A 223,929-nucleotide genomic window follows, 5' to 3' on the forward strand; every position below is an offset into this window, starting at 1 on the left:
GCAGTCGGGCATCGCGGCGCGCTTCGTCCGCTCGGACGTCTACGACTACTTCCGCGACGCGCAGGCACGCGGCGAGCGCCACGACATCGTGTTCTGCTCGTACGGCACGCTGTGCTGGCTCTCCGACATCGCGGCCTGGGCACGCGGCGTGGCGCAGCTGCTCGCGCCCGGCGGCCGCTTCGTCTTCGTCGAGTTCCATCCGTTCGCGCTGGTGTTCGACCCGGCCTGGAAGTTCCATTACGACTACTTCAACGACGCCCCCGTGCCCGAGGAAGGCGTGGGCGACTACGTGGCCGCATCGGGCGACGGCCTCGTGCGCGAAGGCTACGAGCGCGGCGTGGAGAACTTCAGCAACCCGCACCCGAGCTTCGAATTCACCTGGGGCCTGGGCCAGGTGACGACCGCGCTGTCGCAGGCCGGGCTGGTCATCGAGCGGCTCGACGAGTACCCGTACGCCAATGGCTGGAAGCCCTTCGAGGGCATGCGCGACATCGGCGGCCGCCGCATGGCGCCGCCCGAGGGCATGCCGCGCATTCCGCTGATGTATTCGATCCGCGCACGCAAGCCATGAGAAATCTTCGCGCCCGTTTCTTCTGGGGCCTGCTACTGCTGCCCTTCATGACTCCCCCCGCCTTCGCCGAGCTCGTCTTTATTTCCCCAGGTGTATGGGAAGGCACACTCGGCACCAAGGCCATCGTGGCCTGCTTCAACTTCGACTACCCGAGCGGGAGCTATTTCTACAAGCAGTACAAGACGCCAATTCAGCTGACGCGCAAAGAGCAAGACGGTCTGTGGCACGAGGCAAACGAAACAGGGCTGTGGTTACTCGATCCAGGCCAAGGCACCACGCTTTCCGGCACTTGGAGCAGCGTGAAGGATGCCCGTATCAAATTGCCGATCAGCCTCAACCTTGTCGACTCCTCCAAAAGTAAAAGAGCTTGCGGCAGCGAGAGTTACACGAGCCAGATCGAAGCCCCACCGAAGATCGAGATCGGCAAGAAGAAGGAATTCGCCCCCGGCCGCAGCTTCCGCCCGCTGCGCTTCGCGGGACAGGCAACCGTCGAACTCTTCGGCCCCGAACCCACGCTCGCGGCCATCAACCGGGAGCTTCGCAGCGACTTCGACACTGGCAAGGACGCGATCCAGGAGTATTTCGACAAGCGCCGCGAGTTTTTAGGCCGGGTCGGCGTGCCCGCAGAGGACGAGAACACCACCGAGCCCGAATACTGGACCTCGCAGTGGCTCAGCATCCGCAACTACACCTGGGCCGCGGGCACGGGCCGCTCCGGCATCTCCTGGTTCTATCGCACCTGGGACGTTCAGACCGGCAAGCAGGTCGACCTGTGGACATGGTTCGGCTCGCGCAAGGAGTCGTTGCGCGTCCCCGGAGCTGGCCCCGTCGTCGCCACCAGCGGCGGCTCGATGACGCCGAAGCTGCGCCGCTTCGTGTTCCGCCACGAGGGCATCGATCCCGGGAAGGCGGAGGAGAACTGCGAGTCCAATTACAAGGAAGACGCCTACTACGACCTCACACTGGAAGCCAAGGGCATGCGCTTCGCGCAGCCCGACTTCGGCGACGGCTGCGCGATCGAGATCGAAGTGCCCTACGCCGAACTCGGCCCGGTGCTCACGCCGGCGGGAAAGGCGGCGGTGCGGCGCATCCTCGAATCGGCGAAGTAGCGCTGCCGATTCAGGCCGGCTGCCTGCGCGCCAGCAGCGCCTCGATCGCGGCTTCCATCTCGGCGTATTCGCCCTCGCCGAAATGCCGCCGCATCACCTGCCCCTTGGCGTCGACCAGATAGAACGCGGGCCAGTACTGGTTGTCGTAGGCCTTCCAGGTGGTGAAGCCGTTGTCCTGCGCCACCGGGTAGCGGATGCCGAAGCGCTCGATCGCGTCCTGCACGTTGCGCGTCGACCTCTCGTAGGCGAACTCGGGCGAATGCACGCCCACCACCACGAAGCCCTGGTCCCGGTACTTCTCGTACCAGCGCACCACGTGCGGCAGCGTGCGGATGCAGTTGATGCAGGAGTAGGTCCAGAAATCGACCAGCACCACCTTGCCGGCCTGCCCCTGCAGGGTGAGCGGATCCGAGTTGAGCCACCGGTCGATGCCCGCGAACTCGGGGGCCTTGCCGTAGTCGCGCAGGCCCGGCGACACGGCCAGCGCGCTGCGCACCGGCCATCCGCCGCCCACGGCCGCCACGAACGCGGAAGCGCCGACGGCCAGCCCCGAGAACGCCCTTCTGGACAACATGTTCATGATCGCGAACCTCGCTCGAATGTCAGACCGACAGCGGTCAGGCGCGATTGTTCGCGGCACGCGCCGTGCGTGCGCAGGTGTCACGGCAATTTGAAGGTTGTCCCGGCGGCGTAAAGACCAGGGTCAGGGCCGCCGGCCTTCGCGGCCTCAGAACTTGCCGAGATAGTCCATCTTGCCCACGGGCACGCCGGCGTTGCGCAGCACGTCGTAGGCGGTGGTGGCGTGGAAGAAGAAGTTGGGCAGCGCGAACTGCAGCAGGTAGCGCTGCGCGGTGAAATGCACCTCGGTGCCGCGCGCGGTGATGACCACCGGGCGGTCCTCGTGGCCGTCGATCTGCGCGCGGTCCACGCCGAGCAGGAACTCCTCGGTCTTCGCGATGCGCACCAGCAGTTCGTCGTAGCTCTTCTCCTCGTCGGGGAAGCTGGGTGCGGTCACGCCCGCGATGCGCGCGGTGCCGAGCTTGCAGGCATCGCTCGCGCGCTGCACCTGGCCGGCCAGCGTGAGCATGTCGGGCGCGAGGCGCGCATCGACCAGGGTCGAGGGATCGATGCCGTTGGCCTGCGCATGGGCCAGGCCCTTGCCGAGCACGTGGCGAAGCTGGGCCAGCCCGCGGGTGAAGACCGGCACGGAAATGTCGTACATCGAAAGCGCCATGGTGCGAATGCCTCTGTGTGTTGCTGTGGGGTGATGACCGGCGGCGATTGTGGAGGCCGCCGTCCCCTCAGCGGCCGGCGGCGCGAATAAACCCTTCGATGCACTCCAGTTGTTCGGGCACGTTGAGCGCGGGCGCGTGGCCGCAACCCTGGATCTCGACGACTTCGAGCCGCCCCGCCGCGCCCGGGCCGCGATGCCGCATGGCCTCGACCACCTCGGGCAGCACCAGGTCGGACTCGGCGCCGCGCAGGCACAGCACCGGCGCCTCGATGGCGTCGTAGTGCGGCCAGATCAGGTAGTCGTCCTCGCGCGTGCTGAACTGGCGCACCATGGCCGGGTCGTAGTGCGGCGTGACGCGGCCGTCGGGCAGCCGGCGCGTCGAGGTCTCGGCGAGCCGGCGCCACTGGGCGTCGCTGAGCCAGCCGTAGGGCTTGTAGACCCCGCGGAAGAAGGTCTCGAGCTCGCTCACCGTGTCGAAGGCCGGCGGGTTGCCGGCATAGGCGCGGATGCGCTCGATCGCGGCCTGCGCGAGCTCGGGCGCGTTGTCGTTGAGCACCAGGCTCGCGATGCGCGCCTTCATGCGCGGCGCGAACAGGCCCGCGGCGCAGACGGTGCCGATCGCGCCGCCCATCGAGGTGCCGACCCAGTGCACGCGCTCGAGCTGCAGCTCGTCGCACAGTGCCTCGGCCAATTGCGCATAGAACGCGAGCCGGTACTCCTCGTCGGGCAGCGGGCTCCACTGGCTCAGGCCGCGGCCGATGGTGTCGGGGCAGATCACGCGGAAGCCGCGCGCGGCGAAGTGCTCGGCCAGCTCGTCCATGTCGCGGCCGGTGCGCGCCAGGCCGTGCCAGGCGATCAGCACCTGCGGATCGGGCTCGGCCGCGGGCCAGTCCAGCCAGTGGATCTCGCGGCCCGCGAGCCGTGCGTAGTGGGAGGAAGGAACGATGCGGGAAGTCATGGAGTCGCTCATCGCGCGGCCTCACGCGGCATTCGCGCGGCGGGCCCGCAGCTTGCCGACGATGCCGGTGGGGAAGTAATAGACGGACAGCACGAACAGCACGCCGAGCCACAGCAGCCAGCGGTCGGGCGACAGCAGCGCGGCCAGCCACGGCAGGCCGCTCGCGGCCTCGCTGCCCATGCGCAGCAGATCCTGCAGGTAGCTCTGCGCGACCACGAACAGCACGGCGCCGATGGCCGCGCCGTAGATCGTGCCCATGCCGCCGATCACCACGATCAGCAGCACGTCGACCATGATCTCGAAGCTCAGCGAGGTGTCAGGGCCGTTGTAGCGCAGCCAGATCGCGAGCATGGCGCCGGCCAGCGTGGCGAACAGCGCCGACAGCACCGCGGCCGTGGTGCGGTAGACCACCACGCGGTAGCCGATCGCCTCGGCGCGGAACTCGTTTTCACGGATCGCCTGCAGCACGCGGCCGAAGGGCGAATTCACGATGCGCAGCATCGCCAGCACCAGCACCACGGCGGCCACGAACAGCAGGTAGTAGCACAGCAGGCGCCCGTCGAGCGAGACGCCGAGGAAGGGCTCCTCCGCGAACTCGAAGCTCGGCGAGATCAGCTCGGGCAGCTTGAAGGTCAGGCCGTCCTCGCCGCCCGTGAAGTCCGACAGCTGCGAGGCCAGCGTCTGGAAGGCCGAGGCCACGGCCAGCGTGATCATCGCGAAGAAGATCGCGCGCACGCGCAGCGAGAACAGGCCGATGGCGAACGAGAGCACCAGCGAGACCGCGAGCGAGGCGCCCAGGCCCAGCAGCACCGCGCCCCAGTCGGGCCCGAGCCGCGAGGCCGAGATCGCGATGCCGTAGGCACCGATGCCGAAGAACATGGTGTGGGCGAAGCTCACGATGCCGGTGTAGCCCAGCAGCAGGTCGAAGCTCGCGACCAGCACCACGAACACCAGGATCTTGGCCGCGACGCTGAGCGCCTTCACGCCCGGGAACAGGAAGGGCGCGAAGGCCAGTGCGAGGAACAGCGCCACCAGCAGCACGGCCAGCAGGCGGCTCCGGGGCATGTCGTTGGAGAGGAGTCGTTTCAGGAACATGGCTCGGTCCTCAGCGGTTCGCCACCGGATACACGCCCTGCGGACGCCACAGCAGCACCGCCACCATCAGGAAGATGCTCGCGAACTGCGTGAGCGCGGGCAGCACGAAGCCGATGTAGTTGGTCATCAGGCCCACGAGCAGCGCGCCGAGCAGCGCGCCGCCGGTGGAGCCGAGGCCGCCGATGATGATGACGATGAAGATCAGCACGTTGACCTGCGCGCCCATCTGCGGCACCAGGTTCTGCTGGAACAGGCCCCACATCACGCCGCCCAGCCCGGCCAGCGCGCTGCCGACCACGAACACGCCGACGAACAGGCGGCCGATGCGGTAGCCGAGCGACTCGACCATCTCGCGGTCCTGCACGCCGGCGCGGATCAGGAGGCCGATCTTGGTGCGGCTCAGGGTCCAGGCCAGCAGGCCGAACACCACCACGCCCACCGCCACCGCGAGCAGCCGGTACTTGCTGATCGCCGCGTCGCCCACCAGCAGCGAACCGCGCAGCGCCTCGGGCAGCGGCAGCGGAACCTGCGCCGGACCCCAGATCACCTTGATCAGTTCCTCGCCGATGATCATGCCGCCCATCGTGATGAGGATCTGCTTCAGGTGCTGGCCGTAGACCGGCCGCACGATGAAGCGCTCGAAGGCCAGGCCGACCGCGCCGGCCACCGCCATCGCGACCAGCATGGCCGGGAAGACCGCCACCAGGTTGCGCCACAGTTCCTGCGAGCCGGTCCAGTCGCCCATCAGGCCGAGCACGCTGCTGGCCACGAAGGCGCCCAGCGCGATGAACACGCCGTGGCCGAAGTTCAGCACGTCCATCAGCCCGAACACCAGCGTGAGGCCCGAGGCGATGATGAAGATGATCATGCCCATCGCCAGGCCCGCGACCGTGAGCGTGAGCCAGGTCGAGAACGAGCCCGTGAGCGGCAGCGCGACCAGCGCGAGGACGGGCACCAGCAGCAGCGGCTTCCAGTCGAATTCGATTTTCATAGTGCCAATCCCAACAGCGACTGCTGCAGTTGCGCATCGGCCGCGAAGGCCGCCATCGAGCCGCTGTGCACCACGCGCCCGTTGTCCATCACCGCGACCGCATCGCCGAGGCGCAGCGCGAAGTTGATGTTCTGTTCCACCAGCAGGATCGTGACGCCGCTGCGCTTGAGCTCGTCGAAGGCGTCGATCATGTTGTTGATGATGGCCGGCGCGAGGCCCTTGCTGGGCTCGTCGACGATCAGCAGCTCGCGCGGCTCGACGATGGCGCGCGACACGGCCAGCATCTGCTTCTGGCCACCCGAGAGCTTGCCCGCGGGGTGGTTCCAGAACTTCTCGACCGCGGGGAACAGCTTGAAGATCCACGCGAGGCGCGTGTCGTCCATCTGCTGCGCGTTCTTCGCGCCGCGCGCGGCCAGCAGCATGTTCTCCTTCACCGTGAGGTCGGAGAAGATGCCCATGTTCTCGGGCACGTAGGCGATGCCCAGCTCGGCGATCTGCGGCGTGCGCAGGGCCGTGATGTCGCGCTCGCCGAAGCGCACCCTGCCCTGCGACGCATGCCACAGGCCCATGACGGTGCGCAGGGTGGTGGTCTTGCCCGCGCCGTTGCGGCCCAGCAGCATCGTGAGCTGGCCCTTGGGCACGGCGAGGTCGACGCCGTGCAGGATGTGATAGGCCCCGATGTGCGTGTGCACGCCCTCGAGGGTCAGCAGGTTGGTGCTCATTGAAATACCTTCGTGCTTCGCACTGCGGTGCGAGCTTGCTTGGGGCGGCCCGGCGCGGCGCTCATGCCGTGGCCTCCTTCGCGATGCCCAGGTAGGCTTCCTGCACCACCGGCGAGGCGATCACGGTGGCCGGATCGCCGTCGGCCACCAGCGTGCCGTTGTGCAGCACGATGATGCGGTCGGCGAGCTCGCGCACCACGTCCATCTTGTGCTCGACCAGCAGGATGGTCTTGCTGCGGTCCTGCTTGAGCTGGCGGATCAGGTCGAGGATCACGGGCGCCTCGGCCGCGTTCATGCCGGCCGTGGGCTCGTCGAACATGAAGACCTTGGGCTCGAGCGCCATCAGCAGCGCCACCTCGAGCTTGCGCTGGTCGCCGTGCGGCAGGCTGGCCACGGTGGCGTGCTCGCGCGACTTGAGGTTGGTCTGCGCCAGCAGCTCGTCGGCGCGCTCGGTCAGCGCCGCATGGTCGCTCCAGATGCTCCAGAGGTTGAGCCCGCGGCGGTGCGCGCCCTCGCGCGTGGCCTGCACCGCAAGGCGCACGTTCTCCAGCACCGTGAGGTTGGGGAACAGGTTGGTGAGCTGGAAGGCCCGCCCCAGCCCGGCGCGGGTGCGGGCCGACGGCGACAGCCCCGACAGCGGCTGGCCGTCGAGCGACACCGTGCCCGCGCTCGCCTTGAGCTGGCCCGAGATCAGGTTGAAGTAGGTGGTCTTGCCCGCGCCGTTCGGGCCGACGATGGCCGTCAGCGTGCCCGGCGCGAATGCGCAGCTCACGCCATTGACGGCCACGTGCCCGCCGAAGCGGATGGTCAGATCTCGGGTCTCAAGCATCGTTGGTCATTGCGAAAACGAAAAATCCAGGAAGGTCGACCGGCCTCAACAGCTGCCGATCACGTAGTAGTTGGGGCCGGTCTGCTTCAGCGTGGTGGTCACGTAGATGTTCCACAGGCCCATCGATTGCCCCGAGCCGTAGGCATAGGTCAGGCCCCACAGCGCATAGGCACGGCCGGCCACGGTGTGGGCGTAGTTGCTCGCGGTGAAGCAGGTGCCGCCGCCGCTGCCGCCGGTGGTGGTGCCGGTGGCGGCGGCCGACATCGCGCCTTCGGCATTGGCCGCGGTCAGGCCGGTCACGGTCCAGCTGTAGCTGGTCGAGGGTGCCAGGCCGGTGTCGGTGTAGCTGGTGCCGGCCACCGGCGAGGCGTTGACCTTGCTGCCGCCGCGGTAGACGTTGTAGCCGCTGGCGCCGACCACGGCGGTCCAGCCGATGACCATGCTGCTGCTGGTCGCGCCCGAGGTGCCCACGCCGGTGGGCGCGGGCAGCGCGCTGCCGCCCCCGCCGCCGGTCACGCGGTCGACCATGGCCTTGACGGCCGCCATCTGCGGACCGGACTTCTTGGCGTAGTTGACGCTGCCGTAGCCCCACCAGTCCCAGCAGCTGTTGGTGGCCGCGGTGCTGGTCTGCGGATAGACCAGCACGATGTTGTTGGTGTCGGCCCAGCGGTTGTAGCCGGTCTTCTTCACGTACTGGTCGCCCACGTCCGTGTAGTTCTGCTTGCAGCCGTGAAGCACCACGTGCACGCGGCAGCTGTTGCCGCTGCCGGCCGCGCAGGCCGCGGGCGTGTAGAGCCAGCCGGTGGCGGCCATGCCCGAGCCGCCCGAGAACTCGCCCTGGTTGAACTCGGTGAAGGTTCCGCCGAGCGTGCCGTTGTTGCGCGCGTTGAGCGGGCCGTAGAGGTGCGTGAGGATCTCGCCCGCGAGATCGAAGCCGCAGTTGTTGATGTAGGGCGAGGCCGTGGTGGCGCAGGCGCCGCCGTAGTCGTCGGTGACCATCGCATGGCCTGCGCCGAGGTTGTTCTTGTAGACCGTGTTGACCGCCGGCACGAAGCTCTGGTAGTAGGTCTTGAGGTCGTCCATCACCGGCTGCTTGACCGTGTTGTCGGAGGTGCCCGAGAACAGGTAGACCTTCGAGCCCGAGAGGTTCGACACCGGGTCGATCGCGCCGCTGGCGGCCCAGCTGTTGGTGGTGCTCACGAGCGTGGACACCGGGATGCTGCTCGCATGCGTCATGCAGCGGCCGGTGGCGTTGAGCACCGAGCCTTCGGCGCAGTAGTACGGGCCGCCGGCCACCACGCCGGCGCCGCGCTTGAAGGTGGCCGAATAGGCCACGTGCAGTTGCACCGCCATGAAGCCGCCGGCCGACAGGCCGGACACGCTGACCTCCGCCGGGTTCGCGCCGAGTGCCGGCAGCGGCACCGCCGCCGCCGCGCCCTGCGCGGCCACCGCCATGGCCGCGGCCATGGCCAATCTCTTCCAGTTCCAATTCATCGCTGGCATCGCTGTCTCCTTCCGTTATGGGTGTAAGAACGCTGCTTGGCTGATCGAGGACTCGGCCGTGGAGCGCGCCACCCGCGCGGACGCAGGCTGGCGCTTCGCCCGGCGGCCATCCGGGGCGAAAGAGAAAGAAAAAGGCGGGCGGCGCTCGGCGCCGCGTTCGGGTGGCGGGAAGCGCCGGACTCAGCGCTTGTTCTTGATCGGAATGTCCATCTCTTCGGGCTTGATCTCGTGCACCAGCTCCGGCACGCCCCAGGCGAAGGCCGGGTCGACCTTGATCTTGAAGTGGTACATCGACTGCATCGCCTGGTGGTCTTCCTTGCGGAAGGTCATCTTGCCCTTGGGCGTGTCGAAGCTCATGCCTTCCATGGTGCTGATGAGCTTGTTGGTGTTGGTGTCGCCGTTGGTCTTCTTGAGCGCCGTCACCACCGCCATCGCGGCCGAGAAGCCGCCGGCCGTGAAGAAGTCCGGCGGCGTCTTGAATTCCTTGTAGTGCGCCGCGACCATCGCCTCGTTCACCGGGTTCTTCGGAATGCCGAAGTAGTAGTAGGCCGCGCCTTCCATGCCCGGCAGCGCCTTGTAGGCCGCCATGGCCGGCAGGATGTTGCCGCCGGTGGCGATCTCGATGCCGTAGCGCTTGAGGTCGAGGTCGACGATCTTGAACGGGTTGCCCGCGCCGGCCCAGACGATCCAGATGATCTTGCGGCCCGGCTGGTCCTTGAGCTTGTCGATCAGGCGCTGGGCGCCGGCCGTGAAGTCGGTGGTGGCGGGCGGCAGGTACTCCTCGTGGACCAGCTTGGCCTTCTTGAGCGCGGCACCGAAGGCCTTCACGCCGTCGCGGCCGAAGGCGTTGTCCTGCGCCAGCGTGGCGACCGTCACGCCGGCCTTGTCGACGGCCACCGCGTTGGAGATCGCGTCCTGGCTCGAATTGCGGCCGGTGCGGAAGATGTACTTGTTCCACTTGTCGCCGGTGATCGAGTCGGCCACCGCGGGCTCGACCAGCAGGATCTTCTTGTACTCCTCGGCCACCGGCAGCATCGCCAGCGCCACGCCCGAGGCGGTCGGGCCGACGGCCAGCGCGGCCTTGTCGTCGGAATAGGCCGCGGCCAGCAGCGACTTGCCGAGGTCGGGCTTGCCCTGGTCGTCCTTCTCGATCACGACCAGCTTCTTGCCCGCGACGGTCATCGTGCCCTCGGTGGCGTAGTTCAGGCCCATCATGAAGCCGGTCTGCGTCTGCTTGCCGTAGGCCTCGAGCGCGCCGGTCTTGCTGTAGATGTGGGCGATGCGGATCTCCCCGGACTGGGCCCAGGCGGGTGCGGCGGCGGCGCAGGCGGCGAGCGCGGCCAGGGCGACGAGGTGGCGACGGTTCATTCGTTGTCTCCTGATAAAGATGACTGAATATTGCACACTTCGTGCCACGCGCTAAACCGTTGATAACAAAGGTTTCCCCATTCGGGAAAAGCGCGATTCGGCTGAATTCAGAACAGTTGTCGTGTCTGAATTTCAGTCGACTGTCTATTTTTCAGTCAGGGTTTTCGCGGAGGCCCGGCGCTCCTCGATCCATTGCCTGAACTGCCGCTCGGCCTGCAGCCGGAATTCGTTGCGCGCGTGGTTGCAGGCCGCATGGGCCAGCCGCCGGTGCTTGGGCGAGCGCACGCCGCCCAGCGTGGCGTCGACCAGGTGCTCGATGGTGGCCGATTCGGGCCGGCCATGCGGCTCCTCGAAGTCCATCGGCAGGCCGCACCAGTGGCAGTTGGGGCCGAAGGTGGAACGCAGGGCGCGGACGCTCACAGGCTGGCGTACTCGAGGATTTCCTGGCCCATCAGCGTGCAGTCCTTGCCCGCCACGTGATAGATCAGGCGCATGCGGTAGTTGCCCTTGTAGATCGAGCCCCAGACCTCGAGCACGCGGAACTGCTGCGCCTTGTTGGCGGGGTTGCGCAGCGGCGGCAGCTCCTTGACCTCGGAGCCGACGCGGATGCGATCGTCCTCGCCGAAATGGAACACCAGCAGCTTCTTCGCGCGCGCGACCGCCTCGTCGGCGCAGGGCGGCGCGGCCAGGGCGGCGCCGGCGCAGGCGCACGATGCGGCGAGGACGAGGGAGCGGATCGGTGTCTTCATGGAAGGCTCTGGTGGAAGGCAGGTTCGCAGGCAGGTGGAGGCCGGATTGTCAGGTGGGCGTGTCGACCTCGTCCCACTCGCGGTCCTCGAAGCGCACCAGCCAGTTCAAGGCGCGATGCCGCTCGGCGATCACGCCCGCATCGAGCTCCGGCGCCACGGGGACCTGCTGGAGCCCGGCCTGGCGTACGCGCCAGTGCAAGCGGTAATGCAGGTCGAGCCCATCGAGGATTTCGCCTTCGCCGCGCATGCGCAGCGAACGCAGCGCGCCCGGCAGGTCGCGGGCTTCCAGCATCGTGCGTGCGGCGAGCGGCACGTCGCAGATCGCGCCGGGAAAGGGCAACGCATCGACCAGGCCCATCGCCCACTCGAGCAGATACAGGCACTCGTAGCGCCAGCCGAACTGGACGACATCGGACGCCAGCGGTTCGGGGTCCGAGAGGAAAGCCTGCTCCGCCGGCGTGAGATGCGCCCGTGCCGAGGGCAGCCGTTCGAACAGGTCCTCGGGCGCCAGCGGCTCCTTGCTCGCGAGGGACTCGGCCCGCGCCGATACCGCCAGCAGCGCGAAGGCCCGGCCCGCGATCTCCTGCGGCGTGCGCAACCGCAGCTCGGGCTCGCAGACCAGCGGCGGCAGGTGCCGCGGGACCTCGATGCCCCGCGCCGCGAGCGCTGCCTCGGTGCGCGCCTTGCGCTCCCAGGCCTCGGCCGGATAGGGCAGCGCGGCTTCGCCATCGGGCTCCTCGCCCGCCGCCGACAAGAGGATGCGCCCCCGGGGATCGCGGATGCTGCCGTCGGGCAGGAACACGATCGCGTTCGCGCGCACGGCCCAGTCCGAGAACGCATCGAGCAGGCCCTCGTCGAGCGACAGGCTCAGGTGCTGGCGCACGCGCTGGACATGACGCATCACGTGATAGCGGTTGCGCGACATCGTGCCGTCGCCGCGGCTCAGCACGTAGCCGACGAAGCCGGCCAGGTGGGGCGCGAGTTCGGGGTCCGACAGATCGCGGCGACCCTGCAGGGCATGGGGGAACTCGAGCGCCGGTACATCGGCGCGCGTGCAGTAGGCGTTGACCAGGACCCGCTCGCCCTGCCCGGCCTCCTCGGCGCGGCTTGGCGCCGGCCGGCCCAGCGCCCCCTTCAATCGCGTCAACAAGCCCTTCATCGATGCTCTCCTCCTTCGTGGTCCGCGCTCGGCGCGCAGGTCAATCCGCCTGGTTCGTCATGCGCTCGTACAAGGTCGCCCGCGAGATGCCCAGCAGGCGCGAGGTCGCGAGCTTGTTCCCCCCGGTCGCCGCCAGCGCCGCGCCGATCGCGCGGCGCTCGAGCTCGGCCACCTGCTGCGCGAGCGGCCGCAGCAGCGCGGCCTCCTCGTCGGCATCGTGGGCGTCGCGCAGCGCGGCGGGCTGCGCGATCTGCTCGAGGCCGGCTTCGCGCAGGATGCGCTCGAGCTGCGCCGCGTCGATGCGCTGCGAGTCGCTGCGCATGGTCACCTGCTCGAGCACGTTGCGCAGCTCGCGGATGTTGCCGCGCCAGTGCTGGCCGGCCAGCAGCGCGAGCGCGTCGGGCGTGAGCTCGGGCGGGGCCTCGCCGCTGCGCAGCGCCATGTCCTCGCCGAGCGCCTCGACCAGCGCCGGGATGTCGGAGCGCCGTTCGCGCAGCGGCGGCACGCGCAGCGGCAGCACGTTGAGGCGGTAGTAGAGGTCCTCGCGGAACTGGCCGCGGCGCACCAGCTCTGGCAGGTCGCGCGAGGTGGCAGCGATCACGCGCGCATCGAAGGGAATCAGCTTGTTCGAACCGAGCGGCTCGATCTCCCCTTCCTGCAGCGCGCGCAGCAGCTTGGCCTGCAGGCCCAGCGGCATGTCGCCGATCTCGTCGAGGAACAGGCTGCCGCCGTCGGCCAGCTTGAACTTGCCCTCGCGCCCGCGCTTGTCGGCGCCGGTGAAGGCGCCCGGCGCGACGCCGAAGAACTCGGCCTCGAGCAGGGTGTCGGGCACGGCCGCGATGTTGAGGCTCACGAACTGGCCCCTGGCGCGCGCCGAGGCCGCATGGATCGCATGCGCGAGCAGCTCCTTGCCGGTGCCGGTCTCGCCGAGCAGCAGCACCGGGCTCGCCGACTGCGCCGCGCGGCGCGCATGGCGCTTGACCTCGACCGCGGCCGGGCTGCTGCCGATGAAGCTCGCGAAGGTGTACTTGGAGCGCCGCTGGCCCTCGGCCGCCTGCTGGTAGAGCGGGTTGTTGCGCTGGCTCGCGAGCTCGCGCCGCGCATCGTCGAGGTCGCGCTGCAGCAGCGCGAACTTGCTGATCAGCGGCTGCAGGGTGGTCTCGGGCTGGTCGAACAGCACGATGCCGATGGCGCCGATCACCTCGCCCGCGCCGTCGGCACGCTCCTCGCGCAGCGGGATGCGGCTCACGACGAAGGTGCCGGCCTTGTTGGTCAAGAGGTCGATCAGGATCGGCTCGCCGCTCTCGAGCACGCGGCGCATCTGGGTGTTGGGGATCACGTCCTCCACCATGTGGCCGAGGAACTGGTCGATCGACGAGAAGCCCAGCGCGGGCAGGAAGCGCCGGTAGCCCTCGTTGACCCAGACGATGCGCCCGCTGCGGTCGACCAGGAACATGCCCTGGCTCATGCGCGAGAACAGGTGGAACATGGAACGCGCGGCCAGCGCGAGGATGCCGTCGGCATCGAGCGGCAGGGCGGAGGGCGCGGCGGCGGTGGAGGCAGGCATGCGCGGATCGTAGCCTGCATCAATCCGCAACAAATCCGGCATCGCCGGCCGGCGCGGCCGGGTCAGAATGCACGGGCGCGCGAGCCGGCACCGCGATCGACAACCACACCAAGAACAGGGTGCCGCCGCCAGGCAGCGATGGAGCCCCTCCCCCGCCACCCACGCGCCCCGCCAGAACGCTCCGCCCCGCTCCCGATCGCCCACCGGCCCCCGTTGCACCTTGTCTTCAGGAGCCCTTCAGCATCGCCTCAGGCGAGGCTAAGTTAATCAATCGTTTGATTTTCGGCATGGTGTAATCGCCCGCATGAAGTCCACGGCCCCTACCTCGACGCTGCCGGCGCGCAAGACCGCCGCCGCTCCGCGCGCGCCGCGCAGCGACGGCGCCGAGGCGCGCCAGCGGCTGCTCTACACCGCGCTGCGGCTGTTCGCGCAGAAGGGCTTCGCCAAGACCTCCACGCGCGAGATCGTGCGCGAGGCCGGGGTCAACATCTCGGCCATCAGCTACTACTTCGGCGACAAGGCCGGCCTCTACGCCGCCACCTTCAGCGAGCCCATGGGCGGCAACGCGGGCGACTTCGTGGCGCTCTACGCCGCGCCCGGCCTCTCGCTCGAGGAATCGCTGCGCATCTTCTTCGCCAAGATGGTCGAGCCCTTCGACCAGGGCGAGGTGGTGCGCCAGTGCATCCACCTGCACATGCGCGAGATGCTCGAGCCCACCAGCCTGTGGGCCAAGGAGCTCGAGCGCGACATCAAGGACCCGCACCGCGCCATCGCGGCGATGCTGTGCCGCCATCTCGGCGTGGCGCGCGCCGACGACGACATCCACCGGCTGACCTTCGCGATCACGGGCCTCGCGATGCAGCTGTTCGTGAGCCAGGACGTGATCGAGGCGATCCGTCCCGCGCTGCTGCGCACGCCGCGCGCCGTCGACACCTGGGCCCGGCGCCTCGCCGGCTATGCGGTGGCGCTGGTCGAGGCCGAGGCGCAGCGCCGCGCCGCCGAACCGGGGCCGCCCGCGCGCACGCAGGCGCCCCGCCCTCCATCCCGCTCCGGGAGAAAGACAGCATGAGACGAGCTCCACGACCGATCGCCATCCTCTGCCTCAAGGCAGGCCTCGGGCTCGGCCTGGCCACCGGCCTCGCCGGCTGCGGCCTGACCCGCCCGCCCGCCGCGGTCGGCGCGCCCGCCCCCGCGCAATGGCATGCGCCGCTGCCGCATGGCGGCTCGCTGGCCCAGCTGGCCGAATGGTGGCGCCAGCTCGACGATCCCTTGCTGGTCGACCTGATCGCGGCCGCCGAGGGCGCGAGCCCCAACGTGGCGAGCGCCGCGGCGCGGCTGGCCGAGGCGCGCTCGACCCGCGTGCAGGCCGGCGCCGCGCTGCTGCCCAGCCTCGATGCCACGGGCTCGGCGAGCCGGGGCACCGCGGGGCTCACGGGCGGCACGCCATCGGGAAGCAGCGGTGGCGCGAGCTCGGGCTCGGGCTCGGGCTCGGGCAGCACCTCGGCCACCACGCCGATCACCACGCTGCAGGCCGGCCTGCAGACCAAGTGGGAGATCGACCTGTTCGGCCGCCTGCGCGCCGACCGCGACGCGGCCGTGCAGCGCGAGCGCAGCGCCGATGCCAAGTGGCACGAGGCGCGCGTGTCGGTCGCGGCCGAGACCGCCAACGCCTATTTCGCCGAGCGCGCCTGCCAGCAGCAGCTGCGCGTGGCCGAATCCGACACCCGCTCGCGCGGCGAGACCGCGCGCCTGACCGACCTCTCGATGCGCGCCGGCTTCACCGCGCCGGCCGACGCCGCGCTCGCACGCGCCAGCGCCTCCGACGCCTCGGGCCGGCTGACGCAGCAGCGCGCCCAGTGCGCCGTGCAGCGCAAGGCGCTGGTGGCGCTCACGGGCATTGCCGAGACCGAGCTCGAGACCCGGCTCGCGGCCGCGCCCGCGCAGCGCGCGCTGCCGGCCGTGGGCCGCATCGACAGCGTGCCGGCCAACGCCATCGCCCAGCGGCCCGACGTCTACGCGGCCGAGCTCGGCGTGGCGGCCGCCAGCGCCGAGGTGGGCTCGGCCGAGGCCGAGCGTTATCCCCGGCTCACCATCTCCGGCAACATCGGCCGCACGGGCTTTCGCGTCAGCGGCTTCCGCGAATCGATCGAGACCTGGACCGTCGGCCCGGTGGCGCTCACCGTGCCGCTGCTCGACGGCGGCGCGCGCGCGGCCAATGCCGAGGCGGCCAAGGCGCGCTACACAGAAGCCGTCTCGCTCTACCGCGCCAACGTGCGCCAGGCGGTGCGCGAGGTCGAGGAGGCGCTGGTCAACCTCGACGCCACCGATGCGCGCACCGGCGACGCCGACGCCGCGGTGCAGAACTACCAGGCCTCGTTCAATGCCACGCAGGCGCGCTTCGACAGCGGCCTGGCGAGCCTGTTCGAGCTCGAGGATTCGCGCCGCACGCTGTTCAGCGCGCAGACCGCGCGCGTCTCGCTGCAGCGCGAGCGCGCCGAGGCCTGGGTCGCGCTGTACCGCTCCATGGGCGGCGGCTGGGCCCGCCCGGGCACCGCGGCAGCCGCCGCCGAAGCCGCGCCGAAGCGCGTCCCCGTGACCATCATCACCACGCCGGGCCGCACCCTCACCATCTACCGCTCCTCCACCCCGGCCGCCAAGGTCGCGACGTCGCCATGAAAAGCCCCTCCCGCTCCACCCTCATCGTCGTCCTGGTCGTCGTCGCCGCCGTCGCCGCGGCGCTGTTCCTGTTCGGCCGCAGCAAGCCCGCCGACGCACCGGCGCAGCAAGGTCAGCAGGCGCCCGCCAAAGATGGCAAGGCCGCGCCGTCGCGCCCCGTGCTCACGGTCACCATCGGCCAGCCCGAGACCACCGAGCTCGCGGTGACGCTCGCGGCCAACGGCAACGTCGCGGCCTGGCAGGAGGCCAGCGTCGGTTCCGAATCGAACGGGCTGCGGCTGGCCGAGGTGCGCGTCAACGTCGGCGACCTGGTGAAGAAGGGCCAGGTGCTCGCCACCTTCTCGCCCGAGACGGTGCAGGCCGACATCGCGCAGGCCAAGGCCTCGCTGGCCGAGGCCCGCGCCACTGCGGCCGACGCGGCCGGCAACGCGGCGCGCGCGCGCACCCTGCAGGCCACGGGCGCGCTGAGCCAGCAGCAGATCAACCAGTACCAGACCAGCGAGCAGACCGCGAAGGCGCGCGTCGAGGCCGCCGAGGCGGTGCTGGCGGCGCAGCAGGTGCGCGGCCGCAACACGCAGGTGCTGGCGCCCGACGACGGCGTGATCTCCGCGCGCAGCGCCACCGTGGGCAGCGTGGTGTCGGCCGGCACCGAGCTGTTCCGGCTGATCCGCCAGGGCCGGCTCGAATGGCGCGCCGAGGTCACCTCGGCCGAGATCGCGCGCATCGCGCTCGGCACGCCGGTGTTCGTGGTGGGCGCCAGCGGCGCGCAGGTGCAGGGCAAGGTGCGCAGCATCGCGCCCACGGTCGATCCGCAGACGCGCGCGGCGCTGGTCTACGTCGACCTGCCGCCGGTGCAGCAGAACACCGGCATCAAGGCCGGCATGTTCGCGCGCGGCGACTTCGAGCTCGGCCGCAGCAGCGCGCCCACGGTGCCGCAGAGCGCGATCGTGCCGCGCGACGGCTTCAACAACCTGTTCCTGCTGAAGGAGGACAACCGCGTCTCGCAGCTCAAGGTGCAGACCGGCCGCCGCGCCGGCGACCGCGTGGAGATCACGAGCGCGCTGCCGCAAGGTGCGCGCATGGTGGTCCAGGGCGCGGGCTTCCTCAACGACGGCGACCTGGTGAAGGTGGTCGATGCGCCGGCGCGCTCCCCGGCCGCCGCGGCATCGGCCCCGGCCGCGCCATCCGCCGGCAACGGCAAGTAAGCCAGCCCCGGAGAAACCGCCATGAACGTTTCCGCCTGGTCCATCCGCAACCCCATCGCGGCGGTGATGCTGTTCGTGCTGCTCACCTTCGGCGGGCTGCTGTCCTTCAACGCGATGAAGGTGCAGAACTTCCCCGACATCGACCTGCCGACCGTCACCGTCTCGGCCTCGCTGCCGGGCGCCGCGCCCTCGCAGCTCGAGAACGACGTCGCGCGCAAGATCGAGAACTCGATCGCCACCGTGCAGGGCCTCAAGCACATCACGACCAAGGTGCAGGACGGCGCGGTCACGCTGATCGTCGAGTTCCGGCTCGAGAAGCCGGTGCAGGAGGCCGTGGACGACGTGCGCTCGGCGGTGCAGAAGGTGCGCGCCGACCTGCCGGCCGACCTGCGCGACCCGGTCATCACCAAGCTCGACTTCGCGGCCCAGCCGGTGCTGGCCTTCACCATCGCCTCGAGCCACATGGACGCCGAGGCGCTGTCGTGGTTCGTCGACAACGACGTGAGCAAGAAGCTGCTGGCGCAGCCCGGCGTGGGCGCGGTCGCGCGCGTGGGCGGCGTCACGCGCCAGGTGCACGTGGACATCGATCCCAACAAGCTGCAGGCGCTCGGCGCCACCGCCGCCGACATCTCGCGCCAGCTGCGCCAGGTGCAGGTGGAGAGCGCGGGCGGCCGCTTCGACCTCTCGGGCAGCGAGCAGCCGGTGCGCACGCTCGCCACCGTGACCTCGGCCGACCAGCTCAACGCGATGCAGATCGCGCTGTCGGACGGCCGGCGCGTGCGCCTCGACCAGGTGGCGCGCATCAGCGACACCATCGCCGAGCCGCGCGCGGCCGCGCTGCTCGACGGCAAGCCGGTGGTGGGCTTCGAGGTGGCGCGCAGCCGCGGCGCCAGCGAGGTGGAAGTGGGCGCGCTGGTGCACAAGGCGCTCGACGACCTCAAGGCCCAGCATCCCGACATCGAGCTCACCGAGGCCTTCAACTTCGTGGAGCCGGTGCAGGAGGAATACGACGGCTCGCTGCACCTGCTGTACGAGGGCGCCATCCTCGCGGTGCTGGTGGTGTGGCTGTTCCTGCGCGACCTGCGCGCCACCTTCGTCTCGGCCGTGGCGCTGCCGATGTCGGCCATTCCGGCCTTCATCGGCATGCACCTGCTGGGCTTCTCGATCAACGTGGTGTCGCTGCTGGCGCTGTCGCTGGTGATCGGCATCCTGGTCGACGACGCGATCGTGGAGGTCGAGAACATCGTGCGCCACCTGCGCATGGGCAAGTCGCCCTACGACGCGGCGATGGAGGCGGCCGACGAGATCGGGCTGGCGGTGATCGCCACCACCTTCACGCTGATCGCGGTGTTCCTGCCCACGGCCTTCATGAGCGGCGTGGCCGGCAAGTTCTTCAAGCAGTTCGGCTGGACCGCCTCGCTCGCGGTGTTCGCCTCGCTGGTGGTGGCGCGGGTGCTCACGCCGATGATGGCGGCCTACCTGCTCAAGCCCATCGTCGACCAGGAGAAGGAGCCACGCTGGCTGTCGGTCTACATGCGCTGGGTCACCTGGTGCATGACGCACCGCTTCAAGACCATGGTGCTGGCCACGCTGTTCTTCTTCGGCTCGCTGGCGATGATCCCGCTGCTCAAGACCGGCTTCATCCCGCCCGACGACAACTCGCAGACCCAGGTCTACCTGTCGCTCGCGCCCGGCGCCACGCTGGCGCAGACGCAGGCCACGGCCGAGGAGACGCGCAACCGGCTGATGAAGATCCGCCATGTGCGCAGCGTCTACACCACCGTGGGCGGCGGCAGCGCGGGCGGCGATCCGTTCGCGAACTTCGGCACGCCCGAGACGCGCAAGGCCACGCTGACGGTGAAGCTCGATCCGCGCGGCGACCGGCCGCGCAAGCAGGTGATCGAGAACGAGATCCGCCGCGCCCTCGAGACCCTGCCCGGCGTGCGCAGCACGGTGGGCCTGGGCGGCTCGGGCGAGAAGTACATCCTCTCGCTGTCGGGCGACGACCCGGCCACGCTGGTGGGCGCCGCGCGCGACGTGGAGCGCGACCTGCGCACCATCGCCGGCCTGGGCAACATCACCTCCACGGCCAGCCTGATCCGGCCCGAGATCGCCGTGCGCCCCGACTTCGCGCGCGCCGCCGACCTGGGCGTGACCAGCAGCGCCATTGCCGAGACGCTGCGCGTGGCCACCCTGGGCGACTACGACCAGTCGCTGCCCAAGCTCAACCTCGCGCAGCGCCAGGTGCCGATCCTGGTGAAGCTCGAGGACAGCGCGCGGCAGGACCTGGCGTTGCTCGAACGCCTGACCGTGCCCGGCAGCCGCGGCCCGGTGATGCTGGGCCAGGTGGCGCAGCTCACGGTCGAGGGCGGCCCGGCCGTGATCGACCGCTACGACCGCTCGCGCAACGTCAACTTCGAGATCGAGCTCTCCTCGGTCGGCCTGGGCGACGCCAAGAACGCCGCGATGGCCCTGCCCTCGATCCGCAACCTGCCGCCGGGCGTGCGCGTGACCGAGGTCGGCGACGCCGAGGTGATGACCGAGCTGTTCAACAGCTTCGGCCTGGCGATGCTGACCGGCGTGCTGTGCATCTACATCGTGCTGGTGCTGCTGTTCAAGGACTTCCTGCACCCGGTGACTATCCTGTGCGCGCTGCCGCTCGCGCTGGGCGGCGCCTTCGTCGGCCTGCTGCTGGGGCAGAAGGCGCTGTCGATGCCCTCGCTGATCGGCCTGATCATGCTGATGGGCATCGCGACCAAGAACTCGATCCTGCTGGTGGAGTACGCGATCGTGGCGCGCCGCGACCATGGCATGAACCGCTGGGAGGCGCTGCTCGACGCCTGCCACAAGCGCGCGCGGCCGATCATCATGACCACCCTGGCCATGGGTGCCGGCATGGCGCCGATCGCCTTCGGCTGGAGCGCCGCCGACTCGAGCTTCCGCTCGCCGATGGCGATGGCGGTGATCGGCGGGCTGATCACCTCGACGGTGCTGAGCCTGCTGGTGGTGCCGGCGGTGTTCACCTACGTCGACGACATCGAGCACTGGATCCGGCGCACGGTGCGCAGGCTGCGCGGGCAGCCGCCGGATCCGCACATCGACGACGACCTGGCGAAGGCCCCCTAGAAGTCGAAGCTGGCCTGCACCTGCCAGGTCCGCGGCGGCGCCACCGAGATGAAGTTGCGCCCCGCGATGGTCCAGTAGTTGTCGTCGAGCAGGTTCGAGATGCCGGCGCGCAGCGTGGTGGCCACGCCGTTCACGCGCGTGGCGTAGCGCGCGCCGATGTCGATGCGCTTCCACGAGGGCACGCGCTGCGTGTTGGCGAGGTCGACCCAGGCGCTGTCGGTGTAGATGTAGCGGCCGGTCAGCGTGAGGCCGGGCATGGCCGGCACGTCGTACTCCAGGCCGAGATTGGCGGTGAACTCGGGCACGCCGATGGCCTTCCTGCCGTCGCTCGCGCCGCCCGCGGTCTTCGACATGCGCGCGTCGATCCAGGCCACGCCGCCCAGCAGGCGCAGGCCCTTGCCGATCTCGCCGAAGCTCTCGATCTCCACGCCCTTGTTGCGCTGCAGGCCGGCGGCGCGGAAGAAGTTGTCGCTGTCGACGAAGGCCGTGGCCTTGCGGATGTCGAAGTACGCGACGGTGAGGCCATGGCTGCCGCGGTCCCACTTGAGGCCGAACTCGTGCTGGCGCGACAGGTAGGGCGCGAGCTGCTCGCCCGCGTTGCGCGCACCGGCCGGCGCCACCGCGCCCTGGGCCAGCGACTCGGCGTAGTTGCCGTAGACCGAGATACCGTGGTCGAACCTGTAGAGCGCGGCCACCGTGGGCGTGGTCTTCGACTGGTCGTAGGGCAGCTTCTTGATGCGCTGGTGGCGCGCGCCCAGCGTGACGAACAGGCGGTCGTCGAAGGCCGAGATGGTGTCGGCCACCGCGAGGCTGTCGAGGTCTAGCGCCGGGCTGTCGACGCCCTGCACCACCGGCACGCCGAAGGCGAAGGGATTCGGCACCAGTTTCGGCGTGTAGATGCTGCCGACCACGCGCTGGGGCAGCGGCAGCGACTGCGAACGCATGTCGAGCAGTTGCTGGCGCTGCGACACGGCGCTGAGCGCGAGCTTGTGCTTCGTCGCCCCGAGCGAGAAGCTGCCGCGCACGCCGACATCGGCCACCTGGTTGGACTGCGTCCACAGCAGGCTCGAGGCGCTGCTGTAGTTGACCTGGCCCAGGCCGTTGATGGTGGTTTGGTCGATGTAGCGGCGCTCGGGCGCGGTCTCGCGCAGCTTGCCGAAGCGCGCGTAGGCGGTCCAGTTGTCCGCGAAGTCCCACTCGGTGCTCAGCAGCGCGAAGGGCTGGCGCACCTCGAGCATCTCCCACGAGGGCTTGGGATGCACCTTGGGATCGGGCGGCGGCGGCAGCGCGGCGCCGGCCTGCAGCAACCAGTGGTTGAACAGCGGCGACGAGGTGCGCCGCGTATAGCCGGCATCGAGTACGGCGCGGAAGCGGTCGCCGCGGTAGTCGAGCGCGATCTGCGCCGCGGCCAGGCGCCGGTCGGCGCCGTCGTAGACCCGGCCGTCCTCGGCACTGAGGTTGATGCGCGCGCCGAACTGGTGGTCGGCGCCGAAGCGCTGGCCCAGGTCGACATGGGTGCCGAGCAACGAGCGCTGGTTGGCCGACAGCGTGATCGAGCGCACCGGCGTGTCGGTGGCGCGCTTGGGCACCAGGTTGAAGCTGCCGCCGGTGGTGCTGCCGTAGCCCGAGGCGCCGACCAGCCCGGCCGCCGGCCCCTTGAGCACCTCGAGGCGCTCGTAGTGCTGGATCGGGATGTTGCTGTACGCGAACAGGCCCTCGAGGCCATCGAACAGGTAGGCGTCGCTGTTGGTGAGGAAGCCGCGGATCGAGCTCTGGTCGAGCGGCGAGGTGGCCGACAGGCTGGTGCGGATCGAGGGATCGTTGGCCACCATGTCGTTGACGTTGCGCGCGCCCTGGTTGCGGATCAGCTCGGCCGTGTAGGCCTTGGTGCTGAACGGCGTCTCGAAGATGTCGGCCGTGCCCAGCATGCCGAGCCGGCCGCCGCGCGCCACCTGCCCGCCCGCGTAGGGCGCCGCGAGCACTTCGGCCGCGGGGCCGGCGGCCGTGACGGTCACCGGCGCCAGTGCCGCGCCGCCGGCGCCGGGGACCACGGGTGCGCGCGCCTCCACCCGGCGCAGCGAGAAGCCGCCGCCCTGGCGCGGCACGGCCTCGAGCGCGCTGCCGGCCAGCAGCGCGGCCAGTCCGCTCGCGATGCCGTGGCGGCCCTCGAGCCCGCGCGTGACGGCGCCCGCGACCAGCGCCGGGTCGTAGCTGAGGTTGACGCCCGCGCTGCGCGCGAAGCGGTCGAGCGCGGCATCGAGCGGGCCGGCGGGCACGCTGAAACTGCGGATCTCGTCGGGCGCCTGCGCGTGCGCCGCCTCGGGCAGCGCGGCGGCGGCGAACACGGCCAGGGCCAGCGCGGCATGCAGCGCCGTGTGCAGCGCGAAGGTCGGCGCGCCGGCGGCGCGGAATCGGGAAAGGCTCATGGGTCAGGACAGGCTCGAAGGATGGAAGGCGCTCGTCGCCGAGCGGGTTCATCCAGGAGGTCGGACGAGAAACGCGATCCCCTCAGTTTTTTCGCGCCGTCCTCGAAATTTTTTTGAAAAGCCCGCTCAGGCCGGCGGGCCGACCGAGACCCAGTAGCGCGTGCGCAGCCGCACCGAGATCGGCTGCGTCTGCGCGAGGAACTGCAGCGCGCGGTCGCTGTCGCGCACATGGAACACGCCCGAAACCCGCAGCTCGGCCACGGCCGGATCGCACAGCACCACGCCAGGACGGTAGCGGCCGAGCTCGGCCAGCAGGTCGGCCATGCGGATGTTCCGGCCGGCGATCACGCCGTCGACCCAGCCGTCCTCGTCGAAGCCGCGGCTGGCGGCCGGCGTGCTGCCCGACTCGGCGAGCCAGCGGCTCTGGCCCGCCTGCACCACGGCCTCAACAGGGCCGTCGCCCGGATGCAGCGCCACCGCGCCCTGCTGCACGCTGACGCGCGCGCGCCGTTCGTCGATGCGCACCACGAAGCGCGTGCCCAGCGCCTGCATCCGGCCGAACGGCGTGTAGACCCAGAACGGGCGCTTCGCGGCGGCGCCGGCATCGTCGCCGGTGCTGACCATGATCTCGCCGCGCCGCAGCACCACGAGGCGGCGCTCGTCGTTCAGCTCGGTGCTGACCGCGCTGTCGGTGTTGAGCACCAGCGTCGTGCCATCGGCCAGCCGCAGGGTGCGCTGCTCGCCGGTGCCGGTGCTGGCATCGGCCAGCAGGCGCTGCCAGGGCGCATGCTCGCGCAGCAGCCAGCCGGCGCCCAGCGCCACGCCGGCCAGCGACAGCAGCTTGAGCGCGCCACGGCGGCCGCGCTGCTGCCGGTGCAGCTGCGCGGCCTGCAGGGTGTCGCGCGCGGGGCCGGCCGGCATGCCGGCAAAGCCGCGCCGCAGGTCGCCGACACGCTGCCAAGCCTGCGCATGGCGCGGATCGGCCGCCAGCCATTGCGCGTGCGCGCGCTGCATCCTCGGCGTGGGTTCGCCATGGGCCAGCCGCACCGACCACAGGATGGCGGCGTCGATCACGCTGTCGGGCAGAACAGTGCTCATCGAAATACCTTCGTGCTTCGCACTGCGGTGCGAGCTTGCTTGGGGCGGCCCGGCGCGGCGCTCATGCCTCGAAGCGGAAGGCGTAGCAGGCGCGCAGCGCCTTCGCCACGTAGCGCTCGGCGGTGGCGAGCGAGACGCCCAGCCGCTCGCCGATCTCGCGGCAGCTCAGGCCGTCGAACTGGGCCAGCAGGAAGGCCGTGCGCACGGCGGGCTTGAGCGTGTCGAGCATGCGGTCGATCTCGACCAGCGCCTCGAGGATCAGCAGGCGCTGCTCGGGCGAAGGCGCGGTGGCCTCGGGCATTTGCGCCAGCGTTTCGAGCCAGGCCTGCTCGAGCTCGCGGCGGCGCCAGTGGTCGATCACCAGGCCGCGCGCCACCGACGACAGGTAGGCCCGCGGCTCCTTCATGCCGACCGGCTCGCGCCGCGCCAGCAGGCGGATGAAGACGTCGTGCGCGAGGTCCGCCGCATCGAAGGCATTGCCCAGCCGACGGCGCAGCCAGCCCTGCAGCCAGCCGTGATGGTCGCTGTACAAGCTTCGGACTTCCTGCTGCAAGGCGGATTCGGCCGCGGCCATGGCACTTCTCCAACGAGTGCCGGGCACCCATCAACGAATAAGAATAGTTCTCATTTTATGAAATTCGGCCGGGCCCTGAAACCGTTCGTGTTCGCGCACAGGGCGGCAACCCAAAGAAAAAGCGCCGCTGGCATCGCTGCCCGCGGCGCTGTGTCGAACGAAGACCGGTCTCAGCTCGAGGCCGCGAGCCGCGCGAGTTTCTTCTCGCTCATGCGCTTGGCCACGCGAGGCAGCACCAGCACGGCGACGATCACGATGACGATCACGATCGACTCGGGCCGCTGGAAGAACACCACCGGGCTGCCCTGCCCCATCGAGATCGCGTTGCGCAGGTTGGCCTCGGCCAGCGGGCCCAGGATCATGCCGACCACCACCGGCGCGGTCGGGAAGTCGAAGCGCCGCATCACCACGCCCAGCAGGCCGATGGCATAGAGCAGGAACAGGTCGAAGGTGTTCTGGCGCATGCCGTAGGCACCGACGGTCGCGAAGATCAGGATGCCGGCGTAGAGCTGCGGCTTCGGGATCTTGAGCAGCTTGACCCACAGGCCCACCATCGGCAGGTTCAGCACCAGCAGCATGAGGTTGCCGATGTAGAGCGAGGCGATCAGCGCCCACACCAGCGCGGCCGAGGTGGTGAACAGCTGCGGGCCCGGCTGGATGCCGTAGTTCTGGAACGCGCCCAGCATGATGGCCGTGGTGTTCGAGGTCGGGATGCCGAGCGTGAGCAGCGGGATCAGCGCGGCCGTCACGGTGGCGTTGTTCGCGGCCTCGGGACCGGCCACGCCCTCGATGGCGCCGGTGGTGCCGAACTCCTGCTTGGCGTCCGCGTCCTTCGCCATCTTCTTCTCGGTGGCATAGCTCAGGAAGGTCGGGATCTCGGTGCCGCCGGCCGGGATGCAGCCGAAGGGCGTGCCGATGGCGGCGCCGCGCAGCCAGGCCGGGATCGAGCGCTTCCAGTCGCGCTTGGTCATGTGCACCCGGGTCAGCTTGTTCTGGCCCTCGACCACGCGGCCTTCGTAGAGCACCGCGTAGAGCACCTCGGCCACCGCGAACAGGCCCACGGCCACCAGCACGATCTCGATGCCGTCGAGCAGCTCGGGCATGTCGCCCGTGTAGCGGCCCTGGCCCGAGATCTGGTCGAGGCCGACGCAGCCGATCGCGAGGCCCGCGAACAGCGCCGTCATGCCGCGCAGCGTGCTCTTGCCGAGCACCGCGCTCACGGTGGTGAAGGCCAGCAGCATCAACAGGAAATACTCGGGCGCCGCGAGCCGCACCGCGTAGTCGGCCACGAAGGGCGCGAACAGCGTGACGACCACGGTGGCGATGGTGCCGGCGACGAAGGAGCCGATGGCCGCGGTGGCGAGCGCCGCGCCCGCGCGGCCGCTCTTGGCCATCTTGTTGCCCTCCATCGCCGTCACCATGCTGGCGGTTTCGCCGGGCGTGTTGAGCAGGATCGAGGTGGTCGAGCCGCCGTACATGGCGCCGTAGTAGATGCCCGAGAAGAAGATCATCGAGGCCGTGATGTCGACCTTGCCGGTGATCGGCAGCAGCATCGCCACCGCCACCGCGGGGCCGATGCCAGGCAGCACGCCGACGGCCGTGCCCAGGGCGCAACCAATGAGGCACCACAGCAGGTTGATCGGGGTGATCGCGGCCGCGAAGCCGCTCATGAGGGCGTTGAAGATGTCCATGTCAGATCCACCCTGTGGCAGTGAGGCCCGGCAGGCTGATGGCCAGGAACTTGGTGAACATCCAGAACACCGGCGCCGAGATCGCGACGCCGGTCAGGAAATCGACCACCCAGGTGCGCGCCGAACCGGCGGCCGACTGGCCGCTCGCGCGGCGCAGGCCCTGCACCGCGAGCAGGTAGCACAGCGCGCAGCTCAGGATGAAGCCGATGGAGGTGATCAGCGCCGCGTTGAGCAGCAGCCCGGCCGAGACCCAGACGAAGCCGGGCCAGTAGGCGCGGTCGTCGCCCGATGGCGCCTCGAGTTCGCGGAAGCCGCCGCTGCGCGCCTCCCAGGTGATCCAGGCGCCGCAGATGATCAGCACGATGGACACCAGCCAGGGCAGGAAGTTGGGGCCGACGCCGCCATAGCCGGCCTCGGAGGAGATGCCGATGGCGCCATAGGCCAGCGCGGCGCCGGTCAGCAGCACGCCGACGCCGACGACCGTTTGAGGCCACGGCGCGGATGGCGCGGCGGGGGCGGCGCCCGGGTCGGGCGGCGCCATCGAGGGATTTGGTGTTGTCATTTCTGGCTCCCGGATTCGAGCGAGACGGGCTGGATTTGAAAACGGCACGCTGTCGTGAGGGACAGCGCGCCGTGTGGGCTGGGTGGAGCGGAGGCTCAGACCATGCCGGACTTGGCCATGATGGCGCGCAGGCTCGCGAAGTCGTCGTCGACGAACTTGCTGAAGGCGTCGCCCGAGAGCACGGCCGGCGTCCAGTCGTTCTTCTTGAGCGACTCGGCCCACGAGGCGCTCTTGAGCGCGGCCAGCACCATCTCGGTCAAGGCCTTGCGCTGCTCGGCACTGATGCCGGGCGCGCCGTACACGCCGCGCCAGTTGCCGATCTCCACGTCGATGCCCTGCTCCTTGAGCGTGGGCACGTTGATGCCGGGCAAGCGCTGGGCCGAGGTGACGGCGATGGGCTTCATCTTGCCGGCCGCGATGTATTCGGCGAACTCGCTGTAGCCGCTGCCGCCGATCGTGACGTTGCCGCCCAGGATGGCCGCGGTGGCCTCGCCGCCTCCGCGGAAGGCCACGTAGTTGATCTTCGAGGGATCGGCACCGACCTTCTGCGCGATCATGGCCGCGGCGATGTGCTCGGTGGAGCCGCGCGAACCGCCGCCCCACTTCACGCTGCCCGGGTCCTTCTTGAGCTGCTCGACCACGTCCTTCATGGTCTTGAACGGCGAGTTCGAGGGCAGCACGAAGACGTTGTATTCGGTGGTCATGCGCGCGATCGGCGTGGCCTGCTCGAGCTTGACCGGCGGCTTGCCCGTGATGATGCCGCCCAGCATGACCGAGCCCATGACCATCAGCGCGTTCGGATCGCCCTTGGAACCGTTGACGAACTGGGCCAGGCCCAGCGCGCCGGCGGCGCCGCCCTTGTTGTCGTAGGCCACCGTGTCGGCCACCTTGGCGTCGGTCAGCGCCTTGCCCAGCGCGCGACCCGTGGTGTCCCATCCGCCGCCGGGGTTGGCGGGAATCATCATCTTGACGTTGGCTGCGGCGCGTGCCGACAGCGGCAGCGCGCCGGCGGCGGCCAGCGCGGCCAGGGACTTCAAAAAGGTATCGCGACGCATCGTTGGTGTCTCCTGAGGGGGAAAAGGAACGGAACCTGACTTGGACCTGAACCGCTATCATGCGCCGCCCCGCTGTCAGTTGGCTGTCCACCGGACTGGGGAAAACACCGAAGCCCTCCCCCGCCCCGAGCCCCTTTCCGAGCTTTGCGCGCGCCCCCCGCCGGCCGCCCCGATCCATGAAGTTGCTGCTGGTCGAAGACGATCCCTCGATGCAGGTCACGCTGCAGCGCAGCCTCGCGCGCCGCAAGATCGACGTGCGGGTCTGCGGCGATGGCGCGCTCGCGCTCGAGCACTGGCGCGCGGTCGAGCCCGACGTGGTGGCGCTCGACCTGAGCCTGCCCAACCTCGACGGCCTGCAGGTGCTGGCGCAGGCGCGCGCCGAGGGCCTGCGCACACCGGTGCTGCTGCTGACCGCGCGCGGCACCGTGGGCGACCGCATCGTCGGCCTCAATGCCGGCGCCGACGACTACCTGCCCAAGCCCTTCGACCTCGACGAGCTCGAGGCCCGCATCCGCGCGCTGCGCCGGCGCAACCAGAACGCCGGGCCCGACCCGGTGCTCAATCCGCAGGAGGTCGGTGGCCTGCGCTTCGAGCCCGACAGCGGCGCCATCTACCACCGCGCCGAGGTGCTCGAGCTCACGCCGCGCGAGCTCGCGCTGCTCAAGGCGCTGATGATGAAGCCCGGCCACGCGCTCACCAAGGAACGACTGTTCGAGCTGGTGTTCCCGGGCGAGACCGACGTGCAGTACGAGGCGGTCGAGGTGGTGGTGTACCGGCTGCGCAAGAAGCTCGTGGGCACCGGCGCCGCGCTGATGACGCTGCGCGGCCTCGGCTACCTTCTTCGCGCGGAGCCATGACGACCAACCTGTCGCTGCGCGCGAGGCTGCTGTTCGGCATCCTCGCGCCGGTCGCGCTGCTGATCGTGATCAACAGCGTGAGCCTCTACCGCCAGAGCCTGGCCGCCGCCACCACCGCCTACGACCGCACGCTGCTCGCCTCGGCCAAGACCATCGGCGAGCAGCTCGACGTGGAGGGCTACGACGAGCATGCCGAGCTGCGCGCGATCGTGCCCTACTCGGCGCTCGAGGCCTTCGAGGCCGACAACCGCAGCCGGCTCTTCTACCGCGTCTCCACGCTGCATGGCGAGATGATCTCGGGCTTCGCCGAGCTGCCGTTCTGGCACGGCCGCATTCCCGATCGCACGCCCTACGCCGCGCTGGTCGACTTCTACGACGCACGCTTTCGCGACCAGCCGGTGCGCGTGGCGGTGCTGCTGCAGCCGGTGGCCAGCGCGCGCGGCCGCGGCATGGCCGTGGTGCAGGTGGCCGAGACCCTGGAACTGCGCGAGACCCTGGTGCGCAAGCTGCTGCTCGACACCCTCTGGCGCCAGTTGCTGCTGATGGGCGTGATCGCGGCCGTCACCGTGTTCGTGGTGCAGCGCGCGACCCGGCCGGTGCGCCAGCTCGGCGAGGCGATCGACCGGCGCGCCGCCGACGACCTGTCGCCGATCGACGCGCCCGATGCGCCGCGCGAGCTGCGCCCGCTGATCGATGCCACCACCGAGGTCATGGGGCGGCTGCAGCGGCTGCTCGACCATCAGAAGCGCTTCGTGCGCGACAGCGCGCACCAGCTGCGCACCCCGCTGGCGGTGCTCAAGGCGCAGGTGCAGTCGGCGCGGCGCGGCGACCTGGCGCCCGAGCAGGCGCTGGTCGAGATCGCCCAGACTGTGGACCGCGCGACCGCGCTGGCCAACCAGATGCTCTCGCTGGCCAAGGTGGAGCAGCTGCGCCAGCAGCCCGAGTCGGTGCGGCTCGACCTGGCCGAGGTGGCGCGCCAGATCGTGCTCGACCTGTCGCCGCTGATCGCCGACAAGGCGCTCGACTTCGAGCTCGACGCCGACGCGCCGGTGCCGGTGCGCGCCCACCGCTGGATGCTGCAGGAGCTCACGCGCAACCTGCTGCACAACGCGATCAAGCAGTCGCCGGCCGGCGGCGCGCTGTCGGTGGCGGTGCGCGCCGAGGCCGGCGAGGCGATGCTGCGGGTGCGCGACAGCGGCCCGGGCATCTCCGCCGAGCTGCGGCAGCGGCTGTTCGCGCCCTTCTCGGCCGGCGACAGCGCCAGCGGCTCGGGCCTGGGCCTCGCGATCTGCCGCGAGATCGTGCTCGCGCTCGACGGCCGGATCGCGCTCGACAACCGCACGGGCCCCGACACGCGGGACAATATCGCCGGGCTCGACGCCGTCGTGCACCTGCCCCTGGACCGGCACACCTCCTGATTTATGGATCGTCTTCGCATCGACAAATGGCTTTGGGCCGCCCGCTTCTTCAAGACCCGCTCGCTGGCGGCCGAGGAGATCGGCAAGAACCGCATCCTGGTGAACGGCGACGTCGCCAAGGCCTCGCGCGAGGTCAAGGTCGGCGACGCCGTCGCGATCCGGCTCGGCCCGCTGACCCGCACCGTCGCCGTGCGCGGCCTCAGCGGCCAGCGCGGCCCGGCACCGGTGGCCCAGCAGCTCTACGAGGAAACGCCCGAGAGCCTGGCGGCGCAGGCCGCCTTCCGCGAGCAGCGCCGCATGGGCAGCGAACCCGCGCTCGCCATCGAGCAGGGGCGCCCGACCAAGCGCGACCGGCGCGTGCTCGACGACGCGGCGCGCCATGCCGAGTGGGACAACCGCTGGAGCGCCTCGATCGATCCCGACGAGCGCTGACAGCCGCGGCGCGCGCATCGCGTACCCTGTGGCCTTCGTTCATTCAACGGAGACCGCAGGCCATGGCCAGCTTCAAGAAGTACCGCGTCGGCAGCAAGTTCCAGCTTTCCCGCATCGATCCCGGCGACACGCCCTTCCTCAAGGGCAACGAGGCCGCGCAGCGCGACCGCCTCGACGCCCTGGCGATCGAGCTCGACGAACTGCAGAACCTGCTGCATGCCGAAGGCCGGCGCAAGCTGCTGGTGGTGCTGCAGGGCATGGACACCAGCGGCAAGGACGGCACCGTGCGCTGGGTGTTCTCGCGCACCTCGCCGCTGGGCGTGCGCGTGAGCGCCTTCAAGGCGCCCAACGACGAGGAGCGCGCGCACGACTACCTGTGGCGCTGCCATGCCGTGGTGCCGCGCACCGGCGAGGTCATGGTGTGGAACCGCAGCCACTACGAGGACGTGCTGGTGCCGGTGGTCGAAGGCTGGATCGACAAGGCCGAAACCAAGCGCCGCTATGCGCAGATCGAGGACTTCGAGCGCCTGCTCGTGGAGACCGGCACCACCATCGTGAAGTGCATGCTGCACATCGACAAGGAAGAGCAGCGCCAGCGACTGCAGGCGCGCATCGACACGCCCGGCAAGGAATGGAAGTTCAGCATGGCCGACCTCGAGGTGCGCACCAAGTGGGATGCCTACCAGCGTGCCTACGACAAGGCGCTGGCCGCGACCTCGAGCGCGCATGCGCCCTGGCACGTGATCCCGGCCAACAGCAAGCGGCACCGCAACCTGATGATCGCCGAGCTGCTGGTGAAGACCCTGCACGAGATGGACCTGAAGCCGCCGCCGGCCGATCCCGCGCTGCGCGGGCTGGTCGTGAACTGAGCTGCACGCCTTCAAGGGCCGCGCGCCCGCGCACGGACTGCGCGAGCGCCTACGCGACGCCGTCACCGAAGCGAACTAAGGTTCCACCGTGCGGATCGAAGCCCCTGCGACGGTGCTTCGCCGCGCATCCACTCCCATGAAGGACTCCAACATGAAAAAGACCCTCTTCATCCTCGCGGCCGCCCTCGGCCTGCTCGCTTCCTCCGGCGCCGTCATGGCCCAACCCCATGGCGGCCCCGGCTACGACCGGCCGCACATGGCGCCCCACCACCGCAAGCACAAGGTCTGGGTGCCGGCCCACCGCGAGCACGGCCGGCTGGTGCGCGGGCACTACGTCTGGCGTTGAGCCAGCCCAACGAAAAAGCGGCGCCGAGGCGCCGCTTTTTTCTTGACCGGTCGAACCCGACTCAGGAGCGCCGCATGGGCGCCTGCGCCAGCACGCGGCACTGGCCGAACTCGCAGCGCACGGCCCAGCTGCCGCCGTTCTCGCACGGCACGGTGTAGGCCTCGTAGCCCGGTCCCTTGGCCGTGAGTTCGGCGCGCGGCTGCAGGTTGCAGCGGCCGTTCTTCGCGATCCGCTCGACGTTGTAGGTGTCGACGCCGGTGCGGCGCGGCGCGAACGACTCGACCGGCGAGTAGCCGTAGGCATAGAAGCTGTCGCGCACGTTCGGGTCGAGGTTGCGGTAGCCGCGCTTGGCCATGCAATGGACCACGGCGATCTGCTGGTGCTCGGCGATCACGGCTTCGGGCGGGCGCGAAGTCATGTCGGCCACGACCGCGGCAACGCTGGTCCAGGCGGCGGCGCCCGCGATGCCCTGGCCGTGCACCGTGATCAGTCCCAGGCCGAAAGCGGCCCACATGCCGTTGTTGTCCTCGTTGCGCGCCGTGATGCGCAGGGCGGAGGTACGGCAGTCGGCCACGTCGGCGTCGTAGCGCGCCTTGTCCACGCCCTGCATCGCCACCATGGGCACATAGGACAGGCCGCGGCCGGTTCCCGGCTCGGTCGGCGTCGGCGGCGTGCTGACGCAGCCGGCCAGGGCCACGACCGCGCACGCAAGGCTCAACAGCAGCTTCATGGGATCCCTCGTCCTCTACTTCGCGTAAGTTGCGGCGGATTTAACCATACATAAAGTTACTTTTGCATCGCCTCGTTGCGGATCAGCGACGCGCGCGTGCCGCGCTCCTACGCCGGGCGATCCTCGGCCTTGGGCACACTGCCCCCATGCAATCCACGAGCACCCGGCCCGGCAGCGCCATCCGCGAACTCTATGCAGCCCTGTGGCATTTCGCCGCCGGCGCGCGAGGCCAGTTGCTGGGCGCCACCGCGCTGCTGGCCAGCTCGCAGCTGATCCGCCTCACCCTGCCCTACCTCGCGGGCCAGGCCATCAACGCGCTGCAGCGCGGCGACTTCGGCGGCGCCGGTCGCTGGATCGCCACGCTGGCCGGGGTCTACGTGGGCGCCTGGGCGCTGCACGGGCCGGGCCGCATCCTCGAGCGCAACGTGGGCGTGAAGGTGCGCGAGACGCTGGCCGACCAGCTCTATGCGCGCATCGCCGCGGCGCCGCTGGCCTGGCACGACGGCCACCATTCGGGCGAGCTGCAGCACCGGGTGCACCAGGCCAGCCGCGCGCTGTCGGACTTCGCGCAGAACCAGTTCATCTGGCTCACCAACCTCGTCAACTTCGTCGGGCCGCTGGTGGCGCTGGCGCTGCTGTCGCGCACCAGCGGGGCCACGGCGCTCGCGGGCTACGTGCTGATCGCGGTCGTGATCCTGCGCATCGACCGCGCGCTGATGCGGCTGGCGCGCACCGAGAACGACGCCGACCGCCGCTACGTGGCGGCGCTGCTCGACTTCCTCGGCAATGCCTCGACCGTGATCGGCCTGCGGCTGCAGGGTGCTTCGCGACTGCTGCTGCGCCGGCGCATGCGCGCGGTGTCCGAACCGCTGAAGCGCACCGTGGTGCTCAACGAGGGCAAGTGGTTCGCGGTCGACCTGATGGGCCTGGCGCTGACCTGGGGGCTGGTGGTCATCTACGTCTGGCAGTCGCGCACGCCGGGCCAGGCCGTGATGCTGGGCGGCGTGTTCATGATCTACCAGTACGCGCAGCAGGCCGCGGGCGTGGTCACCTCGGTGGCGGCCAACTTCAGCTTCTTCGCGCGCATGCACACCGACTACGGCAGCGCCGCGCCGATCTGGGACGCGCCGAAGGGCGACTCGCTGGCCACGCCGCCCGAGCAGGTGCCCGCAAGCGAGCGCATCGATGCCGAGGCCGCCTGGCAGACGCTGGCCGTCGATGCGCTGGACTGGAACTACGCACCGCGCGGCAGCGCACCCGCAACGACGACGGCCTCCGGCGAGGAGCGCCCGCGCGGCGGCCTGCACGCGGTGTCGCTCGCATTGCGGCGCGGCGAACGCGTGGCGCTGGTCGGCCCGAGCGGTGGCGGCAAGAGTACCTTGCTGCGCGTGCTCGCGGGCCTCTATGCGCCGCAGGGCGGCGTGCTCGCGCTCGACGGCCAGCCCGCCGACTGGACGCAGTTGCGCCGCATCGCCACGCTGATCCCGCAGGAGACCGAGCTGTTCGAGGCCAGCGTGCGCGAGAACCTCGCCTTCGGCCTGCCCTTCGACGACGAGGCGCTGCGCGCCGCGCTGCATGCGAGCACCTTCGACGAGGTGCTGGCCGCCACGCATGGCGACCTCGACACGGCGGTGTCGGAGCGCGGCTTCAACCTCTCGGGTGGCCAGCGCCAGCGGCTGTGCCTGGCGCGCGGCGTGCTCGCGGCCCAGGGCAGCTCGCTGCTGCTGCTCGACGAACCCACGAGCGCGCTCGACGCCGCCACCGAGGCGCGCGTGCTCGAACGCATCGCGCAGGCCTTTCCGCGCGCCTGCGTGGTGGCCTCGGTGCACCGGCTCAGCCTGCTCGAGCGCTTCGACGCGGTGGTGCTGATGGAGGCCGGCCGCGTGGTCGATGCCGGTCCGCGCGACGCGGTGTTCGCGCGCCAACCCTTCCTGCAGCGCATGGTGGCGCCCGCGGCAGCAACGCCCTGAGCCGGACCCCGGTGCATAGAATCTCGCGCTTTCGGGCACGAGCACCGCACTGCGCATGAAACCCAAGGCCGGCACGGCGAGCATCAAGGACGTGGCCACGCTCGCCGGCGTGTCGCTGGGCAGCGTCTCGCGCGTGATCAACAAGGTCGAGAACGTGAGCCCCGCGCTGCGCGAGCGCGTCGAGCGCGCGATGCGCGAGCTCGACTACCGGCTCAACCACGCGGCGCAGGCGCTGCGCTCGCGCAGCTCGCGCACGGTGGGCTGCATGTTCACCGACGTCGCCAACCCGCTCTACGCCAAGCTCTACCGCACCTTCGAGGCCAAGCTGCGCGAGGCCGGCTACATGGTGCTGCTGGCCAACAGCCTCAACGATCCGCAGTGGGAGCTCGAGATCCTCGCGATGTTCCAGGGCCGCCGCATGGACGGCGTGATCATCGCGCCGGGAAACGAGCGCGACCCGGCGGTGCTCGAGGCAGTCGAGAAGCTCGGCATCCCGGCCGTGATCCTCGACCGCGACATGGACGTGGCGCAGGACCAGTTGCTGTTCGACCATCCGCGCGGCGTGAAGGAGGCCGTGCTGCACCTCGCAAGCCTGGGCCATCGCGAGATGGGCCTGGTGGTGGCCGACATGCAGAACCGGCCGATGCGCCGCCGCATCGAGGGCTTCGAGGCCGGGCTCGAGGCCAGCGGCCTGGCGGCGCGGCCCGCGCACGTCGTGCGGCTGCCGACCTCCACCAGCCCCGCCTTCGACGCGGTCACGCAGTTGCTCGAGGGCCCGGTGCGGCCCACCGCGCTGGTCACGCTCGGCACCAGCGTGCTGGCCGACGTGCTCAACGCCATCGCCGCGCAGGGCCTGCGCATTCCGCGGGACATCTCGCTCGTCACCCTGGGCGACCCCGACTTCGCGCGCAGCCACCACCCGCCGATCAGCAGCGTGACGGTGGACCTCGACCGCGCGGCCGAGGACGGCGTGAGCATGCTGCTCGAGCGCATGCGCGACGCGCCCGATGCACCACCGCGCCGCGTGCTCGCGCCCACGCGGTTCGTGCTGCGCGGCTCGTGCGGGCCGGTGCCCGCGCAGGCCGCCCCGAAGCCGCGCAAGCGCGCGGCCTGATCCTCTTCCGCGGTGGCCCGTCCGACCGCCCTACACTGATCGATGAAACGATTCACCCTGGGAGAAACACCGTTCGTCGGTGCCGGCCTCGCGACTTAAGCTGCGGACCATTCCCTCCACCGTCCCCGGCTCCGCGCCCGCACCGTGAACACATCCACCGCTTCCACTCCCCATGCCGAAGCCGCCAGCAGCAGCCTCGAAGGCCGCGTCGCGATCGTGACCGGCGCCGGCTCGCGCAGCGCCGAGATCGGCAACGGCCGCGCCGCCGCCCTCCTGCTCGCGCGCCGCGGCGCGCGCGTGCTGCTGCTCGATGCGCAACTCGACTGCGCGCGCGAGACCGAACGCATGATCGCGGCCGAGGGCGGCAACGCGCGCGCCCTGGCCTGCGACGTGTCGGACGCCGCGCAATGCCGCCAGGCCGTGGCCCACGCGGTCGAGGCCTGGGGCCGGGTCGACATCCTGGTCAACAACGTCGGCATCGGCGGGCCGGCCGGCAATGCGGTCGATCTCGACCTCGAGGAATGGGACCACGCGCTGCGCGTCAACGTCACCTCGATGATGCTGATGGCGAAGTACGCGATCCCCGAGATGCGCAAGCTGGGCCGCGGCGCCATCGTCAACATCGCCTCGGTCGCGGGCCTGATCGGCGGCACGCCGGCGCTGCTCTATCCGACCTCGAAGGGCGCGGTGGTCAACATGACCCGCGCCATGGCCGCGCACCACGGCGTCGAGGGCATCCGCGTCAACTGCGTGGCGCCCGGCATGGTCTACACGCCGATGGTCGCGGGCCGCATGACGCCCGAGGTGCGCGAGCAGCGCCGCAAGCGTTCGCTGCTGCAGACCGAGGGCTCGGGCTGGGACGTGGGCCAGGCCGTGGCCTACCTCGCGAGCGACGAGGCGCGCTGGGTCACGGGCGTGATCCTGCCGGTCGACGCGGGCGCCACGGCCGGCAACGTGCCCTCGCCCGGCCTGCGGCCCGACACCCGCGCCGCCTGACATCCACCGACCGAGGACCCAGCGCCATGCCCCGCGTTCCCCTGCTGCCCGAGCATCCCGAGGATCCAGCCGCCGCGGCGCTGTTCGAGCGCGTGCGCGCCGCGCGCGGGCCGGACTTCCACCTGCCCCATCTCTACCGCGTGCTGGGCACCGCGCCCGAGCTGTTCCGCGGCTGGCTCGACTTCGCGTGGCCGCTGCGCCTGAATGCGAAGACGCCGCGACTGCTGCGCGAGCTGATGATCCTGCGCGGCGCGCAGCTCTCGGGCACCGCCTACGAATGGGCCCATCACCTGCCGATGGCCACCGAAGCCGGCGTGAGCGAGGCGCAGATCGACGCGCTCGCACACTGGCGCGACAGCGATCTCTTCGATGCCGACGCGCGCGCGGTGCTGCAGCTCGCCGAGGAGGTCACGCGCGGTCCCTCGGCCTCGGCGGCCACCGTGGCGCAGCTCAGGGCGCGCGGCTTCGACGACGCGGCCGTGGTCGAGCTGGTGCTGACCGCGAGCTTCTATGTCTGCGTGAGCCGCTTCCTGCAGTCGATGGACGTGGAACTCGAGCCCGGCTACGAGGCACATCGCGCGCGCATGTGAGCCCTGCGCTTCAGGTGGCCGCGTTCGCCTCGCTGAGCAGCCCCATGAAGATCGGCCGCACGTAGAGCTCGACCACCGAGGCCTCGCTCGCATCGGGCACCCAGCGGTGCAGCTCGGCCGCGCCGTTGATCAGGCCCACCACCAGCTGCGCCGCGATCGCGGCATCGAGCGGCCGCAGCGATCCGTCGACGAGACCGTCGACCAGCATCGCCGCCATGCGCTCGATGCGCTGCTGCAGCGTCCTGTGAATCTGCGCGCGGTCGGCCGCCTCGGGCAGCGCACTGGTCGACGAGAGGCGCAGCAGCGGGCCCTCGGCCGAGAGCTGGAAGCGCACCAGCATGCGCGCCGCCAGGCCCGCGCGCTGCCAGCCGCTGCCGCCCGTTTGCTCGGCGAGGTCGAAGGCGCGACGGATGACCTCGAAGGTGCGCTCGAAGCAGGCCGAGATCAGGTCCAGCTTGTTGTCGTTGTGGTGATAGAACGAGCCCTTGGTGACGTTGAGCCGCGCCGAGATCTTGTCGACCGAGGCGCCGCGGTAGCCCTGCTCGTTGAGCAGCGCGGTGGCCGCGCGCAGGAAGGCATCCATCGCGGCGTTGTCGGTGGGCGCGTGCAGCACCGCCTCATCGGACAGCGCAGCCGCTTCCCATCGCGCAGCCGGCGCACCAAGCCCGTTGAGCACGACGTCGGCCACGCGCGCGATCATGCGCGGATACTGCGCCTCCTCGTAGCGGCCGAACCAGGCCGGCAGCCAGTGCACCAGCGACAGCAGCAGGTGGGTGCGCGCATTGCGCACCTCGCGCGGCCAGTGCGCCGTGGCCGGATCCTTGAGCAGGCCGCGCACACGGCGGAACATGCCGGTGTAGGCGGTGTGCACCGTCTCGAGCTGCGGGCTCGGCAGCGCGCGCACGTCGCTGAAGACCACCACCGGCGGATGCTCGCCGAGCGCCACCGCCGCCAGCAGCGCGGCATGGCCCGCGAGGAAGGCACGCACCCGTGCCTCGACCGTGGCCTCGCGCGCCGCGCTCTCGGCGATGCCGTCGAACAGCACGATGGCGCGCAGGAAGCAGGCGGTGGCCAGGTCTTCCTTCTTGCGGTAGTAGTAGGTGACGCTGTTGGTCACCAGGCCCACGCTGGCCGCGATGCCGGCCAGGGTCGCGCCCTTGACGCCCTGTGCGTTGAACTGCGCCGCGGCCGCGTTGAGGATGGCATCGCGCTTTTCCTGGAAACGCGCGGTCTGCGGCTCGCGGGCGGTGACAGCGGTCATGGGGGCAAGCTTCTTCGGCGGCGGGAAGGACGGTGGGCCGCGATGATACCGAGCAGGAATCGAAGAACAAGTATTCGCGCATTCATCGGCATCAGCCATGCGAGTCACCTATGTTCCACCATTTTGGAATGCCCGGTTTGTACTGGAACGGCGCCCTTGCTATCGTCGCCAGGCCCGGCTCGCGCCGGATCCGACCAACGAAGAAAGAGGAGACCGTCATGGACTTCACCCTGTCCGACAAGCAAGTGCACTGGCGCGATCGCGTGATCGCCTTCATGAAGGCGCACGTCTACCCCGCCGTGCCCACCTACATGGCGCAGATGCAGGGCTTCGGCGAGAACCGCTGGCAGGTCGTGCCGATCGTGGAGGAGCTCAAGGCCAAGGCACGCGAGGCCGGGCTGTGGAACCTGTTCCTGCCGCTCGATTCGGTGCCCTCCGACAGCCCCTACAAGGGCGCCGGGCTCACCAACCTCGAGTACGCCGTCTGCGCCGAGGAAATGGGCAAGGTCGGCTTCGCCTCCGAGGTCTTCAACTGCTCGGCGCCCGACACCGGCAACATGGAGGTGCTGATCCGCTACGGCAGCGAGGCGCACAAGAAGCGCTGGCTGCAGCCGCTGCTCGAAGGGAAGATCCGCTCGGCCTTCCTGATGACCGAGCCCGACGTGGCCTCCTCCGACGCCACCAACATCGAGACCTCGATCCGCCGCGACGGCGACCACTACGTGATCAACGGCCGCAAGTGGTGGTCCTCGGGCGTGGGCGATCCGCGCTGCGAGATCGCCATCGTGATGGGCAAGACCGATCCCGAGGCACCGCGCCATTCGCAGCAGTCGCAGATCCTCGTGCCGCTGAACACGCCCGGCATCGAGATCGTGCGCATGCTGCCGGTGTTCGGCTTCGACGATGCGCCGCACGGCCATGCCGAAGTGGTGTTCCGCGACGTGCGCGTGCCGGCGGCGAACCTGCTGCTCGGCGAGGGCCGCGGCTTCGAGATCGCGCAGGGTCGGCTCGGCCCCGGACGCATCCACCACTGCATGCGCTCGATCGGCGGCGCCGAGGTGGCGCTCGAGAAGATGGTGCGCCGGCTGCAGTCGCGCACCGCCTTCGGCAAGCGCATCGCCGACCAGTCGGTGTGGGAGCAGCGCGTGGCCGAGGCCCGCATCGACATCGAGATGACGCGCCTGCTGTGCCTCAAGGCGGCCGACCTGATGGACCGCGTGGGCAACAAGGTGGCGCGGCTGGAGATCGCGATGATCAAGGTGGCGGCGCCGCGCACCGCGCTGCGCATCATCGACATGGCGATCCAGGCCCATGGCGCGGCCGGCGTCACCACCGACTTCGGCCTGGCCAAGCAGTACGCCAGCATGCGCACGATGCGGCTGGCCGACGGACCCGACGAGGTGCACAACCGCTCCATCGCGCGCATGGAGTACGGGCGCTACGCGGACTGACAACTTCGAGGAGACACAAAACCATGTCCTTGTTCTCGCTGGCCGGCAAGGTGGCCATCGTCACCGGTTCCTCGCGTGGCATCGGCCGCGCCATCGCCGAGCGCCTGGCCGAGCACGGCGCGAAGGTCGTGATCTCGTCGCGCAAGCCCGAGCCCTGCGCCGAGGTGCGCGACGCCATCAACGCCGCGCACGGCGCGGGCGCCGCGATCTCGATCCCGGCCAACATCTCGTCGAAGGAAGAGCTGCGCCACCTGGTCGAGGAGACCACGCGCCAGCTCGGGCGCGTCGACATCGTGGTGTGCAATGCCGCCTCGAACCCCTACTACGGCCCGCTGGCCGGCATCGAGGACGACCAGTTCCGCAAGATCCTCGAGAACAACGTGATCGCCAACCACTGGCTGATCAACTTCGCGGTGCCGCAGATGATCGAGCGCAAGGAAGGCTCGATCATCATCGTCTCGTCGATCGGCGGCCTGCGTGGCTCGCCGGTGATCGGCGCCTACAACGTCTCGAAGGCGGCCGACTTCCAGCTCGCGCGCAACCTCGCGGTGGAGTACGGGCCGCACAACGTGCGCGTGAACTGCATCGCGCCGGGCCTGATCAAGACCGACTTCGCGCGCGCGCTCTGGGAAGACCCCGAGAACCTGCGCCGCCGCACCGAGAGCACGCCGCTGCGGCGCATCGGCGACCCCGACGAGATCGCGGGCGCGGCCGTGTTCCTGGCTTCGCGCGCGGGTGCCTTCATGACCGGGCAGAGCCTGGTCATCGACGGCGGCGTGACCTGCTGAGGGAAACGGCGAAGGCGGGCTGAGCGCCCGCAGCGCCCGGGCTCAGTCGGCGCTGCAGGTCCAGGCGCGCACGAACTGGACTGCCTTGGACTGGGCGCGCTGGAAGGCGATGTCCCAGGTCGGCTGCTCGGAAATCACCAGGGCGCAGCGCGGGACGCCGTCCAGGAAGATCTCGGCCACTCCGGCGCAGGAGCCGTCGGCGTTCATCGTGGGTTCGAAGGCGCCGGTCCAGTGGTCCGGCAGTTCGAGAACGAGGGATGGGGCGTGCATGTGCGACCAATCTTAGGACGCACGCCCGAAATCGACAACAAAAGTTAACATTCCCGCCGGAACAAAGTCACGCTTTCCGCGCAAAAGCGGAAGGGATTTGCTAGCAATCCGGCAGGATTTCGCCCGGAGTTCCGATCCGCCAGACCGCCGGCGGGCGGCCGACGGCCCGGCTCAGGGCCGCGGCAGGCTCGAGAGGAAGGTCGAGACGAACAGCGACGCGGCCCGACCGACGTCGAGTACCTCCGACAGGTCGAAACGCTGCGGCGTGGCGCCGCTGTCGTCGCCCGCGTGCCTGACCTCGATCAGGACCTCGCTCGCGAGCTCGCGGTCGCCGCGGGCCTTTCCGTTGGGCATCAACCAGGTGTCGAGCGTTTCGGGCGGGATCCGGCGAAAGACGGCGACCGCCGGAACATAACGAAAACACCGCTCTTCGGCCGTGGCGATGGGCATGCTGACGCGACAGGCGAAGCTGTCCTGCAATGTGTTTGTCACTCCCTGTACCTTTTTTATGTGACGAGTTACGTAAGTTAATTCCTCCCCGCATGCCAGAGAAGAATCAGGTTACGTTTTGCACTGGCTGTTTGTGAATAACACACGCTTGCGGATTCACAGTTCACGTTTTCACAGCCACATCGCCCCCACCCCACGCCCTGGAGTGGTTCGGTTCACAAGGCTTGGCAGACCCGGCGCTAAGGTTTTGACCTTCGTCACGTGCGCGATTCGGCCTACAGCCGAAGACATCAGGTAACTGACGGCAACGTTTGTTAAACAGCCCGACCATCGCTCCAGCCCATCGACAACAGGAGGTACTGATGAGCTTCAAGGAGATCAACGATCGTTTCGGCCTGCAGTTCCAACGCGGCAGCCGCGTGTTCTGCGACGGACGCCTGGGCACCATCACCGGCGCGACCCATTCGCACATCCGCGTGCGCTTCGACGGCCGCCAGAATGGCGCGCCCTGCGATCCGCTGGAAGTGCGACTGGTGGACAGCATGCCGGCGGTGCTGCCTGCGATGCCGGCGGCACAGCTGTCGGCGCTCGGGCAGTAGACGAAGCGATCGGGCGGCGGTGCGATACCGCTGCCGTGCTGTCAGGCCGCGAAGGAACGAAAAGAAGGAAGCGCCACCCAGAGCGCATTCCGAGCGGCCAAGAAAAAAGCCCAGAAGCAGCGATGCTTCTGGGCTTTTCCGTCCTTGGACTTTCGTCCTCGGCACGGGTCTTGGCGGAACCGGAGGGATTCGAACCCTCGATGAGGCTCTACACCCCATACTCCCTTAGCAGGGGAGCACCTTCGGCCACTCGGTCACAGTTCCTGAAAGAAGCCGAGATTATGCCATCACTCAGGCGGCCGGTTGGTCCAGATCGAAGGCTTTGTGCAACGCGCGCACTGCCAACTCCATATATTTTTCGTCGATCACGACCGAGGTCTTGATCTCGCTGGTCGAAATCATCTGGATGTTGATGCCCTCTTCGCTCAGCACGCGGAACATCTTGCTCGCCACGCCCACGTGGCTGCGCATGCCGATGCCCACGATGCTGACCTTGCAGATCTTGGTGTCGCCGACGATCTCGGTCGCGCCCAGCGAAGGCATGACCTTGGCCTGCAGCAGGTCGACGGTGCGCGCGTACTCGTTGCGATGCACCGTGAAGCTGAAGTCGGTCTTGCCGTCCTTGCTGAGGTTCTGGATGATCACGTCGACTTCGATGTTGGCGTCGGCCACCGCACCGAGGATGTGATACGCGATGCCCGGCTTGTCGGGCACGCCGAGCACCGAGATCTTGGCTTCGTCGCGGTTGAAAGCGATGCCGGATACGACGGCTTGTTCCATGTTTTCGTCTTCCTCGAAAGTGATCAGCGTGCCGGACTTGGCCTCTTCATTGATGTCGATGTCCCAGGGCGTGAAGCTGGACAGCACGCGCAGCGGCACCTTGTACTTGCCGGCGAATTCCACCGAGCGGATCTGCAGCACCTTGGAGCCCAGGCTCGCCATCTCGAGCATCTCCTCGAAGCTCACGGTCGAGAGGCGGCGCGCATCGGGCTCGACGCGCGGGTCGGTGGTGTAGACGCCGTCGACGTCGGTGTAGATCAGGCACTCGTTGGCCTTCATCGCGGCCGCGATCGCCACCGCCGAGGTGTCGCTGCCGCCGCGGCCCAGCGTCGTGATGTTGCCGGCATCGTCCACGCCCTGGAAGCCGGTGATGACGACCACGCGGCCGACCGCGAGGTCGGCGCGCACGCGGGCGTCGTCGATGCTCTCGATGCGGGCCTTGGTGTAGGAGCTGTCGGTGCGCACCGACACCTGCCAGCCTGCGTAGCTCACGGCCTCCACGCCCTCGGCCTGCAGCGCGATCGCCAGCAGCGCCGACGAGGCCTGTTCGCCGGTGGAGGCGAGCATGTCGAGTTCGCGGTTGTGCGCCTCGGCCGGTTTGCTGGGTGCGAGCTCTTTCGCCAGGCCGAGCAGGCGATTGGTTTCGCCGCTCATGGCACTCGGGACCACCATCATCTGGTGGCCGGCGCGCGCCCACTTGGCGACGCGCTTGGCGACATTGCGGATGCGCTCGGTCGAGCCCATCGACGTGCCGCCGTATTTGTGAACGATCAATGCCATGGGTGAATTCTGAGAGAAGAAAAATCCCGCGCTTCAACCATATGCGGCGCATGCGGCGAAGGCGGCGCCCCGCAGGCTGTCAGCGCGAGGCTGGTGGCGAGGGCGGGGCATTGTACCAATGCAGCCGATCCCCCCTGCGTTCGGCGAAACCGTCGGCCACCTTGAGGTGGATCCGGTGGCCGCGCGTGGTGCAGGCGCGGACCTGGTCGAGCAGTTGGTCGAGCTGCGCCGCGCTCGGTGCGCGGCCATGCGTGCGCACGAGCCAGTGGCGCAGCAGATTGGCCTGGCGTGCGCGCGACAGCGCCTGCAGCGCGGCGATCCGCGGCGGCTCGCCGGCGGCCTCGAGGTCCTGCGCCGCGACCTCGTCGAGCAGTTGCTGCGCCTGCGCCGCATGGCCGGCGCTGCGCGCGAAGGTGCCGCGGAACTGCGGGAGGGCCTCGGCCAGCGCGGGCAGCAGCACGGCGCGGATGCGGTTGCGCGTGAAGCGCGCGTCGGTGTTGGTCGGGTCCTCGATCCAGGGCAGCCCGGTGGCCGCGAGCCATGCGCGGATCTCGCTGCCCGGCACCGCGAGCAGCGGCCGGTGGAAATCGATGCCGCCGCGCAACGCATGCGCTGGCATGGCCGAAAGACCCGGCAGCCCCGCGCCGCGCGACAGGGCCAGCAGCAGGGTCTCGACCTGGTCGTCGGCGTGGTGGCCCAACGCGATGGCGCGCACGCCCTGCTCGCTCGCCATCGCGGCCAAGGCCTCGTAGCGCGCGCGCCGCGCCGCATCCTCGGGGCTGTCGCCGGCCGCATGGCGCGCATCGACGCGCCGCACGCTCACGTGAACGCCGAGCCGCTCGCAGACCGCGCGGCAATGGCGTTCGAAATCGTCGGCCGCCGACTGCAGGCCGTGGTGCACGTGCAAGGCACGCACCTGGCCCGGCCAGCGCGCGGCGCAGGCGGCCAGCAGTGCAGTGGAATCGGCGCCGCCGCTGAAGCCCACGGCCAGCGGCAGATGCGCCGGCTCGAACGCGGCCATGGCCCGTTCGAAGGCGGCGGTCATGGCGGTGCCGCGGCCGGCTCAGCGGCCGGCGTCGGCCTTGGTGTCGGTGAAGCGGCCGTAGCTTTGCAGGCGCTCGTAGCGGCGGTCGAGCAGTTCGCGCGGCTTCAGGTCGCTGACCTGGCGGAACGCATCGTTGAGCGCGCGCTTGAGGAAGGCGGCCATCTGGCGATGGTCGCGGTGCGCGCCGCCCACCGGCTCGCTCACGATCTTGTCGACCAGGCCCAGGGCCTTGAGACGGTGCGCGGTGATGCCGAGCGCGTCGGCGGCTTCCTGCGCCTTCTCGCTGGTCTTCCAGAGGATCGAGGCGCAGCCTTCGGGGCTGATCACCGAATACACGGAGTACTGCAGCATCAGCACCTGGTCGCCGACCGAGATCGCCAGCGCGCCGCCGGAGCCGCCCTCGCCGATGATGGTCACGATGATCGGCACCTCGAGCTGCGCCATTTCGAAGATGTTGCGGCCGATGGCCTCGGACTGGCCGCGCTCCTCGGCGTCGATGCCGGGATAGGCACCGGGCGTGTCGACGAAGGTGAAGACCGGCAGCTTGAACTTCTCGGCCGTCTTCATGAGACGCAACGCCTTGCGGTAGCCCTCGGGCTTGCTCATGCCGAAGTTGCGCGCGGTGCGCTCCTTGGTGTCGCGGCCCTTCTGGTGGCCGAGCACCATGCAGGGCGTGCCGTTGAAGCGCGCGAGGCCGCCGACGATCGAGAGGTCGTCGGAGAAATGGCGGTCGCCGTGCAGCTCGACGAAGTCGGTGAAGATCTCGTGGACGTAGTCGAGCGTGTAGGGGCGCTCCGGATGCCGTGCGATCTTGGTGATCTGCCAGGGCGTCAGGTCGCTGTAGATGTCCTTGGTGAGCTGCTGGCTCTTTTTGCCGAGCTGATCGATTTCTTCCGAGATGTCGACCGCGGATTCGGTCTGCACATAGCGCAATTCTTCGATCTTGGTTTCGAGTTCCGCGATGGGTTGCTCGAAGTCTAGGAAGGTTCGTTTCGCCAACGTCTTCTCCTGTTTTTCAGTATGCGACGACCGGCGCCGGGTCGAGAGAGCGCCAAATATACCAAGTCGCCACGCTGCAATACGGGGCCCAGGCCACGGCCACGTCGCGGGCATCGCTGCGGCTGACCGGATCCCCCGAAAAATAGTTGACGCTGATGCCGTTGAGCAGCCCCAGGTCGTCCACGGGCAGCACGTTGGGCCGCATCAGGTGGAAGATCAGGAACATCTCGGCGGTCCAACGGCCGATGCCGCGGATGGCGACGAGCTCGTCGATGATGAGCTCGTCGGCCATGTCGTTCCAGGCGTCGACATGCACCTTGCCCGAGTCGAAGTGCAGCGCCAGGTCGACCAAGTAGTCGATCTTGCGCACCGACAGGCCGGCCGCACGCATGTCGTCGACCTTGAGCTTGAGCACGTTGCGCGGCGTGAGCTTGCGCGGCAGCGCGGCGAAGCGGTCCCAGACCGATTGCGCGGCCTTCACCGAGATCTGCTGCCCGACGATGCTGCGCGCCAGCGTGACGAAGGCGTCGCCATGCGATTCGAGGCAGGCGTCGCCGAACTGCGGAATCAACCGCTTCATCACGCGATCCTTCTTGGACAGGTGCCTGCAGGCCTCCTCCCAATAGTCCGGCGTGATGATCTCGACGCTCGTCTTGGGCAGGGTGGGCATGGGATTGGTCGTTCCGTTCACTGGGCAACGGCCCAGGTGGTGCCGGTGGGCGAGTCCTTGAGCACGATGCCCTGGTCGAGCAGCTCCTTGCGGATGCGGTCGGCCTCGGCGAAATTCTTCGCGGCCTTGGCATCGGCACGCTGTGCGATCAGCACCTGGATGGCCGCGTCGTCGAGCGCGCTGCCCGCCTGCAGGAAGGCCTGTGGGCTGTCCTGCAGCAGGCCGAGCACGCCGCCCAGCGCCTTGAGCAGGCCCGCGCTCTCGGCCGAGCGCGTGCGATTGACCTCGCCCGCGAGCTCGAACAGCACGGCGATCGCCTCGGGCGTGCCGAAGTCCTCGTCCATCGCGGCCTTGAAGCGGGCCGCGTGCGGCTGCGTCCAGTCGATCGCCACGCTCGCCGGCGCCACCGCGTCGAGCGCGGTGTAGAGGCGCTTGAGCGAGTTGCGCGCATCGTCGAGATGCACGTTGCTGTAGTTCAGCGGGCTGCGGTAGTGCGTGCGCGCGACGAAGAAGCGGATGGTCTCGGCGTCGTACTTCTTGAGCACGTCGCGGATCAGGAAGAAGTTGCCCAGGCTCTTGGACATCTTCTCGTCGTCGACGTTGATGAAGCCGTTGTGCATCCAGGTGCGCGCGAACGGCGCCTGGCCGGTCGCGCCTTCGGATTGCGCGATCTCGTTCTCGTGGTGCGGGAACTGCAGGTCGGCGCCGCCGCCATGGATGTCGAAGCGTTCGCCCAACAGGTCGCAGGCCATGGCCGAGCATTCGATGTGCCAGCCCGGTCTGCCGGGTCCGAACTCGCTGGCCCACTTCACCTCGTCGGGCTCGCTGGGCTTGGCGCTCTTCCAGAGCACCGGGTCGAGCGGATCGTCCTTGCCGTCGAGCACGGCCACGCGCTCGCCCGCATGCAGCTCGTCGAGCGACTTGCCGCTGAGCTTGCCGTAGCCGGGGAACTTGCGCACCGCGTAGTTCACGTCGCCGTTGGGCGCGCGATAGGCCAGGCCCTTCTGCTCGAGCGTGCCGATCATCGACAGCATCTGCGGAATGAACTCGGTGGCGCGCGGCTCGTGCGTGGGGCGCTCGATGCCAAGCGCATCGGCGTCCTCGTGCAGCGCATCGATCATGCGGTCGGTCAGCGAGCGGATGCTCTCGCCGTTCTCGACCGCGCGGCGGATGATCTTGTCGTCGATGTCGGTGATGTTGCGCACGTAGGTCACGGCGAAGCCGCTGGTCTTGAGCCAGCGCTGGACCACGTCGAAGGCGATCATCGAGCGCGCATGGCCCAGGTGGCAGAAGTCGTAGACCGTCATGCCGCAGACGTACATGCGCACCTGACCGGGCCGCAAAGGGGAGAACTCCTCCAGTTCACGCGAAAGCGTGTTGTAGATGCGCAGACTCATGAGATTCGGAAAGCGTCGTGTCGCGCTCGTGCGATGCGGGCGAACGACGGTGTTTTCAGGGGTGATGGGGCTGTGGCGACGAGGCGGCTGGACAGGGCCCCTCGGCTACAATGCCGGGCAGTATAAACGGCTGCCGCCGAGTCTTCTTCCGGGTGTTTTCGAGCCCTTGCGCAGCGCAAGGCTTGCTCCCGACCCGGCTCCACCCCGCCCCCAATTCCGCAGCATTCGTGCCGCACTTTTGCAGAGGCTTCATGAAGAACGCCGTGTTTCCCAGACTTTCGATCGCCATCGCCCTGCTGTTCGGCCTGTGGGCCTCCGCGGCCCAGGCCAACGACTACGACGACGTCAACCTGCTGCTGCGCCAGGGCAAATCGAACGAGGCGCTGGCCAAGGCCGACACCTACATCGCCGGCAAGCCGCGCGATCCGCAGATGCGCTTCCTGCGCGGCGTGATCCTCACCGAGCAGGGCAAGAAGGACGAGGCCGTCAAGACCTTCACCCAGCTCACGCAGGACTTCCCCGAACTGCCCGAGCCCTACAACAACCTCGCGGCGCTCTATGCCTCGCAGAGCCAGTTCGACAAGGCGCGCGATGCGCTCGAGACCGCGCTCAAGCTCAATCCCAACTACGCCACGGCCGAGGAAAACCTCGGCGACGTGTATGCGCGCCTCGCTGCCCAGTCCTACACCAAGGCGCAGCGCTTCGCGACCACCAACACCAGCGTGGCCCCGAAGCTGGAACTGATCCGCCAGATCTTCACGCCGAAGACCGAGGCCGACGCGGCCGCACTGCCCGGCGCCGCGCCCGTGGTGCGCAAGCCGGTGGGCCGCACCAGCAAGTAGGCGGCGAAAGCCAGCCGCTCGCACGCACCCGCGCAGCCGCACACCGGAACGTTTGCCGCAGGCTCGCGCTCTCACGGCCGGCCTTCATCCTTTTCATCCCTCGGACACGGAGCTCTTCCTTGACGATCCAAGCCCTCTCCCGTTTCAGCCGCCGCGGTGCCTTCGTGCTCGCGGCCACCCTCGCCATCGCCGCCACGGCCCATGCCCAGGCGCAGCAGCGCGTGAAGCTCGCGACCTCGGCCGGCGACATCGTGGTCGAGCTCGATGCGGCCAAGGCGCCGAAGACGGTCGAGAACTTCCTGCAGTACGTCAAGGACAAGCACTACGACGGCACCGTCTTCCACCGCGTGATCGACGGCTTCATGATCCAGGGCGGCGGCTTCACGGCCGACCTGCAGCAGAAGCCCACGCGCGCGCCGATCCCGCTCGAGGCGAGCAACGGCCTGAAGAACGACAAGTACACGATCGCCATGGCGCGCACCGGCAACCCGAACTCGGCCACCTCGCAGTTCTTCATCAACGTGAAGAACAACGACTCGCTCAACGCCCCGAACCCCGACGGCTACGGCTACACGGTGTTCGGCAAGGTGGTGGCGGGCACCGACGTGGTCGACAAGATCCGCGGCGTCGCCACCGGCAACAAGAACGGCATGCAGAACGTGCCGGTCACGCCCGTCGTGATCCAGTCCGCCACCCTGGCGAAGTAAGCCGGCCCCGCCAGGCATCCACCCCTTTCAAGGAGCATCAGCATGAGCAATCCCCAAGTCGACCTGCATATCCAGAACCTCGGCGTCATCACGCTCGAACTCGACGCCGCGAAGGCGCCGAAGTCGGCCGCCAACTTCATCGAGTACGTGAAGAAGGGCCACTACGACAACACGGTGTTCCACCGCGTGATCCCCGGCTTCATGGTGCAAGGCGGCGGTTTCGAGCCCGGCATGAAGCAGAAGCCCACCGGCGCCGAGATCGAGAACGAAGCCAACAACGGCCTCAAGAACGATGTCTACACCGTCGCCATGGCCCGCACCAGCGCGCCGCACTCGGCCACCGCGCAGTTCTTCATCAACGTGGCCGACAACGGCTTCCTCAACCACACCGCGCCCTCGGCACAGGGCTGGGGCTACGCCGTGTTCGGCAAGGTGGTCAAGGGCACCGAGGTGGTCGACAAGATCAAGGCCGTGAAGACCGGCCGCAAGGGCTTCCATGACGACGTGCCGCTCGAGGACGTCGTGATCGAGAAGGCCGTCGTCGTCGGCGAATGACGGCACGGCCGACGGCGGCATGAACACGGCAGCCACGCCTCCCGCGGCCTTCGCGGAACTGGTGGCGCCTGCCGCATGGCGCACCGTCGACCTGATCTCCGACCTGCACCTGCAGGCCGGCGAGCCCGCCACCTTCGAGGCCTGGCGCGGCTATCTCGAGACCACGCCGGCCGACGCGCTGGTGATCCTCGGCGACCTGTTCGAGGTCTGGGTCGGCGACGACGCAGCCGCCGAGCCGGGCTTCGAGGCCCAGTGCGCCGAGCTGCTGCGCCGCACGGCCGCGCGGCTGCCGGTGTTCTTCATGCACGGCAACCGCGACTTCCTCGTCGGCGCCGAGCTCGCCACCCGAAGTGGCCTCACGCTGCTCGACGATCCCACGGTGCTGGTGCTGCACGGCGAACGCTGGCTGTTGAGCCATGGCGACGCGCTGTGCCTGGACGACACCGACTACCTGCGCTTTCGCGCCCAGGTGCGCACGCCCGAATGGCAGTCGGCCTTTCTCGCGCGCCCGCTCGCCGAGCGCCGCGCCCTGGCACGTGCGATGCGCGTGCAGAGCGAGGATCGCAAACGCGATCCCTCGGTGGTCTGGGCCGATGTCGATGCCGATGCCGCGCGCGACTGGCTCGCGCGTGCCGATGCACGCACGCTGATCCACGGCCACACGCACCGTCCCGCCGACCACGACCTCGGCGGCGGCCTGCGCCGCCTCGTGCTCAGCGACTGGGATGCCGCCGCGCATCCGCCGCGTGCGCAGCTGCTGTGCCTGTCTCCGGCGGGCGCCCAGCGCGTCGATCTGCGCTAGGGATTGCCGACGCAATGCTCGACTGGCTGCGCCGCCTGCGCCATCCGCGCGCCCTGCCCCCGATTCCCGAAGCCGCCTGGCAGGCCACGCTCGCGCGCTATGCCTTCCTGGCCGAGCGCCCGGTCGCCGACGTCGAGCGGCTGCGCGCGCTCACGGCGCAGTTCCTGCGCGACAAGCAGTTCCATGGCGCCCAGGGCTTCGTCATCACCGACGAGGTCGCGCTCGCGATCGCGGCGCAGGCCGTGCTGCCGGTGCTGCACCTGCGCGGCGGCCTGGTCTGGTACGACGATTTCGTCGGCATCGTGGTGCATCCCTCCGAGGTGGTCGCCCAGCGCAAGGTGGTCGACGAGGCCTCGGTGGTCCACGAGTACGAGGAAGTGGTGGCCGGCGAAGCCATGGACCACGGCCCGGTGATGCTGAGCTGGCAGGACGTGCTGGCCAGCGGCGTCACCAGCGAGGGCGGCTACAACGTCGTGATCCACGAATTCGCCCACAAGATCGACATGCGCGGTGGCGATGCCGATGGCTGCCCGCCGCTGCCACCGGGCTTCGCGGGCAGCCGCACTGTGCGCGAGGCCCGCGCGGCCTGGCTCGGTGTGCTGCAGCCCGCCTACGAGGCCTTCCGCGAGCAGACCATCATGGCCGAGCGCTTCGGCGCCGAGCCGCCCTGGCTCGACGACTATGGCGCGACCTCGATCGGCGAATTCTTCGCGGTGGCCTGCGAGGCCTACTTCGTGAACCGCGCGAACTTCGGGCGCGATTTTCCGGGCGTGCTCGAGCTGTTCGACCGCTTCTTCGGCCCGTCGCCGAGCAGAAGCTAGACGGCGACCCGCGCGCCCGGCGCGATCGTCGACGGCGCCGCGTTGAGGGTCTCGATCGCGAAGCCGGCCGCGGCCTTGTAGCGCGCCATGTAGGCCTCGCGCTCGGCCGCCGGAATGACCTGCTCGATGTCGTCGAACACGCCGCCACAGCGCTCGTCGACCAGGCCCAGCAGGCCGAACGGACCGGCACCGCGGTTGCGCAGCACCAGCGCCGAGATGTCGGCGCACAGGCGCTCGTCGTAGGCGCGCAGCGCCGCCGGCGTCACGCCGTGCGAGAGCATGGAAGCGCCGAGCACGCGCGCATCGACGATGGCCTGGCTCGCGCCGTTGGAACCCACCGGGTACATCACGTGCGCGGCATCGCCGAGCAGCGCGACATGGCCGTCGACCCAGGTCGGCACCGGGTCGCGATCGATCATCGGGTATTCGAAGACCTCCTTCGCGCCGCGCAGCATCGAGGGCACGTCGAGCCAGCCGAAGTCCCAGCCCTCGAAGTGATGGGCGAAGTCGTTCAGCTCGACGCGCCGGTTCCAGTCGCCCTGCGTCCAGCCCTCGGCGTTGTCGACCGTGATCTCGGCGATCCAGTTGATGGTGGCCAGGCCCGTGGCGGGATCGGGCGGCGAGATCGGATAGAGCACCACGCGGTGCCGCAGCGAGCCGACGCCGACGAAGGACGCGCCGCTGCGCACCGGCACGCCCGGCGTGGTGCCGCGCCACATGATGGCGCCGCCCCACTGGATCGGCGGCTGCTGCGGATGCATCTGCGCGCGCACGGCCGAATGCAGGCCGTCGGCCGCGATCAGCAGCCGGCCCTCGACCTCGCTGCGCTGGCCGTCGCGCGACTCGATCAGCGCGATAACTCCGTGCGCGCCGTTGCGATAGCCCGCGACCCGCTGGCCGAGCTGGATGGCATCGGGCCCGAGCCGCTCGAGCGCCGTGCGGTACAGCAGCATCTGCAGCTCGCCGCGATGCAGCGAGTACTGCGGCCAGCGGTAGCCCGCGCGCAGGCCGCGCGGCTCGGCATAGACCTCGTTGCCGTTGCGCCCGACCAGCGCCCACTCGCGCGCCTGGATGCCGATGCGGTCGAGCACGTCGTTGCCGATGCCGAGTTCGTGCAGCTCGCGCACCGCGTTGGGCTGCAGGTTGATGCCCACACCCAGCGGTTGCAGCGCGGGCACCGCCTCGAACACGCGGCAGGGCACGCCGATCTGGTGCAGGGTCAGCGCGAGCGAAAGGCCGCCGATGCCGCCGCCGGCGATCAATACGGGGGAAACGTCGGGTGTGGAGGCCATGCGGCGATCGTCGGAAGTCGGAAAAAGGAGGGGCCGCACGAGGCGGCCCGAGGAATGCCGGGCTCGCCACGGGCCCCAAGGCCCGCGGCGGCGCGCCGGTCTCCTACTTGCGCAACAGCGCCTTCAGCGCGTTCTGCAGGCGCCGCGCGCTGGTCGCGTCGTGCGCCGCCGCCAGCACCTTGCCCGCGTCCTGGCCCCAGGTCTGGGCCGGCGCCGGATCGCCGCGCTTGGTCAGCAGCTTGAGCTGCAGCGCACGACGCGCCTCGAGCTGCTCGGCGGGCGTGGGCACCTCGGCGGCCATTTCGAGGCGCAGCAGCGCTTCGGCGGCCTCGTCGGCCCGCGCGGCCGGCGACGCACCGATCGCCTGCGACCAGCTGCTGCGCACCGCCGGCGTGACCGCGCGGCCGAGCTCCTGCACGCTCGGCAGGCGTGCGGCATCGCGCTGCTCCCAGGCGCCGAGCACCTGGGTCAGGGCTTCGCCATGCGCCTGGGCCGCCAGCTTGCGCAGCGCCATGTCGGCACGCTCGAGCGCCTCGCGCTGGGCGCGGAAGGCGGTGTCGCCCAGGCGAGGACCGCGGTCCTCGCGCGGCGGGTAGTCGCCGAAGCGGCCGCCCGGTGCGCCACGGTCGCCACCGCGATCGCCGCGGCCATCGGGACGCGGGCCGCCGCGGTCGCCGCCCGGACGGCCAGGGCCGCCGGGACCACCGGGACCGCGCCGGTCGCCGAAGCGGCCGCCGCCACGGGTCGCGGGTGCTGCGGGTTCGGACTTGCGGTTGCCCGGACGGTCGTCGCCGCGCACGGCCACCACCGGACGGGGCGCCGGCTTGGGCGGCGCGGCCGGTGCCGGGGGTTCGGCAGCGGCGGCTTCGCCGGCATCGTGCGCCGCGCTGTCGGCGCGCGCCGAGGCGTCGGCACCGTCGGCCGGTGCCACGAGATCGGGCGTGGCGGCGGATTCATGGGCCGGCACGGCCGCGGGCGAAGCCTCGGCATCGCTGGGCGATGGCGCCTGCTCGGCACTCTCGCCGAACTCGGCGGCGGCCTGGTCGGGTCCCGACACCTCGGTCGCACCGACCGAAGGGCCGTCGCCCGATGCAGCCCGCTGCGGGGCCGGGGCTGGCGCCGGTGCCGGCGGCGGCACCTCGCCGCGCAGCGCGCCTTCGAGCTGGGCGATGGCAGCGCGGATCTTCTGCGCGTCGCCGCTGGCATTGGCCGCGTCGAGCGCCTTCGAGGCATTGAGCACGTGGCGGTCGCGGTCGCTCATCGCGGCGGACGCCTTCTCGCGTTCGGCCGACTTGCGGTTGAAGGCTTCGTCGATGGGCGCGCGGAAGGCGTCCCAGAGCTTCTGTTCCTGGCGGCGGTCGAGCGGCACGCCCTGTGCCTCGGCCTGCCAGCGCTGCTGCAGCGCCTTGACGGCATCGATGCGCAGCACGGGCTGGGCGCCCAGCTCGGCGGCCTCGGCGATCATGGCCTGGCGGCGTTCGATGCTGGCCTTCTGCGCGGTCTCGAACGGCGCGCGGGCGGCACCGAAGGCTTCGTTCCACTGCGGCTGCAGTTCGGCGAACACCTTCTCGCCCACGTGGCCGGCATCGCGCCAGCGATCGGCGAACTGGTGCAGCGCGCGGTTGTGCGCCTTCAGGTCGGTGGCGCCCGCATGCTCGGCGGCCCAGGCCTTGACCTCCTCGATCAGGGCCACGCGCAGCGCGCGGTGTTCGGCCGCGTCGGCACGCACCTTCTCGAGCCAGGCCTCGACCACCTTGTGGGCCTCGTTGCAGGCCTCGTCGAAACGCTTCCACAGCGCGTGGTTCGGCACGCCGCCCTGGTCGGCCTGCTTCCACTGGTCGCGCAGCGCGCGCAGGGTTTCCTGCATCTTGCGGCCGCCCAGCGCCTGGCCTTCGGGGCGCTTGAGCAGGCCCTCGGCCTTGGCCACGAGGTCTTCACGGACCTTGTCGGCGCTCCAGCGCTGCCAGCCTTCGAGTTCGCCGGCCGCCACCAGCGCGGCATGCACGCGCGCCTCGAGCGGGGCCTCGACCAGCTTGCCGTGTTCCTTCAGCACCGCCCGCAGCGCGGCGGCGGCGCCGGCGCTGGCCTTGCCATGGCCCTCGGCGGTTTCCTGTTCGAGCTTGGCCAGCGCGGCCTGCACGGCGTCCTGCGCAGCGGCGCGCACCGCGGGATCGACCTTGGGTGCCGGCGGACGCGCGGGTGCCGCGGCCTTGGGCGCGACGGCCTCGCCGCGCGCGGCACGCAGTTCGTCGGCCCAGACGGGCACCGGCGGCAGCGGCGCGGCGGCATCGGCGGCGGCGGCAATGGCCTGCGCCAGCGCGCTGTGGAAGGCGTCGGACACGACGAGCAGTTGCGCCTTCGACGACTCGAGCTGCGGCGCGAACTTGGCGTCGAGGCTGGTCCAGTTGGCGTCGGCGACGATGTCGGCGGCCTGTTGCTGCCAGTGGGTGACGTCGGTGCGCAGCGATTCCTCGGCGACCTGGGCGTCCTGCCAGCCCTTGGTGGACAGCACCTCGAAGCGCTGCGCCAGCAGCACGGCAGCCTCGCGGTGGACCTGGGCGCGGTGCTGCAGGTCCTCGATGCCCTTGATGCGCTCGGCCAGCCGCACCTTGAAGCCGGCCAGCGGCTCGCGCGACAGCGGCGCACCGGCCTTGGCGGCATCGCGCTGCCAGGCGAGCGCGTCGGCGATGTTGAGCTTGGACTGGCCCAGCAGCCCCTCGGCCTTCTGGGCCCATTCGGCGGCGATGGCCTCCTGCCCCTTGGCGCGCTTGAGCTCGTCGAGTTTCTCGCGCAGCAGGCGGGCGGCACCCTTGTCGCGGCCGCTCAATTCCTTGAAGACTTCCTGCATCTGCTCGGGTGCCGGGTTGCTCGCGAGCCAGTCGCGGATGCGCGAGGCACGCTCGCCCGAGGTCGGCGCGGTGAAGGCGCCGCCGGTCAGCGAATCGAGGGCCTGAAGGTCGTGTGGCTTGGAAGAATTAGAGGTCACGTGCGCGAGATCGTTGTCTGAAGAGAGAAAGCGAAGGCGCCGGCAGAGGCCGGCGCAGACCGCCATTTTGACCCACTTGCCGCGCGCCGTCGAAATCCACCTTGCGGCGCGGCCCGGCGATGCGGCGAAACGACGCCTGGATCGGTCGCGCCGCAGGGGGAAACGTTGCCTGCATATATAGCAGTGCACCGTGAAAAACCAAGGGGCGCCGCGCGGCGCCCCTCTCGGTGCTCAGCGCATCGCGAGCTTGAGCTCGGCGCCCGGCTTCCAGTCGTCGCCGCTGGCCGTGGTGCGCACCGCGCCGAGGAACAGGCGCTCGCTCGTGAGCTTCTGCGACAGCAGGTAGTCGCGCACGGCGGCGCCGCGCGCCACCGCCAGCTGGCGCATCGACTCCTCGTCGACCGGCACGCTCGCGAGCAGCAGGTTCTCCATCTCCTTGAGCGGCAGGTCCTTGGCCAGGCCGACCATGTTGCGCGGCTTGGTGATGTCGGCGCGCTTGTAGACGGCGGTCAGCAGCTCGGGGTACTCGGCGTCGGTGACCGGCGGCACGTCGGTGCCGGCCTGGCCGCCGCGCACCACGGCACGGCGCTTCTCGGCCAGGGTCATCTGGCGCAGGCGCTGGCGCTGGTAGGCATCGCGCTCCTTCTCGAGGCTGGCGGTGCCGATCACGGTCATCTCGAGCGTCGGCCGCTCGGCCAGCGCCTTCACGACCTTGTCGAGGCTTTCCTTCGACGAGGCGCTCAGCTCCGAGCTGCCGGGCTCGAAGGTGATGGTGCTCGACTCGCTGCTGCCGCCGCCGCCCAGGCCGCCGGTCAGCAGGCTGAACGGCGCGGTCACGGCCTTCACGATCAGGTTGACCACCGCCTTGAAGATCAGCGGCCCGATGCTGAACTGCGGGTCGTTGAGCGAGCCGCGCAGCGGCAGGTCGACGTCGATCACGCCGTTGCGGTCGGCCAGCAGCGCCACCGCGAGCTTGACCGGCAGGCTGTTGGGCGCGCCGGCGACCTCCTCGCCGAACTGCAGCTGGTTGAGCACCAGCTTGTTGGTGGCGGTGAGCTGGCCGTCGGGCGCGATCTTGTAGTTGACGTCCATGCTCATCTTGCCGCGCTCGATACCGTGGCCGGCGTAGCGCACCGAGTACGGCGACAGCGGCGCGAGGTCCAGGTCGCGCATCTTCGCGGTGATGTCGAGCTCGAGCGGCTTGGCCAGCGGATTGAGCTTGCCGGTGATCTCGAGCGCCGCGGTCTGCTGCGCCTTGCCGCGCAACTCGAGCTCGGCCAGCGCCGGCCGGCCGCCCTGCCCGTTCGGCGGATTCGACGAGAAGGAACTGAGCTTGCCGGTCAGCTCGCTGAGGTCGGCCGAGTAGTTGGGCTTGACGAACAGGTCGGTGAAGTCGATCTTGCCGTTGACCAGGCTCATCGGGCCGAAGTTGATGACCGGCGCCGGGCCGCCGGCGGCCGGCGCGGCCTGGGCCACCGCGGGGGGGGCGGAGGCCGGCTTGGCCGGTTCGGAGGCGCCGCCGACCATCAGCTCGGCCGGCACCGGCGCGCCGCCCGCGGGCCGCTCCGGTCCGCGCGTGGTGGTGGTCGTGCCGCCCAGGCTGCGGCGCGAACGGGTTTCGACGGCCGCGGCCGTGGCCGCGTTGGCCTCGGCCTCGCCCTTCTTGGTCAGGCTCAGCAGGTTGAGCTGGCCGTTCGGATCGACGATCACGCGGGCGAAGAAGTCGGTCAGCGTGGTCTCGCGCACGTCGACGGTGGGCGCCGCATTGGGCGCCAGGCCCACCTGCAGGCCGCGCAGGCTCAGCGTCTTCCAGCTCAGCAACTGGTTGTTGTTGCGGTCGAAGCCCGGCGACTGGGTCAGCGACACGCTGTTGGCGCGGAAGTCGTCGAGCGCGGTGTCGCCCGCCAGCTTGACGGTCATGCCCGCCGGGGCGGTCGCGTAGTCCACGCTGCCGCGGTAGCTGACGAAGGCCCGGCGGATGTCGACGTTGAGCGCGTCGGCGTAGTAGGCCTTGAAGGCATGGGCCGGGAACGAGGCCACCTCGAGCCGGCCTTCGGCGGCCAGCGGCTTGAGCACGATGTGGCCCTTGTAGTCGAAGCGGCCCGGATCGGCGCGGCGGCCCGAGCCGATGCGGCCCGACACCTGCAGCGGCGACTTGGTGGCGGTCTCGGGCGCGAGCTTCTCGGCATTGAGCTTGAAGGCCGTGATCTCGACCGCGACCGGCGTGGCGCTGGCCTTGTCGGCATACGAGAGGCTGCCGTTGTCGACCGCGAACGTGCCGACGGTCAGCGCCCAGGGCTTGGTGTTGGCGCCCGGCGGTGCCGATTCGGGGCCGCTGCCGGCCGGCTTGGGCGCGGCCACCTTGGCCTCGGCTTCGGGCTTGCCGCCCGCAGCGGCCGGCGTCTTGAGCCAGCGCTCGAACATCCAGCGCTTCTCGCTGTCGCGCTCGATGCTGACCTTGGGATTGGTGGCGGTGAACGAGCCCACGGCCAGCGTGTGCTTCGCCATGTCGACCTCGGTATCGCGCAGCTCGAAGCGGCCGACGCTCGCGAGCGCGGTCTTGGCCTGGGTCAGCGCCAGGTTGTCGGCCGCCACCCGCCTGGCCTTGAAGCGCAGGTCCGGCGGTGCCCAGGCGACGTCGATTTCGCCGCTGAGCTTGCCGTCGAGCGTGGGTTCCAGGCTGTGGGCCAGGTAGGGCGCGGCCAGCGAGAGCGGCAGCGCGTCGACCTCGGTCTGCACGTCGGCCGCCTTGTCGGTGCCGCTGCCCTTGAACTTGAGCGTGGCGCCGCCGACCGCGGTGCTGCCGCTGAACTGGGCCGGCTTCTCCATCGGCCAGGTGAGGGCCGTGACGTCGATGCCGAGCTCGGTGACGTCGATTGCCGCGCCGGGCTGCACGGTCTCGTCGCGCCAGCCGATGCGCCCGCCGCTGAGGGCGACCTTGTCGACCTGGACCTTGAGCGTGGGCTTCGGTGCCGCCACGCCCGCTGCGCCGCTCGCGGCACTGGCGGGCGGTGCCGGCGGCTTGGCCGCGACCACCTTCTCGGTCTGGCCCGTGGCCGGATCGCGCGCCATCAGGTTGAGCTGGCCCGAGGCATCGCGCGCCACCACCAGTTGCGGGCTCGCCAGCGCGACCTCGCTGAGATGGAACACCGATTCGAGCGGCCGCACGTCGGCCAGCGCGAGCTTGAGCGAGTCGAAGGCCAGCAGGTCGCGCCCGCGCGCATCGGCCAGCTTGGCGCCGTGCGCCTCGACCGTGCCGGTGACCTTGAGGCCGACCGTGGTGGCCTGCTGGAAGTCGATCTTGAGGTCGGCGTCGAGGCTGCCGGCCTGCAGCTGCACCGGCAGGCCGCCCGGGATGTAGCCCAGGTACGGCGCGAGGTCGAGCCCCTTGAACTGCACGTGGGCGTCGGTCTTGCGGCTGGCGGCGAAGGGCGTGGTCAGCGCGGCCGAGTCGAACTTGCTGCCGTTGAGCGCGAAGGCCAGCTTGGGCTCGGTGTTGACCTCGCGCTGCGAGGCCAGGTTGCTGAGGAACGGCACCTTGAGCACGAAGTCGCGCAGCTCATGGCGGCGCTTGACGGTCTGGTCGTCGAAGTCGACCGCGCCCTCGGTGATCGCGATGTTGTAGATGGCGAAGCGCGCGGGCTCGGCCTTGGGGTCGGGCGGCGGGCCGGAGGCCAGCTTGGCCAGGATGTCGTCGATGTCGTACTTGCCGTCGGCCTGGTGGGTCAGCAGGATGGCCGGCGCTTCCACCGTCACCGCGTCGATCACGGGCGCGAGCCGGAACAACGACTGCAGCTCGGCATCGGCATAGATGCGCCGCACGGCGACCTGGGTGTTCTTGCCGTCGGCGGTGGCGATGCGCAGGTTGTTGAGCGTGAGCTCGAGGGTCCAGGGCTTGAAGCCGATGCGCTCCACCGTGACCTGGCGGCCCAGCTTCTCGCTCGCGATCTTCTGCAGCTGGCTCTTGGCGATCGGCGGCACCGCCAGCCAGGCCAGGACCCAAAGGCCCAGAAGCACGAGCAGTGCAACGATCCCGCGTCGCACCCATTTGTTCTTTCTCAAGCTCTGTATCGAGGCGGCAGCATTCATTCGCGCGAGTGTGCCCCAAACAGGTGGCAAGCCAGAAACAAGAAAGCCCGGCAACGCGACGAATGTCATGTCACCGGGCTTGATGGCGGGCATACACCCATTGCCATCGTTTCGCTCGACCGGAAGTCAATGGTTCCTGTCGTGCTGGCAGCAAGAGATTGCCGCCGTGGATCCTCCGCCGTTCGAGCCCGCGGCTTGCACCGTGACTGCCTGGCTTCGGAAAGCACCTGAAAACCTCAGGCCTGTTCAGCTTAGGCGCCCCTTCCCGGCTTTTCAAACCCGATTTCTCAAGGGATTTCCCTTAAGAAGGATGCGGTCCCGGACACGGATTTGAAACATTTGTTCGACACTTTTAAGAATTAAGACTGAATTCCTTATGCTTGACCGGGTATTTAGCAACGATAGAATCCCGCCTGCTCCGATCGCCCGACGCGACGGAACCACCCTGTATCCGCTGCCGACTCCCCCCGGCTTGATCAGACGGCCGCGCACCTTATCCCCCTGAGCGCGGAATCTGATTGGTACCAATCCAAGCGCCGCTGCCTCCATCCCATCGCCCTTCCCGGCGCTGCGACAGGTGCCGCACAGAAAGGAAGAGCGATGAACAAGGCGTTTGATGCCACGGCCCGCGGGCTGAGGACCTTCGTGTCCGATGTGGCAGACGGCTTTTTTGAAATCACGCACAACGGTTTCGCCCTGCTGGGCCTGGCCATCGTGTTCGCGGTCCTCGCCCTCGTGGCGCGGCCCGACCTGCGCCATCAAGGCGAGGAACAGCTCATGGGCTGGCTGCAGTCGCGCAAACCCGCGCCCGAAGCCACCGACCTCGAGCCGACCGCGATCGAGCGCACGACGGCCGCGAGCCCCGGCGACCTGCCCAAGCAGCAGGCCGCCGTGGCTTACTGGCTCAGCAAGAAGTACCGCGTCGCGGCCGAGCCGCTGAGCGTGCTCGTGGCCGAGGCCTACAACATCGGCAAGCACACCAAGCTCGATCCGACGCTGATCCTCGCGATCATGGCGGTCGAGTCCAGCTTCAACCCGTTCGCGCAGAGCCAGGTCGGCGCGCAGGGCCTGATGCAGGTCATGACTCGCGTGCACGGCGACAAGTACGAGCCGGCCGGCGGCACGCTGACCGCCTTCGACCCCGTGACCAACATGCGGGTCGGCGTGAAGGTGCTGCAGGAATGCATCGCCCGCGCCGGTTCGCTCGAAGGCGGCCTGCGCTACTACGTGGGCGCGGCCAACCTCGAGGACGACGGCGGCTATGCCGGCAAGGTGATGGCCGAGCGCGAGCGCCTGCTGCAGGTGGCCAGCGGCCGCGCGCCCTCGCCGTTCGCGCCGACGCCGCCGGTGCTGCGTCCGCAGCCGCTGCCCCTGCCGGTGGTGGCCCCGGCCAAGCCCGACGAGGCGACCGAGCCGGCCAACGGCCCCACGCCGCCCAAGGTGGCGCTGCTGTCGGCCGTGTCCTGAATCTCCTTTCGCCCGCCGCCGGGCCGGTCCGATCCGCTACACTCGACCGGGTACGCGACTGGCGATAGGCGCGGTGCCGACAAGGCACCCGCGCTGACGTGGACTACCACTGGGAAGCGTACCGCCTGCGACGTCGCTCCAGACGCGCAGGCGATCAGCCGTTCGCCTGGGCAGCCCTTGTTTGGTTGAAGAACAAGGACCTCGTCTTCAAAGGACTGCCATGTACCAACGCAACATCCTGGTCGAACAGACCGATCCCGAAATCTGGGCTGCCATCCAGGCCGAAAACGCGCGCCAGGAACACCACATCGAGCTGATCGCGAGCGAGAACTACGCCTCGCCGGCCGTCATGGCCGCGCAGGGCTCGCAGCTCACCAACAAGTACGCCGAGGGCTACCCGGGCAAACGCTACTACGGCGGCTGCGAGCACGTCGACGTGGCCGAGCAGTTGGCCATCGACCGCGTGAAGCAGATCTTCGGCGCCGAAGCGGCCAACGTGCAGCCCCATTGCGGCGCGTCGGCCAACGAGGCCGTGCTGCTGGCCTTCCTGAAGCCCGGCGACACCATCATGGGCATGAGCCTGGCCGAAGGCGGCCACCTGACCCACGGCATGCCGCTCAACATGAGCGGCAAGTGGTTCAACGTGGTGAGCTACGGCCTGGACGCCAACGAAGCCATCGACTACGACGCGATGGAACGCAAGGCGCACGAGCACCAGCCCAAGCTGATCATCGCGGGCGCCTCGGCCTACTCGCTGCGCATCGATTTCGAGCGCTTCGCCAAGGTGGCCAAGGACGTCGGCGCGATCTTCATGGTCGACATCGCCCACTACGCCGGCCTGGTGGCCGCGGGCGTCTACCCGAACCCGGTGCCGCACGCCGACATCGTGACCTCGACCACCCACAAGAGCCTGCGCGGCCCGCGCGGCGGCATCATCCTGATGAAGTCGCAGCACGAGAAGGCGATCAACAGCGCGATCTTCCCGGGCCTGCAAGGCGGCCCGCTGATGCACGTGATCGCCGCCAAGGCGGTGGCCTTCAAGGAAGCGCTGTCGCCCGAGTTCAAGGCCTACCAGCAACAGGTGGTCAAGAATGCCCAGATCGTGGCCGAAACGCTCACGCAGCGCGGCCTGCGCATCGTGAGCGGACGCACCGAAAGCCACGTGATGCTGGTCGACCTGCGCGCCAAGGGCATCACCGGCAAGGAAGCCGAGGCCGTGCTGGGCAGCGCCCACATGACCATCAACAAGAACGCGATCCCCAACGACCCCGAGAAGCCGATGGTGACCAGCGGCGTGCGTGTCGGCACGCCGGCCATGACCACGCGCGGCTTCAAGGACGAAGAGGCCCGCATCACCGCGAACCTGATCGCCGACGTGCTCGAGAACCCGCGCGATGCCGCGAACATCGACGCCGTGCGCGCCAAGGTCCACGCGCTGACCAGCCGCTTCCCGGTCTACCGCTGACCCCGAAGAAGAAGCCCTGACCGCATGAAATGCCCTTTTTGCGGTCATCTCGAAACGCAGGTCGTCGAGACCCGCGTTTCGGAAGACGCCGACTTCGTGCGCAGGCGCCGCCAGTGCGGTGCCTGCGACAAGCGCTTCACCACCTACGAGCGCCCCGACGTCAACTTCCCGGTCGTCGTGAAGAAGGATGGCAGCCGCGCCGACTTCGACTCGACCAAGGTCCGCGCCTCGATGATGCTGGCGCTGCGCAAGCGGCCGGTGAGCATCGAGCAGATCGACAACGCGCTGCTGCGCATCGAACAGAAGCTGCTCGCCAGCGGCCTGCGCGAAATCGAGTCGACCAAGGTCGGCGAACTCGTGATGCGCGAACTCAAGAAGCTCGACAAGGTGGCCTACGTGCGCTTCGCCTCGGTCTATCGCAGCTTCGAGGACGTGGACGAGTTCCGTCAGTTGCTGCGCGACATTTGAGCCGCGGCGTGTCAACGCCGGGCCGAGGGACGGCCGCTACCCGCCGCCCTGCCCGCACACACCCGTTCCGCATTCCCCCGCCCGGTCGGGGTTGCAACTGCGGGCCCGCCCCGACGCCGAGAGGACGATGGCCGCGCGCCGCCCCGTCTCGGCCCTGAACGCGAGGCAGCCCGCGCCGAAGCCCGCATGGCGCACCCGCCGCGAGAAGCCGTTGCCGTCGTAGTGCACCCCTTGCGCCAACCCGCCGCCCAGTTCCCGGTCGACCGCGATGCCCGGCGGCAGCCCGTCGAAGCGACGCAGCACGCGCGGTGCGTGGTCGCCACCGGCATCGGCCACCACCACCCAGCCCGCATCCCAGCCCGCGCCGCCTTCGGCCAGCACGCTGACCGGCTCGCCCCGTCGGATCGCCTCGATCCGCGCCATCCCGAGCGCTGCCACGAAGGCCTGCGATGCGGCTGCCAGCCTCTGATGGAGCAGCAGCGCGCGAAAACCCGGCACGCCGACGGCGGCCAGGATGGCGACGATGGCGATCACGGTGAGCAGCTCGATCAGCGTGAGCCCGCGCGAGCGTCCCGCGCGCTTCATTGCCAGCACCGCGCACGCTGCGCGCCATCGCAGCCGCGGCCGCCCGTGCTGTCCAGCCACAGGTTGCCGACCGGCGGGTCCGAGAAGCCGGGCTTGAGCCGCGCCGAGAGCCGCAGGCAGTCGTCGAGGCTGCGCTGGCCGTCGCAGTGCTCGCTGCGCACGAGGTACTTGCCGCCCTGCCCGCTCTCGGCGGAATCGCCTTCGTAGCGCCGGTAGTGGCCATCGACGGTGAAGTGGCGCTCCTGCTGCTGCATCTGCGCGAGCAGCGCCGACCGCGCCTCGGCGCGCCAGCCCCGGTGCACCGCATCGACGTAGGAGGGAAAGGCGATGGCCGCGAGGATGGCGACGATCGCGAGCGCGATCAGCACTTCGACCAGGCTCCATCCGAGGGCCGCGCCCGCTCGATGGCCGTGGCGGGAGATCATGGCCGTGTCCTTTGCGGGTCCGGCACCTGGCGCCAGTTGAGACGGCCGGCGCGGCGCGACACCGTGGCACCGTCGGGCGGCTGCGCGACCGACACCGCCGTGCCCTTGCGGGTGCCGGGGCTGAGGACCGAGAGCCGCCGCGTCTCGACGCGCCGACCGGCCGGATCGGCGGCACCGTAGGACGCATCGCCCTGCTGGACCACGAAAGGCGCACCGAGCAGCCCCGCCTCCGAGGGCGCGCAGGTGCCGCCCTTGGACAGGCCGGTCATCGCGTCCACGGCGCAATTGCGCCCACCGCCTTCGCCGCAGGCCGCCTGCGGCGGAATCAGCGTGTTGAAGAACAGGCGGCCGTCGGCCAGCACGGACCGCTCGACCTGGCGCTCGCCCTGGTCGCGCGACGCCGGCAGGTCGAGGTACCAGCCGCGCCGCCGTGTCGTCGCGCGGTCGAAGGCGCCGTAGACGAAAGCCTGGCCCTCGATGGCCGTCAGCCCGCCCTCGATGGGCCGTGCCTGCCGCGACGCCAATTGGGTCCGCGCCTCGCCCGCACGGATCGGCGTGCCCGTGTCCTGCACCGCATACACGGTCTGGACGCCGCGCCGCGAGGCGCCGAGGTCCGCCGGCTCGACGAACTGACCGGTGCCGAACAACACGATGCCACCGCCGCCGGGCCCGAGCCCCACTTCCGGCGGCACCGTGATCGGCTGGCGCCGGCTGCCCGCGCCGCCGTCCATCGCGACCATCAGCGGCGCACCGCCGAAGCCGAGCGCGTTGGCCTCGCTCCAGGGCGCATCGCGCTCGAAGTCGAACTTCCACAGATTGCCCTGGGTATCGCCGGCATAGAGCCAGCGGACCGTTCCGTCGTCGGCCGCATGGTCGCCGGGCGCGCTCGCGAGCGCATTGACCAGGCTGTCAGCGGCGGGCCGGGGCAGCAGGATCTTGTGATAGTCGAGACCGCGCCGCCAGGGCGTTCCGGCCGGCTTGTCGAGCGACAGCAGGAACAGCGCGGCGCGTTTCTCGGAGTTGCGGTTGTTGAAGCCCGAGGGCACGACCGCGAACCAGGCATGGGTGGCCGGGCGGCCCGCCGTCGCGGCTTTGGTGCGGAACTTCAGGATACGCGGCGGCTGCATCAGGTGGCCCATGTCGAGGTCGTCGGCACTGCCGAACTCCCACAGCACCTTGTCGGCCGAGAAGGCCCGCGGATCGCTGACATCGAGCGCGAAGACACCGGTGGCGCCCGCGCCCAGGCCCGAGACCAGCACGCTCTTCCACGGGCCGTTCGCCATGCGCGCCTCGGCCACCGTGGGCGTGCCGTCGACATAGGCGCGATGCGCGCCACCGGGCTGCGCGAGCTGGCCCAGCGCGGGAAACAGCAGTCGCGGGACGTAGCCGAAAAGCTCCTCGCCCGTGCGCGCCGAGAAGGCATGCAGCATGCCGTCGTTGGCACCCAGATAGACCGCGGGCTCGCGCTGGCGATGCGTGGCGAGGAACGCCGGGTAGCCGGCCTCGCGCGGGGCGGGATCGGGCGCGCCGACGTACACCGGGGCCGCATGCGCGACATCGCCCATCACCGAGTCGCGCACGCGGAAGCGGCCGCCCGCGAACGAGGCTTCGTTTCGGCGCTCGCCGCGCAGGTAGTTCAGGCGGTCGCGGGCCAGGGTGTCGGTGGCCCCGGCAGGCATCGGGGATGCGGGTTCGGTCGCCGTGCGCAGCGAACGCCGCAAGGGCTCGTCGAGCGCCTCCCATTCGAAGGGAATGCCGTCGCCTGCCGTCGACAGCGTGAAGATCTTTCGCGGCGCCGATGCACCGGATTTCTCCACGCGTGCATCGAGCAAGGCGCCCGCATCCCACGACGGCGTGTCGGCCACGCGCAAGGCGCCCGTGTCGGGATCGGTGAACAGGCGAAGCGACAGCAAGGTGCCAGCCCAGCGCCGGCTGTCGGAGCGCGAGCGATAGAGGCTCGCGCCGGCCGCGCTCACCGCGTTCGAGGAGATCGCAGCTGTGGCATTCGCGCCCAGCGGCGGCGCGGTGGCACGGCGAAGCACGCGGCGCAACGCATCCGCCGTCGATCGCGCATCGCTGGCGAGGAAGTAGTTGGCCGGCATCGGCTGCCCGTCATGGTCGAGCCCTTCCGCCCATTCGGCGTTGCCGAACTGCGCCGACATGCCCGCAGCATCCGGGGCTCCGAAGAGCGCGATGGTCCGGAACGGATTGCCGTCGCCGTTGCGGTCGACGAATCCACCGTACTTGGCCGCCAGATACGGTGCGCTGCCGCGCTGGCGCATGCCCACCACGGCACTGCGGTCGGCATCCAGGTCGATCGCGAACGTCTGCACGCGCGCATCGGGATGGTCGCCGCGGATCCGCTGCGTGTGCGCCCAGTAGGCGAGTCCCGCCATGCCGAAGGCGCCATGGGCCGCGCCCGCCTTCCGATTCTCGAAAGCACCGACGAGCCGGGCCCAGTACGCGGTGTCGGGCGAGAAGGCCGCACTGCCCGAGCCCGGCGCCAAACCATCACGCCCGGTGTCGAGGTCGCCGATGTTCAGGATGTGATGTCGCTGGCAGTTCCCGAGCACCGGGTCCGCGGGCATCGGCAGCTTCGCCTGCAGGTAGCGCAGCGATTCATGGAACAGCTCGCCCGCGGGATCGAAGCGCGCGTAGTCGCCCGAGCGTCCGAAGCGGTTCACCGCCGCGATGACACCCTGCGCGGTGCCCGCGGGGTCGCCACGGAACACACCGGTGCGCGCATCCCATTCGGCCCGCGGGTTCTCGACCCGGTCGAACGCGGCATCGGTCTTCTCCGGCCCGATGGACTTCATCGCTTCGCGCAGTACACCGCCATGGCGCCTGGGATCGTTGCCAGGCAGGTAGCCGAACACGGCGAAACGCGCGTCGCCCGCATGGGCCTGCAAGGCGCCCACGGGTTTGTGATGCCCGCTGGGATAGGCGGCGCAAAGATCGCGGCGCACGGCGGCCTCGTCGGCGGCGCAGACTTCGACGCGCGCGAAGTAGAGTTCGGCCCCAGCCGCCGAGACGCAGCCGCGGTCCGCATCGGTGCGCGTGTCCGCATCGACGACCAGCCGATCCCCGCAGTTCCGGATGCGCAGCGTGTCGTCCGCGCGAAGGCCGCTGCGCGGAGTCAACCGCTCCAGATGCCCGCGCACGGTCTTGACGGGAAGCTCGACGCCAGCCCCGATCGGCCAGGTCGCTCGCTGCAGCACGGTCCGCTCCGGCCTGTCCACCACGCGGTCGCCGCCGGTCAGCGCCATGCGCAGCTGATCGAGCGGCGATGCCGTGGCCCAGTTCAGCAGATTGCCGCTCCACTGGCCGCGGCAGGCGATCTCGCCACCGGCGAGCGTGGTGGCCGTTGCCGTGCGTCGGAAGTAGCCCTCGACACGCAGGTAGTCGTAGCAGCCCTTCGCATCCCAATAGCCTTCGTAGACCTTGGCGGGCTCGAAGCCGCCAAGGTACGCCGGTCCCGCGTTCGAGGCCTTGATCGACAGGTCGATCACGATGTTGGGATCGGGCTGACCGGCCAGCGCGTGGACCGGCACGCTGGTCAGCAGCGCATCTGGCGGCGTCGTGGATGCGATGCCGGCCCCTGCCGGCGCGCTCCACGTCGTACAGAAAACGAGGGCGATGCACACGATGAATGCGCGAAACGAGGGCATGACAGTCCGATCAGGTGGAAGGAGAGGAAGCGTCGGCACAGCCGGGACTCGCCGACGGCTTGGCCAGCGTGGTCTGCAGCAGCACCCGCGTCTCCTCGCGCGGCCCGAAGCCGATGGCGGTGACGCGGAAGACATGCGTCGCGACGCCCGCGCTCGCGCTGTGCAGCACGCCCTGCGGGCCGCTGCCCCGGCTGCGCAGGGCCTCGACGACATAGCGCGGCGCGCGCACGGACAGACCACCGGCACCGGTGGCATAGACCTGCCCCGTGAAGCGGCCATAGGCCACCGACCGGCTCGCATCGGGTGCGAAATCGACCTGCGTCCATACCGGCGGGTCGCCCACCGGCGCGGCCGCGCAGAGTCCCAGCCGTGTGCCGGTCCCGGCGCAATCGACGACGAAGGCCGAGACATCGCGGCCGTCGAACAGGCACAGCCGCTGCGCCGCATGGTCGTTGGGCCCGAGCACGTCGCGCTCGGCATCGAGCAGCGCGGCCTCGGCCGCCTGGAAAGCCACCTCGGTGTCGCGGTCGTTGCGCGCGATGCGCTCGCCGACCAGCGCGTTCTGCGCCGCGGCGAGGCCGAGCACCGACACCACGAGCAGCAGCATCAGCACGACGATCAGCGAGAAGCCACGAGAGGCGGAAGACCGGTTCATGGCGCGGCCTCGCGTTGGCTGTTTCGCAGCGCCACCGTGAAGCTCGCGACACGCCGCAGCCGCCCGTCGGCCGCGGGCCGGAAACGCGCCGCCGGGAACTCGGGGCCGAGCGGATAGAGCTGCGCCTCCTCGGGCCGGGGCCAGTGGCCCGGCCGTGCGCTGCGCGCCACCATCCCGATGCGCAACGCCACCACCTGGCGCCAGGCCGCGTGGCCCAGCGACGACGTGGCCGCCACCGCATCGAGCTGCGCGGCATCGAGCCACTGCTCGGGCGTGCCGTCGCCATCGAGGTCGCGGCCGAACAGCACGCGGAACACCTCGATGCCGCGCGCCAGCGGCTCGGACCGGAAGTTGCCGCGCCGGTCGCCGCGGTATTTGCAATAGAGCTCGGGCTCCCCGTCGGCCGCCTCGGCGACATGGAAGATGCTCCAGGCCCGGTCGGCCGGCGTGGCGGTGCCGGCGCTCGGCGCGGGCTGCGCGAAACCCATGCAGTCGACCAGGGTGCCGTCGGCCTCCGTGGCGCTGCCGTCGTCGTCGGTGCGCGAGCTGCCGGCAAATCGCACCAGCAGCGAATCGCTGTCGTTCACGCCGCGTGCGTTGTGCCTCCCATAGCTTTCGCCGCTGGCGCCGACGCGCGTGTTGCGAGCACCGACGATGTCGAGGTCGAGGGGATCGCTCCCGGCGGCCGTGACCGTATCGCCGGCCGCGCGATCGGCATAGCCGGCCTGCCGCACCGTGCGCCGCACGACGAAGGCGGCGAAGCGCAGCGACTCCTCCACCGTGCGGGCCTCGGACTCGGCGACGAACAATTGCCGGCTGCCGCCGAAAGCCAGCATGGCCGCGAGCACCACCACCAGGCCGAGCGCCAGCGCGACCATCAGCTCGACCAGCGACACGCCACGCAGCCGCGCGCGCCCTGCGGGTTCGACACGCTCAGCCACCGCGCGGCCCCTCGCTGGCCTGCGCGGGCATCAGCGGCATCGCGAGCCGCGGCGGTGCCGATGCCCCCGCGCGATGCTGCGCCTCGCTCGCGTTGCGCGGCAACCAGCCGAGCTTGACGACCAGCAACGGTCCGTCGGCCTCGCAGTCCCAGGCATGGGCACCCGCTGCGTCGTTCCATGGATTGCCGTCGAAGCAGACCGTGATGCGCGCGCCCGGCAGGGCCTTCGCGGCGCGGCGCTTCCATGCCTGCATGTCCCAGCGCGCGAGGTCCTCGGGCCTGCAGGCGGCGCCGGCCGCCGCGCAATCGGTGACGCCCGCCTCGCCCGCGGCAGACCCTGCCGTCCATTGCGCCACGAGGTAGCCATTGGCCGCATCGCGCCGCCCCGCCACGGCCCGGTTGAGCCGCGTCTTCTCCGACAGCTCTCGCACCAGGTTCAGCGCCGCGCCGAAGTTCGCGGCCTCGCCGCTCGCGCGCACCGCCTGCAGCAACATGGCCGCCGCGCCGAGCAGCCCCAGGCTCAGCAGCGCGATGGACACCAGCACCTCCACGAGCGAAAAGCCCGCGGCGGCATGCGCCGTTCGATTCGACCTTGCCATATCCGTCCTCCCCCTGTTCTCTTCCGGTGTCGCGTGTCTCGCGATCGAACGGCAAGCGTACGAGTGCACCGGGCGCGAGCGCCGCGCCGTCCATCCGCATTCGCGCGCCGCTCGTATGATCCCGACGCACCCCTGTCAACTTTTCCTCGCGAAGCCTCCATGCCCTCCCCCGAACACGACGCGCAGCACATGGCGAGCGCCCTGCGCCTGGCCGCGTCGGCGCTGCTGATCACCGACCCGAACCCACGCGTGGGCTGCGTGATCGCCGATGCGCAGGGCCGCGTGCTCGGCCAGGGCCACACGCAGAAGGCCGGCGGCCCGCATGCCGAGGTGATGGCGCTGCGCGATGCGGCGGCACAGGGGCATCCGGTCGCGGGCGCCACCGCGTACGTCACGCTCGAACCCTGCGCCCACCATGGCCGCACCGGCCCGTGCTGCGACGCGCTGATCGCGGCCGGCATCGGCCGCGTGGTCGCCTCGCTCGCCGATCCCAATCCGCTGGTCGCGGGCCAGGGCTTCGAGCGGCTGCGCGCGGCGGGCGTGGCGGTCGAGGTGGGCCCAGGCGCCGAGGAAGCGCGCGAACTCAACCTCGGCTTCCTCTCGCGCATGGTCCGCAAGACTCCCTGGGTGCGCATGAAGGTCGCGGCCTCGCTCGACGGCCGCACCGGCCTCGCCAACGGCGTGAGCCAATGGATCACGGCCGAGGCCGCGCGCGCCGACGGCCACGCCTGGCGCGCCCGGGCCAGCGCGGTGCTGACGGGCGTCGGCACGGTGCTCGAGGACAACCCGCGCCTGGACGTACGGCTGGTCGAGACGCCGCGCCAACCGCACCTGGTGATCGTCGACAGCCACCTGCAGACCCCGCCCGACGCTCATCTTTTCATAGCAGGTCGCACGGTCTGGATCTACGCGGCGGTGCGCGACGAAGCCCGCGCCGCGGCGCTCGAGGCCCGCGGCGCCACGGTCAGCTGCCTGCCGAATGCCCACGGCAAGGTCGACCTGCCCGCGCTGCTGCGCGACCTCGCGGCGCGCGGCGTCAACGAGCTGCACGTGGAATCGGGCCACAAGCTCAATGGCTCGTTGCTGCGCGAGGGCTGCGTCGACGAGCTGCTGGTCTATCTCGCGCCCAAGCTGATCGGCAGCGGTCTGGACATCGCGAGCCAGATCCACGCCGACGGCCCGCTGCTCTCGCTGGCCGGGGCGCTGCCGCTGGCATTCCGCTCGGCCGACATGATCGGGCCCGACCTGCGGATCGTGGCGCGCGTGGCCGGCCGGGACGCTTTCTGACGCCGCCCGCGGCGCGCCGGCTGCCGTCCACAGCCGCCCGGCGAGACGCCCGCGCGACCGCGCCGGCGGTCCCGAAGTGCCAGGAAATGCCGCGGGCCTTCCGGACCTGCGAAAATGCGCGGATGTTCACCGGAATCATCACCGGCGTGGGGCGTATCGCCGCCATCCACGACCTCGGCTCCTCCTCCTCCCACGGCAAGAGACTCGGCATCGCGGCGCCCGACGGCTACCTCGACGACGTCGGCCTCGGCGACAGCATCGCGCTCAACGGCGCCTGCATGACCGTCACCAGTTTCGACCCCGCGCAGAGGCTTTTCACCATCGACATCTCGGCCGAGTCGCTCGACAAGACCGCGGGCCTGACCGAGGAAGGTGCGCGCATCAACCTCGAGAAGGCGCTGCGCGCGAGCGACCGCCTCGGCGGCCACATCGTCTCGGGCCATGTCGACGGCATCGGCACCGTGAGCCGCTTCGAGCCCGTGGGCGAGAGCTGGGAGCTGCGCGTGGTCGCGCCGCAGGCGCTGGCGCGCTTCCTGGCCTACAAGGGCTCGATCACCATCAACGGCGTGAGCCTCACGGTCAACACCGTCGCCGACGCGGCCGACGGCAGCAGCGAGATCAGCATCAACCTGATCCCGCACACCGTGCAGAACACCTCGCTGGGCGACCTGCGCGCCGGTTCGCGCGTGAACCTCGAAATCGACACCGTGGCGCGCTACGTGGAGCGCATGCTCCAGGCGGGCGTGCTGCAGCCGGCCCGGCCGGCCTGACACCGACATTCCCCGCATCCAAGGACCCCGCCCCATCATGAACGCATCCGTCACGCCGATCGGCGCCTCGCGCGCCAATCGGACGCCCGCGCCGATCTCCCCGGTCGAGGAGATCGTGGCCGAACTGGCCGCCGGCCGCATGGTCATCCTCGTCGACGAGGAAGACCGCGAGAACGAGGGCGACATCGTGGTCGCCGCCGACCACATCACGCCCGAGGCCATCAACTTCATGGCCCGCCATGCGCGCGGCCTGATCTGCCTCACGCTGTCGCGCGAGATGTGCGAACGCCTGCACCTGCCGCCAATGGTGGCGCGCAACGGCACCAAGCACGCGACCGCCTTCACGGTCTCGATCGAGGCCGCCGAGGGCGTGACCACCGGCATCTCGGCCGCCGACCGCGCCCGCACCGTGCAGGCCGCGGTGGCGCGCAACGCCGTGGCCGCCGACCTGGTGCAGCCCGGCCACATCTTCCCGCTGCAGGCGGTCGACGGCGGCGTGCTGATGCGCGCCGGCCATACCGAGGCCGGCTGCGACCTCGCCGCCATGGCCGGCTGCTCGCCCGCCTCGGTGATCTGCGAGGTGATGAACGAGGACGGCACGATGGCGCGCCTGCCCGACCTGCAGCTGTTCGCGGCCGAGCACGGCCTCAAGATCGGCACCATCGCGGCGCTGATCGAGCACCGCAGCCGCACCGAATCGCTGATCAAGAAGGTCGGCTGCCGCGAGATCCAGACCGCCTGGGGCGCCTTCACCGCCCATGCCTTCGTCGACCAGCCCAGCGGCGGCGTGCACCTCGCGCTGGTGCGCGGCAAGTGGGCGCCCGAGGACACGGTCGACGTGCGCGTGCACGAGCCGCTGTCGGTGCTCGACGCGCTCGAGATCAACCGCTCGCTGCACTCGTGGAGCCTGGACGCCAGCCTCTCGCACATCGCGCAGCTCGACCGGGGCGTGGCCGTGCTGCTGAACTGCGGCGAGACGGCGCACGAGCTGCTGGCCCAGTTCGACGGCACCGCGCGCCCCGCGCAGGCGCCCGAGCGCGGCCGCATGGACCTGCGCAGCTACGGCATCGGCGCGCAGATCCTGCGCGAATGCGGCGTACAGAAGATGAGATTGCTCGGCACGCCGCGGCGCATGCCGAGCATGGCGGCCGGCTACGGCCTCGAGATCGCCGGCTATCTGGCAAAGGACTGAACGACATGCAAGGTGCAAACCAGGGCGCGGCCGACAAGCCGCTGGACGGCAACAGCGGCAAGGGACTGCGCATCGGCATCGTGCAGGCGCGCTTCAATGCCGACATCACCGATGCGCTCGCCAGCGCCTGCCTCGACGAGTTCGCGGCGCTGGGCGTGGCCGCCAACGACATCCACCACGTGCGCGTGCCCGGCGCGCTCGAAGTGCCGGTCGCGCTGCAGGCGCTGGCCGAGCGCGGCGGCTACCACGCGCTGGTCGCGCTGGGCTGCATCATCCGCGGCGAGACCTACCACTTCGAGCTGGTGGCCAACGAATCGGGCGCGAGCGTGAGCCGCGTGGCGCTCGACTACAAGCTGCCCATCGCCAACGCCATCCTCACCACCGAGAACCTCGAGCAGGCCGTCGCCCGCCAGACCGACAAGGGCCGCGACGCGGCCCGCGTGGCGGTGGAAATGGCGCGACTGCTGGCCGACCTTTCATGACCGACGACACCAACCAAGAAGACCAGGGAGGCGCTGCGCCGCAGCGTTCCGCACGACCGGACAAGGCACGAGCGACGCGCACCGGCCTGACCTCCACCGGCGCGCGCAAGGCCTCGGCCAAGTCCAACCGCACCCGCGCGCGCGAGTTCGCGCTGCAGGCGCTCTACCAGCACCTCGTGGGCCGCAACGAGGCGGCCGCCATCGACAGCTTCACGCGCGACCTCGCGGGCTTCCACAAGGCCGATGCCGCGCACTACGACGCGCTGCTGCACGGCTCGATCGAAGGCGCCGAGCAGCTCGACGCGCTGATCGTGCCGCTGCTCGACCGCAAGCTGGCCGAGATCTCGCCGATCGAGCATGCCGTGATGTGGATCGGCGTCTACGAGTTCCAGCATTGCCTCGACGTGCCGTGGCGCGTGGTGCTCAACGAATGCATCGAGCTCGCCAAGGAGTTCGGCGGCACCGACGGCCACAAGTACGTGAACGCAGTGCTCAACGGCCTCGCGCCCCAGTTGCGTCCGCTCGAGGTCGAGGCCGACCGCGCGACCGGCAAGGCGCGGCCCTGATCCCGTCGCCTTCTCCTCTTCATCCTTCTTCTTTCGCGAAGCACCCCGCATGAGGATTTCGACCCGGGCCGAGCGCATCGAGCCCTTCTACGTGATGGAAGTGGCCAAGGCCGCCGGCAAGCTGGCGCGCGAGGTGGCCCACACCGACCGGCCGATGATCTTCCTGAACATCGGCGAGCCCGACTTCACCGCGCCGCCGCTGGTGCAGGAAGCCGCGGCGCGCGCCGTGCGCGCCGGTGCCACGCAGTACACCCAGGCCACCGGCCTCGACCACCTGCGCGAGCGCATCAGCCAGTGGTATCGCGACCGCTTCGGCGTCGACGTGCCGGCGCGCCGCATCGTGGTCACGGCCGGCGCCTCGGCCGCGCTGCAGCTGGCCTGCCTCACACTGATCGAGGCCGGCGACGAGATCCTGCTGCCCGACCCCAGCTATCCCTGCAACCGCCACTTCGTGAGCGCGGCCGAGGGCAAGGCGGTGCTGATCCCGACCACCGCCGAGGAGCGCTTCCAGCTCAGCGCCGACAAGGTCGAGGCCGCCTGGACCGACAAGACCCGCGGCGTGCTGCTGGCCTCGCCCTCGAACCCGACCGGCACCTCGATCGCGCGCGACGAGCTGCGGCGCATCCACGAGGTGGTGAGTTCGCGCGGCGGCATCACGCTGATCGACGAGATCTACCTGGGGCTGTCCTACGACGATGCCTACGGGCAGACGGCGCTGGCGATCGACGACAACGTGATCAGCATCAATAGCTTCAGCAAGTACTTCAACATGACGGGGTGGCGGCTGGGGTGGCTGGTGGTGCCGGATGTTCTGGTGCCTGTGGTGGAACGGCTGGCGCAGAACCTGTTCATCTGTGCGAGCACGGTGGCGCAGTACGCGGCGCTGGCTTGCTTCGAGGCGGAGAGCATTGCGGAGTACGAGCGTCGTCGCGGCGAATTCAAGGCGCGACGGGACTGGTTCATTCCGCAGCTCGAGGCGTTGGGGCTACCGGTTCCGGTGGTTCCGGATGGAGCCTTCTATGCCTGGGCCGATTGTTCGGGGTTGGCGGCTCGGCTCGGGATCTCGGGGAGCTGGGATTTTGCGTTCGAGGCTATGAAGCGGGCGCATGTGGCTGTGACTCCTGGTCGCGACTTCGGGACTGCTGATACTGCTCGCTTTGTTCGGTTCTCTACGGCTAGTTCCATGGCGCATCTTGAGGAAGCTATTGGTCGGTTGCGTGGTTTGGCTGGATGAGGGGTTCGGCTTTCTGGTTTGACGCTGCTTTTTTGTTGAGGCCGTTGGCCGGGAATTCCGCCCGGCGGCGGACCTACTTTCTTTTGCTTCGCCAAAAGAAAGTAGGCAAAGAAAAGGCGACCCCGCTGTCTGTGTCCCTTCGCTTCGCTACGGGCAACCTGCGGTGCTCGGAGAAAGCGGGGGTCCGCAGAACTCGCTGCGCTGCGCTCCGCTCAGACAGCTGCGGCCCTTATCCCGCTTTCTCCTGCGCTCCTCGGCACAGCCAGAGGGGACTAGGGTCAACGCGCCGTGGCGCGTCCTTGTGTGGGGTGTGTTGGCGCGTAGGCCTTGGATCTTTCACTGAGGCCGAGCGAAGCGACGGCCCGTTGGATCTGCTGGGCCGAGCGCAGCGATGGCCCGAACCACTCCCCTCTGGCTGCGCCGAGGAGCGCAGCGTTTCGCGGATCAGGACTCGCAGCTGTTTGAGCGAAGCGAGTTCTGCGAGACCCCGCGAAACGCGAGCACCGCAGGTTGCCCGTAGCGAAGCGGAGGGTCGCAGACAGTGGGGTCGCCTTTTCTTTGGTTACTTTCTTTTGGCGAGACAAAAGAAAGTGACTGCGCCGCCGGGCGCACATCCCGGCTCCGCTCTCCGCAGAGAGCAGACCGCATGAGCACCCAAGACATGACTTACGAGTTCCCCCTACGCGTCTACTGGGAAGACACCGACGCCGGCGGCATCGTCTTCTACGCCAACTACCTCAAGTTCATGGAACGCGGCCGCACCGAATGGCTCCGCTCCCTGGGCGTCGAGCAGCACAAGCTGCGCAACGAAACAGGCGGCCAGTTCGTCGTCAGCGAGACCCAGATCAAATACCACCGCCCCGCCCGCCTCGACGACCAGCTCATCGTCACCGCCGACCTGCGCCAGATGGGCTCCGCCTCACTGATAATCGCGCAGACCGTGCTGCTGAAGCCGGAGCAGGCGGGCGCCACCCCCACCCTGCTGTGCGAAGGCACGATCCGCATCGGCTGGGTCGACGCCGCCAGCCTGCGCCCGGCACGGATTCCGGCGCAGGTTTCGGGAACCCTCGAACGCTATCGCGGCTCCATGACTCAACCCTTCAAGCCATGAATCAAGATCTCTCCATCATCAATCTCCTGCTCCATGCCAGTTTCATGGTGCAAGCGGTCGTGCTCCTCCTGGTGATCGTCTCGATCGCGAGCTGGGCCGCGATCATCCGCAAGTACTTCGCACTCAAGCGCATGCGCGCGCTCAACGACGACTTCGAACGCGAGTTCTGGTCGGGCACCAGCCTCAACGAGCTGTTCGCCTCGGCGGCGCAGAACGCCAAGTTCGCCGGCCCCATGGAACGCATCTTCGCCTCGGGCATGCGCGAGTACCAGAAGCTGCGCGAACGCCACGTGAGCGACGCGCCCACGCTGCTCGACGGCGCGCGCCGCGCGATGCGCGCGAGCTTCCAGCGCGAGCTCGACGCGGCCGAACAGAACCTGTCCTTCCTCGCCACCGTCGGCTCGGTCTCGCCCTACGTCGGCCTGTTCGGCACGGTCTGGGGGATCATGCATGCCTTCACCGGCCTGGCCGCGCTGACCCAGGTCACGCTCGCCACCGTGGCGCCCGGCATCGCCGAAGCGCTGGTGGCCACCGCCATCGGCCTGTTCGCCGCCATCCCGGCCGTGGTGGGCTACAACCGCTTCGCGCGCGAGATCGACAAGATCGCGATCGCCCTGGAGACCTACATCGAGGAGTTCTCGAACATCCTCCAGCGCAACCTGTCCTCCAACCCGTCCGCGGCGGCCCCGGCGGGCCCCTCGGCCACCAACCGCTGAACCGGAGCGCGCACGCATGCCCGCCGTTTCGTCCCGCGGCCGCGGTCGCCGCACGATCAACGAGATCAACATGGTCCCGTTCATCGACGTGATGCTGGTGCTGCTGATCATCTTCATGGTCACCGCGCCGCTGATCACGCCGAGCGTGATCAACCTGCCCACGGTCGACCGCGCCAACAAGCAGCCCGACAAGCCGATCGAGATCGTCATCAAGAGCGACGACGAGGTCCAGGTCAAGAAGGATCCCTCCCAGGGCACCGGCGGCGCCTCGGTGCCGATGACGCAGATCGGCAGCATCGCCAAGGCCGCGCAGAACGGCGACGACCAGCGCCCGGTGGTCATCAGCGCCGACAAGTCGGTCAAGTACGAGACCGTGGTGAAGGCCATGAACCAGCTCAAGCGCGCCGGCATCGAGCGCGTGGGCCTGTCGGTCCAGACCACCAACGCCAAGCCGTAGCGCCAGCCGGACCCCGAAACGCATGTCACTTGCCCTCGATCGCCCCGAGTTCGCGCCGCCGCCGCAGCGCGGCACGCCGCGCGCCGTGGTGCTCGCCCTGATCGCGCACGCGCTGCTGATCGCCGCGCTGACCTGGGGCGTGCGCTGGAAGAGCGAAGGCGACGACGACGCGGTGGAAGCCGAGCTGTGGTCGCCCACGCAGCAGGTGGCCGCGCCGCGCATCGCCAACCCGCCGCCGGCCCCCGAGCCCACGCCCGCACCGCCGCCTCCCCCGCCCCCGCCGCCGCCTCCCCAGGCCGTGCGGCCCGATCCCACGCCGGCGCCCAAGGCGCCCGACATCGCGCTCGAGCGCGAGAAAAAACTGCGCGAGGAAAAGGAACAGCGCGAGCGCGAACAGGAACAGCAGCGCCAGCAGGAAAAGAAGCGCCAGGAAGCCCAGGCCAAGAAGGAAAAGGACCAGCTCGAGGCCAAGAAGCGCGAGGAAGACCGCCAGAAGGAACTGCAGCAGCAGAAGCAGGCCGAGCAGCAGAAGCTCGCGGAACAGAAGAAGCGCGACGACGCCAAGAAGCTCGAGCAGCAGAAGGCGCAGCTCGACAAGGACCGCCAGGACAACCTGCGCCGCCTGATGGGCCAGGCCGGCTCCACGGCCGAGCAGACCACCGGTCCGCGCTCGGGCAAGGGCGCGGGCAGCGGCGGGCCGTCGGCCGGCTACTTCGGCCGCGTGGCCGCGCTGATCAAGCGCAACGTGGTGTTCGATCCGAACTCGATCAGCGACAACCCCGCGGCCGAGATCCAGATCCAGACCTCGCCCGACGGCACCATCGTCGGCACGCCGCGCCTCGTGAAGTCCAGCGGCAATGCCGCCTGGGACGACGCCGCCCTGCGCGCGGTGCAGAAGACCGAGGTGATGCCGCGCGACGTCGACGGCCGCGTGCCCTCGCCGTTCCCGATCATCAGCGTGCGGCCGAAATCGCAGTGATGCACTGAAGAAGCGAACGGCGCGGGGCCACGGCCCCGCGCCGCCGCTGTCTTAGCGCCGAATGAGCGCGCGCGCCGGCCCGGAACTCGCAGCCTCCGGGCCCCTCTACCGCCCACAACAACACGGCGGGGAAGAGCGCTCCCTCAGAAGAACGATGAAGCCCAACGGACACATCCGGTATGGCAGCAGCCCCCTGCTCGCGAGCAGGACACCGGTCTGGCGCAGCAAGCTCATCGTCGCGGCCGTGGCCTTCGGCTTCCTGCTGCTCGCGGTGCGCGCGGCCTACGTGCAGGTCTTCGACAACGACTTCTTCCAGCACCAGGGCGAGGTGCGCTACCTGCGCACGCTCGAGCTGCCGGCCAACCGCGGCCGCATCCTCGACCGCAACGGACTGATCCTGGCCTCCGACATTCCCGCGCCCAGCATCTGGGCCATTCCCGAGGACATCGAGCGCGACGACCCCGCCGTGCAGGCCCGATTGCGTGAAGCGGCGCGGCTGCTCGGCATGCCGCAGAAGGACTTCGACAAGAAGCTCGAGGACGAGGACAAGAGCTTCGTCTGGATCCGGCGCCAGGTCGACGAGTCGGTCGCCAAGCAGGTGGCCGCGCTCGGCATCAAGGGCCTCTACCTGCGCCGCGACTACCGCCGCCAGTACCCCGAGGGCGAGGCCGCGGCCCACCTGGCCGGCTTCACCAACGTCGAGGACATCGGCCAGGAAGGCGTGGAGCTGGCCTTCGACAAGGACCTGGCCGGCAAGGCCGGCTCGCGCCACGTGCTCAAGGACCGGCTCGGCCACATCGTCGAGGACACCGAGGACCAGGTGCCGCCGACCGACGGGCGCGACATCCAGCTGAGCATCGACGACCGCGTGCAATCGCTGGCCTACGAGAAGATCCGCGACGCCGTGGTCGCGAACAAGGCCCGCGCCGGCAGCGTGGTGGTGGTCGACGCGCGCACCGGCGAGCTGCTGGCGATGGCCAACTACCCGAGCTACAACCCCAACGACCGGCGCAACCTCAGCGGCGAGCAATTGCGCAACCGCGCCATGACCGACGTCTTCGAGCCCGGCTCGACAATGAAGCCGATCACCATCGCGACCGCGCTGCAGCTCGGCCGCGTCACGCCCAAGACCATCATCGACACCAACCCGGGTCGCATCACCGTCTCGGGCGCCACCATCCACGACGACGAGAACTTCGGCGTGCTCACGGTCGAGGGCGTGATCCAGAAGTCGAGCAACGTCGGCGCGACCAAGATCTCGCAGCGCATGTCGGCGCAGGAGATGTGGAACTCGCTGACCGCGGTCGGCCTGGGCCAGAAGCCGCAGACCGTGTTCCCGGGCGCGGTGACCGGGCGGCTGCGGCCGTGGAAGTCGTGGCGGCCGATCGAGCAGGCCACCATGTCCTATGGCTACGGCCTGTCGGCCTCGCTGTTCCAGATCGCCCATGCCTACACCGCCTTCGCGCACGACGGCGAGGTGATCCCGGTCAGCCTGCTGAAGAACGACGGCACGCCGCCCACGGGCGTGCAGGTGTTCTCGCCGCTGGTGGCCAGCGAGGTGCGCCAGATGATGCACCTGGCGGCCGCGCCCGGCGGCACCGCGCCGCTGGCCCAGACCATGGGCTATTCGGTCGGCGGCAAGACCGGCACCGCGCACAAGCAGGTCGGCAAGGGCTATGCCTCCGACAAGTACCGCGCCTGGTACACCGGCATGTCGCCGATCGACAAGCCGCGCATCATCGTCGCGGTGATGGTCGACGAGCCCGGCGCCGGCAAGTACTTCGGCGGGCTGGTGGCCGCGCCGGTGTTCAGCCAGGTGGTGCAGGAGACCCTGCGCATCATGAACGTGCTGCCCGACCTCGCGGTCGCGCCGATGGCGCACTGAGGAAGGACGGCACCGCCACGGTGCTCGTTTAGGATCGTCGGCAACTCTTGTTACCGGCGATCCCGACATGGTCGACTCCTCTCCCGGCGCCCCCTCCCCCACGCTTTCTCCCGTCGGCCTGGCCGACCTGGTGCCGCTGCCCTACCAGCAGGCGCTGGCCGCCCACCTGCAGGCGAACGAACCCGAGGCCTGGCGCTGGGCCGCCTCGGCCGAGGCGCGCGAGGAGCATGCGGCCGCCGTGCGTGCCGAGCTGCTGCGCCAGTCGTACCGGCTCGACGCCGACGCGCATCCCGAGCTGCATGCGCACGCCGTGCTGGTCGCGCAGCGGCTCGGCGTCACGGTGCCGATCACGCTCTACCAGGGCCACGACGGCGCGATGAACGCCGCCATCCACATGCTGCCGGGCGAGGCCCACATCGTGCTCTCGGGCCCGCTGCTCGAGCGGCTGCAGGGGCCCGAGCTGCAGGCCGTGCTCGGCCACGAACTGGCCCACCACCTGCTGTGGACGCGCGACGACGGCCGCCACCTGGTGGTCGACCGGCTGCTGCAGGCGACCGCGGCCGATCCGCGCGCCGACGCGAGCCACCTGCAGACCGCGCGGCGCCACAGCCTCTACACCGAGGCCTTCGCGGACCGCGGCGCCTGCGTGGGCTGCGGCGCGCTCGAGCCCGCGGTGAGCGCGCTGGTCAAGGTGCAGACCGGCCTCGCGCAGGTCCATGCCGCGAGCTACCTGCGCCAGGCCGACGAGATCAGCGCCGGTTCCGATGCGGCCACGCGCGGCACCAGCCATCCCGAGGTCTTCGTGCGCGCCCGCGCGCTGCGGCTGTGGAGCGAGCGCGATCCGCAGGCCGATGCCTGGCTGGCCGGCGCGCTCGAAGGCCCGCTCGAGCTCGGCACGCTCGACGTGCTGGGCCAGGAGCGCGTGGGCGGCCTGACCCGCGCCGTGGTCGCGCGGCTGCTGCGCGAGCCTTTCATGCAGTCCGATCCATTGCTCGCGCATGCGCGGCGCTTCTTCCCGGGCTTCGTGCCCTCGCTGCCGCAGGCCGTCGAACCGCCGCCGCCCGATCCGCTGCCCGTCGGGCTGCACGACTACATGGCCAGCGTGCTGGTCGATTTCGTCGCGGCCGATCACGAGCTCGACGATGCCGCGCTGGCCGCGGCGCTCGCGCTGGCCGAGCCGCTGGGCTGCGCCGCGCCCCTCGAGCAGCGGCTCGCGCAGGACCTCAAGCTGGCCAGGCGCACGCTCGCGCGCGTCAAGCGCGACGCCGCCACGGTGCTCGACAAGGCCCGGGCCCAGCACGCACGGAGCGCCACGGCATGACGGGCATCGCACCGCTGTTGCAATTGCTCGACACCGCCGATGCCCACGGCGGCCTGCAGACCGACGACGTGCTCGCCCTCGCGCTGCCGCTGCTGCGCGAAGTCTCGGCGCTGCACGAGCAGGGCCGGGTCGCCGCGCTGGGCCATGCGATGGCCTACCGCGTGAACGAGGTGCCCGCGCTGGAACTGGCCCAGCCCGCGGGCGCCGAGCCGAAGCGCAACCCGCAGGCGATCGCGCCGCTCGAGCGCCCGGTGGCCTCGGTGCTGCGCGTGGTCGGCGAGGAACGCGTCACCGTCGAGGGCGGCATCGGCGTCGCGCGCGAGAACCTCGAGGTGCTGCCCGAGGCCACGCCCGACACCGTGCCGCAGCGCCCCGCCTACCTGCCCGGCTACGGCGCCTGGGAGCAGCGCTTCGCGCACCACGATGCGCTCAGCGACATGCTGTGCCTGGGCCAGGTGCTCGCCAGCCTGGCCTGCGGGCTCGACTTCACGCAGGGCGAGGAGCTCGCGCGCTTCGCCGAGCACCGCGGCAACCTGTTCGAGATCAACCGCCGGCTGCACCCGGTGCTGGCCGCGGTGATCGTCGAGATGACGGCGCTCGATCGCCACGAGCGCACGCGCGACCTGCCCTCGGTGATCCGCCGCCTCGAGACCTACCGCGACCAGCCGCTGGACCTGGGCCTGGAGCGCCTCGCGAACCCGAAGGACGGCGCGGGCCAGCGCCGCCAGGCGATCCAGCTGCACCTGCGCGACCGGCTGTTCGACCTCTCGCGGCGCAACCGGCTGCTGTACTTCAAGCCCACGCAGGCGCACCTCAACCTCACGGTGGCCAGCGTGCCGCTGGTGGTCGACCTGCAGAGCATCCGCATCGACCAGCTCTGCGTGTGGGACGGCCGCTTCGCCGCCGAGGTCGCGAGCGGCGACCCGGTGCCGCTCGCGCGCTGGCTGCGCTTCGAGGACCAGCCCTACCTGCCCGGTGCGCTCGACCGCATCCTGCAGGAGGCGCGGCGCGACCGCGCCGAGTACGGCCTGTCGCAGCTCTCGCTGGTGATCGCCTTCCTGCGCTGGCACAACCTCAAGGAGGACGCCGACGAGCGCATCGTCTCGCCGCTGCTGATGCTGCCGGTGGAGCTCTCGCGCAAGAAGGGCGTGCGCGACCAGTACCTGCTCGAGGCCGCGGGCCCCGAGGCCCAGGTCAACCCGACGCTGCGCCATCACCTGCGCCAGCTCTACGGCATCGTGCTGCCCGAGAGCATCGACCTGCGCGAGACCTCGATCGAACAGTTCCATGCCGAGCTGGCCGCGCAGATCGCGCGCACCGAGCCCGGCGTGCAGTTGCGGCTGCTGCGGCAACCCGAGATCGCGCTGATCCACCAGCGCGCGCGCCAGCGGCTCGAGCAGTTCAAGCGGCGCGTGCGCGAACGCGCACCCTCGGCCGTGCCCATCGCGGCCACCGACTACAGCTATGCGCAGGACGATTTCCGCCCGCGCGGACTGCAGCTGTTCCATGCCCGCGTGCAGCGCGTGCCGCTGCCGCTGGCCGGCGCGGTGGGCGCGCGCCCGACGCCACGTGCACCACAGATGGCGCCGCAGATGGCGCCCGCCGAGGCCGAGCGCCAGACCTTCGCATTGCGCGAGAACGCCGGCAATCCCTACCAGTGGGACGTGGACCTCACGGCCGTGACGCTCGGCAACTTCAACCACCGCAAGATGTCGCTGGTGCGCGACTACAGCGGGCTGGTCGAATCGGACATGGCGAGCGAGGCCTTCGACCGCGTGTTCTCGCTGCAGCCGCGCCAGGTCGACACCGAGACGCCCGCCGTGCTGCCGCTGGCCGAGCAATGGCCGGTGGTGCAGGCCGACGCGACCCAGACCGCCGCCGTGGCGCTGGCGCGCACCGGGGCCAGCTACATCATCCAGGGGCCGCCGGGCACCGGCAAGTCGCAGACCATCACCAACCTGATCGCCGACTACGTGGGACGCGGCCGCCGCGTGCTCTTCGTCTGCGAGAAGCGCGCCGCGATCGACGTGGTGTTCCACCGCCTGCGCCAGCAGGGGCTGGACGAGCTGTGCTGCATGATCCACGACTCGCAGGGCGACAAGAAGGCCTTCGTGCAGAACCTGCGCCAGACCTACGAGCAATGGCTCGAGGCGCCCTCCACGCTCGAGGCCGAGGGCGGCGAACGCACGCGGCTGCTCGACGCGATGGACCTCGACCTGCGCGCGCTCGAGCGCTTCGACGCCGCGATGCGCGAGGTGCCCGCGCACCTGGCCGTCACGCTGCGCGAGCTGGTGGCGCGGCTGGTCGCGCTCAAGGCCGCCGATCCGAAGCTCACGCCGCTGCAGGCCGAGGCCCTGCCCGACTACGCGGCCTGGCGCCGCCATGGCGATCTGGCCGCGCGGCTGCACCTTGCCGTCACCGAGAGCCTGGGCGCGCCCACGCTCGCGCAGCATCCGTTCGCGCTGCTCGCGCCCGCGCTGCTGCGCCAGCCCAAGCCGCTGGCCGCGCTGGTCGAAGGCTCGGAGCGCGCCGCGGCGCAAAGCGGTGCTTGCCGCGATGCGCTGGTCGAGGCCTGGCCGCCGCTGGCCGAAGCCGGCGTGACATGGCGCGATGCGCTCGCGCTGGTGGCCGACGCGCGCCGCGTCGCGACGCTGGCCGCGCGCGGGCAGCTCGCGCTGCTCGATGCCGCCCATCCCGCGAGCCAGGCGCTGAATGCCGCGCTGGCCGAACGCCGCGGCCTGCAGCAGGCGCTCGACGAGAAGCTGCAGCGCACCGCCCATTGGCGCGACAGGCTCTCGCTCGCCGACACCGAGGCCGGTCTCGCGCAGGCCCGCGCGCAGCAGCACTCGCTGCTGCGCTTCCTCCAGCCCTCGTGGTGGCGGCTGTCGGGCGAACTCAAGCGCCGCTACGACCACGCCGCGCATGCGGTGCGGCCGAAGCCCGCGCAACTGCTCGAGGAACTGCTGGCCGAGCACACGGCCCGCGCCGCGCTGCAGAAGCAGGCCGCGCAATTCGAAGCCGACTACGGCTGCACCGACCCCGAGGCCTACGCGCAGCAGATGCAGGCGCTGCGCGGCCTCGACGATGCCGGCAGCCTGCGCATCGCCTTCCAGGCCCATCTGCGCAGCGCGCCCGGCGCGAGCCGCGACGTCGAACGCCTGGTCGCCGCGGGCTCACGCTGCGACGCGCTCGATGCGCTGTGGCGCGACCTGGTCCACGATCCCGCAGCCATGCCGCTGGCCACGCTCGAAGACCTCGCGCGCACGCTGCACGACCAGGCCGATGCCCTGCCCGCGGTGCTCGCGCCGCTGCAGGAACTCGCCGATGCCGACCCGGCCGTGGCAGCCGCGCTGCGCGGCCTGCCGCTCGCGCCCGAGGCGATCGAATTCGCGGTCGCGCGCGAGGGCCTGGAGCGCGTCTACCGCACCGAGCGCTGGCTGCCGCGCTTCGATGCGGCCGCGCTCGCGCGCCATGCGCAGCGCCTGGGCGATGCCGAGCGCCAGTTGCTCGGCCGCAATGCGCGCACCCTGGCCGCCGCCGTGCGCCAGCGCTTTCGCGACCACGTGCAGAAGAGCGCCCTGCCCGCGAGCCAGCTCGATGCCGAGGGCAAGGCGTTCAAGAAGAGCTACAACGCCGGGCGCCGCGAACTCGAGCACGAGTTCGGCAAGACCATGCGCTACAAGGCGATCCGCGAACTCGCGAGCGGCGAGACCGGCCAGGTGGTGCGCGACATGAAGCCGATCTGGCTCATGAGCCCGCTGTCGGTGTCCGACACGCTGCCGCTCGCGGCCGACCTGTTCGACGTGGTGATCTTCGACGAGGCGAGCCAGATCCCGGTCGAGGAAGCCGTGCCCGCGCTCTACCGCGCGCCGCAGATCATCGTGGTGGGCGACGAGATGCAGCTGCCGCCGACCAGCTTCTTCTCGTCGGGCCGCGATGCCGAGGACCAGACCGTGTCGGTCGAGGACGAGGACAACGAGGGCGACCGCATCGCGGTGGTGCTCGATGCCGACAGCCTGCTGAACCAGGGCGCGCGCAACCTGCCGGCCACCCTGCTGGCCTGGCACTACCGCAGCCGCTACGAGTCGCTGATCGGCTTCTCGAACGCAGCCTTCTACGCCGGCAACCTCTACACCATTCCCGACCGCAGCCTGCCGAGCGAGGAGCGCGCCGAGATCCTGGTGCAGTCGAACGCCGCCTCGGCCGAGTCGGTGGCCGCACAGGCCGATGCACTGCTCTCGCGCGCCATCAGCTTCCACCGCGTGACCGACGCGGTCTACGACAGCCGCCGCAACACCGGCGAGGCGCGCCACATCGCGCAGCTGGTGCGCGAGCTGCTGCGCCGCGGCACCGGGCGCAGCCTCGGCATCGTGGCCTTCTCGGAGGCGCAGCAGGGCGAGATCGAGGCCGAGCTCGACAGCCTCGCCGCGGCCGACGCCGAGTTCGCGGCACGGCTCGAGGCCGAGTACGTGCGCGAGGAGGACGACCAGTTCTGCGGCCTGTTCATCAAGAACCTCGAGAACGTGCAGGGCGACGAGCGCGACATCATCCTGCTGAGCATCTGCTACGGCCCGAATGCCGAGGGCCGCATGCTGATGAACTTCGGGCCGATCAACCAGCGCGGCGGCGAGAAGCGGCTCAACGTGATCTTCAGCCGCGCGCGCCACCACATGGCGGTGGTCTCGACGATCCGCCACGAAGCGATCACCAACGACCACAACGAGGGTGCCGCGGCGCTGAAGAATTTCCTGCGCTATGCCGAATGCCTGTCGCGCGGCGACGATGCCACCGCCACGCGCGTGCTCGAGGGCATGAACCCGCTGACGCGCGGCGCGGCACGGGCGGGCCACGTGCCGGCCGACGCGGTGAGCGTGCAGCTCGCGGCCGCGCTGCGCGCGCGCGGCCATGCGGTGGACGAGCAGGTGGGCCAGTCGCGCTTTCGCTGTGATCTGGCGATCCGTGCCGCTGGCACGGGTTCAGGTGCGGGGGACAGCCACTACGCGCTCGGCATCCTCGTGGACACGGCGGCCCACTACGAGAACCGCAACGTGCTCGAGCGCTATGTCTCGCGCCCGCGGATCCTCGATGCCTTCGGCTGGGAGGTGCGGCAGGTGCTCGCGAAGGACTGGCTGCACGCACCGGAGGCGGTGCTCGACGGGATCGAGCACGCGCTGGTCGAGAAGGGCGCGCTCAGCGCACCACGACCAGCTGCTTGACGTCGAGCTCGGCCTTGTTGCCCACGAGGTCCTTGTCGAACTCGCCGGTGATCTCGACGCGCACCTTGTCGTCGATCCTCACGCCGGGCGGGAAGTACTTGGCGTCGATCTCGACCTTCATGCGGCCGGTGTCGTCGGCGAAGGTGTAGTGCTCGCCGCCGTCGTGCGAGACGATGAAGCCGCGCAAGGTGGCGTGCTGGTCGTCCTTGCCGGTGTCGAGCAATTGCTTGACGGTCATGGCGGGCACCGAGCTCGGGCCGGCGTACTGGGCCAGGCTGCTCAGGGGCAGTGCCAGCGCCAGGGCGGCTGCGGCCAGGAAGGCCTGCTTGATGGATGCGTTGCGGGTGCCGGTGGCGGTCTTGTATGGCATGGCGAATGTTCCTCCTCGAACTTGCCGGTTGAAAACGCGCAGGCGCGAAGCCTGCCCCGGTAAGAAGGCCCGGCCCGCGAGGAGTTCCCGCTATCGCTTTTCGCCGTCCCTGTGCGCCGCGAGGTTACTCGTAGATGACCGCGGCCTTGCCCGCCTCGGCCTGCGCGGTCCAGCTCGCGAGCGCCGCATCGGTCGGGAAGAACTTCGCGCGCTCGCCGAGCTGCAGCTCGACCTGCGCGCCGCCGCGCGCCATCGACAGGCGCACCGGCAGCCCCTGCACCAGCTCGCCATGCTCGCTCTGCTCGGTGCGCGCCGGGAAGTCCTTGAGCAGTCGCGCGATGTCGGGCGCCTTGCCGTTGACCGCCACGCGCAGGAACTTGCCGAAGCGGCAGCGCGCGCTGGCCAGGTCCCAGACCTGCTGCACCTGGAAGCGCGCCTCGAAGCCGCCGCGCGCGGGCTGCAGGCGGCCCGAGACGATCACCAGCTCGTCGTCCTTGAGCGTGTTGCGGTTGGCGTTCATCAGCGCCTCGTCGGCGGTGGCGTCGATCGAATCGGACTTGTCGTCGAGCTTGAAGATAGCGAGCCGGCCGCGCTGGCCGTTGATGACGCGGAAGTCGCTCACGATGCCCGCGATCACCTGCTGGTCGCGGCTGTCGAGCAGGTCGGTGATCTCGCGCTTGCAGAAGCGCCGCACCTCGTGCGAGACCTCGTCGAACAGGTGGCCCGAGAGGTAGAAGCCGACCGCCGTCTTCTCGAAGGTCAGGCGTTCCTTCACCCCCCAGGGCGTGGCGTCGACCAGCTCGGGCTCGGCCGTGGCCGAGCCATGCTCGCTGTCGCCGAAGATGTCGACCTGCGCGGCATTGGCCGCGGTCGCGTTGGCGAATTCGAAGGCGCGGTCGACCGAGGCGATCAGCGAGGCGCGGTTCTGCTGGATGGCATCGAAGGCGCCGGCCTTGATCAGCGCCTCGACCGTGCGCTTGTTGATGCGCTGGCGGTCGATGCGCACGCAGAAGTCGTACAGGCTCTTGAACGGACCGCCCTCCTCGCGCGCGCGCACCACGGCCTCGACCGCGAGCTGGCCCGTGCCCTTGACGGCGCCCAGGCCGTAGCGGATGACCTTGTCGGTGACCGGCTCGAAGCGGTAGTTGCCGCGGTTCACGTCCGGCGGCTCGAAGGTGAGGCCGAAGTTCTTCTGCGCGTCCTCGAACAGCACCTTGAGCTTGTCGGTGTCGTCCATTTCCACCGTCATGTTGGCGCAGAAGAATTCGGCCGTGTAGTGGACCTTGAGCCAGCCCGTGTGATAGGCCAGCAGCGAGTAGGCGGCGGCATGCGACTTGTTGAAGCCGTAGCCCGCGAACTTCTCCATCAGGTCGAAGATCTCGTCGGCCTTGTCCTGCGCGATGCCGTGCGTGCTCAGGGCGCCCGCGCGGAATTTCTCGCGGTGCTCGGCCATCTCCTCGAGCTTCTTCTTGCCCATCGCGCGGCGCAGCAGGTCGGCGCCGCCGAGCGAGTAGCCGCCCAGGATCTGCGCGGTCTGCATCACCTGCTCCTGGTAGACCATGATCCCGTAGGTCTCCGAGAGCATCTGGGCCACGGCCGGGTGCGGATACTCCACGTCCTCGCGGCCGTGCTTGCGCGCCACGAAGCTGGGGATCAGGTCCATCGGGCCCGGACGGTACAGCGCGTTGAGCGCGATCAGGTCCTCGAGCCGGGTCGGCCGCGCATCCTTCAGCATGCCCTGCATGCCGCGCGATTCGAACTGGAACACGGCCTCGGTCTTGCCCTCGGAGAACAGCCGGTAGGTCGGCGCGTCGTTGAGCGGGATGTTCTCGTAGGCGAAGTTCTCGCGGCCCTTGTGCCGCTTCATGATGAACTCGCGCGCGATCTCGAGGATCGTCAGCGTGGCCAGGCCCAGGAAGTCGAACTTCACGAGGCCGATCGCCTCCACGTCGTCCTTGTCGTACTGGCTCACGGCCGAGTCGCTGCCGGGCTGCTGGTAGAGCGGGCAGAAGTCGGTGAGCTTGCCGGGCGCGATCAGCACGCCGCCGGCGTGCATGCCGATGTTGCGGGTCATGCCTTCGAGCTTCTGCGCCAGCTCGACCACGGTCTTGACCTCTTCCTCCTTCTCGAGCCGCTCCGCGAGCTGCGGCTCCATCTCGAGCGCGTAGTTGTTCTTGTCGCCCTCGATCTTCTGCGCCGGCGGGTACTGCAGCGTGACCGACATGCCGGGCTTGTTCGGGATCAGCTTGCTGATGCCGTCGCAGAACATGTAGCTCATGTCGAGCACCCGGCCCACGTCGCGGATGGCCGCGCGCGCGGCCATGGTGCCGAAGGTGGCGATCTGGCTCACGGCGTTGCGGCCGTACTTGTCCTTCACGTAGTCGATCACGCGGTCGCGGTTGCCCTGGCAGAAGTCGATGTCGAAGTCGGGCATCGAGACGCGCTCGGGATTCAGGAAGCGTTCGAACAGCAGGTTGTATTCGAGCGGATCGAGGTCGGTGATCTTCAGCGCATAGGCCACCAGCGAACCCGCGCCCGAGCCCCGGCCCGGGCCGACCGGGCAGCCGTTCTGCTTGGCCCAGTTGATGAAGTCGCCCACGATCAGGAAGTAGCCCGGGAACCCCATCTTCAGGATGGTGTTGATCTCGAACTCGAGCCGCTCGACATAGCGCGGCCGCTGCGCATCGCGCTTGGCCGCGTCGGGGAACAGGTGCTCGAGGCGCTTCTCGAGCCCCTCGAACGATTCCTGGCGGAAGAACTCGTCGATCGGCATGCGCACGCCTTCGCTCACGAAGGGCGTGGGGAAGTCGGGCAGCTGCGGCTTGCCGAGCACCAGCGTCAGGCTGCAGCGCTTGGCGATCTCGACCGTGTTGGCCAGCGCGCTCGGGATGTCGGCGAACAGCGCCTGCATCTCGGCGCTCGACTTGAAGTACTGCTCGGGCGTGAAGCGGCGCACGCGCCGCGGGTTGCCGAGGATCTCGCCCTCGGAGATGCACACGCGCGCCTCGTGCGCCTCGTAGTCCTCGCGCGTGGCGAACTGCACCGGGTGCGTGGCCACCACCGGCAGCCCCAGCCGCGCGGCCAGCTGCACCGCGGCCAGCACGTGCGGCTCGTCCTCGGGACGGCCGGCACGCTGCAGCTCGATGTAGAAGCGGTGCGGGAAGATGCCCGCGAGGCGCAGCGCGAGCTCGGCCGCGCGTTCGCCCTGCCCCGCGGCCAGCGGCGCGCCGAGCGGGCCGGCCTGCGCGCCCGACAGCGCGATCAGCCCGCCCTGCAGTTCCTCCACCCATTCGAGCTTGCAGGCCGCCTGGGCCTGGCCGCGGCCGACGTTCTGCGTCCAGGCGCGTGCCAGCAGCTCCGAGAGGTTGAGGTAGCCCTGCTTGTTCTGCACCAGCAGCACGATGCGCGTGAGCGTCGCGGCATCCTTGCCCATGCCCTCGAGGAAGATCTCGGCGCCGATCACGGGCTTGACGCCCTTGCCGCGCGCTTCCTTGTAGAACTTGATCCCGCCGAACAGGTTGTTGAGATCGGTGATGGCCATCGCGGGCTGCTTGTCGGCAGCGGCGGCCTTGACGACTTCGTCGATGCGGTTGGTGCCGTCGACGACGGAGAACTCGGTGTGCAGGCGCAGGTGAACGAACATCCGTCCATTGTAGGAAGGCGGGCCTCCACGATGTGAGTTGGCGCGGCCCCTATTGACACCCCGGCCGCCAGTGGTTCGGGAGTGCCCGAGTCAGGAACGGGTCAACCTGCGGCGCCTAGAATTCCCGCCGTGCAAGAGACCCAAGAGATATTGAACATCGCGGCCTACAAGTTCGTGGCCATCGACGACGGCCCGGTGCTGCGCGAACGCCTGCTGGAGCGCAGCCGCGCGCTCGGGCTGATGGGCACGATCCTGATCGCGCCCGAGGGTATCAACATGTTTCTGGCCGGCGAGCCCGGCGCGATGGCGGACTTCCTGGCCGGCGTGCGCGCCGATGCGCGCTTCGCCGACCTCGAGACCAAGGACAGCTGGTCGGCCGCCCAGCCGTTCCGGCGCATGCTCGTGAAGCTCAAGCGCGAGATCATCCGCATGGACCATCCCGCGATCCAGCCCGCGGCCGGCCGCGCGCCGGGCGTGGACGCACCCACGCTCAAGCGCTGGCTCGACCAGGGCCACGACGACGCGGGCCGCGAGATCGCGCTGCTCGACACGCGCAATGCCTTCGAGGTCGACCACGGCAGCTTCGAGGGCGCGATCGACTGGCGCATCGAGAAATTCACCGAGTTCCCGCCCGCGCTGCGCGAGCACCGCGCCGAGTTCGCGGGCAAGACGGTGGTGAGCTTCTGCACCGGCGGCATCCGCTGCGAGAAGGCCGCGATCCTGATGCGCGAGGAAGGCGTCGACAACGTGCTGCAGCTCGAGGGCGGCATCCTCAAGTACTTCGAGCTGGTGGGCGGCGCCCACTACCAGGGCGACTGCTTCGTGTTCGACGGCCGCGAGGCGCTCGCGCCCGACCTCAGCGCCCGCGCGGCCAAGGCCAGCGCGCGCGCCGCCGAAGACCCCGATCTCCACAAGAAACGATAGGCCGACCGCCCCGCGATGCGCATCCTGCTGGTGGAAGACGAACTGGACATGGCCTCCTGGCTGGTGCGCGCGCTCACGCAGAGCGGCTTCGTCACCGACCATGCGCCCGACGCGCGCACCGCCGAGGCCTTCATGGCCGGCACCGAGTACGACGCGGTGGTGCTCGACCTGCGGCTGCCCGACAAGCACGGCCTCGCGGTGCTGGCCGACATGCGCAATGCCGACGACCGCACGCCGGTGCTGATCCTCACCGCGCAGGGCGCGCTGCAGGACCGCGTGCGCGGCCTCCATCTCGGCGCCGACGATTTCCTCACCAAGCCCTTCGAACTGGTCGAGCTCGAGGCGCGGCTGACCGCGCTGGTGCGGCGCAGCCGCGGCCGGCAGCATCCGCGGCTGCAGTGCGCCTCGCTGGCCTACGACGGCGAGAGCCATGCCTTCACGCTGCGCGGCACGCTACTGGCGCTCACGCCGCGCGAGCACGCGGCCCTGAGCGCGCTGCTGATGCGCAGCGGCTCGCCGGTCGGCAAGTCGCAGCTGTTCGGCAAGGTGTTCACCAACGACAGCACCGCCGGACCCGATGCGATCGAGGTGGTGCTGCACCGGCTGCGGCGCAAGCTCGCCGACAGCGACGTGCGCATCGTCACCGTGCGCGGGCTGGGCTACATGCTCGAAGGCATCGCCGATGGACCCGCACGCGCCGCCGCCGTCTCCACCCCCCACTGAAAGCTGGCGCTTCGGCATCCGCGCGCGCCTGCTGGCGCTGCTGCTGCCGGGCATGGTCGCGCTGCTCGCGCTCGACAGCTGGAGCAACTACCAGGCGCTGACCGAGAGCCTGGTCGACGCCTACGACCAGAGCCTGCTCGAGCCCGTGCAGGCGCTGGCCAACGGCATCGTGGTCGCGAGCGACGGCAGCGTGCGCGTGCAGGAGGCCTTCTCGGTGCAGGCGATGTTCGAGTCGACCCACCTGCGCTACAAGTACCTGCACGTGGGCGCGGCGCCACTGGCCAGGGGCGAGGCCGGCACCGAGGAGACGCTGATGGGCGTGCCCGACCTGCCCGCCCCGCCGCCGAAGACCGCGACCGGCGCCGACGACGCGCCGGTGTTCTACGACGCGGTCTACCAGCAGCACCCGGTACGCGTGGCCGCGCTGCGCCAGACGGTCTACAACAGCCACGCGGGCAGTGCCTACACCGTGCTGATCCAGGCCGCCGAAGGCACCGGCCCGCGCCAGCGCGCGGTGGACGAATCGCTGCGCCAGGAACTGCTGCGCGCCGCGCGCATGGTGCTGGTGATGGCCCTGCTGGTGTGGCTGGGCGTGGCCTGGACCTTGCGCCCGCTCGAGCGGCTGCGCCGCTCGCTGCGCGAGCGCGCGCGCGACGACATCAAGCCGCTCGACCCGGCCGGCGTGCCGCAGGAGGTGGTGCCGCTGGTCGACGCAGTCAACCACCACATCGGGCGCCATCGCCGCATGGTGGCCGAGCATTCGCAGTTCCTCGCCGATGCCTCGCACCAGCTGCGCACGCCGCTGGGCATCCTGTCGATCCAGGCCGGCTACGCGGTGCGCGAGACCGACCCCGATCGCATGCGCGAATCGCTGCATGCGATCGTCGCGCAGCTCGCGCGCACGCGGCGCCTGAGCGAACAATTGCTGGCGCTCGCGCACGCGACGCACGAGGACGAGACCGAGGCCGCCGCGCCCGGGATCGTCGACCTCAACGCGATCGCGCGCGCCGTGGTGCTGCAGTACCTGCCGCTCGCGCGCGAGCACGACCAGGACCTGGGCTGGGTCGATGCGCGCGGCGACACCGCGGCCGACGGCCTCGCCGCGCCCGACGAGGAAGAGGACGCGGCATCGCCCGTGATCCCGGTGCGCGCCAACGCCGCGGAGCTGCACGAGCTGCTCGCGAACCTGGTACACAACGCGATCAAGTACACGCCGCGCGGCGGCAACATCACGGTGACGGTGCGGCGCGATGCCTCGCAGGCGCTGGCCGAGGTCTGCGACAGCGGCCCCGGCATCGCGCCGGAGCGGCGTGCCAGCGTGTTCGAGCGCTTCCAGCGCGACCCGGCCTCGCATGGCGCGAACGCACCCGCGATGCAGGGCGCCGGGCTCGGCCTCACCATCGCGCGCGGCTATGCGCGGCGCAACGGCGGCGAGATCCTGCTCGATAGCGCCGACATGCCCGAGAGCGCCAACGGCGGCGGGTTGCGCGCTATCCTCCGATTGCCGCTCGCTCGTACGTGATAACACGTATTTTGGGCCTCGAAGGCCCTTGCAAGCGTGTTGCGAAAGGGGATTGAAAGGCCCGCTTCCTAGACTGCATTGCTTCAGCCCGAAGGAGACATATGCAGCACAGCACGGGTGGTGGCGCGGCCTCGCAGGCATCGCGCGCCCCATCGAAATTCAAGAAAGACTATTACGGCGGAGCCTTGATGGTGATCGTCGGACTGGCCGCCGCCTATGCCGGCTACGGCTACCGCGTCGGCGAACTCGCGCACATGGGACCGGGCTTCTTCCCGGTCGCGCTCGGGCTGCTGCTGGCCTTCATCGGCCTCTTGATGGTGATCTCGGCGCGCGGCCAGCAACCGGCGCCCGAGGCCGCCGTCTCGCACGGCCATCCCGCCGGCCTGCCCGACCTGCGCGGCTGCGTCTGCATCGTGCTGGGCATCCTGGCCTTCCTGCTGCTCGGCGAGTACGGCGGGCTGCTGCCCGCGACCTTCGCGATCGTGTTCATCTCGGCGCTCGGCGACCGCGACAACACGCTGCGCGAAGCGCTGCTGCTCGCGCTCGCGATGATGGCCATCGCGGTGGTGGTGTTCTGGTGGGCGCTGAGCCTGCAGTTGCCGCTGTTCCAGTGGGGAGGCTGAGACCATGATCGGACAATCGCTCCACGACCTCTGGTTCGGTTTCGGCGTCGCGTTCCAGGGCTCCAACCTGCTCTGGTCCTTCTTCGGCGTGCTGGTGGGCAATCTCATCGGCGTGCTGCCCGGCATGGGCGCGCTGCAGGCCATCTCGATCCTGCTGCCGCTCACCTACGTGATGCACCCGGTGCCCGCCATCCTGATGCTGGCCGGCATCTTCTACGGTTCGCAGTACGGCGGCGCGATCGGCGCCATCCTGATGAACATGCCCTCGCACCCGCCGCACGCGGTGACCTGCCTCGACGGCTATCCGATGACCAAGCAGGGCAAGGGTGGCGTGGCGCTCGGCGTGACGATGATCTCCTCGTTCTTCGCCGCCTCGGTGGGCATCGTGGTGATGATCTTCGCCTCGCCGCTGCTGGTGCAGATCGCGTTCAAGTTCGGCCCGACCGAGATCTTCTCGATCATGATGCTGGGCCTGCTCGCGGGCTCGACCATGTCGCGCGGCTCGGCGCTCAAGGGCGTGGCGATGACGGTGTTCGGCCTGCTGTGCGGCGTGGTCGGCACCGACGTCAACAGCGGCAGCTTCCGCTTCGCCTTCGACCTGCCCGAGCTCAGCGACGGCCTCGAGCTGGTCGCGATCTCGATGGGCCTGTTCGGCGTGGCCGACTTCCTGCTCAACGTGAACCGCATGAAGAGCATCGGCGACACCGGCACGCTCAAGCTCAGCGACATGCGCCCGAGCAAGGAGGAGCTCAAGCGCGCCTTCCCCGCCATGATCCGCGGCACCATCGTGGGCACGATCTTCGGCGCGATGCCGGGCACCGGCCCGACCATCACCACCTTCATCGCCTATGCGCTCGAGCGCAAGGTGTCGAAGACGCCCGCGGCCTTCGGCACCGGCATGATCGAAGGCGTGGCCGGGCCCGAGGCCTCGGCGCATTCGAAGACGCAGGTCGACTTCATCCCGACCATGAGCCTGGGCATCCCGGGCGACGCGGTGATGGCGCTGATCCTCGGTGCGCTGCTGATCCAGGGCATCCAGCCCGGCCCGCAGCTGATCACCGAGCACCCGGACATCTTCTGGGGCCTGATCGCCAGCTTCTGGATCGGCAACGTGATCCTGGTGGTGCTCAACGTGCCGCTGATCGGGGTCTGGGTGAAGCTGCTGAAGGTGCCCTACAAGTACCTGTTCCCGGCGGCGATGTTCTTCATCGCGGTGGGCGTGTTCAGCACGCAGAACAGCCTGTTCCAGATCTGGGAGGTGCTGGTGTTCGGCATCATCGGCGCGCTGCTGATGTCGCTCGAGTTCTCGGTCGCGCCGATCCTGCTGGGCTTCGTGCTCGGGCCGATGGTGGAGGAGAACTTCCGCCGCGCGCTGCTGCTCTCGCGCGGCGACATGTCGGTGTTCATCACGCGCCCGATCAGCGGCACCTTCATCGGGCTGTGCGTGCTGTTGCTGATCGGCGTGGGCTACTCGGCCTGGCGCGGCTCGCGGCGCAAGTCGCAGTTGCTGCCCGATGCGCCCGACGGTGCGCCACCGGCCGAAGCGGTGACGCTGGGCAAGTAGTTAGAGGCCTTCGGCGAAGGCCAGCACGCGGCGCCCGTCGGCCTCGGTGTAGACCGCAGCCGGCGTGAGCCCCACGTAGCGGCCGCCCTCGTGCGGCCGCGCCTCCACCAGCTGGAAGCCCACCACCTCGCCCGACTTCACGTAGCGCGTCTCGATGTAGATGCCGGTCTGGCCGGCCTTGTTGATCGGCAGCTGCGCGACCGCCGCATAGTCCTCGGCCTTGAGCAGCGCGGTCAGGCGGTCCTTGAGGTGGAAGTCGTACCAGGCCTGCTTGTAGATCTGCGACTCGCCGGTCTTCACGTGCTTGAGCATCACCAGCAGCTTGCGCTGGAACAGCTTGAGTTCCTTCATCAGGAATTCGAACAGGTCGCCGTACTCGCCCGGTGCCGTTTCCGGCGTCTTCTGAATGGCCATCTCGCCTCGCTCGCTTTCTTCAACGTCGTTGTGGTTGTGGGTCGCGAGGCCGGTGTTCCCTCCCCCGCGGCGGGCGCACTTTACTATCGGACGATGGCATTTCGCGCCGCCTGGCGCGCGAACGATGCAACAGAGTTTCACAAGTGAACCCAATAGTTTTCAGAACCGCGACGCGCGCCGACCTGGCCGCCATCGTCGCCCTGCTCGCCGACGATCCGCTGGGCCGCGAACGCGAGGCCGCGGGTGCTTCACCCGATGCCGTCGATGCGCGCTACGTCGCCGCCTTCGAGGCCATCGCGGCCGATGCGAACCAGCAGCTCGTGGTGGTGACCGAGGGCGAGGCGGTGGTCGGCACGCTGCAGCTCTCGTTCATTCCGGGCATCGCGCGCCAGGGCGCATGGCGCGGCCAGATCGAGGCCGTGCGCATCGCGGCGCAGCGGCGCGATGCGGGGCTGGGCCAGCGGATGTTCGAGTGGGCGATCGCGCGCTGCCGCGAGCGGGGCTGCACCCTGGTGCAGCTCACGACCGACAAGCGCCGGCCCGATGCCCATCGCTTCTACGAGCGGCTGGGCTTCGTGGCGAGCCACGAGGGCTACAAGCTCGCGCTGTAGCCGCGCAACGCGCTCAGGTGGGCGTGCTGCCCGTGTCGGGCTCGCGCACTCCGAAGGGCTTGCCCGGCAGCGGGATGAACTCGGTCTCGCCGGGCACGTGGCCCATGCGCTGCGCGGCCCAGTCCTCGCCGGCCTGCAGGATGCGTTCGCGCCGGCTCGAGACGAAATTCCAGGTGATGTAGCGCGGACCGTCGAGCGGCTCGCCGCCGATCACCACCAACCGCACCGGCGCGGTCACGGGTGCCGTGAGGTTGGCGCCCTGCCCGTCGGCCAGCACCGCCATCGTGTGCATCGGTGCCACGACGCCGTCGATGCCGACGTCGCCATCGATCGGGTAGACCGCGAGCTCGGGCGCCAGCGCGGGCAGCGCGAAGCTCGCGCCGGCCGGCAGGGCGATGTCGAGGTAGACGGTCTGCGAGAAGGTCGTGACCGGCGAGCGCACGCCGAAGGCCTCGCCCACCAGCACGCGCACGCCCACGCCCTGCTCGAACAGGGCAGGAATGGCGTCGGAGGCGGTGTGCTCGAAGCTGGGCTCGACCTCTTCATGGGCCTGCGGCAGCGCGGCCCACAGCTGCAGGCCGTGATTGACGAAGGTCTCGGCCAGCAGGCGCTCGGGCTTGCGCTCGGAGTGCACGATGCCGCGGCCCGAGGTCATCCAGTTGATGGCGCCCGGCAGGATCTCCTGCACGCTGCCGATGCTGTCGCGGTGCATCATCGCGCCCTCGAACAGGTAGGTGACGGTGGCCAGGCCGATGTGCGGATGCGGGCGCACGTCGTGCGAGTTGCCCGGCTGCTCGGTGGCCGGGCCGAAATGGTCGAAGAACACGAAGGGGCCGACCGAGCGGCGCACGGCCGCGGGCAGCAGGCGCCGCACGTTGAAGCCGCCCCCCAGGTCCTTGTCATGCGGTTGCAGCAAACGGGTGGTGGGGGTGGCGTCGGTCATCGTGTTCTCTCCGTGGGTGCCCCGGGCCGGGGCGGCCCGCGCAGGCGGTGGTCAGCCGCGCGATCTTGCCACCGCGGCCACGCGCTCGCCGAAAGACCGCGCGGTGTCGAGGTCACCGCGGGGAATCTCGGCCGGGCTCGCGTCCGAGGGCGACTGCGTCAGCAGGCCGCCGTAGCCGCCGATGTAGTTGGTCGAATCGCGCGTGGCGGCCTTGTTGTTGGTCGGCAGGATGCCCATGCTGACCCAGATGCCGCTGTGCTGCATCGCGAGCGTCCACAGGTAGGTCATGGTCGTGACCTTGTCGCCGTTGATGGTGGCGCTGTTGGTGAAGCCGGCGAACAGCTTGTCCTTCCAGCCCTGCGTGTACCAGACCTTCGACGATGCATCGGCGAATTTCTTGAACTGCCAGCTCACGCCGCCCATGTAGGTGGGCGAGCCGAAGATGATCGCGTCGGCCGCGGCCAGGGTTTCCCAGCCGCCCTCGGGCAGGTTGCCGTCGGCGTCGATGGCGAGCAGTTGCGCGCCGGCGCCGTCGGCCACGGCCTGCGCCACGCGCTGGGTATGGCCGTAGCCGGAATGGAAGACGATGACGATGTTGGCCATGTTCGGTTGCTCCTTGCGATGGAAATGGATGCGGGGATCAGCGCTTGTCGATGCTGAAGCGGCCGGGACCGAAGGCGGCGAAGGCGAGCAGGCCGCCGGCGATGGCCATGTTCTTGTTGAAGTTGATCTGCTGCATCATCTTCATCGCGTCGGGCACGGCCCAGTACTTGTGGAAGAACAGCGCGGTCACGACGGTGAAGATGGCCATGACGATCGCGGTCCAGCGGGTCTTGAAGCCCAGCAGCAGCGCGATGCCCAGGCCGAGTTCGATGACGATCGCGACCGCGGCCGCCACCTCGGGCAGCGGCAGGCCGGCCGAGGTGATGTAGCCCACGGTGCCGCCGAAGCCCATGAGCTTGCCGATGCCGGCCGGGATGAACAGGTAGGCGATCAGGATGCGGCCGATCAGCGCGAGCGTGTCCTGCGCGCCGTTGGGGGTTGCGGTGGTGGTGGTCATTGCTGGGAACTCCTCTGTGGTTGTGGATGGGAAACGGGGAAAAACAAGGAGGGTGAGCAGGAAGACGCGCCCCGCGGACGGGGCGCCTCCCCTTCTACACCGCTCAGGCGGCCAGGTCGAACACCAGCACCTCGGCGTCCTTGCCGGCGGCCAGCGTCAGTTGCGATTCGCCTTCGAGCATCGCGGCGTCGCCGCCCAGGAGCTTCTGGCCATTCACTTCGAGCTCGCCGCGCACCAGGTGCACATAGCTCTTTCGCGTCGGGTCGAGCACTAGGCTGGCCTGCTCTTCGCCGTCGAGCAGACCCGCGAAGAGGCGCGCATCGGCATGCACTGTCACCGAGCCGTCGCTGCCGTCGGGCGAAGCCACGAGACGCAGCTTGCCGCGCTTCTCGGCGTTGCTGAACTGCTTCTGCTCGTAGCCCGGCTCGATGCCGCGCACGTTGGGCTGGATCCAGATCTGCAGGAAGTGCGTGGTCTCGTCGGCCTTGTGGTTGAACTCGCTGTGCATCACGCCGCGGCCGGCGCTCATGCGCTGCACGTCGCCGGGCGGGATCGACTCCACGTTGCCCATGCTGTCCTTGTGCGCCAGCTCGCCCGAGAGCACGTAGCTGATGATCTCCATGTCCTTGTGGCCATGGGTGCCGAAGCCGGCACCGGCGGCCACGCGGTCCTCGTTGATCACGCGCAGGTTGCCGAAGCCCATGTGGGCCGGGTCGTAGTAGTTGGCAAAGGAAAAGCTGTGGAACGACCGCAGCCAGCCGTGGTCGGCATAACCGCGTTCCTGGGATTTACGGACTTGCAACATCGTCGGACTCCTTGGGCCGGGCCCCGTGGGGGAAACCTTCGGCCTTCTTCGTATGCCGCGCCGGATGCGCAGCGGATGGGAAGAACTTTAGGCCCGCGCCCCCGAGGGAAAAGCGCCGCGCTTTGATGGCATCATTCAAATTTTTTGAACGATGGAGCCGCGACCATGCCCAGCCCCCGCGACGTGCTGACCCCCGATGCGCTCGCCATGCTGCAGACCGTGGCCCACACCGGCAGCTTCGCCGCGGCGGCGCGCGCGCTCGACCTGGTGCCCAGCGCGCTGAGCTACCGCGTGCGCCAGATCGAGGACGCGCTCGACGTGCTCTTGTTCGACCGCAGCGCACGGCAGGCGAAATTGACCGAGGCCGGCGCCGAACTGCTGCGCGAGGCGGCGCGGCTGCTCGGCGAGATCGACGCCGTGGCCAACCGCGTGAAGCGCGTGGCCACCGGCTGGGAGCCGATGCTCACGATCGCGGTCGACAGCGTGATCGCGCGCGATCCGCTGCTCGACCTCGCCACCGCCTTCTTCGCGCTCGAGCCGCCGACCCGCCTGAAGCTGCGCGACGAGACCCTGCTCGGCACCATCGAGGCGCTGACCAGCGGCGAGGCCGACCTCGCGATCGGCGCGGTGCTCGATGCCGCCAGCCTGGCCCTGACCGCCACCGGCCTGCGCAGCCGGCCGCTGGGCACCTTGCGCTTCGTCTATGCGATGGCGCCGCACCATCCGCTCGCGCGGCTCGAGGAGCCCCTGAGCGACGCGGTGCTGCGCCAGTACCGCGCCGTGGCCGCGGCCGACTCGGCGCGCAGCAGTCCCGGCCTCACGGTCAACCTGGTCGGCGGGCAGGACGTGCTGACGGTGCCGACCATGCAGGCCAAGCTCGCGGCGCAGCTGCACGGCCTGGGCGGCGGCTTCCTGCCCGAGCCGATGGCGCGGCCCTACATCGAGGCCGGTCACCTGGTGGAGCGCCGCACCGAGCGCCAGCCGCCGCTGGGCACCATGCACTGCGCCTGGCGCGTGCGCGCGGCCGGCAAGCCCGGGCGCGCGCTCGAATGGTGGCTCGCGCAGTTCGAGCACGAGGGCACGCGGCTCGCGCTGCTCGAACGCCATCGCGGCCGCTGATGCCCGCGAGGCGCGCATCGTCGTTTGCCCCAGGGTGGCTGCGGCGCGCGCGAAGACCGGGTTAGAGTCGGCGCAGCATCCAACCGTCTTCACCTCGTCACAAGAAAAGGGTCCAGCAATGACCACTCGTCCTCGCGCCAAGGCAGACCGCCACCGAACCCCGGCCCCCTCCCCCGACACAGCCCCCGACACGGCCTCCGCCGCCGCGCCGCGCCACTACGCCGTCGTCGGCGCCGGCATGGCCGGCGTGGCCTGCGCGCGCACGCTGGCGCAGGCCGGCCACCGCGTCACGCTGTTCGAGCGCGGCGACGGGGCGGGCGGCCGCATGGCCAGCGTCGACACCGCCTTCGGCCGCTTCGACAGCGGCGCGCAGTACTTCACCGTGCGCGATGCGCGCTTCGCGCAGGCGCTCGAGACCGTGCCCGGCCTGTGCCGGCGCTGGAGCGCCAACCTCGTGCGCGTGCTCGATGCCCATGGCCGCGTGGCCGAGGCCGCGCTGCCCTCGCTCGAATCGCACTGGGTGGCCCAGCCCGGCATGGACTCGCTGGTGGCGCAATGGGCCCGGCCGCTGGGCGACAGCCTGGTCACCGGCACGCAGGTCACGCGCATCGAGCCCGACGCGCTCGATGCCGCGCGCTGGCAGCTGCGCACCGCCGGTGCCGGCGACTCGCAGCGCGTGTACTCGGGCTTCGACGCGGTGCTGCTCGCGGTGCCGCCTTCGCGCGCCCGCGCGCTGCTCGAGGACGGCAAGCTGTCCCGGACCATCAGCCGCCAGGTCGAGCCGGTGCGCATCGCGCCGTGCTGGACGCTGATGATCGCCTTCCCGCAGGCCAACCAGCCGACCATGTCGCACCTCGGCCCGCAATGGAATGCCGCGCGCAGCACGCACCACCGCGTGGCCTGGCTGGCGCGCGAATCGTCCAAGCCCGGCCGCGAACGCATCGAGCGCTGGACCCTGCAGGCCAGCGCCACCTGGTCGCAGGAACACCTGCGCGACGACGCGCCGCGCATCGAGGCCAAGCTGCTGCGCGCCTTCTCCGAGATCACCGGCATCCATGCCACGCCGGCCCATGCGCAGGCGCTGTGCTGGACCGAGGCCCAGACCCAGGTGCCGGTGGGCCAGAGCCACTTGTGGGACGCCAAGGCGCGCATCGGCGTGGCCGGCGACTGGTGCATCGGCCACCGCGTCGAGGACGCCTTCGTCTCGGGCCTGTCGCTCGCGCTCGCGGCGCTGTAGTTCCCGTTCCGGGGCCGGCCGCGGCCCCTTGCCGTTTTTTCATGCCTCCCGTCGGCCGCTTCGCTCCCTCGCCCACCGGCCCGCTGCACGCGGGCTCGCTGGTCGCCGCGCTCGCGAGCTGGCTCGACGTGCGCGCGCGTGGACCGCAGGCGCGCTGGCTGGTGCGCATCGAGGATGCCGACACCGAGCGCTGCCTGCCGGGCATGGGCGAGTGCATCTTGCGCCAGCTGGCCGACTGCGCGCTGATCCCCGACGAGGAACCCGTGTGGCAGACCGCGCGCACCGCGCGCTACGAGGCCGCGCTGGCGCGCCTGCGCGAACGCGGCCTCGCCTACCCCTGCGGCTGCTCGCGCAAGGACATCGACGCCGCGCTCGCGCGGCTGGGCCAGCAGCACGAGCGCCATGGCGAGCGCGTCTACCCCGGCACCTGCCGCGACGGCCTGCATGGCAAGCCCGCGCGCGCCTGGCGCTTCGCCACGCAGAAGTTCGAGGCCGCGGCGCCGGGCGAACTCCACTGGACCGATCGCCGCCTCGGCGCGCAAAGCCAGGACGTGGGCCGCGAGGTCGGCGACTTCGTGCTGCGCCGTGCCGACGGCCCCTGGGCCTACCAGCTCGCGGTGGTGGTCGACGATGCCGACCAGGGCGTGAGCGACGTGGTGCGCGGCGAGGACCTGGCCGACAACACGGCGCGCCAGATCCTGCTGCAGCGCGCGCTCGGCCTGCCGACGCCGCGCTACCTGCACACGCCGCTGGTGCGCGGCGCCGACGGCCACAAGCTCTCGAAGCAGAACGGCGCGGCGGCCTTCGACACCGCGACGCCCGAGGCCGCGCGCGCCGCGCTCGATGCCGCGGCGCGCGTGCTCGGCCTGGGCCCGGCCGCGGGTGCTTCGTGCGCCGAGGCGCTGGCCGGCTGGGTGCCCGCATGGCGCGCTCTCTACAATTCGCGGCCGCAATGACCTCTCCCGACACCGTGTCCCACGACCTTCCGCCCGCCGACGACGACGCAGGCGACAGCACCACGCCCCATCCGCTGCACCGCCGCCTCAAGAGCTTCGTGAAGCGCGGCGGCCGCACCACCGACGGCCAGGCACGCGCCTTCGCCGAGCTGGGCCCGCTGTACCTGCTGCCCTACCGCGAGGAAACGCTGGACCTGGCGGCGGCCTTCGGCCGCGAGGCGCCGACCGTGCTCGAGATCGGCTTCGGCATGGGCGAGGCCACGGCCCACATCGCGACCGTGCGGCCCGACACCAACTTCCTCTGCTGCGAGGTGCACGAGCCCGGCGTGGGCGCGCTGCTCAAGCGCATCGGCGAGCAGAGCATCCCGAACATCCGCATCTGCGCGCACGATGCCGTCGAGGTGCTCGACCACATGCTGCAGCCCGCCACGCTGGCCGGCGTGCACGTGTTCTTTCCCGATCCCTGGCACAAGAAGCGCCACAACAAGCGCCGGCTGATCCAGGCCGAGTTCGTGACCAAGCTCGCGCAGCACCTGCGCCCCGGCGGCTACATCCATTGCGCCACCGACTGGCAGCCCTATGCCGAGCAGATGCTCGAGGTGCTGTCGGCCGAGCCGCTGCTGCGCAACACCGCCGCCGACTACGCGCCCAAGCCCGATTACCGGCCGCTGACCAAGTTCGAGAACCGCGGCCTCAAGCTGGGCCACGGGGTCTGGGACCTGGTGTTCGAGCGCGCCTGAGCGCGCCCTGCGTCAGTCCTCGACCACGAAGCGGAACGGCAGCCGCATCGCGCTGCGCAGGCCCTGGCCGTTCGCGTCGCGCGCCGGCTCGAAGCGCCAGGCTTCGAGCGACTTCGTCACCACCTGCGACAGCAGCGGATGCGGCGAGCTGACGATCCGGATCCGGTCGGCGCGCCCCTCGGGGTTCACGTCGAAGGCCGCGACCACCGTGCCCGCCACGCCCTGCTCGGCCAGTTGCGAGGGATAGCCCGGGATCGAGCGCTGCAGCACGCGCGCGTCGGACACCGGCGCTGGCCGCCGTGCCGGTGTGGGATCGGCCATGGGCGGGGGCGCGATCGTGGGCGGCGCGGCGATCTCCAGCGTCGGCGTCCCGGTCCCGCCCTGCGAGAAGCCGGCCTCCTGCGCCTGTGGCGCCCTGTTCCGGGCCAGGTCGGTGCAACCGGCCACCACGGCACATCCCAGTGCCAGCACAGCGATCTTGTTCATGCCAGCGATTCTGCAGTGCGCAAAACTTCCCGCCGGGCATCCAAATTGCTACACTTTTTTACTATTTTGAGCAAAGGTGTCCGATGAACGACGCACGCAGACAGTGGCTGATCAAGACGGGCGCCCTGTTGGCGCTGGGCACGGCCGGGCCGCGCGCGTTCGCGCAGGCCACCCGCGCGGCCGCGGCCGGCGGCGCCCGCGTGGTGCTGCTGGGCCAGTCGGTGCCGCTGACCGGCACGGCCGGCGAGATCGGCCTGGCCTTCGCGGCCGGCAGCCGGCTCGCGGTGAGCGACTTCAACGAACGCAATGCCGCCAGCGGCCTGCAGCTCAAGCTGCTGCAGCTCGACGACGGCTACGACGCGAGCCGCGCGGCGGCCAACGCCCGCACCCTGCTGTCGCGCGACAAGGCCGACATGCTGTTCGGCTTCGTCGGCACCGCCAGCAGCAATGCCGGCGCCGAGGTCGCCACCCAGCAGGGCAGCCTGCTGTTCGCGCCCTTCGCGGCCTCGGACACCCTGCGCGGCCCCGCGCATCCCAACGTGTTCCATGTGCGCCCCGGCATGATCGACGAGGCACTGAAGATCGTGCGCCAGTGCGCCACCGTGGGGCAGACCCGCATCGCGCTGGTCGGCGACGACGACGCGATGGGCCGCGCCGGCCTCGCGGCGGTGCAGCAGGCCGTGAGCGAACTCAAGCTGCCGCCGCTGGTCGCCACCGCGATGGTGCCCGCGGGCGGCGGCAAGCCACTCGAGGATGCGCTCAAGGCCGTGCAGCAGCCCTCGCCGCAGGCCATCGTGCTGGTGTCGCTCTCGGGCACCACGGCCCAGGCCATCCGCACGCTGCGCAAGAACGGCTACACCGGCAGCTTCATGGCCTTCTCGATCGTGGGCATCGACCCGCTCTACGCCGAGCTCGGCAAGGACATCGGCGGCATCGTGATCTCGCAGGTCGTGCCCTCGCCGCGGCCCTCGGCGATCCCGATCGTCAAGGAGTACCGCGCCGCGGTCGACAACTCCGACCAGGCGCCTTCGTACGAGGGCCTCGAGGGCTTCATCGCGGCCAAGACCGTGGGCGAGGCGGTGCGCCGCGCGGGCCGCGGCTTCACGCCGCAGAGCCTGCAGCGCGTGATGAGCGCGATGACCGACTACGACGTCGGCGGCTTCCGCATCAACCTGCGCCCGGGCCTGCGCGACAACGTGCGCAGCATCGACCTGATCAGCATCTCGGCCGACGGACGCGTTCTGCGCTGAGGTTTCAGGCCAGGTTCGGGTGGTAGCCCACGGGCGAATAGATCACCACCAGCGCCGTGGCCGGCCCCGCGAGTGCATGCCCGCGGTGCGGAATGCGCGCGTCGAAATGCAGCGTGTCGCCGGGCTCGAGGATGAACTTGTCGACCCCGACCTGCCACTCCACGCGGCCCGTGAGCACGTGCATCATCTCCTCGCCCTCGTGCTCGAAGAACACGAACTTGTCGACCTTGTCGGGGAAGGTGAACAGGAAGGGCTGCAGCGCGCGGTCGGTGGTGGCGTCGGTCAGCGCGAAGTAGTCGTAGCCGAAGGCGCTGCCGCCCATCACGGTCGGGCGCTTGTCGGCATGCCGCACCAGGCTCACGCCGCGCCAGCTCTGCTGCGCATGCGTGTTGTCGGTGAGAAGGCTCGCGGCCTCGATGCCCAGCACGCTCGCGATGCGTGCCAGCGAGCCGATCGGCGGCACCTTCTGGCCGCTCTCGATGCGCGAGAGATAGGCCTTGCCGAAGCCGGCCCGCTCGGCCAGCGCCGCGAGCGTGAGGCCCGCCTCGAGGCGCCGCTGCTTGAGGCGCACGCCGAGGTCCACATGGGCCGGCACCTCGGCGGGGGCCGCTGCAACGGCGGCAGCGGCGGGGGCCGCCGCGCGCTTGGGCGCGCGAACGGTTTTCTTTGAAGCAACCATGTTCCGAATTTAACGGAACCGGTTTACCTGCCGGCACACCCGGTTGCCCGGATGGCCGGCACCGCGCGAGAAGAACTCAGTTCTTGTCGGCCTCGAAACCCGCCGCGTTGAAGAACACGTTGGGCTTGCGATAGATCGCGAGGATGGTGCAGCCCTCGTCCGAGCGCGTCTCGTGCAGCGAGCCCGGCTGGCGCCAGACGAACTGGCCCGCGCGGCAGATGCCGTCGTGGTCCGAGAACGAACCCTCGAGCACCCAGCTCTGCTCGATCTCGGGATGCTTGTGGAACGGCAGCACCGCGCCGGGTTCCCACTTGAGCAGCACCGTCATCTCGCCCGATGCGTCGTTGCGGTAGAGCACCTTCATCTGGATCTTCGGAAACTGCGAGGGCCGCCATTCGAGCGTGGCGGGATCGACGTAGACGGAACCACCGATGGTGGGTTGCAGCTTGCCGGAGAGGCGTTCCTTGAAGACGGCGGACATGGTGTTTGACTCCTGTGGATGAATGGATGGGTGGGGGACGGGGACATCGCCGCAGCGGGTGGATTCGATTCTAGATCGAAGTTTCCCATTGGACAACTTTTGGAAATCGAAGGCGCTCAGCCCGCGAAGCGCAGCCGGTTGGCCTCGCGCGCGGCGCCGTATTCCATGATCCGGGCCACCTCGGCCGCGGGTGCGGGGCCGAAGCGTTTCTCGATCAGGTACAGCACGGCGTCGATGCACAGCGTGACGCCGCCGCCGGTGACCACGCGGCCGTTGTCGACCACGAGCGCGGGCTCGGTGCGGATCGCCGGATAGCGTTGCCGCAGTTCATCGAGCGGCGAGGTCTCGGGCGGCACCACCTCGAACTTGGTGGTCGCGCGCAGGCCGTCGAGCACGCCGGCCTCGGCCAGGATCATCGCGCCGGTGCAGACCGAGCAGACCAGAGCTTCGGGCGCGACGCGGCGCACGAACTCGAGCACGCGCGCGTCCTGCGAGGCGGCGCGCCAGCCGGGCCCGCCGGGCACCAGCAGCACGTCGACCTCGCGCACTTCCTCGAAGCTTTTGTTCGGCAGCACCTGCAGCCCGTTGGCGAGCGTGACCGGCGCGCGGTCGAAGGACACGGTCTGGTAGCCGAGCTCGGGGATCACGCGCCGCGCCATCGAGACCACGCCGATGGCGGCGAGGTCGACGGGCTCGATGCCCTCGTAGAGCAGGAAGGTCATGTGCATTCGCGGGTCTTTCGTTCTGGATGAAAAGGCGTCGGGGTTCATGGTTCGAGGATCAGGCGCTCGCGCTTGGCCGTGTCGAAGGCATGCGCGTCGGCATCGGCCAGCGGCCGGGTGTCGGCCGCCACCGGCCACTGCGCAGCGAGCCGCGCATTGAGCGCGATCCAGTCGCGCTGGTCGGGCGCGAGGTCGGCCGCGGGATGGATCGCCTGCACCGGGCACACCATCTCGCACAGGCCGCAGTTGGCGCAGGCGCGCGGGTCGATGACCACGAAGTTCGGTCCTTCGTGGAAGGCGTTCTGCGGGCACACCGACACGCACTCGCCATAGCGGCACGCGATGCAGGCTTCGGTGACGACGAAGGTCATGCGGCCGCGCTCAGAAGTTGCGCACCGAGTCGTCGCGCGTCTCGTGCGCGAAGAAGGCCGCCACCAGGGTCACGCAGGCCAGGCCGATCAGCATGATCGACACGCCTGCGGTGCCGCCGAGCTTGCCCACCAGCAGGGTGGCGAGGATCGGCGCCAGCCCGCCGCCGAGCGCGGCCGACACCTGGAAGCCGAACGAGGCGCCGGTGTAGCGCACGCGCGCACCGAAGAGCTCGGGAAAGTAGGTGGCCTGCGGGCCGAACATCAGGCCGTGGCCGAAGCTCAGCGCCACCGCGGTCGCGGCGATGATGATCCACGGATCGCGCGTGTCCACCAGCCAGAACAGCGGGAACGCGAAGACGATGGTGAAGAGCGTGCCCGCGAAGTAGAACGGGCGGCGGCCGATGATGTCCGACAGCCAGCCGAACAGCGGAATCGTCACCACCTCGATCGCCGCCGCGACCATGATCGCGTTGAGCAGCATCTCCTTGGGCAGGCCGAGGTTCTTGGTCGCGTAGACCACCATGAACACCGTGAGCATGTAGACCCACGAGACCTCGCAGATCTTCAGGCCCACCGCGATCAGGAAGTTCTTCGGATCGCGGAACACGGCCTCGGCGAAGGGGTTGCGCGCGATCTCCTTCTTGGCCTTCATCTCGAGGAACACCGGCGACTCCGACACCCGCGTGCGGATGAAGGCACCGAGCGCCACCAGCACCACGCTCAGCAGGAAGGGCACGCGCCAGCCCCAGGCCATGAAGTCCTCCTCGGGCAAGGTCGACACCATCGAGTACACGCCGGCCGACAGGATCAGGCCGATCGGGAAACCGACCTGCACCAGGCTGCCGCAGAGCCCGCGCCGGCGCTTCGGCGCATGCTCGAGCACCATCAGCGCCGCCCCGCCCCACTCGCCGCCCAGGCCGATGCCCTGCACGATGCGCAGCACGATCAGCAGGATCGGCGCCCAGACGCCGATCTGCTGGTAGGTCGGCAGCAGGCCGATGGCGAAGGTGCCGAGTCCCATGATCGCGAGCGTCAGCAGCAGCATCGACTTGCGGCCCAGCCGATCGCCGAAGTAGCCGAACACCGCGCCGCCGAAGGGCCGCGCGAAGAAGCCCACGGCCGCGCTGCCCAGGGCGGCCAGCGTGCCCATCAGCGGGTCGTCGGCGGGAAAGAAGATCTTGTTGAAGACCAGCGCGGCGGCAGTGCCGTAGATCAGGAAGTCGTACCACTCGATGATGGTTCCGACCGAGCTGGCGAACACGACACGGCTGACTTCGGAGCTGTCGGTCTCGGCCGACCGTCCCTCCTGGGCCAGCGCGGGATTGGCGGGGTGATTCATGGTGGTGGCTCTCCGATGCGAGGTTGATGGCTCTGCTGACGGGGACCGCCCGCCTCGAGGGCGGCGGCGGCGTGGGTTGCCCGTTTTCGTGCACGGGCGGTGAAGCTGCGCGAAGATTAGTTTTGTTTCCCAATGGGAAACATATCGCTTTCCCTGAGAAGCGAAATCCACCGTTTCAGGGGTAAATCCTGTATCAGGAGTTGCCCAGATTTGGTGAATAAGTTTCCCATCGGGCTACTTCTTCGCAAGAGCCATGCCACCGGATAGGCGTGCGCAGGCCGCCGCCCGCGGGCGGAATGCATCGGTTCAGGAAGGTCGGGGCGAAGCCGCGCGGCGGCTCAGGCCGTGCTGTCGAGCAGCAGTTCCGCGAAGCGCTGCTGCACGTATCGCGCGGTGGCGCCCAGCGGCCGCCCCTGCAGCCACAGCATGCGCACCGACAGCCGCGGCAGCGCCAGCGCGGGACACGGCAGTTCCTTGAGGGCCTGGCGGTAGCCCTCGTAATGCGCGATGTTGACGGGCAGCACGGCCCACCCGAGCTTGTCGGCCACCATCTCGGCCGTGCTGTAGAAGCTGTCGGAGCGCCAGACGCGCGGGCTGTAGGCCACCTCGTGCACGTCGTCCGCATGCATCAGCAGTTGCCGGTGCCCGACCAGGTCCTTGCGCCGCACGGTGCGGCCATCGGCGAGCGGATGGTCGACCGCCACGAACACGCCCTGCGGCACGCTGCCGATGCGGCGCAGCTCGAAGCAGGCGCGCGCCGGGCCGCGGTCGAAATGGAAGGCCACGCTCGCGCGCTCCTGCTCCACGTAGTCGGCCACCTCGGTGGCGGTGCCGTTGAGCAGCGTGAGCTCGAGGCTCGGGTACTTCACCGAGATCTCTCGCAACAGCGTGGCGATGGCGGTGTACGGCAGCGCCTCGTCGAAAGCCATCGAGAGCGCGGCCTCGCTGCCGTCGTGCAGCGAGCGCGCGCGCTGGTCGAGCTGCTCGGCCTGGCGCAGCAGCTCGCGCGCCTCGAGCAGCAGCACCTGCCCCGCCTCGGACAGCTGCGCATTGCGCCGCGAGCGGTCGAACAGCGCCACGCCGAGGTCGGCCTCGAGCAGGCCGATGGCGGTGCTCACGGCCGACTGCGCCTTGCCGAGCCGGCGCGCGGCCGCCGAGAACGAGCCGCAGTCGGCGGTGGTGACGAACTGGCGCAACTGGTCGACGGTCCATTCCATGGCACGGCCTCTTCTATCTATTTATCAGATGGGTTTCATCTTTATTCATCCATTCTATTGAAGCAAGATCGGCGGTCCAGGCGAGGCGACCTCGCCCCGTCCCTGAAAAGAGAAGTCCGTTCGTATGCCGATCTCCCGTCTCGCGATGCCCCGCATCCACACCGCCCCCCTGACCCTGCGCTGGTGCCACGACCCCGCGCAGGAAGCCGCCATCGCCGCGCTGTTCATGCGCCAGCTGAGCCCGCGCTACATCTCGCATTCCGAGCTGCAGGGCGCACGCGCCGTCGCGCCCGGCGAATGGCGCCGCGACCTGCCCGAAGTGCTGCGCGCCGAACTGCGCGAAACGCTCGCGCTGCCGCCGGCCACGGCCGCTTCGCTGATCGCCACCGCGCATGTCGGCGATGCGCTGGCCGCGATCGCGCTGGTGTCCATCGACGAGGCCCGGCGCGCCGCGCGCGCCTTCGCCACGCTCGACGACCTCGTGGTCGATGCGCCGTTCCAGTCCGCCGGCGTCGGCGGCCAGCTGTTCGACTGGGTCTGCGCCGAACTGCGGCAGCGCGGCATCGCGCGCCTGTTCCTCGAGAGCGGCATCGGCAACCAGGGCGCGCACCGTTTCTTCGAGGCGCGCGGCTGCACGCCGGTCTCGGTCACGATGCTCAAGGAGCTGGAGGCCTGAGCGATGAATCCCGTGTTCAGAAAATGGATCACCCTGGTGATCGTCTCGATGGCGCTGCTGCTGATCGTGGTCGACATGACCGTGCTCTACACGGCGCTGCCCACGCTCACGCACGACCTCGCGGCCTCCTCGTCCGAGAAGCTCTGGATCGTCAACGCCTACACGGTGGTGGTGTCGGGCTTCCTGCTCGGCATGGGCGCGCTCGGCGACCGCGTGGGCTACAAGCGCATGTTCCTCGCGGGCCTGATCGTCTTCGGCGTGGCCTCGCTGTGCGCCGCCTATGCCGGCAGCCCCGCGGCGCTGATCGCGGCGCGCGGCCTGCTGGGCGTGGGCGCCTCGATGATGATGCCGGCCACGCTGGCCATCATCCGGCTCGCCTTCGCCGACGAGCGCGAGCGCGCGGTCGCCATCGGCGTCTGGGCCTCGGTCGCCTCGGGCGGCGCCGCGTTCGGCCCGGTGGTCGGCGGCGTGCTGCTCGAGTACTTCTGGTGGGGCTCCGTGTTCCTCATCAACGTGCCCGTGGTGGTGCTCGCGCTGGTGCTCGGCGCCTGGCTGCTGCCGGGGCGGCGCGCGGGCGCCACCGCGCAGCCGAAGCCCTTCGACGTCCTCGGCTCGGTGCAGGTGTTCGTGGCGCTGGTCTGCCTGGTGCTGGCGATCAAGGAATTCGCCAAGCCCGTGCCCTCGGGCCTCGCGATGGGTATCAGCGCCACCGCGAGCCTGCTGGCCATGGTGCTGTTCGTGCGGCGCCAGCGGCGCAGCGCGAGCCCGCTGGTCGACTTCCGGCTGTTCCGCGACCCGTATTTCTCGGGCGGCGTGATCGCGGCCATCGTGGCCTCGGTGGCGCTGATCGGCGTCGAGCTGGTGTTCAGCCAGCGGCTGCAGCTGGTGACCGGCCTCTCGCCGCTGCAGGCCGGCCTGGCGATCCTGCCGGTGCCGCTCGCCGCCTTCGTGGCGGGGCCGCTCGCGGGCATGGTGCTGTCGCGCACCGGCTCGCGCCCGCTGATCCTCGGCGGCCTGCTGGCCACCGCGCTCTCGCTGTGCGGGCTGGCGCTGGCCGTCGATGCCACGGGCGTGCTCAAGCTCGCGGTGCTGGTGCTGCTGGGCCTCGGCGTGGGCGCGACCATCACGGCGGCCTCGAACGCGATCATGAACAACGCGCCGGCCGAACACGCGGGCATGGCCGCATCGATCGAGGAGGTGTCGTACGAGCTGGGCGGCGTGCTCGGCATCGCGCTGCTCGGCAGCGTGCTCTCGTCGACCTACACGGCCACGCTGGCCATTCCCGACACGCTGGCGGTGCCGGCCTCCGCGCGCGACGGCATCGACGGCGCGCTGCTCGCGGCCGAGACGCTGCCCACGCAGATCGGCACGCAGCTGGTGGCGCTCGCGCACACGGCCTTCGACCAGGCCTTCTTCGCGGTGATGGCCGTGGCCGTGGCGATCGTCGTCGCGGCTGCCTGCTCGGTGGCCGTGCTGGGCTGGCGCAGCGCGAAGCCGCGCTGCGCCTGAGCCCAGCCCTCAGCCCTTCGCGGCCTCGTCGATCAGCGCCGCCACCTCCACCGGCTTCGACGCCAGCGAGGCATGGCTCGCGGCCAGCGTGATGACCTTGCGCGCGCCGAGTCGCGCCGACATGCGCTCCTGGTTGGCCGGCGCGATCATGCGGTCGTCGCTCGAGATCTGGTACCACGAGGGCTTCTTCTTCCAGGCCGGCGCCGTGATGGCGTCGCCGAAGGTGCTGGCCAGCGGCGCCTTCTGCGTCACGCCCATCACCAGGCCCTCATCGGCGCTCAGGTCCTGGCAGAAGCTCTCGTGGAACTTCTCGGGCTTGACCCACAGGTAGCCATCGCTGTCGGGCGCGAGGTTGGGCACCGCGACCGGCGGATGCTGCTCGGTGATGGCACCGGGGCTCTCGCCCGCATCGGGCGCGAAGGCCGCGATGTAGACCAGCCCGACCACGTTGGGCAGGTCGCCCGCCTGCGTGATCACCGCGCCGCCATACGAGTGGCCCACCAGCAGCACCGGGCCCGGCACCTGCGCCACCATCCTCCGCGTGCGCTCGGCGTCGTCGGCCAGCGAGGTCAGCGGCAGCTCGACCGCGCGGATGCCCGTGTGGCCCAGGCGCGAGAGTTCGAGGATGACTTGGGTCCAGTGCGCCGCGCCGCCCCAGAAACCATGGACCAGAACGACTGTCGGTGTGTTGCTCATGATGCGAAACCTTCCCCTTGAGAACGAAAGTCCGCCAGGCCGACATGGCAGGGCGGGAGGCCGTTATACGCCGCGCTCCCGTGCATCCCGGTGACAACCATTCAGCCGGTGCTGACCATGCGCTGCAGCGCATCGAGCGACAGCAGTTCGATGCGGCCGTAGCCCAGCGACACCACGCCCTCGCCCGCCAGCGCATTGAGCTCTTTCGACAGCGTCTGGCGCGTCACGCCGAGCATCATCGCCAGCGCTTCCTGCGGCAGCGCCACGCGCTGGCGCGTGTGCTGCGACTGCGTGGCATCGCCGCGCGCCAGCACCAGCAGGCGGTGCGCGACGCGCGCGCGCAGGCTGCGCAGCGTGGCGTCCTCGGCCAGGCCGTAGAGCATGCGCACGCGCGCGGCCAGCATGGCGGCGATCGCGTTGGCGAACAGCACGTCGCGCATCAGCAGCCCGAAGGACCGCGGCGATATCACGAGCAGGTCGAGCGCCTCGAGCGCGGTGGCATCGTGGGTGCGCGGCGAGCCATCGATCAGCGTGATCTCGCCGAACCAGTTGCCGGGCTCGAGCACCGCGAGGATCGCCTCGCGGCCGTCCTGGCGCAGCGACGAGATCTTGATGGTGCCCGCGGCCAGCCCGAAGAAGCCGCCGTCGGCGATCACCGGATCGCCCTGGCGGAACACCATGGCGCCGCGCCGCAGGTGGATCAGCTCGGCCGCGCCCAGCAGGTTCTCGCGCTGCGCGCGCGGCATGCTCATGAACCAGGGGTTGGACTCCATCGCCGCGCGATGGGGGGCGGACAGGCGCGGTTTGGCGGGAGCGGACATGCGGTGCGGCGGTGGCCGGAAAAAGGTGGAGGCCGATGGCGCGAGACAAGTCGGCGACAGGCGCGGGCGGGGTTTACCAGCAGCCTCAATTGTCAAATTCTTGACAGTTGAGCGTCAAGCCCGGGTCTACAGTGCCCTCACCCACGAACGAGAGACCCACCGGAGACGACAACGATGAATGCACGGGCAAGCTTCAAGAGCATGCAGGACAGCACGCGCGAGGACTGGCAGCTGATCGGCGGCGAATTCATGCAGTTCACGCGCGGCCTGCCCGAACGCGTGATCAAGCACCTGCAGATCCTCGAGGGCGACTACGGCGGCTTTCCGGTCGACCGCTACACCCACTCGCTGCAGACCGCCACGCGCGCGCTGCGCGACGGCCGCGACGAGGAGTACGTGGTGTGCGCGCTGCTGCACGACATCGGCGACACGCTCGGCAGCTTCAACCATCCCGACATCGCCGCCGCGATCCTCAAGCCCTTCGTGAGCGAGGCCAACCACTGGATGGTGCAGAACCACGGCATCTTCCAGGGCCACTACTTCTTCCACCACATCGGCCTGGACCGCGACATGCGCGACAACTTCAAGGACCACCCGCACTACGAGCGCACGGCCGAGTTCTGCGCGCTCTACGACAACCCGGCCTTCGACCCGAAGGCCGAGACCCTGCCGATCGCCGAATTCGAACCGCTGCTGCGGCGCGTGATGGCGCAGCCCAAGCAGAGCATCTACAAGTCGGCGCTGAAGGAGCCGGCCACGGCCTGAACCCATACCTCCAAAGGACCCACACCATGAACGCCACCACCCAATCCGAAGTCCAGAAGCTCGTTTCCGCCGAGGAATGGCAGTTGCGCGTCGACCTCGCCGCCTGCTACCGCCTGGTGGCGCTGTACGGCTGGAGCGACCTCGTGTTCACCCACATCAGCGCGCGCGTGCCCGGCCCCGAGCACCACTTCCTGATCAATCCCTACGGCCTGATGTTCGACGAGATCACGGCTTCGAGCCTGGTCAAGGTCGACCAGCAGTGCAACAAGATCATCGACTCGCCCTACCCCGTGAACCCGGCCGGCTTCGTGATCCACAGCGCCGTGCATGCGGCGCGCGAGGACATCCAGTGCGTGCTGCACACGCACACCAAGGCCGGCATCGCGGTCAGCGCGCAGAAGAACGGCGTGCTGCCGATCAGCCAGCAGTCGACCTTCGTGCTGGCCTCGCTGGCCTACCACGACTACGAGGGCGTGGCCTTCCGCGACGACGAGAAGCCGCGGCTGCAGGCCGACATGGGCCACGCCAATTTCCTGATGCTGCGCAACCACGGCCTCTTGACCTGCGGCAAGACCATTGCCGATGCGTTCCTTTCGATGTACACCTTCGAGAACACCTGCCAGATCCAGATCGCGGCCCAATCGGGCGGCAGCGAACTCACGCACGTGAACCCGCAGATCATCGAAGGCGTGGGCCAGGCCATGAAGGTGCAAAGCGGCGGCCTCGGCGGCATGTTCGTCTGGCCCTCGCTGATCCGCAAGCTCGACCGCATCGACGACAGCTACAAGAACTAAGACGCGTCGACCCCGGTTTCCCAGGCTGCCAGCACCCGCGCGACGGGGGCCGGCAGCCATTTTTTTAGAACGACGAATGAGGAGACAAGACCCATGGACGCCACGCTCATCGTGACCCGCTTCCTGTTCGGCGCGCTCGCGCTCGTGATGTTCGGGCTCGGGCTGTCGCTCTCGCTCGACGACTTCCGGCGCCTGTTCCGGCATCCGAAGGCCGTGACCATCGCGCTGCTGCTGCAGGTCATCGGCCTGCCGCTGGCCTGCTACGCGATCATCGTGGGCTTCGGGCTCTCGCCGGTGTTCGCGATCGGGCTCATGCTGCTCGCGGCCTCGCCCGGCGGCATCTCGGCCAACCTGTTCTCGCACCTGTTCGGCGGCAACGTGGCGATGAACATCTCGCTCACGGCCGTCAACACGCTGCTGTCGATCGTCACGCTGCCGCTGATCGCCAACTGGGCCATCAACCATTTCGCGCAGAGCGGCCAGGTGGTGCCGCTGCAGACGCGCAAGCTGGTCGAGGTGATCGCCATCGTGCTGATCCCGGTGGCCATCGGCATGTTCGTGGCCTCGCGCCGGCCCGGCTTCGCGGCGCGCATGGAGAAGCCGACCAAGATCTTCAGCGGCGTGGTGCTCGCGGTGGTCACGGTGCTGGCGATCGCGAACGAGTGGAAGACCATGGCCGCCACCTTCGCCGAGATCGGCCTGCCGGTGGTGCTGTTCAACGTGCTGAGCCTGCTCGCGGGCTACTACCTGAGCCGCGCCGCGGGCCTCGAGAAGCCGCTGGCCACCGCCATCAGCTACGAGATCGGCATCCACAACTCCACCTTGGCGATCTTCGTCGCGGTCAGCGTGCTCGGCAGCTTCCAGCTCGCGCTGCCGGCCGCGGTGTATTCGGTGGCGATGTACGTCACCGCCCCGCTGTTCGGATGGTTGCTGCTGCGCCGTCGCGCGCCCGAAGTGGCGCCTGCGCGATGATGCGCGCATGGAACTGAGGCAACTGCGCTACTTCGTCAAGGTCTGCGAACTCCGCAGCATGGGCCGCGCGGCCGTCGAGCTCGGCGTGGTCACCTCGGCGCTGAGCCAGCAGATCAGCCGGCTCGAGAGCGAGCTCGCCACCCGCCTGCTGCAGCGCAGCTCCACGGGCGTCACGCCCACCGATGCCGGCCTGGCCTTCCTGCAGCAGGCCCAGCTCACGCTGCGCCATGCCGACGACGCGGTGCGCGCGGCGCAGCAGGCGCGGCTGTCGGGCCATGTCAGCGTGGGCCTCGCGCCCACCACCGCCACCGTGCTCGGCGTGCCGCTGATGCGCGCCATGCAGGAGCGCTATCCCGAGGTGCGGCTGCACATGGTCGAGGCGCTGTCGGGCCATCTCACGACCATGCTGCATGCGCGCCAGCTCGACCTGGCCGTGCTGTTCCAGACCGACACGCCGCGGCGCTGGAGCGTCTCGCCGCTGCTGGCCGAGAAGCTCTTCGTGGTCGCCTCGCCCACGCTGGCCAGGCGCCCCATGGGCACCAAGGTGCGGCTCTCGCAGCTGGCCGAGGTGCCGCTGATCCTGCCGAGCGGCAGCCACGGCCTGCGCGCCACCCTGATGGCGGCCTTCCTGCGCGCGCGCGTGCAGCCGAACATCGTGGCCGAGGTCGACGGCCTCGCGCTGCTGATGGACGCGGTGCGCGCCGGCTACGGCGCCACCGTGCAGCCCGGCGCCGCCACCGCGCGCCACGACCGCGACGACCTCGAGCTCACGCAGATCGCCGATGCCCACGTGGGCCGGCGCAACCTGCTCGTGAGCCTGTCGGACGACGAGCTCTCGCCGGCCGCGCTGGCCACGCGCGTGGTGGTCGCCGACACCGCGCGCAGCCTCGTTCGCGACGGTCGCTGGACCGGCGCCAGTCTTCTCGAAAACTGAACACCCGTTGCCGCTTTCGGCCTTTCGCGTGAAGGCCGCGCTGCCTAAAGTCTCCTGGATTCCAAGGAGACCCACGAGTGATAGACGTACTGGTTGTCGGCGGCGGCAATGCCGCGCTGTGCGCCGCCCTGATGGCGCGCGAGGCCGGCGCTTCGGTGCTGCTGCTGGAGGCCTCGCCCAAAGCATGGCGCGGCGGCAATTCGCAGCACACCCGCAACCTGCGCTGCATGCACGACGCGCCGCAGGACGTGCTGGTCGATGCCTACCCTGAAGAGGAGTACTGGCAGGACCTGCTGAAGGTGACGGGCGGCCTCACCGACGAGCACCTCGCGCGGCTCGTGATCCGCGCCTCGTCGAACTGCCGCGACTGGATGCGCAGCCACGGCGTGCACTTCCAGCCGCCGCTGTCGGGCGCACTGCACGTGGCGCGCACCAATGCCTTCTTCATGGGCGGCGGCAAGGCGCTGGTCAACGCCTATTTCCGCAGCGCCGAAAGGCTCGGCGTGCAGATCCGCTACGACACGCCCGTGGCCTCGGTCGAGCTCGACGGCGAGCGCTTCGTGGCCGTGCGCACCGAGGCCGGCGAACGCATCGCGGCCAAGAGCTGCGTGCTCGCGGCCGGCGGCTTCGAGTCGAACCGCGAATGGCTGCGCGAGGCCTGGGGCCAGAACGAGCGCGGCGAATGGCCGGCCGACAACTTCCTGATCCGCGGCACGCGCTTCAACCAGGGCGTGCTGCTCAAGCACATGATCGCCGCGGGCGCCGACAGCATCGGCGATCCCTCGCAGGGCCACATGGTCGCCATCGACGCGCGCGCGCCGCTCTACGACGGCGGCATCTGCACGCGCATCGACTGCGTCTCGCTCGGCGTGGTGGTCAACCGCGAAGCCCGGCGCTTCTACGACGAGGGCGAGGACTTCTGGCCCAAGCGCTATGCGATCTGGGGCCGGCTGGTGGCGCAGCAACCGGGGCAGATCGCATGGTCGATCATCGACCAGAAGGCGGTCGGGCGATTCATGCCGCCGGTGTTCACCGGCACGCAGGCGAGCACGCTCGGCGAACTCGCGCAGAAGATCGGCCTGGACGAAGCCACCTTCGTGCGCACCGTGCAGGACTACAACGCCGCCTGCCGCGTCGGCCGCTTCGACCACACCGCGCTCGACGACTGCCATACCGAGGGCCTCGCGCCCGCCAAGACGCACTGGGCCCGCCCGCTCGACACCGCGCCCTTCCACGCCTACCCGGTGCGCCCCGGCATCACCTTCACCTACCTGGGCCTGAAGGTGGACGAGACCGCGGCCGTGCGCTTCGGCGGCCGGCCCAGCCCCAACCTGTTCGTGGCCGGCGAAATGATGGCCGGCAACGTGCTCGGCAAGGGCTACACGGCGGGCGTCGGCATGAGCATCGGCACGGCCTTCGGCCGCATCGCCGGCACCCAGGCAGCGAAGGCCGCCAAGAACATTTCGAAGAATTCCCCGGAGACCTCTCTTGCAGCAGCTCACTGATCTCGTCGCCCGCGCGCGTGCCGATGCGGACGGCATCGGCGCCACCCCGTCGCGCGTGATCCCGATCCAGCCCGCCCTTCCGCTGACCGCCCCCGAGGGCGAGGTCGCGCGCATCCTGCAGATCTGCAACGCCTGCCGCTACTGCGAGGGCTTCTGCGCCGTGTTCCCCGCGATGACGCGACGCCTCGAGTTCGGCAAGGCCGACACGCACTACCTGGCCAACCTCTGCCACAACTGCGGCGCCTGCCTGCATGCCTGCCAGTACGCGCCGCCGCACGAGTTCGCGGTCAACGTGCCGCAGGCCATGGCCCAGGTGCGCATGCAGACCTACCATGACTACGCCTGGCCCGCCGCGATGGGCTCGCTCTACGAGAAGGCGGGATTGACCGTCGCACTGGCCCTGGCCGGCGGCCTCGCGCTGTTCCTCGTGCTCGCGGTCGCGATGAGCGGCTCGCTGTTGCACGAGCCGCTGGCCGGCAACTTCTACGCGATCTTCCCGCACAACTTCCTCGCGCTGCTGTTCGGTGCGGTGTCGCTGTTCGTGCTGCTCGCGCTGGCGCTGGGCGTGCGGCGCTTCTGGCGCGAGGTCTCGCCGGCCAACGACCCCGGCAACGCGCCGGCGATGGCGGGCGTGCGCGGGCCCGCGAGCGCGGAAGCGGCGCACGATGCGCTGCGCCTCAAGTACCTCGGCGGCGGCCATGGCGAGGGCTGCAACAACGAGGACGACCGCTTCACGCTGTGGCGCCGGCGCTTCCACCACTTCACCTTCTACGGCTTCATGCTGTGCTTCGCCTCGACCTGCGTGGCCACGCTCTACCACTACCTGTTCGACCTGCATGCGCCCTATGCGCTGACCAGCCTGCCGGTGCTGCTGGGCACCGCCGGCGGCATCGGCCTGGTGATCGGCCCGATCGGCCTGCTGTGGCTCAACGTGCGGCGCGATCCGGCGCATGGCGACGTCGCGCAGCGGCCCATGGACCGCGGCTTCATCGCGCTGCTGCTGCTGACCAGCCTCACGGGCCTGGCGCTGCTGGCCTGGCGCGACACGCAATTCATGGCGCTGCTGCTCGCGGTGCATCTGGGCGTGGTGATGGCGCTGTTCCTCACGCTGCCCTACGGCAAGTTCGCGCACGGCATCTTCCGCTGCGCGGCGCTGTTGAAGTTCGCGATCGAGAAGCGCCTGCCCAGCCGCCTGCAGCTCGGCGCCGACTGAATCCACCCGATATCGAAGAAAGGACCTCCGCGATGACGAACCCTGGCGTGCTCCAGATCCCCTCCATGAAGGACAAGTGCTCCCCCGCCGAATGGCAGGCGCGCATCGACCTCGCCGCCTGCTACCGGCTGGTCGACCTCTACGGCATGTCCGACATGATGGCCAACCACATCTCCTCGCACGTGCCCGGCGAGAAGGGCGCCTTCCTCATCAACCCCTACGGGATGATGTACGAGGAGATCACCGCCTCGAGCCTGATCAAGGTCGACCAGGACGGCAACATCCTGTCCTCGCCCGACTTCGGCGAGCTCGACTACGGCATCAACAAGGCCGGCTACGTGATCCACAGCGCGGTGCATGCCGCGCGACCCGACGTGGCCTGCGTGATCCACACCCACAGCTGGGCCTCGATGGCCGTGTCCTCGCTCGAATGCGGGCTGCTGCCGCTCACGCAGACCGCGATGCGCTTCCTCAAGATCGGCTACCACGACTACCAGGGCGTGGTGCTCAATACCGCCGAGCAGGCCTCGCTGCTGGAAGACCTGGGCGACCGCGAGGCCGTGATCTTCCGCAACCACGGCGCGCTGGTGGTGGGCCGCAGCGTGGGCGAGGCCTTCAACTGGATGCACCGGCTCGAGCTGGCCTGCCGCGCGCAGATCGGCGCGATGTCGTGCAACACGCCGCTCAAGGCCGTGCCGCAGAGCGTGCTCGAGGAGACCTGGAACAACTACCAGCCCGGCACGCGCCGCCCCTACGGGCTCATGGAATGGCCGGCGCTGCTGCGCAAGCTCGACCGCATGGATCCGGGCTTCCGCGACTGAAGCACCCGCCTCCCCCGAAGAACCAAGACGACACCCGATGAAAAGAAGACTGTTCCCCGCCGTGCTGGCCATGCTCGCGGTAGCCATCGCCCTGCCCGCCTTCGCGCAGAAATTCCCGCAGAAGCCCGTGACGCTGGTCGTGCCCTTCGCGCCCGGCGGCAACCTCGACGTGGTCGCGCGCACGCTCGCGCCCGCGCTCGGCCAGATCCTGGGCCAGTCGGTGATCGTGGACAACCGCGCCGGAGCCGGTGGCGCCATCGGCGCCTCCTACGTGGCCCGCGCGCAGCCCGACGGCTACACGCTGCTGGTCAGCACGCCCAATGCGCTGGTGGTGCTGCCGCTGATGACGAAGACCACCTATGCGCTCGACAACTTCGCGCCCATCGGCCTCGCCGCCACCACGCCGCTGGTGATCGCGGTGCGCGGCCAGGGTCCGTACAAGGACATCGAGACACTGCTCACGGCCGCGCGCGGCAAGCCGGGCCAGGTCACGGCCGGCCATGCGGGCCCGGGCACCACCAACCACATCGCGCTGCTTCAGCTCGAGCAAGCCGGCAAGCTGAGCCTCAACACCGTTCCCTACAAGGGCTCGGCCCCGGCCCTCACCGACCTGCTGGGCGGCCAGATCGACCTGGTGGTGGACCAGCTCACGAGCTCGGCCGCCCACATCCAGTCGGGCATGCTGCGCGCGGTGGCCGTGATGTCGAAGGAACGCGACCCCGCGCTGCCGAACGTGCCGACCCTGCGCGAGGCCGGCCTCAAGGACTTCGACGCCACCACCGCCACCGGCCTGCTCGCGCCGGCCGGCACGCCACCCGACGTGGTGCTGGCGCTCAATGCCGCGCTGCGCAAGGCGCTGGCCGACGAGAACGTGAAGCGGCGTTTGATCTCCGTCGGCAGCCCCGGCCAGGCCTCCTCGCCCGAGGAATGGCTCGCCACGCTCAAGAAGGAAGACGCGGGCGCCCGGCTGCTCGCGAAGAGCGGCAAGCTCAAGGTCGACTGAGGAGGCACGCCGCATGACCCGCCCCTGCCTGCCTCCCCACGAGGCCTTCGCACCCGTGGCCTTCGCGCTGCCGCCCGGCGCCTGCGACAGCCATGCCCACGTCTTCGGTCCCTACGCACGCTTTCCGCTCGCCGAGGACCGCAGCTACACGCCCGCCGAATACCCGGGCGCGGCCTTCATCGCGCACCTCGACCGGCTCGGCCTCGCGCGCGGCGTGCTGGTGACCGGCAGCGCGAGCGGCACCGACAACGGCGCGGTGCTCGCGGCGTTATCGCAGTACCCCGAGCGCCTGCGCGGCATCGCCGTGCCGCGCGCCGACACCGGCGATGCCGAGTTCGACCGCTGGCATGCGGCGGGCATCCGCGGCGTGCGCTTCAACCTGTTCCAGCGCGACGGCCATGCGGTCTATCGCAACGGCGTGGGCATCGAGGTGCTGGAGGCACTCGCGCCGCGCCTCGCGGAGCGCGGCTGGCATGCGCAGATCTGGATCCACGCGCCCGACCTGGTCGAGCTCGCGCCGCGCCTGCTGCGCCTGGGCCTGCCGCTGGTGATCGACCACATGGGCCGCATGGCGGCCGCGCGCGGCATCGAGGACCCGGGCTTTCGCACGCTGTGCCGGCTGCTCGCCGACGGCAAGGCCTGGACCAAGATTTCGGGCGCCGACCGCAACACCGGCCTGGGGCCGCCCTACGCCGACATCGATCCCTTCGCCGAAGCGCTGCTGCGGGCCAATGCCGAGCGCGTGGTGTGGGGCAGCGACTGGCCGCACATCAACTACTTCGAGGCGCAGCAGGTGCCCGACGACGGCGCGCTGCTGAACCTGCTGGCGCGCTGGCTGCCCGACGCGGCGCAGCGCCGGCGCGTGCTGGTCGACAACCCGGCCGCGCTGTACGACTTTCCCCCGCCCGTGTAGAGCCCCCACCCAGAGAATCACAAGAATGAAACGAGACAAGCCTTCCCTCCTGCCGCGACCGCTCCTGGGCCTGGCCGCGGCCCTGCTGCTGGCCGCCGGCCTCGGCGCCGTGGCGCGCGCGCAGGCGCAGGCCGCCTATCCCGCCAAGCCCGTGCGCGTGGTGGTCGCCTTCACCGCGGGCGGCACCACCGACATCCTCGCGCGCGCCGTCACGCAGCAGCTGTCCGAGAAGCTGGGCCAGCCCTTCGTGATCGACAACAAGCCCGGCGGCGGCGGCAACATCGGCACCGAGTTCGTGGTGCGCGCGCCGGCCGACGGCTACACGCTGATCGTCAACTCGGTGGGCCCGATGGCCGTCAACCAGACGCTCTACAAGAACCTGCCCTACGACCCGCTGCGCGACCTGGTGCCCGTGGTGCAGATCGCCGACGTGCCCAACGTGCTGGTGGTGAATCCCGAGGTGCCCGCGAAGACGCTCGAGGAGTTCATCGCCTATGCCAAGGCCAACCCGAACAAGCTCAACTACGGCTCGACCGGCATCGGCACCTCCTCGCACCTGTCGAGCTACATGCTCGGCAAGCGCATCGGCGCCGACACGCTGCACGTGCCCTACAAGGGCGCCAATGCGCTCACCGACCTGCTCGCGGGCCGCATCCAGTTCATGTTCGCGACCATTCCCTCGGTGATCCCGCACATCCGCGCGGGCAAGCTGCGCGCCATCGCGGTCAGCAGCCTCAAGCGCTCGCGCTCGCTGCCCGACGTGCCGACCGTGGCCGAGAAGGGCTTCGGCGATTTCTCGGCCGGCTCCTGGTTCGGCTTCTTCGCGCCCAAGGGCACGCCCGCGCCGGTGATCGCGCTGCTCAACAAATCGGTCAACGACGCGCTGCCCTCGCTCGAAGCGCAGATGATCCGCGAGGGCGCCGACCCGGTGGGCGGCACGCCCGAGCAGTTCGGCAGGTTCACGCGGCAGGAGTACGAGAAATGGAAGAGCATCGTTCGCGAGTCGGGCGCGACGGCCGAATGAGCGGGCCGCTGCGCATTCTGATGACCGAGGCCGCCGCGCTCCAGGCCGGCACCGGCCTGGCCGAGGCGCTGGCCGGCCGCGCGCACGTGGTGGTGGCCGAAGGCGCCGATGCCGACGTGGCCTTCGTCTCGCGCGACGTCACGGGCCTGTCGACCAAGCACGAGCTGCTGCCGCAGACCCGGCGCTTTCACGATGCGCTGCGCCATGCGCCCTCGCTGCGCTGGGTGCATGCCCATTCCTCGGGCGCCGACCGGCCCGTGTACGGCGAGCTGCGCGCGCGCGGCGTCGAGGTCACGACTTCCTCGGGCGCCAATGCGGGCGTGGTGGTGCAGACCGCGCTGGCCGGCGTGCTGATGCTCGCGCGGCGCTTTCCGCAACTGCTCGCGGCGCAGCGCGACAAGACCTGGGCGCCGCTCGTGGGCAGCGGGCTGCCGCGCGACCTCGCGGGCCAGACCGCGGTGATCGTGGGCTGGGGGCCGATCGGGCAGGGCCTGGGCGCGCTGCTGTCGGCGCTGGGGCTGCGCGTGGTCTCGGTGCGCAGCAGCGCCGATGCGGCGCTGGCGCCCGCCGTCGAGAGCGTGCGCTTCGAGGACATCGGCCAGGTGCTGCCGCGCGCCGACTGGCTGCTGCTCGCCTGCCCGCTGACCGAACGCACGCGCGGGCTGGTCGATGCCGCCGCGCTCGCGCTGCTGCCACCGGGCGCGCGGCTCGTGAATGTCGCGCGCGGCGAGGTGGTCGACGAACCTGCGCTGATCGAGGCGCTGCGCGGCGGCGCGCTCGCGGGCGCCTATCTCGACGTGTTCGCGCACGAGCCGCTGCCGGCCGACTCGCCGCTGTGGTCGCTGCCGAACGTCATCGTCACGCCCCACACGGCCGGCCATTCGGACGGCAACGAGGCGCGCGTGGCCGCCCTCTTCCTCGACAACCTGCGGCGCTGGAACGCCGGCCTGCCGCTGCGCAACCGCGTGACCTGACCACCCTCTTCACAACAACACCAAGACCCCACGACCATGAAAAGACAAGCCTTCCTCCGCACCACCCTCGCGACCCTCCTGCTGGCCGCGGGCACCCTGCCCGCGCTCGCCGCCGACTGGCCGAGCAAGCCCATCACCCTCGTCGTGCCCTTCGTGGCCGGCGGCACCACCGACATCGTCGCGCGCACCGTGGGCCAGAAGCTCTCGGAATCGCTCAAGCAGCCGGTGATCGTCGACAACCGCGGCGGCGCGGGCGGCACCGTGGGCGCGACCCTCGCGGCCAAGGCGCCGGCCGACGGCTACACGCTGTTCCTCGCGACCATCGCGCATTCGATCGCGCCGGGCCTCTACAAGAAGCTGGCCTACGACTTCCAGCGCGACTTCGACCCGGTGGCGCTGGTGGCCTCCACGCCCAACGTGCTGATCGTCAACGACAAGGTGCCCGCGAAGACCGTGGCCGAACTCGTGGCCTACATCAAGGCCAATCCCGGCAAGGTCAACTTCGGCTCGGCCGGCAACGGCAGCACCGAGCACATCTCGGGCGAGCTGTTCCGCTCGATGACCAGGACCGAGATCGTGCACGTGCCCTACAAGGGCGGCGCGCCGATGATGGCCGACCTGATGGGCGGCCAGATCCAGATGGCGATCGAGACCAGCCCCTCGGCCTCGCCGCACGTCAAGGCCGGCAAGGTGCATGCGCTGGCCGTCACCACGAAGGTGCGTTCGCCCGCCTACCCCGGCGTGCCCACGCTCGACGAGGCCGGCCTCAAGGGCTACGACATGACGACCTGGTTCGCGCTGATGGCGCCGCACGGCACGCCGCCCGAGATCGTGCAGCGGCTCAACACCGAGCTCGCGCGCGCGCTGCAGCAACCCGACGTGGTCAAGCGCTTCGAGGAACAGGGCGTGACGGCCGGCAACATGAAGCCCGCCGAGCTCGCGGCCTTCATCGGCAGCGAAACCACCAAGTGGGTCAAGGTCGCGAACGAATCGGGCGCGACGGCCGAATAGCCCACGGCTCGTGTGAACGGGTCGGACATCGCCCTACGGGCAGGGCGGAAACCCGCTTGCGGGCCCCGCGGGCGATGTCTGCAGAATGGGCGCCCATGCACGTCGGAAAAAAAGCCCCGTTCCTCTTTCTCGCCCTCGGTCTCCTCGCCAGCCTCCTCGCCTCCGCCCAGTCTCCCGTCTCGCCCGCCCCGGCCACCACCGATCCGCGCATCGAAGCGCTGATCGCGCGCATGACGGTCGACGAGAAGGTCGGCCAGCTGAGCCTCTACGGCCCGGCCGATACCAACATTCCCGGCAACCCGCAGGCCAACCGGCGCAATGCGCAGCTCGAGGCCGACGAGGTGCGCGCGGGCCGCGTGACCGGGCTCTTCAACAACGAGGGCCTGACGCGCAAGCGCGAGCTGCAGCGCATCGCGGTCCAGGAATCGCGCCTGGGCATTCCGCTGATCTTCGGTGCCGACGTGATCCATGGCTTTCGCACCATCTTCCCGATGCCGCTGGCCGAGGCCGCGAGCTGGGAACCCGCGTTGGCCGAGCGCACCGCGCGCGCGGCGGCGGTCGAGGCCAGCGCCGACGGCTTCCGCTGGACCTTCGCGCCCATGGTCGACATCGCGCGCGATGCGCGCTGGGGCCGCGGCATCGAGGGCGTGGGCGAGGACCCGCTGCTCGCGAGCCGCTTCGCCGCCGCGCGCGTGCGCGGCTTCCAGGGCGACGACCTGTCGCGCGCCGATGCGCTGCTCGCCACGCCCAAGCATTTCGCGGGCTACGGCGCGGCCGAGGGCGGGCTCGACTACAACACCGTCGACATCTCCGAGCGCACGCTGCGCGAGGTCTACCTGCCGCCGTTCCGCGCTGCGCTCGACGCGGGCGCGCTGTCGTTGATGAGCGGCTTCCACGAGATCTCGGGCATTCCCTCGACCGCCAACCCGGCCCTGCTGACCGGCGTGCTGCGCGGCGAGTGGGGCTTCCGGGGCTTCGTGGTGTCGGACTACACGGCCGACGAGGAACTGATCGCGCACGGCTACGCGGCCAACGGCCGCGAGGCCGCGAAGCAGGCCTTCCTCGCGGGCACCGACATGAGCATGCAGAGCGGCCTCTACATGCGCGAGCTGCCGGGCCTGGTCGCCGCGGGCGAGGTGCCGATGGCGCGGCTCGACGACGCGGTGCGCCGCGTGCTGTACGCGAAGCTCAGGCTCGGCCTGTTCGACCAGCCGATGCGCGGCCTCGACGGCCCGCCGGCCACGCAGCGCGCCGAGGACCCGGCCTTCATCGCGCTGGCGCGCGAGAGCGCGCGCCGCTCGATCGTGATGCTGAAGAACGAAGGCGCGCTGCTGCCGCTCGCGAAGACCGGCACCCGGATCGCGCTGATCGGCCCCTTCGCCTCGGGCACGCAGGACCTGCTGGGCGCCTGGAGCCTGTTCCCGGGCCAGAGCGCGCCGGTGGGCATCGACCAGGGCCTGCGCGCCGCGCTCGGCGACGCGGCCTCGCTCACGGTCACGCGCGGCTCGAACGTCGAGTCGCTCGTGCCCGGCGGCATCGAGGCCGCGGTGGCCGCGGCGCGCCAGGCCGACGTGGTGGTGCTGGCCATCGGCGAGGGCGAGCGCATGTCGGGCGAGTCGCGCTCGCGCGCCGACATCGGCCTGCCGCTGGTGCAGCAGGCGCTGGCCGAGGCGGTCGCGGCCACCGGCAAGCCGATCGTCGTGCTCTTGAGCAACGGCCGCGCGATGGCGCTGCCGCCGGTGGTGCGCGATGCGCGCGCGATCCTCGTGACCTGGTTCCTCGGCGTGCAGACCGGCCACGCGATCGCCGACGTGCTGTTCGGCGACTTCAATCCCTCGGGCCGGCTGCCGGTGAGCTTTCCGCAGGCGGCGGGACAGGTGCCCTACTACTACGCCCACAAGCGCACCGGCCGCCCGCTGCCGAGCGACGCGCCCGGCACCGCCTTCAAGACGCGCTACATCGAGACCCCCAACGAGGCCCTTTATCCCTTCGGCTTCGGCCTGGGCTTCGCGCCGGTGCGCTACGACGGCGTCGCGCTCGACAGCGAGCAGTTGCCGATGACCGACGGCACGCTGCGCGTGCGCGCCACCGTCACCAACACCGGCCAGCGCGAGGCCGAGGAAGTGGTGCAGCTCTACATCGCGCAGCGCACCGCGAGCGTGACGCGGCCGGTGCGCGAGCTCAAGGACTTCCGCAAGCTGCGCATCGCGCCCGGCGCCTCGGTGCAGGTCGAGTTCGCGCTGCGCGCGGCCGACCTCGCCTTCATCGGCCGCGACCTGCGGCCCACGGTGGAGCCCGGCGACTTCGACCTGTGGGTGTCGCCCTCGGCCGTGGGCGGGCTGCACGCGCGCTTCGCGTTGGTTCGCTGAAGTGCGCTGAAGCTCAGCCGCGCGGCGGCAGGAACGACAGGTCCACGTGGTAGCGCTTCGGGTTCGCGGGATCGACGTAGACCGCGATCCGGCGACCGCTCAGGTGCCGCGTGGGGTCGAACCAGATGTTGGCGCTGCGGAACTGCCGCAGTTCGCGCCCGAAGCCGGCGCGGGCCTCGACGATGGCGCGGTAGGGATGCCGGCCGTTGACCTGGAACGTGGTGTTGAGCTCGACCTCGCGCAACTCGGCATCGATGCGCTGGCCGTGCTGCAGCAGCCAGGCCGCGCGCTTCGCGTTGCGCTCGCCGACGAACAGGATGCCGCCGCCCACGCCCGTGAACATCAGGCCCAGCAGCGTGAGCAGCGACTTGGCCTCGTTGGGCACCACGATCGCGATGACCAGCAGGCCCAGGCCGACGGCGATGAAGATCCACTTGAGCAGCGTCAGCGACGGGTTGTGCATGAGGGATGCGGCGGGTTGCGAAGGGCCGCTGCGTTATAGCAGAGCCCCTGCGCCCGCCGGCATCGTCCTCAGTCGAACACGCCCGTGAGCGCCACGCGCGTCACCACGCCCGAGCTGCTCGCGCCCACGCCGAGCGTGACGCTGTAGCGGCCGTCCTGCGAGGTGTGGCGCAGCGAGCCGCCGATCGCGCTCTCGCTGCGGTAGTTGCCCAGGCCCACGGCATAGCTGATCTTGCCGGGCACCATCGGCGCGGCCTCCATCGCGGCCACGCTGGCGATGCCGGCGTAGGCACGGCGGGCCGTGTCGTCGATCTGGCTCTGCAGGCGGGCGGCCGTGAGGTCGGTGTAGGCCTTGCCGACCGGCAGGCCCTGCGCGGCCACGGTGTCGGTGTAGGCATTGGCCTGGCTCACGCCCTCCTTCACCATGCCCTGCACCTGGCCGACGTTGGTGGCGTCGGTGGGCGCGCTGCCCGGGGCCACGCCGGTGATCTGGCGGTTGCCCAGCGCCACCTCGCCCATCGACGACTGCACGCCGGCCATGCCGATCGCGGTGTAGTTGTTGAGCGCGCCGCGCGTGGTCGCGCTGCCGGCGCCGAGCGCCACGCTGTTCGCGTGGTTCACCACGGCGCCGTTGCCGATCGCCACGCCCGAGTCCTCGAAGGCCTGCGCATTGGTGCCGATGGCCAGCGAGTTGTCGGCACTGGCGCGCGCGCCGGCGCCGATCGAGGCGGTCTGGTTCGCGCTCACGTAGGCGCCCGAACCCGAGCCGATCGCGATGTTGTCGTTGCCGCGCACGTGCTGGCCCGCGCTGTTGCCCTGCGCGAGGTTCGAGTTGCCGCTGACCGCCTGGCCCGCCATCGTGCCCGAGGACACGTTGTTGCTGCCCTGCACGCCACCGCCCGCGGCCTGGCCGGTGGCGATGTTGTTGTTGCCCGAGACGCCCGCGCCGGCCTGCATGCCCGAGGCCTGGTTGCCCACGCCCGTGACGCCCGCGCCCGAGCCCTGGCCCATCGACAGGTTGTTGCTGCCGTTGACGTTGTTGCCCGCGCCCGTGCCGTAGGCCTGGTTGCCGTTGCCCTTGACGTTGCTGCCGGCACCGGTGCCGTAGGCCTCGTTGTCGTTGCCGGTCACGTTCTGGCCGGCGTTCTGGCCCGTGGCGTCGTTGCGGCTGCCGGTCACGTTCGAGCCGGCCGCATAGCCGGTCGAGTTGTTGTAGTCGCCGGTCACGTTCTGGCCCGAGCTGCGGCCCATGGTCTGGTTCCAGCCGCCGTTGACGTTGGTGCCCGCGTAGTAGCCGATCGCCTGGTTGGCGTTCTTGCCCGACACGTTGCTGCCCGCGCCCTCGCCGATCGCCAGGTTCCAGTTGGTGCCGACGTTGTTGCCCGCGCCCTCGCCGAGCGACACGTTGTTGCTGCCCGTCACGTTGCTGCCGGCATTGGTGCCGATGCCCGTGTTGTCGCTGCCCGTGACCTTGTTGCCGGCGCCGTTGCCCATGGCGTTGTTGTTGCTGCCGGTCACGGTCATGCCGGCATTGGTGCCGGTGGCGTTGTTGTCGCTGCCGGTCACGCCGCTGCCGGCGTGGAAGCCGGTGGCGTTGTTGTGGTCGCCGGTGACGTTGTCGCCCGCGCTGCGGCCGATCGACTGGTTCCAGCCGCCCTTGACGTTCTGGCCCGACTCGAAGCCGATGCCGACGTTGGCATTGCCGCCCGACACGTTGGTGCCCGCGTTGTTGCCGATCGCGAGGTTCCAGTTGGTGCTGACGTTGTTGCCGGCGCCCAGGCCGATCGAGATGTCGCTGGTGCCGGTGACGTTGTTGCCGGCGCCCTGCCCGATGGCCTGGTTGGTCGGGCCGGTCACGTTGTTGCCGGCGTTCTGGCCGATGGCCTGGTTGCCGCTGCCGTTGACCGTGTTGCCCGCGCCCTCGCCGATCGCCTGGTTGTTGCTGCCGGTGACGCCGGCGCCGGCGTTCTGGCCCACGGCCAGGTTGTCGTCGCCCGTCACCTTGGTGCCGGCCTTGGTGCCGACGGCCGTGTTGTTGCTGCCGCCGACCGTGGTGCCGGCATCGGTGCCGACGCCGAGGTTGGCCTTGGCCGGGTCCCAGACCACCGGCACCGTCTGGGCCAGGGCCGGGCCGCAGATCGCGGCCAGGGCCAGCGACGCGCCGAGCAGGCTCGCGCCGCGCGGCATGCGCTTGTTCTTCTTCATGGTGTTTCTCCTCGTTGGGGTGGAAGCGCGCTCAGGCCTGCAGATGCATCGCCATCGCGGGGTCGCTCACGGTGGGCTTGCCGGTCTCGACACGGCCCGCGAAGCGGCGCACGGCGTTGCCGGCGGTCACGGTGAAGTCGTACCAGTGGCCGCTGTCCTTGAGCTCCCAGTGCAACGTGCCCATGTCGCCCTTCGGCGCCTTGAGGGTCCAGGGGCCGTCGGTGCGGTAGGCGTTCGACTGCACGGTCACCTCGCCGTCGATGCTGCCGTTGTTGTGCACCTTCACGTAGACGTCGCCGGCGGCCGGGTCGTAGCAGACCTGGACCTCGGGCCTGAAGGCGGCCGCGTTGAAGGCCATCGCGTCGCCGCTGAAGCTGCGCACGAAGCCGTTGGTGCTGTAGACCCAGAGGTCGTACTTGCCGCCGTCGGTGGCACCGGTGTCCCAGTAGTCCTGCAGCTGCTTGCCGGCTTCCACCGTGTAGCGGCGCGGGATGCGGTCCAGGTGCAGCTTGTCGTAGACGTGGAACACCGCGCCCTGGTCGCCGGTGTTGCTGAAGATCAGCGAGACCAGGCCGCGCGCCTCGACGCGCGCGCTGGTGTGCAGCTCGTAGGGCAGCGCGCGCGAGAAGCGCGTGCCGGTCTCCTGGAACAGCGGCGTGGCGGGCACGGGCGCCTTGGTGATGACGCCGGTGTTGCCCAGCGCCTTCTGCGCCGTGTTGATGGCGGGATAGCCGCTGGTGTCGGGCAGCTTGGGCACCACCGGGTCGTTCGGGCTGACGAAGTCGAAGCAGCTCGTGAGGTCGCCGCAGACCGCGCGGTGCCACGGGCTGATGGCGTCGATCGTGATGTCGAAGCGCTTCTCGAGGAAACGGCCCATCGAGGTGTGGTCGAACACCTGCGAGTTGACCCAGCCGCCCTTGCTCCACGGCGACACCACGTACATCGGCACGCGCGAGCTCAGGCCCCAGGGGCGGATCTTGCCGCTGACGGTGTCGGCGGCATTGAGGTAGCTGCCCACCGAGGCGTCGAAGTACTCGCCGTCCAGCGGCACGGTGGACTTGCCCATCAGGTTGCCGTTGGCGTCGTACGAGGGCACGGCGGGCATCGCCAGGTGGTCGAAGAAGCCGTCGTTCTCGTCGAAGGTCACGAACAGCGCGGTCTTGCTCCAGACCGCGGGGTTCGAGGTCAGCGCGCTCAGCACGTCGGAGATGAAGTCGGCCGCGCCGGCCACGCCTTCGCTGCTGCCCGGGTGTTCGGCCAGTGCCTGCGTGGGCAGCACCCACGAGACCTGCGGCAGGGTGTCGTTCATCACGTCCTGCTTGAGCTGGGCCAGGAAGTTGGTGGCGCCGTCGGCCGCGGCGGGACCGCCGGTCAGCCCGTGCTGGTAGACCGGCGAGCCGGGCTGCGCGGTGCGGAAGCTCTGGAACGCCAGGCAGCCGTTCATGGCGCCGGTCCAGTTGTTGTTCATGTTCTGGTAGATGTGCCAGCTGATGCCGTTCTTCTGCAGCACGTCGGGCAGCGTGTCCCACTTGAACGCGTTGTTGACGTACTTGTAGTTGTAGGCACCCGTGGTCGCGTTCTTCTGGCCCGTGCCGTCGGCTTCCTGCGGGTTGCCCGCGATCCAGTTCGACGGGCTCGGCCAGCAGCGCGAGTTGACCGGTTCCGAATCGGTGTCGGTGCTGTTGATGCCCTTCTTGCGCAGCTCGGGATTGAAGTTGGAACCCGACCAGAACACGATGCGGTTGGGATCGGTGCCGGTGAGGATCGAGCAGTGGTAGCCGTCGCAGATCGTGAAGGCATCGGCCAGCGCGAACTGGAACGGGATGTCCTCGCGCAGGTAGTAGCCCATCGTCACCTGGTTCTTGAACTGGATCCAGCGGTCCATCTTCCCCTGCGCCCAGGCGCCCTGCATGTCGGGGAAGCTGTGCGGCGCGCCCGAACCGATCAGCGCGTTGGCGATCGTGGAGTCGCGGCGGAAGGGCTGGATCTCGGGCGCGCCCGCGGTGGTGTTGGGCTGGAAGAACACCGACTTGCCGTTGGCCAGCGGGATCGGGAAGCGATCGCCGAAGCCGCGCACGCCCTTCAGGGTGCCGAAGTAGTGGTCGAAGCTGCGGTTCTCCTGCATCAGGATCACGATGTGCTTGATGTCCTTGATGGAGCCGGTATCGACCGCGGCCTCGACCGCCAGGGCCTTGCGGATCACGGGCGGGAGCATGGTGAGGGCCGAGGCCGCGCCGATGGCGCCGGCCGACTTGCGGAAGAAATCGCGACGGGAGGTGGTGTTCATGGGGGGTTCTTTCAACGCAGGGGCGAAGGGAGGTCTGGAGGAAGGCGCGGACTCAGGGCGCGCACTTGAGCGCGGGCTGGGGCGGCGGGTTGTTGCCGTTGCCGTTGTTGCCGTCGCCGGCCGGCGGGGTCTGTCCCGGCGGCAGGATCGGCAGGCCACCGCCCCCACCACCGCCGCCGCAGGCGGCGAGGCTCAGGCACAGGAGAAGGCCTGCAGCAGCGAGGCCGTACCGGGAAGATGCTGTTTTCATGAGGGTTCCTTTTCGAATCGAGGGACGTGGGAGACAAAGGCGCGGCCGAAGCCGCTGCGCGCAGCGGACGAGCCGCGCGAGAATTCGGACAGAAATCGGGGAATGGGGGCGGGCGCCGCGAACGCGGTGCCCGCGGGGGACTCAGGGCTCAGCCATAGCGGCTGCGCAGCCGGGCGGCGATGCGGTCGAGCACCAGCACCGTCAGGAAGATCGCGATCAGGATCGTGCCGACGTGCGCATAGTTGTACATGTCGTAGCGGCCCTTGAGCTCCTGGCCGATGCCGCCCGCGCCGACCAGGCCGACCACGGTGGCCATGCGCACGTTGCGGTCGAGCACGTAGAGCGTGTAGGCGATGAACTGCGGCATCACCTGCGGCAGCACCGCGAAGCGCATCACCTTGAGCTTGTTGGCGCCGATGGCGCGCAGCGCCTCCTGCGGCTTGTCGTCGGCGGTCTCGATGTCCTCGGCGTAGAACTTGCCGAGGAAGCCGGCCGAGTGCAGCGCGAGGGCCAGCACGCCGGCGATCGGGCCGAAGCCGTAGGCCAGCACCAGGAACAGCGCGCTCACCAGTTCGGGCACCGCGCGGAACAGGCCGACCACGCTGCGCGCGAGGCCGTAGGCCAGGCGGTTGGGCGCATAGTTCCTCGCGCTGCACCAGGCCAGCGGCGCGCTCAGCACGATCGCGATCAGCGTGGCCCAGACCGCGATCTCGAAGGTCTCGAGCATCTTCACCGCCACGTGCCACAGGTAGCCCAGCGGCTCGATCAGCACCTCGCGGCGCTCGACGCGGTCCTCCATCTGCAGGGTCTCGGGGTTGAGCTTGGGCTCGTGCGTCTCGAGGGTCTCGACGCGCGAGAACCAGGGCAGCCGGTTGCGGTCGAAGCCCTCGATGCGCGCGACCTCGGTCTGCTCGGAGATCTGCGGCGGGAACAGCGAGCGCGCGATCGAGCCCAGCCCCGAGAGCACCTGCGAGTTGTCGCGCAGGCCCACTGCGGCGAGCACGCCCTCGCCGGTCAGCGAGAGCATGCGGCCCATCTCCACGCGCTGGCCCGCGAAGAAGCCCACCACGAGCACCAGCAGCAGCACGACCAGCGTGCGGGTGCCGAAGGGCCGCGGCAGGTCCCAGGCCGAGGCCGGGCGCGACACGCGCGCGTCGGAAGAAGAAGGAGAAGAGATCGTGTTCATTGCGCGAGCTCCAGGGCGCCGGCATGCAGCGGCAGCGCGGCCTCGGGCTCGCCGGCCATCGATGGCCGGGCCGCGGGCACGGACTCGGGCGCGGTGTCGCCGCGGCCGTAGATCGCATCGAAGACCTGCGGCTGGAACATCCGCGGCGCGCCGTCGAACACGACCACGCCGCGACGCAAGGCCACGATGCGGTCGGCGAACTCGCAGGCCAGTTCGATCTGGTGCAGGCTGCACAGCACCGTGGTGCCGCGCTCGCGCGCCTGCCGGCGCAGCAGCGACAGCACGTCGTGGCTGGTCTGCGGATCGAGGCTGGCCACCGGCTCGTCGGCCAGCACCAGCGGCGGGTCGAGCATGAAGGCGCGCGCGATGCCCACGCGCTGCTGCTGGCCACCCGAGAGCTCGCTCACGCGGCGCAGCAGGTGCTCCTCGCCCAGGCCCACCGACTCGACCAGTTCGCAGGCCTTGCGCCGCTGCGCATCGGTGAACAGGCCGAGCAGCGCGCGCCAGGTGCCCAGGGCCGGCAAGGCGCCGGCGAGCACGTTCTCGGCCACGCTCGAGCGCAGCACCAGGTTGAACTGCTGGTGGATCATGCCGATGCGCGGACGCACGCGTGCCAGCGAGCCCGGCGCGATGCGCACGCCCTCGACCCGCACCGTGCCCTGCGTGGGCACGACCAGGCCGTTGGCGGTGCGCAGCAGGGTCGACTTGCCCGCGCCCGAGGCGCCCAGCACCACGCAGAACTGGCCCGCGGGCACCTCGAGCGAGACGCCGCCGAGCGCGCGCGTGCCGTCGGGGTGGCGCATGGCGACCGATTCGAACTGCAGCATGGGCGTGCTTCCGGCGGCGGACTCTGCGGCGTGCGTGCGATCGCCGGCGATCAACGCTCGGCCGCCTTGGCAAGGATGCGGCCCTTGAGGTCGTCGGTCAGCAGGCCCAGCTTCTCGGCCGCGACGTTGAACTCCTCCTCGGAGAACTTGGTGTCGTAGCCGTCGATCTTGCCGCCGCCGTAGCCGCGGATCATGTCGGGCGTGATGCCGGGGGCCTTGTTCACGGTCTGGAAGGCGTCCTTGAGCTTGGTCTTCAGCGCCTCGGGCAGCTTGGAGTTCAGCGCCAGCGGCGGATAGGGAATGGCCATGCTCTTGGCGATCACCTTGATGGTCTTCGGATCGGCCGCGCCCTGCTTGACCGCCTTCTCGTACGAGTCGAACGAGAGCGAGGCCACGTCGACCTGGTCCTGCACCAGCGCGGCCAGGCTGCTGGCGTGGCTGCCGGTCATGCGGATCGCCGACAGGTCCTTGGCCGGGTCCATGCCGGCGTCGAGCAGCATCGCGATCTGGAAGGTGAAGCTCGAGGCCGAGTTCACGTCGCCGAAGGCCACGCGCTTGCCCTTCAGGTCCTTGATCGAGGCGATCGGCGCATTGGCCTTGGCGAACATGCCGGCGTAGTAGACCGAGGCGCCCTTCTCCACGCCCACGGCCAGCAGCTGCGCGCAGCCGCGCTTGTGGGCCTGCACGTACGACACCGGGCCGAAGAAGGCGATGTCGGCGAGCTGGTTGCACATGCCCTCGACCACGGCGCCGTAGGACTGGCCGACCTTGAGGTCGAAGTTCAGGCCGGTGCTGCGCGTGATGGCGTTGAACACCGGCGCGTAGTCGGCCTTGGTGCCCGACTCGGTGCCGCCGTCGGCGGGAATCAGCAGCACGCGCAGCGGATGTTCGCGCGAGCCGTCGGCCACGGACTGGGCGTGGGACGGGAGGGCCAGCAGCGCGCTGAACGAGACGGCGGCGGCGGCGATGGCCAGGAGTTTCTTCATGATCGGTTCCTTCGGTTCGGGGGCGTTTCTCGGGCGAGTGCCTCGCTCGGTTGCGTTGAACTTTAGAAGTCGAAGATGACAAGCAAATGAAATAAGCTCATTTGAAAATTAGCAAACGACTGAGCAATGTTCAATACAATCCCGCCGCACGGCCAGCACCCCCGCTCCCCCGATGGCCCGAACCGGAGATCCATGAAGAACATCGCAACCAAGACCCGGGCGCCGGGAGGCCCCGCGGCAGCGGACCTGGCACCGCTCGCGCAGGCGCGTCACCTGCTGCTCGACCTCGACGGCACGCTGGTGCGCCAGAACGAGGCCATCGACGGCGCGGCCGAACTCCTCGAGCGTTTCGAGGGCCGCTTCGCGATCGTGTCGAACAACTCGACCCACACCGCCCAGGGCCTCGCGCTGCGGCTGCGCCGGCTCGGCCTGCGCGCGCCGCCCGAGCGCATCGTGCTGGCCGGCGAGCTCGCCGTGAGCCTGCTCGCGCGCCAGCACCCCACGGCGCGGCTGATGGTGGTGGGCACGCCGGCCTTGCAGCGCCATGCGCGCGCGCTCGGCTTCCGGCTGGTCGCGTCCGAGGCCGAGTTCGTGCTGCTCGCGCTCGACATGCGCTTCAGCCATGCGCGGCTGGGCGCGGTGGCCAACGAGCTGCTGCGCGGCGCGCGGCTGGTGGTCACGAACGCCGACGCCACCCATCCGGGCCCGCACGGCCGCGTGGTGCCCGAGACCGGCTCGCTGCTCGCGGCCGTGCTCACGGCCAGCGGCGTGCAGCCCTGGCGCATCGTCGGCAAGCCCGAGCCGCTGCTGTTCGAGGAAGGCCTGCGCTGCCTGGGCGCGGAGCCCGCGAGCACGGTGGTGATCGGCGACAACCCGGCCACCGACGCCGCGGGCGCCGCGCGGCTGGGCATGGCCTGCCTGCTGGTGGGTGCCGCGCCCGAGGCGGTGGCGCCTTCGGTCGCCGGCCTGCTGCTGCCGCGCGCCACGGCCGAGGTGACCGCCCTGCCCGCGCGGCCGCCCGAGCGCAGCCGCCTCAGTACCGCTTGAGCGACAGCACGTCGAAGGTCTGGCGCAGCGTGCGCACCGAGGTGTCGTAGTCCGACAGCGCCAGGCAGGCGATCAGCACGTCGATGATCGCGAGCTGCGCGAGGCGGCTGGTCATGGCCTCGGTGCGGAAGTTGGTCTCGCGCGCCATGGTGAACAGCAGCACGTCCGAGAAGGCCTGGATCGGCGACTTGCCGAAGTTGGTGATGCACACGGTCGAGGCGCCGGCCTCCTTGGCCAGCCGCGTCGCGGTCACGGTCTCGTGCGTGCTGCCCGAGTGCGAGATGGTCAGCACCGCCACCCGCGAGTCGGTGAGCGAGGCGCTGATCGCCTGCACGTGCGAATCGACCACCACCTTCGCGTTGAGGCCGATGCGCAGCATGCGGTAGTGCGCGTCCTCGGCGATGGTGGCCGAGCTGCCGATGCCGTAGATCTCGATGCGCTCGGCGTCGCGCAGCAGCTTCACCGCGCGTTCCATCGAACCGGCATCGAGCGTGGCCTGCGTGTCGTGCAGGGTCTGCACGTTGCTCTGGAAGATCTTGCGGATCACCGCATCGGCCGCGTCCTGCGGATCGAGGTCCTCGTGGATGAACTGCACCGGCCGCACGATCTCCTGCGCCAGCGCGATCTTGATCTGCTGGAAGCCGGTGGCGCCGAGGTTCTTGCACAGGCCGACGATGCTGCCCTCGCTCGAGCCGGTGCGCTCGGCCACCTCGCTGACCGACATGTGGACCACCTCGCGCGGGTTCTTCACGATGAAGTCGGCGATGCGCTGGCCCACCGGGCCGAGCGAGGACCAGAGGGTCTCGATGCGCGCGAGCACCGCGAACACCGGGGCGCCGCCGGAGGCATCGGTGGCCGGGGCCTTGCCGTTCGCGGCGGGGGGAACGCTGGTGGACTTGGCGGTGGTGTTGCGCTTCATGGGCGGCGAGCTTACCCGCGCTCGATGGCGGTTTCGCGCCAGCCTCAGTCGAGGCCGTGGAAGCTGCTGTCGTCGGGGCCGATGTGCGAGGGCGGCGTCCAGGCCGCGTCGCGCATCGAGCGGCTCACGAGCCGGTCCACGCCCAGCAGCGTGGCGAAGATCGCCATGCGCACCGGGATGCCGTTGTCGGTCTGGCGGAAGATCGCCAGCCGCGGGTCGTTGTCGAGGTCGGTGCTCAGGTCGTGCGAGCCCGGGCGGCCGTCGCGCGGCAGCGGGTGCATCAGCACCACGTCCTTCCTGCACGCCGCATCGACCAGCGCGCGGTCGATCGCGAAGGCCTGGTCGAAGCCCTCCAGCACCTCGTCGTGCGCGAAGCGCTCCTTCTGGATGCGCGTCGCGTAGACCACGTCGGCGTCGGCCAGCGCCTGCGCCGGCGCGGTGGCGGTCTCGACCACATGGCCGTTGCGGCTCACCAGCTCCACGATCTCCGCCGGCATGGCGAGCTGCGGCGGCGCGACCAGCGTGAACTTCAGGCCGCGGTACAGCGCGAGCAGCTTGATCAGCGAATGCACCGTGCGGCCGTACTTGAGGTCGCCGACCATCGCGACATGCGCGCCATCGACCAGCTTGCCCAGGCGCGAGAACTCGCGCTGGATGGTGTAGAGGTCGAGCAGCGCCTGGCTCGGATGCTCGCCCGGCCCGTCGCCGCCGTTGATGACCGGCACGTTGGTGGCACGCGCGAATTCGGCGACCGAGCCCTGTTCGGGATGGCGCACCACGATCGCGTCGGCATAGCCGCTGATCACGCGGCTGGTGTCGCGGATCGATTCGCCCTTGGCCATCGAGGAGAAGGTGAATCCCGTCGTGTCGCAGACCGAGCCGCCGAGCCGGCAGAAGGCCGCGCCGAAGCTCACGCGCGTGCGCGTGCTGGCCTCGAAGAACAGGTTGGCCAGCACCGCGCCCTCGAGCACGCGGCTGACCTTGCGGCGGCGCGCGATCGGCTGCATCACGTCGGCGAGCCGGAACAGCTCGTCGATGGCCTCGCGGTCGAACTGGGCCACCGACAGCAGGTGCTGCGCGCCGTCGACGCCGAGCGACCGGCGCAGCGCGCCGTCCTGTGCGCTCTGCGTATATTCACCGGGACGCCCGCTGGAGGACAGGATCTCGCTGACGAAGCGCCGCGCCACCTCGGGCATGGCCCGGAATTCGTTCGACTCGTCGGGCAGCAGCCAGGCGTCGAGCGCCCTCCGACGGCTGCCGATGCGCTCGGCGAAGGCATCGCGCGTCATGTTGAGCTGACGCATCGCGTCGCGGAGTAGCACTTGCTGCGGCATGTTCATGGCCCGCGAGTTTATACGCAATGCGTATATTTCGGAAATCCCGCCCGGATCCTAGCGCCGTGCCGACTTCACGGGCTTCTTCGCACCCGGGCGCAGCGCGCGCTGGCGCGTGCCCGCGCCGCGCGCGGGCCCCGCCGGCGCCACGTCGTGCTGGCTCGCGCGCAGCTTGAAGTCGCAGGTCTGCACGGCCAGCTCGACGATGCGCGCCAGCGCCGGGCTCGCGTTGTCGCGCCGGTGCACGGCGCTGTAGACCAGTGGCGGCGGCATCGGGTCGCTGCGCACGATGCGCAGCAGGCCGCTGCGGATGTCGGGCCGCACGTAGTCGAGCGCCTGCTGGCTGATGCCGAAGCCGCTGATCGTCAGCTCGCGCAGCACCGTCGTGCTGTTGGTCAGCATGACCTTGCCGAAACGGAAGCCGTGCTCGGCGCGCCAGGCCTCGTAGAAGCGGTTCTTCGAGGCGCCCGCGGGCTGCTCGATCACCGGGTAGTCGGCGAACTCGTGCGGCTTCAGCGCGCGCTGCGGAATGCGCAGCCGCGGGCTCGCGATCCAGGCCTGGTCGACCTGCCCCACCTTGACCGATTCGAAGGCCTGGCCCCAGAAGGTGCCCGGCATGATCGTCAGGTCGAGCTTGTTGGCCTCGAGCCGCTCGAACAGCGTGAGGCCGGCATCCACCACCGGCTCGATCGTCACCTGCGGATGCAGCTTCTGCAGCAGCTGGATCAGCCGCGTGAGCCAGGTCATCGCGATCAGCTCCGTCACGCCCACGCGGAAGCTGCCGCGCAGCGTCTTGTCGAGGCTGATGTCGTGCTCGATGCGCTGCCACAGCCGCAGCGCCTCTTCCGCCAGCGGCAGCAGCTCGCGGCCGGCCTGCGCCAGCTCCAGGCCGTGCGAGGTACGGTGCAGCAAGGGACCGCCGAGCGACTCCTCGAGCTCGGCCAGCCGCTTGGAGATGGCCGACTGCGTGGTGTGCAGCTTCACCGCCGCGGCGCTGAAGCTCTGGAGCCTGGCGCTGAACAAGAAGGCCTCGAGCTGCTTGAAGGTGAAGTTCATGCGGCGGAATGTACGCCCACCACCGGCCAGGAAAAAAAGGAATACCGAGCCACGCCGATTACTCGTTTGTCCCGCGGCGAAGGCACTTCGATACTGGCCGCATGCTTCACATCGCACCACGACTGAACCGGATCCAGCCCTCTCCGAGTTCCATGGCCGGCCAGAGGGCGCGCGAGTTGCGCGCGCAGGGCCGGGACATCCTCGCTCTCACCGCCGGCGAGCCCGACTTCGAGACGCCCGAACACATCAAGCAGGCCGCCATCCGCGCGATGGCCGAGGGCCAGACGCGCTACACCGACGTCGGCGGCACGCCGGCACTCAAGGAGGCCATCGCGGCCAAGTTCCTGCGCGAGAACCGGCTGCGCTACGCGCCGGGCGAGATCATCGTCGGCACCGGCGCCAAGCAGGTGATCTTCAATGCGCTGATGTGCACGGTGGCGGCCGGCGACGAGGTCATCGTGCCGGCGCCCTACTGGGTCTCGTACCCCGACATCGCGCGGCTGGCCGGCGGCGTGCCGGTGTTCGTCGACGGCCCGGCCGCGGCGGGCTTCAAGCTGCAGCCCGCCGACCTCGAGCGCGCCATCACCGGCCGCACGCGCTGGCTGATGCTCAACTCGCCGAACAACCCGAGCGGGGCCACCTACACGCGCGCCGAACTGCTGGCGCTGGCCGAGGTGCTGCGGCGCCATCCGCAGGTCTGGGTGCTGACCGACGACATCTACGAGCACCTGGTCTACGGCGACGCACCCTTCGCCACCCTCGCCGAGGTGGCGCCCGACCTGCAGGAGCGCACGCTGACGGTGAACGGCGTCTCCAAGGCCTATGCGATGACGGGCTGGCGCATCGGCTACGGCGCCGGGCCCGCGGCGCTGATCAAGGCGATGGTCAAGCTGCAGTCGCAGAGCACCTCGGGCCCGAACTCGATCGCGCAGGCGGCCGCCATCGCGGCGCTCACCGGGCCGCAGGACAGCATCGCCACCAACCGCCAGGCCTACCGCGCGCGGCGCGACACGGTGGTCGAGGCGCTCAATGCCATCGACGGCATCCGTTGCGAAGTGCCCGACGGCGCCTTCTACGTCTTCGCCTCGTGCAGCGCGCTGTTCGGGCTGCGCACGCCCCAGGGCACGACGATCGCCGACAGCGACGACTGGGTGATGCACCTGCTCGACGCGCAGGACCTTGCGTCACTGCAGGGCAGCGCCTATGGCGTGCCCACGCACTTCCGCCTCTCGTTCGCCGCCGGCACCGGGCAGTTGCTCGAAGGCTGCCGGCGCATCGCGCGCGCCCGCGCCGAACTCTCGGGCCAACCGCTTCACCAGGAACCGCAATGAAACTCCGCTCCCTCCTCACGCTGCTGCCGGTCGTGGCCGCGGGCACGGCCTGGCTCGGCGCCGCCACCGCGAGCGCGGCCGACGGCTTTCCATCGAAGCCCGTGAAAATCCTCGTCGGCTTCTCGCCCGGCGGCTCGAACGACGTGGTGGCGCGGCTGATCGCGCCCAAGCTGGCCGAGGGGCTGGGCCAGCAGGTGCTGATCGACAACCGTCCCGGCGCCGGCGGCAACATCGCGGCCTCGGCCATGCTCGCCGCGCCGGCCGATGGCCACACGCTGCTGATGTGCACCACGGGCACGCTGTCGATCCAGCCGCATGTGCTGAAAAGCATGCCCTTCGATCCCGAGAAGGACATCGTGCCGGTCACGCAGGTCGTCAATGCGCCCTACATGCTGCTGGTCAACGCGAGCCTGCCGGTGAAGAACGTGAAGGAGCTGGTCGCCTACGCCAAGCAGAAGCCCGGCGAGATCAACTTCGCGTCCTCGGGCACGGCCACCGGCGGCCATCTCGCGGGCGAGATGCTCAAGAGCCGCGCGGGCATCGACATCGTGCACGTGGCCTACAAGGGCACGGGCCAGGCCATGACCGACCTGATCGCGGGCCAGGTCTCGATGATCTTCGACCAGCCCGTGAGCTCGATGCAGTACGCGCGCGCCGGCAAGCTGCGCGCGCTCGCCGTGGCCAGTCCGCGCCGGCTCGCGGCCTTTCCCGAGATTCCGACCGTGGCCGAGGCCGGCGTCGCCGAGGTCGAGCCCGTGACCTGGGCCGGCATCTGCGCGGCGAAGAACACGCCGCCGGCCGTGGTCGAGCGCCTGCAGCGCGAGATCGCGAAGGTGCTCGCGCAGCCCGAGATCGCCAAGCGCCTCACGGCCGACGGCCTCGAGCCCGTGGGCAGCACGCCCGAGCAGTTCCGCGCCTTCCTCGCGGCCGACAAGCGCAAGTGGGGCCGCGTGGTGAAGGACGCCGACGTCAAGGCCGAATGAGAGAACACCAGACCATGAACCCGCATCCCGACATCGTTCGCGACTTCGCGCGCGTATCCCCCGAGCTGCTGCGCCGCGCCGCGGCCTTCCAGCCGGCCATCCTCGCCGACGTCGCGGGCCGCCGCGGCGCCCTGCACGGCCGCATCGAGGCCCTGCGACACCGCATGAAGCTGGTGGGCAGCGCGCTCACGGTGGAAGTGCGGCCCGGCGACAACCTGATGATCCATGCCGCGATCGCGCTCGCGCAGCCGGGCGACGTGCTGGTGATCGACGGCAAGGGCGACCGCAGCGCGGCGCTGATGGGCACGATCATGATGAATGCCTGCCGCCAGGTCGGCATCGCCGGCGTGGTGATCGACGGCGCGGTGCGCGACAGCGTGGAGATCGACGAGATGGACTTCCCGGTGTTCTCGGTCGGCACCAATCCCAACGGCCCGACCAAGCTGGCCTCGGGGCGCATCGGGCATCCGGTGTCGGTCGGCGGCGTGGCGGTGCGTGCCGGCGATCTGGTGATCGGCGATGCCGACGGCGTGGTGGTGGTCGAGCGGGAGAAAGTCGAAACCCTGCTTCGCGCGGCGCAGAAGAAGGTCGAGGACGAAGCCGCGCGCATCGAAGCCATCAGGCAAGGCCACACGGCGGCCAGTTGGCTCGACGCGGCACTGCGCAACGCGGGCGTGCTCGAGGAAGGCGAGACGCTGGCGTGAGCGGCGCGCTGTCGCGCCAGACACGAAGAAAGGGCCCGCAGGCCCTTTCCTCATTCGCTTCTTTCATGCGGCCGGTGCTCTCGCACCGGCGTGCCACCGTGGCTCAGAGGCCAGCTTGACGCGTGAACGACACGCTGGGCTTCTTGTAGGCTTGCGGCACTTCGTCGCGGTAGAAGGCGCGGCGGTCGAGGCTTTGCAGCGGATCGTGGGCCTTGGCAACGGCTTCGGCACGGATGGTCGCGCGGTCGGCGGTCGAGCTGAAAGGTTGCGCACCGGCGGTGGCACCTTCGCTGTAGGCGTCGCCGGCCTTGGCGGCTGCCACGGCTTGCGATGCGACTTCGGAACGCGAGACCGTGGAGTGCACGGTGTGGACGCCGTCATAGGTTTCGGCTTGTGCGCCGGTGGCGGCAAGCAGGGCAACGGCAACGGCGGCGAGGATCTTCGAGGCGGTCATTTGGTATCTCCTTCAGGTTGAACGGTGGTTTGTCCGTGAGGAGAAGTTTGATCCTGTTCGACCCTTTTGAATCACCGCAAAAAGAATCACGGCGTTCGCCGTTTCGAAACAATCCAGAAAGTTTTGGGCAAGTTTCACGCATGCGAGCGGGCCACCGAATCTACCCTCTTCAGAGGGAGATCGGTCGAAAGCACTACTTTCCCGCATCCTTTGCATGCGTATGGCGCATGCATTAAATCTTGCCGAATCCTCAATGCGAGATCATCCACGGCCGCCGCGACGGTGCCGATTTGGCACCGTTCGACGCGGTCACCGTGGCACCGCGGCGCGCGCTCGTCGAGCAGCATCCGCAGCCCGATGGATGGCGCAATCGCGCGTAGTCGCGCGAGCTCGCGGGCTCGTGCCGCGCGCGTTCGTTGGTGGCCATCGCGAGGCGCGTGTCGGCCGCCATGAGCGCGAGGCGCGGCGCGGCCGCGAGCACGCGCGGCGAGGCGCCGCCGCAGTCGGGGCAGGCAGCGGGCTCGTCGCGCAGTGCCGAGGGGCGCAGCGCCTCGAAGCCGCCGCAGCGTCCGCAGTCGTAGTCGTAGGTGGGCATGCGGCTTCCTTCCTCAATGCCTCAGCGCAGGTCGGGCGACAGCGGCATGTCGATGCTGCCGTCGATCATCTTCACGGGCCCCGTGGCGTTGGGATTGATGTCGAAGTCGAAGATGCCCGTGGGCAGCCACAGGGTGGCGCAGGAGTTGGGCACGTCGACCACGCCGCTGATGTGGCCCTGCACCGGCGCCGTGCCGAGGATCGAGTAGGCCTGCGCGCCCGAGTAGCCGAACTTCTTCAGGTACTCGATGGCGTTGAGGCAGGCCTGGCGGTAGGCGACGTTGACGTCGAGGTAGTGCTGCTTGCCGCTCTCGTCGACCGAGATGCCCTCGAAGATCAGGTAGTCGTTGTACTGCGGCGTGATGGGGCTGGGCTTGAAGATCGGGTTCTTGATGCCGTACTTGGCCATGCCGCCCTTGATCAGCGAGACCTTCATGTGCACCCAGCCGGCCATCTCGATGGCGCCGCAGAAGGTGATCTCGCCGTCGCCCTGGCTGAAGTGCAGGTCGCCCACGCTGAGGCCCGCGCCGTCGACGTAGACGGGGAAGAACACCTTCGAGCCGCGCGACAGATCCTTGATGTCGCAGTTGCCGCCATGCTCGCGCGGCGGCACGGTGCGCGCGCCCTCGGCCGCGGCCTTGGCACGCGCCTCGCCGGTCATCTTGCCCATGTGGGCGGTGCCCGCGAACGGCGGGTTGGCCAGGCCCGGCACGCGATCGGGGTCGGTGGCGATCAGCGCCTTCTCGCGCTCGTTCCACATGTCGAGCATGGGCTTGTCGGGCAGGCAGCCGATCAGGCCCGGATGGATCAGGCCCGCGAAGTTCACGCCGGGGATGTGGCGCGAGCTGGTGAACATGCCCTTGAAGTCCCAGATCGATTTCTGCGCTTCGGGAAAATGGTCGGTGAGAAAACCGCCGCCGTTCTTCTTCGAGAAAAATCCGTTGAAGCCCCAGAGGCTGTCCTGCTTGGCGCCGATGTCGAGCAGGTCGACCACCAGCAGGTCGCCGGGCTCCGCGCCCTTCACGCCCACGGGGCCCGAGAGGTAGTGCACGGTGCTCAGGTCGATGTCGCGCACGTCGTCGGCGCTGTCGTTGTTCTTGATGAAGCCGCCGGTCCAGTCGAAGGTCTCGAGGATGAAGTCGTCGCCGGGATTGACCCAGCAGGCCATCGGAATGTCCGGGTGCCAGCGGTTGTGGATCATCTCGTTCTCGGTGGGCGACTTGGTCAGATCGACCTTGATCAGCGTGTCCGTCATTGCAGTGGCTCCTGGTTGGGGTTGTGGTTAAACAGAGAGATAGGCCTTGATGCGCTCGACATCGGTCTTGTCGCGCGCGGTCTCGTGTACGAGGCGCCCGCCTTCGATCACGAACAGGCGGTCGGCCACGTCCATCGCGAAGCTCAGCACCTGCTCCGACACGACGATGGTCAGGCCGCGCAGCTTGCGGATCTCGTTGAGCGCCTTGGCGATGTCCTTGATGATCGAAGGCTGGATTCCTTCGGTGGGCTCGTCGAGCAGCAGCACCTTGGGATCGGTGACGAGGGCGCGCGCGATGGCCAGCTGTTGCTGCTGCCCGCCCGAGAGGTTGCCGCCCTTGCGCCGGCGCATGTCCCACAGCACGGGGAAGAGCGCGTAGATCTCCTCGGGAATGCGGCGGGTCTTGGAGTTCTCTAGGCCGGTCTCGATGTTCTCCTCGACGGTCAGGGTCGGGAAGATCATGCGGCCCTGGGGCACGTACGCGATGCCCTTGGCAACGCGCTTGAAACTCTCGTCGCGCGAAACATCCTGTCCCGCCACCTCGATGCGGCCGCTCTTGAGGGGGAGCACGCCCATGAGGCTCTTGAACAGCGTGGTCTTGCCCATGCCGTTTCTGCCCATGATGGCGACGGTCTCGTTGGCCATGCCCTCGAACGAGATGCCGTGCAGGGCTTCGCTCTGGCCGTAGGCTACGTGGAGGTTTTCTACCTTGAGGTTGATGTTGCTCATTTGCTTGGCCTCTGTTGGGGTGCGCTCTTTGCCTGGGGTGCTGCTGTTCGGGGCGCGTGCACAGGACAGCGGGTACTTCCCTCCGCGAATGTCCCCCGCCCTTCGGGCTCCTCCTTTATTTCGCTGCGGGAAGCACCCACTGCCCTGTGCACGGGGACGCAGCGGTGGTGCCGGCCGCACAACAACCGTTGCGTCCAGGCGCACGTCGATGGGGTACTCCCCGCAGCGAAATAAAGGAGGAGCCGAAGGCGGGGGACATTCGCGGAGGGGAGTACCCCATCGGCGTGAGCCCGCCCCGAAAGAACCAGGACACAAGCGACCATCAATGCCCCAGATAAACATCGATGACCTTCGGATCCGCCTGCACCTTCTCCATCGGCCCCTCGGCCAGGATCTTTCCCTGGTGCATCACGGTCACCTTGTGCGCGATCTGCTTGACGAAAGCCATGTCGTGTTCGATCACGATCACCGCGCGGTTCTGGCAGATGCGCTTGAGCAGCTCGGCCGTGAGCTCGCGTTCGCGCGCGCTCATGCCGGCGATGGGTTCGTCGAGCATCAGCAGCTCGGGTTCCTGCATCAGCAGCATCCCGATCTCCAGCCACTGCTTCTGGCCATGGCTCAACAGGCCGGCTTCGGTGTCGAGCCGGTCGGCCAACCCGATCTCCGTCGCCACTGCCTGCACGCGTGCCTTGACCTCGTCGTCGCACTGGAAGGCCAGCGCGCCGAACACCGAGCGGCCCTTGGGAAACGACACCTCGAGGTTCTGGAACACGCTGAGGTTCTCGTAGATCGAGGGGGTCTGGAACTTGCGCCCGATGCCCAGCCGCACGCGCTTGTGCTCGGCCATCTTCGTCAGCTCCGTGTTCTTGAACTTGATGCTGCCGCTGCTCGCGCGCGTCTTGCCGCAGATCAGGTCGAGCAGCGTCGTCTTGCCGGCGCCGTTCGGGCCGATGATCACGCGCAGTTCGTTGCGGTCGATGTAGAGCGTGAGGTCGTCGATGGCCTTGAAGCCGTCGAAGGACACGCTGAGGTCTTCCACGGCGAGCGCGAAGTCGGTGTTGCTCATGGTCGGTCTCCGGTTCAGGCGCGCTGGCTGCCGACGCCTTCGGGCAGCGTGGGTTCGGGCTCGGGTGTGGGCGCGACCGGAGCCGCGGCCACCGCCGGCGGCTTGACCGCGGCCTCGCGCAGCGCCTGGCGGCGCGACTTCCACCACGGACGGATCTTTTCTTCCCACAGGCCCGCCAGGCCCATCGGGAAGGCCATCGTCACGCCGATGAACAGTCCCGCCATCAGGAACAGCCACAGGTCCGGGAAGCTCTCCGAGAACAGCGTCTTGCCCGCGTTCACCAGCAGCGCGCCGTAGACCGCGCCCACCAGGCTCATGCGGCCGCCCACCGCGCAGAAGATCACCATTTCGATCGAGGGCACGATGCCCACGAAGCTCGGCGACATGAAGCCCACCTGCAGCGCGAACATCGCGCCGCCGATGCCCGAGAGCCCGGCCGCCAGGCAGAAGGTGAAGACCTTGAAGTTCGACACGTCGTAGCCCGAGAAGCGCACCCGGTCCTCCTTGTCGCGCATCGCCAGCAGCAAGGTGCCGAGCTTGCTGGTCTGGATCCAGCGGCACAGCACGATGGCCGCCACCAGCAGCGCCACGCAGACGTAGTAGAGGATGTACTTCGCGCTGTCGGTGCGCGTGTCCCAGCCCAGCATCGTCTTCAGGTCGGTCATGCCGTTCACGCCGCCGGTGTAGCCCTGCTGGCCGATGATCAGCACCGTGAGGATCAGCGCCACCGCCTGCGTGATGATCGCGAAGTAGACCCCGCCCACGCGGCGCTTGAACATCGCGAAGCTGATCAGCCAGGCCAGCGCCATCGGCACCGCCACCACCAGGATCAAGGTCAGCGGCAGGCTCTTGAACGGCAGCCAGAACGCCGGCAGCGCCGTGATCTGGTTCCAGTCCATGAAGTCGGGAATGCCGGGCGTCGACTGGATCTTGGTCGACACCGGATCGGAGGCCTCGAGCTTGAGGAACATCGCCATCGCGTAGCCGCCGAGCCCGAAGAACACGCCCTGCCCGAGGCTCAGCACCCCGCCGTAGCCCCACACCATCACCAGCCCCACGGCGACGAAGGCATAGGTGAGGTACTTGCCCACCAGGTTGAGTCGGAAGATGTCGAGCGACAGCGGCAGCACCACCGCGAGCAGCAGCACCAGCAGCAGCAGGCTGCCGAGCTGGTAGCGCTGGATCGAGGCCTTGAGGAAATTCATCGGGAGTTCTCCGGGAAAGCGAAAGTCAGCGACGCACCTTGACGGCGAACAGGCCCTGGGGGCGCATCATCAGGATCAGCACGATCAGCGACAGCGTCAGCACCTTGGCCATCGAGCCGGTCATGAAGAACTCCGAGACCGACTGCGTCTGTGCGATGCCGAAGGCCGAGACCACAGTGCCCAGCAGGCTGGCCGCGCCGCCGAAGGTGACGACCAGGAAGGCGTCGACGATGTAGAGCGAGCCCGAGGTCGGCCCGGTCGAGCCGATGGTGGTGAAGGCCGCGCCCGCCACGCCGGCGATGCCGCAGCCGATCGCGAAGGTCAGGCGGTCGGTCTTCTTGGTGTCGATGCCGGTGGCGTTGGCCATCACGCGGTTGGCCACCGTGGCGCGCACCCGCAGGCCCCAGCGGCTCCGGTGCAGCGCGATCAGCACGCCGCCCGTGACCAGCGCCGTGAGCACCAGCACGAACATGCCGTTGATCGGGATGTCGAGACCCTCGTGCGGCGTCCACGAGCCCATCAGCCACTCGGGCAAGGTCGGGCTCACTTCCTTCGGACCGATGAAGGTGCGGAAGATCTGCTGCAGCCCGAGGCTCACGCCCCAGGTCGCGAGCAGCGTGTCGAGCGGCCGCTTGTAGAGATGGCGGATCAGCGCCCACTCCACCAGCCAGCCGACGATGAAGGCGAACACGAAGGCCAGCGCGATCGAGATCGGGAAGTAGTACGGCATGAAGGCCGGTGCCAGGTGCTCGGTGACCTGCGCCGCGAGGAAGACCGAGTAGGCCCCGATGGTCATGAACTCGCCGTGCGCCATGTTGATGACGCCCATCTGGCCGAAGATGATCGCGAGCCCCAGGCCCATGAGCAGCAGCACCGCGAAGAGGCTCAGCCCCGCGAAGCCCTGCATCAGGCCGATGTTCCACATGTCCGACAGCGTCATGGCGACAGTTCCAGGTGTTGGGGTAGTTGCTCCTTCCCCCTCTGGGGGAAGGTCGGGATGGGGGCATGCGGCGTGCGCGGTGGTCACGCCGTTTGCCCCCACCCCTGCCCTCCCCCAGAGGGGGAGGGAGAAAGACAGAGACAGGCAGATGCGGATTACTGGTAGCCCTTGGGGAACGGATCCGGCTTGATCAGCTCCGCCGACTCCGCCACCACCTTGAAGGTCCCGTCCGGCTGCCCCTGGCCGATGCGCGCCTTGCTCCACAGGTGGTGGTTCGCGTCGAGCTTCACGTAGCCTTCGGGCGCGGTCTTCAGCTCGATGCCCGGCGAGCCCGCCACCACCTTGTCGACGTCGAAGCTGCCGGCCTTCTCGACCGCGGCCTTCCACAGCCACGGGCCGAGGTAGCCGGCCTGCGTCACGTCGCCGATCACCGCGTCCTTGCCGTACTTGGCCTTGAAGGCGGCCACGAACTTCTTGTTGTTCTCGTTGTCGAGCGACTGGAAGTACTTCATCGACGAGTAGAAGCCCGCGAAGTTCTCGCCGCCCACGCCGGTCATCTCGTCCTCGGTCACGGCCAGGGTCAGCAGGAACTGCTTGTCGCCCGTGATGCCCGCGGCCTTGAGCTGCTTGTAGAAGGCCACGTTCGAGCCGCCCACCACGGCCGCGAAGATGCAGTCGGGCTTGGCGACCTTGATCTTGTTGATCAGCGAGTTGAAGTTGGTGTGGCCCAGCGGGTAGTACTCCTCGCCCTTGACCGAACCCTTCTGGAAGTTCTCGATGTGCTTGCGCGCGATCTTCATCGAGGTGCGCGGCCAGATGTAGTCGGAGCCGACGAGGAAGAAGGTCTTCGCCTTCTTCTCCTTCGCGCCCCAGTCCAGGCCCCAGATGATCTGCTGCGTCGCTTCCTGGCCCGTGTAGATCACGTTCTTGCTCTGCTCCAGGCCTTCGTAGAAGGTCGGGTAGTACAAGAGGCCGTTCTCCTTCTCGAACACCGGCAGCACGGCCTTGCGCGAGGCGCTGGTCCAGCAGCCGAAGACCGCCGCGACCTTGTCGTTGACCAGCAGCTTCTTCGACTTCTCGGCGAAGGTCGGCCAGTCGGAGGCGCCGTCCTCCTTGATGACCTTGATCTTGCGGCCCAGGATGCCGCCCATCGCGTTGATCTGGTCGATCGCGAGCTGCTCGGCCTGGATCGAGCCGGTTTCCGAGATCGCCATCGTGCCCGTGGATGAATGCAGCTGGCCCACCGTCACCTCGGTGTCGGTCACGGCGAGCTTGGTGGTGTTGACCTTGGCCGTGGGGAACTGGCCCTGGCCGAAGCTCAGGCCGCTCAGGCCCATCACGGGCAGCGCGGCGGCGCCTTGCAGCAGGCGGCGGCGACGCAATGCCAGGGCATCGAGGGAAAGATCGGAATCACGCGACATCGAAGAACTCCAGCAGGTTGAGGAAAGTACAGGCCGCGCACCATCGAAGTGCATCGGACGGTGCGGCTGGCACCATGGCTGGAACTTTAGAAATCACTGGCCGCTGCGCGAATACGTCATTCAACGTAGCGGCCTGCGCATCACCTGCCCGCAGACTCGCGGGACCGACGACGACGGACCGGGGGCGCACGGCGGGCACGGAGCGCTTCTTGCAATGCAGCTGCACCATGCCGATCCCCTCGCCGTCGCCGTCTCCACGAGACACCCCGATGCCTTCCGTCAATTCCGTGAGCGGGCAGAAGATCTTCCGCATCCGACGCGACTACAACGCCTGGGTCGCGAACGAGACGCTGGAGGACTACGCGCTGCGCTACACGCCGCGCAGCTTCCGCAAGTGGTCGGAGTTCCGGGTCGCGAACGCGGCCTTCGGCGCCACGTCCTTCCTCGCGCTCGAGGCCATCGGCGGCGCGATCGCGCTGAGCTACGGCTTCTCGAACGCGCTGTGGGCGATCCTGGTGGTGGGGCTGATCACCTTCCTCACGGGCCTGCCGATCTCCTACTACGCCGCGCGCCACGGCGTCGACATGGACCTGCTCACGCGCGGCGCCGGCTTCGGCTACCTGGGCTCCACCCTCACCTCGCTGATCTACGCGAGCTTCACCTTCATCTTCTTCGCGCTCGAGGCCGCCATCCTCGCGCTCGCGCTGCAGATGTACCTCGACTGGCCGCTGTGGCTGCTCTACCTGGTGTCCTCGCTGGTCATCATTCCGCTGGTGGCGCGCGGCATCACGCTGATCTCGGGGCTGCAGCTGTGGACGCAGCCGATCTGGATCGTGCTGTTCGTCTGCCCCTTCGTCGCGGTGCTGCTCAAGAAGCCCGAGCTCTATGCCGACTTCACCGGCCTCGTGGGCCGGGTCTCGAACAGCAGCGGCTTCGATCCGCTGATGTTCGGCGCCGCCGCCACGGTCGCCTTCTCGCTGGTGGTGCAGATCGGCGAGCAGGTCGACTACCTGCGCTTCCTGCCCGAGAAGACGGCCGCCAACCGCGCGCGCTGGTGGACCGCGGTGCTGGTGGCCGGGCCGGGCTGGATCGTGCCGGGCATGCTCAAGATGATGGGCGGCGCCTTCCTGGCCTTCCTCGCGCTGCAGCACGAGATCCCGGCCAACCACGCGATCGAGCCGACGCAGATGTACCTCACGGGCTTCGCCTACGTGCTGCGCGACCCGGCCTGGATCCTCGGCATCACGGTGCTGTTCGTGGTGGTCTCGCAGATGAAGATCAACCTCACGAACGCCTATGCCGGCTCGCTGGCCTGGTCGAACTTCTTCGCGCGGCTCACGCACAGCCATCCGGGCCGCGTGGTGTGGCTGGTGTTCAACGTCGTGATCGCGATCCTGCTGATGGCGCTGGGCGTGTTCGCCGCGCTCGAGCACGTGCTGGGCTTCTACAGCAACATCGCGATCGCCTGGGTCGGCGCGCTGGTGGCCGACCTGGTCATCAACAAGCCGCTGGGCTGGAGCCCGAAGACCATCGAGTTCAAGCGCGCCCATCTCTACGACATCAACCCCGTGGGCCTGGTCGCCACGCTGGTGGCGGCGGCGCTCGCGATGCTGGCCTACTCGGGCGCCATCGGCCAGTGGGCGCGCTCCTTCTCGCCCTTCATCGCGCTGGCCACCGCGCTCGCGGTCTCGCCGCTGCTGGCCTGGCGCACGCGCGGGCGCTACTACCTCGCGCGGCGCGACATCGCGCACTGGACGCCGGGCCAGATCGTCAAGTGCTCGGTCTGCGACAACGGCTTCGAATCGGAGGACATGGCGCACTGCCCGGCCTACAGCGCGCCGATCTGCTCGCTGTGCTGCACGCTCGAGTCGCGCTGCCACGACCGCTGCAAGACCGACTCGCGCGCGGCCGAGCAGATGAGCGGCTGGCTGCAGTCGCTGCTGCCGCCGGCGCTGTCGGCACGGCTCAACTTCCGCGTCGCCCACTACCTGATGGTGGCGGCCTCGCTGGTGGCGCTGCTGGCCACGGTGATGGGCGTGGTCTACGCGCAGGAGGCGATCACCGGCGCCAGCGCGGTCGATCCGCGGCTGCGCGACGCCTTCCTCAAGGTCTTCACCCTGCTGTCGCTGGTGGCGGCGGTGGCGGCCTGGTGGGTGGTGCTGGGCAGCGAGAGCCGGCAGATGGCGCAGGAGGAATCGAACCGCCACAACCACCTGCTCACGCTCGAGATCGAGGCCCACCAGCGCACCGATGCCGCGCTGCAGGCCGCCAAGGAAGCGGCCGAGGCGGCCAACCAGGCCAAGACGCGCTACGTGGCCGGCATGACGCACGAGCTGCGCACGCCGCTCAACAGCATCCTGGGCTACTCGCAGATCCTGCTCAAGGGCGACGCCGCGCTGCCGCCGCGCGAGGCGGTGCAGACCATCCACCGCAGCGGCGAGCACATGCTGGGCCTGATCGACGGCCTGCTCGACCTCGCGCGCATCGAGGCCGGCCGGCTGCAGCTCGAGCCGGCGCCGCTGGCGCTGCCGGCCTTCCTCGACCAGGTGGTGCACATGGTGCGGCCGCAGGCCGAGAACAAGGGCCTGGCCTTCGTCTACACCCACGCCGGGCGACTGCCGCCCTGGGTGCATGCCGACGCCAAGTGGCTGCGCCAGATCCTCATCAACCTGCTGACCAATGCCGTGCGCTTCACCGACAGCGGCACCGTCACGCTGCACGTGGACGCGCGCCGCGAGGTGCTGCGCTTCGACGTGATCGACACCGGCATCGGCGTGGCGCCGCAGGACCACCAGCGCATCTTCCTGCCGTTCGAGCGCGGTGCCGCCGGGCGCCGGCGCGGCGAGCCCGGCACCGGGCTGGGCCTCACGATCACCGGGCTGCTGACCTCGCTGATGGGCGGCGAGCTCAAGCTGGCCGACACCTCCTCGGCCGGCAGCACCTTCAGCGTGCGCGTCTACCTGCGCGCGGTGGCCGACCCCGGCCCGCAGGCCAAGGCCGGCGCGCTGCGCCAGCCGGTGTCGGGCTACCTCGGCGAGCGCCGCACGCTGCTGGTGGTGGACGACCAGCCGGTGCAGCGCCAGATGCTGGCCGGCATGCTCGCGCCGCTGGGCTTCGAGGTGCGCGAGGCCGCGAGCGGCACCGAGTGCCTCGACAGCCTGCGCGAGGAGCTGCCCTCGGCGATCCTGCTCGACCTCAGCATGGACGACCTCGACGGCTGGCAGACCGCGAGCCTGGTGCGCGCCTCGGGCTTCGATGCGCTGCCGATCATCATCGTCTCGGCCAACATGTTCGAGAACCAGGCCGAGCGGCTGCGCGCCGCGGGCTGCCAGGCCTTCGTGGGCAAGCCGGTGATCGAGTCGGAACTGATCGCCACGCTCGAGCGCCACCTCGGCCTCGAATGGCTCGATGCCGCCGACGCGCTGCGCCCGCGGGCCGACGAAGAACTCGCGCCGGTTCGCCCGCCGCGGCTGCTGCTCGGCGAGGACGACCGCGCCGAGCTGATGCGGCTGGTGCAGATGGGCCACGTGCGCGGCCTGCACCAGGCGCTCGACCGGCTGGCCGCCCAGTCGCCCGGCGCGGCCGCCACCTGCACCTGGCTGCGCGGCATGGTCGCGCGCTTCGAACTCGACTCCCTCCGCAAGGCCCTCGCCGAAGATGCAGACACCCTCGCCTCCCCTTCCTGAAGCCGAACGCCCCGTGGTGCTGGTAGTGGACGACGCCCCCAGCAGCCTCGGCATGCTGTGCGACACGCTCGAGGCCAGCGGCTACACCGTGCTGGTGGCGGCCGACGGCGAATCGGCGCTGCAGCGGCTCGAACTGGTGGTGCCCGACGCCATCCTGCTCGACGGCATGATGCCCGGCCTCTCGGGCTTCGAGACCTGCCGTCGCATCAAGGCCGACGCGGCGCTCGCGCACATCCCGGTGATCTTCATGACCGGCCTCTCGGAAACCGCCGACGTGGTCGAGGGCTTCGAATGCGGCGGCGTCGACTACGTGGTGAAGCCGATCCGCGCGCAGGAGGTGCTGGCGCGCCTGCACACCCATGCGCGCAACGCCCGCATCACGCGCATGGCGCGCGACGCGGTCGACGTGGCCGGCATGGGCGTGGTCTTCGTCGATGCGCGCGGGCGCGTCGCCTGGCGTTCGCCGCAGGCCGGCCTGTGGCTGCATGCGCTGGGCGAGGCACGCGCGCCGGGCCTGCTGCCGCGCGCGCTCGAGGCCGCGCTGGCGCCCGGCGCCACCCTCGGCGTGGTCACGGCGGCCGGCATCCGGCTGTCGGTGCGCAACCTCGGCGCGGCCGCATTGGGCGAGACCATGCTGCTGTTCGCGGTGCAGCGCGAGGGCGCGGGCGGCGCCTCGGCGCGGCTGGCCGAGGCCGCGCTCACGCCGCGCGAGACCGAGGTGCTGTCGTGGCTCGCCAAGGGCAAGACCAACCGCGACATCGGCGAGATCCTCGGCACCAGCCCGCGCACGGTGAACAAGCACCTCGAGCACATCTTCGAGAAGCTCGGCGTGGAGACCCGCGCAGCCGCGGCGGCGCTGGCCAGCGGGCAGTTCGATTGAGGCGCAGCCTCAAGCGTTGCTCGTCGCGCGCACTTCCTCGATCGTGGTCTGGCCGGCCAGCACCTTCTCGATGCCGTCCTGGCGCAGCGTGCGCATGCCTTCCTTCAGCGCCGCCTGCAGCAGCTCCTCGGCGCGCGCCCCGCTCTGCACCAGCCGGCGCAGCTCCTTCGAGACCGTCATCAGCTCGTGGATGCCGACGCGGCCGCGAAAGCCCGTCTTCGCGCAGTGCTCGCAGCCCGCGCCGCTGTGCAGGTGCAGCCGCCCGTCGCGGCCGAAACGCTGCAGCCAGCCATCGAGCGTGGCCTGCCGGCGCGCCGGGATCTCCTCGGCCGGGAAAGCGTGCAGGTAGTCGGCCAGCAGTTCCTCGACCGCCTCCTCGCTCGCGGGCGCGCTGCGCACGCAGTGGCTGCAGATGCGCCGCACCAGCCGCTGCGCCAGCACCGCGAGCAGCGAGTCGGCGAAGTTGAACGGGTCCATGCCCATGTCGAGCAGGCGCGTCACGGTCTCGGGCGCGCTGTTGGTGTGCAGGGTCGACAGCACCAGGTGGCCGGTCAGCGAGGCCTCGATCGCGGTCTTCGCGGTCTCCTCGTCGCGGATCTCGCCGACCATGATCACGTCGGGATCGGCGCGCACGAAGGCGCGCAGCGCCTTGGCGAAGGTCCAGCCGATGCGCGGATTGATCTGCACCTGGCGCAGCCCGTTCTGCGTGATCTCCACCGGGTCCTCGGCAGTCCAGATCTTGCGCTCGGGCGTGTTGATGTGCATGAGCGCCGAATGCAGCGTGGTGGTCTTGCCCGAGCCCGTGGGCCCCACGCACAGCACCATGCCGTAGGGCCGCTCCACCGCGTGGGTCAGGCGCCGCAGGTTGTCGGGCGAGAGGCCCAGCGACTGCATCGGCAGCGGCTTGGCCGAGGCCAGGATCCGCATCACCACGTCTTCCAGGCCGTTGTTGGTGGGAATGGTCGCCACGCGCAGCTCGATCTTGTGCTGCGGCGAGTACTTGGCGAAGTTGATCTTGCCGTCCTGCGGGTTGCGCTTCTCGCTGATGTCGAGGTCGCACATGATCTTCACGCGCGCCACGATCGCGTTGCGGTAGCTCGGCGGCAGCTCGAGGTAGGTGTAGAGCAGCCCGTCGCGACGGAAGCGGATGCGCGTCTTCTCCTGGCCCGGGTAGCTCTCGATGTGGATGTCCGAGGCGCCGTCGCGGTGCGCCTCCTGGATCATGCTGTTGATCATGCGCACCAGCGAGTTGTCCGACTGCTCGATCGGCGACTCCGCGGGCGCCGGCGCCGGGCCCTCCTTCTCGAGCGTCTGCAGCAGCTCGCTGGTGCCGGTCATGTCGAACTCGAGCGGGCGCATCGGGTCGAGGTTGGCCGCGCCGCCGCCACCGCCGTCGGCCACGTCGCCGATCTTCTCGTAGGCCGCGGCCAGCACGCCGTCGAGGTCCAGGCACTGGCCCACGACCGGGATCACCTTCATCTGCGCGACGAACTGCACCTCGTCGATCACCGAATAGCGGCTCGTGGGATCGTCGATCGCGATCACCAGCCGCCCTTCGTGCAGCATCAGCGGCATGACCTGCAGCCGCCGCGCCACCGCGTGGCCCACCTTGCGCAGCGCCTCGGCCGCGGGCGGGAACACATGCAGGTTGACCAGCGGATAGCCCATCTTGCGCACCAGCGCGGTCTGCAGCTGGCCGCGGCTCACGGCACCCATGCGCACCAGCGTCTCGCCCAGCGGCACCAATGGTTCGCGGCGCTGCTGGCGCAGCCCGGCGGCGAGCTGGTCGCCGGTGATCATGCCCAGCGCGACCAGCGCCTCGCCGATCCGCGTGATCGGCATCCGGCTCTGCGCATCGAGCGCGCGCACGAGCTGCTCGGGCAAGGCGACTTCGGCGAATGACATGGTTCGTTCTTTTCCTGTTGGGTGGTGTTTGGACGCGCCGGCTCGCGAGGCGTGCCGCGCGCGGAATGAGAGATCGTAGAGCGCCGCACGAGGGCCCGCTACCCGGCGGGACTCCTGAGTACGCAAGTGTTCAGGTCACCGGTGTCTCGTTGGTGCACACGCGGTTGCGCCCGCCCGACTTGGCCACGTACAGCGCCTTGTCGGCACCGCGCACCAGCGCCTTGGGCTGCACGCTGCCGGCCTCGGGCCGCAGCGCGTCGACGCCCGCGCTCAGGGTGACGAAGCCGTCGGCGGCGCCGGCATGCTCGATCTCGAGCGCGCGCACCGCGGCGCGGATGCGCTCGGCCAGCAGCGCGGCCGCCTCGACGTCGGTGCCCGGCAGCAGCACCGCGAGCTCCTCGCCGCCGTAGCGGGCCGCGAGGTCGCCGGGCCGGCGCGCCGCCACGTTGGCGATGGTGCGGCAGATCTTCTGCAGGCATTCGTCGCCGGCCGTGTGGCCGTAGATGTCGTTGTATTCCTTGAAGCGGTCGACATCGAGCAGGATCAGCGCCAGCGTGCTGGCGTTGCGCACCGCGCGGCCGAACTCGGTGTCGAGCGTGACGTCGAACTGGCGCCGGTTCGCCAGGCCCGTCAGGCCGTCCTCCATCGCCAGCGTGTTGAGCGTCTTGTTGAGTGCCTCGAGCGCGTCGCGCGCGCGCAGCAGCTCGGCCTCGGTGCGCGTGCGCCGCTCGATCTGGCGCACCAGCCCCAGGCCGACGAAGGCGACCACGGCGCTGAGCGCCAGCACGCCGCCCGAATGCCAGAAGGTGTCCTTCCACCAGCCGGCGAGGATCTCGTCCTTGGACAGCGCCGCGCCCACGAACAGCGGGTAGTTGTCGAGGCGTCGGAAGCTGTTGAGCCGCAGCACGCCGTCCTGCGCCGACTTGATGTAGGCGGTGCCGATCGGGCCGTTGGCCTTGTAGGCGCGGAACAGTTCCGAGTCGCGCATGTCGCGCCCCACCATCTCGGGGCCGTAGGGCCGCCGGACCATCATCGTGCCGCTGTCGAGGATCAGCGCCGCGGCGCCGGCCTTGCCGATGTCGAGGCTGTCGTAGAAGCGGAGGAAGAAGTCGACGTCGATGCTCGCGAGCGCCACACCCGCGAAGCTGCCGTCGGCATGGTCGATGCGGCGCGACACCGGGATCAGCAGCTTGCCGCTGGTGCGGCTCTTCACGGGAATGCCGATGTGCGGCCCGCGGTCGGCGTGCGTGCGGTGGAACACGAAGTACTCGCGGTCCGCGTTGTTGAGGTTCTGCGGCGGCACCGCGCGCGAGTTCGCGACCCAGTTGCCGTCCTGGTCGTAGACGTGCAGCGCGTCGATCTGCGGCAGCTCGGCCGCCTGCGCGGCCAGCACCCGGCGCAGCCGCTCGACCTGGGCCGGGCCCGCGCCGTCGTTCTCGAGGCGCTCGACCACGCCGATCAGCACCGTGTCGGCCTGCTTGATCGTGTCGTCGGCCTGCTGCGCCAGCGCGCGAGAGAGGTTCGCCGTCGCCACGCCCATCTGCTCGAGCAGCGCCGTGCGCGACTCCCAGCTGTGCCAGACGTCGAGCGCCACGAGCGCGACGCACACGGCGGCCACGAAGGCCATCGTGCGGACGGCAATGGAAAGACGTTGGAACACGGGAACCTTGGCGGCAGTGAATGCGGCCGGATTCTCGCCGGTATCGGCCGTTTCGGCGCGCCCGCGGGCGCGCTCGTCAGGCAGCGGTCAGGGCGCGAGCCCGGCGGTCTTCACCACCGCCGCGTACTTGCCGGCCTCCTCGGCGACATAGGCGGTGAACTGCGCGGCATTGCGCGGATCGGGCTCGGCGCCGATGTCGCGCAACCGCTGCGCCAGCGCCGGGTCTTCGAGCACCTTGGCCATGGCGGCCGAGAGCTGCTGGCGCACCGGCGGCGGCAGCTTCGCGGGCGCGAACACGCCGAACCAGGCGCTGACCTCGAAGCCCGGCAGCCCGCTCTCGGCCACCGTGGGCACCTCGGGCAGCAGCGGGCTGCGCCGGCTGCCGGTCACGGCCAGTGGCTTGAGCTTGTGGGTGGCGATGTTGGGCAGCGAGGTGGTCTGCAGGTCGAACATCAGCGGCACGTGGCCCGCGAGCACGTCGGCCAGCGCCGGCGCGCTGCCGCGGTAGGGCACGTGGAGCAGCTTGAGCTTCGCGGCCGAGGCGAGCATCTCGCCGGCCAGGTGGTTCGAGGTGCCGGGGCCGGCCGATGCGTAGCTGATCGATCCCGGCGCCTGCCGGGCGGCCGCGAGCAGCTCGGCCACGCTGCCGTAGGGCGCGCCCGGATGGGCCACCAGCACGAACGGGATCGATGCCAGCGCGCTGACCGGCACGAAGTCCTTCACCGGGTCGTAGCCGACCTTGGACATCGCCGGATTGATGGCCTGCGAGCTCACCGTGCCGAGCAGCAGCGTGTAGCCGTCGGGCCTGGCTTCCGCGACGAAGCGCGCGCCGATCGCCGTGCCGGCGCCGCCCTTGTTCTCGATCACCACCGGCTGCCCGAGCTGCGCCGCCAGCTTCTGCCCCACCGTGCGCGCCAGGATGTCGGCCGAGCCGCCGGCCGGATAGGGCACGACCAGCGTCACCGGGCGATCGGGATAGCCCTGGGCCAGGGCCGGCGCGGCAATGCCGGCGGCAAGGAGCAGCAGGCCCGCGAGCAGCGTGCGAGGGAGATTCATCGGGGGGACTCCATGTTGGGAACCGCATGGTGCGAACGGGGGCGGCGGTCTGTCCAATACGTTCACTGGCCGGCGTTCATATATGAAATGAATCACCGGCCTGCCGAAGGCCGGCGCCGGCTACAGTGAATCCCGCCGATTCGAAAAATTTTTCGGATTCGTGTCGATCTGTCCCGAGCTCGTCCGTCGTGTCAGTGGAGGGTCGTCCTCCGCACCACTTCACCAGGAGAACACACCATGGCTACCAACACAGTTCGTCTGCACCGCGTGCTGCGCGCCCCGCCCGAGCGCCTCTACCGCGCCTTCACCGAACCCGGCGCCTTCGAGCGCTGGCTGCCGCCCTTCGGCTTCACCGGCAAGGTCCACCAGATGGAGCCGGTGGTCGGCGGCAGCTGGCGCATGTCCTTCACCAACTTCAGCTCGGGCCACGGCCACTCGTTCGGCGGCAAGTACCTCGAGCTGGTGCCGGGCCAGCGCGTGGCCTACGACGCGAGCTTCGACGACCCCAACCTGCCGGGCACGATGAAGACCACCGTCACGCTGACCGCCGTGTCCTGCGGCACCGACGTGGCCATCGTGCAGGAGGGCATTCCCGAGATGATTCCGGTCGAGATGTGCTATCTGGGCTGGCAGGAGTCGCTGGTGGCGCTGGCGCAATTGGTGGAGCCGGATATCCCGGGTTGAGACGCCCTCGCTGGCGCCACCGGAATGAACCACGCCCACCCCTACTGGCCGAAGCTCGAAGCCGCCTTGTCCGACACCTCGGGAATCATCGTCCCCCAGGGCGAGGACGAGGGGGCGTATTTCGAGCGGCTGCGTTCCAGCATTCGCGAACATGCCACCGGGGCGGAGATGGTGTCGGCCACGGTCGTGGCGCCCGGATTCGCCCACCGCGAACCCGGGTCGCGGATCTCGGGCTGGCTTCTCGCGCGATCCGAAGGCTACTGGCTGGTCTACGAACCCGACGAAGACCAGTACTACTGCTTCTGGGGCGCGGACGCGGACAGCCTCGGCGCGTATGGCGTCTGCGGAAACCCGCTCTATTGCTGGTGGGACTGAGGCGATTCGAGGTTTTCGCGCGCCCTATCGCCCCGCCCCCTCCACCGCCTTCTTCGCCACCGCCAGGAACGACTGCACCACCGGGTTGTCGTTGCCGCTCGCATGCGCGAACACCAGGCTGTAGGTCGGCGGCGGCCGCGAGCCCGCGATCTCGAGGAAGGCGACATCGGCCATCGCGAGCACGCGCATCGCGGCCGGCACCAGCGCAATGCCCAGGCCGCCCGCGACCAGCGTGAGGATCGACTGCATCTGCGCGGCCTCCTGCACCACCTTCGGCAGGAAGCCCGCCGACTGGCAGGCGCCGAGCAGCGCGGCGACGAAGCCCGCGCCCTCCGCGGCCGGGAACGAGATGAAGGATTCGGCCGCCAGCGCCGCGATCTTCACCGAGCGCTGCGCCGCCAGCGGATGGCTGCGCGGCACGGCGATCACGAACTTCTGTGCCTGCAGGTCCACCAGCACCAGCCCGCGCGATTCGTAGACCGGGCCCACCACCAGCGCGAGCTCGACCTCGCCCTTGCGCAGGTCCTCGAGCTGGCGCGCGGTGGTTTCGGCGGTAAGGCGCAGCTGCACGGTCGGGTAGTCGTGCTGGAAGCGCTTGAAGATCGCGGGCAGCACGTCGAGCGCGGCGCTCGGCACGAACGAGAGCCGCAGCGAGCCCTCGAGCCCCTGTGCCGCGCGGCGCGCGCGCTCGCCCGCCGCCTGGGCCTGCTGCAGCAGGCGCTGCGCGTCCTTGTGGAAGACCTGGCCCGCGGGCGTGAGCCGCACGTGGTGCCGGCTGCGGTCGAACAGCACCGCGCCGAGCTGCTCCTCGAGATTGCGCATCGCCACGCTCAGCGGCGGCTGCGACATGTGGAGCCGGATCGCGGCGCGGCCGAAGTTCAGTTCCTCGGCCAGCACCACGAACTGGCGCAGTTGTCTGAATTCGAACATGGGCGTGGAGATAGCTGCGGCGAATGACGAGCCACTTTAAACAGTATTGGATGTATGAGCGCGGGCTTCCTAGCATGGCCTTTCCAACACCCACGACGGACACCGCCCATGCAAGCCTCGCTGCTCGAAGAGATCCCTTCCGTGCCGAACCCCTATCCCGTGGTCTCGAAGGTCGAATACCCCGAGGTCTGGCGCCTGTGCACCCAGGCGCGCGAACTGGCCTGGGACCCGGTGGCCGACATCGACTACAGCGACCTGCGCGAGGCCGAGCTGCCGCCCGAGGTGCGCCAGGCCGGCGCCGAATGGTGGAGCCTGCGCGCCTGGATGGAGCATGGCGCCACGCCCTATGGCGCCGAGCGGCTGCGCGAGGCGATCTTTGGCCACCAGCCCTTCGAGATCAAGCAGCACATCACGAACTTCATCGCCGAGGAGTTCCGCCACCACGAGGCCAGCTTCCGCATCGCCGAGCACCTCGCGGCCTACGAGCCCACGCCGCGGGCCGACTACTTCCGCGACATCATTCCGCGCTTCCACGACGAGAAGGACGAGAAGGCGATGAGCTTCTTCGCGGGCCTCTCGGTCAACACGCTGTTCGAGCAGCTCTCGGGCGAACTGCTGCAGGCGCGCTACGAGAACGCGCGCTTCGGCTCGATCCGCGAGGCCTGCCGGCTGATCCTGCGCGACGAGGCACGCCACATCCAGTTCGGCCGCATCATCATGCGGCGCTTCTTCAGCGAGCTGCCGGCCGACGAGAAGCGCACCATCGGCGAGAAGGTGGCGAAGAAGCTGCGCGGCAGCCTGCTCAACGGCGTCTACGCGGTGGTCAACCTGCCCGAGGACGAACGCCGGCGCTCGGGCCGCAACCGCGCGCTGGCGGCCGACCACGGCCTCGGCGCCACCCATCCCGACGAGGAGATGGGCATCATCAAGCGCGGGGTCGACAAGATCCGCGAGGACATCGGCGCCTATGGCGTCGAGATCCCGGTCATTCCCGAACTCGACGGCGCGGTGCATTGATGACGCACACCGCCGCCACCCGCCTCGCACCCGGGGACGTCGCGCCGCCGGTCGGCGCCTACAGCCACGGCATCGTCACCCAGGGCCCCGGCCGCTGGCTGCACATCGCGGGCCAGATCGGCACCGCGGCCGACGGCACGCTGCCCGAGGGCTTCGAGGCGCAGGCCAGGCAGGCCTGGACCAACCTCGTGGCCGTGCTGCGCGCGGCCGGCATGGACGTGTCGCACCTGGTCAAGGTCACGACCTTCCTGACCGATGCCGCCGACGTGCCGCGGCTCGGCCCGGTGCGCGCCGGCTTCCTCGGCGAGGCGCGCCCGGCCTCGACCTTGCTCGTGGTGCAGGCGCTCGCGCAGCCGGCCTGGCGCATCGAGGTCGAGGCATCGGCCTTCCGTGCCGACTGAAGACGGCATGCGCCCCGACGGACGCTCCGAGGCCATCGACCGGATGCTGCGCGAGACCGGCCCGGCCTGGCAGGCCGACATCCGCGCGGCCGGCGACCGCGTGAAGGCCGCCTACCTGCCGCTGCTGCTGGCCGCGCCCGCGGACGGCTGCGAGCTCGTCCACGACCTGCCCTACGGCACGCATCCGCGGCAGGTGCTCGACGTCTACCGGCCGCGCGGCGCGCGGGCCGCGCCGGTGATCGTGTTCGTGCACGGCGGCGCCTTCGTGCGCGGCGGCAAGGACATCAATGCCGCGATGTACGGCAACGTGCTGCGCTGGTTCGCGCGCCGGGGCTGCGTGGGCATCAACGTCGAATACCGGCTCGCGCCCGAGGCCATGCATCCGCAGGGCGCGTTCGACGTGGCCGCGGCCTGCGACTGGGTCGCGCGCCACGCGGCCGAGCACGGCGGCGATCCCCATGCGATCTGCCTGATCGGGCATTCGGCCGGCGGCACGCATGCGGCCAGCTATGCCTGCGATCCCTCGCTCGGCTTCATGGGCCGGCATCTGCGCGCGCTGGTGCTGGTATCGGCGCGGCTGCGCGCCGACGCGCGGCCCGAGAACCCGAACGCGGCCGGCGTGCGCGCCTATTTCGGCGACGACACCGCGGCCTACGAGGGCCGGTCGCCGATGGCGCATGCCCACCGGCTGGCGCTGCCCACCTTCGTCGTGCATGCCGAGTACGAGAACCCGCTGCTCGACGTCTACGCGACGGAGTTCGCCTGGCGCATGGCCAAGGCCCAGGGCAGCGCGCCGCGCCACCTGAGCGTGCCCGGGCACAACCACGTCTCGGTCATGGCCCACTTCGACAGCGGCGAGCAGTGGCTCGGCGAAGAGATCCTGGCCTTCCTCGCATCGGCACGCGGCTGACTATCTCTTTCGTGGAATCGATCGCGGCGCGCCGGTGCGGTACGCTGCCGGCCTTCGCCGCGCCGGCGCGCGGCTCCCCTCCACCGCATCGACCACGGAAAGACCTCCAGCCATGACCGCGTTCACCCTCGAAGAAGCCAGGGACGTCCTCGCCACCGCCTTGCCGGGCTGCGTGCGCAGCCTCGGCGTCAGCGTCGAATCGCTGGGCGAAGGCAAGGCCACGCTGCGCATGCCGGCCGGCGAGCAGGCCACGCGCGAGGGCAACATCTTCGGCGGCCAGGCGCTCTCGGTGCTGGCCGACAGCGCGATGTGCTTCGCGATCTGGACCGACGGCCGCGGGCGCCGCCCGATCGCCACGGTCGACCTGCACATGACCTTCATGCGCGCGGGCGGCGGCGAGGACGTGCTCGCGCATGCCGAGCTGGTGCGCTCGGGCCGCTCGCTGGCCTTCGCGCGCGTGACCATGGACCTGGCCTCCACCGGCCAGACGCTCGCGACCGCGGTCGCGACCTTCGCATTGCCGGCCTGAACCGGCTGGCGCACGGCGACGCTCAGAGCTTGTAGGCCTCGACCGGTCCGTGCGAATAGAACAGGAAGTAGCCGGTCGAGGTCCGGAAGCCGTTCTTCTCCCAGCCCGGCGGCACCTTGAACAGCGCGAGCTGCTCGCTCTTCATGCCGACGAAGGCCGTCTGCGCGGTGTCGGTAGTGATGCGTTGCCAGTCGTCGCGCGTGGCCGGCGCGAGCTGCAGCTTCGGTTCGCTCCACTCGGGCGTGCGCACCTTGTCGCGCAGCACGTAGCGCCCGTCCTTGCGCTCGATCTTGATCAGTTCCTTGAGCGCCCCGCCCTGCTTCACGGCATAGACGCCGACCAGCTCGGCCTCGGGGCCGCCGCGCGCGCCGCAGGCGGCCAGCAGCAGCGCGCAGGCGATGCACGCGAGCGCGCGCAGTGCGTTGTTCCATGTGCTCATCGATGGTCTCCGGTGAAAGATGGATGGCCCACCGGGCGCGTCGCCCGGTGGGTTCGGACCGTCAGCGCTTGAGGTTCTCGCGCAGCTTCAGGCTGCCCTGGAAGCGCAGCGCATGCGGGTACTCCTCCTTGGCGCCGGCATCCACCGCCGCCATCTTCTGCTGGCTCTCCTGCGTCTTGGCCAGCAGCGCGGTCGGCAGATTCAGCACGCCCTTGATCTGGTCGTACTGCGCCTGCGTGATGCGCCCCACGCCGAGCAGCCGGAAGGCATCGCGCTCGATGTTCAGCAGCAGCGGCTTGTTGTCGGCGAAGTTCTGCGCCTGCGCGAGCAGCGCACTCCACGAGGCCGCGCTGTAATTGCTCACGTAGTAGTCCTGCCCGGTCGGCCCGGCCAGCACCGCGGTGCAGCCCGGCAGCTCGAGGTTGGTGCGGTTGTTGTCCATCACGAAGGTCTTGCGCTGCGCCATCGCGTCGCCATAGGCCAGCGTGACCGGCACGGTCCAGCTCGAGGCCGGGTACTGGTTCTGGTTCGGGAACGACTCCTGCGTGATCGACACGTAGGTGCGGTCGCCCGCGCACTGCGCATCGACCGTGAGCAGCGGCACGCCGGTCTGGCGGATCAGGCTGTCGCCGATGGCGCCGACCTTCTTGTCGGTCGCCTTCTCGAGCGAGCTCCACAGCCGCGAGGGCGTGACGTTGCCATAGGCATAGTCCTTCAGGTAGATCTGCAGGCCCTTCTGCATCGCCTCCTCGCCGATGTAGTTCTGGATCGTCTCGAGCACGTGGCTGCCCTTGTTGTAGACGAAGATCGACGGGCTGATGAAGCCGAACGAACCCGCGTCGTTGAGGTTGCGCTGCACCGGCACCGCCGTGTTCTTGAGGTCGGCCACGATCACGCTGTGCTTGTCGAGCACGTAGTCCGAGAAGCTGTAGTACTCGGGGTGGAACTTGATCGTGGTGCGCCGTTCGAACCAGCGCGCGAACGACTCGTTGAGCCACACGTTGTCCCACCAGTCGAGCGTGACCAGGTCGCCGAACCACTGGTGCGCGACCTCGTGCGTGACCACCGTCACCGAATAGAGCGTGGGCGTGTCGCCGGGCTTGGTCAGCACCGAGTCGGCGAACTCGAAGATCGAGCCCCAGTTCTCCATGCCGCCGAAGCCGGTGTTGGGCTTGTTGTCGTAGCTGTCGTTGGCGGCCACGGTGTCGAACTTGTCGAAGGGCAGCGGGATGCCGGTGTACTTGTAGTAGTAGTCCATCGCGACCTTGGTCCACTCCATCGCGAAGGTGGCCCAGGTCGAGCGGCCCGGCGGCGTGAACCAGCGCAGCGGCATGGTCTTGCCGTCGAGCGGGCTCTTGAAGCTGTCCTCGAGGATGTCGAACTTGCCGCCGCCGAAGAAGGCCAGGTACATGGGCATCGAGGGCGTCTTCTCGAACGACACCAGCTGGTAGCCGTCGGGCAGCCGGGTCTGCGATTTCTGCGCGCCGTTCGACACCGTCTTCCAATCGCCCGGCACCTCGGCCGAGATCTCGAAGGTGTGGCGGAACGCGGGCTCGTCCCAGCCCGGGAACCACTGGCGCGCGAAGTTGGTCTCGCCCTGCGTCACGATCGCATCGCTGCTCACGCCCTCGGGCGTGGAGAGGCCGACCTTGAACACGCCGGTGGCCGCCGAGCACAGCGGGTTCTTGATCATCTCGGCCGGCGGGCAGTACTCGGCGTCGGAGAACTGGATCTTGCCGTCCCACTCCATGTGCAGCAGGTACTTGCCCTTGGCGATCTGGCCGTCGTTGAGCCGCAGCTGCACGAAGTCGCCGCGCGTCTGCGGCGTGGGGATCAGCGCGATCGCCTCGCCCGGGCTCGAGAGCTTGCGCAGCGTGGTGCGGCCGTTGGCGAACTTGAGGTCGTGCGCAGCCACCACGATCGCATCGACCGGCTTCAGCACCTCGATCTCGACATCGCCGCGGCCGGTGAAGGTCTTGAGCGCCGCATCGGGGCGGAACCACAGCTTGTAGTTCTTCGGCCAGACCGTGTCGGGCAGCTCCATCGGCTGCGCCGAGCGATCGATGTTGTTGCTCGCGGCCGCGTCGGGCGCGGCCTGGGGATTGCCATCGTCGGGCGCGTCGGCACTGCCGTTCTGCGCCACCACGTTGCCGGTGTCGGGCGCGGCGCCGGCGCCACCGAACGATGGCGTGCCGCCACCGCCGCCACCGCAAGCCACGAGCGCGGCAAGGGTCACTGCACCGATGGCAAAGTACGGGACCGCGGGCTTGAGAAATTTCTTCATGATCGCCTCTTGTAGGGACATGCGCCGTCCTGCACCTGCCGGCGTGTGGCCGGCTCCTGCATGGAACGCGCGCGGGTTAAGGGGGTGAAAGACTCGCGCAGCGGCAAGACCCCGCCCTCCCGTCGAACCGATCGTTCGACAGGCAGGCGGTGCCAGCCATGAGCAGCGGTTTCAGTGGACGCGGCAAGCGCGTGCCGCGTGCGACCGCACCGGCGATCGATGCGGCGGGCCGAGGATCCGCGGCATCAGCCACATCGGCGGACTGGGCGCGCGGAAAAAGAGGCTGTGCATACCCGACGATGCGCGGGGCAGCGAGAGGACGAATCGCACCAGGATCCGGGGCGTTCGATTCAGCGCAGGGCGCGCGTGCGATGCACGCGACGGGCGATGGCCGAGGCCGCGATCGGCATGGACCCATCGGCCGCCTTGCGTCTTCGCGCACCGGCCACGAGGCGATCGGCAGCGAGGACGCAACGGCGGGAGTGTGTGCGCTTGGTGTTCGATATCTTCACGCGTTCTCCCTCCATCGAGTGCGCACAGTTCTAACTGCCGCTCCCCCCGTGCGTCAACGAAGCGCGGAACTTTTCCCTCTCAAATTGTTCGCGCGTCATACGACGAATGGAGTCAAGACCGCGCGATGCTTCGTGGGGTACGAAGATGGACCCCACAACGCGGCGACGCGATGCGGGTGCATCGATGCGCGCAGCCAACACTTGCGATGCAGAATCGTTGCTGCAGCACAGTTGCATCAATGGCGAGACATGCGTTCTTTGGTTCGCGCAAGGGCGCGGCGCGGCTTGCGATGCAGCCTTTCGACAGCGCGAATCGGTGCGGCAGAATTCGCGCGATCCGCGGACCTGGATGAGTCGAGGACCGCATACCGAACGGGAAGCACGATTCAGATGTTGCATTGGCTCAGGAAGGTGCTCGGCCAACCCGCCGACGTCTCTTCGGAAACCGTCGCCGCCGCATGGCAGCGCGCCTACGCGCGTCAGCCGGGTGGAATGGCCGTGCTTCTGGCGCCCGGGTTCGACCGCGTCGAACATCTCGCGAAGAGCGCGCTGCCAGCGCTGGACGTGGAGCTCGATCTCGAGCTGGCGCTGATGCTCAAGTACGTCGCCAGGGAACCGCAGACCTGCGAGGCACTGCTGGACCGTGCGCTGCAGATCGCGCAGCGCGTGCGCATCGATGGCCTGTGCGATGCGAGACCGCAGCCGGCCGGTTGCCATTTGCAGCTCGAACGCGCGGAGACCTATGTGCGCTGGCTGAAGACCGGCCACCTCGAGAAGGACCGGCTGCTGCTGGCCTGCGAGCTGGCCCTGCGAAGCGTGCGGGAGAACTCGAGCGACGCGTATTTCGCCGAAGGCTACGCGCTGGACGCGGCGCGCATCGCGCTGGTGGGCGAGGAGCCGGAACTGGCGCTCTCGGCGCTGCGCAGCCGCAAGCGCTGGCACCACGCCGCGGCGATCGGTATGCACGACGTGCTGGCCAACGTCGCGCGGCTGCAAGGCAACAAGGAACTCGAAGACCCACGGGTTGCGCGCGATGAATTCAGCGCGCTCTTCGATCTGTATCGCCATCCACACCCCGACAAGGCATCGACCGAACTCAGTGGCTCCAAGCCGGTGATCCGCTTCGAACTCGCGGTGCTGATGGCGAGGTTGCGGCTTGGCCATGATGCGCCGGTCGATCCGGGCCGGGCCTGTGAACTGGTGGTTGCCCAGCGCTCGCCGTGAGGACCACCGTCTACAGCACGTACCCCCGCCCCCGAAAGTGGTCGAGCAGTATCTGCCCCACCCGCTGCGCCTGATCGAACTCGATCGCATGCCCCGCATCGGGCACCACCATCAACTCGACGCGCGGCGCATTGATGCGCAGCCTTCGGCTCGCGATGTCGATGGCATGCAGCGCATCGTCCTCGCCGAGCAGCACGCGGGTGCCGGCCGGCAGCAGCCGCATCTCAGCGTCGCTGAGGCCGGCGGCGCGCGGCAGTCCGGCGCCCTGGCTGCGCCAGCGCACGAGCAGGTCCTCGAGCGCCCACTCGGGCAGCGGGCAGGCGCGCGGCGACGAACTCAACGCATGCAGGCGGCGCAGGTTGCCGTCGCTGGGAAACAGCCGCGCGAGCAGCGCGCAGGCGGCGGGGACGACGCGCCGCGGGCCGATGCGCGGCGGTGCGAGCAGCGCGAGCTTCGAGACGCGGCGCAGCGAGCGTCGCATGTAGGCGGCGGCGAGCCAGGCACCGAAGGAGACGCCGCACAGCCCCACCTTGGGCCGGCCGACGCCGATCAGCACGTCCTCGAGCCAGTCGCAGTAGTCGTCCTCGCTGGCCGGCCGGCGGCCCTCGCTGCGGCCGGCATCGCCCACGATGTCGACCGCGTACACGCGCAGCGCGCCCGCGAGCACGCCGGCCATGTGGACCCAGGTGGTGGCATTGCCGCCCTCGCCATGCAGCAGCAGCACCGGCACGCCATAGGCCGGGCCGCACACCAGCAGATGGGCGCGGCCGCGCCGCGTGTCGACATGGCGCGACTCCACCGGCACCGGCCAGCGTGCCAGCACGCGGTCGTACGACTGCGAGAGCGCCGCATGGGCCTGGGGCGAGCGGAAATGCGGCAGGAAGGAAGTGGCGTCGAGGGACATCGTCGGGAGGCGAAGGAAGACGGGGGAATGCCATGCCGGCACGGGCCGGCCGGTGAGCAACGCGCGAGCCTGCGGCATCGTGGGCGGCGCAGATGAAGATCGGCTGAAGATTCGGCGACTCGCAGCGCCTTGCACCTTTCGGGCCCGATCGAGAAGTATTAGGAATTCCTTCAGCTTCGCCGGTTAGATTGCATTCATGAAGATCCTTCTGGTGGAAGACGATTTCGACCTCGCGACCGGCATCCGGGTGGCGCTGCAGACGCAGGGCATGGAGGTGGTGTGGGTACGCCGCATCGAGGATGCGCAGCGCATCCTCGATGGCGAGGGCTGCGACCTGCTGCTGCTCGACCTGGGCCTGCCCGACGGCGACGGCCTGGGCCTGCTGCAGCACGTGCGGCGCGCCGAATCGCGGCTGCCGGTGCTGATCCTCAGCGCGCGCGATGCGCTCGACGACCGCCTGCTCGGGCTAGACAACGGCGCCGACGACTACCTGGTGAAACCTTTCGTTCTCGCCGAAATGCTGTCGCGCGTGCGCGCGCTCGCGCGCCGCAGCTACGGCAGCGACGGCGTGACCTTCGAGGTGCGCGGCCTGTGGCTGCACGAGCCGACGCAGCGCGTGCAGGTCAACGGCCAGCCGGTCGACCTGTCGCGCAGCGAGTTCAAGTTATTGAGCCTGCTGATCAAGCGCACCGACCGCGTGATCACGCGGCGCATGCTCGAGCAGCAGGTGCTGCCGGCCTGGCAGACCCATGGCAGCAACGTGCTCGAGGTCCACATCTCGAACCTGCGCCGCAAGATCGGCGACGGCTACATCCGCACCGTGCGCGGCATCGGCTACGTGATCGACCAGGCCGCGCTGAAGCTGCCGGGAACGCCGTCTTGACGGCCACGGCGGCGGCCTCCGACGCCCCGCGCGGCTGGCGTCGGCTGCTGCGGCCCACGCTGGTGCGCCGGCTGATGCTGGCGCAGGTGGCGATGCTCACGCTGCTGTGGAGCATCGCGGTGGGCCTGGTGCTCGGCACCTCGCTGACCGAGGACATGGGCATGGTCGACACCTCGCACCGCAGCGTGCTGTCGGTGGCGCACAACCTGGCCGACCGGCCCGCGGCGCTGGCCGAGAGCCTCAAGCGCATGGACATCGCGCTGCGCGAGACCATGGGCAGCGACAACGATCCCTCGCTCTCGCCGAGCCTGCTGGTGTGGCAGCACGGCCGGCTGGTCTACCACTCGGACGGCGTGCCGGCCGACATCGCCAACAGCCGCCTCGGCGTGCCCGAGGACGTGACCGCGCAGGGCAAGCAGTGGCGCACGCGTTCGCTGGAGAGCGAGGACGGCGCCACCCGGGTCGCGCTGGTGCTGCCGGCCGGCCCGCAGATGTGGCTGACCTTCCACTCGCGCGGCTACTACATCCTGCCGCTGGTCATCAGCGTGCCCTTCCTGCTGCTGCCGGCCTGGCTGTCGATCCGGCTCGCGCTGCGGCCCTGGCGCAAGGTGGCGCGCGAGATCGCGTCGCGCGACGTGCGCGAGCTCGCGCCGCTCGCCACGCAGACGCGCCACGACGAGCTGCGCCCGCTGGTCGACAACTTCAATGCGCTGATGCAGCGGCTGCGCGCGAGCATGGAGCGCGAGCAGAGCTTCATCGCCGATGCCGCGCACGAGCTGCGCACGCCGATCGCGGCGCTGCGCGTGAACGTGGAGGCGCTGCAGGGCCTGCAGGCGCAGCCCGGGACGGTGCCGCCCGCGCGCCAGCACGAGCTGATGGCGCGCATGGTCAGCGCCAGCGCGCGCGCCGAACGGCTGGTGAACCAGCTGCTGCACCTGATGCGCAGCGCGGCCCAGGTGTCGGCGCCGCGCCCCGCGCTGCTGCGCCTCGATGACCTGGTGCAGGAACGGCTGGCCACGCTGTCGGTGCTCGCGCGCACGCGCGGCGTGGAGGTCGAACTGCTGAGCGACGACCCGGCACCGGTGGCCGGCGATCGCGACAGCCTGGTGTCCATGATCGACAACCTGATCGACAACGCCACCAAGTACGCACCGCCGGGATCGACCGTGACCGTGGGCATCCGGCGCGACGGCGCGCAGGCCGAGCTGAGCGTGGCCGACCATGGCCCGGGCATTCCGCCCGAGCTGCGCGAGCGCGTGTTCGACCGCTTCTTCCGCGACCCCGACCAGACCCAGACCGGCAGCGGCCTGGGCCTCGCGATCGTGCGCTCGGCCACCGAGGCGCACGGCGGCAGCATCGTGCTCGGCGAAACGCGGCCCGGCCCGGGCCTGCTGGTGACCGTGCGGCTGCCGCTCGCGCGCGAAGGCATAGAGCCGGGCGCCACGGCCTCGGTGAAGACCCGCGCTGCGCTGACGGCGGATTGACAGGCAGGGCTCCTACGATGGCGAACGCGACATCGACACAGGAGACACCATGACCATCCAGCGCCCCCGCCTCGCGGCCTTCACGCGCCGCGCCCTGCTCGGCGCGGCCCTCGGGCTCGCGCTCGCGGGCTGCGGCAGCCCCGCCGGCCATGCCCCGGCACCGAAGCCCGAGCTCCACGTGATGACCTCGGGCGGCTTCACCGCCGCCTACAACGAGCTGCGCCCCGGCTTCGAGCGCGCCAGCGGCCGCGCGGTGAAGACCGCCTACGGCGCCTCGATGGGCAATGCCGCCGACTCCATCCCGAGCCGCCTCGCGCGCCAGGAACCGGCCGACGTCGTGATCCTGGCGCGGCCCGCGCTCGATGCGCTGGTCGCGCAGGGCCAGGTGCGGGCCGGCAGCCAGGTCGACCTGGTGCGCTCCTCGATCGGCTTCGCGGTGCGCAAGGGCGCGCCCAGGCCCGACATCTCGAGCGTCGAGGCGCTCAAGCGCACCCTGCTCGCGGCGCCGTCGATCGCCTATTCGGCCAGCGCCAGCGGCACCTACTACGAGACCGAGCTGCTGAAGAAGCTCGGCCTCGAGGCCCAGGTCAAGCCCAAGAGCCGCCGCATCCTCAGCGAGCGCGTGGGCAGCGTGGTGGCGCGCGGCGACGCCGCGCTCGGCCTGCAGCAGGTCAGCGAACTGCTGCCGATCGAGGGCATCGACTACGTCGGCCCGCTGCCGGCCGAGGTGCAGCAGGTGACCGTGTTCTCGGCCGGCATCGCCACCGCGTCGACGCAGCCCGAGGCGGCGCGTGAACTGATCCGCTACCTGAACTCGCCGGCCAGCGCGCCGACGATCGCGAAGACGGGGCTGGAGCCGCTGGCTTCGCGTTGAGACGCGTACCGCGTCAGGCGCCGCCCGGCACGGCGAGCGGCGCATGCTTCGCCATCAGTTCGTCGACCCAGTCGATGAACACGCGCAGCTTTGCGCTCAGGTGCCGGTTCGGCGGAAACACCAGGTACAGCGGCATCGAAGCCACCTCCCAGTCCTCGAACAGCGGCACCAGCTCGCCGCTGGCGAGATGCGCCTGCGCCATATAGCGCGGCAGCCAGAGCACGCCCATGCCCGCGATGCCGGCCGCGGCATAGGCGTTGCCGTCGTCGAGCGCGACCACGTAACGGCCTTGCGGCACGAACTGCTCGCCCGCGCGCGACAGCGCGATCGGCGCCAGCGTGCCGCTGCGCGAACGCAGGAAACCGACGATGCGGTGGTGCGAGTCCTCGAGCTCGCGCGGATGCACGGGCGTGCCGGCGCGCGCGAGGTAGCCGGGCGCCGCATAGACGCCGAGCCGCAGGTCGCCCACGCGGCGCGCCACCAACGAGGAATCGGTGAGCTCGCCGCCGCGCAGCACGCAGTCGACGTTGTCGCCGATCACGTCGACCACGCGGTCGCTCACGCCCAGGTCGAGCTGGATCTCCGGATGGCGTGCATGGAAGGCCGGCAGCGCCGGCACCAGGATCAGCCGCGCCAGCGGGGCCGGCACGTCGATGCGCAGCCGCCCCTTGGGCGAGGCGGTGGCGCTTGCCAGGCTGGTGTCGGCGTCCTCGAGGTCGGCCAGCAGGCGCACCACGCGCTCGTAGTAGAGCGTGCCCTCGGCCGTGACCTTGACCTGCCGCGTCGTGCGGTGCAGCAGCTTCACGCGCAGCCGTGCCTCGAGCTGCTGCACCAGCTGGGTCACGGTGGTCTTGCTCATGTGCAGGGTCTGCGCCGCCTTGGTGAAGCTGCCGGCCTCCACCACGCGCGCAAAGGCCTGCATCGCATCGAAACGGTCCATGTCGTCGCTTGATTGTTTGGGATTACCAAACAGTCATTGTGCGTCTTGCCCGTTTATCCGCAAAGAGCGAACACCTAGATTCACTGCATCCGCAACCATCGAAGAAAGTGAATCCCATGTCCTCCGCACGCGATGTCGTCTTCCCCGCCGGCCGCCAGGCGCTCTACGAGCGCCACCGCTACTCGCCGGCCGTGCGCGCCAACGGCCTGCTGTTCGTCTCGGGCCAGGTCGGCAGCCGGCCCGACGGTTCGCCCGAACCCGAGCTCGAGGCCCAGGTCCGGCTGGCCTTCCAGAACCTGAATGCCGTGCTCGCGGCCGCCGGCGCCAGCTTCGCCGACGTGATAGACGTGACGATCTTCATCGTCGATCCGGCCTCGAAGTTCGAGCGCATCTGGAACCTGGTGCTCGCCGAGTTCTGGGGCGAGGCGCCGCATCCCACGGCCACCGCCATCGGCGTGACCTGGCTCTACGGCTTCGACTTCGAGATCAAGGTGGTCGCGAAGCTGCCGGAAGCCGCCGCCGCCTGAGACCCTATCGAGCGACGATCCGCTGCACGCCGAGCATGACCAGCATGCCGCCGGCCACGCCATCGACCCAGCGCTCCACGCGCAGGTAGCGCGCGCGGATCGCCTCGGCACCGAACACCACGGTGATCCCGAAGTGCCACAGCAGCGAGAGCACGGCCACCATCACGATGGTGGCGGGATAGAACCAGCCCGCGGCCTGCGCGGGCACCAGGGTCGCGAACACGCTGGTCCAGAAGGCCGCGCCCTTGGGGTTGGTGATGCCGGTCAGCAGGCCGGCGCGGTAGGCGCTGCGTGCATCGCGGCGCGTGCCCGCGGGCGCGCGGCGGGCGCTGCCGGTCGCGGCCTTCGCGGGCGGCGACACGGCGCGCCACAACAGGCTGCCGCCGTACCAGACCAGGTAGCTCGCACCGACGAAACGCACGGCCGAGGCCAGCCACGGATGGTGCGCCATCAGGGTGGACATGCCCGCGAGCGAGAGCACGACCCAGAAGATCGAGCCGGTCGTGAGCCCCAGCACCACGTAGCGCGATTCGCGCTGGCGCCCGTCGAGCGCCATCTGGCTCAGGATGAAGAAGTTGGGGCCCGGGCTCGCGAGCACGGCGAGGTAGACGCCGGCGATGAGCAGCAGGGGCGAGAGTTGGGTCATGGCGCCGAGGAGGATGCGAAAAAGGACCCGCCGATCCTAGCGGCGGGCGAACATCCCTGCCCTCAGCGCGACTCGATCAGCGTCTTGACCCGCTTGGCCAGCGCATCCATCTCGAAGGGCTTGGTCATCACGTGCATGCCGGGCGCCAGGTGGCCATGGCTCAGCACGGCGTTCTCGGCATAGCCGGTGATGAACAGCACCTTGAGGCCGGCGCGCAGGGTGCGCGCGGCATCGGCCACCTGGCGGCCGTTCATGCCGCCGGGCAGGCCGACGTCGGTCAGCAGCAGGTCGATGCGCTGGTTCGACTCGAGGATGCGCAGCGCATCGGCGCCGTCGCCGGCCTCGAGCGTGGCATAGCCCAGGCCCTGCATCACCTCCACGATCAGCATGCGCAGCGAGGCCTCGTCGTCGACCACCAGCACGGTGTCGCCGCGGTCGGCGCGCGGCGCGGTCTCGACCTGCTCGGCCTCCGTGGTGTTCTCCTCCGTGCGGTCGTGGCGCGGCAGGTAGATGCTGACCGAGGTGCCCTGGCCGACCTCGGAATAGATGCGCACCTGCCCGCCCGACTGCTTGGCGAAGCCGTAGATCATCGACAGGCCGAGCCCGGTGCCCATGCCGATGGGCTTGGTGGTGAAGAAGGGATCGAAGGCGCGCGCGGCCACCTCCGCGCTCATGCCCACGCCGTTGTCGCTGACCGTGAGCGACACGTACTGGCCCTCGGGCAGGTCGCGGGCCGGCGCGGTGCGCGCGTCGACCCAGCGGTTGGCGGTCTCGACCACCAGCGTGCCGCCCTCGGGCATGGCGTCGCGCGCGTTGATGCACAGGTTGAGCAGCGCGTTCTCGAGCTGGCTCGGGTCGGCATGCACGTTCCACAGGCCGACGGCCGCCACGTTCTCGAGCGCGATGCCCGGGCCCAGGGTCCGGCGCAGCAGGTCTTCCATGCCGTTCACGAGGCGGTTGAGGTTGACCGACTTGGGCTCCAGCGTCTGCCGGCGCGAGAAGGCCAGCAGCCGGTGCGTGAGCGCGGCCGCGCGCTTGACCGCGCCGTGCGCCACGCCGATGTAGCGCTCGAGGTCGGCCTGCCGCCCCTCGAGCCCGCGCCGGCGCATCAGCTCCAGGCTGCCGCCGATCGCGGCCAGCAGGTTGTTGAAGTCGTGCGCGAGGCCGCCCGTGAGCTGGCCCACGGCCTCGAGCTTCTGGCTCTGGCGCAGCTGCTCGCGCGCCGCGTCGAGTTCGGCGGCGCGCTCCTTCTGCTGCGTGATGTCGCGCGCGGCCGAGTAGTTGAGGCCGCCCTCGGGCACCGCGGTCCACGACAGCCAGCGGTAGCTGCCGTCCTTGGCGCGGTAGCGGTTCTCGAAGCCACGCGTGCGCTCGCCCTGGGCCAGCCGCGCGAGCTCGGCCTCGGTCGCGGCCAGGTCGTCGGGATGCACCAGCTGGCGGAACGGCATCGCCATCAGCTCCTGGCGGCTCCAGCCGAGCACCGCCTCCCAGGCGGGATTCACGCTCTCGAAGCTGCCCTGCCCGTTGGCCACGGCCAGCAGGTCCTGGCTCAGCTCCCAGGTGCGGTCGCGCTCGCGCGTGCGCACCTCGACCTCGCGCGCCAGCGATTCGGCGAAGGCCTGCAGCTCGAGCTGCGCCTCGCGCCGCGCGATCGCCGAGCGGATGCGCTCGCCGACCTCGCGCGTGAAGTCGAGCTCGTCGCGCGACCAGGCGCGCGCAGTGCCGTGGTTGAGATAGAGCAGCCCGACCAGCCCGCCGCGCTCGGTCAGCGGCATGTTGACCACGGCGCGCGCGCCGATGCCGTCGAGCGCATCGGCGGTGGCGCGCGTGCGCGGGTCGTCGTGGGCATCGGCGAAGGCCACCGTCGTGCCCTGGCGCAGGTCGTCGATGTAGCTGCCGTAGTCGCGAAAGTGCAGCGTGCCGGCCAGGCTCTTGACGCCGGGCGCGGTCCAGTCGCGCTCGATCTCGATGGTCTCGGCCGCCTTGTTCACCACGCCGTAGCCCGCGCGGTCCACCTGCAGCTGCATGCCGAGCATCTGCGAGGCGGTGTAGGCGATCTCGCAGATGCCGTCCATGTCGCGGATGCGGTCGCTGAGCTCGATCAGCGCCAGCCGCCGCGACTCCGCGGCCCCGAAGATCTCGTGGGCCACGCGCAGCTTGGCCTCGGCCGCCTGCTTGGCCTCGCGGTCGGCCGCTTCCTTGAGCGCGCGCTCCATCACCACCGGCAGCCGCGCCAGCCGGCCCTTGCTCACGTAGTCGGTGGCGCCGCGCTTGAGCAGCTCGACCGCGTTGTCCTCGCCGATCACGCCCGAGACGAAGATGAAGGGCGTGAGCGGCGCCACCGCGCGCGCGATCTCGAGCGCATGCGCGCCCGAGAAGCCCGGCAGCTCGTAGTCGGACAGGATCAGCTGGTAGCGCGCGCTCTCCAGCGCGCCCGTGAAGCCCTCCTCGTCGCACACCACGGTCACGCGCGCCCCGGGGAGCGCGGCGACCAGCGCCTCGGTCAGCAGTTCGACGTCGAAGCGCGAGTCCTCGAGGACGAGGATGTCGGGGGCCGTCGTGGAAGCCGTGCCGCTACTCATGGCGCCGGGTGGCCTTGAGCGACCCCGGCGGCGGTTCGTTGAGCACGGCCCAGAACACCCCGAGGTCGGCGATCGCCGAGACGAACCGGTCGAAAGCCACCGGCTTGACCACATAGGCGTTGACGCCGAGCTCGTAGCTGCGCAGAACGTCCGATTCCTCCTGCGACGAGGTCAGCATCACCACCGGGATGCTGCGCAGCGTCGCCGAGGCGCGCACTTCCTGCAGCACCTCCAGGCCGGTCACCTTGGGCAGCTTCAGGTCGAGCAGGATCACGGCCGGGTTGCCTTCGGCACGATCGGCGTGCTCGCCCTCGCGCTTGAGGTAGTCGAGCGCCTGCGCGCCGTCGCGCAGCACGACCACGTCGTTCGCCAGTTGGCTGCGCTCCAGGGCCACCAGGGTCAGTTCCAGGTCGCGCTTGTCGTCCTCGACCAGCAGGATCGGCTTAAGCATCCTCTTCTCCGTCAGTTGCGTTGCTCGAATTCGTTCCATCCGCCTCCGCGCCCGGCAGCACGAAGCCGAAGCAGGCGCCCGCGCCCAGTTCGCCGCGCGCCCACACCGTGCCGCCATGCCGCTCCACGATCCGCTTCACGTTGGCCAGGCCGATGCCGGTGCCCTCGAACTCCTCGGCCTGGTGCAGCCGCTGGAACACGCCGAACAGCTTGTCGACGTACTTCATCTGGAAGCCCACGCCGTTGTCCTCGACCTCGAGGCCGGTGCCGGCGTCGTTGCGCACCGCGCGCACCGTGATCACGGCGGGCTCGCGGGTGCGCGAGTACTTGACCGCGTTGGCCAGCAGGTTGCGCACCGTGACCTGCAGCAGCAGCGGGTCGGCGTACAGCGGCGGCAGGTTCGGCTCGACGCGCCATTCGATGGCGCGTGTCGGCTCGATGCGCACCAGCTCGCGCACCAGGCCCTCGACCAGCGAGGGCGTGTCGACCGCGCGCTTCTGCAGCGCGGCGCGGCCCATGCGCGAGAAGTCGAGCAGCGCGTCGACCATCTGGCCCGCGAAAGCCGCCGCGTCCTTCACGTGGGCCAGGTAGCGCCGCGCGCGGTCGGTCAGTTGCTGGCCCTCGGTCTGGGTCACCAGGTCGACGTAGCCCGCGATGTGGCGCATGGGTGCGCGCAGGTCGTGCGAGACGGTGTACGAGAAGGCCTCGAGCTCGCGGTTCACGCGGCCCAGCTCGGTCGCCACGGCCGCGAGTTCCTCGGCGCGCCGCAGCACGATGCCGATCAGCGCCTGGCGCAGCTCGACGGCCGCGCCCACCTCGGCCGCCGACCAGGGATTGGAACGCCCGCGGATGTGCTCGACCCAGCTCTGGAAGCTCAGCCGCGGATGCATGCGCTGGCCGTCCGGCACCATCGGCTTGCGCGGATCGCCGGCCCATTGCACCGTCTGCACGATCTCGGGCCGGAACCACAGGATCAGGTGGCGGTGCACCTGCGAGATCGAGATCGCCAGCACGCCGGCCGCGACCGCCTCGCAGTCGGCGAAGGGCTTGAAATGCCCGGCCAGCGAATCGCTGTCGTAGACCTCGACGCCGAGCCCGGCGATCCAGTGCGCGAGCTCCTGGATGCGCGGCTCGGGCGGCACGTCGCCCACGGTCCAGACCGCGTCGTCGAGCACCACGGCCGCGCCGGTGGCGCGTGCTACGCGCAACAGCAGGGAGCCCTCCTCGACCAGCCGGCGCAGGGTGGCGTCGCTGTCGGCGAGCTGCGACACGGTCTGCAGCGTGAGCTGCCGCAGCTCGAGCCGGTCGGCCACCTCGCCGTGGGTCTGCTTGGCGTCGATCTGCATCGACAGCAGCTGGCCCATGTGCTCGCAGGCCAGCCGGGTCGCGGTGTCGAGGAAGCGCGGGTCGTGGTCGTGGCAGGAGATCAGGCCCCAGAGCTGGCCGCGCACCACGATCGACACCGACATCGAGGCCAGGGTGCCCATGTTGCGCATGTACTCGAGGTGGATCGGCGACACGCTGCGCAACTGCGCCTGCGAGAGGTCGATGCCGGTCGGCGCCAGCGCCGCGTCGCTCGAGACCAGCGGCACGGGACGGTAGTTGGCGTCGGCGATCAGCCGGAAGTGGTTGACCAGGTAGAGCGCGCGCGCCTGCTGCGGAATGTCGGAGGCCGGGAAGTGGTGGCCGACGTAGCTGTCGTAGCCCGCGTCGGCCGCCTCGGCCAGCACCTCGCCGTGGCCCGCGGCATCGAAGCGGTAGACCAGGCAGCGGCCGAAGCCCGTGAGCTGCTTCATCGCGCGCGCGACCAGCCCGGTGAGCTTGTCCACGTCGCGCGCCTGCTGCAGCGCGGGCAGCAGGACCCGGCTCAGCGCATAGATCGGCGCCTCGTTGCCCGCGGCCGGCTTCGCAGCCTCGAACTCGGCGATCAGGTGCTGTTCGGTGCGGTGCACCGCCACGTCGAACAGGCGGCCGTCGATCTCGAACGCCCCCAGCGACACCGGCGAGGCGCCGGGCTGCAGCACCGGCAGCGCCATGCCGCGCAGGGTTTGCGCCGCGGCGGCGGCCTCACCCTCGGGCCAGTTGTCGCTCCAGGCCAGCCGCTGCAGGCCCTCGGCCGCCAGCACCAGCATGCGGCCGTGCGGCTGGATCGAGCCCGGCACGCGGATCGGCTCGAGATCGCAGCTCGTCAGGTCGGCCGCGTCCGGCGAGCCGGAAACGGCAGCGGGCTGGTGAGGGTTCGAGGACGTGGGAAGTGCTGACACTTTCGAGGGGAAGGACGGGGCCGGATCGGCCGGCACGGGGTTGGAGGGGGAATGAATCGGGGTCGGATCGATCATGCCAGCGGCCCCGGGGGCCGCTTCGTCGGCCGATTCCTACCCGGCATGCAGGCTGGCGGCGCGGCTTGGGGACGGCGCGGTTCCGCCGTCGCGCGCGAGGCCGAAGCACGGCATCAGCGCCTCGAAGCCCGCCACCGCGCCGCGCTGCGCCGACTGCACGGCCGCGCGGTCGCGCAGCGCCTCGCCGAGCTGGGCGACGAAATGGCGCCAGTGCGCGGGCGTGCCGTCCTCGGCGCCGACGGGCGCGAAGTAGCGCATCGGATGCGGTGCGAGCCGCGGCGCCAGCCGGCGGTGCATCACGCTGCCGCCGAGCCGCGAGCCTTCGACCACGTAGGCCAGGCCCCAGGCGAAGCCGGGGTCGGCGGCCTGCGCGGCGAGCGCCGCGCTGTCCGGCAAGGCGGGCGGCGTGGCCGGCCCGGCCGCCTGCGCATCGCGCAGATCGAGTTCGAGCGCCTCGAGGCGCAGCGCGAGTTGCCGCGCCACCGCCTCGAGCGCCGCGACGCCCGAGGCCGCCAGCGCGCTCCGCACGGCGCCCAGCCAGGGCCGCAGCGCGCGCAGGTGCTCGGCATAGTCGGCCAGCGTGGCGTCCTCGCCGCCGATGCGCAGCCGGCTGTCGAGCGCATGGTGCAGTTCGCGCGTGGCCTCGCGCAGCGGCTGCAGCGCGGCGGAGGCCGCCGGTCCGGGCGCCGCCATCAGCGCGCGCCCGGGGCCTCGGCCCCGAGTCCGGCGCAGAACGAGAAGAAGTCGTCGAGCCCGGCCGACTTGTCGAACACCGCGTCGGCGCCGAGCTCGCGCGCCCAGCCCGCGATGTCGTCGGTGCCGTAGTTGGTCAGCACCACCACGCGCTGGCCGGCGCGGCGCTCGCGGTAGCGCTTGACGATCCCGAGGCCCGAGCCTTCCTCGAGGAACAGGTCGACCACCAGCAGCTCCCAGGGCGGATCGCAGGCATCGAGCCGCTCGATGGCCTCGGCCTCGGTGGCGGCCGTGCCCACCAGCAGGATGTCGGCTTCGTCCTCCATGGCGGCGATCAGGTTGTGGCGGATGAGGGGGTTGTCTTCGACGAGAAAGGTGGAGATCGGCACGATGGGCGACAGCCTCGGTATTTTTTTTCGGATGCAGCGAGCCTACGCGATGGGGCTGAATATCCGGTGAGCGAGAACCTTCAGCCCAAGTAGGAATTTCGGCCGCCCGGGCGCGCCGGGCGGCGGGCGATCGGCGGGCCCGGCGCCGCGCCCGTAAACTCCAGGGCCGCGCCGGCCGCTCGCGCGCCTCCCTCCGACGGACTGCCATGACCCAGATCTCCCCCGCCCTCGTCACCGCCTTCGCGCCCAGCGGCACGCTGCGCGCCTCGATCAACCTCGGCAACCCGATCCTCGCCAACAAGCACCCGGTGAGCTACCAGCCGGTCGGCGTGTCGATCGACCTGGCCCACGAGTTCGCGCGCCGCCTCGGCGTGGGCGTCGAGCTGGTGGTGTTCGACAAGGCCGCGGCCTCGGTCGACGCGGTCCGGGCCGAGCGCGCCGACATCGGCTTCTTCGCGATCGACCCGGCGCGCAGCGAGGGCCTGCGCTTCACCGCGCCCTATGTGCTGATCGAGGGCAGCTACCTGGTGCGCGACGGCTCCGAGCTGCAGGACAACGCCGAGGTCGACACCCCCGGCCACCGCATCGCGGTCGGCGCGGGCAGCGCCTACGACCTGTTCCTCACGCGCGAGATCCACCAGGCCGAGCTGGTGCGCGTGCAGGGCGCGCAGGCCGTGCTCTCGGCGCTGCGCGCGGGCCAGGTCGACGTGGCGGCCGGCATCCGCCAGTTGCTCGAGACCGAGGCGCAGCGCTCCTCGGGCGTGCGCCTGCTGCCGGGCCGCTTCATGGTGATCCAGCAGGCCATGGGCACGCCGGCCAGCCGCGGCGCCGAGGCCCAGGCCCTGCTCGCGGCCTTCGTCGAGGAGATGAAGGCCAGCGGCTTCGTGGCCGAGGCGCTGCAGCGCCACGGCATCGAGGGCGCGAGCGTCGCGCCCTGATGAACTAGGACACCCGGGGCACGGCTTCGGCGCGGCCGGCCACTGCCGGCGCGCGGTCGCGCCGCCACAGCGCCAGCCCGCAGCCGAACACCACCACCTGGGTGCCGATCAGCAGCGCGAAGCCCGCGAAGAAACCCGCCGCCGATCCGCCGTCCGCGCCATGGCCCGCCGCGCCGGCCGACGACAGCGCGCCGATCACCCCGCCCATCAGCACCGGCATGAAGCCCGCCACCAGGCTGCCCACGCCGTTGGTCACGCCGAAGGCGCTGGCCGTGTGCTCGGGCCGCGCGCAGTGCTGCACCGTGCTCGGGATCGCCGGGCTCTGCAGGCCCCAGAAGAAGTTCGCCGCCACCAGGCAGCAGGCCGCCACGTAGGGATCGTGCGCGCTGATCGCCAGCAGCACCGACAGCGCCACGCCCGCGCTGGCGCCCATGAAGATGAAGGGCACGCGCGCGCGGCCCAGCCGGTCGACCAGCACGCCGCCCAGGAACACCGCGAGCACGGTCGCGTACTGCGGCAGCGAGGCCAGCCAGCCCATCTCGCGCAGCGAGAAGCCGCGCGCCTCGCGCAGGTAGGTCGGCAGCCAGTTGCTGCTGCCCCAGAGGTAGGCCAGCGCGGCCGAGGTCAGCAGCGTGATCAGGAACAGGTGGCGCGTCTGCAGCGCGCCCTTCACGATGCCGCCCACGCGCGCCATCGCGTCGCCGAAGGACTTCGGAGCTATCGCATCGCCCTGCCCCGCCGGCATGCGCACGAAGGCCAGCACCAGCGGAATGCCCAGCACGATGTTGAGCACGCCCAGCACGTGGAACGAGGTGTCCCAGGCGTACTGCGCGAGCAGCCAGCCCACGAGCGGAAAGCCCAGCGCCAGCCCGAGCCCGGTGCCCATGTTGACGATCGCGTTGGGCTTGCCGTTCTCGTCGCCGCGGAAATGCGCCTTGATGTAGGACGAGGCCAGCGAGAACAGCGGCCCTTCCGACACGCCGAGCAGCACGCGCGAGGCCAGCAGCAGCCCGTAGCTGTGGAACAGCGGCGAGGCCCAGGTCACCACGCCCCACAGCACCAGCCCGAAGATCAGGCTGCGCCGCACGCCGAACAGCGCCGAGCAGAACGGCGTGAGCACGAAGGCCGAGATGCCGTAGCCCAGCATGAAGGCCGTCGCGAGGAAGCCCTGGCGCACCCGGTCGTCCGCCGCGATGCCCACGTGGCGCAGGAAGTCGGCGTCGGTGATCAGCACCGCGATGTTGATGCGGTCCACGTAGGAGATCGCGACGATCAGGAACAGCGTGATCACGCCGTACCAGCGGAGGTTCTTGCTCTGGCTTCGCATGGGACTTTCCGGGCGTGGGCGCCCTCTCAGAACATGTGGCGCATGCCGAACTCGGTGCCGCTCGAGGACCGGTTCGGCGCCGTGATCGCACCCGACAGGGCCGCGGCCGCGCCGTTGCTGTTGCTGATGCGCGCCACGGTCGCGTAGAGCGCGGTGCGCTTCGACAGGTTGTGCACGTAGCCCAGCGCGAGCTTCGACGAGGTGGGATTGCGCAGCGCGCCGAAGGGCTCGAGCCGGTAGCGCGCATACGAGCCCTTGATCTCGCCCGGCCCGATCGGCAGGTGGAAGCCGATCAGCGCGCCCTTGGCATCGGTGCTGCCCTTCGATTCGCCGTAGAGCTCGCCCGTGAGCTTGAAATTCATCAGCGACGGGCCGAAGGTGTAGGAGGCGCCGAGGTTGGTCACGCGCAGGTCGCCGCTCGCGTAGCGCGTCTTGCCTGTGGCCAGCGCGATGTTGAAGCCGCCGTCGGCATAGCCCAGGCGCAGGCCCGCATGGTTGCCGTCGCGCTTGTTCGACACCAGCGTGCCCGGCAGCACCGAGGTCGACTCGTTCTCGCCCATCGCGTACATCACCTGGCCATAGAAGCCGCCGAGGCCGCCCGGCAGCAGGTAGCCCACGCTGTTGGAGGCGCGCGTGCCGGTCGGCGCCGTGAGGCCGCCCAGGCCCGAGAAGTAGAGCTGGTTGGCGCCGATGCCGCCGCCGGTGCCGAAGGGGTCGTAGATCGCGGTGTTCCAGAACGCGGGCACGTAGTCGCGGCCCAGGCGGATCTCGCCGAACGGTCCCGCGAAGCTCACGGTGGCGCGGCGGTTGAAGCTCAGCACGCCGGGCGTGCCGTTGCCGCTGGCCTGGTTGTTCGAGTTCGAGGGGAAGCCCAGCGCGCTGTCGTTCTGCAGCCCCATCTCGAGCCAGAAGCTCGCCGACAGCCCGCCGCCGAGGTCCTCGGTGCCGCGAAAGCCGAGCCGGCTGAACATGTTGCCGCTGTTCGTGAGCTGCGTCTTGCTGCCGGCGCCGGGCCCGTTGCCGCGCGTGTAGGTGACGGCGGCGTCGACCACGCCGAAGATCGTGAGGGAGGATTGGGCCAGCGCTCCGCCAGCCGCGCTGATCGAAACCAGCGTGAGCAAGTACTTTTTCATGGAATGTCTCGGGTGGTTTTTCTTTCGGCCGGAGGCCTTCGGGGGATCAGATGTCCAGTACCAGGCGCGCGCCCTTGCAGCGCGACACGCAGATCATCATGGTCTTGTTGGCCGCGCGTTCGGCCTTGGTGAGGATGCCGTCGTGGTGGTCGATCTCGCCTTCGAGCACGGCCGTCTCGCAGGCGCCGCAGACGCCTTCCTTGCAGCTGTGGTCGGGGTCGAGGCCGGCATCGATCAGGCTGTCGAGGATCGACTTGCCCGCGGGCACCTCGATCTCGCGCCCGCTCTTCGCGCAGGCCACCACGCAGCTCTGCGTGGCGGCCGGCGCTTCCACATGCACGGCGGCGAAGCGCTCGATGTGCACGTTGGCATAGGCCAGTTGCTCGCAGCTGCGTTCGAAGGCATCGAGCATCGGCGTGGGCCCGCAGCAGTAGTAATGGCTGTCGGTGCCGCGCCCTGCCAGCAGCTGCGCGAGATCGGGCGGCGCGCCCTGCTCGTCGTCGAAGTGCCAGCTCAGTTCGATGGCCTTGTCGCGCGCCAGCGCTTCGATGGCGTCGACGAAGGCCGCTTCCTTGCGGCTGCGCGCGCAATAGACCAGCTCGACCGGCCGCCCGAGCGACGCGAGCCGCTGCAGCATGCACCAGATGGGCGTGACGCCGATGCCGCCGGCCACCAGCACCGAGCGCCGAGCGTCCTCCTCGAGCGCGAAGTTGTTGCGCGGCGCCGAGATCGGCAGGGTCATGCCCACGCGCAATTGCTGGTGCACGTAGCGCGAGCCGCCGCGGCTCTTGCGGTCGTTGAGCACGCCCACCACGTAGCGCTGGCGATCGCTGGCCGGGTTGCACAGCGAGTAGCTGCGCACCAGGCCGTTGGGCAGGTGCAGGTCGATGTGCGAGCCGGCCTCGAAGGCGGGAAAGTCCACCGTGGGCGTGGCCGGCCGGAACTCGACGCTCACGATGCCGTCGGCCTCGTAGCGCATCGTGTGCACGAGGGCGTTCAGCGTGGGAGAAGACATGGCGATCGCTTCCTCGCTCAGGCGGTGACCGGCTCGGCCGCTTGCGCGAGCTGCGCCACCGCCAGGTTGCGCATGTGGCGGCGCAGTCGCACGATGCCCAGGTCGTGCTGGTAGAGGTTCTCGTGCTGGTTGGCGTCGGCCTCCATCTCCTCGAGCATCACGCGGTCCTGCTCGAGCACGTGCCAGTGGCGCGCCTCGAGGCGGTTGCGGTAGAGGAAGCGCCAGGTGTCGCGCTGCCAGCCCGGCGCCAGCTTGCGCACGCGCCAGAAGAAGGTGGCGGTCATGCCCTTCACGATCGGCGAGAAGGCGCCCACGATGATGAAGTTGCCGCCGGGGCCGCCGGTCTTCGGGTACGGGATCTCCAGCCGCATCCAGTGGATGCCGGTGTCGGCCCATTCCGTCCAGTCGAAGTTGACGTTGCGCTGGCCTTCCTTCTCGAACACGAAGCCGATGTCGGTCGGCCGGATGCCGAACTTGGCGCTCGAGTCGCCCTCGGCCATCGAGTGCGACTGCTTGTGCAGGTAGGTGCCGTGCATCGGGTCCATCACGTTGTCGAGCACGTAGCGGTAGTCGCCCTCCCACTCGGTGTAGCAGAGGAAGCTCGAATACTCGGCGTCATCGGTCAGCTGCTCGGGCAGCACCAGCGGCGGCGGCACGTCGACCGGCTCCTTCGAGTTGTAGAGGAACACGGCCCCGGCGCGCTCCTGCACGTGGAAGTGCCGCGTGGCCTTCGAGCCCTCGAGCTTGCAGCCCGGGCTGCCAGGCACGCGCGTGACCACGCCGTCGTGCCGCACCTCCACGCCGTGGTAGGGGCACGAGAGCCGGTCGCCGAGCACCACGCCCTGCGACAGCGGCGCGCCGCGGTGCGGGCAGCGGTCCTCGAGCGCATGCAGCACGCCCTCGCCGTCGCGCCACAGCGCGAGCTTGCGGCCCAGGCGGCGCAGCGAGACGGGGTTCTCCTTGATGAAGTGCGAGGGGCAGATCGGATACCAGAGGTCCTTGAGGCCGATCTCGAGCAGGTGGTCGACCGGGTCGGCGGGAACGGGTTGGATGGCGATGCTCATGGGTGTCTCCTCAGCCGGCCAGCGTGGCCATTTCCTTGCGGTACAGCGCCTCGGTCCAGGCCAGGCCGCCGGGCGTGGCCAGGCCGCTGTCGTTGAGCCGCTGCACCAGGCCCGGCAGGTCGTGGATGCCGTCGGCGAAGGCGCGCTCGATCACGTCGCCCAGCAGGTCTTCGTAGGTGGTGGCCGGGCGCTGGCGCGCCTGGTGCGGTTGCAGGTAGCGGTCTTGTGGCATGGGGTCCTCCGTGGGTGAGGTGGAATTCTTCAGACGGTCGCGGCAGTCGCGGCCATCGCGGGCGTCGCCAGCGGCGCGGTCCAGGCGTCGTAGCCGTAGACCCAGTCGGCGTTGCCGCCCTCGCGCAGCCAGTTGTTGCCGCGCGAGCCGAGCTGCACCTGGCCGGCGCGCTCGATGCGGGCGGTCTCGAAGTCGGCCAGCGCGGCGGCGATGCCGTCCATCGCCACGCCCTCGAGATGGCGCGCGAGCACCACCGCGTCCTCGATCGCCATGCCCGCGCCCTGCGCCATGAAGGGCAGCATCGGATGCGCGGCATCGCCGATCAGCGCCATGCGCCCCTGCGCCCAGGCGGGCATCGGGTCGCGTTCGTAGAGCGCGGTCTTGAGCACCGTGTCGCAGGCGTCGAGCAGCGCCCGCGCCTCGGGGTGGTAGGCCGCGTACTGCGCGCGCAGCTCGTCCACGTCGCCCGGCGCGGTCCAGGATTCGAGCTGCCAGCTGTCCTGCGGCGTGGTCGCGAAGATGAAGATGTCCTTGCCGCGGTTGAGCGGGAAGGTGACGATCTGGCTCTGCGGATTCGGCCCCCACCACTTGGTGAAGGCGCCGAGGTTCGGCAGGCCGGCCACGCGTTCGGCGCTCACCACGGCGCGGTAGGCCACGATGCCGGTGAAGCGCGGGCTCTCGGCGCCGAACATGGCGTTGCGCACGCAGGAGTGGATGCCGTCGGCGCCGATCAGCGCGCCCACGCGGGCCTCGCTGCCGTCGGTGAAGGAGATCGTCACGCCGCCCTCGTCGGCCGCGATGCGCTCGGCGCGCCTGGCCAATGCCACGCGCTCGGCCGGGAACATCTGGGCCAGCGCGGCCAGCAGGTCGGCGCGGTGGATCGTGAGCTGCGGCGCGCCGTAGCGTGCCTCGGCCGACTCGGCCATCTCAAGGCGCGAGGTCTCGGCGCCGCTGTCGTAGGTGCGGCTGATGCGGTGCGAGGGCCGCGCAGCGGTCACGCGGGCCGCCTCGCCGACGCCGAGGCCGTCGAGCGCGCGCACCGCGTTGGGCGTGAGGTTGATGTCGGCGCCGACGCGCGCGAACTGCTTCGCCTGCTCGAACACGACCACGTCGTGGCCGGCGCGGCGCAGCGCGATGGCGGCGGCCAGGCCGCCGATGCCGGCGCCGACGATGCCGATGGTGGATTCGCTGGTGTTCATGGGTGTGTGTCTCTTCCTTCTTGTTCGCGGCTCACTCGGCCACGATGTTTCGCGCCTTGACGATGCGGGCCCAGACGGCCGTCTCGTCGCGGATGTGGGTGGCGAACTCGGCCGGCTTCATCGCGGCGCCGGTCATGCCCTGCGCCTTCAGGCGCTCGCGCACCTCGGGCTGGGCCAGCATCTCGGCCGCGTCCTTCGCGAGCTGGTCGACCACCGCCGCCGGCGTGCCGCGCGGCGCCATCAGGCCGTACCACGAGGTCACGGCCACGCCCTGGATGCCCTGCTCCGCCAGGGTGGGGATGTCGGGCGCGGCGGGGCTGCGCACGGCCTCGGTCACGCCGAGCGCGATCAGCTTGCCGTTGCCGATGAACGGCAGGGTCGCGGGCAGGTTGCTGAACATCAGCGGCACCGAGCCGCCGAGCACGTCGTTGAGCGCGGGTGGCGTGCCCTTGTAGGGCACGTGCAGCAGGTCGATGCCGGCCTGCTGCTTGAACAGCTCGCCCGCCAGGTGCAGCCCGCTGCCCACGCCCGGCGAGGCGTACGAGAGCGTGCCCGGCTTGGCCTTGGCCTGCGCCACCAGTTCCTTCACGCTCTTGATGCCCGAGGCCGGCGATGCCACCAGCACGTTGGGCGCCTTGGCCAGCATGGTGATCGGCACGAAGTCCTTCTGCATGTCGAACGGGAAGTTCGGCATCAGCGTGGGATTGATCGTGACGTTGCCGGCCGGGATCACCAGCAGCGTGTGGCCGTCGCCCTTGGCGCGCTTGACCTTCTCCATGCCGATGTTGCCGGCCGCGCCGACCTGGTTGTCGACCACGGCCGCTTGCCCATAGCGCTTGGCGAGTCCGTCGGACAGCACGCGCGCCAGCGTGTCGACCGGCCCACCGGGCGGGAACGGCGAGACGATGGTGAAGCGCTCGGCGGCGAGCTGCTTGTGCACATCGCTTTGCGCAGCCGCGGGCAAGGCGATGGCAGCCAGCGCCGCGAACAGGAGGGAGAAACAGAAGCGTCGTTGCATGGTGATCGGAACCGTCATTTCTTCTCGGTGAGGAAGGCGCCCTTCGGCCCTTCCGCGTTCTTCTGCCGCCGCGTGTGGCCGTCGAGGCCGCCATCGACCGCCCATTCGGCGAACACCGTCGGGCCCGGCTCGAACTCGCGCGGCTGCCACTCGGCCGTGAGCTGGTCCTCGTCGGCGTAGTACTCGATCAGGCCGCCGGCCGGGTTTTTGAAGTACCAGAAGTAGGCCGAGGAGACCGGGTGCCGGCCCGGGCCGAGTTGCGTGTCCCAGCCCTGGCGCGAGAAGTGCAGGCCGCCGCCGAACACCTCGTGGATGTCGCGCACGGTGAAGGCCACGTGGTTGAGCCCGCGCTTGCCCGAGGGGATCTGCAGCAGGAACAGGTCGTGGTGGCCGCCCTCGGGCGCGCAGCGCATGAAGGCGCCGCGGTTCGGATAGCTGTCGGAGCCGACGAAGCCGAAGCGCTCGGCATAGAAGGCGCTCGTGGCCTTCACGTCGCCGACGAAGAACACCACGTGGCCGACCTCGATCGGCGTCGCGCGCTCGTAGATCGGCGCGGGCTGGTTGAGGCGCGGCTTGGCGTTCCAGGTGTTCATCGCGCCGCAGTCGACCTCGACGGCATGCTTGCGGCTCACCTGCAGGCGCACGGCCAGGCCGTTGGGATCGATGCAGCCGATGCGGCGCGCGCCGTCGATGCTGGCGTCGAAGAAGCCCGGGTCGTTCGCGATGGCGGCGGCATAGCGCTCGAGGTCGGCCTCGCTCTCCACGCCCCACACCACCTCGCGCAGGGTCGGGCCCTCCTCCATCGCGGGCGGCAGGTTCACGTCACTCGACGCCGCAACGACGACCCGGCAGCCGTTGAGGCACTCGAAGACGAGTTCGCCGGGCGCCTCGGACTTCAGCGCGAGGCCCCAGTCCTCGAAGAAGCGGCGGCAGGTGGGCAGGTCGTCCGCCCCGTAGGTGATCTGGTCGATGCCTAGAACGCTCATGGTGTGGCCCTGTTCAGTTCGCCCACGCGAGCGGTTGTTCGTTGGTGCCCCAGTACATGCTCTTCTGCTCCATGTACTGGAAGATGCCTTCGCGGCCCTTCTCGCGGCCCAGGCCGCTGTCGCGCCAGCCGCCGAAGGGCGTGGAGACCGAGAACTGCTTGTAGGTGTTGACCCAGACCGTGCCGGCCTGCACCGCGCGGCCGAGCTTCCAGGCGCGCTTGAAGTCGCGGCTCCAGACGCCCGCGGCCAGCGCATAGACGCTGTCGTTGGCCTGCGCGATCAACGAGGCCTCGTCGTCGAAGGGCATCGCGACCAGCACCGGGCCGAAGATCTCCTCCTGGCTGGTGCGCGCGCCGTTGTCCAGGCCTTCGATGATGGTCGGCCGGTAGAAGTAGCCGCTGTCGTAGCCGGCGCCCTGCGGGCGCACGCCGCCGGTGCGGATGCGGCCGCCCTCGGACACGCCGAGCTCGACGTAGCGCTCGATGCCCTCGCGGTGCTTCGCCGTGATCAGCGGGCCCATCTGCGTGCGCTCCGAGGCCGGGTCGCCCACGCGCAGCGCGTTCGCGCCCTCGGCCAGCCGCGTGAGGAACTCGTCGTAGATGCCGCGCGCCACGAACAGCCGCGAGCCCGCGATGCACGATTCGCCCGACGAACTGAAGATGCCGTAGAGCACGCCGTTGACGGCATGGTCGAGGTCCGCGTCCTCGAGCACCATGGTCGGCGACTTGCCGCCGAGCTCGAGCGACACCGGCATCATCTTGTCGGCCGCGATGTGCGCGATGTGCCGGCCGGTGGTGGTGCCGCCGGTGAAGGACACGCGCTTGACCAGCGGATGCTTCGTGATCGCGTCGCCGATCACCGAGCCACGGCCCGGCAGCACGCTGACGATGCCCCTGGGCACGCCGGCCTGTTCGCAGATGCGCGCCAGTTCGAGCGCCATCAGCGGCGTGACCTCGGCGGGCTTCACCACCACCGCGTTGCCGGCCGCCAGCGCGGGCGCGAGCTTCTGCGCCTCGCTCGCGATCGGCGAGTTCCACGGCGTGATCGCCGCGACCACGCCCATGGGCTCGTGCACGCTCATCGTTACGAAGGCGCCGCGCGACGGGGTGATGCTTTCCTCGAGCGTCTCGAGCGCGGCCGCGAAGAACTGGAAAGTGCCCGCGGCGCTGGCCACGAGGTTGCGCGTCTCGTTGATCGGCTTGCCGTTGTCGAGGCGCTGCTTCTGCGCCAGCGACTCGGCCTCGTCGCGGATCAGCTGCGCCACGCGGTGCAGCACGGTGGCGCGCTCGTGCGGCAGGCGCTGGGCCCAGCCGCTGGTGCGGAAGGCTAGGTCGGCGCCCGCGATGGCCTCCTCGACGTCGGCCAGGCTCGCGGCGCGCAGGCGCGCGATCGGTTCGCCGGTGGCCGGGTACAGGCTCTCGTAGATGTCGCCGCCGCCCAGGCGCCATTCGCCGGCGATGCAGATCGGAAGAAGTTCGGAAGAAATCATGGAGTGGCTCAGATGGCGAGCGCCGCGACGCGGTTGCGCAGCGCGCGCACGGCGCTGTAGACGGTCAGCGCGGAGGTCTTGGGATTGGCCGCGAGCGGCTTGTTGCGCATGGTCAGCTCGAAGCTGCCGAAGGCGCCCTCGGCTTCGACGGTGTGCACGTTCTCGGCGGTGGCGGGGTCGGCGATCAGCCGCACCTGCGTGCGGTCGAGCCCCAGCCCCGCGAGCGAGACGGTGGCCGCCACGTTGGCATTCTTCGGATAGAGCAAGGCCGCCTCGCGCGCGCTGCCCTCGAAGATGACGGTGGCCTGCGCCAGCGCATCGAGGTCGCGGCCCTGCTCGGCCGGCGTGCCCTTCCAGGCCTTCGGCGGCTTGCGGCCGGTGTAGCGCACGCTGGCCAGGCCGCCGATGCGGGCCGCGGCCAGCGCGTCGATCGCGCCGATGGCGCCCGGGATCAGCTGCACCTGGGTGCGGCCCGCGACCGCCGCGGCCTCGAGCCGTTCGGCGAAGCCTGCCGCCGACAGCGCGCCCACCGAGGCGACCACGCAGGGCGTGCCGCGTTCCAGCGCGGGCAGCACGTGCTGCTCGATGGCCGCATGGCCCGCGGTCTCGACCACGAGGTCGATGCCTTCGGCCGGCACCGCGGCGAGCACCTGCGCGCCGGGCGCGGCCTGGCGCGCGGCGTCGGCGCCGTCGGCGGGCACGACGACGGTCGTCACCTTCAGGGCCGGGTCGTCGCGCAGCAGTTCGAGCACCGCGGTGCCGATGGCGCCGCAGCCGACCAGGGCGATGCGCGTGGGGGCGGTCATGGATCGGGCCTCGCTCGCTGTCACTTCTACTGTCACTTGGCCGTGCCGAGCGCGGGAATCTGCGTGACCGTGTTGGTCGGCGGGCCCGCGAAGCTGGTCTTGAAGCCGCCGATCGACAGCATGTCGATCTCGAGCAGGAAGGGGCCGTCGGTGGACAGCGCCTCGTCGAGCCGCGCCGGCAGCTCGGCCAGGTCCTTCACGCGCGCATGCGGCAGCGCGATCGACCGGCACAGCAGTTCGTAGTCGGGCGTGTGCAGCTCGGCATAGCACTGGCGGCCGCCGTACTGCGCGTCCTGGATGTTCTTGATCACGCCGTAGCTCTGGTCGTTCATCAGCACGATGGCCATCGGCGCCTTCTCCTGCACCATGCAGGCCAGCTCGCCGAGGTTGAGGATGAAGCCGCCGTCGCCGGCCAGGCAGAAGGTCTTGCGGCCCGAACCGGTGACCGCGGCACCGATGGCCGCGCCGATCGCCATCGGCATGCCCTGCCCGATGCCGCCGCCCGTGGCATGCACGCCGGCGCTCGGCTCGAAGATGCGCAGCTCGCGGTTGCCCCAGGTGCTGTTGGAGACCGTCACGTCGCGCACCCAGTTGAACTGGCGGCCGGCCGCCGACTGCAGGCGGCGCACGAGTTCGGCGTAAGGGCCGAGGCCGTCGCGCAGCGTGGCCACCGCCTGCTCGTGCGCGGCGCGCAGGTCGACCAGCAGTTGCGGATCGGCGCGGTAGCCCGCCGCCTCGAGGCGATCGGCCAGGCCCTCGAGCGCGAGCGCCGAGTCGCCGCAGACGAAGGCCTCGGAGGCATAGCAGCGGCCTTCGGCGGCCGCGTCGGCATCGATGCGGTAGAGCGGGCGCGGCAGCTTGAGTTCGTACTTGAGCGTCTCGTTGCCGCGCAGCCGCGAGCCGACGACCAGCAGCGCATCGCAGCTCTGGTAGAAGGCCTCGACCGGCTTCTGGATGTTGTAGGCGCCGAGCGAGCCGGCATCGTCCTCGGGCACGGTGCCGCGGCCCTGCGTGGTCGTGACCACGCCGAAGCCCAGCTTCTGCAGCCGCTGGATCGCGGCGCGGGCATGGCGCGCGCCGCCGCCGATCCACAGCAGCGGGCGCTTCGCGGCCGCGAGCCGCGCGGCCAGCGCATCGAGCCCGGCCGCCGAGGGCACGGCCCGCTCGATCGGCAACGGCGACAGGTCGGCAGGCATGGTGGTCAGCGCCGACTGGATGTCGATCGGGATCTCCACGCTGACCGGGCCGGTGGGCGCGGTCAGCGCGAGCTGCACCGCGCGCTTGAGCGTGCCGAGCACGGTCTCGACGCTGCGCACGCGCAGCGCCGCCTTCGACACCGCCTTGAGCATGGTGAGCTGGTCGGGCGCCTCGTGGATGTACGACATGCCCTTGTCGAGGTAGGGCGTCTCGATCTGCCCGGTGATGTGCAAGAGCGGCGCGCCGGCGGTCAGCGCCTCGACCAGGCTGCCCGCGATGTTGCCCGCGGCCGGGCCGGTGCTGGTGATGCACACGCCCAGGCTCGCGGTGGAGCGTGCATAGGCGTCGGCCATGTTGCCCGCGCCGGCCTCGCCGCGCGCCGAGACGAAGCGGATCGTGCCGCGCTGCGCGAAGGCATCGAGGATCGGCATGTTGTGGATCGAGATCACGCCGAAGGCGGCCTTGACGCCGCACTGCTCGAGGAAGGCGGCGACGACCGCGCCCACGGTTACTTGATTGGTCTTCATTCAGTTCTTCTCGAGAAGCCATTGGATGGCACACGCGCGATTACCGGCGCAATTGAGGCGGGAAACACCGCGGAACCGGCTTTGCCGGGCCGCTGGTGTTGCCCCCTCGAGGGGGTGCAGAAGCCACACGAAGTGGGCAAGGCTGGGGGTGGGCTCATGCATGGCGCGAGTGGCCTCCGGAGATGTCGATGTGGCTGCCCGTCGTGTACGACGCGAGGGGCGAAGCAAGGAACAGGATCGCGCGCGCGGCTTCGGTCGGAAGCCCCAGGCGACCCAGCGGGATGTGTTTGGTCTTCGCGAGCTGGCCGCTCCAGGCGGCCCAGTCCAGCGACTTGTCTTCGCGCGCCTCGAAGCGGCGGCGCCACTGGCCCGACTCGACCAGGCCGATCAGGATGCCGTTGACGCGCACGCCCTGCGGCGCGAACTCGGTCGCCATCGAGCGCACCAGGTTCAGCAGGCCCGCGCGCGCGGCCGAGGTCGCGACCATGTGCGGCTCGGGCTGGCGCGCCAGCAGCGAGTTGGCGCAGACGATGGCGGCGTCGCCGAGCACGGCGCGCTGCGCCGCGAGCTGCGGCAGGAAGGCGCGCGTGGGATGGATCACCGAGAAGAACTTCAGGTGCAGCTCCTGCGTCCATGCCTCGTCGTCGGTGTCGGCGAAGGTCGAGACCCGGCCCTGCCCCGCGTTGTTGACCAGCATCGAGGCCGGGCCGAGCGCGGCCTCGCTGGCGGCCGCGAAGGCGCGCACCGCGGCGGCATCGAGCACGTCGCAGGGCCGCGCGAACAGCCGTGCCTCGGGAAAGCGCGCGCGCAGGCCGGCCACGGCGCCGTCGAGCCGCTCGGCATTGCGGCCGCACAGCGCGACCGCGGCGCCGCAGGCCAGCAGCAGCTCGACCGTGGCCAGGCCGATGCCCGACGAACCGCCCGTGACCACGGCCACGCGGCCGGCCAGCGCATCGGCGGCGAAGAAGGAAGAGGAAGAGGAAGCGGCCATGGGTCTCAGGCGCTGCGCAGCGGCACCACCTTGGCGGCGCGCGCGGGCGAGTAGTTGAGCAGGCCCGAGATCTCGTCCGCCGTGCCGCGCACGCGCTGCACCATCTCGTCCATGCGGTTCTCGTCGATGTGGCCCGAGGTGATGGTGGCGCCCAGCGCCGCCACGATGTGGCCGCCGTGGTCGCGCACCGGCGCCGCGATGGTCGAGATGTTCGATTCGAAGAAGCCTTCGCCGAGCACGTAGCCGCGCTGGCGGTCGGCCTGCACCATGTCGAACAGCTCGTTGACGGTCTTCGGCGTGCTCGGCGAGAAGGTCTCGAGCTTGTCCTCGGGATAGAGGGCGCGCAGCTGCGGCAGGGTCAGGTCTTCCAGCAGGATGCGGCCCAGCACCGTGGCATGGGCCGGCAGCCGCGTGCCCACGGTGACCGAGCTCGCGAAGGGCGTGGGCGGCGCGACCTTGGCGACGTAGACGATCGAGCGGCCGTCGCGCACCACCAGGTTGCAGGGCGTGCGCAGCTCCTCGCAGAGGCGGTTGAGCAGCGGCGTGCCGAGCTGCGTGAGCTCGAGCGAGGCCAGGTATTCGAAGCCCAGGCGCAGCACGGCCAGGCCCAGGCGGTAGTCGCGCCCGCCCTCGGCGCGCTCGAGAAAGCCCATGTTCTCGAGCGTGGTGAGCAGGCGGAAGACGGTCGAGCGTGGCAGGTCGAAGCGGCGCGCCAGTTCGGGCGCCGAGAGCGTGCGGCTCTCGCGGCTGAACTCGCACAGCACGCGCAGTCCGCGCTCGAGCGCGGGCACGTTGTAGCGGTCCGCGCCCTCGTCCATCGCGTCGTTGTCGTTGGTGGCCATGTCTCTTGATTTCCTTGGTTGGATAGGGGGTGATGGCGCTCAGTGCGCGAGCGATTCGCGCAGCAGCGCGGCGACGGCCCGCGGTTGCTCCACGTAGCCGGCGTGGCCCGCATCGTCCACCAATTCGAGCGCCACGCCGCAGCGCCGCGCCACTTCCTCGCAGGCCGCGGGCGGCGTGACCGCATCGAGCGCGCCGCAGGCCACGCGCACCGGCGTCGGCGGCGGCAGCTCGGCCAGCAGGTCGGCGTTGCACAGCAGTTCGACGGCCTGGCGGTAGCCGCGGTCGTTCAGGCGCGCCATGTTCCAGCGCACCCATTGGCGCGCGGGCTCGCTGGCCTGGTCGGACACCAGCCGGCCCGCGCGCTGCGCGGCCATGCCGGCGATGCCGAGCTGGTCGAGCGTGGCGAGCCGCTCGGCGCGGACCTTGGCGCGCGCCTGCGCGCGTTGCGCGGCGCCGTAGCCGATCGCGGGGCTGACCAGCAGCAGCCGGCGGATGCGCGCATCGCGGCGCGCGGCCGCGGCGGCGACGATCGCGCCGAGCGAATGGCCGAGCAGCACGCAGGACTCGATGCGCAGCGCATCGAGCAAGGCGCCCAGGCGCGCCGCGTAGTCGGCGGCCGCCGGTGCATCGGCCTCGAGCGGCGTCGATGCGCCGTAGCCCGGTGCATCCCAGGCGATCAGGCGCGCCTCGGGCGCGAGCAGTTCGGCGACCTCGAGCCACGAGGCCGCGCCCGAGCCGATGCCATGCAGGCAGACGATCGCCGGGCCCTGCCCGCGCTCGCGCACCGACACCACGGCACCGCCCGCGACCGCGACCTCGCGGGCCGCGAAGCGCGCATCGAGCCGCGCCAGCTCGGCAGCGGGCGGCATCGAGGCCTGGATGTCGGTGGTCTGCATGGCCGTCGCGCTCAACGCTTGATCTTGGCCAGCGGGTGGTCGGCCGGATAGGTCGGGGTCACCGGCTTCTTGGCGCCGAGCATCACGCACATCAGCGCGTCCTCGTCGCCGATGTTGATCTCCTCGCGGTAGACGCCGGGCGGCACCGAGATCAGGTCGCGGTCGGTCATGATGGTCTCGAAGCGCTCGCCGTCCTTCTCGATCACCACCTTGAGCTTGCCGCGGATCAGGAAGAACACTTCCTCCACGTCGGTGTGCAGGTGCGGCGGGCCTTCGTGGCCGGCCGGGATCACCATGGTCGAGAAGGTGAAGTGCTCGGCCGGCACGGTGTTGACGTCCTTGGCGACGCCGGTGCCGCCCGTGCCCACGTAGCGCATCTGGGCGCGGCGGAACTTGGGATCGAAGTCGGCCTGGAACTTCAGCGCGTCCCAGTCGTACTTGCGGGTCGAATAGCGCGCGATGCGGCTGTCCATCCACTCGGCGAGGCTGCTGCCTGCGGGCTGCGCCAGGCTGTTGCCGCCGGCATCGTTGATCTTTTGCTGTTCGGACAGATCGCTCATGGTGTGGGACTCCTGGGTCGAAGAGGAAGGGATTCAGTGCATCGCGAAGCCGCCGTTCACGGCCAGCAGCTGGCCGGTCACGAAACGCGCGAGACCGGAGAGCAGGAACACGGTGGCGCCGCAGACGTCGGCCGCCTGCTGTTCGCGCGGGATGGCGCGGCCCTCGAGGTATTTCTGGTGGCGCGCCATCGGCACGTACTCGGTGGCCTCGACCAGCGTGAGGCCGGGCGCCACGGCGTTGACCGTGATGCCGTCGCCGCCCCATTCGCGCGCCAGCGAGCGCGTCATGGAGATCACCGCGCCCTTGCTCGAGGCATAGGCCAGCAGGTTGGGCGCGCCCCACAGCGCGGTGTCGGAGGCGAGGTTGACGACGGCGCCGCGTCCGCTCTCGGCCAGCGCTGCGCGGCAGGCGCGGCCCGTGAGCCAGCTGCCGCGCACGTTGACGGCCATCACGCGGTCCCACATGTCGATCTCGAGCTGGTGCGCGTCGCGGCCGCCCGAGTTGGTGATGGCCGCGTTGTTGACCAGGCCGTCGAGCCCGCCGAGCAGCCGGATCGCCTCGGCGGCGCCGGCCTCGATCGAGGCGGGGTCCGCGAGGTCGATGGCCAGCGCATGCGCCTGGCGGCCGGCGTCGCGCAGCGCCTTCGCTTCGCTTTCGGCCTGCTCGCCGAGGATGTCGGCCAGCACCACGCCGGCACCGGCCGCGGCGATGCATTGCGCGAACGCGAGGCCGAGGCCGCGCGCGCCGCCGGTGACGAGCACGCGGCGGCCGGCCAGCAGGTTGGCCGGCAGTTCGGCCAGCAGCGCCTGCAGGCTGGCGGGATCGGCAGTGGTCTTGAGTTCGGTCATGGCGGGTTCAGTCGGCCTGGATGCCGAGCTCCTTGATGACCTTGCCGAAGCGCGCGTAGTCGGCGGCATTGGTCTTGCCGAGCACCTCGGCCTCGCCGCCCACGGGCGTGGTGCCGAGCACGGCCATGCGCGAGACGATCTCGGGCATGCGGAGGATCTCGTTGAAGTGGCCGTTGAGCGTCTTCACGATCTCCGGCGGCAGGTTGCGCGGGCCCCAGAGGCCGTTCCAGGCCGTCACCTCGACGTCCTTGTAGCCCTGCTCGGCCAGCGTGGGCACGTTGGGCGCGAGCGGCGTGCGCTGGGCCGAGGCCACGGCCAGCGCGCGCAGCTTGCCGTTGGCGAAGTACGGCGCCACCGGGCCCAGCGTGATGAAGGTGACGGGCACGTGGCCACCGAGCACGTCGTTGACCGCCGGCGCCACGCCCTTGTAGGGCACGTGCGCGAGGCTGGCGCCCGAGGCGCGCGCGAACATCTCGCCGAGGATGTGCATCGGCGAGCCGCTGCCCGGGCTCGCGTAGCCCAGCGGCTTGGCCGGCTTGGCGGCGGCCACCGCGTCCTTCAGGCTCGCGAAGCCGCTGCCGGCGCCGGCCACCAGGAACAGCGGCTGGCTGCCGGTCTGCACGATCGGCGTGAAGCCCGCGAGCACGTCGTAGCCCGAGGTGCCGCCGGTCTTGAGCACCAGCTGCGCGATCGAGAAGGTGCTGGGCGCGAGCAGCAGCGTGTAGCCGTCGGGCGCGGCCTTCGACACGAAGGCGCTGCCGATGATGCCGCTGGCGCCCGGCCGGTTGTCGACCAGCACCGGCTGGCCGACGCGCGTGGCGAGCTTCTCGGCGAACAGCCGCGCGAGCGCGTCGGTGTCGCCGCCGGCCGGGTAGGCGACCACCAGCGTGATCGGCTTGGCCGGATAGGCATCGGCCCAGGCGGACCCGGTGGCGCTGGCGGCGGCCGCGCAGACGGCGGCGGCAAGGGCGTGGCGGCGAGTGAGGGGCATGGATTCGTGGGTCCGGGTGGATCGTTGTTTGTTTCACTAATGAAACAACGATTTATTAATGGAACGCCACGAAGGATAACGAACGAGACAACTTCAGGACTAGGTAGAAACCCTAGTCGACTTTGCCCATGCGAAAACAGGGCGGCTCCTTCCGGAACCGCCCTGCCCGTGCGTGGCACCGATGCCGCTCAGCCGCCGTAGCGCGCGACCGTCAGCCCTTCCATGTCGATCTGGGGTGCGCGGGCGCCGACCAAGTCGGCCATCACGCGGCCGGTGCCGGCCGCCATGGTCCAGCCCAGCGTGCCGTGGCCCGTGCTCAGCAGCAGGTTCGGCAGCCGGCAGGCGCCGATCACGGGCGTGCCGTCGGGCGTCATCGGGCGCAGGCCGGTCCAGAAGCTGGCCGTGCCCACGTCGCCGCCGCGCGGAAAAAGATCGGTCACCACGTGCTCGAGCGTGTCGCGCCGGCCGGCATCGAGGCGCAGGTCGAAGCCCGAGAGCTGGGCCGTGCCGCCGACACGGATGCGCTCGCCGAGCCGGGTCACGGCGACCTTGAAGGTCTCGTCCATCACGGTGGATTCGGGCGCGCCCGTCGGGTCGGCGATCGGCACCGTGATCGAGAAGCCCTTGACCGGGTACACCGGCAGGTCGATGCCCAGCGGCCTGGCGAGCGCGGGCGAGTAGCTGCCGAGCGCGAGCACGTAGCGGTCGGCGACGAAGCGCCCGGCGTCGGTGCGCACCGCGGTCACGCCGCCGCCGTCGTGCTCGATGGCCTCGATGTTCACGCCGAAGCGGAAGCTGGCGCCATGGCCCTCGGCCAGCACCGCGAGCGCCTGCGTGAACTTGAAGCAGTCGCCGGTCTCGTCGCCCGGCAGCCGCAGGCCGCCGACGAACTTCTCGCGCACCGCGGCCAGCGCGGGCTCGTACGCCACGCAGCCGTCGCGGTCGAGCAGCTGGTAGGGCACGCCCGAGGCCTTGAGCACCTCGACGTCCTTGGCGCTGCCGTCGAGCTGCTGCTGGCTGCGAAACAGCTGCAGCGTGCCCTGCATGCGCTCGTCGTAGGCGATGCCGGTGTCGGCGCGCAGCGCCTTCAGGCAGTCGCGGCTGTATTCGGCCAGCCGCACCATGCGCGCCTTGTTGACCTCGTAGCGCGCCTGCGTGCAGTTGCGCAGCATCGCGAGCCCCCAGCGCCACATGGCGGGGTCGAGCATCGGCTTGATGACCAGCGGGCTGTGCTGCATCAGCATCCACTTGACGGCCTTCAGCGGCACGCCCGGCCCGGCCCAGGGCGCCGAATAGCCGGGCGAGACCTCGCCCGCGTTGGCGAAGCTGGTTTCGAGCGCGGGCGCGGGCTGGCGCTCGAGCACAGTCACCTCGTGGCCGTCGCGCGCCAGGTAATACGCCACCGAGGTGCCGATGACACCGCTGCCCAGGACCAGAACCCGCATCGAAGACCTCCCGCTGCCGAAGCCGGCATGCCGCGAGGGTACAGCGGCGCGGCTACAGCTTCAAAGCGTCCTGCAGTTCGGAGGCCGACCAGCGCCGCGGCGAGCGCGGCCAGGCCTCGAGCAGCTCGAGCATGCGCGCGTTGCGCGGTGCCTCCAGGCCGCAGGCCTCGGCCAGCCGCACGATCTCGCCGCTGAGCGCGTCGATCTCGGTGCGCCGGCCGAGCGCGAGGTCGTCGGCCATGCTCGAGCGCGCCTTGGCATCGATGCGCAGCATGCGCGCGGCGACGATGCGGAACAGCCAGTCGGGCAGCCGCAGCAGCCCCGGCAGCCGGCGCGGCGGCACGGCCGTGACCTGAGCCGGCGCGATGCCGGCCTGGCGCAGCACGCGCAAGCCCTCGTCCATCAGCGCCGCGAAGCAGCGCCGGTAGCCGCGCTGCATCAGTTGCTCGCGCAGCGGCAGGCCCGACAGCGCATTGACCGGGTTGTTGAGGTTGATCAGCAGCTTGCCCCACTGGATCGGCTGCAGGTCGGCATGGAGGTCGAGCGGCACGCCGGCACGCTCGAACACCGGCAGCCAGGGCCGCAGCGCCGCGTCGTCGCGCGCCGCGAGCCGGCCCGGCGTGCCGCGGTGGAAGGCACCGGGGCCGAGCTCGGCGACGTTGTAGGGCACCATCGCCGGCACCACGTTGAGCGTGGGACCGGCCTCGGACGCAACCGCGGCATTCGACACGCCGTTCTGCAGCGAGACCACCAGCGTGCCCGCGGGCAGCGCGAAGGCCAGCTCGGCCGCCGCCTCGGCGGTGGCGCCGCTCTTGACGCTGAGCAGCACCAGCGCGGGCTTGATGCCGCTGGGGACGCGGTCGATCAGGTGCAGGCCGGCGGCCGGCAATCGGTGGCTGCGGCCTTCGAGATCGGTCAGGGCCAGACCCTGCGCGGCCAGCGCCTGCAGGACGCGCGGACGACCGACAAAGGTGACCGGCACGCCGGCCGCCGCGAGGCTGCCGCCGACGAAGCAGCCGATGGTGCCCGCACCCATCACGAGGACTTCGCCGGGCACCGTGTCGTTCATCGCGAGGGCGCCGGGATCAGAGGCGTTCGCTCACCCAGGCCTGCACCGACTGCAGCGCCGCGGGCAGCGCCGCGGCATCGGTGCCGCCGGCCATCGCCAGGTCGGGCTTGCCGCCGCCCTTGCCGCCCACCTGCTGGGCCACGAAGTTGACGAGCTCGCCGGCCTTGACCTTGCCCATCGCGTCGGCCGTGACGCCGGCCGCGAGCTGCACCTTGGCACCGTCGACCGCGGCCAGCACGATGGCGGCGCTCTTGAGCTTGTCCTTGAGCTTGTCCATGGTGTCGCGCAGCGTCTTGGCGTCGGCGCCGTCGAGCTTGGCGGCCAGCACCTTCACGCCCTTGACCTCGATGGCCTGCGCCAGCAGCTCGTCGCCCTTGGAGGAAGCGAGCTTGCCCTTGAGCGAGCCGACCTCGCGCTCGAGCGCGCGGATCTGCTCGAGCACCTGGCCGAGGCGGCCCTGCAGCTCGGCGGCCGGCGCCTTGAGCGTGGCGGCCGCGCTGTGCACGGTGGATTCGAGCTCCTGCAGGTAGGCCAGCGCATTGGCTCCGGTGATGGCTTCCACGCGGCGCACGCCGGCGGCCACGCCGCCTTCGCTCACGATCTTGAACAGGCCGATGTCGCCGGTGCGCGCCACGTGCGTGCCGCCGCAGAGTTCGCGGCTCGAGCCGATGTCGAGCACGCGCACGGTCTCGCCGTACTTCTCGCCGAACAGCATCGTCGCGCCGGACTTCTGGGCCGATTCCATGTCCATCACGCGCGCCTGCGTGGCGGCGTTGGCGAGGATCTCGGCATTCACGCGCTGCTCGATCTCGAGGATCTGCTCGCGCGTGACCGGTGCGTTGTGCGCGAAGTCGAAGCGCGTCTTGTCGGCATCGACCAGCGAGCCCTTCTGCTGCACATGGCCGCCGAGCACCTCGCGCAGCGCCTTGTGCATCAGGTGGGTGACCGAGTGGTTGCGCATGGTGGCGGCACGGCGCGCGCCGTCGACCGCGGCCTTGACGCTGTCGCCGACCTTGAGCGTGCCCTGGGTCTGCGTGCCGTGGTGGCCGTAGACGTCGGCCTTGATCTTGAGCGTGTCCTCGACGCCGAACTGCACGCCCTCGGCGATGAGCACGCCCTGGTCGCCGACCTGGCCGCCGCTCTCGGCATAGAACGGGGTGGTGTCGAGCACCACGATGCCGCTCTGGCCTTCCTTGAGTTCCTGCACGGCCGAGCCTTCGAGGTACAGCGCCAGCACCTTGGCCGCTTCCTCGAGGTGTTCGTAGCCGGTGAAGACGTTCTCGGCTCCGACGTACTCGAGGCCGCGCCGCCACTTGATCTTGTCCTTGTTGCCTTCGCGACTGGTGTCTTTCTGCCTTTCCATCGCGTCGTCGAAGCCGGCCTCGTCGACCTGCACGTCGCGCTCGCGGCAGACGTCCTGCGTCAGGTCGAGCGGGAAACCGAAGGTGTCGTGCAGCTTGAAGGCCACGTCGCCCGGCAGGGTCTTCACGCCGCCGGCCAGCGCCGCGTCGAGGATTTCCATGCCGATCGCCAGCGTCTCGAAGAAGCGCTCTTCCTCGGCCTTGAGCGTGTCGGTGATCTGCTTCTCGTCGGCCACCAGCTTCGGATAGGCCTCGCCCATCAGCCTCGCCAGGTCGGGCACCAGCTTGTGGAAGAACGGCTTCTTCTGCCCCAGCTTGTAGCCATGGCGGATCGCGCGGCGGATGATGCGCCGCTGCACGTAGCCGCGGCCCTCGTTCGACGGGATCACGCCGTCGGCCACCAGGAAGGCGGTGGCGCGGATGTGGTCGGCGATCACCTTGAGCGAGTTGTTCGCGAGGTCCTTCTCGCCGGTCTCGCGCGCGGCGGCCTTGATCAGCGCGTCGAAGATGTCGATCTCGTAGTTGCTGTGCACGTGCTGCAGGATCGCCGCCAGGCGTTCCAGGCCCATGCCGGTGTCGACGCAGGGCGCGGGCAGCTTGACGACGCTGCCGTCGTCCTGCATGTCGAACTGCATGAACACGTGGTTCCAGATCTCGATGAAGCGGTCGCCGTCTTCCTCGGGGCTGCCCGGGGGGCCGCCGGGGATGTGCGGGCCGTGGTCGTAGAAGATCTCGGAGCACGGGCCGCAGGGGCCGGTGTCGGCCATCATCCAGAAGTTGTCGGACTTGTACTTGCCGCCCTTGTTGTCGCCGATGCGGATCACGCGCTCGGGCGGCAGGCCGATTTCCTTGGTCCAGATGTCGAAGGCCTCGTCGTCCTCGTGGTAGACGGTGGCCAGCAGGCGCTCGGGCGGCAGCTTGAAGACCTGCGTGAGCAGCTCCCAGCCCCAGTGCAGCGACTCGCGCTTGAAGTAGTCGCCGAAGCTCCAGTTGCCCAGCATCTCGAAGAAGGTGTGGTGGCGCGCGGTGTAGCCCACGTTCTCGAGGTCGTTGTGCTTGCCGCCGGCGCGCAGGCAGGCCTGGACCGAGGCGGCGCGCACGTAGGGACGCTTGTCTTCGCCGAGGAACACGTCCTTGAACTGCACCATGCCCGAGTTGGTGAACATCAGCGTCGGGTCGTTGCCCGGCACCAGCGGGCTCGAGGCCACCACCGTGTGGCCCTTGGAGGCGAAGAAATCGAGAAAGGTCTTGCGGATGTCCGCGACAGTGAATGTGGGCTGGCTCATCTTTGGATTCGTCTTCTGTCGAGGGCGGCGCGGCGATGGCGACCCTCATGTCGAACCCACTGCGGCGAACCGGCCTAACTGCTTGATTTGCTTGAACAATCGATTATAGGTTTGGCGCCCGCCGGGCGGCCCGGCCGGATGCAATCCCCCGCGACCGGCCCCCGCGCCCCCGGACGGCCCGCCCTGCACGCTCCCGGACACGGGGCTAATATGCGCCCTGACGCGAATCCGGCGACCGACGAGAACCAAAACCGGCCGGGCTCCTCCTATTCATCTGGACATGAATCAAGGAACACGCATGGCAAGCCACGAGGTGGAAGCGCACTGGACGATCGAAGACCTCGACTTCTCGCGCATCGCGCTCGACAGGGTGCGCTCCGACGAGAACCTCTTCTACCTGGTGGCCGCCGCCTCCTTCATCGAAAGCGGGTCGGACCTCTACACCCACAACCTGGTCGATTTCTTTCGTGGCGATGAGGAAGTCACCGCCTGGCTCAGCACCCAGTGGGAACAGGAGGAGCTGCAGCACGGCAAGGCGCTGCGCGCCTACGTCGAGTACGTCTGGCCCGAGTTTCCCTGGGAGCAGGCCTACCGCGGCTTCCTCGAGGAGTACGCCACCTACTGCAAGGTCGAGCTGCTGGCACCCACGCGCGGCCTCGAGATGAGCGCGCGCTGCGTGGTCGAGACCGGCACCGCCACCTACTACAAGGCCATGGCGCGCAGCACCGACGAGCCCGTGCTGCACGACCTCGCGACGCGCATCGCGACCGACGAGGTCAACCACTACAAGCACTTCTACCGCTTCTTCCGCCGCTACCGCGAGCAGGAGGGGCTGGGCCGCTTCCGCGTGCTCGGCACCATCGGCCGGCGCACGCTGGAGCTCAAGAGCGAGGACGCCGACTGCGCGATCCGCCACGTGGTGCGCGCGCGCTCGCCCGAGCGCGCCGACGACACGGCCTACGTGCGCGGCCTCAGCGCCACCATGAACCGCACCATCCGCACCCACCTGAGCCCGGGCGCCACGCTCAAGATGCTGATGCGTCCGCTCGAGCTGCCGGCGCGCGTGCAGACGGTGGTGCAGTACCCGATCCAGCAGTTCATGCAGCACGTGTTCCTGCGCTGAAGCGAAGCGCATGCATGCGCGCGCGGCGATCCATTCACGACAGCGAATAAGGGAGAACGAGCATGCCGCCATCGGCATGAAATTGACGCACGTCAAGAGTTTTTGAGGCGAACGCTCCGACAGTGGAAACCGTTTCGGAAGCCCTCCACGCGAAGGCTCCGAGCACCTTCCATAACTACAGACTCGCCCAGAGACAAAGGACAGGTTCGTCATGACCACTCCCTCGCCCATCGCCGTCGAGAGCAGCAGCGCGCCGCGCTCCGCCTCGGCATCCACCCCCAACACCCGCAATCCGGCGACGCGCTGGATCCAGCTCTCGCTGGGCATCGTCTGCATGGCGATGATCGCCAACGTCCAGTACGGCTGGACCCTGTTCGTCGCACCGATGGAGGCCAAGCACCACTGGGGGCTGGCCGCGATCCAGATCGCGTTCTCGGTCTTCGTCGTGGTCGAGACCTGGCTGGTGCCGATCGAAGGATGGCTGGTCGACCGCTTCGGCCCGCGGCCGGTGATCGCCGGCGGCGCGATCCTCGCGGCCTGCGGCTGGATCATCAACGCCTACGCCGACAGCCTGCCGATGCTCTACGTCGCGGCCGTGGTGTCGGGCATCGGCGCCGGCTGCGTCTACGGCACCTGCGTGGGCAACGCGCTCAAGTGGTTCCCCGACCGCCGCGGCCTGGCCGCGGGCCTCACGGCCGCCGGCTTCGGCGCCGGCGCGGCGCTCACCGTGATCCCGATCGCCAACATGATCCAGACCTCGGGCTACGAGCACACCTTCCTGTACTTCGGCATCCTGCAGGGCGCCTGCATCTTCGTGATGGCGATGTTCATGGTGAAGCCCTTCGTGCCCAAGGGCGTGGTGGCGCAGACCCGCCTGGTGATGACCAAGGTCGACTACACGCCGGCCGGCATGGTGAAGACGCCCGTCTTCTGGCTCACCTACCTGCTGTTCGTGCTGGTGGCCGCGGGCGGCCTGATGGCCACGGCCGAGATCGGCCCGATCGCCAAGGACTACCATATCGACAAGCTGCCGATGCACTTCCTCGGCCTGTCGATGCCGCTGCTGACCATGACGCTGGCCATCGACAACCTGGCCAACGGCTTCACGCGGCCGCTGTGCGGCTTCGTGTCGGACAAGATCGGCCGCGAGAACACCATGCTGATCGTCTTCATCGGCGAGGGCCTGGCCCTGCTGGGGCTGCGCCAGTACGGCCACGAGCCGGTGGCCTTCATGACCTTCGCGGCGCTGGTGTTCCTGTTCTGGGGCGAGATCTACTCGATCTTCCCGGCGCTGGTGGCCGACACCTTCGGCATCAAGAACGCCGCCGGCAACGCCGGCACCATGTACACCGCCAAGGGCACCGCCTCGCTGTTCGTGCCGCTGGGCACCGTGCTGGCCGCGGGCGGCAACTGGGACCGCGTGTTCCTGCTGGTCGCGGTGGTGTCGATCGGCTCGGGCATCGCGGCCAAGCTGGTGCTGGCGCCGCTGCGCCGACGCACCATCGAGGCCGCGAACGCGGCGGCCGCGGCGCGCAACTGAAGACGCCATCGCCCCCAAGAAAAACGGCCGCATCAGCGGCCGTTCTGTCGTCTGCGGGCAGTGTCAGCTCGCCGAGGTCGCGCCGGCACGCCGGCTGGCATCGAGCGAGTAGAGCTGCGGCTGCGGACGCTCCTCGGACACCTTGGGCGCGTCGGCGCCGACGGGCTGCTGCGGCCGGTAGAGCTCGCTCTCGAGGCGGCGCACCCGCTCGGCATACATGCGCGCCAGCGCGCTGTGGTGCTCGGCCGCGGCCTGGTGCTCGATGCGCGCCATCTGCGCTTCCTCGAGCAGCGTGGCTGCGCGCTTCAGGTAGGCGGTCGGGCTCGAACGAAGGAAGTCGAACATCATGGATGCTCCTTTCGGATGTGATGCGATGGAGCCATCCTTCGCCGATGGGCGGCGGCGGTCTGTAGTCTCATGCGCCACGCGGGCGTAGACACGAGGAAATCGTTCACGGAATCGCGGCCGGACCCGGGCTGGATTGCTGCTGTCGCCCACGCGGCATGAAGGCAGGGAAAGTACCGACGTTGAACTTTTGTTTTCATCGGAAACTTCGCTCGAATCCTCCCTCCCCCTGAGCTACATGCTCACCTCACCCGCTTCGGCGGGTGTTTTTTTGGGGCCTTCGATCCGCGGCCCGCCCGGCCTCAGGCGCGCCGCCGCTGCCGGCTCGCCAGGAAGGCGGCGACGGCCGCGCCGATCAGCAGGCCGACCGCGTCCGCCAGCAGGTCCTCGAACTCCGCCGAGCGATCGGGCGTGAGGGACTGCAGCACTTCGATCAATCCGCCATAGGCCAGCAGCGCGGGCAGCACGAGGCGCAGCCGTCCGGGCCACGACCAGCACCCGAGCCCGCCGAGCGTCGCGAAAGCCAGCAGGTGGTTGGACTTGTCCCAGCCGGTGCTCGGCATCGGCACGTTCTGGGGCAGCAGGCTCAGCACGAGCACCGCGACCATCGTGATGGCGAGCAGCCAGCGCCACTTGCGCGGGCCGGCGAGGGCCGCATGCGAAAAGATCTCCGGTCGGCTCACGCCATCTCCTGTAGCAAAGCCTTCGATTGTGCCGCCCGCGACCGATGCGGCTTGCCGCCGCGCACGACGCACTTGCAGAATGGCGCGTGCCCGCACCCGCGCGCATTCGCCCCCAAGAAAAATACGAGGAGACCACCGATGCCGAAGCGCCTCCTGGCCCTTGCCGTTCTTGCCGCCGCGCTCGCGGGCTGCACCACGGCGCCCCCCGTTCCACCCAATGCCGGCAAGCTGCCCAAGGGCGCGAAGGTGGGCCTGCTCGTCAACATGCCGGCGCCCGCGCAGCACATGCACGTGGGCACCACCGTCTTCAACAACTTCTCGACCGGCTACCAGTTTCCGTGGAACCCCACGTCGCGCACCTACGACGTCTTCACGGCCGATCTCGAGAAGGCGGGCTTCCAGGTCGTGCGGCTCACGAGCTACGCCACCACCACCGTCAATGCGCTCGCGGTCTCGCAGAACGACGGCTGGCGCGCCAACCCGGCCCAGTCCTGGGCGACGCAGAAGCTCAAGGAGGAACAGATCGCGGCGGTCGTCGTGGTCGAGGGCAAGCGCACCCTGACGCGCATGGAGTGCAGCGGCGGCCCCTGCGCCGAGAGCTACATGGCGAACTCGGGCCTGTTCACGCGCGGCATGCTCGGCTCGACCCGATACTTCGCCGTGCCCGCGATGGAGGCCAAGGTCTTCACGCTCTCGCCGCCGATCGAGCTCTCGGCCTACGAGCCGCTGAAGACGCTGCAGGCGGGCCGGGTCCGGCAGCTCAGGGATTTCGCCGAACCGAAGGACGCCAAGCAGTTGAGCAAGGCCGAATTCCAGCCGGTGGTGACTGCGATCGATGCCCACATCGCCTCGCTCTCGCGCGCGACGGTGCAGACGCTGGTCAGCGGGGCGAAGTAGCGCGGGCCCATGCACGTCCAACCGCTGTTCGCCATGACGGAGCGGCAGGCGCTCCATCGGCACATCCGCGACTACCCGCTCGCCACCGTCGTCGTCAGCCGCTCGGAAAAGATGGACGCGAACCTGCTGCCCCTGCACCTCTCCGACCGCGGCCCGCATGGCCTGCTCTCGGGCCACGTGGCGCGAAGCCATTCGCTGTGGACGCAGGATCCGGGAGAGACCGAAGTCACCGCCGTCTTCCAAAGCCCCAACGCCTACATTTCTCCGCGCTGGTACGTCAACGGACAACGCAGCGGCCGCAATGCGCCGAGCTGGAACTACGTGGTGGTGCAGGCGCAAGGGCGGCTGCGCTTCATCGACGACGCCGACTGGATGCGCACCCACCTTGCCGCGTTGACCGCGGCCCAGGAAGCGGGGCGGCCGCAGCCCTGGTTGGTGGAGGATGCATCGCCCGAATTCCTCAGCGAGACGGCACGGCGGCTCGTGGGTTTCGAGATCGAGATCCAGGCCTTGACCGGCAAGCGCTTTCTTTCCCAGCAGCGGACCGAGGCGGATCGGGAGAGCCTGGTGCGGAACCTCGAGGGGGAGGTGTCGTGGGGGGCGCGGGCGGTGGGTGGGCTCATCGGACGCCGGGGCGCGTGATGCTGCGCGCGCTCGTCCTGGCCGCCCTGCCCCTCTTGGCCAACGCCGAGCCCCGCACCTGCCTCGTCGTGAGCGTCAACGACGGCGATACGCTCACCGCGCGATGCGACGGCACCGGCAGCCACGAGCGAATCAAGGTGCGCATTGCCGCCATCGACGCGCCCGAGAAAAACCAGCCGTTCGGGCAGCGTGCGAGGCAGGCCCTGAGCGAGCTTTGCCTTCGCGACATGGCGAAGATCTACCGCCGCTCGACGGACCGCAACGGCCAGACCGTCGCGGACGTCGAGTGCCGGGACCAGGACGTCGCGCGGCACATGATCGCCGGCGGCTGGGCCTGGGTGTACGACGGCGCCACGGAACTCGGGGATGCGCCGCTGTACAAGGCACAGGACGTGGTGCGCGACGCCAGGCAAGGGCTTTGGAGAGACCCGGCGGCGGTTGCGCCTTGGAAGTGGCGCAAGCAGCAAGGCGAGGCCCGCAAGCGCGGCCCGGCCCCGGGGTGACTGCTGCCCCGTTCCGACCTGCAGGCGCTGCCACCTCACCAAACCTACGCCAAAAGCCACGCCGCCAAGACAGACCTTCGACCCAAGCATCCTGCTTCATGAAGCGGGATGGTTAGCTCAATATGAGGTACGCGAGCTATTGCGACCTCTTGTTGACTCGCCGGACGACTATCAAGGTCTGGACGGTCTTTTTAGAAGAATCCTGAAGCTAGACGCGATGCGCAATGGCGACCTTGTAAAGCCATTCCCCTCTACGACGTCATTGTCGACATCGAACTTTCCTCAAAGACTTACAGGTGTTCGGAATCGATCGCCATCCACAAGACCAAGAAGGCATTCGAAGGTTTATCGAACATGGCTGCCGGCTATCCAATCAAGATCAACGGTACGCACGTTCTGATGAGCGATCCACACGTTCTCAAAATTCAGAAGGCGATCATTAGCAAAGCTGGCTCTATGGCTGCGCGATGAAATCGAAGCCTCATCAGATGAATCGAACCGACTTCGGCTTTTCCTTCCGACAACGAAGGAAAAGCTAATCGTCGAGCAGTCAGCCAAGGATCTGTTCTGGGGCGCTCTCATCGTTGACGATGGCGCGTTGAAGGAGTGCGTCCTCGAAGTGATGAATTCTCTGAACACCTCCCTCTTCTGGGAAGATGACTTCTAGTCCGATCAAGATGCTCTCACTGAGGCGATCCGTTCACTCGACGACGATTCGATGTAATAGCTAGTCCGACCTCCGCCAACTTCACCTGCGATAGCTGCAAGCAATGTTCTCGGATAAGTCTTCCTCGGAAGCTACGAATTTTTGAAGAATTGTCCCGACGTGAAGATCAACGGCAACAACGATGGCGTTCCTTGCGAGCAGCAGTGGCGCAAGCCCTAACGACTGCGGCTATAGACGATCCGCAAGTTGAATCGCGGCTCGGCGCTAGATTTGAACTAGGGTTTTCCGTAGTCAGAATTCGTCATCTCATGTAACAATGAGTTTCCACGCGTATTGCTACAAGGGATCCATGAGATTTATCGCCCTGACGGTCCTCGTACTAGTACTAGGTTTGGCAGGTTGTGCCAGTCCACCACGCTCCTACTCTTTTCAGAACTCGCGGACGTACGACAAGAGCTATGACGAGGTATGGGAGAGCTTGATCGGCTTCTTTGCCTCTCGGAACATTCAGATCAAAAACATCGCGAAAGACAGCGGTGTTGTGTATGCGGAAACAGCCCAGTTCAATGAGACCATGGCCGATTGCGGTGATCCGGGCCTCTTCCAAGTCCTATCGAAGCGAGTGAACTTCAATGTGTTCGTCACGAGATCCGGCGCAACGCCGAAAGTGACCGTGAATGCCACCTATCAAGAGACTCGAAAGTTTGACCGAAACGTCGTAACGGTCGGCTGTAATTCGAAAGGTACCTTGGAGCGGATCATCCTCGCTGAAGTGGGACGATAAGCATGCCGGTGCAGGACTTTGTCGTCGCAAGAGCCTGCCGATCGCTTCGAAGCTGTCGAGTGGTCATGGAAGCCATCCCATGCTCAACGACCGCCGCAGGGCGGCCTCCAGACACACGCTAGAATCCGCCCCCACGCGGGTGTAGTTCAATGGTAGAACGGCAGCTTCCCAAGCTTCATACGAGGGTTCGATTCCCTTCACCCGCTCCAAACACCTGACCACGGGCCGCGCAACGCGGCCCGTCGTGCTTCTGGCAAGCACTCTTGCGCGCCCTCTCCTCCCCGTCCGACACTGTCGGCCAGCCGCCACCCGAGCGGCACGGCACGAAGAGATGGAGACAAATCCCGCATGGAGAACTCGCCCACGCCCGAGCGCATGAGCCTGCCCGCGATGGAACCGCTGTCGCCCGGGCTGCGCGGACTGGTCCGTGAACTGCGCCGCGACAGCCCGAACCTCTCGACGCACATGCTCGACACGCTGCGCGGCAGCATTCCCGAGTACGGCGCGCTCGGCCAGGCGCTCGCGCATGACGTCTACCGCGTGGGCCTGCGCAACGCGGAACTCTGGTACGACGCGCTGCTGATCCGCGACAAGCCGCACGACGACGACCTGCAATGGATCGGCCGCTTCAGCCAGCGCCGCCATGCGCAGGCGCTCTCGCTGTCGGCGCTGCTGCAGGCCTACCGCACCGGCACGCGCGTCTACATGGACGCGCTGCTCGCGCACGTGCGGCCCCATCCCGCGCTGTGCGACGAGGTGCTGTTCCGCGTCTCGCCCTTCCTGCTGTACTACAGCGACCTGCTGAGCCGCACGGTGAGCGATGCCTACCTGGCCGAGCACACGCGCGAGATGCGCTGGAAGGCACAGATGCAGGCGCGGCTCGCCGCGGCGGTGTTCGATCCGACCTGGGTCGGCGCCTTCGACGACGCGGCGCAGGCGCTGGGCATCCAGGCGGACCAGCCGCACGTGGCGCTGGCGCTGCGGCCGATGCCGCTCGAACCGACCACGCCCGAGGCCGGCGAGCGGGTGCTGGAGGCGGTGGCCGCGGCGGTGCGCGAGGACCTGGGGCCGGTCGCGCTGGCGCTGCATCGCGGCCACTGGGTGGCCTGGCTACCGGCGCCTCCCGGCGAAGCGGCCGATGCGCGCGAGCGCCGCCTGCTCGCGAGCATCGAGCAGGCGATGCGGCTGCGCCCGAGCATCGAGGCGGCGGGCCTGGGGCTGCCGTCGCAGGGTGCCGCGGGCTGGCGCGGCAGTGCCGAGCAGGCGCTGGCGGCGATCGAGATGGGGCAGCGCCTGCGCCGCAACGACGCGAGCTTCTGCTATTCCGAATTCGCGCTCGACACGCTGATGCGCCAGTCGACCGAGGTCTCGGCGCTGTGCAACGAGATGATCGCGGCCCTGGCGGCCGAGCCGCCGCTGCTCGAAACGCTCGAGAGCTATTTCGACCACCGGCAGAACCACAAGGCGACCGCGGCCGCGCTCGGCATCCACCGCAACACGCTGCTGCACCGGCTCGCGCACATCGAGTCGCTGCTCGGCGCGCGGCTGGACGACATGGCCTGGCTCTCGCGGATGTATCTCGCGCTGCGCCAGCGCCGCCTGGGCCGCGGCGGGACCTCGGCGCTGCACTGAGGCCATCGCGCCGAGGGCACCCGCCCTTGTGCAGATGCACAGCCCGGCAGGGCACCTTGCCAATGGCGCACGCGGCAACCCGTCCGTAGAGTTCGGGAGCCCGCGGATGGCCACGCCATGTGGCGGCCCGGGCCTTCGAGAAGACACAACAGGAGACAACGACCCATGCCGATGCCCGATCGCGCGCAGGCCCCTGCGCGCCCCGACCTGCTTCACGACAGGACCACGACCTCCCGCCGGCCACGCCGCTGGCGCCTGCTCGCCGGCACGGCGTTGCTGGCCACGATGGCGGCGCTGTCCGGCTGCGGCGGCGGCGGTGGAGGCTCCAGCTTCGGCTTCGCCGGCTTTCCGCCCCCATCGGGCCCCGGCACCGGCAACCCGCCGCCTACCGACCCGCCGATGCTCGCGAGCATCGACAGCCAGTTGCCCGCCGACACGGCCACCACGGCGCAGCGCTGCGACTTCCTCGATCCCGCGCACTGCATGCTGCCGTTTCCCAACGACTACTACACGGTGGCCGATGCCAGCACCGACACCGGCCGCCGGCTGAACCTGCAGACGGCCTCGATGCCGCGCAGCGAGGTGGTGCGCAACAAGCCGATCGACACCACCGAATGGAACCGTAACGACGGCTTCTCGCCGGGGGCGATGATCGTGACGCGCGTGCCGGGCGTGGACCTCGCGCGCACCGGCGCGCCGGGCATCGGCGATCTCTCGGCCTCGCTCAAGGCCGACGCGCCCGTGGTGCTGATCGATGCCGACACGCTCGAGCAGAAGCTGATCTGGGTCGAGCTCGACAAGAACAACGTCAGCGCGCCCGACCGCCAGAGCCTCAACATCCGCGTGGCGAAGAACCTCGAGTGGGGCCATCGCTACATCGTGGCGATGCGCAACATGAAGGATGCCGCCGGCAAGACCATCGAGGCCGGGCCCGCGTTCCGCATCTACCGCGACCGCCACGAGAGCGCGCTGGGCTTCGTGAACGATCGCCGAGCGCACATGGAGAGCATCCTCTCGACGCTGCAGCGCGCGGGCGTGGCGCGCGAGCCGCTCTACCTGGCCTGGGACTTCACGGTGGGTTCGCAGCGCAGCATCACGGGCCGCATGCTCGCGATCCGCGATGCCGGCTTCGCGGCACTCACCGACAACACGCCCGGCTTCAAGGTGACGACGGTGCAGGACCTGACGCCCGCGCAGGACGCGCGCATCGCGCGCCACATCGAGGGAACGCTCACGGTGCCGAGCTTCGTGGCGGCCCCCACGGCCGGCACGGCCGACATCACGCCGGTGATCGCCGCGGTGGCGCCCTACCTGGGCGGCGGCGCGCTGTCGGTGCCGGCCGTCAAGGCCGCCTTCGACACGCTCGGCGACAAGCCGCTGCCGCTGGAGACCTTCCGCTACGCCTCGGCCACGCCGGGCGTGTACGACACGCCGGTGTGGGACGGCCACTCGACGCTCACCGTGCCCTTCATCTGCAACATCCCGCGCGCGGCGCTCAACCCCGACGGCAGCGTCAACCCCGCGCGCATCTCGTTGTACGGCCACGGCCTGTTCGGCAAGCCGACCGAGGTCAATGCCAGCAACGTGAAGGACATGAGCAACGAACACAACTTCGTGTTCTGCGCGACCAACTGGTACGGCTTCTCGCAGACCGAGATCGTGCCGTCGGTGTTCGGCTTCTTCGACCTGTCCAATGCGCGCGTGCCCTTCGACACCACGCAGCAGGGCGTGCTCAACATGCTGATGCTGGGCCGCGCGATGCAAAGCGCCAAGGGCTTCGGCAGCAATGCCGCCTTCCAGATGGGCACCACGCCGCGCAGCGTGCTCGACACCAGCGAGCTGTTCTACGACGGCAACAGCCAGGGCGGCATCCTCGGCGGCATGCTGATGAGCGTGGCGCAGGACATCCACCGCGGCGTGCTCGGCGTGCCCGGCATGAACTACTCGCTGCTGCTCGAGCGCAGCGCGGACTTCCCCGAGTTCGCGACCATGGTCTACGCGGCCTACCCCGACAGCCTCGACCAGCAGTTCATCTTCTCGCTGTGGCAGACGCTGTGGGACCGCGCCGAGGCCAACGGTTATGCGCAGGCGATGACCGACAAGCCGCTGCCCGGCACGCCGGCGCACAAGGTGCTGATGCACGTGGCCTTCGGCGACCACCAGGTCACGATGTGGTCGGCCGAGGTCGAGGCGCGCACGATCGGCGCCAAGCTCTTCTGCCCGGCCACGGCCAGCGGCCGCCATCCCGACGCGGTGCCCTACTTCCAGCTCTCGTGCATGGACCTGGGCGCCGGCGGCTACGACGGTTCCGCGATGGTGGTGTGGGACAGCGGCCCGGGCCGCCTGCCGCCCCCGCCGCAGGACAACCTCGCGCCCACGGCCGGCAGCGATCCGCACGAGGATCCGCGCGCCACGCCGGCCGCGCGGCAGCAGAAGTCGGAGTTCCTGCGCAGCACCGGCAAGGTGGTCGACGTCTGCGGCGGCGCGCCCTGCCGCTCGGCGGCCTACGCGCCCTGAAGCGGCGGGAGGCGCAGCGAACCGTCTCCCAGTCTCTTCACGACCGCGGTCCGCGTGTCGTCCCGCGACTGCCCGGCAGTCTCGATGACATGCGGCTCCAGCGCCCCGAGCGCCGCAAACTGCGCATGCAGCTCGCCGATGGGCCCCGGGTCGGTGAGCGTGTCGCCGCCTCGCTCCCGGCAGCGCACGATCGCCTCGTCGAGCACCGGCCGCAGCACCGCGTAGTGAAGTGGCACCTCCAGGCCCCGGAAGGCCGGCAGGAACCAGGGCCCGACGATGCCATCGACGATGACGAAGAAGCCGGCCCGCGCATAGCCTTGCGCCGCCTCCGCGAGCACGCCCACGACGGCTTCGTTCTGCCGTTGCGCGGCGGGCAGATAAGGCGCGATGGCGCCGCTGCGGATGAAGTGCCAGAAGTCGTCGGCATGCAGGTGCACCACGGGTTCGGCGATGGCCGGCACGAGGGCGCGCGCGGTGGTGGTCTTTCCCGCGCCGGGCGGACCGGTGAGAACGAGCACATGGCCCGCCAGGTCGATCATGCGTGCGCGCCCTCGCGGTACGCGCCCGCGGGCTTCGCGGGCCTCGCCTCGCGCGCGAAGCTGCGCTCCATCGCTTCGCCGCCTTCGCGGTAGTCGCCCGGCGTGCCGCCGGTCCAGCGCCGGAACGCGCGATGGAAGGCGGCCACGCTCGAGAAGCCGAGGTCCGAGGCGATCGAGATCAGCGGTTCGGAACCGCGCGTGAGCCGCTCGATGGCGACGTCGCGGCGCAGCGCGTCCTTGATGTCCTGGAAGGTCGCGCCCTCGGCCTGCAGATGCCGCACGAGGGTGCGCGCCGACAGGCCGAAGGCACCCGCCACATGGGCGATGTCGCAGTCCTCGCCGAGCCGCGCCTGCAGCCAGCCGCGCACGCGATGCGCGGCGCTGTCGGCGCTCGGCGGCACGAACAGCCAGTCGAGCGGCGCGCGATGCAGCAGGTCGCGCAGCTCGAGGCCGGAGCGGCGGCGCACCGGCCGGTCGAGGTACTTCGGGTCGAAGACCATGGCGGTCACGGGCTGCCCGAAGCGCGCGGGGCCGGGGAACATGAAGAGGTAGTCGGCGGCATCGTCGGGCCGCGCGAAGCCGAAGTCGATGCGCTCGAGTTCGATGCGCGCGCCGATGATCCACGAGCACAGGCCGTGCACCAGCTTCATGTGCAGCTCCTGCACCAGCCGCGCGCTGCGGGCCTGGCGCGGATAGGCATCGATGCGGATCACGGCCTCGCGTTCGTCGCGGTGCAGGGTGAACACCGAGCCGTCGTCGAGCACGCGGTTGAACTGCATCCATCGCTTGATGGCGACCTGCAAGGTGGGCGCATCGAGCATCAGGATGCTCAGCACCTTGAGCGTGCCGCAGCGCAGCGGCCGCGCATAGAGGCCGGGCATCTCGTCGTCCATGTGCAGCGCCACGCTGCGGAACAGCTCGGCGAACTGCTCCTCGGTGACGCGGCCATGCCGCTGCGCGAGCAGCGTGGGCGAGATCGTGGCCAGGTGCAGCATGCCGTGCAGGGTCGGCGCATCGATCGGCAGTCCCGCGAGGAAATCCCTGACGTAGGAGATCGGCAAGGTGGGCCGGCCCGCGAAGGCCGTTGAAGCGGATCCCGCGGCGGAAGGCATGGGCATGGCGTGAGACATGGCGTGATTGGCAAATGAAGTTGGCGCGATCGGAGAACACGGGACCGCATGCGCTGCATAGAGTGAAGCCGACGCCGTGCGGCGAGGGCTCGATCAGGCCGTGCGCGTCGACATCATCCGTCCCACGAAAGAAGAACACCATGAGACAAACGCTCGGTTCGACGCGAACCGCGCCGCCGCTTGCGCGGCCGGCACGCATCCTTTCCCTCGGTATCGCCTGCGCGGCGCTGCTGGCCGCCTGCGGCGGCGATGGCGGCGGCGGCGGGGGCTTCATCCCCGTCGTGCCGGCCTCGCCGCCACCCTCGGCGCCGGCGGCGCTCGACCAGGCCTCGATCACGGTGCTGTCGTCCAAGCCGCAGTTCGTGAGCGGCGGCGATGCGCTGGTCGAGGTGAAGGCACCCGCGGGCGCGACGGCCTCGGGACTGGAGCTCACGCTGAACGGCAAGCCGGTGACGGCCCAGTTCGCGCGCGATGCGAGCGGCAGCCTGCGCGGCATGGTCAAGGGCCTGGCCACGGGCGCCAACACGCTGGCGGTGAAGGCGAGCGCCGAGGGCCGCGCGTCCTCGAATGCCGAACTGGTGCTCACCAACTACCCCGACACCGGCCCGATCCTCGCAGGCGCGCTGCTCACGCCCTACGAATGCCGCACCGTCGAATCGAACATGGGCACGCCGCTCGATGCGAACTGCTCGGCAACGCGGCGCTTCGACTACTTCTACCGCACGCCGGCCGGCAGCTTCAAGCCGCTGGCCGATCCGCTCGCGCGCCCGTCCGACCTGGCGCAGACCACGACCATCGAGGGCAAGACGGTGCCCTACATCGTGCGCGTGGACTCGGGCACGGTGGGCCGCACGATCTACCGCATCGCGCTGCTCGACGATCCCACGGCCGAGACCGCCGCGCCCGCCGGCTACAAGCCCGCCGCGGGCTGGAACGGCCGGCTGGTGGTGAGCTTCGGCGGCGGCGCGGGCACGCAGTACAACCAGGGCGTGAACCAGGCCACCGATGCGCTGAGCGACCTGCACCTGTCGCGCGGCTTCGCCTACATGATCTCGACCGAACTGGTGAACGGCCAGCGCGGCAACGCGGTGCTGCAGGGCGAGACGCTGATGATGCTGAAGGAGCGCTTCATCGAGACCTACGGCGTGCCGCGCTGGACGGCCGGCTCGGGCGGTTCGGGCGGCGCGATCCAGCAGCTGGTGATCACGCAGATCTATCCGGGCCTGCTCGACGGCCTGCAGCCCTCGCTGACCTTCCCCGACGGCAGCCTGCACGTGGCCGACTGCCGCCTGCTGGAGAACGTCTACAAGGCCGACACCGCGACCTGGACCAATGCCAAGCGCACGGCGGTCGACGGCTTCACCAACGGCACCTGCCGCGCCTGGGACCTGAGCTTCGTCAACACCATCGTCGCGACCAACGCGGCCGGCTGCGCCCTCAAGGACGTCTCGAAGGTCTACGACCCGATCAACAACCCGACCGGCGCGCGCTGCACCACCTCCGACATGCGCACCAACATCATGGGCCGCGACCCGATCACCGGCTTCGCGCGCAGCCCGCTCGACAACGTCGGCGTGCAGTACGGGCTCGAGGCCTTCAACAAGGGCGCGATCAGCGCCGAGGAGTTCGTGACGCTCAACGAGAAGGTCGGCGGCTACGACAAGGACGGCAAGCCGGTGCCGCAGCGCACCGTGGGCGATGCGCTCGCGCTCGAGCGCGCCTATGCGAGCGGCCTGGTCAACTCGGGCGGCGGCGGCCTGGCCTTCGTGCCGATCCTGCATTCGCGCACCTACAACGACGCCTCGGGCGATATCCATTCGCACGAGCGCGACCTGGTGGTGCGCGCGCGGCTGCAGCGCGCCAACGGCCGCATCGACAACCAGGTGATCTGGGTCGGCCCGCGCACCGGCTATCCGCTGGCCGCGCTGTCGCTCGACGTGATGACGCAGTGGCTCGACGGCATCGCCGCCGACCCGGCGCCGCTGACCACCGACAAGGTGGTGGCGCACAAGCCCCGGGCCGCGGTGGACGCCTGCTTCGACGGCAGCGGCACCAAGTACGAGGAATCGCCGGCCTATGGCGCCACCGGCACCTGCGCCACGATGTACCCGCTGCATGGCGAGCCGCGCCAGCAGGCCGGCGCGCCGCTGACGAACGACATCAACAAGTGCCAGCTGAAGCCGGTGCTGGCGTCGGACTACGCCCAGACCCTCACGCCCACGCAGCTCGCCCGGCTGCGGACCGTGTTCTCCAGCGGCGTGTGCGACTGGACCAAGCCGGGTGTCGGGCAGGTGCCGCTGAAGGGCACCTTCCAGAGCTACGCGGTCGCGCCGGGCTGATCGGGCCGCGGCAACGAGGCGGCGTCGATCGGGTCCGCGGGCCCGGTCAGCCGCCCTCGCCCTGCGCCGCCGCGCGCAGCACGGGGTCCGACAGCAGGCGCCCGGCCTGCTGCAGCCGCTCGAACTGCGCCTCGCTGAGGCTCTGGCGCACCAGGTCGAAGTGGCACAGCGTGCCGGCCAGCCGGCCGTCGCCATGGGTCAGCGGCACGCCGTGGTAGGCGATCACCATGCCCTGGTAGGGGCTGCCGTCGAGCAGCCGCTCCTCGCGCGAATCCTCGGTGCACAGGCGGCCGTCGCGCAGCACGAACTGGCAGAAGCTGCTGCCCAGCGGCACCACGGCGAGCTGTTCGGGGCGCGCCTCGCCGAGCTTGTCGACCATGTAGAGGTTGCGCAGCAGGTCGCCGTCGAGCACGAAGACCGCGGTGTAGCGGTGCGGCACCTCGGCGTTGAGGCAGCGCAGCGCCTCCTGCACGCCGCGCTGGCGAAGCACCTCGCCCAGGTCCTGGTACGGGGCGGCCGCGGCGTCTGTCGTGAGATTCATCGACGGACTGTAGCAAAAAGAATTCATTTCCAGCCACCGGCCGAGGGGTCGGGCGGCGCCGGAAGCGCTTCAGGCGCGGCGTGCCGAGGCCGCGTCCTCGGCCAGCGCGGGGCCGTCGTAGGACACGCGGTAGTTGCCCAGGCCCGTGAGGTCGAGCACGGTGAGCCCGCGCTTCTCGAGCCGGATCAGCCCCAGCGCCTGCAGCCGCTGCAGCGCGACGTTCACGCGCTGGCGCGAAACGTTGGCGAGCAGGCCGATCTCGGTCTGCCCCACCTGCAGGTGGCGCGGCGCATCGGGATAGAGCTCGGGATTGAACAGGCTCGCGAGGCAGTTGGCCACGCGCGCGTCGGTGTCGAGCAGGCGCTCGTGCGCGAGCGCGCCGATGAACAGGCTCAGCCGCGCGTTGAGCAGCTCCTGCAGGTAGTGGTTGAAGGGCACGCTGGTCTCGCGCAGCCAATCGAAGGTGCGGCGCGGCATCAGCGCCACGCGCGTGGGCCGCAGCGCGAACACGTCGTAGCGGCGCGCCTCGTGCTTGAACAGCGAGCCCTCGCCGAACCACACGCCCGCCGACACGCCCGTGAGCGTCGACACGCGGCCGTCCTCGGAGGCCACCGACATCTTCGCGAAGCCGTCGATCAGCGCCATCCAGTGCTCGACCACCTGGCCCACGCCCGCGATGCAGGCACCGCGCGCGTACTGGCGCTCCTGCATGCCGCCCAGCACGCGCTCGAGATCGGAAGAAGAAAGACCGGCCGCCCACCGGGAGCGCCGCACCATGCCCTCGAGGCACGCCGCGGCCTGCGGGGAATCAGGGATTACCTGTAGCAATTCACGCCTCATCTGTCGTCGCAACGACCGTGGTGCCGCGTGCCGCTCCTTAATCTTTGTGGAGATCGACACCAACACAGGAGACCTCATGT

The 223,929-nt window shown here is 69.9% G+C and carries 205 protein-coding genes, 2 tRNA genes and 1 riboswitch (2 of these 208 cut by a window edge); of the genes, 94 read left to right on the forward strand and 113 right to left on the reverse strand.

What is annotated here, in order from left to right:
• Positions 1-571: the 3' portion of a class I SAM-dependent methyltransferase gene (locus R0232_RS20080; RefSeq protein ID WP_057594299.1), read on the forward strand. It extends 278 nt beyond the left edge of the window; only the last 571 of its 849 coding nucleotides appear in the window; the start codon falls outside the window, past its left edge; its stop codon occupies positions 569-571.
• Positions 568-1,680, forward strand: coding sequence for a hypothetical protein (locus tag R0232_RS20085; protein WP_208508140.1), 1,113 nt, complete (start codon positions 568-570; stop codon positions 1,678-1,680). The genes R0232_RS20080 and R0232_RS20085 overlap by 4 nt, the downstream gene beginning before the upstream one ends.
• Positions 1,681-1,690: 10 nt before the next feature.
• On the opposite strand, the gene R0232_RS20090 is transcribed toward R0232_RS20085, so the two are convergent.
• The 13 genes from R0232_RS20090 to R0232_RS20150 all read right to left on the reverse strand — a co-directional run bounded on the left by R0232_RS20090 (position 1,691) and on the right by R0232_RS20150 (position 13,855).
• The gene (locus tag R0232_RS20090; RefSeq protein WP_431512912.1) at positions 1,691-2,254 is read right to left on the reverse strand and encodes a thioredoxin-like domain-containing protein; all 564 of its coding nucleotides are present in this window, start codon (positions 2,252-2,254) and stop codon (positions 1,691-1,693) included.
• A 153-nt stretch (positions 2,255-2,407) separates the two neighbouring features.
• Positions 2,408-2,914, reverse strand: a complete 507-nt coding sequence (locus R0232_RS20095) for a DUF1993 domain-containing protein (RefSeq protein WP_093344245.1) — start codon at positions 2,912-2,914, stop codon at positions 2,408-2,410.
• Positions 2,915-2,981: 67 nt separating this feature from the next.
• The gene (locus R0232_RS20100; protein WP_431509180.1) at positions 2,982-3,872 is read right to left on the reverse strand and encodes an alpha/beta fold hydrolase; all 891 of its coding nucleotides are present in this window, start codon (positions 3,870-3,872) and stop codon (positions 2,982-2,984) included.
• A 21-nt stretch (positions 3,873-3,893) separates the two neighbouring features.
• Positions 3,894-4,967 carry a branched-chain amino acid ABC transporter permease gene (locus tag R0232_RS20105; RefSeq protein ID WP_431509181.1) on the reverse strand — a complete coding sequence of 358 codons (1,074 nt, stop codon included), beginning with the start codon at positions 4,965-4,967 and terminating at the stop codon, positions 3,894-3,896.
• A gap of 10 nt (positions 4,968-4,977) precedes the next feature.
• Positions 4,978-5,958: a branched-chain amino acid ABC transporter permease gene (locus R0232_RS20110; protein WP_209545137.1), complete on the reverse strand. Its 981-nt coding sequence runs from the start codon at positions 5,956-5,958 to the stop codon at positions 4,978-4,980.
• Complete coding sequence (locus tag R0232_RS20115; protein WP_093344249.1) at positions 5,955-6,680, reverse strand: ABC transporter ATP-binding protein; 726 nt, start codon at positions 6,678-6,680, stop codon at positions 5,955-5,957. The genes R0232_RS20110 and R0232_RS20115 overlap by 4 nt, the downstream gene beginning before the upstream one ends.
• 61 nt (positions 6,681-6,741) lie before the next feature.
• Positions 6,742-7,509, reverse strand: a complete 768-nt coding sequence (locus R0232_RS20120) for an ABC transporter ATP-binding protein (protein WP_431509182.1) — start codon at positions 7,507-7,509, stop codon at positions 6,742-6,744.
• Positions 7,510-7,554: 45 nt separating this feature from the next.
• A complete protein-coding gene (locus R0232_RS20125) occupies positions 7,555-9,012 on the reverse strand; it encodes an extracellular catalytic domain type 2 short-chain-length polyhydroxyalkanoate depolymerase (RefSeq protein ID WP_431509183.1) in 1,458 nt (485 codons plus the stop codon).
• A 180-nt stretch (positions 9,013-9,192) separates the two neighbouring features.
• Positions 9,193-10,380, reverse strand: a complete 1,188-nt coding sequence (locus R0232_RS20130) for a substrate-binding domain-containing protein (protein WP_057594307.1) — start codon at positions 10,378-10,380, stop codon at positions 9,193-9,195.
• A gap of 144 nt (positions 10,381-10,524) precedes the next feature.
• On the reverse strand, positions 10,525-10,800 hold the full coding sequence (locus tag R0232_RS20135; RefSeq protein ID WP_093344253.1) for a hypothetical protein: 276 nt from the start codon (positions 10,798-10,800) through the stop codon (positions 10,525-10,527).
• Positions 10,797-11,129, reverse strand: a complete 333-nt coding sequence (locus tag R0232_RS20140; protein WP_057594309.1) for a hypothetical protein — start codon at positions 11,127-11,129, stop codon at positions 10,797-10,799. The genes R0232_RS20135 and R0232_RS20140 overlap by 4 nt, the downstream gene beginning before the upstream one ends.
• A 49-nt stretch (positions 11,130-11,178) precedes the next feature.
• A complete protein-coding gene (locus R0232_RS20145; RefSeq protein WP_431509184.1) occupies positions 11,179-12,288 on the reverse strand; it encodes a DUF4272 domain-containing protein in 1,110 nt (369 codons plus the stop codon).
• A gap of 40 nt (positions 12,289-12,328) precedes the next feature.
• Positions 12,329-13,855, reverse strand: a complete 1,527-nt coding sequence (locus R0232_RS20150) for a sigma-54 interaction domain-containing protein (protein ID WP_296781900.1) — start codon at positions 13,853-13,855, stop codon at positions 12,329-12,331.
• Positions 13,856-14,159: 304 nt separating this feature from the next.
• On the opposite strand from R0232_RS20150, the gene R0232_RS20155 reads away from it, so the two are divergent.
• Genes R0232_RS20155 through R0232_RS20170 form a run of 4 tightly spaced genes read left to right on the forward strand, consistent with a single transcriptional unit; the run spans position 14,160 to position 20,862 of the window.
• Positions 14,160-14,924 (forward strand): CerR family C-terminal domain-containing protein, encoded by a 765-nt coding sequence (locus tag R0232_RS20155; protein ID WP_431509185.1) that lies wholly within the window; start codon positions 14,160-14,162, stop codon positions 14,922-14,924.
• Positions 14,921-16,531, forward strand: coding sequence for an efflux transporter outer membrane subunit (locus tag R0232_RS20160; RefSeq protein ID WP_431509186.1), 1,611 nt, complete (start codon positions 14,921-14,923; stop codon positions 16,529-16,531). Before R0232_RS20155 ends, R0232_RS20160 begins: the two co-directional genes overlap by 4 nt.
• Positions 16,528-17,736, forward strand: coding sequence for an efflux RND transporter periplasmic adaptor subunit (locus R0232_RS20165; RefSeq protein ID WP_431509187.1), 1,209 nt, complete (start codon positions 16,528-16,530; stop codon positions 17,734-17,736). The genes R0232_RS20160 and R0232_RS20165 overlap by 4 nt, the downstream gene beginning before the upstream one ends.
• Positions 17,737-17,757: 21 nt before the next feature.
• On the forward strand, positions 17,758-20,862 hold the full coding sequence (locus tag R0232_RS20170) for an efflux RND transporter permease subunit (protein ID WP_431509188.1): 3,105 nt from the start codon (positions 17,758-17,760) through the stop codon (positions 20,860-20,862).
• On the opposite strand, the gene R0232_RS20175 is transcribed toward R0232_RS20170, so the two are convergent.
• From R0232_RS20175 to R0232_RS20200, 6 genes are all read right to left on the reverse strand, one after another.
• Complete coding sequence (locus R0232_RS20175) at positions 20,859-23,288, reverse strand: TonB-dependent receptor (protein ID WP_431509189.1); 2,430 nt, start codon at positions 23,286-23,288, stop codon at positions 20,859-20,861. The two genes, R0232_RS20170 and R0232_RS20175, sit on opposite strands and share 4 nt — an antisense overlap.
• 126 nt (positions 23,289-23,414) lie before the next feature.
• The gene (locus R0232_RS20180) at positions 23,415-24,386 is read right to left on the reverse strand and encodes a FecR domain-containing protein (RefSeq protein WP_431509190.1); all 972 of its coding nucleotides are present in this window, start codon (positions 24,384-24,386) and stop codon (positions 23,415-23,417) included.
• A 61-nt stretch (positions 24,387-24,447) separates the two neighbouring features.
• Complete coding sequence (locus R0232_RS20185; RefSeq protein ID WP_431509191.1) at positions 24,448-24,960, reverse strand: sigma-70 family RNA polymerase sigma factor; 513 nt, start codon at positions 24,958-24,960, stop codon at positions 24,448-24,450.
• Between the two features lie 170 nt (positions 24,961-25,130).
• A complete protein-coding gene (locus R0232_RS20190; protein WP_093344269.1) occupies positions 25,131-26,651 on the reverse strand; it encodes a tripartite tricarboxylate transporter permease in 1,521 nt (506 codons plus the stop codon).
• A gap of 1 nt (position 26,652) precedes the next feature.
• A complete protein-coding gene (locus tag R0232_RS20195; RefSeq protein WP_431512913.1) occupies positions 26,653-27,192 on the reverse strand; it encodes a tripartite tricarboxylate transporter TctB family protein in 540 nt (179 codons plus the stop codon).
• Positions 27,193-27,308: 116 nt separating this feature from the next.
• Positions 27,309-28,268, reverse strand: a complete 960-nt coding sequence (locus tag R0232_RS20200; RefSeq protein ID WP_093344272.1) for a Bug family tripartite tricarboxylate transporter substrate binding protein — start codon at positions 28,266-28,268, stop codon at positions 27,309-27,311.
• Positions 28,269-28,444: 176 nt separating this feature from the next.
• Here R0232_RS20200 and R0232_RS20205 point away from each other — a divergent pair, with 176 nt between their 5' ends.
• The 5 genes from R0232_RS20205 to R0232_RS20225 all read left to right on the forward strand — a co-directional run bounded on the left by R0232_RS20205 (position 28,445) and on the right by R0232_RS20225 (position 32,190).
• Positions 28,445-29,125 (forward strand): response regulator transcription factor, encoded by a 681-nt coding sequence (locus R0232_RS20205; protein ID WP_093344273.1) that lies wholly within the window; start codon positions 28,445-28,447, stop codon positions 29,123-29,125.
• Positions 29,122-30,543 (forward strand): sensor histidine kinase, encoded by a 1,422-nt coding sequence (locus R0232_RS20210; protein ID WP_431509192.1) that lies wholly within the window; start codon positions 29,122-29,124, stop codon positions 30,541-30,543. The genes R0232_RS20205 and R0232_RS20210 overlap by 4 nt, the downstream gene beginning before the upstream one ends.
• Positions 30,544-30,546: 3 nt before the next feature.
• Entirely contained in the window at positions 30,547-30,975 is a 429-nt protein-coding gene (locus R0232_RS20215) for an RNA-binding S4 domain-containing protein (protein WP_431509193.1), read from the forward strand.
• A gap of 62 nt (positions 30,976-31,037) precedes the next feature.
• The gene (locus tag R0232_RS20220; protein WP_057596507.1) at positions 31,038-31,844 is read left to right on the forward strand and encodes a PPK2 family polyphosphate kinase; all 807 of its coding nucleotides are present in this window, start codon (positions 31,038-31,040) and stop codon (positions 31,842-31,844) included.
• 151 nt (positions 31,845-31,995) lie between these two features.
• A complete protein-coding gene (locus R0232_RS20225) occupies positions 31,996-32,190 on the forward strand; it encodes a hypothetical protein (RefSeq protein WP_143129176.1) in 195 nt (64 codons plus the stop codon).
• Between the two features lie 61 nt (positions 32,191-32,251).
• Here the strand turns inward: R0232_RS20225 and R0232_RS20230 are convergent, their stop codons facing one another.
• Positions 32,252-32,920 (reverse strand): hypothetical protein, encoded by a 669-nt coding sequence (locus R0232_RS20230; RefSeq protein ID WP_093344280.1) that lies wholly within the window; start codon positions 32,918-32,920, stop codon positions 32,252-32,254.
• A gap of 146 nt (positions 32,921-33,066) precedes the next feature.
• On the opposite strand from R0232_RS20230, the gene R0232_RS20235 reads away from it, so the two are divergent.
• The 4 genes from R0232_RS20235 to R0232_RS20250 all read left to right on the forward strand — a co-directional run bounded on the left by R0232_RS20235 (position 33,067) and on the right by R0232_RS20250 (position 37,590).
• Positions 33,067-34,890, forward strand: a complete 1,824-nt coding sequence (locus tag R0232_RS20235; RefSeq protein WP_431509194.1) for an ABC transporter ATP-binding protein — start codon at positions 33,067-33,069, stop codon at positions 34,888-34,890.
• 55 nt (positions 34,891-34,945) lie between these two features.
• Positions 34,946-36,004, forward strand: coding sequence for a LacI family DNA-binding transcriptional regulator (locus R0232_RS20240; protein WP_431509195.1), 1,059 nt, complete (start codon positions 34,946-34,948; stop codon positions 36,002-36,004).
• A 144-nt stretch (positions 36,005-36,148) separates the two neighbouring features.
• Positions 36,149-37,000, forward strand: coding sequence for an SDR family NAD(P)-dependent oxidoreductase (locus tag R0232_RS20245; protein ID WP_431509196.1), 852 nt, complete (start codon positions 36,149-36,151; stop codon positions 36,998-37,000).
• A 26-nt stretch (positions 37,001-37,026) separates the two neighbouring features.
• Positions 37,027-37,590 carry a carboxymuconolactone decarboxylase family protein gene (locus R0232_RS20250; protein ID WP_431509197.1) on the forward strand — a complete coding sequence of 188 codons (564 nt, stop codon included), beginning with the start codon at positions 37,027-37,029 and terminating at the stop codon, positions 37,588-37,590.
• 10 nt (positions 37,591-37,600) lie between these two features.
• On the opposite strand, the gene R0232_RS20255 is transcribed toward R0232_RS20250, so the two are convergent.
• Complete coding sequence (locus tag R0232_RS20255) at positions 37,601-38,851, reverse strand: TetR/AcrR family transcriptional regulator (RefSeq protein ID WP_431509198.1); 1,251 nt, start codon at positions 38,849-38,851, stop codon at positions 37,601-37,603.
• Between the two features lie 218 nt (positions 38,852-39,069).
• Between R0232_RS20255 and R0232_RS20260 the strand changes: the two genes are divergently transcribed.
• Entirely contained in the window at positions 39,070-40,302 is a 1,233-nt protein-coding gene (locus R0232_RS20260; RefSeq protein ID WP_431509199.1) for an acyl-CoA dehydrogenase family protein, read from the forward strand.
• A 23-nt stretch (positions 40,303-40,325) separates the two neighbouring features.
• Positions 40,326-41,090, forward strand: a complete 765-nt coding sequence (locus R0232_RS20265) for an SDR family NAD(P)-dependent oxidoreductase (protein WP_203201334.1) — start codon at positions 40,326-40,328, stop codon at positions 41,088-41,090.
• 42 nt (positions 41,091-41,132) lie between these two features.
• Here the strand turns inward: R0232_RS20265 and R0232_RS20270 are convergent, their stop codons facing one another.
• Both R0232_RS20270 and R0232_RS20275 read right to left on the reverse strand, forming a co-directional pair.
• The gene (locus R0232_RS20270) at positions 41,133-41,360 is read right to left on the reverse strand and encodes a hypothetical protein (RefSeq protein ID WP_093344290.1); all 228 of its coding nucleotides are present in this window, start codon (positions 41,358-41,360) and stop codon (positions 41,133-41,135) included.
• Between the two features lie 171 nt (positions 41,361-41,531).
• A complete protein-coding gene (locus R0232_RS20275) occupies positions 41,532-41,810 on the reverse strand; it encodes a hypothetical protein (protein ID WP_208510437.1) in 279 nt (92 codons plus the stop codon).
• Between the two features lie 362 nt (positions 41,811-42,172).
• On the opposite strand from R0232_RS20275, the gene R0232_RS20280 reads away from it, so the two are divergent.
• Positions 42,173-42,409, forward strand: coding sequence for a hypothetical protein (locus tag R0232_RS20280; protein ID WP_208510435.1), 237 nt, complete (start codon positions 42,173-42,175; stop codon positions 42,407-42,409).
• Between the two features lie 171 nt (positions 42,410-42,580).
• Here the strand turns inward: R0232_RS20280 and R0232_RS20285 are convergent.
• The 6 genes from R0232_RS20285 to cysS form a co-directional block, all read right to left on the reverse strand.
• A tRNA-Ser gene (locus tag R0232_RS20285) sits at positions 42,581-42,673 on the reverse strand.
• Positions 42,674-42,700: 27 nt separating this feature from the next.
• Positions 42,701-43,969 (reverse strand): aspartate kinase, encoded by a 1,269-nt coding sequence (locus tag R0232_RS20290; protein ID WP_431509200.1) that lies wholly within the window; start codon positions 43,967-43,969, stop codon positions 42,701-42,703.
• Positions 43,970-44,048: 79 nt separating this feature from the next.
• Complete coding sequence (tilS, locus tag R0232_RS20295) at positions 44,049-45,014, reverse strand: tRNA lysidine(34) synthetase TilS (protein ID WP_431509201.1); 966 nt, start codon at positions 45,012-45,014, stop codon at positions 44,049-44,051.
• 18 nt (positions 45,015-45,032) lie between these two features.
• Positions 45,033-46,013: an acetyl-CoA carboxylase carboxyltransferase subunit alpha gene (locus R0232_RS20300; protein ID WP_093344296.1), complete on the reverse strand. Its 981-nt coding sequence runs from the start codon at positions 46,011-46,013 to the stop codon at positions 45,033-45,035.
• Positions 46,014-46,029: 16 nt separating this feature from the next.
• On the reverse strand, positions 46,030-46,683 hold the full coding sequence (locus tag R0232_RS20305) for a DNA-3-methyladenine glycosylase family protein (protein ID WP_093344298.1): 654 nt from the start codon (positions 46,681-46,683) through the stop codon (positions 46,030-46,032).
• Positions 46,684-46,700: 17 nt separating this feature from the next.
• Entirely contained in the window at positions 46,701-48,080 is a 1,380-nt protein-coding gene (gene cysS / locus R0232_RS20310) for a cysteine--tRNA ligase (RefSeq protein WP_431509202.1), read from the reverse strand.
• A 251-nt stretch (positions 48,081-48,331) separates the two neighbouring features.
• Here cysS and R0232_RS20315 point away from each other — a divergent pair, with 251 nt between their 5' ends.
• From R0232_RS20315 to R0232_RS20335, 5 genes are all read left to right on the forward strand, one after another.
• Complete coding sequence (locus R0232_RS20315) at positions 48,332-48,922, forward strand: tetratricopeptide repeat protein (RefSeq protein WP_093344301.1); 591 nt, start codon at positions 48,332-48,334, stop codon at positions 48,920-48,922.
• A 119-nt stretch (positions 48,923-49,041) separates the two neighbouring features.
• Entirely contained in the window at positions 49,042-49,629 is a 588-nt protein-coding gene (locus tag R0232_RS20320) for a peptidylprolyl isomerase (RefSeq protein WP_431509203.1), read from the forward strand.
• 42 nt (positions 49,630-49,671) lie between these two features.
• A complete protein-coding gene (locus R0232_RS20325; RefSeq protein WP_093344304.1) occupies positions 49,672-50,184 on the forward strand; it encodes a peptidylprolyl isomerase in 513 nt (170 codons plus the stop codon).
• A 19-nt stretch (positions 50,185-50,203) separates the two neighbouring features.
• Entirely contained in the window at positions 50,204-50,986 is a 783-nt protein-coding gene (locus R0232_RS20330) for a UDP-2,3-diacylglucosamine diphosphatase (protein WP_431509204.1), read from the forward strand.
• Between the two features lie 14 nt (positions 50,987-51,000).
• The gene (locus tag R0232_RS20335) at positions 51,001-51,807 is read left to right on the forward strand and encodes a zinc-dependent peptidase (RefSeq protein ID WP_431509205.1); all 807 of its coding nucleotides are present in this window, start codon (positions 51,001-51,003) and stop codon (positions 51,805-51,807) included.
• Here R0232_RS20335 and R0232_RS20340 read toward each other — a convergent pair.
• The 3 genes from R0232_RS20340 to R0232_RS20350 form a co-directional block, all read right to left on the reverse strand.
• A complete protein-coding gene (locus R0232_RS20340; RefSeq protein ID WP_431509206.1) occupies positions 51,804-53,099 on the reverse strand; it encodes a flavin-dependent oxidoreductase in 1,296 nt (431 codons plus the stop codon). The genes R0232_RS20335 and R0232_RS20340 overlap by 4 nt on opposite strands.
• 103 nt (positions 53,100-53,202) lie before the next feature.
• Positions 53,203-56,085 carry a DUF349 domain-containing protein gene (locus R0232_RS20345; RefSeq protein ID WP_431509207.1) on the reverse strand — a complete coding sequence of 961 codons (2,883 nt, stop codon included), beginning with the start codon at positions 56,083-56,085 and terminating at the stop codon, positions 53,203-53,205.
• 231 nt (positions 56,086-56,316) lie between these two features.
• Complete coding sequence (locus R0232_RS20350; RefSeq protein ID WP_431509208.1) at positions 56,317-60,174, reverse strand: DUF748 domain-containing protein; 3,858 nt, start codon at positions 60,172-60,174, stop codon at positions 56,317-56,319.
• Positions 60,175-60,774: 600 nt separating this feature from the next.
• Here R0232_RS20350 and R0232_RS20355 point away from each other — a divergent pair.
• The 3 genes from R0232_RS20355 (at position 60,775) to nrdR (ending at position 63,574) form a co-directional block, all read left to right on the forward strand.
• Positions 60,775-61,641: a lytic transglycosylase domain-containing protein gene (locus tag R0232_RS20355; RefSeq protein WP_093344313.1), complete on the forward strand. Its 867-nt coding sequence runs from the start codon at positions 60,775-60,777 to the stop codon at positions 61,639-61,641.
• A 44-nt stretch (positions 61,642-61,685) separates the two neighbouring features.
• Positions 61,686-61,820: riboswitch (ZMP/ZTP riboswitch) on the forward strand.
• A 41-nt stretch (positions 61,821-61,861) separates the two neighbouring features.
• Positions 61,862-63,106 (forward strand): serine hydroxymethyltransferase, encoded by a 1,245-nt coding sequence (gene glyA, locus R0232_RS20360; RefSeq protein WP_093344314.1) that lies wholly within the window; start codon positions 61,862-61,864, stop codon positions 63,104-63,106.
• A gap of 24 nt (positions 63,107-63,130) precedes the next feature.
• Entirely contained in the window at positions 63,131-63,574 is a 444-nt protein-coding gene (nrdR, locus tag R0232_RS20365; protein ID WP_057594475.1) for a transcriptional regulator NrdR, read from the forward strand.
• 36 nt (positions 63,575-63,610) lie between these two features.
• On the opposite strand, the gene R0232_RS20370 is transcribed toward nrdR, so the two are convergent.
• Genes R0232_RS20370 through pilV form a run of 6 tightly spaced genes read right to left on the reverse strand, consistent with a single transcriptional unit; the run spans position 63,611 to position 70,446 of the window.
• On the reverse strand, positions 63,611-64,159 hold the full coding sequence (locus R0232_RS20370) for a GspH/FimT family pseudopilin (RefSeq protein WP_431509209.1): 549 nt from the start codon (positions 64,157-64,159) through the stop codon (positions 63,611-63,613).
• Positions 64,156-64,584 carry a type IV pilin protein gene (locus tag R0232_RS20375; RefSeq protein WP_431509210.1) on the reverse strand — a complete coding sequence of 143 codons (429 nt, stop codon included), beginning with the start codon at positions 64,582-64,584 and terminating at the stop codon, positions 64,156-64,158. Before R0232_RS20375 ends, R0232_RS20370 begins: the two co-directional genes overlap by 4 nt.
• Positions 64,581-68,252, reverse strand: a complete 3,672-nt coding sequence (locus R0232_RS20380) for a pilus assembly protein (RefSeq protein WP_431509211.1) — start codon at positions 68,250-68,252, stop codon at positions 64,581-64,583. The genes R0232_RS20375 and R0232_RS20380 overlap by 4 nt, the downstream gene beginning before the upstream one ends.
• A gap of 10 nt (positions 68,253-68,262) precedes the next feature.
• The gene (locus tag R0232_RS20385; protein ID WP_431509212.1) at positions 68,263-68,907 is read right to left on the reverse strand and encodes a pilus assembly PilX family protein; all 645 of its coding nucleotides are present in this window, start codon (positions 68,905-68,907) and stop codon (positions 68,263-68,265) included.
• Positions 68,904-69,848: a PilW family protein gene (locus R0232_RS20390; RefSeq protein ID WP_431509213.1), complete on the reverse strand. Its 945-nt coding sequence runs from the start codon at positions 69,846-69,848 to the stop codon at positions 68,904-68,906. The genes R0232_RS20385 and R0232_RS20390 overlap by 4 nt, the downstream gene beginning before the upstream one ends.
• Positions 69,841-70,446: a type IV pilus modification protein PilV gene (gene pilV, locus R0232_RS20395; RefSeq protein WP_431509214.1), complete on the reverse strand. Its 606-nt coding sequence runs from the start codon at positions 70,444-70,446 to the stop codon at positions 69,841-69,843. Before pilV ends, R0232_RS20390 begins: the two co-directional genes overlap by 8 nt.
• Positions 70,447-70,605: 159 nt before the next feature.
• Here pilV and ribD point away from each other — a divergent pair, with 159 nt between their 5' ends.
• From ribD to R0232_RS20460, 13 genes are all read left to right on the forward strand, one after another.
• Positions 70,606-71,733, forward strand: a complete 1,128-nt coding sequence (gene ribD / locus R0232_RS20400) for a bifunctional diaminohydroxyphosphoribosylaminopyrimidine deaminase/5-amino-6-(5-phosphoribosylamino)uracil reductase RibD (protein ID WP_431509215.1) — start codon at positions 70,606-70,608, stop codon at positions 71,731-71,733.
• Positions 71,734-71,855: 122 nt separating this feature from the next.
• A complete protein-coding gene (locus tag R0232_RS20405) occupies positions 71,856-72,503 on the forward strand; it encodes a riboflavin synthase (protein ID WP_057594483.1) in 648 nt (215 codons plus the stop codon).
• Positions 72,504-72,540: 37 nt separating this feature from the next.
• Positions 72,541-73,695, forward strand: coding sequence for a bifunctional 3,4-dihydroxy-2-butanone-4-phosphate synthase/GTP cyclohydrolase II (gene ribBA, locus R0232_RS20410; protein ID WP_431509216.1), 1,155 nt, complete (start codon positions 72,541-72,543; stop codon positions 73,693-73,695).
• A gap of 5 nt (positions 73,696-73,700) precedes the next feature.
• Entirely contained in the window at positions 73,701-74,177 is a 477-nt protein-coding gene (ribH, locus tag R0232_RS20415) for a 6,7-dimethyl-8-ribityllumazine synthase (protein WP_057594485.1), read from the forward strand.
• A complete protein-coding gene (gene nusB, locus R0232_RS20420) occupies positions 74,174-74,743 on the forward strand; it encodes a transcription antitermination factor NusB (protein WP_093344327.1) in 570 nt (189 codons plus the stop codon). The genes ribH and nusB overlap by 4 nt, the downstream gene beginning before the upstream one ends.
• A gap of 49 nt (positions 74,744-74,792) precedes the next feature.
• Positions 74,793-75,977: a pyridoxal phosphate-dependent aminotransferase gene (locus R0232_RS20425; protein ID WP_057594487.1), complete on the forward strand. Its 1,185-nt coding sequence runs from the start codon at positions 74,793-74,795 to the stop codon at positions 75,975-75,977.
• Between the two features lie 661 nt (positions 75,978-76,638).
• Entirely contained in the window at positions 76,639-77,088 is a 450-nt protein-coding gene (gene ybgC / locus R0232_RS20430; protein ID WP_057594488.1) for a tol-pal system-associated acyl-CoA thioesterase, read from the forward strand.
• Positions 77,085-77,804: a protein TolQ gene (gene tolQ, locus R0232_RS20435; RefSeq protein WP_093344331.1), complete on the forward strand. Its 720-nt coding sequence runs from the start codon at positions 77,085-77,087 to the stop codon at positions 77,802-77,804. The genes ybgC and tolQ overlap by 4 nt, the downstream gene beginning before the upstream one ends.
• A 16-nt stretch (positions 77,805-77,820) precedes the next feature.
• On the forward strand, positions 77,821-78,261 hold the full coding sequence (locus R0232_RS20440; protein WP_093344332.1) for an ExbD/TolR family protein: 441 nt from the start codon (positions 77,821-77,823) through the stop codon (positions 78,259-78,261).
• 22 nt (positions 78,262-78,283) lie between these two features.
• The gene (locus R0232_RS20445; protein WP_093344334.1) at positions 78,284-79,240 is read left to right on the forward strand and encodes a cell envelope integrity protein TolA; all 957 of its coding nucleotides are present in this window, start codon (positions 78,284-78,286) and stop codon (positions 79,238-79,240) included.
• Positions 79,241-79,394: 154 nt separating this feature from the next.
• Positions 79,395-81,125 carry a peptidoglycan D,D-transpeptidase FtsI family protein gene (locus tag R0232_RS20450; RefSeq protein WP_093344335.1) on the forward strand — a complete coding sequence of 577 codons (1,731 nt, stop codon included), beginning with the start codon at positions 79,395-79,397 and terminating at the stop codon, positions 81,123-81,125.
• A 67-nt stretch (positions 81,126-81,192) separates the two neighbouring features.
• Positions 81,193-82,446, forward strand: a complete 1,254-nt coding sequence (locus tag R0232_RS20455) for a M48 family metalloprotease (RefSeq protein ID WP_431509217.1) — start codon at positions 81,193-81,195, stop codon at positions 82,444-82,446.
• The gene (locus tag R0232_RS20460; protein WP_431509218.1) at positions 82,443-87,662 is read left to right on the forward strand and encodes a DUF4011 domain-containing protein; all 5,220 of its coding nucleotides are present in this window, start codon (positions 82,443-82,445) and stop codon (positions 87,660-87,662) included. The genes R0232_RS20455 and R0232_RS20460 overlap by 4 nt, the downstream gene beginning before the upstream one ends.
• Here R0232_RS20460 and R0232_RS20465 read toward each other — a convergent pair.
• Together R0232_RS20465 and dnaE are read right to left on the reverse strand one after the other, a co-directional pair.
• Complete coding sequence (locus tag R0232_RS20465; protein ID WP_431509219.1) at positions 87,637-88,032, reverse strand: YgiW/YdeI family stress tolerance OB fold protein; 396 nt, start codon at positions 88,030-88,032, stop codon at positions 87,637-87,639. The two genes, R0232_RS20460 and R0232_RS20465, sit on opposite strands and share 26 nt — an antisense overlap.
• A 124-nt stretch (positions 88,033-88,156) precedes the next feature.
• Positions 88,157-91,675 (reverse strand): DNA polymerase III subunit alpha, encoded by a 3,519-nt coding sequence (gene dnaE, locus R0232_RS20470; protein ID WP_431509220.1) that lies wholly within the window; start codon positions 91,673-91,675, stop codon positions 88,157-88,159.
• 129 nt (positions 91,676-91,804) lie between these two features.
• On the opposite strand from dnaE, the gene R0232_RS20475 reads away from it, so the two are divergent.
• The 5 genes from R0232_RS20475 to R0232_RS20495 all read left to right on the forward strand — a co-directional run bounded on the left by R0232_RS20475 (position 91,805) and on the right by R0232_RS20495 (position 97,031).
• Positions 91,805-92,599, forward strand: coding sequence for a sulfurtransferase (locus R0232_RS20475; RefSeq protein WP_431509221.1), 795 nt, complete (start codon positions 91,805-91,807; stop codon positions 92,597-92,599).
• Positions 92,600-92,614: 15 nt separating this feature from the next.
• The gene (locus R0232_RS20480) at positions 92,615-93,322 is read left to right on the forward strand and encodes a response regulator (protein WP_093344346.1); all 708 of its coding nucleotides are present in this window, start codon (positions 92,615-92,617) and stop codon (positions 93,320-93,322) included.
• Positions 93,282-94,844, forward strand: a complete 1,563-nt coding sequence (locus R0232_RS20485; RefSeq protein ID WP_431509222.1) for a sensor histidine kinase — start codon at positions 93,282-93,284, stop codon at positions 94,842-94,844. The genes R0232_RS20480 and R0232_RS20485 overlap by 41 nt, the downstream gene beginning before the upstream one ends.
• A 101-nt stretch (positions 94,845-94,945) precedes the next feature.
• On the forward strand, positions 94,946-95,467 hold the full coding sequence (locus tag R0232_RS20490) for a tripartite tricarboxylate transporter TctB family protein (protein WP_371268817.1): 522 nt from the start codon (positions 94,946-94,948) through the stop codon (positions 95,465-95,467).
• 4 nt (positions 95,468-95,471) lie between these two features.
• On the forward strand, positions 95,472-97,031 hold the full coding sequence (locus tag R0232_RS20495; RefSeq protein WP_296785243.1) for a tripartite tricarboxylate transporter permease: 1,560 nt from the start codon (positions 95,472-95,474) through the stop codon (positions 97,029-97,031).
• On the opposite strand, the gene R0232_RS20500 is transcribed toward R0232_RS20495, so the two are convergent.
• Entirely contained in the window at positions 97,032-97,445 is a 414-nt protein-coding gene (locus R0232_RS20500; RefSeq protein ID WP_208512817.1) for a hypothetical protein, read from the reverse strand.
• Between the two features lie 143 nt (positions 97,446-97,588).
• Here R0232_RS20500 and R0232_RS20505 point away from each other — a divergent pair, with 143 nt between their 5' ends.
• On the forward strand, positions 97,589-98,056 hold the full coding sequence (locus tag R0232_RS20505) for an N-acetyltransferase family protein (protein ID WP_431509223.1): 468 nt from the start codon (positions 97,589-97,591) through the stop codon (positions 98,054-98,056).
• Positions 98,057-98,069: 13 nt separating this feature from the next.
• Here R0232_RS20505 and R0232_RS20510 read toward each other — a convergent pair whose 3' ends face one another.
• From R0232_RS20510 to R0232_RS20525, 4 genes are all read right to left on the reverse strand, one after another.
• Complete coding sequence (locus R0232_RS20510; RefSeq protein ID WP_093344357.1) at positions 98,070-98,999, reverse strand: pirin family protein; 930 nt, start codon at positions 98,997-98,999, stop codon at positions 98,070-98,072.
• Between the two features lie 51 nt (positions 99,000-99,050).
• Positions 99,051-99,602 (reverse strand): flavodoxin family protein, encoded by a 552-nt coding sequence (locus R0232_RS20515; protein WP_208512818.1) that lies wholly within the window; start codon positions 99,600-99,602, stop codon positions 99,051-99,053.
• Between the two features lie 37 nt (positions 99,603-99,639).
• A complete protein-coding gene (locus R0232_RS20520) occupies positions 99,640-100,059 on the reverse strand; it encodes a DoxX family protein (RefSeq protein ID WP_093344361.1) in 420 nt (139 codons plus the stop codon).
• A gap of 103 nt (positions 100,060-100,162) precedes the next feature.
• Complete coding sequence (locus R0232_RS20525; protein WP_296785230.1) at positions 100,163-100,864, reverse strand: pirin family protein; 702 nt, start codon at positions 100,862-100,864, stop codon at positions 100,163-100,165.
• A 165-nt stretch (positions 100,865-101,029) separates the two neighbouring features.
• Between R0232_RS20525 and R0232_RS20530 the strand changes: the two genes are divergently transcribed.
• The 4 genes from R0232_RS20530 (at position 101,030) to trmB (ending at position 104,916) form a co-directional block, all read left to right on the forward strand.
• The gene (locus tag R0232_RS20530) at positions 101,030-101,983 is read left to right on the forward strand and encodes a LysR family transcriptional regulator (RefSeq protein ID WP_093344364.1); all 954 of its coding nucleotides are present in this window, start codon (positions 101,030-101,032) and stop codon (positions 101,981-101,983) included.
• A gap of 118 nt (positions 101,984-102,101) precedes the next feature.
• Entirely contained in the window at positions 102,102-103,220 is a 1,119-nt protein-coding gene (locus R0232_RS20535; protein ID WP_431509224.1) for an NAD(P)/FAD-dependent oxidoreductase, read from the forward strand.
• Positions 103,221-103,261: 41 nt separating this feature from the next.
• Positions 103,262-104,176, forward strand: coding sequence for a tRNA glutamyl-Q(34) synthetase GluQRS (gene gluQRS / locus R0232_RS20540; protein WP_431509225.1), 915 nt, complete (start codon positions 103,262-103,264; stop codon positions 104,174-104,176).
• Entirely contained in the window at positions 104,173-104,916 is a 744-nt protein-coding gene (gene trmB, locus R0232_RS20545) for a tRNA (guanosine(46)-N7)-methyltransferase TrmB (RefSeq protein ID WP_208512821.1), read from the forward strand. The genes gluQRS and trmB overlap by 4 nt, the downstream gene beginning before the upstream one ends.
• A 12-nt stretch (positions 104,917-104,928) precedes the next feature.
• On the opposite strand, the gene R0232_RS20550 is transcribed toward trmB, so the two are convergent.
• A complete protein-coding gene (locus R0232_RS20550) occupies positions 104,929-105,402 on the reverse strand; it encodes an energy transducer TonB (RefSeq protein WP_431509226.1) in 474 nt (157 codons plus the stop codon).
• Positions 105,403-105,485: 83 nt separating this feature from the next.
• Between R0232_RS20550 and R0232_RS20555 the strand changes: the two genes are divergently transcribed.
• Positions 105,486-106,652 (forward strand): ABC transporter substrate-binding protein, encoded by a 1,167-nt coding sequence (locus R0232_RS20555; RefSeq protein WP_431509227.1) that lies wholly within the window; start codon positions 105,486-105,488, stop codon positions 106,650-106,652.
• Between the two features lie 4 nt (positions 106,653-106,656).
• Here the strand turns inward: R0232_RS20555 and R0232_RS20560 are convergent, their stop codons facing one another.
• The 6 genes from R0232_RS20560 to R0232_RS20585 form a co-directional block, all read right to left on the reverse strand.
• A complete protein-coding gene (locus tag R0232_RS20560; RefSeq protein ID WP_431509228.1) occupies positions 106,657-107,331 on the reverse strand; it encodes a helix-turn-helix domain-containing protein in 675 nt (224 codons plus the stop codon).
• A 76-nt stretch (positions 107,332-107,407) separates the two neighbouring features.
• Complete coding sequence (locus tag R0232_RS20565; protein WP_057597523.1) at positions 107,408-107,812, reverse strand: cupin domain-containing protein; 405 nt, start codon at positions 107,810-107,812, stop codon at positions 107,408-107,410.
• 116 nt (positions 107,813-107,928) lie between these two features.
• Positions 107,929-108,540, reverse strand: a complete 612-nt coding sequence (locus R0232_RS20570; RefSeq protein ID WP_431509229.1) for a DJ-1/PfpI family protein — start codon at positions 108,538-108,540, stop codon at positions 107,929-107,931.
• 38 nt (positions 108,541-108,578) lie between these two features.
• Entirely contained in the window at positions 108,579-108,905 is a 327-nt protein-coding gene (locus tag R0232_RS20575; protein ID WP_093344382.1) for a ferredoxin family protein, read from the reverse strand.
• A gap of 10 nt (positions 108,906-108,915) precedes the next feature.
• The gene (locus tag R0232_RS20580; RefSeq protein ID WP_093344384.1) at positions 108,916-110,244 is read right to left on the reverse strand and encodes an MFS transporter; all 1,329 of its coding nucleotides are present in this window, start codon (positions 110,242-110,244) and stop codon (positions 108,916-108,918) included.
• Between the two features lie 338 nt (positions 110,245-110,582).
• Positions 110,583-111,461: a LysR family transcriptional regulator gene (locus R0232_RS20585; protein WP_093344386.1), complete on the reverse strand. Its 879-nt coding sequence runs from the start codon at positions 111,459-111,461 to the stop codon at positions 110,583-110,585.
• A 124-nt stretch (positions 111,462-111,585) separates the two neighbouring features.
• Here R0232_RS20585 and R0232_RS20590 point away from each other — a divergent pair, with 124 nt between their 5' ends.
• Entirely contained in the window at positions 111,586-112,137 is a 552-nt protein-coding gene (locus tag R0232_RS20590; RefSeq protein WP_431509230.1) for a GNAT family N-acetyltransferase, read from the forward strand.
• Between the two features lie 3 nt (positions 112,138-112,140).
• Positions 112,141-113,646: an MFS transporter gene (locus R0232_RS20595; RefSeq protein WP_431509231.1), complete on the forward strand. Its 1,506-nt coding sequence runs from the start codon at positions 112,141-112,143 to the stop codon at positions 113,644-113,646.
• A 9-nt stretch (positions 113,647-113,655) separates the two neighbouring features.
• Here the strand turns inward: R0232_RS20595 and R0232_RS20600 are convergent, their stop codons facing one another.
• Both R0232_RS20600 and R0232_RS20605 read right to left on the reverse strand, forming a co-directional pair.
• Positions 113,656-114,342, reverse strand: a complete 687-nt coding sequence (locus R0232_RS20600; protein WP_208512827.1) for an alpha/beta hydrolase — start codon at positions 114,340-114,342, stop codon at positions 113,656-113,658.
• Between the two features lie 101 nt (positions 114,343-114,443).
• Positions 114,444-115,163 (reverse strand): Crp/Fnr family transcriptional regulator, encoded by a 720-nt coding sequence (locus tag R0232_RS20605; protein ID WP_431509232.1) that lies wholly within the window; start codon positions 115,161-115,163, stop codon positions 114,444-114,446.
• Between the two features lie 174 nt (positions 115,164-115,337).
• Between R0232_RS20605 and R0232_RS20610 the strand changes: the two genes are divergently transcribed.
• The 13 genes from R0232_RS20610 to R0232_RS20670 all read left to right on the forward strand — a co-directional run bounded on the left by R0232_RS20610 (position 115,338) and on the right by R0232_RS20670 (position 129,461).
• Positions 115,338-115,928 carry an HD domain-containing protein gene (locus R0232_RS20610; RefSeq protein WP_431509233.1) on the forward strand — a complete coding sequence of 197 codons (591 nt, stop codon included), beginning with the start codon at positions 115,338-115,340 and terminating at the stop codon, positions 115,926-115,928.
• 26 nt (positions 115,929-115,954) lie between these two features.
• Complete coding sequence (locus R0232_RS20615; RefSeq protein ID WP_093344395.1) at positions 115,955-116,722, forward strand: class II aldolase/adducin family protein; 768 nt, start codon at positions 115,955-115,957, stop codon at positions 116,720-116,722.
• A 93-nt stretch (positions 116,723-116,815) separates the two neighbouring features.
• On the forward strand, positions 116,816-117,694 hold the full coding sequence (locus R0232_RS20620) for a bile acid:sodium symporter family protein (RefSeq protein ID WP_431509234.1): 879 nt from the start codon (positions 116,816-116,818) through the stop codon (positions 117,692-117,694).
• A gap of 7 nt (positions 117,695-117,701) precedes the next feature.
• Positions 117,702-118,628, forward strand: a complete 927-nt coding sequence (locus R0232_RS20625) for a LysR family transcriptional regulator (RefSeq protein WP_057597474.1) — start codon at positions 117,702-117,704, stop codon at positions 118,626-118,628.
• Between the two features lie 77 nt (positions 118,629-118,705).
• A complete protein-coding gene (gene tcuA / locus R0232_RS20630) occupies positions 118,706-120,133 on the forward strand; it encodes an FAD-dependent tricarballylate dehydrogenase TcuA (protein WP_431509235.1) in 1,428 nt (475 codons plus the stop codon).
• Positions 120,117-121,346, forward strand: coding sequence for a tricarballylate utilization 4Fe-4S protein TcuB (gene tcuB / locus R0232_RS20635; RefSeq protein WP_431509236.1), 1,230 nt, complete (start codon positions 120,117-120,119; stop codon positions 121,344-121,346). The genes tcuA and tcuB overlap by 17 nt, the downstream gene beginning before the upstream one ends.
• 32 nt (positions 121,347-121,378) lie before the next feature.
• Positions 121,379-122,167, forward strand: coding sequence for a class II aldolase/adducin family protein (locus R0232_RS20640; protein ID WP_431509237.1), 789 nt, complete (start codon positions 121,379-121,381; stop codon positions 122,165-122,167).
• 37 nt (positions 122,168-122,204) lie between these two features.
• The gene (locus R0232_RS20645) at positions 122,205-123,170 is read left to right on the forward strand and encodes a Bug family tripartite tricarboxylate transporter substrate binding protein (protein ID WP_431509238.1); all 966 of its coding nucleotides are present in this window, start codon (positions 122,205-122,207) and stop codon (positions 123,168-123,170) included.
• A 13-nt stretch (positions 123,171-123,183) separates the two neighbouring features.
• On the forward strand, positions 123,184-124,083 hold the full coding sequence (locus R0232_RS20650; RefSeq protein ID WP_431509239.1) for an amidohydrolase family protein: 900 nt from the start codon (positions 123,184-123,186) through the stop codon (positions 124,081-124,083).
• Positions 124,084-124,108: 25 nt separating this feature from the next.
• Positions 124,109-125,107 carry a Bug family tripartite tricarboxylate transporter substrate binding protein gene (locus tag R0232_RS20655; RefSeq protein ID WP_431509240.1) on the forward strand — a complete coding sequence of 333 codons (999 nt, stop codon included), beginning with the start codon at positions 124,109-124,111 and terminating at the stop codon, positions 125,105-125,107.
• A 20-nt stretch (positions 125,108-125,127) separates the two neighbouring features.
• Positions 125,128-126,081 carry a D-2-hydroxyacid dehydrogenase gene (locus R0232_RS20660; RefSeq protein ID WP_431509241.1) on the forward strand — a complete coding sequence of 318 codons (954 nt, stop codon included), beginning with the start codon at positions 125,128-125,130 and terminating at the stop codon, positions 126,079-126,081.
• A 36-nt stretch (positions 126,082-126,117) separates the two neighbouring features.
• Complete coding sequence (locus R0232_RS20665) at positions 126,118-127,092, forward strand: tripartite tricarboxylate transporter substrate binding protein (protein WP_431509242.1); 975 nt, start codon at positions 126,118-126,120, stop codon at positions 127,090-127,092.
• 95 nt (positions 127,093-127,187) lie between these two features.
• The gene (locus R0232_RS20670; RefSeq protein ID WP_431509243.1) at positions 127,188-129,461 is read left to right on the forward strand and encodes a glycoside hydrolase family 3 N-terminal domain-containing protein; all 2,274 of its coding nucleotides are present in this window, start codon (positions 127,188-127,190) and stop codon (positions 129,459-129,461) included.
• A 13-nt stretch (positions 129,462-129,474) separates the two neighbouring features.
• Here R0232_RS20670 and R0232_RS20675 read toward each other — a convergent pair whose 3' ends face one another.
• The 7 genes from R0232_RS20675 to R0232_RS20705 all read right to left on the reverse strand — a co-directional run bounded on the left by R0232_RS20675 (position 129,475) and on the right by R0232_RS20705 (position 137,664).
• Positions 129,475-129,924, reverse strand: coding sequence for a hypothetical protein (locus R0232_RS20675; RefSeq protein ID WP_431509244.1), 450 nt, complete (start codon positions 129,922-129,924; stop codon positions 129,475-129,477).
• A gap of 68 nt (positions 129,925-129,992) precedes the next feature.
• A complete protein-coding gene (locus tag R0232_RS20680; protein ID WP_431509245.1) occupies positions 129,993-132,128 on the reverse strand; it encodes a YadA family autotransporter adhesin in 2,136 nt (711 codons plus the stop codon).
• A 31-nt stretch (positions 132,129-132,159) separates the two neighbouring features.
• Positions 132,160-134,415, reverse strand: coding sequence for a phosphocholine-specific phospholipase C (locus tag R0232_RS20685; RefSeq protein WP_208511572.1), 2,256 nt, complete (start codon positions 134,413-134,415; stop codon positions 132,160-132,162).
• Positions 134,416-134,467: 52 nt separating this feature from the next.
• Complete coding sequence (locus R0232_RS20690; RefSeq protein ID WP_143129180.1) at positions 134,468-134,665, reverse strand: hypothetical protein; 198 nt, start codon at positions 134,663-134,665, stop codon at positions 134,468-134,470.
• Between the two features lie 148 nt (positions 134,666-134,813).
• On the reverse strand, positions 134,814-135,851 hold the full coding sequence (gene phnE / locus R0232_RS20695; protein WP_431509246.1) for a phosphonate ABC transporter, permease protein PhnE: 1,038 nt from the start codon (positions 135,849-135,851) through the stop codon (positions 134,814-134,816).
• Positions 135,848-136,678 carry a phosphonate ABC transporter ATP-binding protein gene (locus R0232_RS20700; RefSeq protein ID WP_093345025.1) on the reverse strand — a complete coding sequence of 277 codons (831 nt, stop codon included), beginning with the start codon at positions 136,676-136,678 and terminating at the stop codon, positions 135,848-135,850. The genes phnE and R0232_RS20700 overlap by 4 nt, the downstream gene beginning before the upstream one ends.
• Positions 136,679-136,728: 50 nt before the next feature.
• Complete coding sequence (locus R0232_RS20705; protein WP_093344422.1) at positions 136,729-137,664, reverse strand: phosphate/phosphite/phosphonate ABC transporter substrate-binding protein; 936 nt, start codon at positions 137,662-137,664, stop codon at positions 136,729-136,731.
• A gap of 192 nt (positions 137,665-137,856) precedes the next feature.
• On the opposite strand from R0232_RS20705, the gene R0232_RS20710 reads away from it, so the two are divergent.
• Positions 137,857-138,711 (forward strand): HAD-IIA family hydrolase, encoded by an 855-nt coding sequence (locus R0232_RS20710; protein WP_208511575.1) that lies wholly within the window; start codon positions 137,857-137,859, stop codon positions 138,709-138,711.
• Here R0232_RS20710 and R0232_RS20715 read toward each other — a convergent pair.
• From R0232_RS20715 to R0232_RS20725, 3 genes are read right to left on the reverse strand one after another with little or no spacing between them, the layout of a single operon-like run.
• Positions 138,698-139,630: a MurR/RpiR family transcriptional regulator gene (locus R0232_RS20715; protein ID WP_431509247.1), complete on the reverse strand. Its 933-nt coding sequence runs from the start codon at positions 139,628-139,630 to the stop codon at positions 138,698-138,700. The genes R0232_RS20710 and R0232_RS20715 overlap by 14 nt on opposite strands.
• A gap of 44 nt (positions 139,631-139,674) precedes the next feature.
• Positions 139,675-140,970 carry an aspartate carbamoyltransferase gene (locus tag R0232_RS20720; protein ID WP_431509248.1) on the reverse strand — a complete coding sequence of 432 codons (1,296 nt, stop codon included), beginning with the start codon at positions 140,968-140,970 and terminating at the stop codon, positions 139,675-139,677.
• 51 nt (positions 140,971-141,021) lie between these two features.
• Positions 141,022-142,020, reverse strand: a complete 999-nt coding sequence (locus R0232_RS20725; protein WP_431509249.1) for a LysR family transcriptional regulator — start codon at positions 142,018-142,020, stop codon at positions 141,022-141,024.
• A gap of 101 nt (positions 142,021-142,121) precedes the next feature.
• Between R0232_RS20725 and R0232_RS20730 the strand changes: the two genes are divergently transcribed.
• The 3 genes from R0232_RS20730 to R0232_RS20740 are packed head-to-tail and all read left to right on the forward strand — an operon-like array spanning position 142,122 to position 145,038.
• Positions 142,122-143,351, forward strand: coding sequence for a pyridoxal phosphate-dependent aminotransferase (locus tag R0232_RS20730; protein WP_431509250.1), 1,230 nt, complete (start codon positions 142,122-142,124; stop codon positions 143,349-143,351).
• Positions 143,348-144,334 (forward strand): Bug family tripartite tricarboxylate transporter substrate binding protein, encoded by a 987-nt coding sequence (locus tag R0232_RS20735; RefSeq protein ID WP_431509251.1) that lies wholly within the window; start codon positions 143,348-143,350, stop codon positions 144,332-144,334. Before R0232_RS20730 ends, R0232_RS20735 begins: the two co-directional genes overlap by 4 nt.
• 14 nt (positions 144,335-144,348) lie before the next feature.
• Positions 144,349-145,038 (forward strand): RraA family protein, encoded by a 690-nt coding sequence (locus R0232_RS20740; protein WP_431509252.1) that lies wholly within the window; start codon positions 144,349-144,351, stop codon positions 145,036-145,038.
• Positions 145,039-145,141: 103 nt separating this feature from the next.
• Here R0232_RS20740 and R0232_RS20745 read toward each other — a convergent pair whose 3' ends face one another.
• The 9 genes from R0232_RS20745 to R0232_RS20785 all read right to left on the reverse strand — a co-directional run bounded on the left by R0232_RS20745 (position 145,142) and on the right by R0232_RS20785 (position 152,931).
• Positions 145,142-145,492 (reverse strand): alpha/beta hydrolase, encoded by a 351-nt coding sequence (locus R0232_RS20745; protein ID WP_093344434.1) that lies wholly within the window; start codon positions 145,490-145,492, stop codon positions 145,142-145,144.
• 250 nt (positions 145,493-145,742) lie between these two features.
• The gene (locus R0232_RS20750; RefSeq protein ID WP_093344436.1) at positions 145,743-146,087 is read right to left on the reverse strand and encodes a zinc ribbon domain-containing protein; all 345 of its coding nucleotides are present in this window, start codon (positions 146,085-146,087) and stop codon (positions 145,743-145,745) included.
• A 21-nt stretch (positions 146,088-146,108) separates the two neighbouring features.
• Positions 146,109-147,341, reverse strand: a complete 1,233-nt coding sequence (fmdA, locus tag R0232_RS20755; protein WP_057593110.1) for a formamidase — start codon at positions 147,339-147,341, stop codon at positions 146,109-146,111.
• 27 nt (positions 147,342-147,368) lie between these two features.
• Positions 147,369-148,070: an urea ABC transporter ATP-binding subunit UrtE gene (gene urtE / locus R0232_RS20760; protein WP_431509253.1), complete on the reverse strand. Its 702-nt coding sequence runs from the start codon at positions 148,068-148,070 to the stop codon at positions 147,369-147,371.
• A gap of 322 nt (positions 148,071-148,392) precedes the next feature.
• Positions 148,393-149,136 carry an urea ABC transporter ATP-binding protein UrtD gene (gene urtD, locus R0232_RS20765; protein ID WP_057593108.1) on the reverse strand — a complete coding sequence of 248 codons (744 nt, stop codon included), beginning with the start codon at positions 149,134-149,136 and terminating at the stop codon, positions 148,393-148,395.
• A gap of 14 nt (positions 149,137-149,150) precedes the next feature.
• Positions 149,151-150,341 carry an urea ABC transporter permease subunit UrtC gene (gene urtC, locus R0232_RS20770; RefSeq protein ID WP_431509254.1) on the reverse strand — a complete coding sequence of 397 codons (1,191 nt, stop codon included), beginning with the start codon at positions 150,339-150,341 and terminating at the stop codon, positions 149,151-149,153.
• A gap of 25 nt (positions 150,342-150,366) precedes the next feature.
• On the reverse strand, positions 150,367-151,281 hold the full coding sequence (gene urtB, locus R0232_RS20775) for an urea ABC transporter permease subunit UrtB (protein WP_093344444.1): 915 nt from the start codon (positions 151,279-151,281) through the stop codon (positions 150,367-150,369).
• A gap of 155 nt (positions 151,282-151,436) precedes the next feature.
• Positions 151,437-152,702, reverse strand: coding sequence for an urea ABC transporter substrate-binding protein (gene urtA / locus R0232_RS20780; protein ID WP_057593105.1), 1,266 nt, complete (start codon positions 152,700-152,702; stop codon positions 151,437-151,439).
• Positions 152,692-152,931 (reverse strand): hypothetical protein, encoded by a 240-nt coding sequence (locus tag R0232_RS20785; RefSeq protein ID WP_431509255.1) that lies wholly within the window; start codon positions 152,929-152,931, stop codon positions 152,692-152,694. Before R0232_RS20785 ends, urtA begins: the two co-directional genes overlap by 11 nt.
• Before the next feature lie 40 nt (positions 152,932-152,971).
• Between R0232_RS20785 and R0232_RS20790 the strand changes: the two genes are divergently transcribed.
• Positions 152,972-156,388 (forward strand): hybrid sensor histidine kinase/response regulator, encoded by a 3,417-nt coding sequence (locus R0232_RS20790; RefSeq protein ID WP_281078232.1) that lies wholly within the window; start codon positions 152,972-152,974, stop codon positions 156,386-156,388.
• The gene (locus R0232_RS20795) at positions 156,360-157,268 is read left to right on the forward strand and encodes a response regulator (RefSeq protein ID WP_431509256.1); all 909 of its coding nucleotides are present in this window, start codon (positions 156,360-156,362) and stop codon (positions 157,266-157,268) included. The genes R0232_RS20790 and R0232_RS20795 overlap by 29 nt, the downstream gene beginning before the upstream one ends.
• A gap of 9 nt (positions 157,269-157,277) precedes the next feature.
• On the opposite strand, the gene R0232_RS20800 is transcribed toward R0232_RS20795, so the two are convergent.
• From R0232_RS20800 to R0232_RS20810, 3 genes are all read right to left on the reverse strand, one after another.
• Positions 157,278-159,173, reverse strand: coding sequence for a GspE/PulE family protein (locus tag R0232_RS20800; protein WP_431509257.1), 1,896 nt, complete (start codon positions 159,171-159,173; stop codon positions 157,278-157,280).
• Positions 159,174-159,303: 130 nt separating this feature from the next.
• On the reverse strand, positions 159,304-160,800 hold the full coding sequence (locus R0232_RS20805) for a sensor domain-containing diguanylate cyclase (protein WP_431512914.1): 1,497 nt from the start codon (positions 160,798-160,800) through the stop codon (positions 159,304-159,306).
• A gap of 120 nt (positions 160,801-160,920) precedes the next feature.
• Complete coding sequence (locus R0232_RS20810; RefSeq protein WP_208511545.1) at positions 160,921-161,889, reverse strand: tripartite tricarboxylate transporter substrate binding protein; 969 nt, start codon at positions 161,887-161,889, stop codon at positions 160,921-160,923.
• A gap of 237 nt (positions 161,890-162,126) precedes the next feature.
• Here R0232_RS20810 and R0232_RS20815 point away from each other — a divergent pair, with 237 nt between their 5' ends.
• The gene (locus tag R0232_RS20815; RefSeq protein WP_208511546.1) at positions 162,127-162,573 is read left to right on the forward strand and encodes an SRPBCC family protein; all 447 of its coding nucleotides are present in this window, start codon (positions 162,127-162,129) and stop codon (positions 162,571-162,573) included.
• A 24-nt stretch (positions 162,574-162,597) separates the two neighbouring features.
• The gene (locus R0232_RS20820) at positions 162,598-162,948 is read left to right on the forward strand and encodes a hypothetical protein (protein ID WP_208511547.1); all 351 of its coding nucleotides are present in this window, start codon (positions 162,598-162,600) and stop codon (positions 162,946-162,948) included.
• A gap of 24 nt (positions 162,949-162,972) precedes the next feature.
• Here R0232_RS20820 and R0232_RS20825 read toward each other — a convergent pair whose 3' ends face one another.
• The gene (locus tag R0232_RS20825; protein WP_208511548.1) at positions 162,973-163,878 is read right to left on the reverse strand and encodes a LysR family transcriptional regulator; all 906 of its coding nucleotides are present in this window, start codon (positions 163,876-163,878) and stop codon (positions 162,973-162,975) included.
• 108 nt (positions 163,879-163,986) lie between these two features.
• Here R0232_RS20825 and R0232_RS20830 point away from each other — a divergent pair, with 108 nt between their 5' ends.
• The 4 genes from R0232_RS20830 to R0232_RS20845 all read left to right on the forward strand — a co-directional run bounded on the left by R0232_RS20830 (position 163,987) and on the right by R0232_RS20845 (position 166,735).
• Positions 163,987-164,895 carry a ferritin-like domain-containing protein gene (locus tag R0232_RS20830; protein WP_431509258.1) on the forward strand — a complete coding sequence of 303 codons (909 nt, stop codon included), beginning with the start codon at positions 163,987-163,989 and terminating at the stop codon, positions 164,893-164,895.
• Complete coding sequence (locus tag R0232_RS20835) at positions 164,895-165,296, forward strand: RidA family protein (RefSeq protein ID WP_209542637.1); 402 nt, start codon at positions 164,895-164,897, stop codon at positions 165,294-165,296. Before R0232_RS20830 ends, R0232_RS20835 begins: the two co-directional genes overlap by 1 nt.
• Positions 165,286-166,206 (forward strand): alpha/beta hydrolase, encoded by a 921-nt coding sequence (locus R0232_RS20840; RefSeq protein WP_431509259.1) that lies wholly within the window; start codon positions 165,286-165,288, stop codon positions 166,204-166,206. Before R0232_RS20835 ends, R0232_RS20840 begins: the two co-directional genes overlap by 11 nt.
• 112 nt (positions 166,207-166,318) lie before the next feature.
• Positions 166,319-166,735, forward strand: coding sequence for a PaaI family thioesterase (locus R0232_RS20845; protein ID WP_057593094.1), 417 nt, complete (start codon positions 166,319-166,321; stop codon positions 166,733-166,735).
• A gap of 22 nt (positions 166,736-166,757) precedes the next feature.
• On the opposite strand, the gene R0232_RS20850 is transcribed toward R0232_RS20845, so the two are convergent.
• Both R0232_RS20850 and R0232_RS20855 read right to left on the reverse strand, forming a co-directional pair.
• On the reverse strand, positions 166,758-167,174 hold the full coding sequence (locus tag R0232_RS20850; protein ID WP_431509260.1) for a hypothetical protein: 417 nt from the start codon (positions 167,172-167,174) through the stop codon (positions 166,758-166,760).
• Positions 167,175-167,235: 61 nt separating this feature from the next.
• Positions 167,236-169,458: a M1 family metallopeptidase gene (locus R0232_RS20855; protein WP_431509261.1), complete on the reverse strand. Its 2,223-nt coding sequence runs from the start codon at positions 169,456-169,458 to the stop codon at positions 167,236-167,238.
• A gap of 902 nt (positions 169,459-170,360) precedes the next feature.
• Here R0232_RS20855 and R0232_RS20860 point away from each other — a divergent pair.
• Positions 170,361-171,194 carry a hypothetical protein gene (locus R0232_RS20860; protein WP_431509262.1) on the forward strand — a complete coding sequence of 278 codons (834 nt, stop codon included), beginning with the start codon at positions 170,361-170,363 and terminating at the stop codon, positions 171,192-171,194.
• 10 nt (positions 171,195-171,204) lie between these two features.
• Here R0232_RS20860 and R0232_RS20865 read toward each other — a convergent pair whose 3' ends face one another.
• The gene (locus tag R0232_RS20865) at positions 171,205-172,098 is read right to left on the reverse strand and encodes an alpha/beta fold hydrolase (RefSeq protein WP_431509263.1); all 894 of its coding nucleotides are present in this window, start codon (positions 172,096-172,098) and stop codon (positions 171,205-171,207) included.
• A 196-nt stretch (positions 172,099-172,294) separates the two neighbouring features.
• On the opposite strand from R0232_RS20865, the gene R0232_RS20870 reads away from it, so the two are divergent.
• From R0232_RS20870 to R0232_RS20880, 3 genes are read left to right on the forward strand one after another with little or no spacing between them, the layout of a single operon-like run.
• Entirely contained in the window at positions 172,295-172,981 is a 687-nt protein-coding gene (locus R0232_RS20870; RefSeq protein ID WP_093344488.1) for a response regulator, read from the forward strand.
• Entirely contained in the window at positions 172,978-174,465 is a 1,488-nt protein-coding gene (locus R0232_RS20875) for a sensor histidine kinase (RefSeq protein WP_431509264.1), read from the forward strand. Before R0232_RS20870 ends, R0232_RS20875 begins: the two co-directional genes overlap by 4 nt.
• Positions 174,466-174,514: 49 nt before the next feature.
• Positions 174,515-175,339, forward strand: coding sequence for a substrate-binding domain-containing protein (locus R0232_RS20880; protein WP_431509265.1), 825 nt, complete (start codon positions 174,515-174,517; stop codon positions 175,337-175,339).
• Positions 175,340-175,352: 13 nt separating this feature from the next.
• Here the strand turns inward: R0232_RS20880 and R0232_RS20885 are convergent, their stop codons facing one another.
• The gene (locus R0232_RS20885; RefSeq protein ID WP_431509266.1) at positions 175,353-176,279 is read right to left on the reverse strand and encodes a LysR family transcriptional regulator; all 927 of its coding nucleotides are present in this window, start codon (positions 176,277-176,279) and stop codon (positions 175,353-175,355) included.
• Positions 176,280-176,395: 116 nt separating this feature from the next.
• Between R0232_RS20885 and R0232_RS20890 the strand changes: the two genes are divergently transcribed.
• On the forward strand, positions 176,396-176,806 hold the full coding sequence (locus R0232_RS20890; protein WP_431509267.1) for a RidA family protein: 411 nt from the start codon (positions 176,396-176,398) through the stop codon (positions 176,804-176,806).
• A 4-nt stretch (positions 176,807-176,810) separates the two neighbouring features.
• Here the strand turns inward: R0232_RS20890 and R0232_RS20895 are convergent, their stop codons facing one another.
• From R0232_RS20895 to R0232_RS20920, 6 genes are all read right to left on the reverse strand, one after another.
• Positions 176,811-177,452: a LysE family transporter gene (locus tag R0232_RS20895; RefSeq protein ID WP_431509268.1), complete on the reverse strand. Its 642-nt coding sequence runs from the start codon at positions 177,450-177,452 to the stop codon at positions 176,811-176,813.
• A gap of 62 nt (positions 177,453-177,514) precedes the next feature.
• Positions 177,515-180,034: a response regulator gene (locus tag R0232_RS20900; protein ID WP_431509269.1), complete on the reverse strand. Its 2,520-nt coding sequence runs from the start codon at positions 180,032-180,034 to the stop codon at positions 177,515-177,517.
• Complete coding sequence (locus tag R0232_RS20905) at positions 180,027-180,485, reverse strand: response regulator (RefSeq protein ID WP_093344502.1); 459 nt, start codon at positions 180,483-180,485, stop codon at positions 180,027-180,029. The genes R0232_RS20900 and R0232_RS20905 overlap by 8 nt, the downstream gene beginning before the upstream one ends.
• Complete coding sequence (locus R0232_RS20910) at positions 180,478-182,748, reverse strand: ATP-binding protein (RefSeq protein ID WP_431509270.1); 2,271 nt, start codon at positions 182,746-182,748, stop codon at positions 180,478-180,480. The genes R0232_RS20905 and R0232_RS20910 overlap by 8 nt, the downstream gene beginning before the upstream one ends.
• Before the next feature lie 111 nt (positions 182,749-182,859).
• Positions 182,860-183,516 carry a biliverdin-producing heme oxygenase gene (locus tag R0232_RS20915; protein ID WP_431509271.1) on the reverse strand — a complete coding sequence of 219 codons (657 nt, stop codon included), beginning with the start codon at positions 183,514-183,516 and terminating at the stop codon, positions 182,860-182,862.
• On the reverse strand, positions 183,516-183,905 hold the full coding sequence (locus R0232_RS20920) for a response regulator (protein ID WP_093344508.1): 390 nt from the start codon (positions 183,903-183,905) through the stop codon (positions 183,516-183,518). Before R0232_RS20920 ends, R0232_RS20915 begins: the two co-directional genes overlap by 1 nt.
• A gap of 206 nt (positions 183,906-184,111) precedes the next feature.
• On the opposite strand from R0232_RS20920, the gene R0232_RS20925 reads away from it, so the two are divergent.
• Positions 184,112-184,843, forward strand: coding sequence for an ABC transporter substrate-binding protein (locus tag R0232_RS20925; RefSeq protein WP_093344510.1), 732 nt, complete (start codon positions 184,112-184,114; stop codon positions 184,841-184,843).
• 4 nt (positions 184,844-184,847) lie between these two features.
• On the opposite strand, the gene R0232_RS20930 is transcribed toward R0232_RS20925, so the two are convergent.
• From R0232_RS20930 to alaS, 20 genes are all read right to left on the reverse strand, one after another.
• Positions 184,848-186,170, reverse strand: a complete 1,323-nt coding sequence (locus tag R0232_RS20930) for an MFS transporter (protein WP_431509272.1) — start codon at positions 186,168-186,170, stop codon at positions 184,848-184,850.
• A 26-nt stretch (positions 186,171-186,196) separates the two neighbouring features.
• A complete protein-coding gene (locus R0232_RS20935) occupies positions 186,197-187,303 on the reverse strand; it encodes a porin (RefSeq protein ID WP_431509273.1) in 1,107 nt (368 codons plus the stop codon).
• Positions 187,304-187,349: 46 nt separating this feature from the next.
• Positions 187,350-188,318, reverse strand: a complete 969-nt coding sequence (locus R0232_RS20940; protein ID WP_431509274.1) for a PDR/VanB family oxidoreductase — start codon at positions 188,316-188,318, stop codon at positions 187,350-187,352.
• A 17-nt stretch (positions 188,319-188,335) separates the two neighbouring features.
• Positions 188,336-189,382 carry a Rieske 2Fe-2S domain-containing protein gene (locus R0232_RS20945; RefSeq protein WP_431509275.1) on the reverse strand — a complete coding sequence of 349 codons (1,047 nt, stop codon included), beginning with the start codon at positions 189,380-189,382 and terminating at the stop codon, positions 188,336-188,338.
• A 10-nt stretch (positions 189,383-189,392) separates the two neighbouring features.
• Complete coding sequence (locus R0232_RS20950; protein ID WP_057595700.1) at positions 189,393-189,614, reverse strand: recombinase-like helix-turn-helix domain-containing protein; 222 nt, start codon at positions 189,612-189,614, stop codon at positions 189,393-189,395.
• 29 nt (positions 189,615-189,643) lie between these two features.
• A complete protein-coding gene (locus R0232_RS20955; RefSeq protein ID WP_431509276.1) occupies positions 189,644-190,813 on the reverse strand; it encodes an FAD-dependent monooxygenase in 1,170 nt (389 codons plus the stop codon).
• Positions 190,814-190,844: 31 nt separating this feature from the next.
• Complete coding sequence (locus R0232_RS20960) at positions 190,845-191,831, reverse strand: Bug family tripartite tricarboxylate transporter substrate binding protein (protein WP_431512915.1); 987 nt, start codon at positions 191,829-191,831, stop codon at positions 190,845-190,847.
• A 14-nt stretch (positions 191,832-191,845) separates the two neighbouring features.
• Positions 191,846-192,817 (reverse strand): VOC family protein, encoded by a 972-nt coding sequence (locus tag R0232_RS20965; protein WP_431509277.1) that lies wholly within the window; start codon positions 192,815-192,817, stop codon positions 191,846-191,848.
• Positions 192,818-192,830: 13 nt separating this feature from the next.
• The gene (locus R0232_RS20970; RefSeq protein ID WP_431509278.1) at positions 192,831-194,306 is read right to left on the reverse strand and encodes an aldehyde dehydrogenase; all 1,476 of its coding nucleotides are present in this window, start codon (positions 194,304-194,306) and stop codon (positions 192,831-192,833) included.
• A gap of 8 nt (positions 194,307-194,314) precedes the next feature.
• Positions 194,315-195,112, reverse strand: coding sequence for an aspartate dehydrogenase (locus R0232_RS20975; RefSeq protein WP_431509279.1), 798 nt, complete (start codon positions 195,110-195,112; stop codon positions 194,315-194,317).
• Positions 195,113-195,144: 32 nt separating this feature from the next.
• Positions 195,145-196,836 (reverse strand): thiamine pyrophosphate-binding protein, encoded by a 1,692-nt coding sequence (locus tag R0232_RS20980; RefSeq protein WP_093344536.1) that lies wholly within the window; start codon positions 196,834-196,836, stop codon positions 195,145-195,147.
• Positions 196,837-196,990: 154 nt separating this feature from the next.
• Positions 196,991-197,827, reverse strand: coding sequence for an SDR family oxidoreductase (locus R0232_RS20985; RefSeq protein ID WP_431509280.1), 837 nt, complete (start codon positions 197,825-197,827; stop codon positions 196,991-196,993).
• 5 nt (positions 197,828-197,832) lie between these two features.
• Positions 197,833-198,669: an IclR family transcriptional regulator gene (locus R0232_RS20990; RefSeq protein WP_093344539.1), complete on the reverse strand. Its 837-nt coding sequence runs from the start codon at positions 198,667-198,669 to the stop codon at positions 197,833-197,835.
• 39 nt (positions 198,670-198,708) lie between these two features.
• Positions 198,709-199,566, reverse strand: coding sequence for an alpha/beta fold hydrolase (locus tag R0232_RS20995; RefSeq protein ID WP_431509281.1), 858 nt, complete (start codon positions 199,564-199,566; stop codon positions 198,709-198,711).
• A gap of 11 nt (positions 199,567-199,577) precedes the next feature.
• Positions 199,578-200,126 (reverse strand): cupin domain-containing protein, encoded by a 549-nt coding sequence (locus R0232_RS21000; protein ID WP_261207050.1) that lies wholly within the window; start codon positions 200,124-200,126, stop codon positions 199,578-199,580.
• 33 nt (positions 200,127-200,159) lie between these two features.
• The gene (locus R0232_RS21005) at positions 200,160-200,975 is read right to left on the reverse strand and encodes an SDR family oxidoreductase (protein ID WP_431509282.1); all 816 of its coding nucleotides are present in this window, start codon (positions 200,973-200,975) and stop codon (positions 200,160-200,162) included.
• 7 nt (positions 200,976-200,982) lie between these two features.
• A complete protein-coding gene (locus R0232_RS21010) occupies positions 200,983-201,966 on the reverse strand; it encodes a Bug family tripartite tricarboxylate transporter substrate binding protein (RefSeq protein WP_431509283.1) in 984 nt (327 codons plus the stop codon).
• Between the two features lie 188 nt (positions 201,967-202,154).
• The gene (locus tag R0232_RS21015; protein WP_431509284.1) at positions 202,155-203,411 is read right to left on the reverse strand and encodes a D-amino acid dehydrogenase; all 1,257 of its coding nucleotides are present in this window, start codon (positions 203,409-203,411) and stop codon (positions 202,155-202,157) included.
• Between the two features lie 52 nt (positions 203,412-203,463).
• Entirely contained in the window at positions 203,464-204,480 is a 1,017-nt protein-coding gene (locus R0232_RS21020; protein WP_093344567.1) for a 2-dehydropantoate 2-reductase, read from the reverse strand.
• Positions 204,481-204,496: 16 nt separating this feature from the next.
• On the reverse strand, positions 204,497-207,127 hold the full coding sequence (alaS, locus tag R0232_RS21025; protein WP_431509285.1) for an alanine--tRNA ligase: 2,631 nt from the start codon (positions 207,125-207,127) through the stop codon (positions 204,497-204,499).
• A gap of 298 nt (positions 207,128-207,425) precedes the next feature.
• On the opposite strand from alaS, the gene R0232_RS21030 reads away from it, so the two are divergent.
• Both R0232_RS21030 and oxlT read left to right on the forward strand, forming a co-directional pair.
• Positions 207,426-208,250 (forward strand): ferritin-like domain-containing protein, encoded by an 825-nt coding sequence (locus R0232_RS21030; RefSeq protein WP_431509286.1) that lies wholly within the window; start codon positions 207,426-207,428, stop codon positions 208,248-208,250.
• A gap of 211 nt (positions 208,251-208,461) precedes the next feature.
• A complete protein-coding gene (gene oxlT / locus R0232_RS21035) occupies positions 208,462-209,790 on the forward strand; it encodes an oxalate/formate MFS antiporter (RefSeq protein ID WP_093344576.1) in 1,329 nt (442 codons plus the stop codon).
• A gap of 63 nt (positions 209,791-209,853) precedes the next feature.
• On the opposite strand, the gene R0232_RS21040 is transcribed toward oxlT, so the two are convergent.
• Both R0232_RS21040 and R0232_RS21045 read right to left on the reverse strand, forming a co-directional pair.
• Positions 209,854-210,138, reverse strand: a complete 285-nt coding sequence (locus tag R0232_RS21040) for a hypothetical protein (RefSeq protein WP_093344579.1) — start codon at positions 210,136-210,138, stop codon at positions 209,854-209,856.
• Between the two features lie 299 nt (positions 210,139-210,437).
• Positions 210,438-210,818 carry a VanZ family protein gene (locus R0232_RS21045; protein ID WP_431509287.1) on the reverse strand — a complete coding sequence of 127 codons (381 nt, stop codon included), beginning with the start codon at positions 210,816-210,818 and terminating at the stop codon, positions 210,438-210,440.
• Positions 210,819-210,956: 138 nt separating this feature from the next.
• Between R0232_RS21045 and R0232_RS21050 the strand changes: the two genes are divergently transcribed.
• The 7 genes from R0232_RS21050 (at position 210,957) to R0232_RS21080 (ending at position 218,460) form a co-directional block, all read left to right on the forward strand.
• Positions 210,957-211,715 carry a hypothetical protein gene (locus tag R0232_RS21050; RefSeq protein ID WP_208511941.1) on the forward strand — a complete coding sequence of 253 codons (759 nt, stop codon included), beginning with the start codon at positions 210,957-210,959 and terminating at the stop codon, positions 211,713-211,715.
• Positions 211,716-211,724: 9 nt separating this feature from the next.
• Positions 211,725-212,357 (forward strand): FMN-binding negative transcriptional regulator, encoded by a 633-nt coding sequence (locus tag R0232_RS21055; RefSeq protein WP_431509288.1) that lies wholly within the window; start codon positions 211,725-211,727, stop codon positions 212,355-212,357.
• A complete protein-coding gene (locus tag R0232_RS21060; RefSeq protein WP_431509289.1) occupies positions 212,357-212,860 on the forward strand; it encodes a thermonuclease family protein in 504 nt (167 codons plus the stop codon). The genes R0232_RS21055 and R0232_RS21060 overlap by 1 nt, the downstream gene beginning before the upstream one ends.
• A 1,016-nt stretch (positions 212,861-213,876) precedes the next feature.
• Entirely contained in the window at positions 213,877-214,311 is a 435-nt protein-coding gene (locus R0232_RS21065) for a hypothetical protein (RefSeq protein WP_431509290.1), read from the forward strand.
• Positions 214,312-214,446: 135 nt separating this feature from the next.
• Positions 214,447-214,520 (forward strand) — tRNA-Gly (locus tag R0232_RS21070).
• A gap of 139 nt (positions 214,521-214,659) precedes the next feature.
• Positions 214,660-215,943 (forward strand): PucR family transcriptional regulator, encoded by a 1,284-nt coding sequence (locus tag R0232_RS21075; RefSeq protein ID WP_093344594.1) that lies wholly within the window; start codon positions 214,660-214,662, stop codon positions 215,941-215,943.
• Positions 215,944-216,108: 165 nt separating this feature from the next.
• Entirely contained in the window at positions 216,109-218,460 is a 2,352-nt protein-coding gene (locus tag R0232_RS21080; protein ID WP_431509291.1) for a hypothetical protein, read from the forward strand.
• On the opposite strand, the gene R0232_RS21085 is transcribed toward R0232_RS21080, so the two are convergent.
• Together R0232_RS21085 and R0232_RS21090 are read right to left on the reverse strand one after the other, a co-directional pair.
• A complete protein-coding gene (locus tag R0232_RS21085) occupies positions 218,448-218,999 on the reverse strand; it encodes an AAA family ATPase (protein WP_281078363.1) in 552 nt (183 codons plus the stop codon). The two genes, R0232_RS21080 and R0232_RS21085, sit on opposite strands and share 13 nt — an antisense overlap.
• Positions 218,996-220,117 (reverse strand): AraC family transcriptional regulator, encoded by a 1,122-nt coding sequence (locus R0232_RS21090; protein WP_208511967.1) that lies wholly within the window; start codon positions 220,115-220,117, stop codon positions 218,996-218,998. The genes R0232_RS21085 and R0232_RS21090 overlap by 4 nt, the downstream gene beginning before the upstream one ends.
• A 152-nt stretch (positions 220,118-220,269) precedes the next feature.
• Between R0232_RS21090 and R0232_RS21095 the strand changes: the two genes are divergently transcribed.
• Positions 220,270-222,468, forward strand: a complete 2,199-nt coding sequence (locus R0232_RS21095) for a DUF6351 family protein (RefSeq protein ID WP_431509292.1) — start codon at positions 220,270-220,272, stop codon at positions 222,466-222,468.
• A gap of 46 nt (positions 222,469-222,514) precedes the next feature.
• Here the strand turns inward: R0232_RS21095 and R0232_RS21100 are convergent, their stop codons facing one another.
• Together R0232_RS21100 and R0232_RS21105 are read right to left on the reverse strand one after the other, a co-directional pair.
• Positions 222,515-223,009, reverse strand: a complete 495-nt coding sequence (locus R0232_RS21100; RefSeq protein WP_398493777.1) for a guanylate cyclase — start codon at positions 223,007-223,009, stop codon at positions 222,515-222,517.
• 69 nt (positions 223,010-223,078) lie between these two features.
• Entirely contained in the window at positions 223,079-223,786 is a 708-nt protein-coding gene (locus tag R0232_RS21105; protein WP_431509293.1) for a Crp/Fnr family transcriptional regulator, read from the reverse strand.
• Between the two features lie 139 nt (positions 223,787-223,925).
• Between R0232_RS21105 and R0232_RS21110 the strand changes: the two genes are divergently transcribed.
• Positions 223,926-223,929: the beginning of a DUF6351 family protein gene (locus tag R0232_RS21110; protein WP_431509294.1), read on the forward strand. 2,243 nt of this gene lie beyond the right edge of the window; 4 of the gene's 2,247 nt are visible here — the first part of the coding sequence; it begins with the start codon at positions 223,926-223,928; the stop codon falls past the right edge of the window.

The sequence above is a fragment of the Variovorax sp. DAIF25 genome (assembly GCF_050711835.1).
Taxonomy (GTDB): Bacteria; Pseudomonadota; Gammaproteobacteria; order Burkholderiales; family Burkholderiaceae_C; genus Variovorax.

What these genes read in the sequence shown, in the direction of transcription:
- gluQRS (WP_431509225.1), top strand. Translation starts at nt 103,262, where the DNA reads ATGCCTCCCGTCGGCCGCTTCGCTCCCTCGCCCACCGGCCCGCTGCAC.
- tilS (WP_431509201.1), bottom strand. Translation starts at nt 45,014, where the DNA reads ATGACCGCCGCCTTCGAACGGGCCATGGCCGCGTTCGAGCCGGCGCAT.
- R0232_RS20170 (WP_431509188.1), top strand. Translation starts at nt 17,758, where the DNA reads ATGAACGTTTCCGCCTGGTCCATCCGCAACCCCATCGCGGCGGTGATG.
- R0232_RS20860 (WP_431509262.1), top strand. Translation starts at nt 170,361, where the DNA reads ATGTTGCATTGGCTCAGGAAGGTGCTCGGCCAACCCGCCGACGTCTCT.
- R0232_RS21060 (WP_431509289.1), top strand. Translation starts at nt 212,357, where the DNA reads ATGCTGCGCGCGCTCGTCCTGGCCGCCCTGCCCCTCTTGGCCAACGCC.
- R0232_RS20195 (WP_431512913.1), bottom strand. Translation starts at nt 27,192, where the DNA reads ATGGCGCCGCCCGACCCGGGCGCCGCCCCCGCCGCGCCATCCGCGCCG.
- R0232_RS20350 (WP_431509208.1), bottom strand. Translation starts at nt 60,174, where the DNA reads ATGAATGCTGCCGCCTCGATACAGAGCTTGAGAAAGAACAAATGGGTG.
- R0232_RS21095 (WP_431509292.1), top strand. Translation starts at nt 220,270, where the DNA reads ATGAGACAAACGCTCGGTTCGACGCGAACCGCGCCGCCGCTTGCGCGG.
- ribBA (WP_431509216.1), top strand. Translation starts at nt 72,541, where the DNA reads ATGAACGCATCCGTCACGCCGATCGGCGCCTCGCGCGCCAATCGGACG.
- R0232_RS21050 (WP_208511941.1), top strand. Translation starts at nt 210,957, where the DNA reads ATGCCGAAGCGCCTCCTGGCCCTTGCCGTTCTTGCCGCCGCGCTCGCG.
- R0232_RS20740 (WP_431509252.1), top strand. Translation starts at nt 144,349, where the DNA reads ATGAACCCGCATCCCGACATCGTTCGCGACTTCGCGCGCGTATCCCCC.
- R0232_RS20610 (WP_431509233.1), top strand. Translation starts at nt 115,338, where the DNA reads ATGAATGCACGGGCAAGCTTCAAGAGCATGCAGGACAGCACGCGCGAG.
- R0232_RS20880 (WP_431509265.1), top strand. Translation starts at nt 174,515, where the DNA reads ATGACCATCCAGCGCCCCCGCCTCGCGGCCTTCACGCGCCGCGCCCTG.
- R0232_RS20960 (WP_431512915.1), bottom strand. Translation starts at nt 191,831, where the DNA reads ATGCAACGACGCTTCTGTTTCTCCCTCCTGTTCGCGGCGCTGGCTGCC.
- R0232_RS20790 (WP_281078232.1), top strand. Translation starts at nt 152,972, where the DNA reads ATGCCTTCCGTCAATTCCGTGAGCGGGCAGAAGATCTTCCGCATCCGA.
- R0232_RS21075 (WP_093344594.1), top strand. Translation starts at nt 214,660, where the DNA reads ATGGAGAACTCGCCCACGCCCGAGCGCATGAGCCTGCCCGCGATGGAA.
- R0232_RS20250 (WP_431509197.1), top strand. Translation starts at nt 37,027, where the DNA reads ATGCCCCGCGTTCCCCTGCTGCCCGAGCATCCCGAGGATCCAGCCGCC.
- R0232_RS20890 (WP_431509267.1), top strand. Translation starts at nt 176,396, where the DNA reads ATGTCCTCCGCACGCGATGTCGTCTTCCCCGCCGGCCGCCAGGCGCTC.
- R0232_RS20655 (WP_431509240.1), top strand. Translation starts at nt 124,109, where the DNA reads ATGAAACGAGACAAGCCTTCCCTCCTGCCGCGACCGCTCCTGGGCCTG.
- R0232_RS20510 (WP_093344357.1), bottom strand. Translation starts at nt 98,999, where the DNA reads ATGACCGACGCCACCCCCACCACCCGTTTGCTGCAACCGCATGACAAG.
- R0232_RS20730 (WP_431509250.1), top strand. Translation starts at nt 142,122, where the DNA reads ATGCTTCACATCGCACCACGACTGAACCGGATCCAGCCCTCTCCGAGT.
- R0232_RS20425 (WP_057594487.1), top strand. Translation starts at nt 74,793, where the DNA reads ATGAGGATTTCGACCCGGGCCGAGCGCATCGAGCCCTTCTACGTGATG.
- R0232_RS20275 (WP_208510437.1), bottom strand. Translation starts at nt 41,810, where the DNA reads ATGCCCATCGCCACGGCCGAAGAGCGGTGTTTTCGTTATGTTCCGGCG.
- R0232_RS20405 (WP_057594483.1), top strand. Translation starts at nt 71,856, where the DNA reads ATGTTCACCGGAATCATCACCGGCGTGGGGCGTATCGCCGCCATCCAC.
- R0232_RS21005 (WP_431509282.1), bottom strand. Translation starts at nt 200,975, where the DNA reads ATGACCGAACTCAAGACCACTGCCGATCCCGCCAGCCTGCAGGCGCTG.
- R0232_RS20465 (WP_431509219.1), bottom strand. Translation starts at nt 88,032, where the DNA reads ATGCCATACAAGACCGCCACCGGCACCCGCAACGCATCCATCAAGCAG.
- R0232_RS20905 (WP_093344502.1), bottom strand. Translation starts at nt 180,485, where the DNA reads ATGCTTAAGCCGATCCTGCTGGTCGAGGACGACAAGCGCGACCTGGAA.
- R0232_RS20930 (WP_431509272.1), bottom strand. Translation starts at nt 186,170, where the DNA reads ATGCGAAGCCAGAGCAAGAACCTCCGCTGGTACGGCGTGATCACGCTG.
- R0232_RS20580 (WP_093344384.1), bottom strand. Translation starts at nt 110,244, where the DNA reads ATGAATCACCCCGCCAATCCCGCGCTGGCCCAGGAGGGACGGTCGGCC.
- R0232_RS20495 (WP_296785243.1), top strand. Translation starts at nt 95,472, where the DNA reads ATGATCGGACAATCGCTCCACGACCTCTGGTTCGGTTTCGGCGTCGCG.
- R0232_RS21000 (WP_261207050.1), bottom strand. Translation starts at nt 200,126, where the DNA reads ATGAGCGATCTGTCCGAACAGCAAAAGATCAACGATGCCGGCGGCAAC.
- R0232_RS20440 (WP_093344332.1), top strand. Translation starts at nt 77,821, where the DNA reads ATGCCCGCCGTTTCGTCCCGCGGCCGCGGTCGCCGCACGATCAACGAG.
- urtB (WP_093344444.1), bottom strand. Translation starts at nt 151,281, where the DNA reads ATGACGCTGTCGGACATGTGGAACATCGGCCTGATGCAGGGCTTCGCG.
- R0232_RS21080 (WP_431509291.1), top strand. Translation starts at nt 216,109, where the DNA reads ATGCCGATGCCCGATCGCGCGCAGGCCCCTGCGCGCCCCGACCTGCTT.
- R0232_RS20105 (WP_431509181.1), bottom strand. Translation starts at nt 4,967, where the DNA reads ATGTTCCTGAAACGACTCCTCTCCAACGACATGCCCCGGAGCCGCCTG.
- R0232_RS21040 (WP_093344579.1), bottom strand. Translation starts at nt 210,138, where the DNA reads ATGATGTTCGACTTCCTTCGTTCGAGCCCGACCGCCTACCTGAAGCGC.
- R0232_RS21085 (WP_281078363.1), bottom strand. Translation starts at nt 218,999, where the DNA reads ATGATCGACCTGGCGGGCCATGTGCTCGTTCTCACCGGTCCGCCCGGC.
- R0232_RS20940 (WP_431509274.1), bottom strand. Translation starts at nt 188,318, where the DNA reads ATGTCTTCTCCCACGCTGAACGCCCTCGTGCACACGATGCGCTACGAG.
- R0232_RS20845 (WP_057593094.1), top strand. Translation starts at nt 166,319, where the DNA reads ATGACCGCGTTCACCCTCGAAGAAGCCAGGGACGTCCTCGCCACCGCC.
- R0232_RS20675 (WP_431509244.1), bottom strand. Translation starts at nt 129,924, where the DNA reads ATGCACAACCCGTCGCTGACGCTGCTCAAGTGGATCTTCATCGCCGTC.
- R0232_RS20480 (WP_093344346.1), top strand. Translation starts at nt 92,615, where the DNA reads ATGCGCATCCTGCTGGTGGAAGACGAACTGGACATGGCCTCCTGGCTG.
- R0232_RS20965 (WP_431509277.1), bottom strand. Translation starts at nt 192,817, where the DNA reads ATGAGCGTTCTAGGCATCGACCAGATCACCTACGGGGCGGACGACCTG.
- fmdA (WP_057593110.1), bottom strand. Translation starts at nt 147,341, where the DNA reads ATGACGGACACGCTGATCAAGGTCGATCTGACCAAGTCGCCCACCGAG.
- R0232_RS20595 (WP_431509231.1), top strand. Translation starts at nt 112,141, where the DNA reads ATGAATCCCGTGTTCAGAAAATGGATCACCCTGGTGATCGTCTCGATG.
- R0232_RS20110 (WP_209545137.1), bottom strand. Translation starts at nt 5,958, where the DNA reads ATGAAAATCGAATTCGACTGGAAGCCGCTGCTGCTGGTGCCCGTCCTC.
- R0232_RS20640 (WP_431509237.1), top strand. Translation starts at nt 121,379, where the DNA reads ATGACGAACCCTGGCGTGCTCCAGATCCCCTCCATGAAGGACAAGTGC.
- R0232_RS20670 (WP_431509243.1), top strand. Translation starts at nt 127,188, where the DNA reads ATGCACGTCGGAAAAAAAGCCCCGTTCCTCTTTCTCGCCCTCGGTCTC.
- R0232_RS20125 (WP_431509183.1), bottom strand. Translation starts at nt 9,012, where the DNA reads ATGCCAGCGATGAATTGGAACTGGAAGAGATTGGCCATGGCCGCGGCC.
- R0232_RS20215 (WP_431509193.1), top strand. Translation starts at nt 30,547, where the DNA reads ATGGATCGTCTTCGCATCGACAAATGGCTTTGGGCCGCCCGCTTCTTC.
- R0232_RS20220 (WP_057596507.1), top strand. Translation starts at nt 31,038, where the DNA reads ATGGCCAGCTTCAAGAAGTACCGCGTCGGCAGCAAGTTCCAGCTTTCC.
- R0232_RS20985 (WP_431509280.1), bottom strand. Translation starts at nt 197,827, where the DNA reads ATGGCCGCTTCCTCTTCCTCTTCCTTCTTCGCCGCCGATGCGCTGGCC.
- R0232_RS20550 (WP_431509226.1), bottom strand. Translation starts at nt 105,402, where the DNA reads ATGAACAAGATCGCTGTGCTGGCACTGGGATGTGCCGTGGTGGCCGGT.
- ribD (WP_431509215.1), top strand. Translation starts at nt 70,606, where the DNA reads ATGCCCTCCCCCGAACACGACGCGCAGCACATGGCGAGCGCCCTGCGC.
- R0232_RS20745 (WP_093344434.1), bottom strand. Translation starts at nt 145,492, where the DNA reads ATGACCGCCTCGAAGATCCTCGCCGCCGTTGCCGTTGCCCTGCTTGCC.
- R0232_RS20380 (WP_431509211.1), bottom strand. Translation starts at nt 68,252, where the DNA reads ATGCCCTCGTTTCGCGCATTCATCGTGTGCATCGCCCTCGTTTTCTGT.
- R0232_RS20340 (WP_431509206.1), bottom strand. Translation starts at nt 53,099, where the DNA reads ATGGCCTCCACACCCGACGTTTCCCCCGTATTGATCGCCGGCGGCGGC.
- R0232_RS20950 (WP_057595700.1), bottom strand. Translation starts at nt 189,614, where the DNA reads ATGCCACAAGACCGCTACCTGCAACCGCACCAGGCGCGCCAGCGCCCG.
- R0232_RS20205 (WP_093344273.1), top strand. Translation starts at nt 28,445, where the DNA reads ATGAAGTTGCTGCTGGTCGAAGACGATCCCTCGATGCAGGTCACGCTG.
- trmB (WP_208512821.1), top strand. Translation starts at nt 104,173, where the DNA reads ATGACCTCTCCCGACACCGTGTCCCACGACCTTCCGCCCGCCGACGAC.
- R0232_RS20885 (WP_431509266.1), bottom strand. Translation starts at nt 176,279, where the DNA reads ATGGACCGTTTCGATGCGATGCAGGCCTTTGCGCGCGTGGTGGAGGCC.
- nrdR (WP_057594475.1), top strand. Translation starts at nt 63,131, where the DNA reads ATGAAATGCCCTTTTTGCGGTCATCTCGAAACGCAGGTCGTCGAGACC.
- R0232_RS20255 (WP_431509198.1), bottom strand. Translation starts at nt 38,851, where the DNA reads ATGACCGCTGTCACCGCCCGCGAGCCGCAGACCGCGCGTTTCCAGGAA.
- R0232_RS20895 (WP_431509268.1), bottom strand. Translation starts at nt 177,452, where the DNA reads ATGACCCAACTCTCGCCCCTGCTGCTCATCGCCGGCGTCTACCTCGCC.
- R0232_RS20085 (WP_208508140.1), top strand. Translation starts at nt 568, where the DNA reads ATGAGAAATCTTCGCGCCCGTTTCTTCTGGGGCCTGCTACTGCTGCCC.
- R0232_RS20690 (WP_143129180.1), bottom strand. Translation starts at nt 134,665, where the DNA reads ATGAAAACAGCATCTTCCCGGTACGGCCTCGCTGCTGCAGGCCTTCTC.
- R0232_RS20165 (WP_431509187.1), top strand. Translation starts at nt 16,528, where the DNA reads ATGAAAAGCCCCTCCCGCTCCACCCTCATCGTCGTCCTGGTCGTCGTC.
- R0232_RS20375 (WP_431509210.1), bottom strand. Translation starts at nt 64,584, where the DNA reads ATGATCTCCCGCCACGGCCATCGAGCGGGCGCGGCCCTCGGATGGAGC.
- R0232_RS20120 (WP_431509182.1), bottom strand. Translation starts at nt 7,509, where the DNA reads ATGCTTGAGACCCGAGATCTGACCATCCGCTTCGGCGGGCACGTGGCC.
- R0232_RS20575 (WP_093344382.1), bottom strand. Translation starts at nt 108,905, where the DNA reads ATGACCTTCGTCGTCACCGAAGCCTGCATCGCGTGCCGCTATGGCGAG.
- R0232_RS20115 (WP_093344249.1), bottom strand. Translation starts at nt 6,680, where the DNA reads ATGAGCACCAACCTGCTGACCCTCGAGGGCGTGCACACGCACATCGGG.
- R0232_RS21105 (WP_431509293.1), bottom strand. Translation starts at nt 223,786, where the DNA reads ATGGTGCGGCGCTCCCGGTGGGCGGCCGGTCTTTCTTCTTCCGATCTC.
- R0232_RS20270 (WP_093344290.1), bottom strand. Translation starts at nt 41,360, where the DNA reads ATGCACGCCCCATCCCTCGTTCTCGAACTGCCGGACCACTGGACCGGC.
- R0232_RS20515 (WP_208512818.1), bottom strand. Translation starts at nt 99,602, where the DNA reads ATGGCCAACATCGTCATCGTCTTCCATTCCGGCTACGGCCATACCCAG.
- urtD (WP_057593108.1), bottom strand. Translation starts at nt 149,136, where the DNA reads ATGAGCAACACCGACTTCGCGCTCGCCGTGGAAGACCTCAGCGTGTCC.
- R0232_RS20785 (WP_431509255.1), bottom strand. Translation starts at nt 152,931, where the DNA reads ATGGTGCAGCTGCATTGCAAGAAGCGCTCCGTGCCCGCCGTGCGCCCC.
- R0232_RS20725 (WP_431509249.1), bottom strand. Translation starts at nt 142,020, where the DNA reads ATGAACTTCACCTTCAAGCAGCTCGAGGCCTTCTTGTTCAGCGCCAGG.
- cysS (WP_431509202.1), bottom strand. Translation starts at nt 48,080, where the DNA reads ATGAGTCTGCGCATCTACAACACGCTTTCGCGTGAACTGGAGGAGTTC.
- R0232_RS20370 (WP_431509209.1), bottom strand. Translation starts at nt 64,159, where the DNA reads ATGAAGCGCGCGGGACGCTCGCGCGGGCTCACGCTGATCGAGCTGCTC.
- R0232_RS21015 (WP_431509284.1), bottom strand. Translation starts at nt 203,411, where the DNA reads ATGCGGGTTCTGGTCCTGGGCAGCGGTGTCATCGGCACCTCGGTGGCG.
- R0232_RS20700 (WP_093345025.1), bottom strand. Translation starts at nt 136,678, where the DNA reads ATGCTGCAGTTCGAATCGGTCGCCATGCGCCACCCCGACGGCACGCGC.
- R0232_RS20665 (WP_431509242.1), top strand. Translation starts at nt 126,118, where the DNA reads ATGAAAAGACAAGCCTTCCTCCGCACCACCCTCGCGACCCTCCTGCTG.
- R0232_RS20445 (WP_093344334.1), top strand. Translation starts at nt 78,284, where the DNA reads ATGTCACTTGCCCTCGATCGCCCCGAGTTCGCGCCGCCGCCGCAGCGC.
- R0232_RS20850 (WP_431509260.1), bottom strand. Translation starts at nt 167,174, where the DNA reads ATGAGCACATGGAACAACGCACTGCGCGCGCTCGCGTGCATCGCCTGC.
- urtC (WP_431509254.1), bottom strand. Translation starts at nt 150,341, where the DNA reads ATGAATTTCCTCAAGGCCTCGATCCAGCGCTACCAGCTCGGCAGCCTG.
- R0232_RS20705 (WP_093344422.1), bottom strand. Translation starts at nt 137,664, where the DNA reads ATGAAGAAACTCCTGGCCATCGCCGCCGCCGCCGTCTCGTTCAGCGCG.
- R0232_RS20450 (WP_093344335.1), top strand. Translation starts at nt 79,395, where the DNA reads ATGAAGCCCAACGGACACATCCGGTATGGCAGCAGCCCCCTGCTCGCG.
- R0232_RS20715 (WP_431509247.1), bottom strand. Translation starts at nt 139,630, where the DNA reads ATGAAGCGCAACACCACCGCCAAGTCCACCAGCGTTCCCCCCGCCGCG.
- R0232_RS20235 (WP_431509194.1), top strand. Translation starts at nt 33,067, where the DNA reads ATGCAATCCACGAGCACCCGGCCCGGCAGCGCCATCCGCGAACTCTAT.
- R0232_RS20385 (WP_431509212.1), bottom strand. Translation starts at nt 68,907, where the DNA reads ATGAACCGGTCTTCCGCCTCTCGTGGCTTCTCGCTGATCGTCGTGCTG.
- R0232_RS21010 (WP_431509283.1), bottom strand. Translation starts at nt 201,966, where the DNA reads ATGCCCCTCACTCGCCGCCACGCCCTTGCCGCCGCCGTCTGCGCGGCC.
- nusB (WP_093344327.1), top strand. Translation starts at nt 74,174, where the DNA reads ATGACCGACGACACCAACCAAGAAGACCAGGGAGGCGCTGCGCCGCAG.
- R0232_RS20645 (WP_431509238.1), top strand. Translation starts at nt 122,205, where the DNA reads ATGAAAAGAAGACTGTTCCCCGCCGTGCTGGCCATGCTCGCGGTAGCC.
- R0232_RS20100 (WP_431509180.1), bottom strand. Translation starts at nt 3,872, where the DNA reads ATGACTTCCCGCATCGTTCCTTCCTCCCACTACGCACGGCTCGCGGGC.
- R0232_RS21020 (WP_093344567.1), bottom strand. Translation starts at nt 204,480, where the DNA reads ATGAACGACACGGTGCCCGGCGAAGTCCTCGTGATGGGTGCGGGCACC.
- R0232_RS20560 (WP_431509228.1), bottom strand. Translation starts at nt 107,331, where the DNA reads ATGGTTGCTTCAAAGAAAACCGTTCGCGCGCCCAAGCGCGCGGCGGCC.
- glyA (WP_093344314.1), top strand. Translation starts at nt 61,862, where the DNA reads ATGTACCAACGCAACATCCTGGTCGAACAGACCGATCCCGAAATCTGG.
- R0232_RS20130 (WP_057594307.1), bottom strand. Translation starts at nt 10,380, where the DNA reads ATGAACCGTCGCCACCTCGTCGCCCTGGCCGCGCTCGCCGCCTGCGCC.
- R0232_RS20995 (WP_431509281.1), bottom strand. Translation starts at nt 199,566, where the DNA reads ATGCAGACCACCGACATCCAGGCCTCGATGCCGCCCGCTGCCGAGCTG.
- R0232_RS20225 (WP_143129176.1), top strand. Translation starts at nt 31,996, where the DNA reads ATGAAAAAGACCCTCTTCATCCTCGCGGCCGCCCTCGGCCTGCTCGCT.
- R0232_RS20355 (WP_093344313.1), top strand. Translation starts at nt 60,775, where the DNA reads ATGAACAAGGCGTTTGATGCCACGGCCCGCGGGCTGAGGACCTTCGTG.
- ybgC (WP_057594488.1), top strand. Translation starts at nt 76,639, where the DNA reads ATGACTTACGAGTTCCCCCTACGCGTCTACTGGGAAGACACCGACGCC.
- R0232_RS21030 (WP_431509286.1), top strand. Translation starts at nt 207,426, where the DNA reads ATGGCAAGCCACGAGGTGGAAGCGCACTGGACGATCGAAGACCTCGAC.
- R0232_RS20925 (WP_093344510.1), top strand. Translation starts at nt 184,112, where the DNA reads ATGACCCAGATCTCCCCCGCCCTCGTCACCGCCTTCGCGCCCAGCGGC.
- R0232_RS20825 (WP_208511548.1), bottom strand. Translation starts at nt 163,878, where the DNA reads ATGTTCGAATTCAGACAACTGCGCCAGTTCGTGGTGCTGGCCGAGGAA.
- R0232_RS20335 (WP_431509205.1), top strand. Translation starts at nt 51,001, where the DNA reads ATGCTCGACTGGCTGCGCCGCCTGCGCCATCCGCGCGCCCTGCCCCCG.
- R0232_RS20615 (WP_093344395.1), top strand. Translation starts at nt 115,955, where the DNA reads ATGAACGCCACCACCCAATCCGAAGTCCAGAAGCTCGTTTCCGCCGAG.
- R0232_RS20090 (WP_431512912.1), bottom strand. Translation starts at nt 2,254, where the DNA reads ATGTTGTCCAGAAGGGCGTTCTCGGGGCTGGCCGTCGGCGCTTCCGCG.
- alaS (WP_431509285.1), bottom strand. Translation starts at nt 207,127, where the DNA reads ATGAGCCAGCCCACATTCACTGTCGCGGACATCCGCAAGACCTTTCTC.
- R0232_RS20265 (WP_203201334.1), top strand. Translation starts at nt 40,326, where the DNA reads ATGTCCTTGTTCTCGCTGGCCGGCAAGGTGGCCATCGTCACCGGTTCC.
- R0232_RS20830 (WP_431509258.1), top strand. Translation starts at nt 163,987, where the DNA reads ATGCAAGCCTCGCTGCTCGAAGAGATCCCTTCCGTGCCGAACCCCTAT.
- R0232_RS20970 (WP_431509278.1), bottom strand. Translation starts at nt 194,306, where the DNA reads ATGATTTCTTCCGAACTTCTTCCGATCTGCATCGCCGGCGAATGGCGC.
- R0232_RS20800 (WP_431509257.1), bottom strand. Translation starts at nt 159,173, where the DNA reads ATGTCATTCGCCGAAGTCGCCTTGCCCGAGCAGCTCGTGCGCGCGCTC.
- R0232_RS21100 (WP_398493777.1), bottom strand. Translation starts at nt 223,009, where the DNA reads ATGAATCTCACGACAGACGCCGCGGCCGCCCCGTACCAGGACCTGGGC.
- R0232_RS20980 (WP_093344536.1), bottom strand. Translation starts at nt 196,836, where the DNA reads ATGAAGACCAATCAAGTAACCGTGGGCGCGGTCGTCGCCGCCTTCCTC.
- R0232_RS20150 (WP_296781900.1), bottom strand. Translation starts at nt 13,855, where the DNA reads ATGCCTGCCTCCACCGCCGCCGCGCCCTCCGCCCTGCCGCTCGATGCC.
- R0232_RS20455 (WP_431509217.1), top strand. Translation starts at nt 81,193, where the DNA reads ATGGTCGACTCCTCTCCCGGCGCCCCCTCCCCCACGCTTTCTCCCGTC.
- R0232_RS20525 (WP_296785230.1), bottom strand. Translation starts at nt 100,864, where the DNA reads ATGTTGCAAGTCCGTAAATCCCAGGAACGCGGTTATGCCGACCACGGC.
- R0232_RS20160 (WP_431509186.1), top strand. Translation starts at nt 14,921, where the DNA reads ATGAGACGAGCTCCACGACCGATCGCCATCCTCTGCCTCAAGGCAGGC.
- urtE (WP_431509253.1), bottom strand. Translation starts at nt 148,070, where the DNA reads ATGAGCAACATCAACCTCAAGGTAGAAAACCTCCACGTAGCCTACGGC.
- R0232_RS20210 (WP_431509192.1), top strand. Translation starts at nt 29,122, where the DNA reads ATGACGACCAACCTGTCGCTGCGCGCGAGGCTGCTGTTCGGCATCCTC.
- R0232_RS20535 (WP_431509224.1), top strand. Translation starts at nt 102,102, where the DNA reads ATGACCACTCGTCCTCGCGCCAAGGCAGACCGCCACCGAACCCCGGCC.
- dnaE (WP_431509220.1), bottom strand. Translation starts at nt 91,675, where the DNA reads ATGTTCGTTCACCTGCGCCTGCACACCGAGTTCTCCGTCGTCGACGGC.
- R0232_RS20230 (WP_093344280.1), bottom strand. Translation starts at nt 32,920, where the DNA reads ATGAAGCTGCTGTTGAGCCTTGCGTGCGCGGTCGTGGCCCTGGCCGGC.
- R0232_RS20185 (WP_431509191.1), bottom strand. Translation starts at nt 24,960, where the DNA reads ATGGCCGCGGCCGAATCCGCCTTGCAGCAGGAAGTCCGAAGCTTGTAC.
- R0232_RS20325 (WP_093344304.1), top strand. Translation starts at nt 49,672, where the DNA reads ATGAGCAATCCCCAAGTCGACCTGCATATCCAGAACCTCGGCGTCATC.
- R0232_RS20490 (WP_371268817.1), top strand. Translation starts at nt 94,946, where the DNA reads ATGCAGCACAGCACGGGTGGTGGCGCGGCCTCGCAGGCATCGCGCGCC.
- R0232_RS20140 (WP_057594309.1), bottom strand. Translation starts at nt 11,129, where the DNA reads ATGAAGACACCGATCCGCTCCCTCGTCCTCGCCGCATCGTGCGCCTGC.
- R0232_RS20095 (WP_093344245.1), bottom strand. Translation starts at nt 2,914, where the DNA reads ATGGCGCTTTCGATGTACGACATTTCCGTGCCGGTCTTCACCCGCGGG.
- R0232_RS20870 (WP_093344488.1), top strand. Translation starts at nt 172,295, where the DNA reads ATGAAGATCCTTCTGGTGGAAGACGATTTCGACCTCGCGACCGGCATC.
- R0232_RS20625 (WP_057597474.1), top strand. Translation starts at nt 117,702, where the DNA reads ATGGAACTGAGGCAACTGCGCTACTTCGTCAAGGTCTGCGAACTCCGC.
- R0232_RS20500 (WP_208512817.1), bottom strand. Translation starts at nt 97,445, where the DNA reads ATGGCCATTCAGAAGACGCCGGAAACGGCACCGGGCGAGTACGGCGAC.
- R0232_RS21090 (WP_208511967.1), bottom strand. Translation starts at nt 220,117, where the DNA reads ATGCCCATGCCTTCCGCCGCGGGATCCGCTTCAACGGCCTTCGCGGGC.
- R0232_RS20190 (WP_093344269.1), bottom strand. Translation starts at nt 26,651, where the DNA reads ATGGACATCTTCAACGCCCTCATGAGCGGCTTCGCGGCCGCGATCACC.
- R0232_RS20660 (WP_431509241.1), top strand. Translation starts at nt 125,128, where the DNA reads ATGACCGAGGCCGCCGCGCTCCAGGCCGGCACCGGCCTGGCCGAGGCG.
- R0232_RS20240 (WP_431509195.1), top strand. Translation starts at nt 34,946, where the DNA reads ATGAAACCCAAGGCCGGCACGGCGAGCATCAAGGACGTGGCCACGCTC.
- R0232_RS20145 (WP_431509184.1), bottom strand. Translation starts at nt 12,288, where the DNA reads ATGAAGGGCTTGTTGACGCGATTGAAGGGGGCGCTGGGCCGGCCGGCG.
- R0232_RS20820 (WP_208511547.1), top strand. Translation starts at nt 162,598, where the DNA reads ATGAACCACGCCCACCCCTACTGGCCGAAGCTCGAAGCCGCCTTGTCC.
- R0232_RS20590 (WP_431509230.1), top strand. Translation starts at nt 111,586, where the DNA reads ATGCCGATCTCCCGTCTCGCGATGCCCCGCATCCACACCGCCCCCCTG.
- R0232_RS20605 (WP_431509232.1), bottom strand. Translation starts at nt 115,163, where the DNA reads ATGTCCGCTCCCGCCAAACCGCGCCTGTCCGCCCCCCATCGCGCGGCG.
- R0232_RS20555 (WP_431509227.1), top strand. Translation starts at nt 105,486, where the DNA reads ATGAACGACGCACGCAGACAGTGGCTGATCAAGACGGGCGCCCTGTTG.
- R0232_RS20915 (WP_431509271.1), bottom strand. Translation starts at nt 183,516, where the DNA reads ATGGCGGCGCCCGGACCGGCGGCCTCCGCCGCGCTGCAGCCGCTGCGC.
- R0232_RS21055 (WP_431509288.1), top strand. Translation starts at nt 211,725, where the DNA reads ATGCACGTCCAACCGCTGTTCGCCATGACGGAGCGGCAGGCGCTCCAT.
- R0232_RS20305 (WP_093344298.1), bottom strand. Translation starts at nt 46,683, where the DNA reads ATGCCCACCCTGCCCAAGACGAGCGTCGAGATCATCACGCCGGACTAT.
- R0232_RS20620 (WP_431509234.1), top strand. Translation starts at nt 116,816, where the DNA reads ATGGACGCCACGCTCATCGTGACCCGCTTCCTGTTCGGCGCGCTCGCG.
- R0232_RS20685 (WP_208511572.1), bottom strand. Translation starts at nt 134,415, where the DNA reads ATGAACACCACCTCCCGTCGCGATTTCTTCCGCAAGTCGGCCGGCGCC.
- R0232_RS20155 (WP_431509185.1), top strand. Translation starts at nt 14,160, where the DNA reads ATGAAGTCCACGGCCCCTACCTCGACGCTGCCGGCGCGCAAGACCGCC.
- R0232_RS20565 (WP_057597523.1), bottom strand. Translation starts at nt 107,812, where the DNA reads ATGTCCGCCGTCTTCAAGGAACGCCTCTCCGGCAAGCTGCAACCCACC.
- R0232_RS20815 (WP_208511546.1), top strand. Translation starts at nt 162,127, where the DNA reads ATGGCTACCAACACAGTTCGTCTGCACCGCGTGCTGCGCGCCCCGCCC.
- R0232_RS20990 (WP_093344539.1), bottom strand. Translation starts at nt 198,669, where the DNA reads ATGGCCACCAACGACAACGACGCGATGGACGAGGGCGCGGACCGCTAC.
- R0232_RS20180 (WP_431509190.1), bottom strand. Translation starts at nt 24,386, where the DNA reads ATGAGCACTGTTCTGCCCGACAGCGTGATCGACGCCGCCATCCTGTGG.
- R0232_RS20520 (WP_093344361.1), bottom strand. Translation starts at nt 100,059, where the DNA reads ATGACCACCACCACCGCAACCCCCAACGGCGCGCAGGACACGCTCGCG.
- R0232_RS20855 (WP_431509261.1), bottom strand. Translation starts at nt 169,458, where the DNA reads ATGAAGAAATTTCTCAAGCCCGCGGTCCCGTACTTTGCCATCGGTGCA.
- R0232_RS20975 (WP_431509279.1), bottom strand. Translation starts at nt 195,112, where the DNA reads ATGACCGCCCCCACGCGCATCGCCCTGGTCGGCTGCGGCGCCATCGGC.
- R0232_RS20750 (WP_093344436.1), bottom strand. Translation starts at nt 146,087, where the DNA reads ATGCCCACCTACGACTACGACTGCGGACGCTGCGGCGGCTTCGAGGCG.
- R0232_RS20600 (WP_208512827.1), bottom strand. Translation starts at nt 114,342, where the DNA reads ATGAGCAACACACCGACAGTCGTTCTGGTCCATGGTTTCTGGGGCGGC.
- R0232_RS20955 (WP_431509276.1), bottom strand. Translation starts at nt 190,813, where the DNA reads ATGAACACCAGCGAATCCACCATCGGCATCGTCGGCGCCGGCATCGGC.
- R0232_RS20175 (WP_431509189.1), bottom strand. Translation starts at nt 23,288, where the DNA reads ATGAGCCTTTCCCGATTCCGCGCCGCCGGCGCGCCGACCTTCGCGCTG.
- R0232_RS20795 (WP_431509256.1), top strand. Translation starts at nt 156,360, where the DNA reads ATGCAGACACCCTCGCCTCCCCTTCCTGAAGCCGAACGCCCCGTGGTG.
- R0232_RS20570 (WP_431509229.1), bottom strand. Translation starts at nt 108,540, where the DNA reads ATGCACATGACCTTCCTGCTCTACGAGGGCATCGAGCCCGTCGACCTC.
- R0232_RS20280 (WP_208510435.1), top strand. Translation starts at nt 42,173, where the DNA reads ATGAGCTTCAAGGAGATCAACGATCGTTTCGGCCTGCAGTTCCAACGC.
- R0232_RS20260 (WP_431509199.1), top strand. Translation starts at nt 39,070, where the DNA reads ATGGACTTCACCCTGTCCGACAAGCAAGTGCACTGGCGCGATCGCGTG.
- R0232_RS20710 (WP_208511575.1), top strand. Translation starts at nt 137,857, where the DNA reads ATGAAGAACATCGCAACCAAGACCCGGGCGCCGGGAGGCCCCGCGGCA.
- R0232_RS20330 (WP_431509204.1), top strand. Translation starts at nt 50,204, where the DNA reads ATGAACACGGCAGCCACGCCTCCCGCGGCCTTCGCGGAACTGGTGGCG.
- R0232_RS20935 (WP_431509273.1), bottom strand. Translation starts at nt 187,303, where the DNA reads ATGAAAAAGTACTTGCTCACGCTGGTTTCGATCAGCGCGGCTGGCGGA.
- tolQ (WP_093344331.1), top strand. Translation starts at nt 77,085, where the DNA reads ATGAATCAAGATCTCTCCATCATCAATCTCCTGCTCCATGCCAGTTTC.
- R0232_RS20585 (WP_093344386.1), bottom strand. Translation starts at nt 111,461, where the DNA reads ATGGAATGGACCGTCGACCAGTTGCGCCAGTTCGTCACCACCGCCGAC.
- phnE (WP_431509246.1), bottom strand. Translation starts at nt 135,851, where the DNA reads ATGAACACGATCTCTTCTCCTTCTTCTTCCGACGCGCGCGTGTCGCGC.
- oxlT (WP_093344576.1), top strand. Translation starts at nt 208,462, where the DNA reads ATGACCACTCCCTCGCCCATCGCCGTCGAGAGCAGCAGCGCGCCGCGC.
- pilV (WP_431509214.1), bottom strand. Translation starts at nt 70,446, where the DNA reads ATGGCAAGGTCGAATCGAACGGCGCATGCCGCCGCGGGCTTTTCGCTC.
- R0232_RS20460 (WP_431509218.1), top strand. Translation starts at nt 82,443, where the DNA reads ATGACGGGCATCGCACCGCTGTTGCAATTGCTCGACACCGCCGATGCC.
- R0232_RS20680 (WP_431509245.1), bottom strand. Translation starts at nt 132,128, where the DNA reads ATGAAGAAGAACAAGCGCATGCCGCGCGGCGCGAGCCTGCTCGGCGCG.
- urtA (WP_057593105.1), bottom strand. Translation starts at nt 152,702, where the DNA reads ATGTCGCGTGATTCCGATCTTTCCCTCGATGCCCTGGCATTGCGTCGC.
- ribH (WP_057594485.1), top strand. Translation starts at nt 73,701, where the DNA reads ATGCAAGGTGCAAACCAGGGCGCGGCCGACAAGCCGCTGGACGGCAAC.
- R0232_RS20810 (WP_208511545.1), bottom strand. Translation starts at nt 161,889, where the DNA reads ATGAATCTCCCTCGCACGCTGCTCGCGGGCCTGCTGCTCCTTGCCGCC.
- R0232_RS20900 (WP_431509269.1), bottom strand. Translation starts at nt 180,034, where the DNA reads ATGAGTAGCGGCACGGCTTCCACGACGGCCCCCGACATCCTCGTCCTC.
- R0232_RS20530 (WP_093344364.1), top strand. Translation starts at nt 101,030, where the DNA reads ATGCCCAGCCCCCGCGACGTGCTGACCCCCGATGCGCTCGCCATGCTG.
- R0232_RS20835 (WP_209542637.1), top strand. Translation starts at nt 164,895, where the DNA reads ATGACGCACACCGCCGCCACCCGCCTCGCACCCGGGGACGTCGCGCCG.
- R0232_RS20315 (WP_093344301.1), top strand. Translation starts at nt 48,332, where the DNA reads ATGAAGAACGCCGTGTTTCCCAGACTTTCGATCGCCATCGCCCTGCTG.
- R0232_RS20200 (WP_093344272.1), bottom strand. Translation starts at nt 28,268, where the DNA reads ATGCGTCGCGATACCTTTTTGAAGTCCCTGGCCGCGCTGGCCGCCGCC.
- R0232_RS20735 (WP_431509251.1), top strand. Translation starts at nt 143,348, where the DNA reads ATGAAACTCCGCTCCCTCCTCACGCTGCTGCCGGTCGTGGCCGCGGGC.
- R0232_RS20485 (WP_431509222.1), top strand. Translation starts at nt 93,282, where the DNA reads ATGGACCCGCACGCGCCGCCGCCGTCTCCACCCCCCACTGAAAGCTGG.
- R0232_RS20650 (WP_431509239.1), top strand. Translation starts at nt 123,184, where the DNA reads ATGACCCGCCCCTGCCTGCCTCCCCACGAGGCCTTCGCACCCGTGGCC.
- R0232_RS21065 (WP_431509290.1), top strand. Translation starts at nt 213,877, where the DNA reads ATGAGATTTATCGCCCTGACGGTCCTCGTACTAGTACTAGGTTTGGCA.
- R0232_RS20290 (WP_431509200.1), bottom strand. Translation starts at nt 43,969, where the DNA reads ATGGCATTGATCGTTCACAAATACGGCGGCACGTCGATGGGCTCGACC.
- R0232_RS20865 (WP_431509263.1), bottom strand. Translation starts at nt 172,098, where the DNA reads ATGTCCCTCGACGCCACTTCCTTCCTGCCGCATTTCCGCTCGCCCCAG.
- R0232_RS20945 (WP_431509275.1), bottom strand. Translation starts at nt 189,382, where the DNA reads ATGAGCATCGCCATCCAACCCGTTCCCGCCGACCCGGTCGACCACCTG.
- R0232_RS20805 (WP_431512914.1), bottom strand. Translation starts at nt 160,800, where the DNA reads ATGGCCTTCGTGGCCGCCGTGTGCGTCGCGCTCGTGGCGCTCGACGTC.
- R0232_RS20720 (WP_431509248.1), bottom strand. Translation starts at nt 140,970, where the DNA reads ATGAACATGCCGCAGCAAGTGCTACTCCGCGACGCGATGCGTCAGCTC.